The organism is Rhodococcus sp. IEGM 1381 (assembly GCF_030056795.1).
Taxonomy (GTDB): Bacteria; Actinomycetota; Actinomycetes; order Mycobacteriales; family Mycobacteriaceae; genus Rhodococcoides.
On the sequence record NZ_JASHKQ010000001.1, the window covers coordinates 1318409 to 1549094 of the forward strand.

At 63.8% G+C, this 230686-nt stretch carries 170 protein-coding genes, 1 tRNA gene and 1 pseudogene (2 of these 172 cut by a window edge); 108 read left to right on the plus strand and 64 right to left on the minus strand.

The genetic code is table 11. The features are described from left to right. Both QM797_RS06400 and QM797_RS06405 read right to left on the minus strand, forming a co-directional pair. A protein-coding gene (locus QM797_RS06400) for a phosphoketolase family protein (protein WP_283274370.1) crosses the window boundary here: on the minus strand, positions 1-1291 show its 5' portion. Its footprint begins 1115 nt before the window's first position; only the first 1291 of its 2406 coding nucleotides appear in the window; it begins with the start codon at positions 1289-1291; the stop codon falls past the left edge of the window. Then, positions 1288-2166, minus strand: coding sequence for a universal stress protein (locus tag QM797_RS06405; RefSeq protein ID WP_283274371.1), 879 nt, complete (start codon positions 2164-2166; stop codon positions 1288-1290). Before QM797_RS06405 ends, QM797_RS06400 begins: the two co-directional genes overlap by 4 nt. 150 nt (positions 2167-2316) lie before the next feature. Between QM797_RS06405 and QM797_RS06410 the strand changes: the two genes are divergently transcribed. The 3 genes from QM797_RS06410 (at position 2317) to QM797_RS06420 (ending at position 4849) form a co-directional block, all read left to right on the plus strand. Further along, the gene (locus tag QM797_RS06410; RefSeq protein ID WP_283274372.1) at positions 2317-2712 is read left to right on the plus strand and encodes a DUF6153 family protein; all 396 of its coding nucleotides are present in this window, start codon (positions 2317-2319) and stop codon (positions 2710-2712) included. Positions 2713-2794: 82 nt separating this feature from the next. Continuing rightward, positions 2795-3412: a DUF305 domain-containing protein gene (locus tag QM797_RS06415; protein ID WP_283274373.1), complete on the plus strand. Its 618-nt coding sequence runs from the start codon at positions 2795-2797 to the stop codon at positions 3410-3412. Between the two features lie 129 nt (positions 3413-3541). Then, a complete protein-coding gene (locus QM797_RS06420; protein ID WP_283274374.1) occupies positions 3542-4849 on the plus strand; it encodes an NAD(P)/FAD-dependent oxidoreductase in 1308 nt (435 codons plus the stop codon). Between the two features lie 79 nt (positions 4850-4928). Here QM797_RS06420 and QM797_RS06425 read toward each other — a convergent pair whose 3' ends face one another. Next, complete coding sequence (locus tag QM797_RS06425; protein ID WP_283274375.1) at positions 4929-5324, minus strand: hypothetical protein; 396 nt, start codon at positions 5322-5324, stop codon at positions 4929-4931. Positions 5325-5740: 416 nt separating this feature from the next. On the opposite strand from QM797_RS06425, the gene QM797_RS06430 reads away from it, so the two are divergent. Next, complete coding sequence (locus tag QM797_RS06430; protein ID WP_502942295.1) at positions 5741-6706, plus strand: alpha/beta hydrolase; 966 nt, start codon at positions 5741-5743, stop codon at positions 6704-6706. Between the two features lie 104 nt (positions 6707-6810). Next, complete coding sequence (locus QM797_RS06435) at positions 6811-7107, plus strand: hypothetical protein (RefSeq protein WP_283274377.1); 297 nt, start codon at positions 6811-6813, stop codon at positions 7105-7107. A gap of 53 nt (positions 7108-7160) precedes the next feature. On the opposite strand, the gene QM797_RS26225 is transcribed toward QM797_RS06435, so the two are convergent. Continuing rightward, positions 7161-7739, minus strand: a complete 579-nt coding sequence (locus QM797_RS26225) for a CsbD family protein (protein WP_349307183.1) — start codon at positions 7737-7739, stop codon at positions 7161-7163. A 200-nt stretch (positions 7740-7939) separates the two neighbouring features. Further along, on the minus strand, positions 7940-8134 hold the full coding sequence (locus tag QM797_RS06445) for a hypothetical protein (protein ID WP_283274378.1): 195 nt from the start codon (positions 8132-8134) through the stop codon (positions 7940-7942). Positions 8135-8333: 199 nt separating this feature from the next. Here QM797_RS06445 and QM797_RS06450 point away from each other — a divergent pair, with 199 nt between their 5' ends. From QM797_RS06450 to QM797_RS06460, 3 genes are read left to right on the plus strand one after another with little or no spacing between them, the layout of a single operon-like run. After that, positions 8334-9869, plus strand: a complete 1536-nt coding sequence (locus QM797_RS06450) for a flavin-containing monooxygenase (protein WP_283274381.1) — start codon at positions 8334-8336, stop codon at positions 9867-9869. A gap of 21 nt (positions 9870-9890) precedes the next feature. Then, a complete protein-coding gene (locus QM797_RS06455) occupies positions 9891-10712 on the plus strand; it encodes an alpha/beta fold hydrolase (protein ID WP_283274382.1) in 822 nt (273 codons plus the stop codon). After that, positions 10709-11386: a TetR/AcrR family transcriptional regulator gene (locus tag QM797_RS06460; RefSeq protein ID WP_283274383.1), complete on the plus strand. Its 678-nt coding sequence runs from the start codon at positions 10709-10711 to the stop codon at positions 11384-11386. The genes QM797_RS06455 and QM797_RS06460 overlap by 4 nt, the downstream gene beginning before the upstream one ends. Positions 11387-11402: 16 nt before the next feature. Here the strand turns inward: QM797_RS06460 and QM797_RS06465 are convergent, their stop codons facing one another. Next, positions 11403-12491: a ferredoxin--NADP reductase gene (locus QM797_RS06465; protein WP_283275301.1), complete on the minus strand. Its 1089-nt coding sequence runs from the start codon at positions 12489-12491 to the stop codon at positions 11403-11405. Positions 12492-12603: 112 nt separating this feature from the next. Between QM797_RS06465 and QM797_RS06470 the strand changes: the two genes are divergently transcribed. The 7 genes from QM797_RS06470 to QM797_RS06500 all read left to right on the plus strand — a co-directional run bounded on the left by QM797_RS06470 (position 12604) and on the right by QM797_RS06500 (position 18687). Next, positions 12604-13608: an alpha/beta hydrolase gene (locus QM797_RS06470; RefSeq protein ID WP_283274384.1), complete on the plus strand. Its 1005-nt coding sequence runs from the start codon at positions 12604-12606 to the stop codon at positions 13606-13608. Beyond that, complete coding sequence (locus QM797_RS06475; RefSeq protein ID WP_283274385.1) at positions 13608-14486, plus strand: SDR family NAD(P)-dependent oxidoreductase; 879 nt, start codon at positions 13608-13610, stop codon at positions 14484-14486. The genes QM797_RS06470 and QM797_RS06475 overlap by 1 nt, the downstream gene beginning before the upstream one ends. Before the next feature lies 1 nt (position 14487). Then, positions 14488-15408, plus strand: a complete 921-nt coding sequence (locus QM797_RS06480; RefSeq protein WP_283274386.1) for a ferritin-like domain-containing protein — start codon at positions 14488-14490, stop codon at positions 15406-15408. Next, the gene (locus tag QM797_RS06485; protein WP_283274387.1) at positions 15405-16928 is read left to right on the plus strand and encodes a flavin-containing monooxygenase; all 1524 of its coding nucleotides are present in this window, start codon (positions 15405-15407) and stop codon (positions 16926-16928) included. The genes QM797_RS06480 and QM797_RS06485 overlap by 4 nt, the downstream gene beginning before the upstream one ends. Before the next feature lie 112 nt (positions 16929-17040). After that, a complete protein-coding gene (locus QM797_RS06490) occupies positions 17041-17775 on the plus strand; it encodes a MerR family transcriptional regulator (protein ID WP_283274388.1) in 735 nt (244 codons plus the stop codon). A 79-nt stretch (positions 17776-17854) separates the two neighbouring features. Next, entirely contained in the window at positions 17855-18061 is a 207-nt protein-coding gene (locus QM797_RS06495) for a hypothetical protein (protein WP_032376182.1), read from the plus strand. A 50-nt stretch (positions 18062-18111) separates the two neighbouring features. Further along, complete coding sequence (locus QM797_RS06500) at positions 18112-18687, plus strand: YdcF family protein (RefSeq protein ID WP_283274389.1); 576 nt, start codon at positions 18112-18114, stop codon at positions 18685-18687. A 13-nt stretch (positions 18688-18700) separates the two neighbouring features. Here the strand turns inward: QM797_RS06500 and QM797_RS06505 are convergent, their stop codons facing one another. Both QM797_RS06505 and QM797_RS06510 read right to left on the minus strand, forming a co-directional pair. Beyond that, positions 18701-19066 carry a CrcB family protein gene (locus QM797_RS06505; RefSeq protein WP_283274390.1) on the minus strand — a complete coding sequence of 122 codons (366 nt, stop codon included), beginning with the start codon at positions 19064-19066 and terminating at the stop codon, positions 18701-18703. Next, complete coding sequence (locus tag QM797_RS06510) at positions 19063-19494, minus strand: FluC/FEX family fluoride channel (protein ID WP_283274391.1); 432 nt, start codon at positions 19492-19494, stop codon at positions 19063-19065. Before QM797_RS06510 ends, QM797_RS06505 begins: the two co-directional genes overlap by 4 nt. 127 nt (positions 19495-19621) lie before the next feature. On the opposite strand from QM797_RS06510, the gene QM797_RS06515 reads away from it, so the two are divergent. The 3 genes from QM797_RS06515 to QM797_RS06525 are packed head-to-tail and all read left to right on the plus strand — an operon-like array spanning position 19622 to position 22255. Beyond that, the gene (locus QM797_RS06515; RefSeq protein WP_502942296.1) at positions 19622-19957 is read left to right on the plus strand and encodes an STAS domain-containing protein; all 336 of its coding nucleotides are present in this window, start codon (positions 19622-19624) and stop codon (positions 19955-19957) included. A gap of 21 nt (positions 19958-19978) precedes the next feature. Next, positions 19979-20443: an ATP-binding protein gene (locus QM797_RS06520; protein WP_283274393.1), complete on the plus strand. Its 465-nt coding sequence runs from the start codon at positions 19979-19981 to the stop codon at positions 20441-20443. A 21-nt stretch (positions 20444-20464) separates the two neighbouring features. Beyond that, entirely contained in the window at positions 20465-22255 is a 1791-nt protein-coding gene (locus QM797_RS06525) for an ABC transporter ATP-binding protein (RefSeq protein WP_283274394.1), read from the plus strand. Between the two features lie 23 nt (positions 22256-22278). Here the strand turns inward: QM797_RS06525 and QM797_RS06530 are convergent, their stop codons facing one another. Then, positions 22279-22650: a hypothetical protein gene (locus QM797_RS06530; protein ID WP_283274396.1), complete on the minus strand. Its 372-nt coding sequence runs from the start codon at positions 22648-22650 to the stop codon at positions 22279-22281. 90 nt (positions 22651-22740) lie between these two features. After that, complete coding sequence (locus QM797_RS06535; RefSeq protein WP_283274397.1) at positions 22741-23250, minus strand: arsenate reductase/protein-tyrosine-phosphatase family protein; 510 nt, start codon at positions 23248-23250, stop codon at positions 22741-22743. 153 nt (positions 23251-23403) lie between these two features. On the opposite strand from QM797_RS06535, the gene QM797_RS06540 reads away from it, so the two are divergent. Next, positions 23404-24756 carry a DUF7159 family protein gene (locus QM797_RS06540; RefSeq protein WP_283274398.1) on the plus strand — a complete coding sequence of 451 codons (1353 nt, stop codon included), beginning with the start codon at positions 23404-23406 and terminating at the stop codon, positions 24754-24756. Positions 24757-24779: 23 nt separating this feature from the next. Here QM797_RS06540 and QM797_RS06545 read toward each other — a convergent pair whose 3' ends face one another. Further along, the gene (locus tag QM797_RS06545; RefSeq protein ID WP_283274400.1) at positions 24780-25787 is read right to left on the minus strand and encodes an endonuclease/exonuclease/phosphatase family protein; all 1008 of its coding nucleotides are present in this window, start codon (positions 25785-25787) and stop codon (positions 24780-24782) included. A 288-nt stretch (positions 25788-26075) separates the two neighbouring features. On the opposite strand from QM797_RS06545, the gene QM797_RS06550 reads away from it, so the two are divergent. Together QM797_RS06550 and QM797_RS06555 are read left to right on the plus strand one after the other, a co-directional pair. Continuing rightward, a complete protein-coding gene (locus QM797_RS06550) occupies positions 26076-27080 on the plus strand; it encodes a DUF1839 family protein (RefSeq protein WP_283274401.1) in 1005 nt (334 codons plus the stop codon). Further along, positions 27077-29530 (plus strand): glycoside hydrolase family 2 protein, encoded by a 2454-nt coding sequence (locus QM797_RS06555; RefSeq protein ID WP_283274402.1) that lies wholly within the window; start codon positions 27077-27079, stop codon positions 29528-29530. The genes QM797_RS06550 and QM797_RS06555 overlap by 4 nt, the downstream gene beginning before the upstream one ends. Positions 29531-29558: 28 nt before the next feature. Here the strand turns inward: QM797_RS06555 and QM797_RS06560 are convergent, their stop codons facing one another. The 12 genes from QM797_RS06560 to QM797_RS06615 all read right to left on the minus strand — a co-directional run bounded on the left by QM797_RS06560 (position 29559) and on the right by QM797_RS06615 (position 43965). Next, positions 29559-30521: a glycosyltransferase family 2 protein gene (locus QM797_RS06560; protein WP_283274403.1), complete on the minus strand. Its 963-nt coding sequence runs from the start codon at positions 30519-30521 to the stop codon at positions 29559-29561. Continuing rightward, positions 30518-31375 carry a glycosyltransferase family 2 protein gene (locus tag QM797_RS06565; RefSeq protein ID WP_283274404.1) on the minus strand — a complete coding sequence of 286 codons (858 nt, stop codon included), beginning with the start codon at positions 31373-31375 and terminating at the stop codon, positions 30518-30520. Before QM797_RS06565 ends, QM797_RS06560 begins: the two co-directional genes overlap by 4 nt. Positions 31376-31588: 213 nt before the next feature. After that, a complete protein-coding gene (locus QM797_RS06570; protein WP_283274405.1) occupies positions 31589-33841 on the minus strand; it encodes a hypothetical protein in 2253 nt (750 codons plus the stop codon). Next, positions 33822-35108, minus strand: coding sequence for a glycosyltransferase family 2 protein (locus tag QM797_RS06575; protein ID WP_283274406.1), 1287 nt, complete (start codon positions 35106-35108; stop codon positions 33822-33824). Before QM797_RS06575 ends, QM797_RS06570 begins: the two co-directional genes overlap by 20 nt. Before the next feature lie 46 nt (positions 35109-35154). After that, on the minus strand, positions 35155-36129 hold the full coding sequence (locus QM797_RS06580) for a glycoside hydrolase family 16 protein (RefSeq protein ID WP_283274407.1): 975 nt from the start codon (positions 36127-36129) through the stop codon (positions 35155-35157). Then, the gene (locus tag QM797_RS06585; RefSeq protein ID WP_283274408.1) at positions 36126-36827 is read right to left on the minus strand and encodes a DUF998 domain-containing protein; all 702 of its coding nucleotides are present in this window, start codon (positions 36825-36827) and stop codon (positions 36126-36128) included. Before QM797_RS06585 ends, QM797_RS06580 begins: the two co-directional genes overlap by 4 nt. Continuing rightward, the gene (locus QM797_RS06590) at positions 36824-38104 is read right to left on the minus strand and encodes a hypothetical protein (RefSeq protein ID WP_283274409.1); all 1281 of its coding nucleotides are present in this window, start codon (positions 38102-38104) and stop codon (positions 36824-36826) included. Before QM797_RS06590 ends, QM797_RS06585 begins: the two co-directional genes overlap by 4 nt. Further along, positions 38101-39678, minus strand: coding sequence for a lipopolysaccharide biosynthesis protein (locus tag QM797_RS06595; protein ID WP_283274410.1), 1578 nt, complete (start codon positions 39676-39678; stop codon positions 38101-38103). Before QM797_RS06595 ends, QM797_RS06590 begins: the two co-directional genes overlap by 4 nt. A 110-nt stretch (positions 39679-39788) precedes the next feature. Beyond that, positions 39789-41561: an alpha/beta hydrolase family protein gene (locus QM797_RS06600; protein ID WP_283274411.1), complete on the minus strand. Its 1773-nt coding sequence runs from the start codon at positions 41559-41561 to the stop codon at positions 39789-39791. Between the two features lie 40 nt (positions 41562-41601). Then, positions 41602-42552 carry an amino acid--[acyl-carrier-protein] ligase gene (locus tag QM797_RS06605; protein WP_502942270.1) on the minus strand — a complete coding sequence of 317 codons (951 nt, stop codon included), beginning with the start codon at positions 42550-42552 and terminating at the stop codon, positions 41602-41604. Next, positions 42549-43703, minus strand: coding sequence for an acyl-CoA dehydrogenase family protein (locus tag QM797_RS06610; RefSeq protein WP_283274414.1), 1155 nt, complete (start codon positions 43701-43703; stop codon positions 42549-42551). Before QM797_RS06610 ends, QM797_RS06605 begins: the two co-directional genes overlap by 4 nt. Before the next feature lie 4 nt (positions 43704-43707). Then, positions 43708-43965: an acyl carrier protein gene (locus tag QM797_RS06615; RefSeq protein ID WP_283274416.1), complete on the minus strand. Its 258-nt coding sequence runs from the start codon at positions 43963-43965 to the stop codon at positions 43708-43710. 251 nt (positions 43966-44216) lie between these two features. Between QM797_RS06615 and QM797_RS06620 the strand changes: the two genes are divergently transcribed. Together QM797_RS06620 and QM797_RS06625 are read left to right on the plus strand one after the other, a co-directional pair. Then, a complete protein-coding gene (locus QM797_RS06620) occupies positions 44217-45650 on the plus strand; it encodes a DUF7159 family protein (protein ID WP_283274417.1) in 1434 nt (477 codons plus the stop codon). A gap of 163 nt (positions 45651-45813) precedes the next feature. After that, a complete protein-coding gene (locus QM797_RS06625; protein ID WP_283274418.1) occupies positions 45814-47841 on the plus strand; it encodes an Hsp70 family protein in 2028 nt (675 codons plus the stop codon). 6 nt (positions 47842-47847) lie between these two features. Here QM797_RS06625 and QM797_RS06630 read toward each other — a convergent pair whose 3' ends face one another. Beyond that, the gene (locus QM797_RS06630) at positions 47848-48372 is read right to left on the minus strand and encodes an Lrp/AsnC family transcriptional regulator (protein ID WP_283274420.1); all 525 of its coding nucleotides are present in this window, start codon (positions 48370-48372) and stop codon (positions 47848-47850) included. 116 nt (positions 48373-48488) lie between these two features. On the opposite strand from QM797_RS06630, the gene ald reads away from it, so the two are divergent. Next, positions 48489-49571 (plus strand): alanine dehydrogenase, encoded by a 1083-nt coding sequence (gene ald, locus QM797_RS06635; RefSeq protein WP_283274421.1) that lies wholly within the window; start codon positions 48489-48491, stop codon positions 49569-49571. A 108-nt stretch (positions 49572-49679) separates the two neighbouring features. Here ald and QM797_RS06640 read toward each other — a convergent pair whose 3' ends face one another. Together QM797_RS06640 and QM797_RS06645 are read right to left on the minus strand one after the other, a co-directional pair. Then, a complete protein-coding gene (locus QM797_RS06640; RefSeq protein WP_283274422.1) occupies positions 49680-51041 on the minus strand; it encodes a YibE/F family protein in 1362 nt (453 codons plus the stop codon). A gap of 229 nt (positions 51042-51270) precedes the next feature. Beyond that, positions 51271-52521 carry a pyridoxal phosphate-dependent aminotransferase gene (locus QM797_RS06645; protein WP_283274424.1) on the minus strand — a complete coding sequence of 417 codons (1251 nt, stop codon included), beginning with the start codon at positions 52519-52521 and terminating at the stop codon, positions 51271-51273. Positions 52522-52620: 99 nt separating this feature from the next. Between QM797_RS06645 and QM797_RS06650 the strand changes: the two genes are divergently transcribed. Continuing rightward, positions 52621-53355 carry an SOS response-associated peptidase gene (locus tag QM797_RS06650; protein WP_283274426.1) on the plus strand — a complete coding sequence of 245 codons (735 nt, stop codon included), beginning with the start codon at positions 52621-52623 and terminating at the stop codon, positions 53353-53355. A 4-nt stretch (positions 53356-53359) separates the two neighbouring features. On the opposite strand, the gene QM797_RS06655 is transcribed toward QM797_RS06650, so the two are convergent. Continuing rightward, positions 53360-54520: a GNAT family N-acetyltransferase gene (locus QM797_RS06655; RefSeq protein ID WP_283275303.1), complete on the minus strand. Its 1161-nt coding sequence runs from the start codon at positions 54518-54520 to the stop codon at positions 53360-53362. Positions 54521-54724: 204 nt separating this feature from the next. Then, complete coding sequence (locus QM797_RS06660; protein WP_283274428.1) at positions 54725-54955, minus strand: DUF3263 domain-containing protein; 231 nt, start codon at positions 54953-54955, stop codon at positions 54725-54727. A 101-nt stretch (positions 54956-55056) separates the two neighbouring features. On the opposite strand from QM797_RS06660, the gene QM797_RS06665 reads away from it, so the two are divergent. Continuing rightward, on the plus strand, positions 55057-56970 hold the full coding sequence (locus QM797_RS06665; RefSeq protein WP_283274429.1) for a dipeptidyl-peptidase 5: 1914 nt from the start codon (positions 55057-55059) through the stop codon (positions 56968-56970). On the opposite strand, the gene QM797_RS06670 is transcribed toward QM797_RS06665, so the two are convergent. From QM797_RS06670 to QM797_RS06680, 3 genes are all read right to left on the minus strand, one after another. Beyond that, positions 56963-57232, minus strand: coding sequence for a hypothetical protein (locus QM797_RS06670; protein ID WP_283274430.1), 270 nt, complete (start codon positions 57230-57232; stop codon positions 56963-56965). The two genes, QM797_RS06665 and QM797_RS06670, sit on opposite strands and share 8 nt — an antisense overlap. Positions 57233-57394: 162 nt before the next feature. Then, positions 57395-58315 (minus strand): type IV toxin-antitoxin system AbiEi family antitoxin domain-containing protein, encoded by a 921-nt coding sequence (locus tag QM797_RS06675; RefSeq protein WP_283274431.1) that lies wholly within the window; start codon positions 58313-58315, stop codon positions 57395-57397. Between the two features lie 170 nt (positions 58316-58485). Continuing rightward, entirely contained in the window at positions 58486-61890 is a 3405-nt protein-coding gene (locus QM797_RS06680; RefSeq protein ID WP_283274432.1) for a (Fe-S)-binding protein, read from the minus strand. A gap of 584 nt (positions 61891-62474) precedes the next feature. Here QM797_RS06680 and QM797_RS06685 point away from each other — a divergent pair. Next, on the plus strand, positions 62475-63125 hold the full coding sequence (locus tag QM797_RS06685) for a DUF8020 domain-containing protein (RefSeq protein ID WP_283274434.1): 651 nt from the start codon (positions 62475-62477) through the stop codon (positions 63123-63125). 65 nt (positions 63126-63190) lie between these two features. On the opposite strand, the gene QM797_RS06690 is transcribed toward QM797_RS06685, so the two are convergent. The 6 genes from QM797_RS06690 to QM797_RS06715 form a co-directional block, all read right to left on the minus strand. Continuing rightward, on the minus strand, positions 63191-64318 hold the full coding sequence (locus QM797_RS06690; RefSeq protein WP_283274435.1) for a S1 family peptidase: 1128 nt from the start codon (positions 64316-64318) through the stop codon (positions 63191-63193). 77 nt (positions 64319-64395) lie between these two features. Next, complete coding sequence (locus tag QM797_RS06695) at positions 64396-65694, minus strand: S1 family peptidase (RefSeq protein ID WP_283274436.1); 1299 nt, start codon at positions 65692-65694, stop codon at positions 64396-64398. A 75-nt stretch (positions 65695-65769) separates the two neighbouring features. Beyond that, entirely contained in the window at positions 65770-67410 is a 1641-nt protein-coding gene (locus QM797_RS06700) for an Hsp70 family protein (protein ID WP_283274437.1), read from the minus strand. Continuing rightward, complete coding sequence (locus QM797_RS06705; protein WP_283274438.1) at positions 67407-68546, minus strand: hypothetical protein; 1140 nt, start codon at positions 68544-68546, stop codon at positions 67407-67409. Before QM797_RS06705 ends, QM797_RS06700 begins: the two co-directional genes overlap by 4 nt. Before the next feature lie 59 nt (positions 68547-68605). Next, complete coding sequence (locus QM797_RS06710; RefSeq protein WP_283274439.1) at positions 68606-71113, minus strand: helix-turn-helix transcriptional regulator; 2508 nt, start codon at positions 71111-71113, stop codon at positions 68606-68608. A gap of 9 nt (positions 71114-71122) precedes the next feature. Next, on the minus strand, positions 71123-72859 hold the full coding sequence (locus tag QM797_RS06715) for an Hsp70 family protein (RefSeq protein WP_283274440.1): 1737 nt from the start codon (positions 72857-72859) through the stop codon (positions 71123-71125). A 261-nt stretch (positions 72860-73120) separates the two neighbouring features. Between QM797_RS06715 and QM797_RS06720 the strand changes: the two genes are divergently transcribed. The 3 genes from QM797_RS06720 (at position 73121) to QM797_RS06730 (ending at position 79145) form a co-directional block, all read left to right on the plus strand. Further along, entirely contained in the window at positions 73121-75754 is a 2634-nt protein-coding gene (locus QM797_RS06720) for an IniB N-terminal domain-containing protein (RefSeq protein WP_283274442.1), read from the plus strand. 125 nt (positions 75755-75879) lie between these two features. Continuing rightward, positions 75880-77688 carry a dynamin family protein gene (locus QM797_RS06725; RefSeq protein WP_283274443.1) on the plus strand — a complete coding sequence of 603 codons (1809 nt, stop codon included), beginning with the start codon at positions 75880-75882 and terminating at the stop codon, positions 77686-77688. Then, a complete protein-coding gene (locus tag QM797_RS06730) occupies positions 77685-79145 on the plus strand; it encodes a dynamin family protein (RefSeq protein WP_283274444.1) in 1461 nt (486 codons plus the stop codon). The genes QM797_RS06725 and QM797_RS06730 overlap by 4 nt, the downstream gene beginning before the upstream one ends. A gap of 18 nt (positions 79146-79163) precedes the next feature. Here QM797_RS06730 and QM797_RS06735 read toward each other — a convergent pair whose 3' ends face one another. Together QM797_RS06735 and treS are read right to left on the minus strand one after the other, a co-directional pair. Then, on the minus strand, positions 79164-79724 hold the full coding sequence (locus QM797_RS06735; RefSeq protein ID WP_283274445.1) for a hypothetical protein: 561 nt from the start codon (positions 79722-79724) through the stop codon (positions 79164-79166). Between the two features lie 40 nt (positions 79725-79764). Continuing rightward, a complete protein-coding gene (gene treS, locus QM797_RS06740) occupies positions 79765-81945 on the minus strand; it encodes a maltose alpha-D-glucosyltransferase (RefSeq protein ID WP_283274446.1) in 2181 nt (726 codons plus the stop codon). Positions 81946-82241: 296 nt separating this feature from the next. On the opposite strand from treS, the gene QM797_RS06745 reads away from it, so the two are divergent. The 6 genes from QM797_RS06745 to QM797_RS06770 all read left to right on the plus strand — a co-directional run bounded on the left by QM797_RS06745 (position 82242) and on the right by QM797_RS06770 (position 87962). Beyond that, positions 82242-82736, plus strand: coding sequence for a Pro-kumamolisin, activation domain family protein (locus QM797_RS06745; RefSeq protein WP_283274447.1), 495 nt, complete (start codon positions 82242-82244; stop codon positions 82734-82736). Positions 82737-83037: 301 nt separating this feature from the next. Then, a complete protein-coding gene (dnaK, locus tag QM797_RS06750; RefSeq protein WP_283274448.1) occupies positions 83038-84882 on the plus strand; it encodes a molecular chaperone DnaK in 1845 nt (614 codons plus the stop codon). After that, positions 84879-85508: a nucleotide exchange factor GrpE gene (gene grpE, locus QM797_RS06755; protein ID WP_283274450.1), complete on the plus strand. Its 630-nt coding sequence runs from the start codon at positions 84879-84881 to the stop codon at positions 85506-85508. The genes dnaK and grpE overlap by 4 nt, the downstream gene beginning before the upstream one ends. A gap of 31 nt (positions 85509-85539) precedes the next feature. Next, a complete protein-coding gene (dnaJ, locus tag QM797_RS06760) occupies positions 85540-86727 on the plus strand; it encodes a molecular chaperone DnaJ (protein ID WP_283274452.1) in 1188 nt (395 codons plus the stop codon). Beyond that, complete coding sequence (locus QM797_RS06765; protein ID WP_283274454.1) at positions 86727-87143, plus strand: heat shock protein transcriptional repressor HspR; 417 nt, start codon at positions 86727-86729, stop codon at positions 87141-87143. Before dnaJ ends, QM797_RS06765 begins: the two co-directional genes overlap by 1 nt. A gap of 72 nt (positions 87144-87215) precedes the next feature. Further along, positions 87216-87962 (plus strand): FAD-binding oxidoreductase, encoded by a 747-nt coding sequence (locus QM797_RS06770; RefSeq protein WP_283274455.1) that lies wholly within the window; start codon positions 87216-87218, stop codon positions 87960-87962. Between the two features lie 17 nt (positions 87963-87979). Here the strand turns inward: QM797_RS06770 and QM797_RS06775 are convergent, their stop codons facing one another. Continuing rightward, positions 87980-88381 carry a MarR family winged helix-turn-helix transcriptional regulator gene (locus tag QM797_RS06775; RefSeq protein WP_283274456.1) on the minus strand — a complete coding sequence of 134 codons (402 nt, stop codon included), beginning with the start codon at positions 88379-88381 and terminating at the stop codon, positions 87980-87982. Further along, positions 88378-89793, minus strand: a complete 1416-nt coding sequence (locus tag QM797_RS06780) for an MFS transporter (RefSeq protein WP_283274457.1) — start codon at positions 89791-89793, stop codon at positions 88378-88380. The genes QM797_RS06775 and QM797_RS06780 overlap by 4 nt, the downstream gene beginning before the upstream one ends. 154 nt (positions 89794-89947) lie before the next feature. Here QM797_RS06780 and QM797_RS06785 point away from each other — a divergent pair, with 154 nt between their 5' ends. Continuing rightward, positions 89948-90178, plus strand: a complete 231-nt coding sequence (locus QM797_RS06785; protein WP_283274458.1) for a hypothetical protein — start codon at positions 89948-89950, stop codon at positions 90176-90178. A gap of 1 nt (position 90179) precedes the next feature. On the opposite strand, the gene rsgA is transcribed toward QM797_RS06785, so the two are convergent. Next, positions 90180-91205 (minus strand): ribosome small subunit-dependent GTPase A, encoded by a 1026-nt coding sequence (rsgA, locus tag QM797_RS06790; RefSeq protein ID WP_283274459.1) that lies wholly within the window; start codon positions 91203-91205, stop codon positions 90180-90182. A gap of 571 nt (positions 91206-91776) precedes the next feature. On the opposite strand from rsgA, the gene QM797_RS06795 reads away from it, so the two are divergent. The 15 genes from QM797_RS06795 to QM797_RS06865 all read left to right on the plus strand — a co-directional run bounded on the left by QM797_RS06795 (position 91777) and on the right by QM797_RS06865 (position 106728). Further along, entirely contained in the window at positions 91777-93273 is a 1497-nt protein-coding gene (locus QM797_RS06795) for an ABC transporter substrate-binding protein (RefSeq protein ID WP_283274461.1), read from the plus strand. Further along, positions 93270-94229: an ABC transporter permease gene (locus QM797_RS06800; RefSeq protein ID WP_283274463.1), complete on the plus strand. Its 960-nt coding sequence runs from the start codon at positions 93270-93272 to the stop codon at positions 94227-94229. Before QM797_RS06795 ends, QM797_RS06800 begins: the two co-directional genes overlap by 4 nt. A 74-nt stretch (positions 94230-94303) precedes the next feature. Further along, positions 94304-95071, plus strand: coding sequence for an ABC transporter permease (locus QM797_RS06805; protein WP_283274465.1), 768 nt, complete (start codon positions 94304-94306; stop codon positions 95069-95071). Next, positions 95068-96069, plus strand: a complete 1002-nt coding sequence (locus QM797_RS06810) for an ABC transporter ATP-binding protein (protein WP_283274466.1) — start codon at positions 95068-95070, stop codon at positions 96067-96069. Before QM797_RS06805 ends, QM797_RS06810 begins: the two co-directional genes overlap by 4 nt. 62 nt (positions 96070-96131) lie before the next feature. Continuing rightward, a complete protein-coding gene (locus QM797_RS06815) occupies positions 96132-96881 on the plus strand; it encodes an ABC transporter ATP-binding protein (RefSeq protein ID WP_283274467.1) in 750 nt (249 codons plus the stop codon). Beyond that, a complete protein-coding gene (locus QM797_RS06820) occupies positions 96878-97528 on the plus strand; it encodes a PaaI family thioesterase (protein WP_283274469.1) in 651 nt (216 codons plus the stop codon). The genes QM797_RS06815 and QM797_RS06820 overlap by 4 nt, the downstream gene beginning before the upstream one ends. A 52-nt stretch (positions 97529-97580) precedes the next feature. Beyond that, positions 97581-98768: a thiolase family protein gene (locus QM797_RS06825; RefSeq protein WP_283274470.1), complete on the plus strand. Its 1188-nt coding sequence runs from the start codon at positions 97581-97583 to the stop codon at positions 98766-98768. Next, positions 98765-100348, plus strand: a complete 1584-nt coding sequence (locus QM797_RS06830) for an AMP-binding protein (protein ID WP_283274471.1) — start codon at positions 98765-98767, stop codon at positions 100346-100348. Before QM797_RS06825 ends, QM797_RS06830 begins: the two co-directional genes overlap by 4 nt. Before the next feature lie 22 nt (positions 100349-100370). Further along, on the plus strand, positions 100371-101519 hold the full coding sequence (locus QM797_RS06835; protein ID WP_283274472.1) for an acyl-CoA dehydrogenase family protein: 1149 nt from the start codon (positions 100371-100373) through the stop codon (positions 101517-101519). A gap of 79 nt (positions 101520-101598) precedes the next feature. Beyond that, on the plus strand, positions 101599-102363 hold the full coding sequence (locus QM797_RS06840) for an SDR family NAD(P)-dependent oxidoreductase (RefSeq protein WP_283274474.1): 765 nt from the start codon (positions 101599-101601) through the stop codon (positions 102361-102363). Beyond that, entirely contained in the window at positions 102360-103160 is an 801-nt protein-coding gene (locus QM797_RS06845) for a crotonase/enoyl-CoA hydratase family protein (RefSeq protein ID WP_283274475.1), read from the plus strand. The genes QM797_RS06840 and QM797_RS06845 overlap by 4 nt, the downstream gene beginning before the upstream one ends. Further along, positions 103154-103942 (plus strand): enoyl-CoA hydratase/isomerase family protein, encoded by a 789-nt coding sequence (locus QM797_RS06850; RefSeq protein ID WP_283274476.1) that lies wholly within the window; start codon positions 103154-103156, stop codon positions 103940-103942. Before QM797_RS06845 ends, QM797_RS06850 begins: the two co-directional genes overlap by 7 nt. Positions 103943-104002: 60 nt before the next feature. Beyond that, positions 104003-104731: an SDR family oxidoreductase gene (locus tag QM797_RS06855; RefSeq protein WP_283274477.1), complete on the plus strand. Its 729-nt coding sequence runs from the start codon at positions 104003-104005 to the stop codon at positions 104729-104731. Then, on the plus strand, positions 104731-105828 hold the full coding sequence (locus QM797_RS06860) for a CaiB/BaiF CoA transferase family protein (protein ID WP_283274478.1): 1098 nt from the start codon (positions 104731-104733) through the stop codon (positions 105826-105828). The genes QM797_RS06855 and QM797_RS06860 overlap by 1 nt, the downstream gene beginning before the upstream one ends. Before the next feature lie 9 nt (positions 105829-105837). Then, complete coding sequence (locus tag QM797_RS06865) at positions 105838-106728, plus strand: LysR family transcriptional regulator (RefSeq protein WP_283274479.1); 891 nt, start codon at positions 105838-105840, stop codon at positions 106726-106728. Here QM797_RS06865 and QM797_RS06870 read toward each other — a convergent pair. The 3 genes from QM797_RS06870 to QM797_RS06880 form a co-directional block, all read right to left on the minus strand. After that, the gene (locus QM797_RS06870; protein WP_283274481.1) at positions 106697-107575 is read right to left on the minus strand and encodes a LysR family transcriptional regulator; all 879 of its coding nucleotides are present in this window, start codon (positions 107573-107575) and stop codon (positions 106697-106699) included. The two genes, QM797_RS06865 and QM797_RS06870, sit on opposite strands and share 32 nt — an antisense overlap. Before the next feature lie 47 nt (positions 107576-107622). Then, a complete protein-coding gene (locus tag QM797_RS06875; RefSeq protein ID WP_283274483.1) occupies positions 107623-108774 on the minus strand; it encodes an acyl-CoA dehydrogenase family protein in 1152 nt (383 codons plus the stop codon). Between the two features lie 213 nt (positions 108775-108987). After that, positions 108988-109782, minus strand: a complete 795-nt coding sequence (locus QM797_RS06880) for a GntR family transcriptional regulator (RefSeq protein ID WP_283274484.1) — start codon at positions 109780-109782, stop codon at positions 108988-108990. A 143-nt stretch (positions 109783-109925) separates the two neighbouring features. Here QM797_RS06880 and fabG point away from each other — a divergent pair, with 143 nt between their 5' ends. From fabG to QM797_RS06905, 5 genes are read left to right on the plus strand one after another with little or no spacing between them, the layout of a single operon-like run. Continuing rightward, entirely contained in the window at positions 109926-110666 is a 741-nt protein-coding gene (gene fabG, locus QM797_RS06885) for a 3-oxoacyl-ACP reductase FabG (RefSeq protein WP_283274485.1), read from the plus strand. Beyond that, positions 110663-111520 carry an FAS1-like dehydratase domain-containing protein gene (locus tag QM797_RS06890; protein WP_283274486.1) on the plus strand — a complete coding sequence of 286 codons (858 nt, stop codon included), beginning with the start codon at positions 110663-110665 and terminating at the stop codon, positions 111518-111520. Before fabG ends, QM797_RS06890 begins: the two co-directional genes overlap by 4 nt. A gap of 54 nt (positions 111521-111574) precedes the next feature. Beyond that, positions 111575-112726, plus strand: a complete 1152-nt coding sequence (locus tag QM797_RS06895; RefSeq protein WP_283274487.1) for an acyl-CoA dehydrogenase family protein — start codon at positions 111575-111577, stop codon at positions 112724-112726. Next, positions 112726-113937, plus strand: coding sequence for an acetyl-CoA C-acetyltransferase (locus QM797_RS06900; RefSeq protein WP_283274488.1), 1212 nt, complete (start codon positions 112726-112728; stop codon positions 113935-113937). The genes QM797_RS06895 and QM797_RS06900 overlap by 1 nt, the downstream gene beginning before the upstream one ends. Positions 113938-113963: 26 nt before the next feature. Further along, positions 113964-114785: an HpcH/HpaI aldolase/citrate lyase family protein gene (locus QM797_RS06905; protein WP_283275304.1), complete on the plus strand. Its 822-nt coding sequence runs from the start codon at positions 113964-113966 to the stop codon at positions 114783-114785. A 146-nt stretch (positions 114786-114931) separates the two neighbouring features. On the opposite strand, the gene QM797_RS06910 is transcribed toward QM797_RS06905, so the two are convergent. Together QM797_RS06910 and QM797_RS06915 are read right to left on the minus strand one after the other, a co-directional pair. After that, complete coding sequence (locus tag QM797_RS06910; protein ID WP_283274489.1) at positions 114932-116383, minus strand: alpha,alpha-trehalose-phosphate synthase (UDP-forming); 1452 nt, start codon at positions 116381-116383, stop codon at positions 114932-114934. 52 nt (positions 116384-116435) lie between these two features. Beyond that, positions 116436-116609, minus strand: coding sequence for a hypothetical protein (locus tag QM797_RS06915; RefSeq protein ID WP_008710019.1), 174 nt, complete (start codon positions 116607-116609; stop codon positions 116436-116438). Positions 116610-116713: 104 nt separating this feature from the next. On the opposite strand from QM797_RS06915, the gene QM797_RS06920 reads away from it, so the two are divergent. The 4 genes from QM797_RS06920 (at position 116714) to QM797_RS06935 (ending at position 121330) form a co-directional block, all read left to right on the plus strand. Further along, entirely contained in the window at positions 116714-118462 is a 1749-nt protein-coding gene (locus QM797_RS06920) for an ABC transporter ATP-binding protein (RefSeq protein ID WP_283274491.1), read from the plus strand. Beyond that, positions 118459-120207 carry an ABC transporter ATP-binding protein gene (locus QM797_RS06925; RefSeq protein ID WP_283274492.1) on the plus strand — a complete coding sequence of 583 codons (1749 nt, stop codon included), beginning with the start codon at positions 118459-118461 and terminating at the stop codon, positions 120205-120207. The genes QM797_RS06920 and QM797_RS06925 overlap by 4 nt, the downstream gene beginning before the upstream one ends. 66 nt (positions 120208-120273) lie before the next feature. Then, positions 120274-120840 (plus strand): TetR/AcrR family transcriptional regulator, encoded by a 567-nt coding sequence (locus QM797_RS06930; protein ID WP_283274496.1) that lies wholly within the window; start codon positions 120274-120276, stop codon positions 120838-120840. Position 120841: 1 nt separating this feature from the next. Then, positions 120842-121330 (plus strand): FBP domain-containing protein, encoded by a 489-nt coding sequence (locus tag QM797_RS06935; protein ID WP_283274497.1) that lies wholly within the window; start codon positions 120842-120844, stop codon positions 121328-121330. Here QM797_RS06935 and QM797_RS06940 read toward each other — a convergent pair whose 3' ends face one another. Together QM797_RS06940 and QM797_RS06945 are read right to left on the minus strand one after the other, a co-directional pair. After that, positions 121331-122098: an NAD(P)H-dependent oxidoreductase gene (locus tag QM797_RS06940; RefSeq protein WP_283274498.1), complete on the minus strand. Its 768-nt coding sequence runs from the start codon at positions 122096-122098 to the stop codon at positions 121331-121333. It lies immediately after the preceding gene. Between the two features lie 89 nt (positions 122099-122187). Continuing rightward, on the minus strand, positions 122188-122367 hold the full coding sequence (locus tag QM797_RS06945) for a hypothetical protein (protein ID WP_283274499.1): 180 nt from the start codon (positions 122365-122367) through the stop codon (positions 122188-122190). A 126-nt stretch (positions 122368-122493) separates the two neighbouring features. Between QM797_RS06945 and QM797_RS06950 the strand changes: the two genes are divergently transcribed. Together QM797_RS06950 and QM797_RS06955 are read left to right on the plus strand one after the other, a co-directional pair. Further along, positions 122494-123450 (plus strand): GlxA family transcriptional regulator, encoded by a 957-nt coding sequence (locus QM797_RS06950; RefSeq protein ID WP_283274501.1) that lies wholly within the window; start codon positions 122494-122496, stop codon positions 123448-123450. Between the two features lie 103 nt (positions 123451-123553). Beyond that, entirely contained in the window at positions 123554-124882 is a 1329-nt protein-coding gene (locus tag QM797_RS06955) for an HNH endonuclease signature motif containing protein (RefSeq protein ID WP_283274503.1), read from the plus strand. An 89-nt stretch (positions 124883-124971) separates the two neighbouring features. Here QM797_RS06955 and QM797_RS06960 read toward each other — a convergent pair whose 3' ends face one another. Both QM797_RS06960 and QM797_RS06965 read right to left on the minus strand, forming a co-directional pair. Then, complete coding sequence (locus QM797_RS06960) at positions 124972-125625, minus strand: hypothetical protein (RefSeq protein WP_283274504.1); 654 nt, start codon at positions 125623-125625, stop codon at positions 124972-124974. Between the two features lie 30 nt (positions 125626-125655). Continuing rightward, on the minus strand, positions 125656-126183 hold the full coding sequence (locus tag QM797_RS06965; RefSeq protein ID WP_283274505.1) for a general stress protein CsbD: 528 nt from the start codon (positions 126181-126183) through the stop codon (positions 125656-125658). 92 nt (positions 126184-126275) lie between these two features. Here QM797_RS06965 and QM797_RS06970 point away from each other — a divergent pair, with 92 nt between their 5' ends. Together QM797_RS06970 and QM797_RS06975 are read left to right on the plus strand one after the other, a co-directional pair. Then, positions 126276-127085 (plus strand): alpha/beta fold hydrolase, encoded by an 810-nt coding sequence (locus QM797_RS06970; RefSeq protein ID WP_283274507.1) that lies wholly within the window; start codon positions 126276-126278, stop codon positions 127083-127085. A 91-nt stretch (positions 127086-127176) separates the two neighbouring features. Beyond that, on the plus strand, positions 127177-127437 hold the full coding sequence (locus tag QM797_RS06975; RefSeq protein WP_008710007.1) for an MbtH family protein: 261 nt from the start codon (positions 127177-127179) through the stop codon (positions 127435-127437). An 8-nt stretch (positions 127438-127445) separates the two neighbouring features. On the opposite strand, the gene QM797_RS06980 is transcribed toward QM797_RS06975, so the two are convergent. Continuing rightward, a complete protein-coding gene (locus QM797_RS06980) occupies positions 127446-128909 on the minus strand; it encodes a threonine/serine exporter family protein (protein ID WP_283274513.1) in 1464 nt (487 codons plus the stop codon). A gap of 92 nt (positions 128910-129001) precedes the next feature. On the opposite strand from QM797_RS06980, the gene QM797_RS06985 reads away from it, so the two are divergent. The 16 genes from QM797_RS06985 (at position 129002) to QM797_RS07065 (ending at position 189585) form a co-directional block, all read left to right on the plus strand. Next, positions 129002-129073: transfer RNA gene (locus QM797_RS06985), tRNA-Thr, on the plus strand. Positions 129074-129400: 327 nt separating this feature from the next. Then, a complete protein-coding gene (locus QM797_RS06990; protein ID WP_283274514.1) occupies positions 129401-130048 on the plus strand; it encodes a type IV toxin-antitoxin system AbiEi family antitoxin domain-containing protein in 648 nt (215 codons plus the stop codon). 652 nt (positions 130049-130700) lie between these two features. After that, a complete protein-coding gene (locus QM797_RS07000; protein WP_283274516.1) occupies positions 130701-131480 on the plus strand; it encodes an ABC transporter ATP-binding protein in 780 nt (259 codons plus the stop codon). Between the two features lie 3 nt (positions 131481-131483). Next, the gene (locus tag QM797_RS07005) at positions 131484-133982 is read left to right on the plus strand and encodes an ABC transporter permease (protein WP_283274517.1); all 2499 of its coding nucleotides are present in this window, start codon (positions 131484-131486) and stop codon (positions 133980-133982) included. A gap of 31 nt (positions 133983-134013) precedes the next feature. After that, positions 134014-134811, plus strand: a complete 798-nt coding sequence (locus tag QM797_RS07010) for a thioesterase II family protein (protein ID WP_283274518.1) — start codon at positions 134014-134016, stop codon at positions 134809-134811. A 147-nt stretch (positions 134812-134958) separates the two neighbouring features. Then, on the plus strand, positions 134959-136764 hold the full coding sequence (locus QM797_RS07015) for a fatty acyl-AMP ligase (RefSeq protein WP_283274520.1): 1806 nt from the start codon (positions 134959-134961) through the stop codon (positions 136762-136764). Next, the gene (locus QM797_RS07020) at positions 136761-138509 is read left to right on the plus strand and encodes an acyl-CoA dehydrogenase family protein (protein WP_283274521.1); all 1749 of its coding nucleotides are present in this window, start codon (positions 136761-136763) and stop codon (positions 138507-138509) included. Before QM797_RS07015 ends, QM797_RS07020 begins: the two co-directional genes overlap by 4 nt. Beyond that, the gene (locus tag QM797_RS07025) at positions 138506-140173 is read left to right on the plus strand and encodes an acyl-CoA dehydrogenase family protein (protein WP_283274522.1); all 1668 of its coding nucleotides are present in this window, start codon (positions 138506-138508) and stop codon (positions 140171-140173) included. Before QM797_RS07020 ends, QM797_RS07025 begins: the two co-directional genes overlap by 4 nt. 26 nt (positions 140174-140199) lie before the next feature. Then, on the plus strand, positions 140200-140463 hold the full coding sequence (locus tag QM797_RS07030) for an acyl carrier protein (RefSeq protein ID WP_283274524.1): 264 nt from the start codon (positions 140200-140202) through the stop codon (positions 140461-140463). A gap of 147 nt (positions 140464-140610) precedes the next feature. Then, the gene (locus QM797_RS07035; RefSeq protein ID WP_283274525.1) at positions 140611-162510 is read left to right on the plus strand and encodes a non-ribosomal peptide synthase/polyketide synthase; all 21900 of its coding nucleotides are present in this window, start codon (positions 140611-140613) and stop codon (positions 162508-162510) included. A gap of 61 nt (positions 162511-162571) precedes the next feature. Beyond that, positions 162572-175345 carry a non-ribosomal peptide synthetase gene (locus QM797_RS07040; RefSeq protein ID WP_283274526.1) on the plus strand — a complete coding sequence of 4258 codons (12774 nt, stop codon included), beginning with the start codon at positions 162572-162574 and terminating at the stop codon, positions 175343-175345. Continuing rightward, positions 175342-185955 (plus strand): non-ribosomal peptide synthetase, encoded by a 10614-nt coding sequence (locus tag QM797_RS07045; protein ID WP_283274527.1) that lies wholly within the window; start codon positions 175342-175344, stop codon positions 185953-185955. Before QM797_RS07040 ends, QM797_RS07045 begins: the two co-directional genes overlap by 4 nt. Positions 185956-186053: 98 nt before the next feature. After that, complete coding sequence (locus QM797_RS07050; RefSeq protein ID WP_283274528.1) at positions 186054-186260, plus strand: MbtH family protein; 207 nt, start codon at positions 186054-186056, stop codon at positions 186258-186260. 51 nt (positions 186261-186311) lie between these two features. After that, complete coding sequence (locus tag QM797_RS07055; RefSeq protein ID WP_283275305.1) at positions 186312-187559, plus strand: MFS transporter; 1248 nt, start codon at positions 186312-186314, stop codon at positions 187557-187559. Then, complete coding sequence (locus tag QM797_RS07060; protein WP_283274529.1) at positions 187559-188647, plus strand: MupA/Atu3671 family FMN-dependent luciferase-like monooxygenase; 1089 nt, start codon at positions 187559-187561, stop codon at positions 188645-188647. The genes QM797_RS07055 and QM797_RS07060 overlap by 1 nt, the downstream gene beginning before the upstream one ends. Beyond that, positions 188644-189585 carry a TauD/TfdA family dioxygenase gene (locus QM797_RS07065; protein ID WP_283274530.1) on the plus strand — a complete coding sequence of 314 codons (942 nt, stop codon included), beginning with the start codon at positions 188644-188646 and terminating at the stop codon, positions 189583-189585. Before QM797_RS07060 ends, QM797_RS07065 begins: the two co-directional genes overlap by 4 nt. A 61-nt stretch (positions 189586-189646) precedes the next feature. Here the strand turns inward: QM797_RS07065 and QM797_RS07070 are convergent, their stop codons facing one another. The 3 genes from QM797_RS07070 to QM797_RS07080 all read right to left on the minus strand — a co-directional run bounded on the left by QM797_RS07070 (position 189647) and on the right by QM797_RS07080 (position 193429). Continuing rightward, positions 189647-191485 (minus strand): AfsR/SARP family transcriptional regulator, encoded by a 1839-nt coding sequence (locus QM797_RS07070; protein WP_283274531.1) that lies wholly within the window; start codon positions 191483-191485, stop codon positions 189647-189649. A gap of 167 nt (positions 191486-191652) precedes the next feature. Next, on the minus strand, positions 191653-192573 hold the full coding sequence (locus QM797_RS07075) for an NAD-dependent epimerase/dehydratase family protein (protein WP_349307184.1): 921 nt from the start codon (positions 192571-192573) through the stop codon (positions 191653-191655). Continuing rightward, the gene (locus tag QM797_RS07080) at positions 192542-193429 is read right to left on the minus strand and encodes an AfsA-related hotdog domain-containing protein (RefSeq protein WP_349307185.1); all 888 of its coding nucleotides are present in this window, start codon (positions 193427-193429) and stop codon (positions 192542-192544) included. Before QM797_RS07080 ends, QM797_RS07075 begins: the two co-directional genes overlap by 32 nt. Before the next feature lie 459 nt (positions 193430-193888). Here QM797_RS07080 and QM797_RS07085 point away from each other — a divergent pair, with 459 nt between their 5' ends. From QM797_RS07085 to QM797_RS07105, 5 genes are all read left to right on the plus strand, one after another. Continuing rightward, a complete protein-coding gene (locus QM797_RS07085) occupies positions 193889-194503 on the plus strand; it encodes a ScbR family autoregulator-binding transcription factor (RefSeq protein WP_283274537.1) in 615 nt (204 codons plus the stop codon). Between the two features lie 38 nt (positions 194504-194541). Then, the gene (locus tag QM797_RS07090) at positions 194542-195765 is read left to right on the plus strand and encodes a sensor histidine kinase (protein ID WP_283274539.1); all 1224 of its coding nucleotides are present in this window, start codon (positions 194542-194544) and stop codon (positions 195763-195765) included. Between the two features lie 20 nt (positions 195766-195785). Then, positions 195786-196427 (plus strand): response regulator, encoded by a 642-nt coding sequence (locus QM797_RS07095; protein ID WP_283275306.1) that lies wholly within the window; start codon positions 195786-195788, stop codon positions 196425-196427. A gap of 128 nt (positions 196428-196555) precedes the next feature. After that, complete coding sequence (locus QM797_RS07100; protein ID WP_283274540.1) at positions 196556-199045, plus strand: HAD-IC family P-type ATPase; 2490 nt, start codon at positions 196556-196558, stop codon at positions 199043-199045. Between the two features lie 511 nt (positions 199046-199556). After that, positions 199557-199823 (plus strand): type IV toxin-antitoxin system AbiEi family antitoxin, encoded by a 267-nt coding sequence (locus QM797_RS07105; protein WP_349307186.1) that lies wholly within the window; start codon positions 199557-199559, stop codon positions 199821-199823. Between the two features lie 57 nt (positions 199824-199880). Here QM797_RS07105 and QM797_RS07110 read toward each other — a convergent pair whose 3' ends face one another. The 3 genes from QM797_RS07110 to QM797_RS07120 form a co-directional block, all read right to left on the minus strand. After that, entirely contained in the window at positions 199881-201107 is a 1227-nt protein-coding gene (locus QM797_RS07110; protein WP_283274541.1) for a lipase family protein, read from the minus strand. Between the two features lie 182 nt (positions 201108-201289). Beyond that, on the minus strand, positions 201290-202909 hold the full coding sequence (locus QM797_RS07115) for an acyl-CoA synthetase (protein WP_283274543.1): 1620 nt from the start codon (positions 202907-202909) through the stop codon (positions 201290-201292). 283 nt (positions 202910-203192) lie between these two features. Beyond that, on the minus strand, positions 203193-204935 hold the full coding sequence (locus QM797_RS07120) for a nitroreductase family deazaflavin-dependent oxidoreductase (protein ID WP_283274544.1): 1743 nt from the start codon (positions 204933-204935) through the stop codon (positions 203193-203195). A gap of 262 nt (positions 204936-205197) precedes the next feature. Here QM797_RS07120 and QM797_RS07125 point away from each other — a divergent pair, with 262 nt between their 5' ends. The 6 genes and pseudogenes from QM797_RS07125 to QM797_RS07150 all read left to right on the plus strand — a co-directional run bounded on the left by QM797_RS07125 (position 205198) and on the right by QM797_RS07150 (position 210465). After that, the gene (locus tag QM797_RS07125; RefSeq protein WP_283274545.1) at positions 205198-205797 is read left to right on the plus strand and encodes a TetR/AcrR family transcriptional regulator; all 600 of its coding nucleotides are present in this window, start codon (positions 205198-205200) and stop codon (positions 205795-205797) included. A gap of 59 nt (positions 205798-205856) precedes the next feature. Continuing rightward, the gene (locus QM797_RS07130) at positions 205857-207380 is read left to right on the plus strand and encodes a TLP1 C-terminal extension domain-containing protein (RefSeq protein ID WP_283274546.1); all 1524 of its coding nucleotides are present in this window, start codon (positions 205857-205859) and stop codon (positions 207378-207380) included. Next, on the plus strand, positions 207377-208168 hold the full coding sequence (locus QM797_RS07135; RefSeq protein WP_283274548.1) for an enoyl-CoA hydratase-related protein: 792 nt from the start codon (positions 207377-207379) through the stop codon (positions 208166-208168). Before QM797_RS07130 ends, QM797_RS07135 begins: the two co-directional genes overlap by 4 nt. After that, positions 208165-209319, plus strand: a complete 1155-nt coding sequence (locus QM797_RS07140) for an acyl-CoA dehydrogenase family protein (protein WP_283274549.1) — start codon at positions 208165-208167, stop codon at positions 209317-209319. Before QM797_RS07135 ends, QM797_RS07140 begins: the two co-directional genes overlap by 4 nt. 20 nt (positions 209320-209339) lie before the next feature. Beyond that, positions 209340-209768 (plus strand): annotated as a pseudogene (locus QM797_RS07145) (SDR family NAD(P)-dependent oxidoreductase). A gap of 274 nt (positions 209769-210042) precedes the next feature. After that, on the plus strand, positions 210043-210465 hold the full coding sequence (locus QM797_RS07150) for a phosphate acetyltransferase (protein WP_283274550.1): 423 nt from the start codon (positions 210043-210045) through the stop codon (positions 210463-210465). Positions 210466-210508: 43 nt separating this feature from the next. On the opposite strand, the gene namA is transcribed toward QM797_RS07150, so the two are convergent. Both namA and QM797_RS07160 read right to left on the minus strand, forming a co-directional pair. Then, the gene (namA, locus tag QM797_RS07155) at positions 210509-211588 is read right to left on the minus strand and encodes an NADPH dehydrogenase NamA (protein ID WP_283274551.1); all 1080 of its coding nucleotides are present in this window, start codon (positions 211586-211588) and stop codon (positions 210509-210511) included. An 85-nt stretch (positions 211589-211673) separates the two neighbouring features. Further along, positions 211674-211979, minus strand: a complete 306-nt coding sequence (locus tag QM797_RS07160; protein WP_283275307.1) for a nuclear transport factor 2 family protein — start codon at positions 211977-211979, stop codon at positions 211674-211676. Here QM797_RS07160 and QM797_RS07165 point away from each other — a divergent pair. The 3 genes from QM797_RS07165 to QM797_RS07175 all read left to right on the plus strand — a co-directional run bounded on the left by QM797_RS07165 (position 211890) and on the right by QM797_RS07175 (position 215147). Beyond that, positions 211890-212432, plus strand: coding sequence for an alpha/beta hydrolase (locus QM797_RS07165; protein ID WP_283275308.1), 543 nt, complete (start codon positions 211890-211892; stop codon positions 212430-212432). The genes QM797_RS07160 and QM797_RS07165 overlap by 90 nt on opposite strands. 421 nt (positions 212433-212853) lie before the next feature. Further along, positions 212854-214464, plus strand: coding sequence for an MFS transporter (locus QM797_RS07170; protein ID WP_283274552.1), 1611 nt, complete (start codon positions 212854-212856; stop codon positions 214462-214464). A 101-nt stretch (positions 214465-214565) separates the two neighbouring features. Beyond that, on the plus strand, positions 214566-215147 hold the full coding sequence (locus QM797_RS07175; RefSeq protein ID WP_283274554.1) for a TetR/AcrR family transcriptional regulator: 582 nt from the start codon (positions 214566-214568) through the stop codon (positions 215145-215147). Positions 215148-215244: 97 nt separating this feature from the next. On the opposite strand, the gene QM797_RS07180 is transcribed toward QM797_RS07175, so the two are convergent. After that, positions 215245-215904, minus strand: coding sequence for a TetR family transcriptional regulator (locus QM797_RS07180; protein ID WP_283274555.1), 660 nt, complete (start codon positions 215902-215904; stop codon positions 215245-215247). Positions 215905-216018: 114 nt separating this feature from the next. Between QM797_RS07180 and QM797_RS07185 the strand changes: the two genes are divergently transcribed. From QM797_RS07185 to QM797_RS07215, 7 genes are all read left to right on the plus strand, one after another. Next, positions 216019-216174: a hypothetical protein gene (locus QM797_RS07185; RefSeq protein WP_283274556.1), complete on the plus strand. Its 156-nt coding sequence runs from the start codon at positions 216019-216021 to the stop codon at positions 216172-216174. After that, positions 216171-218099 carry a linalool dehydratase/isomerase domain-containing protein gene (locus tag QM797_RS07190; RefSeq protein ID WP_283274557.1) on the plus strand — a complete coding sequence of 643 codons (1929 nt, stop codon included), beginning with the start codon at positions 216171-216173 and terminating at the stop codon, positions 218097-218099. The genes QM797_RS07185 and QM797_RS07190 overlap by 4 nt, the downstream gene beginning before the upstream one ends. Beyond that, a complete protein-coding gene (locus tag QM797_RS07195) occupies positions 218093-218986 on the plus strand; it encodes an oxygenase MpaB family protein (protein WP_283274558.1) in 894 nt (297 codons plus the stop codon). The genes QM797_RS07190 and QM797_RS07195 overlap by 7 nt, the downstream gene beginning before the upstream one ends. A gap of 153 nt (positions 218987-219139) precedes the next feature. Beyond that, on the plus strand, positions 219140-219946 hold the full coding sequence (locus tag QM797_RS07200) for an SGNH/GDSL hydrolase family protein (protein ID WP_283274559.1): 807 nt from the start codon (positions 219140-219142) through the stop codon (positions 219944-219946). 64 nt (positions 219947-220010) lie between these two features. Next, positions 220011-220718: a FadR/GntR family transcriptional regulator gene (locus QM797_RS07205; RefSeq protein ID WP_283274560.1), complete on the plus strand. Its 708-nt coding sequence runs from the start codon at positions 220011-220013 to the stop codon at positions 220716-220718. Continuing rightward, positions 220715-221518, plus strand: coding sequence for an MFS transporter (locus QM797_RS07210; protein WP_283274562.1), 804 nt, complete (start codon positions 220715-220717; stop codon positions 221516-221518). Before QM797_RS07205 ends, QM797_RS07210 begins: the two co-directional genes overlap by 4 nt. Further along, on the plus strand, positions 221500-221817 hold the full coding sequence (locus QM797_RS07215; RefSeq protein ID WP_283274564.1) for an MFS transporter: 318 nt from the start codon (positions 221500-221502) through the stop codon (positions 221815-221817). The genes QM797_RS07210 and QM797_RS07215 overlap by 19 nt, the downstream gene beginning before the upstream one ends. Before the next feature lie 43 nt (positions 221818-221860). Here the strand turns inward: QM797_RS07215 and QM797_RS07220 are convergent, their stop codons facing one another. Together QM797_RS07220 and QM797_RS07225 are read right to left on the minus strand one after the other, a co-directional pair. After that, positions 221861-222535, minus strand: a complete 675-nt coding sequence (locus QM797_RS07220; protein ID WP_283274565.1) for an SDR family oxidoreductase — start codon at positions 222533-222535, stop codon at positions 221861-221863. Between the two features lie 15 nt (positions 222536-222550). Further along, positions 222551-223633: an NADH:flavin oxidoreductase/NADH oxidase gene (locus QM797_RS07225; RefSeq protein WP_283275310.1), complete on the minus strand. Its 1083-nt coding sequence runs from the start codon at positions 223631-223633 to the stop codon at positions 222551-222553. A 114-nt stretch (positions 223634-223747) separates the two neighbouring features. On the opposite strand from QM797_RS07225, the gene QM797_RS07230 reads away from it, so the two are divergent. The 6 genes from QM797_RS07230 (at position 223748) to QM797_RS07255 (ending at position 230024) form a co-directional block, all read left to right on the plus strand. Beyond that, the gene (locus tag QM797_RS07230; protein ID WP_283274567.1) at positions 223748-224092 is read left to right on the plus strand and encodes an ArsR/SmtB family transcription factor; all 345 of its coding nucleotides are present in this window, start codon (positions 223748-223750) and stop codon (positions 224090-224092) included. A gap of 134 nt (positions 224093-224226) precedes the next feature. Next, positions 224227-224757, plus strand: coding sequence for a thioesterase family protein (locus QM797_RS07235; RefSeq protein ID WP_283274568.1), 531 nt, complete (start codon positions 224227-224229; stop codon positions 224755-224757). Next, positions 224751-226241 (plus strand): flavin-containing monooxygenase, encoded by a 1491-nt coding sequence (locus QM797_RS07240; protein ID WP_283274569.1) that lies wholly within the window; start codon positions 224751-224753, stop codon positions 226239-226241. Before QM797_RS07235 ends, QM797_RS07240 begins: the two co-directional genes overlap by 7 nt. Next, positions 226238-227992 carry an alpha/beta fold hydrolase gene (locus QM797_RS07245; protein ID WP_283274571.1) on the plus strand — a complete coding sequence of 585 codons (1755 nt, stop codon included), beginning with the start codon at positions 226238-226240 and terminating at the stop codon, positions 227990-227992. The genes QM797_RS07240 and QM797_RS07245 overlap by 4 nt, the downstream gene beginning before the upstream one ends. Then, the gene (locus tag QM797_RS07250; protein WP_283274573.1) at positions 227989-228825 is read left to right on the plus strand and encodes an SDR family NAD(P)-dependent oxidoreductase; all 837 of its coding nucleotides are present in this window, start codon (positions 227989-227991) and stop codon (positions 228823-228825) included. Before QM797_RS07245 ends, QM797_RS07250 begins: the two co-directional genes overlap by 4 nt. A gap of 17 nt (positions 228826-228842) precedes the next feature. Continuing rightward, positions 228843-230024: a PucR family transcriptional regulator gene (locus tag QM797_RS07255; RefSeq protein WP_283274574.1), complete on the plus strand. Its 1182-nt coding sequence runs from the start codon at positions 228843-228845 to the stop codon at positions 230022-230024. On the opposite strand, the gene QM797_RS07260 is transcribed toward QM797_RS07255, so the two are convergent. Continuing rightward, positions 229971-230686 carry the 3' portion of a short-chain dehydrogenase/reductase gene (locus QM797_RS07260; RefSeq protein ID WP_283274577.1) on the minus strand. 151 nt of this gene lie beyond the right edge of the window, so 716 of the gene's 867 nt are visible here — the last part of the coding sequence; its start codon lies off the right edge, out of view — the gene reads right to left on this strand; it ends in the stop codon at positions 229971-229973. The two genes, QM797_RS07255 and QM797_RS07260, sit on opposite strands and share 54 nt — an antisense overlap.

The window sequence follows — 230686 nt, forward strand, 5'->3', positions numbered from 1 at the left end:
CGGTTTCGTCTGGGCAGAACAGGCGAAAGTTACCGCCGCCGTGGGGGTGTGCGTTGTCGAGGTAGATGTCGCGCATCATCTCTCCGAGTACGGTGGTCGTCTCGTGCGAGGTGCGCCCCGGGGATTCGACGGTGAGTGCGTAGTTCTCGAGCTCTCGAATGACCAAGGGCTGCAACAGGAGGCCGCCGTTGGCATGGGGGGTGGACCCGAGCCTCTGGTCACCCGTGGGGGAGAGCTCGCGGATGGATTGCAGTGGGGTGCCGTTGTCGTCGAAGAGGGATCGCGGATCGTACGAGAGCAGCCACTTCTCGAGCTGCGCCAGATGCGACGGATTCTCACGAACACCGGACAGCGGCACCTGATGGGCCCAGTGGGTGCCCTCGATCAGCTTGCCGTCGACCTCGTGTGGTCCGGTCCACCCCTTCGGGGTGCGCAGCACGATTGCAGGCCACTCGATGCCGTGGTGCGGTTCGCCGGCGCGGGCCGCACGTTGGATTCTCTCGATCGTGTCGTGCGCGCTGGTGAGAGCAAATTCCAAGGCCGGGAACACCTCTCGCGGATCCTCCCCCTCGACGAAGATCGGTGCCCAGCCCTGACCACCGAGATAGTCGGCAATTGCCTGGTCGGTGCTGCGCCCGAGTACGGTCGGACCGGAGATTTTGGCGTCGTTGAGATGCAGAATGGGCAACACTGCGCCGTCACGAATCGGATTGAGAAAGGCCGGGATCTTCCACGAGCCCGACAGCGGACCGGTTTCGGCCTCACCGTCGCCGACGACACAGGCGACCACCAGGTCGGGGTTGTCGAATGCGGCACCCGCGGCGTGGATCAGCGCATAGCCCAGTTCGCCGCCCTCGTGGATGCTGCCGGGGGTCTGCACGCTCACATGGCTCGGAATGCCTCCGGGAGTGGAGAATTGCCGACACAGACGACGCACACCGTCGTGGTCGAGTGAGATGTTCGGATAGATCTCGCTGTACGTGCCTTCGAGGTAGGTGTTCGCGACCAGTGCGGGGCCGCCGTGGCCGGGACCGGTGACGTAGAGCCAGTCCGTACCGGTTCGGCAGATGAGACGATTGATCAGCGTGTAGATCATCGACAGCCCGGGACTGGTGCCCCAATGCCCGAGCAGACGGGGCTTGATATCTGCGACCTCCAGGGGGCGTCGCAGCAACACGTTGTCCTGCAGATAGATCTGGGCGACCGTCAGATAGTTCGCGGCAGCCCAGTAGCGTAGATCTGCATCCAACTCGTCCGGGCTGTAGTCCGTTTCGAGCGACAGGGCGGTCATCGTTCGGTGGGAACGACAACGACGGGGGCATCGACGGAGTGGACCACCGCGCGTGCGGTCGACCCGAGGAGCAGTGACGCGAAACCGCCTCTGCCCCTGCTACCCACAACGACCAACTGGGCCATCTCGGATGCGTGCAGCAGTTCTCTGACCGGCCTGTCCTGAACCACCACTCGCTGGATCACGACATCCGGGTAGTCGGCCGACCATCCGGCCAGGCTCTCGGCCAATGACGTTCGTTCGGCGAAGTCGGAGTTCGCCCACGGACCATCGTCGTCGCGAGTCAGGACGCTGCCGAGCTCCAAGTCGCTCCATGCGTGCACCGCGACGAGGTCGACGCCTCGCAGTGACGCTTCCTTCAACGCGAATCCGATGGCAGGCTGGCTACTGGAGGTGCAGTCCACTCCGACGATGATCGGACCGTCGACGACGCCGCCAGGTTTGATCACCGCGACGGGACATGTGGCATGTGCGAGAACGGCACTGCCGACCGACCCCATCAGTCCGCCGGTGAATTCGCCGAGTCCCCTCGAACCGAGGACGATCATGGCAGGCTTCACCTCGAGATTGGTGAGGACCCGGGCGGCGGAGCCGTGCTCGAGGCGGGTCTCGAGCTGGAGTGGTTGCCCGTCCAATGCGCTGCGCACCACGTCGGTTGCCTCGGTCAACACCCGCTTGGCCTCGACGTCGGGATCGGAGAATGCACCCACCCGAAGGCCGACGGCGTCACCGTAGGTTCCGGGCGCGAACAGAGACGACGTAATCACCTCGAGCGATGTGTGACGTCGAAGTGCCTCGTGCGTTGCCCAACGGACCGCGTCGAACGATGTGGCAGATCCGTCGACTCCGACAACGACTCGGCTCGATGCATTCATGTGTAATCCCGTCCATTGACTGTCGTGTGCGGATACACGACGAGCATTGCCCGGAGCGGACCATCGCCGACAGAGGCGGAAGTCCTTCGGTGGTCGGCGGAAGTCCCAGCCCGCTACCCCTAGGGGGTATCTATTGCTATCGTCGGTGACATGCATTCAGTGATCCGACGCAGTCGCCCGGGCTTTGCCTCGGTGACCGGATTGCTGATCGCACTCACGATCTTCGGGGTGTTGCTGATGCACTCGGTGACACCGACCATGTCGGCAAGCAGCGAACACGCAGCCATGGCGTCGATATCTCACCACGAGGATCCGGTTCAGGTGGGTGCCGCTGAGCCCGACTGCCCGTCCGCACATCAGATGATGCATCCCTGCGCGGGAACCACGGTGTCGTGGCCTGCGCTGTCGGTCGCATCGACGAGCGTCGATGGTGTCCACCCGTTCATGTCGGAGGGCGGTGTCGGCGGACGCACCGATTCCATCTCGGAGCGTGCGCCGCCGTGGACACTCTGGGAGTTGGACAGATCGGTGACCTTGCGAGTGTGACAGGGAGCCCGGTGGGCACGCGTCCATCGGCGGATCGACAGACATCCACCCCTGTTTTCGTCACTTGTGCAAGGAGATTCACATGCGTACCAAACTGGTCGCTGCGCTGGCTACCGCCACCGTGAGCGCATTCCTCGTCGTCGGTTGTAGTAGCGACAGCTCGTCGGACTCGGCGACGGCGGGGAGTTCATCCTCGTCCGCCTCGTCATCAGCATCGGCGAACGCGTCGGCGGAGTTCAACGATGCCGATGTGATGTTCGCGCAGATGATGTACCCGCATCACGAGCAGGCGGTCGAGATGGCCGCGATGGCCGAGGGCCGCACCGACAACCCCGACATCCTGACGTTGGCGTCGGCGATAGAAGCCGCGCAGCAACCGGAAATGGACCGGATGACGGCATGGCTCGCCGAATGGGGTCAGCCCGCACCCTCGTCCGACATGGGTGAGATGAGCGGAATGGACCACAGCTCGGGCATGGGCATGATGTCCCAACAGGACATGGATGCGTTGACTGCTCTGTCGGGTGCGGAGTTCGACCGTCAGTGGTTGACGATGATGATTGCCCATCACACCGGCGCGATCGAGATGGCGAACGTCGAAATCGCGGACGGCTCAAACGCGGACGCACAGGAGATGGCCCGCACGATCGTGGCCACGCAGCAGCAGGAAGTCGACACCATGCGGGCGTTGCTCGGCTGATCTGCATCGACACCAAAGGCCGCACCCTCTCATCGGGGGTGCGGCACTGGCGTCGCGATGGGCCTGCTCGAGTACGCTGAACACTCGGAGAATCCTTCTCCGCAGGTCGGTCCGAGGGAGAACGTTCAGATGGCACGTCCACGTGTTCTGGTGCTCGGCGGCGGGTTCGGCGGACTTCATGCCGCGCGACGTCTGCGCAACGAGGAGGTCGATGTGACCGTGCTCGAGCGAGGTACCTCCCACGTCTTTCAGCCGTTGCTCTATCAGTGCGCCACCGGCCTGGTGTCCGAGGGCTCGATCGCCAGCCCCCTACGACACCTGCTGCGCAAACAGAAGAACGTGTATGTGGCACTGGGCGAAGCGACGTCCGTTACCGCCGTCGGCGACGGCGGAGTGGTGACGGCCAGTCGATTCGACGGGTCGACCTTCGAGCTGCCCTACGATTACCTCGTCGTCGCGGTCGGAATGCAGCAGGCCTATCACGGCCACGACGAATACGTGCAGTGGGCGCCGGGCATGAAGACCCTCGACGACGCCCTCGCAATCAGGCGAAAGTTGATCTCCGCCTTCGAGATGGCAGAATCCCTCCCCACCGCCGAGGAGCGTCGGCCGTGGCTCACCTTCGCCGTCGCCGGGGGAGGCCCGACGGGCGTCGAACTTGCCGGCCAGATACGGGAACTCGCCACCAGAGCGTTGGCGAAGGAGTTCGATTCGATCCACCCGTCCGAAGCTCGGGTGCTCCTCTTTCACGGCGGCGACCGCGTACTCGAAACGTTCCCGGACTCGTTGACGAAGAAGGCGCAGCGCACCCTCGACACCGTCGGTGTGGAAACACATCTCGGGGTTCACGTCACTGATGTCACGGCCACCGACGTCGAAGTGACGGCCAAGGCCGAACCGAAGACGGTCACTCGCTACGACACTCACACAGTGCTGTGGACCGCAGGCGTGGAAGCTGTTCCGTTCGTGAAGCAACTCGCCGACGCGATGGGCGTGGAGCAGGACCGATCGGGACGCATCGCCGTGCAGCCCGACCTGTCGATCCCGGGACACCGGAACGTCTTCGTCGTCGGAGACATCATGTCGCTGAACAAGCTCGCCGGAGTGGCAGAAGTCGCGATGCAGGGTGGTAAAGCTGCGGGCGCTGCGATCGCGGCCGACGTATCCGGTTCTGCGCGTTCGGATTTCAAGTACCGCGACCTCGGCACCGCGGCCTACATCGCGCGCGGACACGCGCTGGTACAGGCCGGGCCGCTGAAGATGTCGGGATTCCTGGGCTGGGTATCGTGGGGCGTCATCCACATCGCGTTCCTGGCCGGCAACCGCAATCGCGTCGGGACGCTGATCAACTGGGCCGCAACCCTGGCCACCGGAACCAGACGCGAACGCGCCATCACCTATGGCGACCCGGCAACGGCGCGCAAGCCGTACAACTAGGGGGACCCCATGGTTCAGGATCGACGCCGATCGGCGGGATTCCGCGACCGGGCGACGATGCTGAACAACCAGGTGCGGGTCAGCCGATGCCGGGGATGAAGCCGGGGTAGACGAAGTGCCCTGGGCCGCCGCCGGGGAGCAGTTGGCCCGTCGAACCCGGGTAGTTCATGTTCAACAGAATCAGCTTGTGCGGGTTGCCATTCGAGTCGGCTTGCCAGCAAGAGCCCAGCACGCCGTGGAAACCGGTGCAGACGATGCGAGTGCTGTTTCCGTACGGCGAAGTCAGACGGTTCTTGCTGACGAACGGATTCCAGTAGTCCGGGTCCTGAGGCGTCAGGAATCCGGTGACGTCCTGCGGAGCCGTCGGGCTCGGATACGGCGGCGGAGTGGGCCACTCGTCGGCATTGGCGGTACCCGTTCCGAGGGCGGCGGCACCGGCTACGACAGCCGCGGTGACAGCGATACGACGAAACATTCGATGCACTCCTCTACGTGTTCGGCCCCCAATAGACCACAGACACCCGTCCCGTGGGAACACATCTACATCTGACAACCATGACGGCGACGGATCGCTACGGGCCTGTGGCGGCAACGATGTGCAGGGTGGGCCTACACCGAGACCGGTCGGTGATCGTCGTCGTGGCCTGTCGTTTCGCGATTCGCATGGGCAATCCGGAGCATCACGATCGGGTGTCGGATTCTTCCGGTCCATGACTCCACGGTCGGTTGCTCGAGGTAACGTCACCTCATCTTCGGCCGATGTAGAAACTCGACCGGTGTAACTCGACGAAAAGGTGAAACAGCGTGCCACGATCTCGACGACACGGCTTCCGGCGAATCGGTTCGGCTACGGCCGTCGCCCTCGCAGTGGCGATTCTTCCGACCGCGCTGATGACGCCCGTCGCGTCGGCGGACGAACTTCCCGCAGCGACGACCCAGTCGAGCAACGGATCCCGCATCGAGTCGGTGAACACTCTCGACAACAAGCAGGTCCAGTTGGAGGTCTTCTCCGCGTCGATGAACCGCACCATTCCGGTCACGGTGCAGCGGCCCGCCGACGAGAGCGTGTCGCGTCCGGTGCTGTACCTGCTCAACGGTGCAGGCGGCGGCGAGGATGCCGCTTCGTGGCAGTCGCAGACCGACGCCGAGGCCTTCTTGTCGGACAAGAACGCCTGGATCGTGACCCCGCAGAAGGGGAAGTGGGCGTACTACACCGACTGGCTGAAGGACGATCCGAAGCTCGGTAGCAACAAGTGGAGCACCTTCCTCGGCGAAGAACTGCCCCCGCTGATCGACGCGCAGTTCGACACCAACGGGCGCCAGTCGCTCGCGGCGCTGTCCATGACCGGCACCTCCGTGCTGAACCTCGCCATCAAGTACCCGGGCAAGTTCACCGGCGTCGCGGCATACAGTGGCTGCGCACAGACCTCGGACCCGATCGGCCAGCAGTTCGTCAAGCTCGTCGTCGAGACGTACGGCGGCGGCAACGTCGAGAACATGTGGGGACCGCTCGACGGGCCCGTGTGGCGCGAGAACGACCCACTGCTCAACGCAGAGAAGCTCCGCGGCACGCAGATCTACATGAGCACCGGTAGCGGCCTGCCTGGCATTCCGAACGACACCTACGCCAACCCGCGCTTGAACAACGACCCGGCGACTCTCGCCAACCAGGTCATCGTCGGTGGCGGTATCGAGGTGGCCACCAACTTCTGCACGTCGAACCTGGCGAAGCGTCTGGACCAGCTCGGAATCCCGGCCACCGTCGACTTCCGTCCGGTCGGCAACCACTCCTGGGGTTACTGGCAGGACGACCTGCACAAGTCCTGGCCGTTCCTGGCGGGATCGCTCGGTATCTGATCTTCGCAGAGCACGACATCGGCCCCTCGCACATCACGTGCGAGGGGCCGATGTTCGTTTCCGGGTGTGTAGATCGAAGCCGTAATCGAACGTATGATCGAACGATGGCACGGCGCGCGCAACCTCGACCGGCGTCCGCCGTGCGCCCCTTCAAGTTGCTTCGACCGCCACTGAAGGTGTGGATCGACCTGAACATCCTCTACCCACTGCCGCCACACCACGCGTCGAAGTTCAACCCCGAAGGATTCGATGTTCGACGCGTTGTGCCGGGCGATCTGGTGGAATGGTCCATCACCGTGGACGGCGACTGGCTTGGCCGAGTCACGTACGAGCTGATGTCACGCGATCGCTGTGAAACCGTCACGCACTGGGTGCCCAGCCGGGCGCTCAAGCCGCTCTAGAGACAACAAAGCCCCGCCTCGAACGACAAGGCGGGGCTTTCGTGTATTCACCTTCAGAAGCTGTGCTTGCGTGCCTTCTTGGCAAGCTTGCGGGTGGTGCGCTTCGACGGAACGAACAGGTGCGCGGCGCTGCGGCGACGGTTGCGTCGACGAATCAGTACGAACGCGACGGCACCGGCTGCGGCGGCAATGGCGGCTATGACCGGAGTGCCGACCTTCGCGGCCTGGGCCACATCGTCGCTGTCGATGTTGCGAACCGTGTTCTTGACGTCGCCGGCGACGGCGGAGGCCTTGTCGGTGACCTGGGAGGCCTTCTCCTTCACGTCGTCGACATCGACGTTCTGAACCTTGTCCTTGACGGTGTTCTTGACATCCTCTGCCACGTCAGCGGCCTTGTCTGCGACGTCGGCGGCTGCATGCTTGGCCTCCTTGGCGGCATCGGCTGCGGTGTCGGCAACGTTCTCGGCCGCGTCGGACACGGAGTCCGCAGCCTGGTGGGTGTTGGCCTTGGCCTGATCCGTTGCACCCTCGGCGCGGAGGCTGTCGTCACCGGTGGCCTCGCCGACCTTCTCCTTCGCAGTCCCGGCCAGTTCCTCTGCCTTGTGCTGAGCCTTGTCGATGAAGTCGGCCATCGGTGCGTACCTCTTTCGTGTAGGTAATCTCCGGCAAACCCGGAGCTGGGGGCGTCGCTTACAACGCCGATAAGTATGAGTCGAAATCGACGCTCCGAAACATACGTCCGACGAGGCGTGTTTCGGGTCATTATCGGCGGGCAGGCTCGAGGCCGACTTCGTCCCCTTGACCGTGGGCATCCCAGGTAGCCGACGGGCACCTATGTCTTCGATCGGAGCCTGCGCGTTCGGCGGGCAGCGCGCGCTGTTCCCGACGCGTAGGCCGTCGAGACCGAACGTCGGTCGAAGTCCAAGCCGGAACCGCGCGATGTAAGCAAGATCAGGGCGATGACTCCTGCGGCCCCGACCACCACGGGAGTCATCAGGTACTGATTTCGAGCGCGCTGGAGGCGCATCCAATGAGCCCATGGGTCGTTCCGCAGGCTCCACTCTTGGCGGCGGTCATGAGGTTCATGGCAGTTCCTGTCTTCGAGGTTCTATGAACGTTGCCATTGACATAGCCATTCGTCAATGGCACATTGTGTGATGTAGGTCGCGGTCTTCTGCTCGATCGGTCGAATCGCGAAGGTGCTCGGTGAGACAGCGAGGCATGACGTGACGGCAAGTCCGGGTCGATGGCCAGAGGCCGACAGTTCGGTCGAAAATTTCGAGGACGTGCTCATCATCGGTGCCGGCATATCGGGCGTCGGCGCGGCGTATCGACTGCAGCACATGGCACCGGAGCTGAGCTATGCGATCCTCGAAGGTCGCGAGCGACCAGGCGGAACCTGGGACCTGTTCCGATACCCCGGAATACGTTCGGACAGCGACATTTTCACCTTTTCGTTCCCGCACACCCCGTGGCGGGGAGACACGCTGCTCGCTCATGGTGAGGACATCCGTAACTACATCGTCGATACCGTCTACGGCAACGGAATCGACGAGCACACACACTTCTCGACCTCGGTCAGGGCAGCGAACTGGGATTCGTCGACGGACCTGTGGACTGTCGAGACGTTGTCGGACGGCGTTCCGAAGACTTACCGCAGCCGCTTCGTATTCCTGTGTACCGGCTATTTCGACTATTCGGGCGGGTACACCCCCGACCTTCCCGGGCTCGACGAGTTCAGCGGACAGGTGGTGCACCCGCAGCAGTGGCCCGAGGACCTCGACCACTCCGGCAAGCGGGTCGTCGTGGTCGGGAGTGGCGCAACTGCAATCACATTGGTGCCGACGCTTGCGGCCGACGCCGCATCGGTGACGATGCTGCAGCGTTCACCGACCTACATCGCATCACTACCGATGACCGATCCGTTCACCACGATCACTCAGCGCGTACTACCGGACGCACTTGCTCACAGTGCGCTGCGATGGCGAAATGCACTGTTGATGGTCGGCTCGTATCAACTGTGCCGACGTGCACCGAAAACTGCTCGCTTGGTGTTCCGCACCATGACGAAAGCTCAACTGCCGCAGGGGTACGACGTCGACAAGCACTTCAAACCGACGTACGCCCCGTGGGATCAGCGCCTGTGCGTCGTGCCCGACGGCGATCTGTTCAAGGCCATCCGCTCCGGTCGCGCGACCGTGGTGACCGACCGAATTGCCAGGGTGACCGCCGACGGCATCCTGCTGGAATCGGGCGACGAGATCCCCGCCGACATCATTGTCACCGCAACGGGCTTGAAGCTGCAGGCATTCGGCGGCATCGAGCTCTCGCTCGACGGAAAGCGATTCGATGCGCACGACAAGTTCGTCTACAAGGGGCACATGCTCGAAGATGTGCCCAACGTCGCCTGGTGCATCGGGTACACGAATGCATCGTGGACGCTCAAGGCCGACATGACGGCCCAGGCAGTGGCAAAACTGCTTTTGTACATGCGCACTCACGGCTACACCCATGCGATTCCCGACCGGGCAGGCAAGCCCGTGGAATCTCGGCCGGTCGTCGACCTCGCATCGGGATACGTCACCCGCTCGCTCGACGAGCTACCGAAATCGGGGACCGAACGGCCCTGGTCGGTGCGCCAGAACTATATTCTCGACAGAATCGATGCGCGGTTCGACGATCTGACCGAATCGATGACGTTCGGGCGGACCGTGCCTGCGACGGTGGCCGGCCCCGCATCGGTAGACGCTCGCACCGGGTAGACGAGAAGAGATTGGATCGCAATGACTTTCGAGATCGACGGTCCCGCGCTGGCGCACACCATCCGCGGTGAGGGACCGACTCTGGTGCTGATCCACGGCATAGTTCACCGGCAACACGCGTGGGACAGTGTCATCGAGACACTGGCGCGGCACCGGCGAGTGGTGACGGTGGATCTGCCCGGCCACGGCGATTCACCGGAACTGCCCACCGAAGCATTCGATCTCGGTCCCTGGATCGTGGCCGAACTGGAGCGCTTTCTCGAGCATGTTGCCGTTGACGGCGAGAAGCCGCACGTGGCCGGGAATTCGCTGGGCGGATACTTCGCACTCGAACTCGCTGCCCGCGGGTCGGTCGCCTCGGCCACCGCACTCTCGCCGGCCGGCTTCTTCCGCGGCCACTGGGATCAGACGCGGGCGCTGCTGGTGTTTCGTTTGCTGCGGGCCTTGTCGCGAGTCATCAGCCCGATCGCGCCCGCAATCATGCGTTCGGTCCTCGGACGCACTGTCGCCAACGGCGTGTTCTACGCCAAGCCGTGGCGAGTTCCCGCGGAGACGGCCACGATCGACGCACTCAGCATCACCACCAACCGCGCGATCGACGCAGCCGGAAATGCAGTGCCGCGCTTCAGCATTCCGGTCGACAAGACGGTTCCCGTCACCGTCGCGTGGGGCCGTCGCGACTTGGTTCTTCCGGTGTATCAGGCACCGCTGGTGCGTCGAACCTTTCCGCAGGCCGAAGTGACGACGTACCCGGGGCTCGGGCACGTCCCGATGTCGGACGATCCCGAGCTGGTGGCGTCGATTCTGCTGAGGGGATCACGAGCGGTATCTCAGTCGGCATGAGCGTGGCGGTCAAGGTCGACGGGCGAAGCGACCGGTGGCGCGATCACAGAATCACCCGGCGACGTGAACTGCTCGATCGCACACTGGCAGCGATTCGTGAGCACGGACACGACGTGGGTATGGATGCCATCGCCGCAGCGAATGGCGTCTCGAAAACCGTTCTGTACAAACACTTCGCGGACAAGAAGGGTCTCGCCGACGCTGCGATGGCTCGATACGTCGAGACTGCACTGGTGCCGCGGATTCAGGACGCGATCTCCGAGGACCTCGACGAGTACCAGCTCACCCGGGCGGTGATCTGTGCCTATGTCACGACGGTCGCCACCGATCCCGACATCTACATCTACGTCCACGCCAACAATGCCGTCAGTGGCAATCAGGACATCATCACTGCGGCGGAGGGGCTGATCGCAGACTTGCTGGCCACCGTTATCGCCGACAGATTTCGAGAACGGCAGTTCTCGACGGCCGGCTCGATGCCCATCGCTTTCGCCATGATCGGCGCGGTCCGGTTGGCGTCACACTGGTGGATCTTCGATCGAACCATGGCGGCCGACGAACTCGTCGACTACCTCACCATGATGGTCTGGGGCGGAATCGCAGGAATAGCGCGCGCTGCGGGATCGGTCGCGACCTTCACCTCGGAGACTCACTCGTTGACGCTCGAGGGCTGAGCGCCCTCCTCCGGCATCAGCGGTCGAACACCGCACGCACGGTTGTGGAATCGGGCACGGACTGGCAGGCCAATCGGACGCCGTGCTGGAGTTCGTGCTCGTCGAGCGTCTCGTTGGCGAGCATTGTCACGGTGCCCTCGGTGAGCGTGAATGCGCAACCGCCGCAGCTTCCTTCGCGGCACACGTACGGAGGGTCGAGACCGAGCTCGAGGAGTCGGTCGAGCAGCTTGGTGTCCGCATTCCAGGCGAACTCTGTCTCCGTTCCGTCGATCTCGACCTGTGCGGTGACGGAGTTGGCATCCGTCTCGTGGGACAATGCAGTGTCGGCGGTCCGAAATGGATTGGAGTCGAAGGAGGAAAACACCTCGCGATGTGTTCTGTGAGCCGTGGTGCCGGTGCGGGAGAGCCACTCCTCGGCGACGTTCATGTATTGCGTTGGCCCGCACAGGAAGGCCTCGCAGTCGGCCGGAATTGCCGCGCCCATCGAGGCCAGTCCGGCAGCGGTGGGCAACCCCGAGTCGGAGGTGTACCAGTGGTGCACCTCGAGTCGTTCGGGGAAGCGAGACTGCAATTCGGTCAGTCGTTCCGCGAAGATCACCGAGTCGGGATTCTGATTGGCGTACACGAGGGTGATCCGGTTGTCGTGCCGCAACAGGGCGGTGTCGAGGATCGACATCATCGGGGTGATTCCGCTGCCGGCCGCCATGAGGACGTAGTCGACGTCCCAGTTCTCGGGACCGAACATGCCCGACGGCTTCAGCGCCTTGAGTCGCATTCCGCGAACGGCATTGTTGTGCAACCAGTGTGACGCCAACCCGTCCTGGATTCGCTTCACGGTCACGGTGGGGTACCGGTCATGTACCGGGGAGCTGGAGAAGGAGTAGCAGCGGGCCACCGAGCCGCCGTCGGTGCACGGAATCTCTAGGGTGAGAAATTGCCCCGGCTCGTACCGGAGGTGCGCTTCTCGGTGCTCGGGGATCGCAAAGCCGAGGGAGATCGCATCCTCGGTTTCACGGGTCACCTCGGCGATCTCCAGCTCGAAGATCCCGTTCTCTGTACCGATGGCAGACGCATCGAGGTCTGCCGGTGCCGCGCTCCTGAACATCGTCACGTGTGCTCGCTCCCTTGCGCTTTCGGTGTCGAACGACACTGTCGCACACTTCGCCACCAATTAATAGTCCATTGACAAATGGCGAATAGCGGTTGAAGGTGATGACGTGACTTCGACCACCGACGACGACCACCTGCCTCGCGGCGCATTCAGTGCCGCGTCTCGGCGAACCCGTCTGGCTGCCTTGATGACTCGGCTGACTCTGCGCCCGATCACGAACCTGCTTCCGACGTCCAGCAGGGGTATCGAGTTCTCCCGACGCCTCGTCGCTACCTCGATGAACCTGTTCGGACCCGTCCCCAAGGGTGCGAGAGTGGACCTCGTGGCCGACGGCCCGGTGCGTGGCGAGTGGGTGCGTGCGCCCGGCCTGACACCGGGGCCACGCGTGATTCTCTACATCCATGGCAGCGCCTACGTCATCTGCTCGGCGCGGACGCATCGTGGTCTCACAGCGAGGTTGTCCAGGTCCACGGGTCTGCCGGTGTTCACGGTGGACTATCGGCTCGCCCCGGAACACCCGTTTCCCGCCGCGGCCGACGACCTCGAAGCCGCATACCGCTGGCTGCTCGGTCAGGGGTACGACGCAGCAGACATCGTCATCGCCGGGGACTCGGCCGGCGGCCACCTGGCTGCAGACCTGCTCATCGAGAACGACCGAACCAGCACGCCGCAACCGGGAGCGATGGTGCTGTTCTCACCGCTGATCGATCTCGACTTCGAGCTCTCGGCCCGGATGGAGCGCACTCGCAAGGACCCGATGATTTCAGCGAAGGCAGCGCGAGGACTGGTCTTGCTCTACACCGACGGCCACGACTCGAGCCTCCCGCGACTACGGCTCGATCTCGGACGTGTGCGAGAGCTGCCACCGACGCTGATCCAGGTGGGCGGAGCCGAAATGCTGCGGGGTGATGCGCGGCACCTGCACGCCATGATCGAGACGGGAGGCGGACGAAGCGAACTCGAGGTCTGGCCCGATCAGATGCACGTGTTCCACGCTCTCCCGAGGTTGATACCCGAGGCCGAGAAGGCGCTCGAGCATGCAGCCGAGTTCATCACCCATGCGCTCGACAACCAAGTCGTTCAAAATGATTCGAAGGAACAGGTGAGCTGATGAGAAGCAAGGCCGAAAGACCCTCGTACGGGTCGAGAGCGGTAGTGACCGGTGCAGGCAGCGGCATCGGCCGGGCGTTCGCACTCGAACTGGCACGGCGTGGAGGAACCGTCATGTGCGCCGACATCTCGTTGTCGCGGGCGCAAGAGACCGTCGCGATGGTGAACGCACTCGGGGCCATTGGATACGCCGTCGAATGCGATGTGTCGATACGCGAGAACGTCGAGGAACTGGCGCTGCGTGCCGGCATCGAATTCGACGGTCCCACTACGGTGCTCATCAACAACGCAGGCGTCGGCATCGGCGGAAAGCCCGTCGGCAACATCGGTTTCGAGGACTGGAACTGGGCCTTGGGAATCAACCTGTGGGGTGTGATCCACGGCTGCGAGGTGTTCACGCCTGGGGTTCGGGCCGCCGGTGAGGGCGGGATCATCAACGTCGCGTCCGCCGCAGGCTTTGCCGCTGCGCCGCTGATGGGTCCGTACAACGTCGGCAAGGCCGCAGTGATGAGCCTGTCGGAAACGATGGCGGCGGAATTCTCGGGTACCGGTGTGCGGGTGTCGGTCCTGTGTCCCACGTTCGTCAAGACCAACGTTGCCGTCGACGGCCGGATCACCGCGAGTTCGTCCCGGCTGGCCGAGTTCGCGATGCGCTGGACCGGACGGTCTCCCGACAAGATCGCTGCCCGAACGCTCGACGCCTTCGATCGAGGCCGGCTCTACGTCGTGCCCCAGTTCGACGCCAAAGCCGTCTGGCGATTCAAGAGACTGCTGCCCGCCGTGTACGTGCGCTTTCTCGGATTGCTCAATCGTGTGATGCCCGCCGACCAGCAGCCGGCGAAGAACGAATCACTCACCTCGACAACCACAGGAGCCTGACATGGCAATGGATTTCGAAGACATGTTGACCAAGATCAAGGACCGTCAGTGGGCATTGGCCGACATCGATTGGGACGGCCCGGGAGCCGAGACCATCAGCCCCGAACTGCACGCCAAACTCAAGCCCTTCATGTCCGATCTGATGTGGATCGAGAACGTGGGCGCTCGCGGATTCGCGGCGATGGCGCTCAAGGCTCCGAACGAGACGCTGGCAGAGATCTACCGCTACTTCCACGCCGAAGAACAGAAGCACGCCAACGCCGAGCTCGCGCTCATGCGGCGCTGGGGCATGCTCGACGGCGATCAGATGCCCGAGCCGAACATCAACGTCAAGCTCGTCATCGACTGGCTCGACAAGCATTCCGACGGGCTGTCTCTGACCGTGCTGGGCACCGTCATACCGATGCTCGAGGTGGCGCTGGACGGCGCGCTGGTGAAGTTCATCATGGACGAGATCGACGATCCGGTGTGTCAGGCAGTGTTCAAGAAGATCAACTCCGACGAATCTCGCCATCTGGCGGTCGATTTCGCGGTCATCGAATTGCTCGGGCATTCCCGGATGCGCAAGCTGGTGGTCGAGACCATCGGTGCGTGGATGAATCCGGCCCTCATAGTCGGATTGCTGCGATACATCCCACTGCTGAACAAGATGCGCGACAACATCGTCGAGATGGGTGTCGACGAGGAGCGGCTCTACACCGCGATGAAGCGATTCCGCAGTGTGGGGGAGCGTAGCCCCGAGGCGCTTCGCGTGCCGATGTATCGATTTGTGCAGTGGCACAGCAGCATCGTCATCAACCGCAAGCACCCGTACCACCGCCTCGCGGACGGCCTGGTGAAGCTCACTCGCCGGTACCCGACCAAGACTCTCAATTCCGAGCCCACCTGGGCCAAGGAACTGACTTACGAGCCCGTCGCATGAGCGAGTTCGACGTGCGCGAAGGTGTACTAGACGCCGTGATCGTCGGTGCGGGATTCGCTGGAATCGGTACCGCTATCCGACTGCGCAACAGTGGAATCGAGAACTTCGCCATCCTCGAACGCGGCAGCGCCGTCGGCGGAACCTGGCGCGACAACACCTATCCGGGCGCAGCCTGCGACATACCGTCGAGGTTGTATTCGTACAGTTTCGCGCCCAATCCCAACTGGTCTCACACCTACTCCGGTAGCGGTGAGATTCTCGACTACATCCACACGATGGTGGGTGAGTTCGACATAGAGTCGCGTATTCGATTCGGACACAACGTAGTCGACATAACCTGGAACGAGGCGGCCGGGCATTGGCACCTGAGCATCGACGGGTGCGCCGATGTTCGGGCGCGCACGGTGGTGATGGCGTCGGGTCCACTTGCCAATGCGAGCCTGCCGAACATTCGCGGCATCGACACCTACGAGGGGCACAAGATCCACAGTGCTCGGTGGGATCACGACTACGACTTCGAGGGTAAGAAGGTCGCGGTCGTGGGAACCGGGGCGAGCGCGGTGCAGATCGTTCCCGAACTGGTGAAGATCGCCGATACGGTCAAGGTGTTCCAACGCACGCCGGGTTGGACGCTGCCCAGAATCAATCGAAAGGTGCAGGCAGGCACCAAGCGTCGATACGCCCGGTACCCGCAGACGCAGACCCTGGCGCGTTCGCTGTGGTTCTGGGGGCACGAGTCCGTTGCCCTCGGTGTCGTGTGGAAGACCCCGTTGACGCGCATCGTCGAACTGGTCGGGCGCGCGCATCTGCGTCAGCAAGTTCGCGATCCGTGGCTGCGGCGACAGCTGACACCTCGGTTCCGGGCCGGGTGCAAGCGACTGTTGATGACCAGCGACTACTACCCGGCCCTGCAGAAGCCGAACTGCACGTTGGTGACCTGGCCGATCGCGACGTTCTCGCCCAAAGGCATTCGGACCGTGGAAGGCGTCGAGCATCAGTTCGATGCCATCGTCTTTGCGACGGGGTTCGACGTGTCCAACACCGGGACCCCCATTCCGATCACCGGACGCGACAGCCGTGTGCTGGCCGACGAATGGAGCGCGGGAGCCAAGGCGTACAAGAGTATTGCGGTCTCGGGCTATCCGAACATGTACTTCACCTTCGGCCCCAACTCCGGCCCGGGGCACAGTTCGGCGTTGGTGTACATGGAGGCGCAGATCGACTACATCGTCGAGGCGATCTCTCTGGTTCTCGACGGAGATCTGCACAGTGCCGATGTGCGCCAGGACGTCCAGGATGCCTACAACGCGGACATGCAGCGCAAGCTGACCAAGACGACCTGGAATTCCGGTTGCAGCAGTTGGTATCTCACCGAGGACGGCTTCAATGCCACCATGTTCCCGGGTTTCGCCACCCAGTACGTCAACCAACTCACAGGTGTCGAACAGGGCGACTTCACCATGGTTCCGCGCCGCGTCGACCTGCCGCGGGAACCGGCACGGGCCGTCGCCCACTCCTGAATCGCTCGAAAGCACGCTTGTCGTTGCGATGACGTTCGGATCCGGCTCCCCCTTCTGCCGCGTGGTCGACGTATATCCTGAGGGTCGACGCGCGGCGGAGGGAGGGAGCTCGGTGGAATATCGAATCGACGACTTGGCCCGAGAGGCCAAGACGACCACTCGCAACGTGCGGGCGTACCAAGAACGAGGCCTCCTTCCGCCGCCCACGCTCCGAGGACGAGTCGGTATCTACGGTGACGATCACCTGACTCGGTTGAAAGTGATCGACTCGCTGCTCCAACGGGGTTTCACCTCGGCCCACATCGCGGACTTCCTCTCGGGTTGGGAGCAGGGCAAGGACCTGGAGGAAATCCTTGGCCTGCAGGAAATCGTGACTCGCAAGTGGTCCTCCGCCGAGACCACGGTCATTCCCGTCGAATTGATCGCTCAATTTCTCGGTGAGGACAACGACGAGATCGTTGCCCGACTGATCGAGGCGAAACTGATCGTGATCGACGGGGATCAGGCCGAGATCCTCGACCCCACTCTCCTCGAGGTGTTCGTCGATCTGAGCCAGTACGGCTTCACCCTCGAACAACTGCTCGACCAGCACGAGCGAACCGCCTCGAAGATGAACGCCATTGCCGAGTCGATGGTGGGGAGCGTGACCGACCACCTGATCGCGCAACACGGTCCGGGTTGGCTTCCAGAGTCGGGGGAGGTGGCCGAGACGACCGAGATGTTCGAGAAGATGCGCAGCCTGGCGATGAAATCTGCGCAGGCAGAGCTGGCTCGCGCCCTCGACCGCGTGCAGGAACAGGCGCTGAGTGACTATCTGTCGCAGACGCTGTCCAGCCGGAACGACTGACGGTGGTTTGAAGACTGCGACAATCGGACATACCTGGCACCCGACAGCCGAACGGCGGCTGACCGCCTAAGGGGGCACCATGAGGTTCGTAACGTTGATCGTTCTCGTCTGGCTGATCATCGGCGCATTCGCGTCGTACCAGCGCGGAGATTTCGAGAGCGCACCCGACAACTGCGCAGGCGCGGGCACCATCGCCCTGACCGTTGTCGCAGGACCGCTCAACTACTTCGGCGTCAACCCCGAGGTCACCGATTGCAACGTCACGGTCCCGCAACCGAGTGAGTGATTCGAGTCTCTGACCGCGCGTACACGGAACACCTTCCCTAACCTGGTGAGGTGTTCCGTGGACGCTTGTTGCTGCTTCTCGCCTTCGCGATCCCGGTTGTATTGGTGTCGCTGGTGGGCGTCGGCGGATACGTCGCGTTCACCAAAGCCCGAGTCGATCCGCTGACCACCGCCGATGCCATTGTGGTACTTGGCGGCGAGCACGACGGCCGCGAGGCCTACGGCATTTCTCTTGCCCAGCAGGGTCTGGCGAAGACGGTGGTGCTGTCCGATCCCTACGGAGCCGGCGACCCCACCATGAAGAAGTACTGCGCGGCTTCCACGACGGAGTTCGAGGTGTTGTGTATTCCGCCGTTGCCGTCGACCACACGCGGTGAGGCGATGTTCACCGAGGATCTTGCCCGCGAGCGCGGGTGGAACCACGTCGTCGTCGTCACGTGGCGCTACCACCTACCCCGCGCCCGGTACATATTCGACCAGTGCTTCGACGGCACCGTCACGATGCGTCCGACGCCACGCGCCTACGACTTCTCCCTCGTCGAGTGGGAGTTCACGTACCTCTACCAGATAGCGGGGTTCGTCAAGGCCGGCGCGCAGGGGTCGTGCGAGAACTCGGCGAGCGACTGAGCCAGGTGCGGTGTCAGACGATCTTGTAGTAGAGCGTGACGCCTGACTTCCAGGCCAGGAATCCGAACATCGCCGCAGCAATACCTCCCACGACATTCGCGACGAAAAAGGTTGCCGCGCTCCGATACCGACGCCGTCGGGCGAGTCCGATCGTGACCGATGCCAGTGCCGCCATCGGAGCCACCGAGGCCAGGAAGCCGACGCCGATCGCAGATCGCAGAGCGTCCGGTGGATCGATCGCGAACACCAGCCCCAGCGCTGCACTTGCCGTCAGATTCACCGCGGACAACCGGCGGTGAGACGTGATCGCGAACGAGAACACGAACTGGAGGAGTGCTGCCAGTCCGCCGCCGACGGCCACAAGAACGATGGTCGTCATCGGCTGCCCGGTTTTGTGGCAGGAGTGGAGCCTGCGGAACGACTCGGTCTTGTTATCGCTGCCCCGATGGCCATGGCGATCAACGCGACCACGGGAGTGGCCACGAGGTAGACCACCGAATTCCATGCACCGCGGTGCGTCACCGCCTGGAGCGCGTACAGGCCGAAGGTGGTGAACCCGCATGCCAGCCCGAACACTCCGGCTCGGGCAACCGGGGCCGATCGTCCCGACAGATAACCCAGGGCGGCTCCGACGACAAGGCAACCGAACACATCGACGCCGAATGTGCTCATCAACAGCCACCGCGGCGTCACGCGCCACGTCCAGACCTCGTACCGCATCGCCGCGCCGACTGCACCGCCGACAGTGACCGCGAGGTACTCACCGATCGATCGACGACGGTCCGCGCCCTGCAGTCCCTCGATCACCGAAGCGAGCCTAATGGGAGTCGGGCAACTCGGCCGAGCGAAGACAGTCGGCCGGGGTGGGCCAGGGTAAAGTCGCCGTGTGACTGCGGACGACATGGGTGGCCTGGGGCCCCAGCACTTCGATGTGATCGTGGAATGGCGTGATCAGGATGTGGTTCTGGCCGTGTCCGGTGAACTGGATCTGGTGACTGCTCCGGACTTGTCCGAGTCGGTTGCTCTCGTGCTCGAGAAGTCGCCGACGGCGGTGGTGATCGATCTCAGCAACGTGGGATTTCTCGCATCCGCCGGTATGTCTCTGTTGGCGTCCACGCATCAGCAACTCGGCGGCGAGGCCGGGTTCGCGGTGGTCGCAGAGGGTCCGGCCACCGGTCGTCCACTCACTCTGGTCGGTCTGGACGAGGTGTTCGGAATCTATGCAACGGTCGACGAAGCATTCGTTGCACTTCGTAAGGGTAAATCCTGAACTTTTGGGTAGACGGGATTCATGATGGCGACACTCTCCGGAGGTGACGACTCACGTACCGACAGTTCGATCTCGACGGCAGGCGCGCGAATGGAAGAACTGCTGTTCACCGGCGAGCCTGCCGACGCTGATCGAGCGTCGGGCATTCGTCGTGAGCTCGGTGAGTGGTTGGACAGCGTTGGCGTCGATCCGGATCGGGCTTACGACGTGGTGTTGGCGACGTACGAGGCGATAGCGAACAGCGTGGAGCACGCCTACCGTGACCACTCCGACCGTGGGACTCTCGACATTCGAGTGCTGTGTGCGGCGGAGGGTCGTATCGACGTGAAGGTGGTCGATCGTGGGGATTGGGCGTCGCACAACTCCGATCCCAATCGCGGACGTGGCGTCCCGTTGATGCGGGCATTGGCCGACACGGCGGCGGTCACCTCGGATCAGAACGGCACGACGGTACACATGATCTGGGATGCGATCAGTAGTTCCTGATTTCTGCGGCACACTGGTGGCATGGTCGACGTGGACATCGCTACAGCAGACAAGAAGAAGTTAACCCTCCCCAACCTCAGAGTGTTGTGGCTGTTCATCGCGCCACATCGTCGCACTCTCTTCTTGGGTATGATCCTCGGCTTGATCGGCACCGGAACCGCCTTGGCCACGCCGATGGTCGCGAAGGGTGTGCTCGACGGCCTGGGCACCGACAGATCTCTCGTGCCGCCCGTGCTGATTCTCGTGGCTCTCCTGGTCGTGGGGTCGACTGTTCTCTACTTTCAATGGATCGTCTTGGGCGTACTCGCCGAACGAGTCGTGCTCGACGCCCGCAAATCCATCGTCCGTAAATACTTCGGCGCGACGGTGGGGAGTCTCGGCACTCGGCCCACCGGTGAGCTCGTCACCCGGGTCACCTCGGACACCGTGCTGCTGCGTGAGGCGGCGTCGAATGCGCTGGTCAGCATAGTCAACAGCCTGGTGGGTCTGGTGGGCGCGTTGATCCTGATGGCGGTACTCGACTTGGTTCTGCTCGGCGCGATTGCGTCGGCCATCATCGCGATCATCATCTTGTTCTCGCGGCTCATGCCGCCGATTGCCGTTGCGCAGCGCCAATCCCAGGAGGCCGTGGGCAGGCTGGGCGGAATTCTCGACGGTACGTTGCGCGCGATTCGGACCGTCAAGTCGAGTCGGGCCGAGATGCGCGAATCGGAACGGGTCATCACCGAGGCACGGACCTCGGCGCAGTTCAGTGTGCGAGCGGTCAAGATCTCTGCGCTGGCCTCGACCTTCGCGGGTGCGGGAGTGCAGCTCGCCATCATCGGCATTCTCGGTCTCGGCGGATATCGCGTCAGCATCGGTGCCCTCGCAATCTCGAGTCTGATCGCATTCCTCCTCTACGCTTTCCAGGTGATCGGCCCGGTTCAGACGCTGGCGACCAACATCACCGCCCTTCAGGCCGGCATGGCCGCGGCTGCACGTATCCGTCAGATCGACGACCTGATCGTGGAGGTGGGCGTGGAAGGTACGGGGCCGGCACCCTTTGCGGGGGACACCGATGCTCCGGCACTCGAATTTCGCAGCGTCACAGCGCGGTACGCGCCCGGCCGAAACCCCGCAGTGCGCAGTATCGACCTCGAGGTTCCGGCCCGCGGACACACCGCGATCGTCGGCCCGTCGGGTGCAGGCAAGACCAGCGTGTTCTCACTGATCCTGCGCTTCCTCTCGCCCGAGAGCGGTGAAATTCGCTTGGGCGGCACGCCTTACGGACAACTGACCATCGACGAGGTGCGTTCCCGGTTGTCCTACGTGGAGCAGGAGACACCGGTCATTCCCGGCTCGGTCCGCGAAAACCTGCTGTTCAGCCATCCCGATGCTTCAGAGGATGACATCTGGGCGGCGCTGAAGTCGGTTCACCTGGACAAGACCATCCGAGAGTTGGACGACGGTTTGGACACCGATCTGATCGGTTCTACCGTTTCGGGTGGGCAGCGGCAGCGAATTGCGTTGGCTCGAGCCATCGTTCGTCGCCCGAAGATTCTTCTGCTCGATGAGGCCACGGCCCAGGTGGACGGACGTACCGAGGCTGCCATTCACGAGGTGATCAGGTCGATCGCCGCAGATTCCGCTGTCGTCACCATCGCGCACCGCCTCTCGACCGTGTTGGACGCCGATACGATTCTGGTGATGGAGGACGGGGTGGTTCGAGCGCGCGGCACTCACCAGGAGCTGATGGGCAGAGACGACCTGTACCGAGAACTGGTAGCGGCGTTGCGGATCGGCGACAACTCCGAGCTGAACACGGCCATCTGACCGCCTCGAGGTGAGGGCTGTCCCTACCGTCCGGATCTGGTGGTGGTGGCCTCGTCCGCGTCGCTTTCGGGCTCGGTCGAGGTGGTCGTTCGGTCGGCGCCGGTGGTGGTGCGGCGCGAGCTCCGCGTCGTCGTCTCGGACCGATCCGGAGTGGTCGTCGTGGGACGAGCGGTGGTGGGCACCGCAACCTGCCACGTGGGGGACGGGGGCACGACGACGATCGTCGAGCTCGGTGACGCCACCACCGAGCTCAGGTTGTCCGACTTCAGTGCGGGTGGACGCACGGTCTGGTTCGTATCGTCGAACGCGCCGCCCAGAGCACCGATGGTCAATCCGACGGCGATGGCCACTCCCGCGCTTGCCACTGCTGCCAACGCGATGACCTTGTCGCGCATGCACAGACCCTAACGCCGTGGCCGAACCCGGATGGTCGGCAATGATGCGAGAACGTTACCTCAGCGAGCGAAGCGATGAGGGATGGACGTTCATTGCGGCGTCAACCGCAGCACGGTGGGTAACGCCTCCGCGATCAGTTCTCCGGCCAGCTCGTACTCCGAGGTCTCGCGGCGGTACGGATCTCCGATGTCCAGCGTGTCGACCCGATGAACCGCCCGCGCACCCGCGAGCGTCGCAATCGAGTGTGCGCCCGACGCAGCGGCCAAGCCGGATGCTTCGAGGAGGGTGAACGTACGACGCATCTGCCGCGGCGCGAGGGCCAGAACGGCGTCGCGATGGGCCGCCGTCATCGTCAGGACCAGGTCTGCGTCGGCAGCGATCGCCGGTGTGAGGCGTCGGGCAACAAAACCGTCGGGATCGCCGCCGAGCTGAGTCAGCACCATCGCGGCCGTCGGGTCCATGGCGTGACCGGTCAAACCCTGGGTTCCGGCGCTGCTCGCGACCACGTCGAACCCGCCTTCGTGGGCGAATGCGGCAGCGAGTCGCTCGGCTGTTGGAGATCGGCAGATGTTCCCGGTGCAGACGAACAGAACGCGCATGCGGCAACTGTAATGGTGTGGTCTACGCGAGATGTCGCGTCCACTGGGGCGCAGTCGCGGGACGCGCTACAGTGTGCCTTTGGGGGGATCGAGACTGGTTCGTGATACCGGGTCTCGGCGTGTGTTCACGGGGAATTCGACAAGAGGCGGGTAATGACCGAAGTTCTCGGTGTGTCGGTGGGGGCCAGTGCGGTGCGCATGGCTCGCCCTGACGTGCGCCCGCAGAATTCGGGTCGTCTGGGTTTTCACCACGACACCGTCGACGCCTACTGGGACCGGGCCGAGGAGTTGGCGGCCGAGTCGATCGGGGTGGTGCTCTCGCAATCGGGCAACGGCGGCCCCGTGCAGGCGACCGGAGTTGCGTACCGCGACCAGCAGCAGTTCGGTGAGATCCAGCAAGCGATGGCGAGTCAGCGGCTCTACAACTATCGGCTGGTGCCCGAGGCGCGTGCGGCGTTGCAGTACCTGGAGGCGTCGGGCGAACTGGGCCACTTCGGCACGATCGGTCTCTACGACCTCGGCAGCTCCGGGTTGACGATCAGCGTCATCGACCGGGGCACCGGCCAGGTACTGCTCGCCGAGCGCACCATCGACATCAGCGGGGACGACTTCGATCGGCTCATCTCGGACAACCAGCTCGCCAAGCAAGGCGTCGACATTGCCGACAACCAGGAACTGAGCCAGTTCACTGCACGTTGCCGCGTGGCCAAGGAGCAGCTCTCGACCAGTGGCGCGGTGTGCCTGCCGGGCGACGGCGGCGTCATTCTGATCTCACGCGAGGCGTTCGAGTCGCTGGTGACCGTTCCGATCGAGTACTCGGCGCGGTTGGTGCGCGACGTCATCGGGCGGTCACCCAAACACGTCGACGCCCTCGTCCTCATCGGCGGCGGAGCACGTATTCCACTGGTGGAGTCGATCCTCAGCGCGTGGATCGGCCTTCCGGTCATCACCCCGGCGGATCCGGAATCCGTCGCTGCCCGCGGCGCGGCACTGCTCGCGACTCCGGTGGCCGACGCGCCGCGTCAGCCGACTCCGCCTCCAGTCGTTCGGCAGTCCTCGTCCGAGCCTGCATCGTTGTCCGGAGCTCCGGACTGGTTGAGCCCCGAACCCGCCGACAAGCCGATCGACTCCAAGCGAAAGGTCCGCGGCGCGGTCCTCGTCGCGGGTGGTCTCGTTGCCGTCGCCGCGCTGGGGTTGTCTCTCGGGTACGGCGGTAGTTCGACGCAACCGACGAGCGCTCCCGCAGAAACGACTGCCCCGATCACGGCGGTGCCCACCACGCCGAGAACGACGGTCCCGCCCACCAGTGCGCCGCCCACCACCACCACCGTGCCGCCCACTACGGAGGCCGCGCAGGCTCCCGCACGCACCTATTCGGAGCCGGAGTACGTGCCGCCTGCTGCGCCTGCACCTGCTCCGCCGCCGCTGATCCCCGGCCTTCCGCAGATTCAGCTGCCGCAGATCCAGTTGCCGCCGCCACCGGTCTTCCAGTTGCCGCGCTTCTAGCCCGCTTTCGCCGTCGGCCCGGTTCAGGGCAGCTGCAACTCGGCAAGAACCGCCAGGTGATCGCTATCGGGGATCGCGAGCGGCTGGACCGACAGAGCACGAACGGTCTCGCTCGTCACGACATGGTCCAGGCGTGCCAGTGGGCGCTCCGAAGGGAACGTGCGGAACAGGCCCGCGCCCGCTGCGTCGGCCGCGTCGGAGAACGGAGACGACGCCAACGTTCGGAACTGCCGGTGATCGTTGGTGGCGTTGAAGTCTCCGGCAATGATGGCGGTGTCCTGGTAGGTCTCCATGATCGACCGCATCCTGGCCAGGTCGGCATCCCATTCGGTGGTGTGCCGGGGCGTTGCCGGCGACATCGCATGGAACGAGACGAGGGTCAGATCCTGCCCGTCGACGGTGGTTCGTGCCTGTACCGGTACGAAGCCGAAGTTGTCGAGACGGGTGCCCTCGGTCAGGGGGGTGCGGCTCCACAGACCGGTGCCGTCGGCCACCGGCAACGCAGCGGTGAAGGAGAACGGGAGTAGTTGGTCGATACCCGCCGCCTGCAGATCGGTCACTTCCTCGGGCGTCAGTTCCTGGACGGCGAGGATGTCCACGTCGTTGTCACGTACGGCGTCGACGATGGCGGCAGCGTCGGCGTCCCCGTGCGCGACGTTGACGGTCAACACAGACAGCTCGGGGCCGGAGTTGTCCGGCCCGTCGGCCAAAAACATCGGCACTTGTACTCCGACGACAGCGATGGTGAGCACCACAGCGACTGCCGACCCGATGCGGGCGCGGGAAGCGGCGAAGAGGATCACTGCGGCGAGCGAAGCCGCGCCGAGATAGGGAGCTCCGACCACCAGTGCGACAAAGGTGATCTCGGTCACACCCACCTGCCGGACGGCGAACACCCCGAGGGTCGCGGCGACGAGAGCCCAGCCGACGACCTGCGCCGCGGTGCGAATGAAACGGCGCATCGCCGCGGTACCTCCTGTTGCGTGCCCGAGTTGGGCATGGATGTGTCCGGCGTTGTCTACACTCGCCATGTGCCCAGCTCAGAGCCGATATGCAAGTGCCATCACGAACAAGCTGCGCACCGGCATTACCGGCGTGGAACCGACTGTTCGCTGTGTGACTGCCCGCGTTTTCGGGGTCCTGTACCGGTTCTGTCGAGATGGTGGCCCAGAAAGTAGTTCGCTGGACGAAAACAATCCTACCGTCCGATCCTGTGCGAATAATAAATCCAGTCGATAGGATTGGGGTCTTGGATACAGGCAATACGGACAAATGCGGCTCGGGGACCGTCCGACATTAGATCCGGTAGGAGAGGCGTCATGTCGAACGATGCAGTGCTGGACAGGCTCGGAACCGGATTGCGGGTCCTCGAGCTGGACCCCATCACGTACCGACCGCACCCGATACACAATCACGACCGCATCTGGACCGAAACCAACTGTTACGTCGATCTCTGGATAGAGGTACTGCATTCTCTCGGCGCGGATCCCACTCCCGCTCTGGCGTTCGTGCTCAGTGCCGGGTGCGACGGCAGGCAATGGGACTTCGTGAAGATCTTGCCCGAGGACCTGCGCACTCTGTACGGCATCGACGTGGCCGAGATGAACGTATGGCGGCCCGTGCTCGAGCATGTGGTCGAGGGCCTGAACGACGGCATCCACGTCACCGTCGAGGTCGACGGCTTCTGGCTGCCCGACACTGCAGGCACCAGCTACCGAAACCAGCACACCAAGACCACCATCGTGCCGAACCTCGTCAACCGGGAGGACAAGGTGATGGGGTACTTCCACAATCGTGGGTACTTCGACCTCACCGGGGCCGACTTCGACGGGATATTCAACCTTGCTCCCGAACCGCATGCCGAGGTGTTGCTGCCCTACGTCGAGCGGATCCGAGTGGACTCTGCGGTGCTCGACGCCGGATTCGGTGATCGAGACCTCGGCGTCGCTCGCGCGCACCTGGCACGGCGGGCACCGGGAAACCCGGTGGATGCACTTGCCCGGCGCATCATGGCCGACATTCCGCTCGTCCAAACCGCCGGGTCCGACGCCTTCCACCTGTGGTCGTTCGGACTGCTCCGCCAATTCGGAGCCACCGCGGAGCTCGCGGCGAATTATGTGGAGTACCTCGACGGCCGTGGCGCAACGGGTGCTGCCGCGGCAGCGCCGCACTTCCGCGATGCCGCCTCCGGTGCCAAAGCCGTGCAGTTCCGAATGGCACGCGCCGCACGCGGCCGGGACGTCGTGCTCGACGAGCCGCTGATCGAGATGAGCAAGAACTGGGCGGTAGCCATGGATCTCGTTGCAGGTGCCGTGGGCACGTGATCGATCTGCTCGACGACGCTCGGTGGCGGCTGGCCCGAACCGACGCCGGTTCCGTTCTCGACCCCGGTGATCTACCCGCCGATCTCGACTGGATCGACGCGGAGGTGCCCGGCACGGTGGCGTCGGCCCTCGGCGGGTCGCTTTCTGCAGTGAACCCGGACGATCACGACTGGTGGTTCGTCGCGGACGTCTCCACCGCCGACCACCGCCGGGTACGAGTGACGTTCGGCGGCATCGCCACTCGGGCCCAGATCTGGATCGACGGCGACCACCGTCGAACGGTGACGTCTATGTTCGTTCCCGAGATCGTCGATGTGACCGAATGCGGCCCGACGGTCCGCATTGCCCTGCACGTCGAATCGCTTGTTGCGCAGCTGAAGTCCCGACGTCCACGAGGGCGATGGCGATCGTCGTTGATCGCAGCACAAGGGCTTCGGCACGAGCGCACGACGATGCTCGGCCGGGCACCCGTGTACGGTCCGCTGCCGATCGCCGTCGGACCGTGGCGGCCGGTGTCGATGACGCCGATTCCCGACATTCGTCGCAGCGAACTGTCGACGGCTGTTTCCGGCACCGACGGCATCGTGGTTCTGCGCGCTGAGCTGGGTTCCCCGGGTGTGGCTCGAATTTTGATCGACGACAACATGTCTTCGGTTCACACAGTCGAGCTCGGCACGGTGGCGCACATCGATTCGACTCTGACGCTGCCGGATGTCGAACTGTGGTGGCCGCACACGCACGGCCGACCGCGAACGTACCGGGTGGCGCTCGAGATCGACGGCACCGTTCATCGCATGGGGGTTGTCGGATTTCGTACGGTGGAGCTGGACCGCACCGCGGGCGGCGCGCAACTCGTGGTCAACGGAGAGGATGTGTTCTGCCGAGGTGGGACGTGGACGCCGCTGAATCCGGTGCGGTTGTGGTCCTCGGAGGCAGACCTGCGTGCCGCGCTCGAACAGCTCCGATCCGCGGGTCTGAACATGGTGCGGGTGGTCGGCACCTTGGTGTACGAGCAGCCCGAATTCTGGTCGCTGTGTGCAGAACTGGGCATCATGGTGTGGCAGGACCTCATGTTCGGCACCGTCGATCCGCCCACCGACGAGACCTTCACGGCGTCGGTCGCCCGCGAGCTCGATGCGTTTGCCGATGCCGTGTCGGCCAACCCGGCGCTGATGGTCGTCAGCGGCGGAAGCGAGACGCAGCAGCAACCGACGATGCTGGGGCTTGCCGCCGAGGACCAGCGAATGGCGATGTTGGACAGTGTTGTTCCCGATTTTCTGACAGATCGCCTGCCCGCGGTGGCGTATGTGACATCGAGCCCGTCCAGTGTGCAGGGCGAATTGCATACGCATGTGGGTGACGGTATCGCCCACTACTTCGGTGTCGGCGGATATCTCCGTCCGTTGTCCGATATCCGCACTGCCGGTGTACGTTTCGCGGCAGAATGTCTGGCTTTCGCCGTTCCCCCGGAACGGTCGTCGGTGGAGAAGTTCTTCGGGTCGGCAGCAGTGGCCGGCCACCACCCGGAATGGAAGACTGCCGTTCCACGCGATCGTGGCTCGTCCTGGGATTTCGAGGATGTGCGAGATCACTACGTGCGCAACATCTTCGGTGTCGACCCGCATCTGATTCGCCGCGACGACGCCGAGTTGTATCTCGATTACGGCAGGGCCGCGACGGTCGAGGCGTTCACCGAAGCGTTCGGCCACTGGCGTCGGGCATCCTCGGGGTGCGCCGGTGCCCTGGTGCTGACGTTGCGGGATACGGTTCCCGGCGCCGGCTGGGGGATAGTCGATATCGCCGGTGTGCCGAAAGCGCCCTTCTACGCCTTGGCGCGGGCAAGTGCGCCGATGGCGCTACTGCTGTCCGACAACGGACTCGACGGTTACTCGGTGGAATTGGTCAACGACGGTCCGGCGCGTACAGGCACGGTTCGAGTGGTGCTCCACGCCTCTCGGGGCAGTCACGAATTCGAGCAGTCGGTGAAGGTGGGCACGAATTCCTCTGTCGCGCTGACGGTGGACTCCATCGTCGGCACGTTCACCGACGTCAATCATGCTTACCGCTTCGGCGCTCGAACCTACTCCGCCGTCACCGCCGCATTCCTGGACGACAGTGGGGTGGAGGTGACGCGAACCACCGTTCTCGTCGGCCCGCAGACCCGGCAGAACACTGTGGGGTTGTCCGCCGAGGTGACCGAGACGGGCTCCGGTACATGGGAGTTGACGGTTCGATCCGAATGGCCGGCGCAGTACGTCTGTGTCGACATCGACGACTTCCAAGTGTCGGACTCGTGGTTCCACCTGGCACCGAACGAACCCCGGACGTTGACTCTCGTCGGTAGTGGAGCGGGTGCGCCACGTGGGCATGTGCGTGCACTCAACTCCGTGGAGCGGGCCGCGGTGGCACCGAAGGTCGTGAGCGGCTTGGGTCATGGACTGAACTCGTAGTGGGCTACGAAGTTTCGTGCACGTGCCGCTAGCGGCTCGTGCTGAGTTTTCCTCGGGCATAGCCGATTCCGGCCGCGCCGACGCTTGCCACCACGGCCATCGCACCCCAGGCACGCACCGGATTGCCGCGGGCAGCGGCACTGGTTTCGCGACCGACTGCGCGAGGCAGGATCTTGGCGGTGTAGGCACGCTCCGAGGACAGGGCGTCCTCGGCCCCGATCAAGCGGGCGATAGCTGCCTTCGAGACGCCCTCGGCGTAGCTGCGAGTGATGAGGTAACGCGGACGAGTGCGGTCTGCGCTGACCGTGTGATCGACGACGATCGAGGGATCGAAGACGATCTGGGCATCAGGATGTGTCTGACGGAGACGGATGCATAGTTCCGTCTCTTCGCAGCCGAGCGGAACACGACCGATTCGGCCGATGCCGGAGACGAAACCGCCGAGTGCGACGATCGGTTCACGGCGGAACGACATGTTCGCGCCCATGAGATTGCGGACCTGAGCGGTTTCCGTTGGCTGCCCGCGGTAGGTGCACCCGACGACCCAATCGAGTTCGCCGGGTTCACCCACTACCTCGGCCGGTAAGAAGGCTGGACGTTTGTCCGGCCATACCGGGTATGCAGAGCCCCCAACGGCGTACACGGCATCGTCCGAGTAATGGGACAGAATGGCTCCGAGCCACCCTGTGGTGCGCGGTGACGCGTCGTCGTCCAGGAAGACGACGATGTCACCGGTAGCGAGATCCAATGACGTGTTGCGCGCACCGGACAAGCCGCGCGGTTGGTTGTTCTCCACCACGTTCACGGTGTGGTGCAGCGGCAAGAACTCCTCGCGTGCGCGCTCGGCCAGCTGTGCGTTGTGATCGATGACGACGATCAATTCGTCGGCCGGCACGGCCTGGTCGACGACGGCACGCACGGCGGCCCGAAGTTCGGACCACCGAGCCAACGTATACGCGCAGATGACGACCGAGGAAGTCGGCAGACTCACGCGGTCCTCTCGCGCAGTTCGAGAACCTCGTTGTACGACTCCAGGGCCTCGAACTCGAGATCCATGTCGGTACGAGCATCGATCGACTCACGCAACGGGCGAACGATGGACTTGCGCTTGATGCGGCGAGCCCGCATGCGCTCGGTCATCAGCGTGCGCAGCACTCGGAAGCCGTCGGAGAAGGTGCGCAGGTTGCTCTGGCCGTAGATCCGGGCCAGCTCGACGCTCGGCACCTCTTCGATACGAACGGAAGCCTCGGCGAAGCGGCAGTTGATGATGGTCTCGATCTCGAAGCCGTCGCCCCAGAGCATCATGCCCTCGGCTCCGGGCTGATCGACTACGGGCAGATCCAGCACCGGCACCAGGTCGCGCCAGAAGGCGTTGTAGCCATAGCAGAGGTCGGAGAAGCGGGTTCCGAACAACGTGTTCGCCACCAGGTGCAGGCCGCCGTTGCCGGCGCGACGCAGCGGCGTGATGTCGTGGCTGCCGCCACCCTCGCAGAACCGACTGCCCTTGGCGAAGTCGGCACCGGCGGTCAGGGCCTCGACGAAGCGCGGGATCTCGGCAGCGTCGGCCGAACCGTCGGCGTCGAACATGACGATGATGTCGCCGGTGGCGGCCTCGAAGCCACAGGCAAGCGCGTTGCCCTTGCCCTTGCGGGTCTGCTTGATGATGCGGATGTCGCCGCGGATCTCGCGAGCGGCGTCGATGGTGCCGTCGACGGATCCACCGTCGACGAGCACGAGCTCGTAGTCGTGGGAGAGCAGGGGGAGGACATGGCGAAGGTTCGCGGCCTCGTTGAGCGTCGGGATGACGACACTGACGCGGGGATTTTGACTGTTCAACATATCCATTCCACATGGGTCGAGTGCGATGGGCAGATGTCTCCGAACTCCGTGAAACGACCCCCGCCGCATCCACAGACAGTGTCCCGACGCTCGTTGTGAAGCGTGAGAACCTGTTTCCATTGACTGAAACTAAGCTTAAAAGAAGCTACGAGTTTGTCAAGCTGCAAACAAACCAACTGCGAGATTGTTTGGAGACGCTCGTCATAGTTTGCGACTCGGCTACCGGGATCGGTACTGGTAGACGATCGTGTCGGCATCTTGGTACCGCACCGACCACGCCGAGTTGGTGCGCAGCCACTGCCGGAAACGGTTCACGGCGTCGTCGGGAACGAACCCGTAATAGTGCATCGCTTCGAGCGACTGCCGAGTCAACACCATGTACGTCGGCGTATCGCTGATCGACGCGTTGTAGTCGATCTGGCCGAGCTTCTCCGGCGTCGGAAATCCCTGCATGTACTCGGGGCCGAGAGCGTACAGAGGAACGTCCCAGTAGTCGTTGGCCTCGGTCAGCCGGCCGTAGTCCGATGTCGACCGAGCCGGGTAGCCCGAGGAGTAGAGCATCGTGACGGCGGTGCCGGAGGGCGACTGCGCGGCCACCGCGCGGGCGTCGTCGATCTGGTCACGATGCTCGAGCACGATCGGCCACAGTCCGAAATACGCCTGTAGGCCGAGCACAGCCGAACCGATCGCGCCGGCGGTGGCGACCGCGACCGCGGTGCGGGCGGTGAGCCTGCGGGCCCGCGACGGCCGGTCCTGAGACGGCTGGCGGTCGAACAAGGCGAGGAACATCGGCGTGATCAACAGGACGCACCCGGGGATCGCGTAGAGGTACACCCGGAAGATCGCCTCTCCGCCGTAGCTCTGCCCGGCGAGCAGCATGATCGAACCGAATGCCATCACCATCGGGGCCCAGAACGTCTTCTTGGTACGCCAGGCGTAGATCGCCGAGACGAACGCCAGGCCGAACACCCCGCCGGACAGTGCCCGGCAGACCAGGGACGTGATCTGTTTGCCCAGCACGCCCTCTTCCTGGACGTTGCTCGCCGCGTTCTGAACCGGGTCGAACCCCTGGAAGAGCCCGTACGGTGCCACGATCGGCAATCGCGGATACAGATACCCCAGCAGGATGACGCCGAGCGGAATCATCAGCCACCACGGCTTGGCTCGTCGGGTCACCAGCAGTACACCGGTGACGGCCATCAACCAGTACGGAGTCAGCTGATGCGTCGGCACCAGCGCTGCGAACGGAACGATCGACAGGAATGCCGCGGATCGGGTCAGATGCGAGGACATCAGCAGCGCCAGGAAGCCCACGGCGAGCAGCAGCGCCCAGGCCTGCGGGGAGTAGTAGTCCTGGCCCACCCAGTTGATGACCTCGGCAAGCATCGCGGCGGTGATGGCGGCGCGCTTGGTGAATTTCATGACTCGAGCCAGACCATAGATGCACGCGGCGAGCACCACGTGGATCATCGGCGCGAACACGTGCGCCAGTGAGAGCGTGTCGTAGCCGGTGACGTGCTGGAACCACGCCGAGACGAGGAAGAAGCTGGGCCACTCGCTGTAGATGTCCACCCCGCTCGGGGCCAGCCGATTGAGATCGAGGACGAACTCGGTCACGGCGACGTGCTTGTACGTCCAGTCGTAGATCGGCGCGGACGTGATCAGCGTGACGGTGAATCGTTGCACCACGATGGCCAGGCCGATCGCGACCATCATGGTGCGCAGCTGATTCCGCCGCAGGGCGATCAGGAACGCCGCGATGATCAGGACCATGCACAGCACGAGACCCGGGCCGGTGCCGGCGGTCAGCAACCCGAACTGCGAGTACGTCGCTCGTTCGAGACCGGGCAGCATCGGCAGCCACAGAAAGAAGGCCAGTGCGAGAATCAGGCCGGCAACGTTGCGGCGCAGTGTGTCTCGGTCGGTCAGGACGAACTTGGCCGACGCGATGGCGGCGGCGCGTGAAGTCGGTGAGACGACTGCACGTGAACGCGCGACCCACTCGGGCAGGTCGGGACGACCGTGCTTGCGATACCACAGCACCGACGAGCCGATCAGGGCCAGACACAGCCACAACGTCCACATCCGGGGCGACCAGCGGTATCCCCACATCGCCACCGACACCATCAGTGTCACCACCGAGATGCTCAGAATCGGCAGCGCAGCCGGAACCGCGGTACGGGGGATGCGAACCCACGACAGAATCGCCGCACCCGGTCCGAAGAACAACAGGACCGTGAGCAGTACGACGCGAACGAGCGTCGGCAGCGCGATCATCGAGGCCAGACCGGACCCCGCTGCAAGAACAGCGATGTCGGCATAGCGCAGTCGACTGCCCGCGTGTCGCGTCGTGCCGGCAGCGGTATCGGTTGTGCCGACCGGCCATTCGAAGGTCCAGTCGGACGGGACGAACAGCTTGTGCCGCAGGTCCCCGAGGGACCGGTGGCCGGATTCAGTCGAGGACCGGCTCACGGCTCACCCCCGCCAACGGAGTGCGCTCGCGACCTTCGCGCCTGCTGCGCCGAATGGCCGCGGGGCCCTTGGCGATGGACAACAATTCCATTCGGCCGATGCCGTCGGGCAGGTCGGCAGCAAGATCGTCCGGAGGCGACGCGACCTTGCTCATCTTCGCCGACAACCGAATTGCGCTGCCCAGTCGGCGGACGGCGACCGAGGCTGCCAGTGTCGCAGACCTCCGGTTCGTGGCGACGGTGTACAGCCAGGCGCCGAGGCCGAGGCCGTAACCTCTGGCCTGCACTGCCAAAGCTTCGGAGTCGGCGCGATGCCGGTGCCACACGATGGCCGCGGGCTCGTACACCAGCTTGTCGCCCGCCATCAGCACTCGGAAGAACATGTCGAGGTCCTCACCGCCGTTGGTCGGGGAGCCGACTCCCAACGCTTCGTCGAATCCTCCCAGATCGAACATCCGACCGCGGTCCACTGCGAAATTGGCCCCGGTTCCGTACATTCCGACCTGGAACGGAAACAGCGGTACGTCGGCCGGGGGGTTCTTCAGGTCGTACACCCGCGGCGTCACCGAACTCGCCCACCCGACGCGGCGATCGAAGTACGCCTGCGCCTGAGTGCGGATCTCGCCGCTGGGCACGATTCCGGACACGCACGTCACCCGATCGGCTCGTGCGAAACCGCGCGCGATGCTCTGCAACCACTTCGCATCGACGGCGACATCGTCGTCGGTGAACGCGACGATGGTGTTCCGCGCCGCACGCAAACCCGTGTTCCTCGCCCTCGACAGGCCTGCCGTCGGTTCGGACACGACGCGAATGCGCTTGTCGACCAAGCCTTCGACGTACCGCTGCGTCGCATCGGTCGGCGAGGCGTTGTCGACGACGACCACCTCGAAATCGGGGTACTCCAGAGCGGACACCGATGCGAGCGCGCCCTTCAGGTGATCGACCCGATCCCGGGTGCAGATCACTACCGTGATCGGGGGCAGTGCCTGGCCGGGTTCCGGCAGAGCCTCGGGCACCGGAACCTGCGCGAGAGACATCGCCGCCGTACGGACCTCCGCGGCCGGCACTGCGCCGTCGACGACGTCCAGTTCGACGAAGCCGAGCGGGTCGAGTCCGCGTCGGATCAACAGCCGGGCACGGCGATAGCCGTCGGAATCGTCGAGGGCGAGGGACGTCGGAAGTTCCTGCTCCAGGTCGATGTCACCGATCCACACGGCACCGCCCCATTCGGGAGACTGGAGTCTGGGAAGCGCGGGAGGTAACACGGAGGGGATCCTTTCGGGTGACACACAAGGGCAGGTACAGCAGGTCTCAATCGGTGCGATACCGCACCCAGTCGACGGCCATGGTCGCCGGGAACGGCGTCGAATTGTCGGTGGGCCCGGGCCAGTCGCCGGCAACGGCGACGTTGAACAGCAGGAAGAAGGGCTTGTCGAAAACCCAGTAGTCGTCGCCGCCGACGAGGTCGGCCGGGGTGACGGTGGCCAAGGTGGTGTCGTCGACGCCGGTGGTCACGCGGCCAGGTGAGCGTTCGACCCAGTAGGTGTGGAAGCCCTCCGACAGCGGCTCCGGTGGTTTTCCCCCTGCGTCCACTTTCTGGCTGGTCAGCGAATCTGGCTGGGGTGCATGGATTCCGGTGTGGTACTGGTCTGCCTGGTTCAAAGTCTCCATGATGTCGATTTCACCGGAGAGTGGCCAGCCGACGGAGTCCAGATCGGTACCGAGCATCCAGAACGCCGGATGCAGTCCGGCTCCGGCAGGCATCTCGATTCGAGCCTCGACGCGGCCGTAGGTGAACGCCAACTTGTCCTTGGTGGTCACTCGGGCCGAGGTGTAGCCGTCACCGTTGCGCATGGCGTTGATGACCATGTGGCCCTGACCGTCGAGGGATGAATTCTCGGTCGAGTCGGTGTAGTCCTGTTTCTCGTTGTTTCCCCAACCGGTCCGGCCGACATCGTGACTCCATCGGTCGTCCGCCAACGCGTCGCCCGCCGTTCCCGAGAAGTCGTCGTAGACGGTGTATCCGGGCTTGGCTGCCGCGGTGTTCGATGCCGACGTCGTGGACGTGGCGTCGACGCCGCCCTCGGACCCGCCCTCGGACCCGCCCGAGCTATTCGCAATTCCGTACACGGTACCGGTGACGACCAGTCCCAGTACGACGAGAAATGCCAGCACCGATGGCAGACGGCGTCGCGGACGCTCGACGAGCAGCCCGGAGCCGGGGAGCCGCGAGACCTCGACGGTCCCTGTGCCGGACTCCCCGCCCGATGCGGAGTGACGGCTCACGCGGACTCGTCGAGGGTTTTCGGTGCTCGCGTCGCATTGAACTGCGAGACCGAGAGCACCACGACGCCCACCAGAAGGGAGTAGGTAGCGATGCGTTCCATGGAGCCGATGCCGAGTCCGAATTCGTGGCCACCCATGTAGGCGAAATACCCGGCCAGGCCGATGGCACCCAGCGCCGTGACCACGATGCGGATGCTTCGTCGCAGACTCCGGTGCCCACCGGCGATGACGAGGCCGAAGTTCCCGAAGATGAAGAACGCGGTGGCACCGAACGAGTGGATCGGGTAGTTCACGCCCTGGTTGACGACTCCGGCCGTGATCGCACCGGCACCGGCAACGACGAAGAACGAGGCGGCCCTGCCATCGATCCGGCGAACGATGTACCACGATCCGCCCACCGCCGCGATCGCCAGACCGAACAGCGCCATCGAGGCGTTGAGCAGGACGTAGAGCTGGCTGCACGGCCAATCGCCGGCGGGACCGCAGAACGGGATTCCGAGTTCGCTGATGTAATTGTTCCGGTAGCTGTAGAGCCCACGCCACGTGGCCGAGACGATGTACTCGACCAGGACGAACTGCACCACCGACAGACCCGCCCACCGAGCGACGTGGGCAACGAAGCCCGATCGTTTCGGTGCTGCCGTGGGCTCGGCCCGCGACGTCGCGGCGTTCGCTTCGGATTTCGCTTCGGTGGTCATGCGGTCTTCTCCTGAGGGGCGAGCAATGCGAGGGGGTCGGCTGCCACGAGATCGAGTGCTGCCTGCACGGTCTGACTGTCGAAAACATTGTCGTGGAACGATGCCGAGACGAACACGACCGAATCGATGGTCTCCATCGTGATCATCATCGACTCCGGACTACCGGGAGCTGCGATCACGAAGAAGGCTCGATCGGCAGGTTGGGCAATCCAGGAGACTTGCTCCAACTGCCTGACTCTACCGACATCCGAGAACATGAGTTCGACGTTCGGACGCACCGGCACGCGGTCGTCGAACACACCTGAGACCGCTCTGCGCTCGCGCTTGTACTTGATCGTGCTGATCGTCGCGGACGCGATGGGACGGCCCTTGTCGATGGCACCGGACAATGCGTCGTTCACCTCTCGCGCCGAGGTGGGATCGATGTCGGAGAAGCCGATCCCCGCGGCGAAATTACCGAGCACCGCGGTCGACGGCGGCAGGTAGCGACGGCAGTCGAACAGAAATGCTGCAGACCGATCGACCGGAAACGATGTACGCACGAAGGCCGTGGACACGGCCGCGCACATCACGGCACTGACACTCGCACCGGGCAGATGGGATTCTCGCCACCGACGGATCGCGTCGGTGGTGCCCGCCGGCGTCACGGCAACGGCGACCGCGGCGGACGGTGTCCAGGGCACAAATGCCGTCGGCGATGCGGCATCGGATACCGCGGCCGGTTCTGCGGATTCCGAATTCGTGCCGGGGCGAACGCGGCCGTAGATCGTGTCGACAACCTTCCGGGGATTGCGAACAGCCCAGTGCAGCAGTGACTTTCGTAAAGGATGACCCTCCACTGCGTTGCCGGCCCAGGCCGGGAGTGGAGCGTCAGGGGTGGCGTCGGCCAAGTAGGCGAACAGGTCGACCGGCAACAGCGCGTCGCCGAGGCCGTGATTGAGATCGAGGAACAGGTACCGACCGGCCAGCCGGATCCGAACGGGAATGCCGGCCGCGGACTCGTGCGCGAACTCGGTCAACTCCTCGGCCAACTGTTCGTGGTCGACGGACGGTCCCTCGGTGATGTGCTCGACCACCCGATCCGGCTCGAAAGCCCATGCCGCCGATGACTGTTGGGCGCGCAGACCCAGTCGAGTGGCCGGACCGATGGACGCCAAGGCGAGCACGCGGCTCTGCACACGTGCGAGATCGCCGAAATCCGCAGGCCCCAGCACGGTCACGATTCGTGAATCGGACCGAAGCATGTCCAACGAACTGGCTCGATAGATCTGGGTCATGGCGCCGTCCTGTGTTGAGCGTGCACCGGAATGCGACGCGGCGACGGTTCGTCGTGCTGCCGCGGCGCGTCCTGTGGCTCGCTGTGTCGAGGTTCGCGGTGTCCTAGTTCACCGACTATCGGTTCCCGTCGACTCGAGCGAGGGGAGCCGCCGTCCCGATCGTCGATCGGCCCGCGTGGACCGGGATGGTCGGACGGTCCTGCATCGTCGCCGGCCTGGCCGTTACTTCCTGCCGACAGCTCACGGATCCACCGAATCAGCGGCACGATCAGCACGATCGCGCCGAATGCCTCGGCAGCGAGGTAGGCCCAGCCCACGGCCGCGATGCCCATCGACGACGACAGACCGATGGATCCGCCGATGATGATCGACGTGGCCACGACCTGCACGATCACGGCCAATCGCATGCGTCGACGGACCCGCGCCAAACCGTCGTAGAGGGAACCGACCACCGAGAGCGGAATGGTGAGTGCGGCCAGCTGCACGATGATGGTGCCCTGGTCGCGGTAACCCTGGCCGATCAAGCCGAGGCCGAACGGTGCGACGAAGGCCAAGAAGATCGACCCGCCGACAGCAACGACGCACACGAGAGTCATGAACCGTTTGGTCAGGCGGTGGAACTGTTCGGGATGTGCGGCCACCTCGGCGACATACGGGCCGATCAACACGCTGATCAGAATGTAGAGGGCGCTCACGATCGACCAGGTGAGTGAGAAGTATGCGTTCTGCTCGGCTCCGAGGGTGGCGACGACGATCATCGGCACGAGCAGCGGAGCGAGTGAACCGAGTGCGGTGATGCCGTAGGCCGAGCCGAAGTAGGCCCACATTTCGCGTCTGGGCGGCAGATCCGGCTTGCCGGCGTACCGCTGTTCGGTGCGCACGTTCTTCATGATGGCGCGCAGGACGAAGATCGATGCCACGATCGCGGGGACCGCCCACGCCGAGATGATCGAGGTACTGCGCTCGGTGGTGAAGAGCACCAACAGCAAGACGAACTTCAGGACGGCGTGGAAGATGTTCTTGCCGGCCGCCCAGCGTGCGACACCGAGACCGGACGAGGTCTGATCTTGCAGCGCGAACACCGCGAGCACCGCGACGAAGAACGGGAACGTCACGATTTCGGCGGTGTTGGTGAACATCTCGTCTCTGGGGGCAACCAGGAGGAAGCCACCGCCGAGCACGAACGCGAACGCGGTGACGGTGAGGTAGCCGCGTACGATGAACGATTTCGCCAACCGGCCCGAGACCGGAAGGAACCGCTCGTACATCGAACCGAGGCTCAGATTGGACAGCGTAGAGAGCATCACCGCGGACGTGATGACGGCAGACGCGCTGCCGACCTCGGCCACGGGATAGAGGCGGCCCGCCGCTGCCCAGAACAGTAGTCCGAGCGCCCCCGTGATGGCCGTCGAAAGCATCAGTGCCAGCGAATTGAGCGCGAGGTTTCGATCGGACGCTTTCGAGCCCGGTCCCGACTCCGGTACCGATTTCGCGTCGGCACCGGGCATGATCTCGACGGGCCCCGTCTCGATCGAGTACACCGGATTGTGCCGTGGCACTGTGGAAACCTGCATCGTCGGACTGTTCATCAAACCCATGTCGAACCGAGCGGGTTCGACCGGATACCACCGAAGTTGCTCGAGCTGTTCGTGTTTGGGTGGCGCGATCTTGGGTGCGCGATGCTTCACAGCCGGACCCGCCCCACTGCGACAGGCGGCGACGGCGCGGCGATCTCGATGTCGAACGCAGCGGAGGCGGCCGCGATCAGTTCGGCTCTCACGTTCTCCCGCAGATCGCGGCCGTAGAGCGAATGATCACCGGACTCGAAAGAGGTGACAGTGGGGACGGATGCTCGACGCTGCAACCGGCGCATACCTTCCGGACCCCGGTTGGTCTCGAACCAGGTGGCGTCGGAGGGCGAGAGCAGTACCTGCGTCCGAACGCCTCGATCGCTGAGAAGGCGCAACGAGATCTCGGGGACCTGAATCAGTCCGCGCCGGCCGAGCCAGATCCACACGGCATAGGGGATTCGCGGCTGCAATGCATTCTTTGCCGCCACACCCCAGTGGTGCAGTCGATCGAGTGCCCGCGCCCGCAGTCCTGTCTGCTCGGTGTGCATCGAGGAGCGTTTGACGAACTCGAGTCGACGAGTGGTCCAGTCGAGGGTGTTGAGAAGTACTGCCGAGCGCACTCCCATTTCTCGGGCAGCGAAGCTGGAATACCATGACCCCGAGCACATTCCGGATACCAGAATGTTGTCGGGGGAGGCACCCGACTGCCGGACAGCGGTGAGGGCGTCCTCGTTTCCCTCGGGGCTGTAGAGGCGAGTCACCTCCCCATCGGTGACGGCACCTGACTCGCCGGTGCCACGCCGATCGAAGCGCACCGTCGAGATTCCGAACCGGGGAAGAAGCCGGGCCAGTTCCACCCACATGCGCACCGGACCGACGCGGTGCTCGTTCGCGGTGGGGTAGAACACCACGGTCGGCCCACCTGGTAGGCATCGATCCGAGCTGGAACGAATCGCGAAAAGCTCCTGCGCGCCGAGGAATTCGATGCTCTCGTGGATGCCGTCGAGCACGAACTGCTGTCGACGCCGCACCTCGACGTCGTAGGCTGGTCGGCTCGGGAATTTCGACGCCGTCCAGGTGGCTAGGGAGGCGATGTCGGCGGCCGGGATGATGACCTCGAAATCGCTCGGCTCGAGAAAGTCGTCGTGACCGGACAACGTGTGCTCGTCGGCCGAGAGTGCGTCGACGAGTTTGCGTACCGGCTTGGAGTCACCTCGCTCGGCGCGGGTGGCGACCAATACCGGTGCGTCGGTCGTCGTCTTCGCGGCGTCGAGTCCGGCGAAGTCTGCGGTCGAATCGGGATGCAGCACAGCGCCGATGATCGACACACGGGAATCGGCGTCGGAATCGGTGGTGACGCTGACCGAATACAGTGCGCGCTGCTCGTGCAGATACGACCGGCCGCGAACGACCGGATCCCACAGCGTCAACGCGGTGAGTGGCCCACACTCGGCGGCGACCGAACAGGCCAGGAGTGCACCCACGCGGAGGCCGACCAGGCCGACCTCACGCACCCCGCAACTGCGCACGTAGGCGACGGCCTCGACGATGCTGCGCTGCCAGTGTCCGACCGCGCCCGGCCCATCCTGATCGCCCGACGAATCTCCGGTGCCGAAATAGTCGAAGCGCAACACCAGAAGTCCCTGCGCACAGAGCTTCTGCGCCAGCAGTGTCATTCCCCGGTACGAGTCCACCTGCTCCTTGCCGAGCGGCGGGCACAGTACGACGCCTCCGCGCGCCCGGCCGCCGGACGGCACGTGGACGGTACCGAACAGAGGCGCATCGGACGGGCCGAACCACGTCGGGTACTTACCGCCCGCGGTACGAGAGGAGGACGCGGCGGGAACGGAGCCGATGCGCCGAGGAGCGGTGCGGGAACTGTTCACTTCAATTGTCCTTACACGTACACGGGTGAAACGGAATCGATCAGGGGCGCAGTGCAGCCGGCCACGCGGAGCGATCGAGTCCGTGGGTGCGGAGCATCGCCAGCGCGATGCGTTCCATACCGAATCCGACGCATGCACTGTGAGCCGGTTCGCCGTCGACGGTGGCGATGTCGAAGGTGTGGCCGAAGTGGTCGCGGTGGCAGTTGCACGAGACGACCGCGGTGCCGTCGTCCAGATCTCCGTAGAGCTTGACGACCAGTTCGGTCTTGAGGTTCTCGTTGCGCTGGTTCGCGGCGAGCATGCGTCCGGCGCGACCGAAGAACGGATCGTTGGCGATGACCGACTGGGCTTCGAGCCCCAGATCGGCCAGCACCTGCAAACCGCGCGGCACCCAGCGTTCGCGGTGCTCGATCGCCTCGTCGGGAGTGCCGACGCGGACGAACTCGTGCATCCGAAACGCTTGCATCCGAGCGGGATCGACCGCAGGCTCGTGCCGGAAGCAGAAGCCGTAGATGTCCATCAGGGCACCTTCGGCGGGCAGTGTTCCGGTGAGCATCGAGTACGACGGGTGGCAGGCGGCCGAGACCAACATGGTGCCGGCGGAATGCAGAAAGTGATCCCAGTCCTTGCCGTCGGATCGCTCCGCCAACAACGCTGCGTGTGCCTTGTTGTCGCCCTCGAACGTATTGATGGCACCGGTGAGATTGGGGAACGACGCGATGTAGTCGGTGCGCTCGAAGGCTTCCCGCGGAAAGACCGGAGCGAATCGGAATCGCTTGGCCCGGTAGCCGTGCTCGGCCTCCCCGGCCGCGACGACGCGAGAGTCGATGAAATCGATGATGTCCTCGAATTCGCCGCTGCGTCCGTACAATCCGGGAATCGAGCTGGGTACCAACAAGCCGACGTCGATGAGCTCGGCACGGAAAGCTGCTCGGGCGGAATCGAGTTCGCTGAGTTCGGTCTCCGGTGCGGAGTGCGTAGTTGTCATCATTTTCCCTTGTAGACGAGGGAGAGCTGCGAGTTGTGGCCGAGGATGCGCTCGTTGCTCACCATGATTGCGGACCCGTGCGCATCCCGGAGGTGACGGCCGATGCTGAGCTCGCCGCCCTGTCGGTAGCCGGAGATGCCGCAGATCTGCAAGGCCTTGCCGACGATGTCGATGACGAGCGTCGACGCGGTGACCTTGACGTTGTTGATCTTGAGCGCAAAACCGATGGCTCCGAGCTCGGCCGGACTGTCTGCGACGGCCTCGAACTTCGCAGCTGCACCGAACACCGTGTCCACCAGCTGCTCGTGAACCACCATCAACTCCGCCAGACGCAGTGCGCTCGGCGGCGGCGTTCCCGGTGTCTTGCGTGCGGCCTTCTGCACGCACTTGCGCGCCTTGGTCACGGCGGCGTCGGCGATGCCGAGCCAGGCCGATCCCCACAGCACGTGTGCCACTGGAAGCATGGTCTGCGCGGAGATGTCGCCGTAGTTGTCGCCCAGAATGTTCGACGTCGTGGTGCGCGCGGCCAGCATGAAGCCGGGGCTGCAGGTGCCGCGGAATCCGAGGGTGTCCCAGGTGCCCGTCTTCTCGAGCGTCACGTCGGGCTTCTCGCACACCACGAGAACCTGGTCGCTCGGCGGGCTGTCGACGCTGCGTCGCGCCGTCGCCAGCACGATCTGTGCGTACTCGCCGTACGAGATGACAGGTGCGTTCTTGCTCAGGGTGATCTGCTCGCCGTCGTACTCCACCGCACAACTGCTCGAGCGGACATCGCCGCCGATATTGATCTCGGTAGTGGCAGAGGCCACCAGGATGCGATCGGTCACAATTCGTCGCTGCAGGTCTGCCATGGCGTCGGATTTGCCGTGACGGACGATGCTGAGCACCTGCGACTGGTGCATGACGAAGATCATCGCCGTCGATGCGCACTCGGAGCCGAGGGAACGCGAGATGCGGGCGATGTCGGTCAGGGTTGCCCCGCCACCGCCGAACTCGCGCGGAATCCCGACACCGAGCAGTCCGGCGTCGCGCAGCGCATCCACCGATTCGGTGGGGAACCGGGCATCGCGATCGACTTCGTCGGCATAGGTCCGCAGAACGGCCAGCACGTCGGTCATCGACTGGTCGATCGAGCTCTCGTAGACGGTGGTCATGGCTTCAGTCCGTCAGCTGGGCGATGGCCGCGGCGATCGCGTTGATGCTGCCGAACGTCGACTTCTGCAGCATGGTGTCGGGAAATTCGACGTCGAACTCGTCCTCGAGGGCGATCATCACGTTGACGCTTGCGTGCGAGGTCAAGCCGCTGTCGTAGAGGTCGGCGGCGTCGTCGATGCCGTCCACGGGGACCGGCAGCTTTCCGAATTTCTCCAGAACAGTTCGCACCCGAACCACGTCGTGAGCATTGAGCGTCTGCATCGAAAACCTCCACCGATCGCGTTAACCACGAGACCGGACGGCCTCGTAGTCGTCTCCAGGTCCGCTGGCTGTGTGCCTTTTCGACCCAAAGTCTCCCCAGACCCACTCAAACAATATCCTAGATTGTTTAGTAACGTTAGTTCGATGCCCGCATCGGTCCAGTGGACCGCCGTACACTTCGAGTGGAGCGGGGGCTCGTGAGGGCGCCGGACCGGGTGCCGAATCGCAATGCGCAAAGGACTGTCAGGTCGATGAGTGGAGTCTGCGGGGTGTCCGTGGGTACCGGTGCCGTGCGCATCGCGTACATCGCGGACGGGCGCCGCATCGAAGACTCCATCGACGCAGCGGGCGCACACGACCTGCTGCCCGGCAAGCTGGTCGACCACGGCCCGTTCGAGGACATCGTGCTCGCCGGGTGGGACACCGCAGCCGTCACGGCGCTTCTCGACACCCTGGGCGACCGAAGGGTTCCGAAGGCCCGCATGGTCGATGAGTCTCAGGCACTGATGGCCTATGCGCGCACGGTTCCGGAACTGGCCGACAAGGACTACGTCCTGGTGGTGGACCTGGGTAAGAAGGGTCTGTCGGCCACTGCGCTCGACGTCGCAGGCGACTACATCGAGTGGACCGCACGTACCGTCGACATCAGCGGCGATCGCTTCGACGAGGTGGTCCGCGGCATCGTGATGGCCAAGGGCATCCTGCCCGCACCGGTCGGACCGGAGGGCGACGAGGAATACCAAGCCTTCTTCCGTGAACTGAAAGAACTCGTCAGTTCGTCGGCAGGTGTGCGAGCACCGAACCGCGGCCCGATGTTGCTCAGCCGCAAGGAATTCGAGCGCGAGATCACCCCACTGGTGTCCGACGCCCTGGACTGGGCGTCCAAGCAGGCTCCCGACGCGGTATTGCTCATCGGCGGCGGCGCAGGCATTCCCGCGGTGCGCACCATCATCGAAGGCAAATGGAACGTCCCGGTCCATGTGCCCGACGAGCCCGCGATGGCCATCGCCAAGGGCGCAGCGCTCGACGAGAGGCCCGTTCTCGGAGCCGCTGTCGACACCGATGTTCCGGACGCCGGTGTTCTGGATGCGGATGTTCAGGATTCCGGTGTGGGAATCATCACGGTGCCGGACGACGCGTCGGAGCTTCTCGATGCGCCCGGGACCACGGATTTCAGCGCGGTCGACGAATGGATGGTCGACGGCCTGAGTGTCGATCAGCTCGCGACCGAAGAACTGGCGATCATCTCGACCGACTTCGACACTGCTGTGTCCGGCACTGCCGCGGCCGACTCTTCGGCAATCGCGCCCGCGGTTGACGAGCCCGAGGTTCTCGAACCCGATGTCGTCACCGAGCCTGCGCGGCGCAGGACGAGATGGTCTGTGCGCGACGCATCCGTTCTGGCGGCGGTGGCCATGGTGATCGTCGCGGTGGCAGGTCTGGTGTTCACCCGCGGCAACACCCCGGCACCCACCCCGCTCATCGACGAGCAGATTCCGGTCGATGCGGGGTTCGCTGCCGCGCTTGCCGACGCGGCCGGACCGGCCGAAGGTGCAGCTCCCGGGCCGGCTGAGCTGCCTGTCCAGGGGCCGGTTCGCCTGTCGGACGAGGATCTGTACGAGCGGGCCTTCAGCTACGACGGCGAGCTCTACAGACCGGAAATCGGTTCGGAACAGCCGGAGTAGGCCGCACGACGGGAACGAGTGGCTCGGACGGGGAGCGAGACCGGTCTTGCCATGGCTGCTCTGGGGCGCGCGCCCCGTAGTTTCGGTCGAGGCGGTAGCCTGGCGCTCTGGACGAGGTGTACCGCGTCCGCCGTAACTGCCGAACGAAGTGAGGCCGACAACCGTGACTGTGCTGCTTGGCGTGTCCATGGGGACCCGGGCTGTGCGCACGGCGCAGCCCCGAGCCGAGCAGTTCCAGGTGCCCGTCGCCGACGCCTCCGGCCTGGTGAGCGACATCGAGCGGCCACTGTTCTTCCGCAACGAACTCATCGACAGCGTGGGTGGCGACCTCCCGCATCTGGCGGCCGAGTCGATCGGTGCGGCCGTCGAAACCGAGCCCGAACTCGCCACCGGTGTCGCCTATCGTGACCCTCGCCAGGCAGATGCGCTGCATGCCGCGCTCGCCGGTGCGCACCTGCACAACTACCACCTGGTGCACGAGGTGGAAGCTGTCGTCGAGTACCTCTCTGCAACCGGCGAGGCCCGTGACCACAGATCGGTCGCGTTGTTCGATCTCGGCAGTTCCGGCCTGACGGTCAGCGTCGTGGACCTGGTGCAGAGGACCGTCACTGCCTCGCAGCGATCGGGTGAGTACAGCGGCGACCTACTCGACGCCTACGTCCGCAACAACCAGCTCCAGCGTCTGGGCAAGAAGGCGACGGACCCCGACATCGCACTGTTCGAGAAGCGCTGCCGAATCGCCAAGGAACGCCTGTCCGCCCAGGACGCAGTGTGCCTGCCCGATGCGAGCGGAATGATTCTGCTCTCACGCGAGAACTTCGAGCTGTTGATCACCGACCTGCTCGACGAAGCCGTCGAGTTTGCCCGCGGGGTGTTGATCGGCGCGAACGTGCCCATCGACGCCGTCGTGCTGATCGGTGGAGGCGCACGCATGCCGATCGTGCAGAAGCGCGTCGGGCCGCTGCTGGAACTGCCGTCGATAGTGCCGACCGAGCCCGAGACCGTCGCAGCGCGTGGAGCGGCTCTGACCGCGCGACCTCACTCGCGCACTCGAACCGATCCGCGACGGACCCCCGCCGTGAACCGGCGGTCGGCAACGCCACCGATACCCCCAGTTCGGGTGGATCCCGCGACTCGCGTCGACTCGGCCCGTACATCTGCGCCGGTTCCGCAGCACCGACCGGCACCGCCGCGTCCGCCGCAGTCGGGGGTGGCGCGGCCTCGGCCCCCGCAACCCACTCCGCCGCCGGCAGCGCCGGTCCGACCGATTCCGGCTCGCACCGAGTCGGTGCACGCCGCACCGTCGGCGGTTGCTCCGGTACCCACCGCAACCCGTCCGGTGCCCGCGCGTCCCTGGGTGGCGTCTGCTCCGGTCGACACCACGATCGCCGACGCAGTCGACACCACGGGTACGGCCGCCGGGTTCGAATCCTCGAGATTCACCGATTCCGTTGTCGATTCTTCCAATTCTCTTGCTGCCGAGCCGGAGTCGTCTCCGGCCGTAGCGGATGATGTTCCGGGCGACCACGTGCAGGGGGCGCGGGTCGACGGGGAGTTCGTTGCGTTGAGCACGAATGCCGGGGAGGGCGCGGTCGACGACTCGGAGGTGGCTGAAACTGTTGTGGCACATAGTGTTGCGCAGGAGCCCGAGAGGCGGGTCGACACCGAGGCGACGGGCGACGACGACGGTAAGCCGGTTCCGTTCCAGCTGAAGAACATCTACTGGCTCGATGCCGACTACGACGACGACGACGGTGAGGACGATCGAACCCGTGCTCGGCGCAGGCTGCGCACCGGTGGTGTGCTCGCGTTCGGCCTTGCCGCAGTGGTCGGCGTATCCGGATTCATGCTCACCCACCAGAACACGCCGCAGGTGGTCGACACCTCGGTGAGCCGCACCCAAACTCAGGCTCCGGCCGTCACGACGGTTGCGCCCACGTCGGAGATACCTGCTCCGGTGTTGCCGCCTCCCGCACCGGAAACCACCGTCGAACCGACCATCGAGCCGTCGGAGACCGAGGTGTACCAGGAGCCGGTGACGACGGAGCCGACGACGACCACGGCCGAGCCCGCACCACCGCCGCCGGTCGAGTCCGTCCCTCCGACGACGCAACAGCCGCCGCCGCTGATTCCAGGCTTCCCGGACTTCACCCTGCCCGGTTTCCCGCCGCTCGTTCCGCCTGCTCCCTGACCCGATTCACCTCTCCCCGTGAGTGTTTCGCGGCCTGATGTGCTCGAAGATCAGGATCGTTTCGGTCGCGGCGACGGCAGGGTCGGCACTGAGATTCTCGACGACGAAATCTCGGAGCGTGGCGGTGTCGACGGTTGCGACGTGCACGAGGAAGTCGTCGGCACCGGCGATGAAGTAGATGTTCAGCGTCTCTTGTCGGGAGGCGATCTTCGATCCGAATTCGCTTATCCGTCGTCGAGCATCTGCTTGGAGCCGGACCGAAATCATGGCCTGGATGCCTTGGCCGAGGGCCTCGGGATCGATGTCGGCGTGAAAGCCGCGGATGACACCGCGTTCGACGAGGGCACGAACTCGGGCCAGTGCGGTGGACGGAGCGACTCCGGCCGCGGCAGCGAGTGCATTGTTGGGTGTCCGGGCATCGCGGCGGAGCTCGTCGAGCAGGATGTGATCGATTCGGTCCAGCGGGATGGGCCGAACATCCTTCGGCTGGGACCCCGTGCCGCCCGTCTCGAACGAACTATTACTCACCATTCCGGGATCCTACAGAATTATATTCACTTCCGTTGCGGCTATTCCGTACATAATTCATAGTTGGCCTACACGGATGGAGCCACGGCTTCACGTCACCCACCACCGAGGAGGCCGCCATGAGGATCGGAATTCCACGCGAGATCAAGAACCACGAATACCGGGTGGCCATCACCCCGGCAGGCGTGCACGAACTGGTCTCGCGAGGACACGAAGTGATCATCGAGACCGAGGCAGGAGCCGGATCGTCGTTCACCGACACCGACTACAAGGCCGCCGGTGCGCAGATTCTCACCGATGCTGCCGAGGTCTGGGAGACAGCCGATCTGCTACTGAAGGTCAAAGAGCCTATCGCCGAGGAGTATTCACGTCTACGCAAGGGGCAGGTGCTGTTCACCTACCTGCATCTCGCGGCGTCGAAGGCCTGCACCGATGCGCTGCTGGACTCGAGGACCACAGCTATTGCCTACGAAACAGTCACTGCCGCAGACGGTTCGCTGCCGCTGCTCGCACCGATGAGTGAAGTTGCCGGACGCCTCGCGCCGCAGGCCGGTGCCTACCACCTGATGTCCAGCGAAGGAGGACGTGGAGTTCTCATGGGCGGAGTGCCCGGAGTACGTCCCGCCAACGTCGTCGTCATCGGTGCCGGTGTATCCGGAAAAAACGCCACCGCAGTCGCTTTCGGCATGCATGCCGACGTCACCGTTCTCGATCTCGATGTGAAGGCGCTGCGTGCCATCGACGATCAGTACCGCGGTGCCGTGAAGACTCTGGTGTCGAATGCGTACGAACTCGAACAGGCCGTTCTCGCCGCGGATCTCGTCATCGGTGCAGTGCTGGTGCCGGGGGCCAAAGCTCCGAAGTTGATATCCAACAGCCTTGTTCAGCGTATGAAGCCGGGCTCGGTTCTGGTCGACATCGCCATCGATCAGGGCGGCTGCTTCGAGGATTCGCATGCCACCACCCACGCCGATCCCACGTACAAGGTGCACGAGTCGGTGTTCTACTGCGTCGCCAACATGCCCGGCGCCGTTCCGCGCACGTCCACCTACGCGCTCACCAACGCCACCCTGCCGTACGTCGTCGCACTCGCCGACAAGGGTTGGGAAGTTGCCTGCGAGGCAGACCCGGGTCTGAAGGCGGGACTGAGCACGCACAACGGTGCGCTGTTGTCGGAGACCGTCGCCGCTGCATTTGCCTGACGAGCGGCTCCGCCGCACGTGAGCGGTAATTCGTAGCAGGGGTCGAGGCGGGAGTGAAGCCTGCGGAACGACCCGAAGGCACTTTCGCTCACATTCGGCGAAGCCGCTCTAGGCGCTGTGGCGACCCGAGCCCCGCGATCGAGCGGGCTTGGGTGCCCGGGACGACGCGCCTTTACTGGACGAGTCGACCAGCCGGGACGAGGTGATCGGCCGGGCCAGCAGCACAGCGATCGCGGTGGTGAGGGGCACCGACAACGCGAGGGCTACACCGCCCACGGAGGATCTGACTATTTCGATCGACACGGCGTCGCCGGTCAACACGTCCTGGATCGACCGATCGGCGACGCTGAAGAGCAGCAGTAGCGGCAGCGCGCCACCGGCGTAGGCGAGTACGAGGGTGTAGACGGTACTGGCGATGTGATCGCGTCCCACCCGCATCGCGGCGGTGAAGATTTCGCGACGCGACGCGGTCTCGTCCACCGATGCCAGCTCGAATGCCGCCGAGGCCTGAGTGATCGTGACGTCGTTGAGCACACCGAGCGAGCCGATGATGAAGCCGGCCAACAGTAGACCGGTGACGCTGACGTTGCCGATGTACGTCTGCACCGCGGTGTTCTGTTCCTCCGACAACCCGGTCAAGTGCGTCATCCGAATTGCGACGTACGACAGGACTGCGGCCAGGCCCATCGAGGTCAGTGTGCCCAGCAGCGCCGAGCTGGTGCGCAGGTTCACCCCGTGCGCCAGGTACAGCACGGCATAGAGGATCACCGCACCGGCGACGAGGGCGACCGGAATGGCGGGTGCGCCGTCGAGCAGGGCAGGCAGCATGAACACCACCAGCACGGCGAACGCGATGAGAAGGCCGACCAGCGCGCGGAATCCCCGCCAGCGTGCAACGACGCAGATGACCACGGCGAACACGCCGACGATCAACCCGAGCGGTAGCCCGCGGGAATAGTCGTTGAAGGAGTACCGGACTCCGCCGGAGGGGTCGGTCTGCAGAACCAGCCGGATGTCCTCGCCGGCGCTCAGCGTCGGTTGGCCGGGACCTGGGGCGATCTCGAGTACCGTCCGCTTACCCGCGTCCTCGCCCGTCGTGATGTCGACGATGCTGCGCTGACATTCGTACGAGTCGTTGACAGCAGGGGTCGGGTTGCCGGTGAACGCTCGGCCCGCATCAGGACTTCCGCAAGGCCCGATGCTCTGCGAGGTGATGGTGCCCGCCTCGGTGGACACCGCACCTCCGCCGGAGGTCTGGAACGGCAGCGGGATGTCGATGTTCTGTTTGCTGGGCCACAGCGCGAATGCCCCGGCGATGACGGCTATGCCAATGGCGACCAGCAGCCCGACGACGACCTTGGCCGCTACCGGGCCCAGCGGCGCGGGAGTGTCGCTGTGTCCGTGCCCGTGGCCCACATGGGAGTCGAGGCCCGGCTTGGTGCCGTCGGGATGATTGCCGTGTGGTTCCACGGTGCAAGGCTAGTACGGGGCCAGATCGGTGGCCGATGCGAGGAGCTCGGTGGCGGGGAGCAGGGGGGGCGTCCCCCGCCACCACCTGACCGCCCCGGGGGGGAGGGGACGACCAGGGCTCGCGGGCACCGAAGTGCCGTCCGCCAATCTACAGATCATTCGGCCGCGAGGCGCGCTTGCACCTAGGTTTTCTGCATCACTTTCAACTACTTCCGAGTAACTTCCGGCGTCACTGCTTGTAGGAAGAGAGAAAGTTGCCGAACCTTTCGATCGCCACAGCGAGATCTCGCGCCCACGGCAGAGTCACGATGCGCACGTGATCGTGGCCGGGCCAGTTGAAGCCGGTGCCCTGAACCACGAGGATCTTCTCCTGCAGCAACAGATCCTGCACCAGTTTTTCGTCGTCGTAGATTTCGTGGACTTCGGGATCGAGTCGCGGAAACGCGTACAGCGCCCCTCGAGGCTTGACGCACGAGACGCCGTGGATCGCGTTGAGCTTCTCCCATGCGACGTCGCGCTGCTCGAGCAGTCGTCCGCCGGGCAGGATCAGATCCTCGATGCTCTGATAACCACCGAGTGCGACCTGAATGGCATGCTGCGCAGGCACATTGGGGCACAGTCGCGTCGACGCGAGAAGGTCGATTCCCTCGATGAACCCCGCTGCGTGCTTCTTCGGCCCGGTGATCGCGAGCCACCCCGCGCGGTAGCCGGCCACGCGATACGCCTTGGACAGCCCGTTGTAGGTGAGGCACAGCAGATCGGGAGCCAGGCTCGCCAGCGAGGTGTGCTGTGCGTCGTCGTAGAGAATCCGGTCGTAGATCTCGTCCGCGAGCAACAACAGCTGGTGCTTGCGCGCCAGATCGACGATGCCTTGCAGAACTTCCTTCGAGTACACCGCGCCGGTCGGGTTGTTGGGGTTGATCACCAGCAGCGCGACGGTCTTCGGAGTGATCTTCGACTCGATGTCGGCCAGATCGGGATTCCAGCCGTTCTCCTCGTCGCAGATGTAGTGCACGGCCTTGCCACCGGACAGCGTCGTCATCGCCGTCCACAACGGGTAGTCCGGGGCCGGGATCAGCACCTCGTCACCGTCGTCGAGCAATGCCTGCATCGTCATCGTGATGAGCTCGGACACCCCGTTACCGAGATAGATGTCGTCGACGTCGAGCTCGGGGAAGCCCGGTTCGAGCTCGTACCGCGTGACGATGGCACGTCGCGCCGACAGAATGCCCTTCGACTCCGAGTAGCCCTGGGCGACGGGCAGTGCGGCGATCATGTCTCGCACGATCACATCGGGGGCTTCGAAGCCGAACGGAGCCGGATTGCCGATGTTGAGCTTGAGGATGCGGTGCCCCTCGGCTTCGAGTCGGGCGGCGTGGGCGTGTACCGGTCCACGGATCTCGTACAGCACGTTCTGCAGCTTGGTCGACTGCTGCAACGTGCGGTAACGCGGCTGGGAGTTGATCTGTGGAGTGGTCACCCGTCACATCGTGCCAGGCGAGCGGTCTCGGTTTCCACAAGGTTGTTTCGCGCTGGGTTGTTCGAGCGCGTTGTCGGTGGCGGGTGGAACAATCGGCTCATGTGCGGACGGTATGCCAGTACCCGGAGTGACAGCGACCTGCAGGCGGTGTTCGACATCGCCGAAACAGTGGGCGAGGAGGTGCCGCCGTCGTACAACGTCGCCCCGACACAGACGGTGCGGACGGTGCTCGAACGCGCACCCAAGGACCAACCGGAGTCCGACGCCGTGCGGCAGCTGCGTTCGGTGCGCTGGGGTCTGATCCCCTCCTGGGCGAAGGACGCGAAAATCGGTTCCCGGCTGATCAACGCCAGGTCGGAGACCATCACCGAGAAGCCGTCGTTCAAGAAGGCCGCAAGCCGTCGACGCTGCATCGTGCCCGCCGACGGGTACTACGAGTGGGAGAAGCGCGACGGAGGCAAGGTGCCGTACTTCCTGCATGAAGGTGACACGGGTCGTTCCGCGGGCTCCACTCCTGGCGTGCTCGCGATGGCAGGTCTGTACGAGCTGTGGCGAGACCCCACCAAGGCCGAAGACGACGAGGACAGGTGGGTCTGGTCGGTCACCGTGCTCACCTCGCCGGCAGCCGATGCGCTCGGCCATATTCACGATCGCTCACCGGTCGTGCTGCCACTGGATCTGCGGTCTAGTTGGCTCGACCCCACCGTGACCGACCTCGGAGCGGTACAGGACATGTTGGCGGCAATCCCAGAACCGCGGCTCGCGCCCTACGAGGTGAGCACGGCAGTGAACAGCGTGAAGAACAACAGCCCAGAATTGCTGACGCCGGTCTGACCCGTCAGAACGATATCCCGGCGTAGGGAGCGCGATCGGTTCGGAAGAGCCGATCGGCCATCGTCACGGCGTCAGGATCGTCGACGATGACCGAACCGGCTTCGGTAAGCCGACGCCAGCTGTAGCCGCCCAGAAACACCGACGCCAATGTCGCGACATCTACTCTCAATTCCGCTGCAACATCGGTCTTTTCGATCCGATGCGCGCCAGACACGTGGGATGAAATTCGGTAGCAACCCGTATTGTGCGGCAGCACAGCGTCATCCACTCCGATCACGACAGTCCCTTCGTCGTCGAACGTTCGGGCCGAGAGCGCTGCCTGTACGTCGACCAGCCGCAGCCAGGTTTCGTCAGCCGCTCCCACCACACGAAACGCGCGCTGATCCTCGAACATCAACGGAAGTGAGCTGTCCATCGGCAACGTGGACATCACGATCCGATCGACGAGATCGAGCGAGAGCAGAAAGCGAATCAGGCCCGCTTGTGCGGCGGGTGTCGCAGCGAAGAAGTCGTCGACGACGACGGTGCGAGCCGAGCTGCCGAACCAGCCCCCGGTATCGATCGGCCGGTATCGAACGAAGCCGGATTCACTGCCTACCGGGCCGTGGACAGCGACGTATGCAGGGTCCGACCGAGCAGCGACGTGCATGTCGAGCTCCGCCCACCACCCCGAAGGACGGTCGATCGTTCCTGGCCTATCCGATCGATGGTCCGACGCAATCCTGCGGAGAATCTCCCAACTCTCGGCTTGTTGCGCCAGCCGAACCTGATCGCCCGCCGGTACCGACCGACGAAGCCGAGCCCGTCGAGTGTCGATCTCACCCGACATCGACATACTGGCGACTCCGTAACCGAACCGTTCGTAGATGGTCGCTTCGGAGGCCCGCAGCGTTGCGACGATCTCGCCGCGGCTTCTGACGTCGTCGAGTTGATGCCGGATCAACGCGCTGGCGATACCTCGTCGAGTGTGTGTCGGCAGGACGCCGACTCCGGTGACCGCTGCGTGGGGAACGACGCCACCGCCCGGCAAATTCAGCGAGCTCGACGCCGAACTGACAGTCCCGACGAGCCGCTCGTCGATGGAGGCACCGAGGACCCGGCCGGGTTCGACCACCTCGGAAATACGATCCGGTTCGATTCGCGCCGACAGCGGCAGGCCGACCATGGACGCCAGGAACACGTTATTGGCTTCGGCCAGACGTTCGTTGCCATGGAGGACCTCGATGCGGGCAGCGGCAGCTCGGAGCCCAGCGCTGCCCTCGTCTTTCGTATTCACGGACTCGACTGTCGCATCGAATTCGCTGTCGAAGCAAGCGGATATAGCGACGATGAGTGTCCAGTTTCTGAGTCTTCCTGGCAGGCGACTGTCCTAGTAGGCGAGGCGCACGGTGCACACCCGCTCCATGTCACTGCGAGTGGCCGCGGGCAGTTCCGCGGCGAGCGGTGAATCGAGAATACGGCGCAGTCGCTGGAAGTACGTGCGCGCGTCGACGCCGAACGCCACGTAGATGTCCTCGTCGCTGCCGCCGCCGTAACCCTGCCAGGTTCGCCCGAAGGTCAAAATTTCGTGGTCCACCGATTGGGTAGTGGTCCGGCGCATGGTGTTCCCCCTACTGCTGCTTGGACTCCATCATCCGTGTCACTGTTGAAGGGCCGGTGAACAACGCGTTACGACCACGTCAGTTCACTAGGGTGGAACTCGTGACTGCACTCGCCTTCGGATCCTGGCCTTCGCCCATCACCGCAGCTGATCTGTCGTCGGCGGGCCACCCCGTCGAGGGTGGGTGCTTCGTCGGCGGCGAGATCTGGTGGTCGGAATTGCGACCCGCCGAACAAGGTCGGACGGCGATCTGTCGCCACGTCGACGGAGAAGTGCAGCCGATTCTGCCCGCACCGTTCAACGCCCGCACCCGCGTCCACGAATACGGCGGGGGAGCCTGGACCGCGACGGCAGACGGCGACCTGGTGTTCGCCGAGTTCTCCGATCAACGCGTCTATCGACTGACCCCCGGCGGGGCACCCGTGCCGCTGACTCCGAAACCGGCTGTGGCGTCGAGCATCCGGTACGCCGAACTGTCGGTGGTCGGCAACGACGTCATCGCAGTCCGCGAGATGCACGACGCCGGTGCGGTATCGAGAGACATCGTGGCGATCGACCTGAGCGGCGGCGGGGTGCGCTCGTTGGTGGCGGGCTCGGACTTTCTCGCGTTCCCGCGCCTGTCGCCCGACGGCACCCGCATCGCCTGGATAGCGTGGAACCATCCGCAGATGCCCTGGGACGGAACGGAACTACGCGTGGCGTCGCTGGCCGATCCCACGTCCTGGACGGTGCTGCTGGGTTCGACCGAGGAATCGGTGATGCAGCCGGAGTGGATCGACGACGAACGGTTGTACGTCGTCAGCGACCGAAGTGGTTGGTGGAACCTGTATTCGGTCACGCTCGATGGAGTTCTAGCACCGCTGCTGACCCTCGACGCCGATTTCGGGGCCCCGCTGTGGCGACTCGGATCGAGTTGGTACGAGATGCTCGACGACGGAAAGCTGCTGACCGTGCGGACCGTCGGTACCGACACCCTCGCTGTGATCGACCCTGCATCCGGCTCTCTGGACGACATCGCGCTCGAGGGCGTGACGTCGGTAGGTCTCGGTGGGCGCAGCGGATCGACCGTGTTGATCAAGGGCGGCGGAGCGCAGGTGGCGAGCGGATTGTTCGCACTCGATCTCGGAACTCGTGAACTGACGCCTGTGCGTTCGGGTTTCGAGTCCGTGCCCGACGGTGCGTATCTGCCGGAGGGGCGTCAGGTGACGTTCCATGGACCGAATCGTGAGGTGCACGCCATCGCCTATGCGCCGCGCAACGCGTCCTACGAAGGGCTCGACGGCGAACTCCCGCCGTACGTCGCATTCGTCCACGGCGGCCCGACGGCGCACGTGGCCCCCGCACTGAACCCGTTGTTCGCGTACTTCACCAGCCGCGGCATCGGCGTCGTCGACGTGAACTACGGCGGGTCGAGCGGGTACGGCCGCGAATACCGCAATCGACTGCGCGGGCAGTGGGGAGTGGTCGACGTGGAAGACACCATTGCCGCCGTGCAGGGTCTCGCCGACAGCGGTCTCGCCGACCCGCGTCGGTTGGCTATCGAGGGCGGCTCCGCAGGTGGTTGGACGGTGTTGGCGGCACTGACGTCCTCGGACGTATTCGCTTGCGGCGCTTCGTACTTCGGGGTCGCCGAGCTGGAGTTGTTCGTCGCCGAGACCCACGACTTCGAATCTCGTTATATCGACGGCCTCATCGGCCCCTTGCCCGAGGCCATCGACCTGTACCGAACCCGCGCACCGGTCAACAACGTCGACGGACTCTCGTGCCCGGTGCTGTTGTTGCAAGGACTGGACGATCCCATCGTGCCGCCGTCACAGGCCGAGCGGTTCCGAGACGCCATGGTGCAGAAGGGAATTCCTCACGCATACCTGGCCTACGCAGGTGAGTCGCACGGATTCCGCAAACACGAAACTCAGGTGAACGCGCGAGAGTCCGAACTGTCTTTCTACGGCCAGGTCATGGGATTCGCGCCGCCCGGAATCCCCGAGTTGGAGCTGTGGCGTCCCGCTAGCTGAGTGGTGGGTGTGCGCGCTTCGATTCGAGAAACTCGAGCAGCGCGCTGGGGATGGCGCAGTACTTGCTGTTGCCCTCGGACAACTTGCTACCTGCCTCGAACGCTGCCTTCGACGGGCCGTTGTTCTCGAGGATCAGTGTGCAGAGTCGCTGGTCGGTGCGGCCGGATTCGCAACACTTCTCGACATGAGCTCGGTCGTCGGGGGTCAACGCTGCCCACCACGCGTCGTAGCGTCGCCAGAGCTTGTCCGCGTCGTCGGTCATGCCTGCTCCTACTTGTCGGGTTTGCCGTGCGATTCCGACCATACTCACGGTGCCCGATTCGTCCACGTCGCGGGGGTGCGGCAGTGAACCTCATACCGCATTTACCGACTGCGCGCCCCTGCTCCGACGTGAGCGGGGGCGCGCAGTCGGTACAAGAGGCGCTCACTTGCGGTGTCGGGCGCGCTCGGCAGCATCTCGGATCATTCGATCGACCAGTTCGGGGCGGTCGAGATCCGCCCAGGCAATTCGCACAACCTGGCGTCCGGTACCGCGAATGCGATCCTCACGACGCTTTTCCTCCCACAACACGTCCGACGCAGACTTTCCTTCCGGCACGTAGCGTCCGTACTTCACCTTGCCGTCGAATTCGAGCACGGTCTCGATCTCGGGCAGGTCGAAGTCCACGCGGGCGAAACACCCCTGAGAATCGGTGATCGGTACCTGCAGCTGTGGGCTGTAACCCAGGTGATGCAGCAACACCCGGGTACGCGATTCACCCACACTCTCGGAACGGCCGTTGATGAATCGTGCAACCTTGTGGGCCATCCGATTCCCGGGATGGTTCGGGCATGAATCCAGCACTGCGACAATCTGTTCCATGGTCACGCCTCCGCTTCGCGCGGCGACGTCCGCAATGCACACCGCCGTCTCGAACGGAAGCGTGCGAGCGCAATCGGCGACGGTTCGAGCGAGCCCCGTAACCCGCACACCGTCGAAGGTCGTGACTTCCTCGTCCGTGTAAGGAGAGGTGTGCAGTCTTCTGATGGCGCTGCTGCGCCCACCGCCACGCGCACGATTACGCGTGATGTGCACTCGGCTCAGATCGGCATTCCACACATCGAGACCGTGGAAGACGGCTGCGCTCACATGACTGACAACTGCGTCTGGTGCTGTGGCCGCGTCGAACACAGCCTCCGCGAAGACGCGATGCTTCTCTTCCACTGTGAGCGAGTCGAACTGTGACCTGCTGACGAACCGCCCGGGTCGCAGTCGACGCCAGGCTCGTGTTCGGCAGTACCGCTGCAATTCGGCGTCGGAGGTGCCACGGGAGAGTGCGTCGGATCGCGAGACGATGCGGGTCATGGAGGAATGCTCTCCAGCGCAATCGCTTTCGACAAGCCCCAAGTGGCTGATTGTGGATAACTCGATGCCTGTGGATAACTCCGAGTTGTGGACCTCACACCCCTGCTGACGACTGCGCGCCCCTGCTCGCAAGTGAGCGGGGGCGCGCAGTCGGTAAAAAGGGTGTGAGGTTACTTCCGGCGACCCGGAACCTTGGCTCCCGGAGCGAATCCGAGTCCACCGGCCTTCGGCTTGGGCGGAGTCCGGTCATCCGAACCGCTGGATGCCGCGTCGGCCGCAGTGTCCGACGCTTCGGCCTTCGGTGCCTCTGTCTCCGGTGCCTCTGCCGCTGGTGCCTCGGTGGCCGGTGCTTCGGTGGCCGGTGTGTCAGCTACCGGTGCCTCGGCTTCCGGGGTCTGCTCGGCCTTCTCGGGCTCCGCTTTATCCGGCTCGGCTGGTGTCGCCGCAGGTGCAGCGGCCGCCGCACCCGGTGTCCGCGCGCCTGGCTTCTTGAATCCGGACTTCACAGCCAGACCCTTGGGCTGGACGGTCGGCTTGGATTCCGCCGCAACGGAACTCGTTGCAGCAGACTCTCCGGCAGCGAGCGATTCCGCGGCCGCGGCCGCGGCCTCGGTAGCGGGTGCCTCGCCTGCAGGTGTCTCGGAAGCGGGTGCCTCGGCAGCCGGAGCCTTCGCAGCAGGGGCACTCGCGGTCTTGGCTCCCGGCTTCTTGAATCCGGACTTCACGGCCAGACCCTTCGGCTGGACCGTCGGCTTGGATTCGCTTGCCGCAGCGCCTGATTCCGCGGATTCACCCGAGGTCTGCGGGGCCGGTGCCGCAGCAGCCGGGGCAGCTTCGGCGGGCTTGCCCGGTGCCTTGGCTCCCGGCTTCTTGAAGCCCGACTTCACGGCCAGGCCCTTGGGCTTAACGGTGGGGGTCGACTCGGAAGCCTCTGCTGTCGCAGGCGCTTCGGACGCCGCGGGAGCGTCGGCAGGTGCAGGTGCAGGTGCAGCCGCCTTCGCGCCGGGAGCCTTGCCCTTCATCTGCAGACCCTTGCCGCCGGGTGCCTTGCCTCCGGCCATTCCGAGACCCTTCGGCTTCGGAGCAGCTTCGGCGGTAGCAGACCCTGCAGTGTCAGACCCTGCAGTGTCAGCCTCGGCAGTGTCGGCCTTGGCAGCCGAGCCGGGTGCCTTCGCCCCTGGTGCCTTGGCCAGACCCTTCATCTTCAGTCCGCCGCCGGCCTTCGGAGCGGGCGCTGCCGGAGCGGATTTCGCTTCGGCAGGGTCCTCGACGGGTGCGATGCGCTCGGCCTCTTCGACCTCCATCGCATCTTCCGTTGCCAGCTCTTCCTGCGGAGTGCGCTCGCGGGGGATGACCTTGATGTTCTCGGCCAATACCGAGGACTCGACTCGGGTGATCGACTCGAGCATCAGCTGCGCGACATCGACAACCTCGACGCCCTCGTGCGCGCCGCCTTCCTGCCGTGCGGTGACACCGTCGGTGAGCATCACGCGGCAGAACGGGCAACCCGTGGCGATCTTCTTCGGGTTGGTCGCCAGCGCCTCGTCGACCCGGTCGATGTTGATGCGCTTGCCGATGTTCTCTTCCATCCACATGCGAGCGCCACCGGCACCACAGCACATGGACCGCTCACCGTGGCGCGGCATCTCCTTGAGGTTGGAGCCCGACGCGGCCATGAGCTCACGCGGAGCGTCGTACACCTTGTTGTGCCGGCCGAGGTAGCACGGATCGTGATAAGTGATGTCCTGGCTGACCGAGGCCACCGGTATCAGCTTCTTCTGCCGCACGAGGCGGTTGAGCAGCTGCGTGTGGTGCACCACGTCGTAGTCGCCGCCTACCTGCGGGTACTCGTTACCGAGTGCATTGAAGCAGTGGGCGCAGGTGACGACGATCTTGCGCTTGTTCTGCTCCACGCCGTCGAACACGTTGTTCAGCGTCTCGATGTTCTGCATCGCGAGCTGCTGGAACAGGAACTCGTTACCCGCGCGGCGAGCGGAGTCGCCGGTGCAGGTCTCATCGGCGCCGAGCACCATGAACTTCACGCCTGCGGTGGCGAGCAGCTCGGCGACGGCTTTCGTGGTCTTCTTCGCGCGATCCTCGTAGGCACCGGCGCAGCCGACCCAGAAGAGGTACTCGTAGTCCTGGAACGAATCGGCGTCCTGCCCGAAGACCGGGATGTCGAAGTCCATCTCGTTGATCCAGTTGAGGCGGTCCTTGGAGTTCTGGCCCCACGGGTTGCCCTTGTTCTCGAGGTTCTTGAACAGACCTGCGAGCTCGGACGGGAACTCGGATTCGATGAGCACCTGGTAGCGGCGCATGTCGATGATGTGGTCGACGTGCTCGATGTCCACCGGGCACTGCTCGACGCAGGCACCACAGGTGGTGCAGCTCCACAGCACCTCGGGATCGATGATGCCGCCCTCGATGGCGTCGGCGACGAGCTTGCGATCGGCCTCGTCCCGAGCGGCCTGCGGAATGGCGTCGAGCGCCTTCTGGTCGACGTTGCCTTCTGCATCGACGAGTCCGACCTCGTCACCGGCCATGTCCTTCTTGCCGCCGGCCAGCAGGTACGGAGCCTTGGCGTGGCTGTGGTCGCGCAGCGACATGATCAGCAGCTTGGGGGAGAGGGGCTTGCCGGTGTTCCACGCGGGGCACTGCGACTGGCAGCGGCCACACTCGGTGCACGTGGTGAAGTCGAGCCAGCCCTTCCAGCTGAAGTCCTCGATCTTGCCTGCGCCGAACGCGTCGACGTCGGGATCGGCCTCTTCCATTTCGAGGACCTTGCCGCCGGACATCATCGGCTTGGCCGGTCCGAGGGCGACGGTGCCGTCGTCCATGCGCTTGAAGTAGATGTTGGGGAACGCAGTGAAGCGGTGCCACGCGACGCCCCAGTTGATGCGGGTGCCGACGATGTAGAGCCAGATCATGCCGGACATCAACTTGATGAGCGCGAAGATGGACACCATGTTGGAGTTGGCCGGCAGCAGCTCGGCCAGGCGCATCGTGAAGAAGTCGGTGTAGGGGTTCGCGTCGCCGTACGTCGCGATCTTTCCCGCCTTGACGAACACCATGCCCAGGCCCTCGATGAGCACGACAGCCTCGACGAAGTAGGCGGCCTTGAACCCGGAGCCGGCGAAGCGTGACTGACGCTCGGGCTTACGCGGGTGGTTGAGCTGGCGAATGATGATCAGCGTGGTGATGCCGATGACCGTGCCGAGCCCGAGGATCTCGTCCATCAGGTGGTAGATCGCGGTGTCGCCGACGATGGGCCAGTGGAACTCGGGGTTGAACGTCTGGCCGTAGGCCTCGAACCAGAACACGGACCCAACCATGAAACCGATCATCACCAGCCAGTGCGCCCAGCCGACGGTGCGGAACTTGACCATCTTGCTGTGGGCGGCGAACTCGATGATCATCTGCTTGAAGCGGGGGACGATCGGTCGCCAACGGTCGGGTGCCGGCTGACCCAGCCTCACGATGTTGAACATGCGCAGAGCCCCACGAATGAAGGCGTACCAACACACGAGGCTGAGCAGAGCACCGACTGTGCCCAACGTGATCGTCAGGGCGTTCATGTCGTGGCCTTTCGCTGTAGGTGGCAGCTGGGACAGCTACCGCTGGTTCAGCCCGTCGAGCAGGATGACGGCTTAAGTTACTCGCCAGTAGCTATGCAACTGTACTGATGGGTAACTTAGCATCGTTCTGGCACGCGACGCTGGTGGGCGCCGAAATGAGGCCATCCGACGGGCGGGCTGAACTCGTCAGTAGGTTGTCTCGTAGATCACGGTAGGCGTAGGCCCCAGGAGTGCTGTCGAGAAGGCAGTCCTTACTTGGGCGCAAAGCAGTCTTGTCGGTGGATCCGCTATGTCGTCGATCGGCGGACCGACGTGTCCCACCGCCGGACATTCGATCGATCGAACGACATTTTCGGCTGCATCGTGACGCATTGCAGCCGTTTGTGCTGCGGAAATCGGAATTATTTGTGACAGATGGTAACTGATAGGTGACGGAGCAGTGACGAAAGGACAACGAACGGTCCGCTTTGTGCGCTACACTTCCGTCGCATCGAACGTCGCAAAAGGGTCATCGGGGTGGCTTTGAGCTCGACGCGTCCAGCGGACTGTCGAGCGTGCACATCACAGAAACGGAACAGCTCTCCATGAAACTCAGCAAACTGGTCGTCACCTCGGCCCTCGTAGCAACGGCTATGGGTCTGGCCAGCGGAACTGCGTACGCGCAACCCAGCTCGACGACCCCCGACACGAACTACTCCGTCGAGCTCGAAGACCGCACCATCGTCACCACCATCGATGCGGGCGTCTTCAAGATCGCCGACGACGGCAAGACGGTCGACGTTCTCGACGCCGCCGACAAGACTCTCGTCACGCTTCCGCTCTCGTTCAACCTGGGCGGACTGAACTTCCCGTACGAGCAGGACGTCGACAACAACGGCAAGACCCTGCGCCTGATCCCGAACCTCGACTTCACCAAGGCGTCGGCGAACTCACGCAGCATCGGTGCCACGACCGTCGCATCGCCCGAGGAAAACCTCGCGGCACAGCAGAACTTCTCCTCGCAGCTCGGAATCGCGACCGCCATCGGCGGCTTCACCGGCACCGCTATCGGATTCGGTATTGGTGCTCTCGGAGTCCTCGCCGGACCGGTCGTCCTGGCTTCTGTTCCGCTGTTTGCAACCATCGGTGGAATCGTCGGCACGATCGTCGCTGGCGGCCCGACCCTCGTTGTCGCAGGTATCGACTTGCTCAACACGCTGAACGCTGCACCCGGCACCTCGGTGTACGCCAAGTAAGCAACGTCCCACTCAAAAACCCGCACTCTCGTCGAGGGTGCGGGTTTTTTGCGCGCTGCGTGTGGCTACGACGTGCGAACCGTCAGGCCCGGGTTCTCGGCCAACACGTCGTTGATGGGGGTCGCGAACAGTTCGGGTCGTTGGCCCTGCAGCATGGTGAACACCGTCGCGATTTCGCAGGACGGTTGATCGCCCACATTCGATGCACTGGCGATGCCGACGGCAAGGGTGCCGCTGACGATCGGTCCACCGCTGTCTCCGCGGAGAGCGCAGATGGAGGTAGAGAAGCTCCGGTCCATGACGGCCTCACCCATGGCGACGTTCTGGCCCGTGGACAGGATTGTGCCGCAACTGAATCCGGTTCTGGAGCCTGACTTGCAGACCGGTGCACCCACGATGGGATCCACCGTTCCGGTGACATGCAGCGGTCCCGAGCCGGGCACCCGCACCGCATTGCCCTCGAATTCTCCGACGTTGGCGTCGTCGATGTCGATCAAGGCGTAATCGTTGTGCAACTGGATGGTTCGGTAGAACGAGCCGAACTTCGACCCGACGAGACTCCCGTACATCGGGTACGCACCGGTCGACGCTGCGGAACCGGTGTCGGCTGCGGCCGGGTTGCAGTGGCCCGCAGTGATGTTGACCGACCCATGCGTCGGGTCGACGGCGTTGAATCCGAGTGAGCAACGCAGACCGAGGCCGGCCGGGGTGCCCGCGAGGAAGCTGTCGCCCCCGAGATAGGAACTGGCACGAATCGGACCGGCAGTGGGTGCGACATCGAAGGGCAGCAGGTCCAGTAGCGGGTCGACGGCGTCGCGCACTGCCTGTGGGATCTCTATCCCGGAGGTGACTGTTGCGAACCCGTTGGCAGACGCGGCGTCGGCCACCTCGGCGTAGGTGGGGCCGTCCGCTACCGCGACGACAGGCCGACCGTCCGCATCGAGCCAGGTACCCGTGACACCCCCGGAGCCGACGGCGGCAGCGAACTCCGCCAATCGGCGAGCCGCGTCGGCTCGATCGAGGAACTGTTGCGGATCGAGCCCGAGATCGCGGGCCACGGCGTCGATCAGTTCGAGCGGCAGCTCTGGATCGGCACCCACCGCGGGCGCAGCCGTGGCGACAGGCGCACTCACCGCCATCGTGATCAGGCAAGACACGGCAACCATCGACAACCCCAGCGCGCGGCGACGCATGGAACCCCTCCCCCGAGGCACCACGATGTGATGCCGTTCACTGACTATAGGGGGTGTGCAGGTGTCGACCTACCGGGTCACTCGGTTCGCAGAGTCGCTTCGGTTGCGTCGACGACCTGATCGATGGGAATGCCGAGACTCGCAGTGCCCCCGTACTGGGCCAATGCCAGGTTCGCCTCGTTGCAATCGGGTGCACCACCACTGTTGGATCCGCTGGTGATGCCGAGCGCGAGTGTTCCGGTCACGATGGCACCGCCACTGTCGCCCGCAAGAGTGCATGCGGTGCTGGCGAATCCACGAACTGTGCGGGAGGTGCCGTCCTCCATGTAGAGCTGTGTCTCGACGCGGTCGGCTGCAACCACGCCACAGGTGAACGACGACGACTGTCCGGACTTGCAGACCGGCGCTCCGATCACGGGTGCCGCGGTTCCGGTGATCGTGACGGTGCTGCCGTTGGCCCCGCGGACGGTGGGACGGTCCAGGCCGGACTCGATGCCGCGGTCGTTCAGGGCGATCACCGACCAGTCGAGGCCGTCCTGTGCGCCCAGGCTCGACCGATCGAACGACCCGATCTGGGTGCTGCGCGAGATGTCCGACGGATCGGGAAGGTAGACAGGTGCGCCGCCGGCTCCGGTGGTTTTGTTCGGATTGCAGTGTCCGGCAGTCAAATTGACGGCATCACCGGACTTGTCGACGGCGTTGAACCCGAACGAACAGATGCTGATGTCGGTGGTCGGAGCGTCGCCGATAGGCCCGGTGGTGGTGACGTAGGTGTCGCCGCCCATGGGAGTCGGGTCGACCGGCTTGTTTCCACCCGGGGAGAGGATGACCTTGATGTTGGCCAGCAACGTCGGGAGGTTGAGTGCGCTACCGATCGGGCTGTTGACCAGGTCGATGACGACCTGGTTGTCGATGAAGTCGATGGCCGTTCCGTTGATCTGCGCGGAGATCTCACGGGGGAGCCCGGCGATCCATCCGTTGAGGTCTGCGAGCGACTTCTCCAGCCCGTCCGCCGACACCGGGGACTGAGCAGTGGCATATCCGTCCTTGGCCACTGCCTGTGCTGCGGCAGGGGAGGTGACGGCGACGACGGCGTTGCCGTCGGGCCCGATCCAAGCGCCGGCGAAATCGGCGGGGCGGCTGGCACGGAAGTCCGATGCGTAGGCGGACAGTTCCTGCGCACGAGCGGCTCGATCGAGATACTCCTGCGGGGAGATCTTCAGATCGCGCTGTACGGCCTCGACGAGCTCTGCGGGAAGCCGATCGGCGGGAGATTGGACGACGGGCTCGGCGGCCGCCGTTCCGGAGAACGAAGCGAATAATAGAAAAGCCGTCGAGCACAGCACTGCAGCACGCAGAGCCCCGGTGTTACGCATGAAATCCCTTCATCGGGTGCTTGGTATCAGCGCCCCACCCTAGGGCATCAGTCGCTGAACCCGTGTTTGCGCAGGTCAGGGGACAACGGGCGTTACCGCGGGGCTGGTCGTTGCAGGGGTGGTCGTTGCGGTGGTCGTGGTCGTCGTTGCAGGGGTGGTCGTCACCGGGGTCGTGGTCGGCACCAGGGCGGTGGTGGCGACCACGGGCGGGGGCGTGGGGATCGGTGCGGGCGGCGGCGCAGGCAGCGGCGCGGGTTGAGGCGGGATGTACGGCTCGTATGTCTGTTCCTCGACCACCTCCGGCACGACGACGGCGGGAGCGGGAGTGGCGGTAGTGGTCGACGGCGTGCGGGTCGAGGTGACGACCGGCGAGCCCGCATCGGTGACGGCCGGGGGCGTGGGAGCCGGCGAATTGCTGAACACGCCACTGACCGCTGCGATTGCCAGAACGATCACCACGCCTGCCGCAGCACCGGCGATGACGGTGGTGATGGTGCGCGAGCGTTCGCTGCGTTCCTTCTTCTCCTCGGTCGACGCGACGGCCGGGGCAAGAGCCGACACGGCACCGGTGTTCGACGCGTTCTCCTCGGCTGATTCGACCGGTTGGGAGCGGAATTCGGAGGGCTCGAACACCGGTGCCACCGCCGGGATCGCCTCGGAGAAGGCGAGGGACTTCTCCGGCGGGACAACAGGAATGGCGTCGGTATCGAGCGAATCGGTGCCGTCGTTGCGGGTGACGATCGGCGCGGCACCGGTGACCAGAGAGTTGCCGTCGACATCGTCGACCTCGGCCAGCAGCAGTGCGCCTCGGGGCGCTGCGAGTGGCTCGACGACAAGCCGGCCCGACGTCCGTTCGGCAATCTCTGCCGCGACCGACTCCAGTTCGGCGCTGCCTCCGGTGAGCACCACGGTGCCGGTCTGCGGCACGTCGAGGGTGCGCATCGAAGGCGCGACCAGATCGGCGAACTCGGCTCGCGTCACGGTCGTGGTCTGCGACAGGCCCGGCAGATCGACCGAGATGGTGGCCTGCTCGTCCGTGCTGAGTGCATGTTTGGCTGCCTCGCAGGAGGCAACGACGCCGGCGAGGGCGGCCAGGACTGCGGCGTCGGACAGATCGATGTGCTCGCGATCGGTCACCACGTGATCGAACAGTGCGTCGGTGAACACGTCTCCGCTGACGGCGGTGGTGCGAACCGTTCCGCCTCCGGGATACGTCGAGATGTCGGTTCCGGTGGCCCCGATGTCGATCACCGTGGCGGCGGTGCCGGGGTTGCGCTGCGCGAAGGTGCTGGCGGCTTTCGCGTCGGGCACCAACGCGATTGCGGTGAGGCCGGCGTGATCGAGGGCATCACGCAGCAGCGCAACGCTCTCGCGCGGCCATCGCGTCGGGTACGTCATGGTCGTGACGGGTGCGTCGGCTGGCTCGGTTGCCGAAGACATCATGGTGACGAGGCAATTGGCCGCGTTGGCCATCAGGTCCTCGGCGCGGTAGGCGGCGGCGTCGGGTTCGAGGTCCTCCTGCTGACCGACCAGGTCCACGAACCGGGTGAAGGGTGCTGTGTCGGCGGGTTCGCCGAGATGGGCGCGACCGTCCTCGTCGAATCTCAGAGTCGTCGGTACTACGACGACCGTCGGCTCGTCGTCGGCGCGGACGCGGTGGACCGCCACCGACCTGGTGTTGCCGACGGTGATTCCGAGATGCCCCGCACCGCTCATCGAGTTCCCTCTGTCGCTGCGTCACGTGCCTGCTCGGTCACGGGTTGTGCGTCGGTCGACTCCGATTCGGTTGTCTCGCCGGTGTCGTCGCCCGGTTCGCCGGCCGGGACCTCTGGTTCTGGTTCGACCGGATCGATGGTCTCACGCGGTTCTTCGCGGTCTCTGCTCTCGGGCGTTTCGAGCGCCGGGCGGGTGTCGATCTCGGTCGGGTCCGGCTTGCTTCGTGGGTTTTCGGAGGTCCCGGCCGGGCTCGTTTCTGACGGGCTCGTTTCCAGCGGAAGAGGTGCGACCATGGCGATCTCGGCGGCCGGCTCGACGACGACGGTGGGGAAATCGATCGGGCCACCAGCTCCGGTTCCGGACGACGTCGTCGGTATCAGCTGGGCGTTGCCGATGGTGGGCACCGTGGTGTCGGTGGAGGTACCCAGTTGCAGGGCGATCAGGGCCGCGCCGACGGTCAACGCCGAGGCGAACGCCGCCGCCGCGAACAGTGGGCGACGGTCGGGTCGTCTGGGGTTCAGCACCGCGATCCGCTCGGTGACGGCGTCGACGGGGAACTCCGAGGCCAGAATCGCAGCACCGCGGGCCGCGGCGACGGCTGTGTCCTTGCTCTCCAGGGTCGCTCGCACCGACGCGTTCCACGCCGCGAGCGCCTCCGCTTCGGCCACCAGCGACACGTGCGCGAGGCCGTGCGCATTCATCGCCGAACGCAACGAGAAGACCTGATCGGCCGTCCAGCCGGCCGGGTAGGTGGCGGCGGCGGCGAGGTCGCCGGGTTGCAGATCGATCGACGACGCCACCTCGGTGAGCAGGCACAACAGGGCCATCGACGTCAGCTGCTCGGCCGGAAAGACGGTGCCCTTGCTGCCGGTGACGCCAACACCGTCGGCGAGAGAGTCGAGGAAGTGCGTGTACGCCTCCGACTTCTCGTCGGTTGCGTCACCGAGCGAGACGGTGCCGTCGGGATGAGTGTTGAGCACGGTCGAGTGCAGCGACGCCAAATGCAGCGACGAGCCGGGCGCAATGGGATGCGACACTGCGGCTACCGCGCGTTCCTCGTCCAGGTAGAGACCGACGTCCGGTGTGCCGATACTCGCCCTGCCGGGCTGCTCGGTCGGTGCGGACTGCTCGGTCATTGGGGTGCTACCTGTTCTGATCGGTTACCGGTGGTCGGTCGTTATGTCGCTTCTTGCCCTCACACAGTTACAGTGCCGTTCGCTGCGCTGGTGGAGCCTCCGTATCCCATGGCGCGCAGCATCGAGATGAGTTCCGAACGAGACTCGGCCCCGAGCCTGCGACGTATTCGAGCCACATGATGTTCGACGGTCTTCGGGGAGATGTAGAGGCGGCTGCCCACCTCGCGGTACGTGACTCCGAGCACGAGCAGCTCGGCGACCTCGGCCTCGCGTTCGCTCAACGAACCCGTCGGTGTCGGCGTGCTTCCTGAACTGTCGCGTCGGTGCGAGTGGGGCGGCTGCGACCCGGTTTGACGCAGCGACCTGGCGATGTGCAGCAGTGCGGTTGCGGTCGCGGTATCGCTGACGGTCAGCGCGGCCTCGCTGGCCAATCGGGCCCCGTCCCAGGGCAGTCCGAACGCGGTCAGCGTGCGTGCCGAATTCTCCACATCGGACGGATCGGGCCTGCCCTGCAACACGCCGAGCCAGGCGCGACCGGCGGCAGCGAGGGCGGCGCTGTACGGGTGAGTCGGCGCGGCTGCTGCGAGAGCCTTGGCGTGCGGCACCAGCGCGTCGGGAGTCTGGGCGACGATGGCCGCTTGGACCTGGTACCAGTGCAGCGCCGACGCCCAGACGGGCGGATCTCCGAGCGCTGCGAGCAGGTCGGCGGCGTGCGCGACGAGATGTTCGACGCGGTCGACCTGGCCGAGTCGGGTTGCGGCCAGGAGTAATTCGCCCAAGGGCAGCAGCGCGAACAGATCTGCAGAGTATTCGGCGATGACGTTCTGTGCACCGGTCCACGCCGTCATCAGCGATCCTGCGTCGCCCGATCTGCGAGCCAGGCCTACCCGGATCGCGTGCAGGAAGAGCTGATTGCGCATGTGAGACAACGGAATTCGAAGGGTATCGAGCACGGAGCCCGCCTCGGCTGCATCGCCCCGCAGCATCGACGCCCATGCCCCGAGGAGGATCAGTCGGGTGTGTGCCTCGGATCCTGGACGCCGTTCCGGCAGCGCCCGCGCCAGGATGGAATCGACGCGAGCGAGGTCACCGCAGTGCACTGCATGAAGGGCCGCGACGGCCGCGGCGGTGTCGGTGGCACACGAACGATCGGAGACGTTGCCGGTCAACGATATTGCGCGCATCAGTGAGTGTGCGGCAGCGCTCGAGTCGGCTGCACTGCGGGAATCGATGGACCCGAGGACGCCGGCCACCAGCAAGGTGCCCGACGCAGTGCTCGACGTCGGCGCAAGCGCGGACACGGCGGTCATCGACCGGTCCGCGCCGCCGCGGTCACCGGATGCGGCAGCAGACAGAGCAGCCCATACCCCATCGGGGCCGAGTCGATCCTCGCCGAGCCAGGTGAACAGTTGCGCACTGCGGGAAAGCATTCCGCGCTGCGCGGCAATCGAGGCCGAGACCCGCACGGCCGTCCGCAGATCCGCGGAATCGCAGACGGCGGCGCTGTCCAGTACCGCATCGGCGTAACGCCCCGCCTCGTCCAGGTCGCCGGTGGCGGCCGAGACCTCGGACCGCCGGGCGGCGAGCACCGCCGGATCGAAGCCCGCGTCGACGGCGGCGTCGTACAGCGCGCCGGCAGTCTCGACCGAGGCCGAATCTGCCTGCTGTACAAGAAAATCAGCCAGACCGGCATGGACGACGCCTCGCTGCGCCAGCGCACGCGCGGCGGTGGCGTCGAGCAGGTGGGATCGGGCGGCGACGTCGGTGACCGAATGGAGCAGGACGCGGCAGCGCCGATCGCCGATCAGCTCGGTCAAGGGAACCTCGGCGGCCGGGATCAAAGCGCCGGTGGAGTCGAGCAGGCCGGAGCTGCAGGCAAGGTCGACGGCAGATTCGACCTCGTTCGAGCGTGCGACGAGCTGTGCGGCCGTCGCGGGCTCGGGCGCGATGCCGAATCGAGCTGCGAGCAGCAGCGCCCGAATGTCGTCGGCGGTGTCGAGTAACATTCGACGATGCTGTGCAGCAACGGCTTCGGAGATCGTTCGCAGGGGTGCCGGGTCGGAGAGTTCCGCGCCGAGTGCGGCAAGAGCTGCGTCGACGGCGGCGAGAATTCCCCCGGTTGACTTCGCGATCGCATTGGCCAGTGCCGCAGAGATGGGCCGTGCGGTGGCGGCTGCTCGAGCGGCGATCGACGTCTTGTCCAGCGGAACCAGAGTCAGTCGACCGGAACCGGCGGACGCGATCAACTTCTCGATGCGAGAATCGAACTCGCGTGGAGCCGTTGCCACGACCAGCGTGATGTCCGACCGCGTTGCTGCCGCGGCGATTTCGTCCAACCGCTGCTCCGACAGCAGATGCGCGTCGTCGACGAGAACCGTCGAGCCTGACGGTGCACCGGCGATGCTGCCCGTACACGGATCCACCGACGCCCCGATCGCGTCGAGAACGGCGGAGCGACCGGACCCGTCGACTCCGACGACAACATGAAAACCTGTGGTGTCGAGGGCATCACGAACGAAACGATCGGCGCGTGCGACGCCGACGAGGGATGGTCGGATGCTGATCACGGTCGGGCGTCAGCCGATCGGGAGAATTTGGCCCGGAAGATTGAGGACCCCGTCGAGCGTCTTGTCGACGGTGTTGGCGGTGTTCGGGAGGGGGTTGGTGAAGGTGGGGGCCTGGTAGCTGGGAACCTGCACGTTCGGAGCCTGCGGGACCTGCACGGCAGGTGGTTGGTAGTTGGGAACGGTCGGCGCCGCGACCGACGGGATGGTCGGCACGGTTGCTGCGCCGTTGTCGGCGGGGGCCGGGGCGGGGGCAGGTGCTCCCGCGACCGGTGCTCCGGTGGCCGGATCGATCTGCGTCACTGTGCCGTCGGCGTTGACGACCGTGGTGGGGGCACCCTCGGATCCGACTGCAGCAGCGTCGTTCTCGCCAGGAGCGGCCGTCGTGGGCTGGGCGTCCGCAACTGCGGAGGTGGTGCCCGGTGTTTGCGTGCTCGAGATCTCGGCGTTGGACTCGGCCGGAGCGGTGTTGTCCGAAGTCAACGCCGTACCCACCGACAAGCCTCCGCCGGCCAGAAGCGCGAGGACGACAACGGATCCGGCGACGAGGCCGGCCTTCTTGCGGCCCGACATGCCTGCATCGGATTGGACGGCGGTAGGCGTCGGTGCCGGTCGCGGGGTGGGGCGCGGCATCGGCGCGGCCGAGACAGCGGACGCGGCAGAGGCCACGGAGGCCGTGGGGACCGCAGCCAGGGACGCTGCGTCTTCTGCGGCGGTGGCGTCGGCGATGTCGCTCCCGAGTATCGCGGCTCCGATCGCGACGGTCAGTTCCGGACGCGGTCCGGCCACCACGGGGGCGCGCAGTTCGGACGAGATGAGTTCGGCAACAAGGGGGATGGCCGAGCTGCCACCGACGAGCACCACCTGGTCGATGTCGGTCACCTCGAGCCCTGCGGCAGCCACGGCGTCCCGAACGACCCCGACCGACGAAAGCAGCGATGCGCGTACCAGCTCTTCGATCTCGGAGCGCACCAGGCGAACCTCGGTGTGGAGACCGGGCAGGTCGACAGTGAGCGAGGTGGACGTGTCGTAGGAGAGTTGTTCCTTGGCCTGGCCACACCGGGCTCGCAATTCCACCAGCGCACCGACGGTGTCCGGGTCGAACGGATCGAACTCGAACGACTGACTTCCCGAGACGGTATCGAGGACGTACTGCATGATCGCGTGATCGAACTGCGCACCGCCGAATTCCTGCGAGTGGACGCCGCTGCCGACGACTCCCGCGTCGGTGCCGGTCCGTACGAGCGTCACGTCCAGGGCGCTGGCACCCAGGTCGTAGATCACGGCGAGGCCGTCGGACTGTGTTCCGCGAGTCACCTCGAGCCAGCGCATCGTGGCGACGGACTCGGGTACCAGCGTGACATCGGCCAGTCCAGCGCGGTCCAACGCCTCGCCGAGGACCTCGGCCGTGTACGCCGTCCAGCGGGTGGGGTGGGTGACGACGACCGTCGGGGCGGAATCGGCTCCGGCGGACACCTCGGCCACCAATGCGCGAGCAGCTGTGGCGTACAGATCCTCGGCGCGGTGACTGCGGCCGTCGTCGTCGATCAGTTCCACCGGGTCGCCCACTCGGTCGGCGAATCCGCTGATCGGATGGCGGGCGGATCGGTCCCACAGCTCGACCAAGCTCGGGGCCGCACCGGGGCGAAGATCGAGTGCCGAACGCTTGACCACCGAAGTCACGGGGTCGGTGTCGAGTGCAGCAGCCGCTGTCACCGAACCGATACGTATGCCGAGCCCTGCGTTCATAGTGGTGTCGCCGCCTTCATCTCGCCCCAGCCGTCAGTAGTACTGCCGTCACTCGCACTGTCGGACTGCGTTCGCTGTTCGTTACGTCTCACAGCAGGTTAGAGCGCGAAACGAGTGAAATCCCCTAAAGCGCCCAGATCCCCTAACGAAAGCCCCCTGGCGACCCCCGGGGTAGTAGGGGGATCGGCCCCGTTGGGCGGGGGCTCTCCGATGCATAGCTTTGTGATCAACCACGAAGTACCACTCGTCAAGGAGACCCAGATGGCTACCAACGCCGTACTCGATTTCATTCTCAGCTTGCTGCGCGACGACCAGGCTGCGGCGGCTTACTGCGCCAACCCCGAGACGACGCTGGCCGCAGCCGGCCTCGGCGACGTGACCCACGCAGACATCGTCGCCGTGGCACCCCTGGTCGCCGAGTCGGGTCTGTTCGCCGGCGCGGGCAGCCAGCTGTCCGCCATCTTGGGAGCCGGCGGATCGGCCGGCCTCGAGGGCGCACTCGCTGGAGGAGCGAGCCTCGGCGGCGGATTGTCTGCCGGACTCGGGCTGGCTGCAGGCGCAGTCGCCGGCGGCGGACTCGCTGCAGGCGGCAGCTTGACCGGCGGAATCGACGTGACCGGTGAGATCGCCGCATCCCTGCAGGCAGCACTCGCCGCAGCGCTGGCGGTCGGCGGGCAGATCGGCGTCGAGCTCGGTGCCGCCTTCGGTGGTGCCCTCGACGCCTTGATCGGCGCAGGCGCAGGCATCGGCGTCGGTGGGGGTCTGGATCTGGACCTCGACGGCCTGCTCGGCGGAACCGTCGGTCTCGGCGCTGCGTTGACCGGTCTTCTCGGAGCGGGTGCGGGCATCGGGGGAGAGATCGGCGGCGATATCACCGCACAACTGCAGGCCGCCCTCGACGCGGCCATCGGTGCGACCGGTGCCGTCGACCTCGGCGCACTGGCCGACATCCAGGGCGGACTGAGCGGCGCGCTCGGCGCGATCTTCGGAGTCGGCGGAACCGTCGGAGCCGAGCTCGGCACGACGCTCGGTGGAGTCTTCGATTCCGTCCTCGGTGCCGGAGCGGGACTCGACATCGCGGGTGACCTGGGTGCCGCTCTGACCGCGGGCATCAGCGGCGCACTTGCGGGCCTCGGCACCGTCGGCGTAGATCTCACGACCGATGTCGTTGCGGCACTGGACGGAGCATTCGGTGCCGGTGGCGCACTGGTCGGCGACATCGCCGGCGGCGTCGGCGGCAGCCTCGGTGGGCTGTTCGCAGCAGACGGTGCCATCGCAGGATCCATCGGAACCGCACTCGGAGCCGTCCTCGACGCCGGTGCACTCGCAGACCTCGACGTCGACGCCCTGCTGGCTGCAGGCGGCAACGTCGGCGCGGTCGTCGGAGGCGCACTCGGCGGTGTCCTCGATCTCGACGCCGGCGCTGTGGGCAACCTGGCCACGGCCATCGACACCGCAATCGAAGGAACCCTCGGAGCAGGCGTCGGGATCGGCGCAGGGATCGCGGGCGGCCTCGGCGGCGGTGTGGCAGGCGGTGTCGGGGGAGGCCTCGAGGGTCTCCTCGGCACGGCGTTCGGCGTCGGCGGCGGAGCCGGAGCGCAGCTCGGAACTGCGCTCGAATCGGTACTGGGCACCGGCACCTCACTCGACCTGGGAACTGCTCTCGGTGCCGGAACCGATCTGAGCGCACAACTGGCCGGAGCGGTCGATACCGCTGTGGCAGCAGGAGCCGATCTCACCGGAACGGTGGAGTCCGCACTCAGCGGAATCGGCGGAGTCGGCGCGGGCCTCTCCGGTGGTCTCGCCGGCCTCGGTGGTCTCAGTGGCGGCGTGACAGGCGGTCTTGCAGGTATCGGTGGGCTGGGTGGCGGTGTGACCGGTGGACTCGCGGGTATCGGCGGAGCTGCCGCGGGTGTGACCGGCGGACTCGCTGCGGTCGGAAATGTTGGAGCAGACGTCACCGGAGGCCTGGCTGCGGTCGGAAATGTCGGAGGAGACGTCACCGGTGGCCTGGCAGCAGTCGCCGACGCCGGTGCGGGCGTCACCGGAGGTCTTTCGGGACTGGCCGATGCCGGTGCGGGCCTCACCGGAGGGCTCGCCGGTCTCGGCAGCCTGGGCGGCGGGATCGCGGGCGGAGTCGCAGGCGGAGTGAGCGGCGGCGTGTCGACCGGTATCGATGCTGCGGCTCAGGCCGGTGCGGGCTTGGACAGTTCGGTCACCGGAGCCGTGTCCACCGGTATCGATGCTGCGGCTCAGGCCGGTGCGGGCTTGGACAGTTCGGTCACCGGAGCCGTGTCCACCGGTATCGACGCTGCGGCTCAGGCCGCAGCAGGACTTCAGGGAACAGCGGACCTGGCCGGCACCACGGCAGGCACCGTCACCGGTGGTCTCGAGGGGGCTGCGAACGGCGTAGTCGACGCAGGCACCTCGGTCGGCGGCGAGATCGCGTCGAACGTCGGCGGCGGGCTCGAGGCCGGCGGCTCTTTAGGCGGCGGACTCGCGTCCACGGTGACCGGGGGTTTGGATGCTGGTGCCGACGCTGCGGCGTCCGTGGGCGGCGGGTTTGATTCCGCTGCCGATATCGGTGGCCAGGCAGCGGGCACCGTCACCGGCGGTCTGGAATCCGGTGCGGAGGGACTGGCGAATGCAGGCGGCAGCCTTTCCTCGGCCGCGAACGGTGCAGCGTCGGGATCGTTCGAGCACTCCAGCTCCTTCGACAGCGACGCAACCGCGTCCGGCACGGGCTGGTCGAGCGTCGACTCCGACGTCTTCGGACAGGCCGAAAGCGATTCGAGTCTGTTCAGCGACGGCAGCCTGCACGGGTCGGTGGACTCGGCAGCGGACTCGCTCGGCCATGTCACCGTCGACCACGACATCGACCCGCTGAACCCCTGATCCCCTGTAGTACCAGTTGTGCTCGGCCCCGAGTGTGTTCGTCACACTCGGGGCCGAGTCGTAGATAGAGTTTGTGCGGGGCCGAGTCTGCGGACGTCGATGAGAACGGGTTGTGAAGCGAGAATATGGACGGGCACACTACGGAGCTGGCCGAGCTGTTGAGTCGCACCGCGGCGGTGGCAACATCGGCGGGAAGATCCGACCTGGTGGATCGCGTCGAGGCGGCGCGAACGCGGGTTCTGGATCCGCGCCGCCGCATCATCGTCGTCGGACCGCTCAAGCAGGGCAAGAGCCAGTTCGTGAATTCGCTGCTCAATCTGACGGTGTGCTCGGTCGGCGACGACGAGACCACTGCTATTCCGACGGTGGTATCCAACGCCGAGAGCTTCTCTGCGCAGCTCGTTCTCGCGGATCCGGGTAGCGAGCCGATCCGCGTCGACGTGCCGCTCGAAGAGGTCACCACCGTCACCCCGGCGAGTCCCCGAGCTCAGGGTCGTGAAGTGTTGCGTCTGGACATCGGAGTGCCGAGTCCATTGCTCGCCGACGGCCTTGTGCTGGTCGATACACCAGGTGTCGGCGGGCACGGAAATCCTCACGCTGCAGGAACATTGGGACTCATTCCGTCCGCCGACGCAGTACTGGTCGTGTCCGACGCCTCCCGCGAATTCACCGAGCCCGAGCTGTCCTTTCTCCGGCAGGTGCAAGGGCTCTGCCCGGCCGTGGCCGTACTGATCACCAAGATCGATCTGTATCCGCACTGGCGGCAGATCGTCGAGGCCAATCGCGGACACCTGGATCGTGCCGGCCTCGAAGTGCAGATGCTCCCGGTGTCGTCTCTGTTGCGTTCCCACGCACTGCGTTTGAACGACGAGGAGCTCAACGCCGAGTCCGGTTTTCAGCAGCTCTACGCGTTTCTTCGCGACGACGTGGTGGCCCGCGCGGATGTACTGGCTCGCGCGTCGGTCTCACTCGACGTTCGCTCGGTCACCGAGCACCTGTCCCTGTCGTTCGGCAGTGAGCTTGCGGCGCTGAAGGATCCGGAGCGGGCGGCCGCGGCCGTCGCCGGTCTGCAGCGTGCCAAATCCGCTGCCGAAGAACTGCACAAGCGTTCGTCGCAATGGCAGCAGACACTCGGTGACGGCATTGCCGATCTGGCGTCCGATATCGATCACGATCTACGCGACCGGTTGCGCCGCGTCACCCGGGAGGCGGAAGAGACCGTCGACGAGGGGGATCCGGGCAAGGATTGGCCGCAACTGGGCGAATGGCTCGAGGAGCAGATCGCCGCGTCGGTGGGCGACAACTTCGTGTGGGCGCACGAGAGGGCTCTGTGGCTCTCGGAGTTGGTGGCCGAGCATTTCGCGTCCTCCGGGGCGGCGGCGCTGCCGAATCTCGATCTCGGCGATCTGGACAACGTCCTAGAGCCCGTCTCGTCGTTGGCCGAGCTGGAATCCGGTCGTGTCGGTATCACGCAGAAGGTCCTCGTGGGAATGCGCGGCTCCTACGGCGGTGTGCTCATGTTCGGCCTGATCACCACATTCGTCGGGTTGAGTCTGCTCAACCCGATCTCGATCGGCGCTGGCGTTCTGCTGGGCACCAAGGCCTACAAGGAGGACAAGGAGAACCGCGTCAAGGCACGTCGTTCCGAGGCCAAGATGGCGATCCGCCGCTTCACCGACGACGTCAGCTTTCAGGTCGGCAAGGAATCGAAGGACCGGCTGCGGCAGATCCAGCGGGTATTGCGCGATCACTTCACCTCGATCGCCGAACAGACTCTGCGGTCGCTGAACGAATCCCTACGCTCGGCGCAGGAAGCCGCCGCGGCCGACAACACCGACCGCACTGCCCGCATAGCGCAGCTGGAAAAGGATATGCGGGTGGCGGCCGAATTGAATGCTCGCGCACGTGCTCTCGTCGAGGCCGAGGCGGTATGAGCACCACCGCTCTGAACCGGGCGCGTGACCTGATCTCGGCCGCTCGATCGACGTACGCGGGGGACGCCGAAGCCTCGTGGATGCTCGACGAATGTCTGTACCGACTGGACGAGCCGCTGCGGGTGGCATTGGCCGGCTCGCTCAAGGCCGGCAAATCCACACTGCTGAATTCGCTCGTGGGGCAAGATATTGCTCCGACCGACGCCACCGAATGCACCAAGGTCGTCACGTGGTACCGCAACGGCGTCACTCCCGCCGTCACGGCGTGGTACGACGGCGACCGTGCCGCGAACGTTCCGGTGCAGCGGCGGGATGGCCGATTGACCTTCGATCTGGGGTCGCTGACGGCCGCGCAGGTCGATCGCCTCGACGTCGAATGGCCGGCCAGTGCCTTGGCGCAGACGACGATCATCGACACCCCCGGCACATCGTCGCTCTCGCGTGATGTCTCGGCCCGCACGCTGGCCATGCTCACTCCCGAGAACTCTTCCTCCGGTGCCGACGCCGTCGTGTATCTGCTGCGCACGCTCAACGCGTCCGACGTCTCGTTTCTCGGACAGATCGGTGCCCATGTGGGCGGCGATTCGGGCCCCCTCGGCGTGATCGGGGTGGTCTCGCGGGCCGACGAGGTCGGCTCGGGCCGGATGGACGCGATGATGTCGGCCAAGGAGGTCGCCGCGAGGTTCGCGTCCGAGCTCGAGGCCACAGGTTTGTGCCAGGCGGTGGTTCCGGTGGCGGGTCTGCTCGCGCTCGGTGCGGAAACGTTGCGGCAGAACGAATTTGCTGCCTTCGAGATGCTGGCGACGGTGCCGACCGAGGATCTCCAGCTGGCGATGCTGTCGGCCGATCGCTTCGTACGCCCCGAGAGTACGTTGCCCGTCGATGCTGCGCTGCGGGCCAGTATCGTCGACCGCTTCGGTTTGTTCGGTATTCGGATGGCGGTCACTCTGATTCGGCTCGGGGTGCGCGATTCGCCAACGCTTGCAGCTGATCTGGTCGACCGCAGCGGTTTGAGCGAACTGCGCTCGGTGATCGATGTTCAGTTCGGTCAGCGCGCCGATCAACTGAAATTGCATTCGGCTCTGGTTGCGCTGCAGCGAATTCTGGAGTTCCGGCCGGAATCGCATGCCCTGCGCACCGAAGCCGGGCGGATACTGGCGGACGTGCACGGCTTTGCCGAACTGCGCCTGCTCGGCCGATTACGCTCCACCACACCGAAACTCCCGGACGGTGCCCTGCTGGACCTGCAGCGCATCATCGGCGGGTTCGGCATTTCCGCTACCGAACGCCTGAATCTGCCGCCCGATGCCGGGCTCGGCCAACAACGCGAGATCACGCTGGCGGCAGTGCGCAAGTGGCGAGGTCTGTCCGAGCATCCGTTGCTGGATCAGTTCACCTCTACCTCGTGCGCACTCGCCGCCCGCAGCGCCGAGGGGATACTTGCCTCATTGGCCTGAGCCTCATTGGCCTGAGCCTTATCGGGCCGAGGGCCGCCGGGGGAGTAGCGCGACAACGGTCGCAGCGGCCGCCGCTGCTGCGACGACGAACGGTCCCCACTGCAGAACACCGCCGAGTAGCGCGGGGGCGTCGGAGACGAAGGTCGAAAACGTGACGGCCGCACCGATGGTCAAGATCCCGACCGCGCCCATCAGGACCTTGGACGACGTCGCCGCGCCGCGCAGCAAGTTCAGTGCGACGAATCCGAGCAATACGAGTACCGCCGATGCAGCCCCACTGGACAACAGCGTGGCCGAGGCGGTGTTGCGGACGTCGGCTGCACTGGCCGTCGAATCCTGCTGTGACACCGCAGTTTCGACGCCAGAAAGCACGGGTTCCCAATTCAGTGCGATCACCGCGGCCAATGCGAGCATCAGCGCCGCTGTCAGAGCCCACAGAGCACCCGCGACCTTCGGCAGAACCGAGTGAGTGGGCTCCTGACGCGGCCGAAGGGGCTCGACGAAAACATCCGGCCGCGGTGGTTGCGGACGCGCAGGCCGAGGTCTGCGTGAGGTCGGATCGTCCGGTTCTTCGGCCACGGTGCAGAAGTCTATCGGGCTGAGGTGATGGGCTGCGGCCTCAGCGCAGCACCACCGCCACGCCCTCGTACGGTCGCAGTGTCATCGGGAAGCTGTTCAGCTCGTCCACGGTTGCGATCTCGTTGTCGTCGAACACGTCGATGGCGCACGTGCCGGGCACCAGGTGCTTGGACTGAATGGTTGCGCTGATCTCCTCGGACGAGAAGTTGAGCACTGTGGCCTGGATGGTTCCCTGGCTGAGTTCGTGCACCATGACCAGCAGGCCCTTGTGCGAGACCGTTGGAATGTCGATCTGCTGGGCGGTGGCGATACCGAACCGCTTGCGCAGCTCGATGATTCGCGCCAGTTGGCGGGCGAACGACTGCGGGTCGGCCAGCTGCTCGGGGAGCGAGCCGTAGAGGCTGCGTCCGCGGGGAATGCCGGACTCCGAGCGGACGGCCTCGGGGAAGTAACCCATCAGATCGTGAGCGCCGCGGTTGATCCACCTGGTGTCACCTTCGCGGATGAGGTCATCGACCTCCGCGGCGTCGATGGGCAGGATGCCCAGCAGATCCCAGCCCGACAGGGCGAACACTCCCGGCTGCAACGCGTTGAACATCGCCAACAGCAGGTGGGCTCGCTTGACCGTCTCGATATCTGCCTCGTCCATCCGGTCGAGATCGCGGATACCGAGGGATGCGGTGATGACACTTGCTGTGGTGCAAGCGATTCCGTTGGTGGTGAACAATCGATTGTACGGTGCCCAGCGCCCGGTGAGGCGATCGGTGAGTTCGCCGCGTATGCGATCGCCCAGGTCGGAGCCCTTGACTGCCTCGCCGCCGTAGGAGAATTCGTCCTCCGCATGCAGGGTGGCGAAGTGGATGAGCTCGAACGTCATCTCGTCGTGGTTCTGCAACGCGTGCACCAACGATGCCGTGTCGACGCCATGATCACGCGCCAAAGTCATCGTGAGCCTGAGGAATTCGGTGTTCCCCATGACGAGCGCATGCTGATAGGCGGGGCGGTTGATGAAGTCGTACGACAGGTCGGCACCGTTGGTACCCATGGCCTTGATGTCGTCGATCGTCAGGTTCAACTCCTGGAAGGTGAACCCGCCCATCTTGCGCACCACGCTCGCGATGAGGTGGTTCGCGGCCTCGGACAGAGGATGGCCCTCGGACCAGCCCGGGCCTTCTGCTCGACGCTCGACGCCGAGAAAACCGTTGGCGTCCAGGCGCAGTGCTCCCGCGCCCAGGTCCGCGATGGAGTGGCAGGCGTCGCCGATCACCAGTCGCATGCCGGCGAAGGAGGGGTCGAGCCAGTTGATGGACGGCTGACCGGCCTTGAAGTAGTGTAGGTACACCCAGCGGCGTTCGACGCCATCGATGCCGACGACGGGAGGTGTTGCGCTCCAGTTGGTTTCCTTCACGCCGAGCTCGTAGAAGATCACTCGCTGCAGCTGGCCGATGATGTAGCCGGCGCGAGCGAGATTGGCCTCGGCCTCGGCGTCGATGTTCTGTGAGTCGGCACCGGCGCGTACTCGCGGCAGCAGGTGCCAGTCCTGCGGTTCGATCTCCACCATGTGGTAAATGCCGGGGTAGTCGGCTACGGCCATCTCGGCGAGTCGGAAGTCCGCACCCTTGCCGGTGTGTCCGGGCACGATGTCGTCGATGACGATGCCGTCGTATGCGGAGGCCACCACGCACAGCCGTCGGAACTCTTCTTCCGACCCGAACGCGGGGTCGATCTGCATGCCGATGCGGTCGAAGTGCCCGTCGACCGAAGGAGTCGGACGCCAACCGTGGATGCCGCCGGCCACCTTCACCGGGCCGGTATGTACTGCGGTGACACCGATTTCGGAGAAGGCCTGCCACAGTTTTTCGTCGCCGAGAGTGCTCAGGAAGCTCGTCTGCGGGGCGTTGATCACCGAGATGGGGTACGCGGTGAACCACACCGGTGCGCGCTCGACGGCGGCGCGAGGATCGGGATCGGCATACGGGTTCTGCCACATGCTGCCCTTGCCCGAGAGTTGCTCGGCGATCAGCTTGGCGTCGCGCAGCATCGACTGTTCGGTGAGCCAGTCCACGTACTCCGGGTTCGACGCAACCGGTTCGCTGTTGGGAGTGGGACTGTTGCTCCGGTTGGCACGGCGCACCGAGGGACGAAGTGGTTTCGGCCGAGCCGGGTAGAACTTCTCGTCGTAGGTGATCTCGCTCGGTTCGTGCTGCACTTCGGGATCCATGTGCCTCCGTAGCCTCGCTTTTCTTCAACCCTACGTAGGGCGCGGCCGATCCGCAGGGTTGTGGTTCCCCTGATCGTCGACGGGCGAAACCTTGCCGGTCGACCGGTGAAACCTACGCCGAACTACACCGATGTCATTCGTTGGGGGCGTTTTCCTTCGATATGCGAACGTCATCGAATCGAGACCGCCTGGTGTGGAATGTCTGATTCCGATAGGCCATAGTGAGTCAAGTACCAACTGCCCCTCCAGTCACATCAGACTCACGGGTCACATCCCCTCAGCTACAGGAGTTGTCCATGCGACGTCTTGCCCGCACATCGATCCTGGCCTCGACGGCCGCCCTGGCCGCCGGCATCGGTGCGGTCGTCCTCGTGCCCATGGCCTCGGCCGAGCCCGAGCCCGCTATGCCCCTCGGCTCCGCAGTTCTCGAAAGCCCCGACCTGGTGGTCACCATGGCCGCTGTCTGCGACACCACGGCGGAGGACGCACCCGAAGGCGGCGTCGTCGCACTGCAGGTGAAGGTCGACAACAAGGGCACGGACGACGCGTCGAACGTCAATGTCAATTACGGTGCGCTGCCGGGCGTCCAGGGCCAGAACAACGAGAAGACCATCAAGGCAGGCGAAGCTGCGACGTACACCGTGCCCTCCGTCGATCGTGAATGGGTCGCTCGTCCCGCCGGTGCCGCCGCCTTCGCCAGTGCACTCGATGCCGACTTCATGAACAACATCACCGCAGGGCTGCTCAGCCACAGCTGCATCCCTGCGCCGGTGGAAGAGCCAGCCGAGTAAATCTGTTCGAGAACTTTCTCCCCGCTGCGCCGCGACGATCCACGTGATCGTCGCGGCGTACTGCTTTGGAGGGGCTTCGCCCCATATGAGCGGAAGTTCGTAGCAGGGGTCGAAGTTCCGTGCACATGCGCGCAGCGCTCCTCCCCGGGAACAAATTCGCCACATCCTCCGTTGTGCAGGTAAGCAGCCTTGAGTGGATGAGGCTCAAGTTGGAAGTTGACGCGATAGATCGCGTTGTGCAAACTTGAGCGGAGTTCGCTCACCCAGGGACGCAGTCCACGCAATAACAGGAGGAAACATTATGGCTCGTGCGGTCGGTATCGACCTCGGGACCACCAACTCGGTCGTGTCCGTCCTCGAGGGCGGCGAACCGGTTGTCGTCGCCAACTCCGAGGGATCACGCACCACCCCGTCGATCGTCGCTTTCGCCAAGAACGGTGAAGTACTGGTCGGCCAGCCCGCCAAGAACCAGGCGGTCACCAACGTCGATCGCACCATTCGATCCGTCAAGCGCCACATCGGCACGGACTGGACCGTGGAGATCGACGACAAGAAATACAACCCGCAGGAAATCTCCGCGCGCACGCTGCAGAAGCTCAAGCGCGACGCCGAGGCCTACCTGGGCGAAGAAATCACCGACGCGGTCATCACCGTTCCCGCGTACTTCGAGGACGCACAGCGTCAGGCCACCAAGGAAGCCGGCCAGATCGCCGGCCTCAACGTCCTGCGCATCGTCAACGAGCCCACCGCGGCAGCTCTCGCGTACGGCCTGGACAAGGGCGACGAAGAGCAGACCATCCTCGTGTTCGACCTCGGTGGCGGCACGTTCGACGTCTCGCTGCTGGAAATCGGCGACGGCGTCGTCGAGGTCCGCGCGACGTCCGGCGACAACCACCTCGGTGGCGACGACTGGGACGAGCGCATCGTGACCTGGCTCGTCGACAAGTTCAAGGCTCAGAACGGCATCGATCTGACCAAGGACAAGATGGCTCTGCAGCGTCTGCGTGAGGCTGCCGAGAAGGCGAAGATCGAACTGTCCTCCGGGCAGAGCACCTCGATCAACCTCCCGTACATCACGGTCGACGGCGACAAGAACCCGCTCTTCCTCGACGAGCAGCTCAGCCGCTCGGAGTTCCAGAAGATCACCTCCGACCTGCTCGACCGCACTCGTGCGCCGTTCCAGGCAGTGGTCAAGGACTCCGGCATCGCCGTCAAGGACATCGACCACGTCGTGCTCGTCGGTGGTTCGACGCGTATGCCCGCCGTCTCCGAGTTGGTCAAGGAACTCTCCGGTGGACGCGAGCCCAACAAGGGCGTCAACCCGGACGAGGTCGTGGCCGTCGGTGCTGCACTGCAGGCCGGTGTGCTCAAGGGTGAGGTCAAGGACGTTCTGCTCCTCGACGTCACGCCGCTGTCCCTCGGTATCGAAACCAAGGGTGGCGTGATGACCAAGCTCATCGAGCGCAACACCACCATCCCGACGAAGCGTTCCGAGACCTTCACCACCGCTGACGACAATCAGCCCTCGGTGCAGATCCAGGTCTTCCAGGGTGAGCGCGAGATCGCATCGCACAACAAGCTCCTCGGCTCCTTCGAGCTGACCGAGCTGCCCCCGGCTCCTCGCGGCGTCCCCCAGATCGAGGTCACCTTCGACATCGACGCCAACGGCATCGTGCACGTCACGGCCAAGGACAAGGGCACCGGCAAGGAGAACACGATCAAGATCCAGGACGGCTCCGGCTTGTCCAAGGAAGAGATCGACCGCATGGTCGCCGACGCGGAAGCTCACGCAGACGAGGACAAGGCTCGTCGCGAAGAGGCCGAGGTCCGCAACCAGGCCGAGTCCCTCGTCCACCAGACGGAGAAGTTCGTCAAGGACAACGAGGACAAGGTCGACGCCGAGCTCAAGGGACGCGTCGAAACCGCCATCGCCGACGCCAAGACGGCGCTCGCGGGCAACGACATCTCGGCAGTCAAGACCGCCGTGGAGAAGCTCTCGACCGAGTCGCAGGCTCTCGGCACCGCCATCTACGAGGCTCAGGCCAAGGAGCAGGGCGGCGCAGAGGGTGGCGCGCAGGCCGCTGACGACGGTGTCGTCGACGCAGAGGTTGTCGACGAGCCCGCCGACGACACGGACAAGAAGTGACGTCGGACAACACCGAGCAAGAACCGGTCACTTTCGTGGACAAGCGAAAGATCGATCCCGAGACCGGTGAAGTACGGGAAGGTGACGCAGTTCCGGAGCCCCTCGTGGGCACCGGGGCTGCGCCCCAGCCCGACTCGGTGGACGACGGGACCGTCGACGGTGACGTAGTGGAAGATCCTCGCGACACGCAGGTTGCAGAGCTCACCGCAGATCTGCAGCGCGTGTCGGCGGAGTATGCCAACTACCGGCGTCGCACCGACCGGGAGAAGCAGACCGGAGCGGAGAACGCGAAGGCGTCCGTCGTCTCGCAGTTGCTTCCGGTTCTCGATGATCTCGAGCGAGCTCGTCAGCACGGCGATCTCGAAACCGGACCGCTCAAGGCAGTGGCAGACAAGCTGGCAGGGGTGTTCTCGAACATCGGCCTGACCACTTTCGGAGCCGAGGGCGACGCCTTCGACCCGGCCATCCACGAAGCCGTCTCCCACGAGGGCGACGGCAGCAGTCCGGTCGTCGGAACGCTGATGCGTCCGGGCTACAAGCTCGGCGAGCGCGTTCTGCGGACCGCGATGGTCGGCGTCGTCGATGCACAACAAGAATCGGATGCACCTGCGTCCGACGAGCAGTAAAGAGAAATAGCGCGAGAGGAGGAAACGCCCGGTGAGCCAGCGGGAGTGGATCGAGAAGGACTTCTACAAGGAGCTGGGCGTTTCCTCCAGCGCGACTGCAGAAGAGATCAAGAAGGCGTACCGAAAGTTGGCCCGGGACAACCATCCCGACGCCAATCCCGGCAACGCCTCGGCCGAGAACAAGTTCAAGGCGGTCAGTGAGGCACATGCCGTCCTGGCCGACCCGGCCAAGCGCAAGGAATACGACGAAGCACGACGGCTGTTCGCCTCGGGCGGGTTCGGTAGCCGCGGAGCTGGTGGCGGCGGTGGATTCTCGCCCGGTGCAGGCGGATTCGGCGGTGGCGGCCAGACCTTCGATGTCGGTGACATCTTCGGTCAAGGTGGCGGCGTCGACGGCGGAATCGGCGATCTCTTCGGTGGCCTGTTCAACCGCGGTGGCGCGCAGCAGCGCCCCCAGAGCAACCGGCCCCGACGCGGCAGCGACGTAGAAACCGAGACCTCGCTGCAGTTCCGTGAAGCGGCACAGGGCGTTACGGTTCCCTTGAAGTTGACCAGCCCGTCCTCGTGCACCACCTGCCACGGCAGTGGCGCGAAGCCCGGAACCAGCCCACGCGTATGCCCCAAATGCAACGGCCAAGGCGTCGTCAACCGTAACCAAGGCGCGTTCGGCTTCAGCGAGCCGTGCGACGACTGCCGTGGAACCGGGTCCATCATCGACGACCCGTGCGTCGACTGCCGCGGCACCGGAGTGCAGAACCGCACCCGCACCATCACTGTGCGTGTACCGGCCGGCATCAGCGACGGCCAGAAAGTGCGCCTCGCCGGTCAGGGCGAAGCGGGTCTGCGCGGAGCGCCATCGGGCGACCTGTTCGTGACGGTACGGGTCAAGCCCGACAAGGTGTTCGGCCGCACAGGCGACGATCTGACCGTTACCGTGCCGGTGAGTTACGGCGAACTGGTGCTCGGTACAACGCTGTCTGTGCCCACCCTCGAGGGTCGCGTCGGAGTGAAGGTGCCTCCGGGAACCGTCGACGGCCGAGTGCTTCGGGTGCGTGGCCGCGGTGTCCCGAAGAAATCCGGTACCGGTGATCTGATGGTTACCGTCAAAGTTGCCGTCCCGCAGAAACTGGACGATGCTGCTACCGACGCTCTGAAGAACTATCTGGAAGCCGAGAAGGCCAGCGGATTCGACCCGCGGGCCGGGTGGGCAGGTGTGTGATGTCGGTCCCTCCCGAGGGCGGATCTTCGAAAGCCGGTGGCGGACAAGCTGATCCCGACGCCCAGATCTTCGTGATCTCGGTGGCGGCACAGCTGGCCGGTATGCACGCGCAGACGCTGCGCACCTACGACAGGCTCGGACTGGTCACCCCGCACCGGACCACCGGCGGCGGGCGACGCTACTCCCCGCGTGACGTCGCACTGCTTCGTGAAGTGCAGCGACTCTCGCAGGACGAGGGCGTCAACCTCGCCGGCATCAAGCGCATCATCGAGCTCACCAATCAGGTCGAGGCTCTGCAGTCTCGCATCAGCGAGCTGGCCCAGGAGTTGGCCACCGTGCACGCCAGCTATCGCCGGGACCTGGTGCCGATTCAACGTAACGCCCTGGTGGTCTGGAAGCCGAAGCACCAGCGCTAGGTTCGCTGCCTCTCTGCGGCAAACGCGCGTGCATTTGCGAGACACCCGGTGCCGACCCCTATCCTGGTCGGCATGCAGGCGTGGAGTTCGACGGTCGTTCAGTATCACCGCCTTCGGAATGATCTCGCCGTGATCAGACTCGAAGGCGACGCTGTGCCGTTCACGGCAGGCCAGTCGGTGTCCGTGACAGTTCCCCAGAATTCTGCTCTGACGCGGCGATACTCACCCGCGCTGCCACCCTCGCTCGACGGCAAACTTGAATTCCACGTCCGGGCCGTTCCAGCAGGGTGGGTGAGCGGGTCCATCGTCAACGAGACGCGGCCAGGGGATATCTGGCAGATCAGTGATCCGAAAGGCGGTCTGCATGTCGACGACTCGGGCCGCGACGTTGTCATGATCGCAGGCGGCACCGGCCTCGCTCCGTTGCGGGCGATTCTGCTCGACCTCACGCGCTGGGACCAGCCACCGAACGTGACGCTGTTCGTCGGCTGCAAGTCTCCCCGCGACCTGTATGCCGGCGACATGCTGTGGTTGATGGCGGCGGAGTTCCCGTGGTTGACCGTCGTTCCCGTCGTCGACCAACTGCACGAGCCGTGGGCATCGGATCGATGGAACGATCGCATTCATGCCGAAATCGGTTCCACCACAGCGTTCTTCGAGCCCGAGCACTGTTGGGAAGGCAGTGTGGCCGACGTCGTCGCCACACAGGGGCCATTCCCGGACAGCCAAATTCTGGTGTGCGGATCCCCGGGAATGGAAGCAGCGACCGTGCGCGCACTTGTCGAGACCGGCACCCCAGTCGAGGCCATCCGCCGTTGAAGCACCGTCCAAAGAAGTCAGGGAAGCTGCAGAATCCGTCGCAGATGTGCCAGATCCGTTTCTGACACCGTCGTGAATTCCGGCGGCGGGGCGTCGGCGATTGTTCTGGCTTTCTCGGCAAGGCGGCGGCCGGCATCGGTGAGCCCGATGATGCGGCGTCGGCGATCCTCAGGATCTTCGGTGCGCATCACCAATTCGCGCTTCTCGAGCTCGCGAACGTTGAGGGAGACGTACGGCGCATCGGACGCGAGAATCTCGGCCAGCTCGGTCACCGTCCGATCACCCGCGAGCAATTTGGTGAGCAATTTCGCCCGCAGAAAGCTCATGCCGGTGGCATCGGCGACGGCCCGTCGGGTGTCATGTTTCTCGAGCATCAGTGAGCGCATCTCGCGCCATATGTGGGCCGCTTCGCTCGTCATACGAGCACCGGCTGATCGATACGATCGGCGGTCGAGCGGGCCCACCGGCCGGTGGTGACCAAGGCGAGCACGGTGACGACCACTCCTGCGCCTGCGATGACGAACCACGCGGGCACGGCAGCGGCGGTGAAACCGTCGGAGATCTCACCGACGATGCTCGCGGTGACGATGGAGCCGACGACGGCCACGCCGAGTGACTGACCCACCTGCCTGCTGGTCGATGCAATGGCGGACGCCACTCCGGCCTGGCTGCGCGGCATTCCGGACACCGCCGTGTTGGTGATCGGAGCGTTGACCATGCCGAAGGATATTCCGAAGATCACGTATGCGACCGCCAGCCACGCGAACGACGTCGTCGGAGTCAGTCGGGTGAGCATCAGCGCCGAGGCCACGAAGCCGACACCGGCGACGAGAAGCGGTATGCGCGCACCCAGAGTGCCGACGATGCGGCCGGAGATCGGCGCGAAGATCAGCGTCATCAAGGCCATCGGCAGAGTGCAAAGACCGGCGTGTAACGGCGAGTAGCCGCGCACGTCCTGCAAGTAAAGGGTGTTGAGGAACAGGAATCCGCCGAGGGACGCGAATGCGCACACCGCTATCACTGTCGCCCCGCTGAAGGGCGCGCTACGGAAGAACCTCAGTTGGATCAGCGGTTCCTCGATACGAGACTCGACCACCAGCAGTCCGACGAGGGAGCCGACGGCAATGGCTCCGGTGAGCACGATCAGCGGCGATCCCCAGCCTTTCGCGGGTCCCTCGATGATGGTGAACACCAGAGAGGCGAGGAACGCAAAGATGAGGAACTGACCGGCCGGATCGAACGTCCTCGCGTGCTCGGCTTTGGACTCGGGGACGAATTTGAGCGTCATCGCCAGCGCGAAGATGCCAACGGGGACGTTGATCCAGAAGATGGACTGCCACCCGGCAGCGGTGACGAGGACGCCGCCGAGAGCGGGGCCCGCAGACATCGAGATCCCGACGACGGCACCCCACATTCCGATGGCTCCGGCGCGTTCCTTCGGGTCGGTGAAGGTGTTGGTGATGATCGACATCGCGACGGGATTCATCATCGAACCGCCGACGGCCTGAAGCATGCGGAAGGCGACGAGCCAGCCGAGCGACGGTGCGATGCTGCACAGCAGGGAGCCGAGGACGAATGTTCCGGTGCCGATGAGGAGGAAGCGCTTGCGGCCGTACTTGTCGGCCATTGAACCAGCGAGCATCAGTAGCGAGGCCACGACCAGCGTGTACGCGTCGATGATCCACTGCAGGCCCGATACCGAAGCGTTCAGATCGGCGCGCATCGACGGCAGCGCAACGTTGACGATCGTGTTGTCGGTGGTGACGAGAAACAGGCTCAGGCAGCAGATGCCGAGTACGAGGTACCGGTGTCGTCGAGTCAACTCGGCCATGTCCACCTCCACGTGATTAGTTGTATATCTATAACTATTACATGAGTACTCCTAATTTGTTCGCCGAGCAAGTGAGTGCGCGCAGGTGCGTGCCCGATAGGGTGTGTGTCACAGACTTGCTCGAACCCGATCGCTCGCCGAATGGAGAACAACAGTGGCTTCCGAGATCGCACCAGGCGACCTGGTTCAGGCGTCCGGGCACGCCGGCCCGTGGAAGGTGCTCGAGATTCGTCAGGGTTTGGCGTTGCTCGAACATCACGACGGGCATCGGTTGTCGGTGCGCACCACCACGGTCGAGGTAGTACGCAAGGCGTCGAACAGCGGGGGTTCGACTCCGCAGGCCGAGGCGGAGAGCGAGAGCCCCTCGCTGTTCGACGAGAGCTGACCTACCTCACCCTGCCTTCGGCTGCGTATTTTCGGCGCAGCGATTTCGAGATCTGCTTGTACTCACGCAGCTTTTCGTTGCGAGCTCGGGCGTCGTGCCTCGAGGTGGCCCAGGCGTTCTCCCGCAGCAGCTTTCGGTAGTTGCCGAGTCTGCGTTCGGTGAGCTCGCCCGCGTCGACGGCGGCAAGCACCGCGCATCCGGGCTCGCGTTCGTGCGCACAGTCACCGAACCGGCACAGTGCGGCCAGTTCTTCGATGTCGGAAAAGGCGCTCGCCACAGCATCTTCCGATCCCTGGATACCCACTGACCGCAGACCCGGTGTATCCAGGAGGACGAGGCCGGACGTCGGAATCGGCACCAACTCCCGATGCACCGTCGTGTGCCTGCCTTTGCCGTCGGCGTCGCGGGTGGCACCGGTGGCGAAAGCCGAACCGCCCAGAAGAGCGTTGCCGAGCGTCGACTTTCCGGATCCCGACGGCCCGATCAGTGCGACCGTGCCTCGCAGATGTCCTGTCAGTGAGTCGATTCCGCCCGTCGACACAGCGCTCGTGCTGCATACGGTGACACCCGGTGCGGCGGCCAGTATTCGTTCTTCGTCGACGCTGCCGCTGTCGTTCTTGGTGATCGCGAGAACGGGGACGCCGCCGCTGCCCCAGGCGAGGGTGATGTAGCGCTCGACGCGACCGAGGTCGAGGGCCGTGTCCGACGCGACGGTGACCACGACGGTATCGACGTTGGCTCCGAGAACCTGTGTCTCGGAGGTGGATCCGGCGGAGGCGCGTTCGATGGCCGTCCGGCGGGGGAGAACTGCATCAAGCGTGAAACTCTGACCGAGGCGTGGGTCCAGGGTCACCCAGTCGCCGGTGCAGGTATTGCTACCGGTGCATCGGACGATGCCGCTGTCGGTGACGGCGTCGAACTCACCGCGGTCGACGCGTACGACGCGGGCGAGAACTTTTTCCTGAGAATGCTTTTCGAATTCGGTCAGCCAGTGCTGATCGAGACCGTAATGGTCGAGTGGAGACATGCGAGATCCTTCGGGGAGGAGGAACGAGGGCTCGGGGGTGTTGTCGTCCAGGTGGCCACGATGCCCACCTCCTCACTGAAAACGCATGAAAAAACCGTCGACGGAACGCTAACAGCCGTCGCGGGTGTCAGGACAGCGATTTATCGTTCGGGGTGGGCATTCCGGCGCGGGTGCCACGGCCTCCGACGACCTGCTCGAAGTCCTGACGCCCGATGCCGACCGGAGGTAGCTCGGGTAGGAAGTTCAGGCGTTGTCACGGGTCGACGGCACGGTTGCGGTCACCGTTCGAATCCGGATCCGGCACCGATCTCGCGAAGAACGGTGCCGGGGTGTTCCCGATACCGCCGATCGTCCTGCCTCCCGAGGCGCAGGAAAGTCGTTAGCAGCGCTCATGGTTCTGGCGCTCACCATGCGTGACCAGGGAATGAATATTTTTAATTTTGTGATGCTTGCCATAGCTCTGTCCAGCGTTTATGTTCGAGTGCGTTCCAGTTTGAAACCAAACGTGGCAAAGGATTTGAGCAGTCTCCGCTTCCCGGTAGACGAGCCGAGTCATCGACAAGGAGAGCACATGAAGTCAGGCATGCTGGGTTCGCTCAGTGCCTTAGCGGTCGTCGCACTCGCGGCTACCGGATGCGCCGACACGTCGGCCTCCGGCGAGCAGGACGGCACTTTGAGCTACGCGATTTCGCTACCGGCATCCACGATGGACCCCGCTCAGGTTCGTGTCGCCGCGGAACTGATCTACCTGCTTCCGGTCTACGACCGACTTGTCGAGGTGAAGCCCGCCACTGCCGAACTCGCTCCGATGCTCGCGACCGAATGGACCATCGGCGATGACTATGTCGACTTCTCGCTGCGCCAAGGGTTGAACTTCCCGGACGGCGCTCCGTTCGACGCCGCTGCAGTGAAGGCCAACATCGAGCGGTCGAAGGCCACCGAGGGCAGCGGCGTCGCATCCGACCTCGGAGGGGTCACGACGGCCGAGGTGATCGACGAGTACACCGTACGCATCAACACCGATGGACCATCGGCATGGTTGCCGGGCATCCTGGGCGGTCGCGCGGGCATGATGGTCGCGCCGTCGGCCCTCGGCGCGAACCTCGGTGTGAAGCCCATGGGTATCGGAATGTGGACGCTGGATAATTTCGACCCTGCAAAGGTCACCTATACCGCTACAGAAAACTACTGGGACGCCGAGGATCAGAAGTCCGACCGTCTGGAGATCCGATTCCTCGCGGATGACAATGCTCGCTTCAACGCATTGCGAACCGGTGAGATCGACACCACTTTCATCCGGCCGAATCAAGTGTCAGAAGCCGAAAATTCCGGATTGACAACGAATGTCGTCTCGGCGGCCACGACCTTCCCTTTTCACATCAACACGGCCCGCTCCGGCTTGAGCGACATTCGTATCCGCCATGCCCTTCAGTACGGCATCGACCGCGCAGCCATTTCTGATCTCGTTCTCGACGGATACTGTGACCCGAACGAGCAGTTGTTCTCGCCGTCGTCCGGACAGCACTCCGACGCCACGCTGTACCCATACGATCCGGATCGGTCTCGAGCACTGCTCGCCGAAGCAGGTGCCGAAAATCTGCCACTCGTCATAGGCGTCGCCGACATCGACCAATACCGCACGATGGCCGAGGTCATGCAGTCTCAACTGAACGACGCGGGATTCGATGTCTCGGTACAGGTCATGCCCTCAGGTTCGACGCGTGAAAGATTCTCGATCACTCAGGACATAGATCTGGCATTCTCGCCCAGCGGAACGCATGTCGACCCCTCCCAGGTGTACAGCACCTTCGTCGCCCCCAATGCGCCCTACAACCCAGGCGGAACCACCGACCCGTCGATCGAAGCGCTCGCGAACGAAGCTCTCGGGGTAAAGGACACGGACTCGCGCAATGCGGTCTACCAAGACATGTCGCTCAAAATCGCAGAGGAAGCAAAGTCACTGACCGTCTGCTCTGCTCGACTGATCTACGCCTACAACGACTATGTGACCGGTTTCGAGGGCGCACGTGACGCACCACTGATGGAGTTCAGAGGTGTCGCCGGGTGATCGCCTCACCAGTGCTTCGTGACCTCGGGCAGCGGCTGCTCATCTCCGTGCCGCTACTGCTTGCGGTCACCGCAGGAACCTTCGTTCTTCTCTACGGGATAGGCGATCTCGCGGCTTCGGTCGCAGGAGAGAACGCTGACGCCGAACAGATCGAAGCCATACGTCGACAACTAGGACTCGATCGGCCGTTGCCCGTGCAGTACTTCGACTGGCTTACCGGGGTGTTGCACGGCGACTTCGGCGAATCGCTCAGAAGCGGTCGACCGGTAGCAGATCTGCTCGGTCAACGCCTTGGTGCGACGATCTCACTCGCTCTGTTCGCTTTGATTCTCTCGCTTCTCATTTCGATCCCCATGACGTTGCTCGCAGCTCGCTTTCCCGGATCATTGCTCGACAGGGGCTGCCAGTTCATCGCGGTCGTCTCGATGTCCATTCCCAACTTCTTCCTGGGTTTGCTGTTGGTCCTGCTGTTCGCAGTCCAGCTCGGCGTGTTTCCGGCATCGGGATATGCCCCTATCGGGGATGGTGTAAACCTTTGGGCGACTTACATGTTTCTCCCCGCCGTCACTCTTGCCAGCGGACTTGCAGGCGAGCAGATCCGTACGTTCCGCGCCGCACTTCATCAAGAGCTGGACAAGGAGTACGTACGAACAGCTCGCGCCAAGAATGTTTCCGAGACCAGCGTGGTGGCCAAGCATGCCGGGCGCAATGCTGGTCTGCCGCTGATCACGATCGTCGGGTTGCAGATCGGCAGGCTGCTTGCCGGCACGGTTCTGATCGAGATCGTCTTCGGCATTCCAGGACTCGGATCCAGCGCAACCGATGCAGTGTTGACCCGCGACGTACCGGTGGTGCAGGCGATCGTGCTGCTCACCGCGGTCGCCGTTCTCCTTGCAAGCCTCGTAGTCGACCTGGCCTACGGGATCTTGGCTCCCCATACGAAAGCCCGAGTATGACAACGACATTCCCGCTCGGTCCCGCTACAGAACCCGTGCCGGGCCGCACTCGCCTACGTTTACCCCGCTCCGGCATGTGGCTCATCGTTGCGTTCGCTCTGCTGCTCCTGCTCGGACCCCTGTTCGTCCCGGACCCGAACGCGCAGAGCCTACGGGACTCACTCCAGGGGCCGTCGCTGGATCACTTGCTCGGGACCGACAACCTGGGCCGCGACGCCGCAGCACGGTTGCTGGAAGGGACGCGGACAACGACTTTGGCAGCATTGACGGCAGTAGGCGTCGCCATCGTCATAGGTTTGCCCCTCGGGCTGCTATCGGGTTACGTCAGGGGAGGCGTGGACGCGGTTCTTGCCCGCGTTGCCGATGCTGTCATGGCTGTACCACCGCTGATCCTGCTGTTGGCCGCGATTGCCGCATTGGGAACCGGAGTTACCAAGGCGATGGTGATTCTCGGTGTGATCCTCGCTCCTCGGTTGTTCCGCGTCGCACGTGGTGCAACGATCGGGCTGGGAAACTCGGGGTTCCTCGAAGTCGCTCGAATGTCTGGTTGCTCTACCCCGAGGATTCTGTGGCGTTACGTGCTGCCGAACGTTCGTAGCCAGGTAGTCGTTCAGATCTGTCTGCTGTTCAGCTTTGGAGTCCTGACCGAGGCAGGAATCAGCTTCCTCGGTCTCGGCGTCCAGCCGCCCTCGGCAAGCCTTGGAGTACTACTCAGGACATCGATCGAATATCTGCGTGACGCACCACTTCTCGTCATCGCCCCCGGCGTCGTCATCACCGCACTGATCCTGGTGTGCAACCTCATCGGTGACCGCTACACCAGAAGCAAGGAGGCGTCGTGACCAATCCGGTACTCGAGCTCGACGGACTGTCGATAACGACTGCGGCCGGACTTCGACTGGTGGAGGATCTGTCCTTCGACGTCAGTCCGGGGGAAGCCGTCGGCCTCGTCGGCGAGTCCGGCAGTGGTAAGACTCTGACAGGCCTGTCTTGCCTGGACCTGCTGCCGACAGGCGTTTCCCTCAGTGCAGGCGAGGTGCGGATCGACGGTGAAGTTGTTGCATCGGCAGCAAAGCATCGTAGGCAGCGCCGCAAAGCATCCATGGTCTTCCAAAGCCCGATGACAAGCTTGAACCCGGTCATGAAGATCGGCACCCAGGTTGCGGAGGCTGTTCGCCTCAACAACGGCGGCAACAGGCGAGCAGCGAAACGTCGGGCCCTGGAGTTGCTCGAGCTCGTCGGCCTTCCCGACCCGGAGCAGCGTGCCCAGTACTACCCGTATCAACTCTCGGGTGGTCAGTGTCAACGTGTCGTCATCGCAGTTGCCCTGGCGTGCGAAGCCAAGGTCATGGTGGCCGACGAGCCCACGACCGCCTTGGACGTCACCACCCAGGTCAGCGTCATGAATCTGATCGACAAGCTGCGTCGCGAACTGGGCATTGCCGTCATCATGATCTCGCACGACCTCGCGTTGGTGTCGCAATACTGCTCGCGGCTGGAAGTCATGTACGCCGGCCAGGTTGTCGAATCAGGTTCTCTCGAGGACGTTTTGGCGGCACCTGCCCACCCTTATCTCGACGGGCTTCTCGGCTGCCTGCCGGAACGCGCGCTGGCTGGTGGTGACATGGTCGCGTTGCCGGGCCGAGTCCCACCACCCGACGAATTCCCCAGTGGCTGCCGGTTCGCCGGACGGTGTGCGCTGGCTGTCGATTCTTGCTCGGAGCCCCAACAGCTCCTTCCGGTCGAAGCGGTCCTGGGCAGTGGACGTCTGGTTCGCTGCCATCGGCACGAGCTTGTTCTTCACTCTGCCTCCGGTGCCTACGGTAAGGCGATCTCATGACCTTGTTGCGCGTGGAAAACTTACGCCGGACGTTTGGAAAACGTGGAAAGAGCGTCGTTGCTGTGGACGATGTGTCCTTCGACCTCGATGCTGGCCAGGTCTTGGGACTGGTCGGTGAATCAGGTTCCGGTAAAACAACAGTGGGGCGGATGGTGTGCGGTCTCGAACGTCGCGACTCCGGGATCATCGAGCTGGACGGAATCGAAACTCCCGCGCGGCCGAATCGCGACTGGTGGATGAATGTTCAGATGGTGCCGCAGGATGCCACCGGATCACTCAACCCCGCAATGACGGTTCGTGAGATCGTTTCGGAGCCAGCCCGTTTCGTTCGTGGACAGTCACGTAGTGAAGCAAACGAGACGGCCTCGACACTTCTCGAACAGGTCGGACTGCATGATTCGCTGGGCGATCGGCGGCCGACGCGATTGTCCGGTGGTCAGCGTCAGCGAGTTGCGGTGGCTCGCGCTCTCGCGGCACAACCACGCCTGCTGGTCTGCGATGAATCGACCTCCGCGCTCGATGTTTCGGTTCAGGCACAGATTCTCATTCTTCTCAAAGAACTTCAGCTCGAGTTCGGCTTCAGCATGCTGTTCGTCACTCACGACATCTCAGTAGTGCGGTATCTGGCCGACGATGTTCTGGTCATGCAGAGAGGACGATTGGTCGAACGTGCGGCGGCACGCGATCTGACTGCTGAAGGTGTCACGCACCCGTACACCGCAGAACTATTGGCCTCGGTACCGACTCTGCCGGACTACGTGGGCCTGGGAGTCACACATTCAGGCATGAACGAGTCGCAGGAATCGCGATGACGGGCAATGCCGTTCCGACACAGTCTGCTTCGACCGATCAGTCCGAATGGGTCACCAACAGGGTCGACCCGACCGAGGCAGTACTGCAGATGGCGGACGCCACAAGGTCGTTCGCCGAGGCCCAGTTGAGGGCTGAGATCGACGACGAGCTGGCCGATCGGGTCACTTCGACGCTGAGAGAGCTGCAGGCGCTTTTGGCACCATCCGTCCCCGAAGAATCGCCGGGGGCGAGGTTCGGTTTCGGTGGACCCCTTCGCAACGACTGGGGAAACGCAGTCGTCGGAACGCGCAATCCTGTTGCCGCACCTGCGCATATGGAGCGGCATCCGCATGGTTGCGCACGCAGTTCGTTCACTGCGAGCTGTCTTTACGAAGGTGCACCGAATCAATTGCACGGCGGATTCTGTGCCATGGTTCTGGATCAGGCTCTGTGCGAGGCGGCCGCTGCCGGCGGGCGTGCGGGCGTGACCGTCTACCTCAACGTCTCGTACCATCGGGTGGCCCGCATCGGCCGTCTCGACGTCGAGGCGCGAGTTGAGCGCGTCGAGGGCCGTAAGAGTTTCGTTCGCGGTCACATCATCGACGAGTCTGGCGAAATTTGCTCCAGTGCAGAAGCTCTCGTCATCATTCCGCGGGTTCACTCCTAAATCGACCCGCGTCGACCAGTCCCGAGAAACTACGGAAAGGCTTCGATACTCCATGTCTGAATCTGTCGTCATAGTGGACGTCCTGCGTACCGCGTCCGGTAAAGGTAAGCCGGGAGGGGCGCTCTCCGGCGTCCATCCCGTCCAGCTGTTGAGCGAAACATTGAAGCAGCTGGTAGAACGCAACGGTCTCGATCCGGTGCTCGTCGACGATGTCATCGCAGGATGCGTCGGGCAGTCGGGTGATCAGGCCAACAACCCTGCTCGCACAGCCGCACTCGCGGCCGGCTTCCCGGTGTCGGTACCCGGAACCACGATCGACCGACAGTGCGGCTCCAGCCAGCAAGCCGTTCAGTTCGCGGCCGCTGGGATCCGCAGCGGTGACTACGACATCGTCATCGCCTGTGGAGTCGAGTCCATGAGCCGAGTCCCCATGGGGAGCGGCCGTCAGAACGGCTCACCGATGGCACCGCTGGCGTCCAGATTTCCCGACGGCCTGGTGAATCAAGGCGTCGGCGCGGAATTGATCGCTGGTCGACACGGGTTCACTCGCGCACAGCTGGACGAATTCTCCGCACGATCACATCGGCTCGCGGCTGCGAGCCGTGATCTGGCCCGTTCGGAGATCATCGACATCAAGGTCACCGGCGAGGACGGCGCGATTCGCATTCACGACAGCGACGAGACGGTGCGTTCACAGACCACCGCAGAGGGCCTGGCCGGACTCAAACCTTCGTACATGAAAGAAGAAGTGGCAACGCGGTTTCCCGAGATCGCATGGTCGATCACCCCAGGTAATTCGTCACCGCTCACGGACGGTGCCAGCGCCGCACTCATCATGAGCGAAACGAAGGCCGCCGAGCTCGGTTTACGGGCACGTGCCCGGGTTGTTGCCGGAACCGTGGTCGGTAGCGACCCGCTCACCATGTTGGACGGGGTTGTTCCGGCAACCAGAAAGCTTCTCGACCGGACAGGGATGAGCATCGACGACTTCGATACCTACGAAGTGAACGAAGCCTTCGCGCCGGTACCCCTGCTCTGGTTGAAGGAACTCGGCGGCGATCTCGACAAGTTGAACCCGAGAGGTGGTGCCATCGCGCTCGGACACGCGTTGGGGGCCAGCGGCGTTCGTCTGTTGTGCACCATGGTTCACCACCTCGAACATTCGGGCGGCCGATTCGGACTTCAGACCATGTGCGAAGGCGGCGGCATGGCCAACGCGACCGTGATCGAGGCATTGTGAGCAGCCCGACGATCGAACGGGTTGCCACCAGCCCGACCATCACGTTGCACCAGGTAGCTCGTCACGCTCACAACGACCGTCACGGTCCTGCCCTGCGCTACGACGGCACCACGGTGACGTGGGGCGAACTTCTCGAAAACGCCAGACGATTGGCGTCAGTGTTAGCTGCAGCAGGCGTGCAGAAGGGCGATCGGGTAGCGCTTCTCGTCTCGAACAGTCCGTCGTTCGTCGACGCCCTGCTGGCCACTCATCTCCTGGGCGCAATTGCGGTCCCCATCAACGTCAGGCTGTCAGAACCCGAGGTCACGTTCATCCTCGGTGACATCGAACCGGCGGCAGTGGTCGCAGATCAGCGCCTCCTCGCTCTGATGACAGGGTCGATGGGGGACGTCACGACGATCGTCAACGACATCTACGGCGAAGGATCTGCGCTCCCGTCGAAAGCGCTGCGGCTCAGTGAGATTCTCGACAATAGCGAACCGCTGGACCTGGCTGCTGCGCCGGTTGTGTCACCGGACGACGTCGCGTACATCCTCTACACATCCGGCACCACCGGGCGCCCGAAGGGCGCAATGTTGACGCATGCGAACCTGAGCTCGTCGTGCTGGATTTCGACGACCATGAATGCCTTGGTCGGTCGCGACGACGTGCGATACATAGCGACGCCCCTGTTTCACGTCGCCGCCTTGACAGCGGTGGTCGGTGGGCTGTTGATGGGTGCAGTATCGGTAATGGCCGCAAGCGGCGAGTTCGACCCAGAAAAACTGCTGGACATCCTCGAGGGCGAACGCGTCACACACCTGTTTCTGGTACCGACACAGTGGGAGGCAGTTCTTGCAGCGCCTTCTCTGCCAACCCGTGATCTCCCCATCCGTGCAGTCACCTGGGGTGCCGCGCCGTTGTCTGCGGACCTGCTCCGCAGAATGACCGTCGCATTCCCCGGTGTGCGAGTCAACTCGACGCTCGGGCAAACCGAAATGAGCGGTGTCACCGCCTTTTTCGAAGGGCTGCAGCCACCCGAGCGTGCGGGCACTGTGGGTCGGCCGGTCTTCCTGGTGGATGTTCGTGTTGTCGACGAGGCAATGCGTGACGTGGCCATCGGTGACGTGGGGGAGATCGTCTACCGAGGACCCACGACGATGGCTGGCTACTGGCGGCGAGCCGATGCAAACGCAGATGCCTTCGCGGGAGGCTGGTTCCACTCCGGAGACATGGTTCGGCAGGACGACGACGGCTACATCTACGTCGTCGATCGAATGAAAGACATGATCATCTCGGGCGGCGAGAACATTTATCCGGCAGAGCTCGAGCGCGTGATCGGCGAGCATCCCAAGGTCCGCGAGACCGCAGTCGTCGGTCGTCCGCATTCGAAGTGGGGAGAGACCCCGGTGGCCTTCGTGGTGCCCGTGTCGGAGGACGACCCGCCGACACACGACGAGATCGTGGCGTGGGTTCGTGCGCAACTCGCCTCCTACGCCAAGCCCGGTTCCACGCTCGTGGTCGCTGATCTGCCGCGCAACGCCACGGGCAAGGTCCGCAAGGACCAGCTTCGACTTCGCGCGTCGACGACCACGCCCTGACCGACGAATCGAGAGGATCGACATGAAGCGAACCATCTTCGCAGACGAGCACGAGGACTTCCGCAACCTCGTTCGCCGATTCGTCGCCGGCGAGGTTGCCGACGAGTTCCCCAAGTGGGAAGCGCTGGGTGCCCCGCCCCGCGAGTTCTTCAGGCGCGTAGCCGAACTGGGCATCTCGACGACGGCGATCCCGGAGCGATTCGGTGGTGGCGGGCAGGGTAGCTACTTGTTCAACGTCGTTGTTGCAGAGGAGTTCGTGCGAGCACACGCCAATGTCGGATCGTTGCGTGTCCACATGGATGTCGTGCTGCCGTACCTGCTGCACTTGGCGAACGAGGAGCAGCAGGAGCGGTGGCTCCCCGGAGTGGCAGCGGGCGATCTGGTGCTCGCCATAGCGATGACCGAGCCCGGGACCGGATCCGATCTGGCAGCGATCACCACCACGGCCCGACGCGACGGTGACGACTGGATCATCAACGGGGCGAAGACCTTCATCAGTGGAGGCGCAAACGCAGATCTCGTACTGGTCGTCGCCCGGACGAGCCCGTCGGGAGACAACCGTCGCGCAGGCCTGAGCTTGCTCGTCGTTCCGACGGCGACGCTGGGATTCGTCGTCGGCCGAAAGATGGAGAAGATCGGTCTTCACGCTCAGGACACCGTCGACCTGTCTTTCGACGACGTTCGGATTCCCGCTGCAAATCTGCTGGGGGAGGAGGGGCAGGCCTTCCTGCACCTCGGTCACAACCTCGCGCAGGAACGAGTGACCATTGCCGTGGCGGCAGTCTCCGCAGCGAAGGCCGCGTTGGACCTGGCCCTCGACTACACCGCTGAACGCACCGTATTCGGCCGGCCGATCGGTGAGTTCCAGAATTCGAAATTCGTGCTAGCCGAATGCGCAACCGACATCGCCGCCGGTCAGGCTCTTCTCGATCAAGCGCTGGTTGTACACGACAGCGGAGAACTCGACCCGGCCGATTCGGCCAAGGTCAAACTGTTCTGCACCGAGATGCAGTCTCGCGTGGTCGACAAGTGTCTCCAATTGCACGGCGGATACGGCTACGCCCGTGAGTACCCGATCTCCCGCCTGTACGCCGATGCCCGGGTCACCCGCATCTACGGCGGAACCAGCGAGGTCATGAAGTCGATCATCGCCAAGTCGCTGCGTAGTTGAACCCCCTGGGGTGTCGGCCCCAGATCATGCTCCGGCGTGAGCGCCGGTTGCGAACCGAAACGAAGGAGTAGTAACGGTAGTGGACATCAAAGAAACCTCGGCAATAGTGACCGGCGGAGCGTCGGGCCTCGGGCAGGCAACCGCCTGGGCGCTTGCGGACGGCGGCGCACATGTGGTGGTCGTCGACCTCCCGGGTACCGATGCCGGCGAGACCCTCGGGCACCCCAGTGGACGGATCACGTTCGCCGAGGCGGACGTGACCGACCCACAGCAGGTTGCGGCCGCGATCGGCGAAGCTGAAGAGCTGGGCCCGTTCCGGGTTGTCGTGCACTGCGCAGGGCGAGGAGGACCCGTCCGACTCATCGACAAGACCGGCGAACCAGGCAACTTCGAGCTGTTCCAATCGATCGTCCACACGAACCTGGCCGGTTCCTTCAACGTGGCAAGTCAGGCGGCCGCGCGGATGGCGCGGCAGGAGTCCGTCGACGGGGAGCGCGGCGTCATCGTGATGACCGCGTCGGTCGCGGCGTTCGAGGGTCAGATCGGCCAGGCCGGCTACGCGGCGTCCAAAGCGGGTGTGCACGGATTCACCATCTGCGCCGCACGAGATCTGGCCAGCAAGCAAATTCGCGTGTGCACGATCGCGCCCGGGTTGTTCGCGACCCCCATGTTGAACAAATTGAAACCGGAGATCCTCGACGGGCTCGGTGCCAGCGTTCCTCACCCGTCGCGTTTGGGTCAGCCGTCGGAGTACGCCATGTTGGCGATGTCCATCGTCGGTAACCCGATGCTCAACGGCGAGACGATTCGGCTCGACGGTGCGATCAGGATGGCACCGCGATGACCGAAACCGCGATCACCGACGCTCCCGCAATCGACGACGAGGTCGTCCTGGTCGAGGTCACCGACGGAGTCATGGTCATCTCGATCAATCGGCCTCGCGCCCGCAACGCTGTGACACTCCAAGTGTCGCAGGCTGTTGCGGCTGCGCTGGACGAGCTCGACGAGCGTTCCGACGTGACGGTCGGCGTGCTGACCGGCGTCGGTACGTCGTTCTGCGCGGGGATGGATCTCAAGGCGTACGCACGTGGAGAGCGGCCGTCTATCGAGGGCCGAGGCTTCGGTGGACTCACCGAGCGGCCCCCGTTGAAGCCATTGATCGCTGCGGTCGAAGGACACGCTCTCGGTGGTGGATTCGAATTGGCTCTGGCCTGCGATCTCGTAGTAGCAAGCCGCGGAGCAACGTTCGGTCTGCCGGAGGTTCGTCGGGGACTGGTCGCGGCCGCAGGCGGCTTGCTTCGATTGCCCCATCGAGTACCGACATCGGTGGCAATGCACCTCGTTCTGACGGGCGGGACGTTGACCGCGGAGGAAGCCCACCAGTGGGGGCTGGTCAACGAACTGACCGAGGACGGGGAGTCGCTGAGGCACGCTCGTCAGCTGGCCGCTCGTATTGCGGCCAATGGCCCACTCGCAGTCGCAGCGAGCAAGCAGGTAATCATGCAGCACGAGCAGTGGCCTGTCGCCGACAGGTTTCGCGCGCAACGTGAGCTTCTCGATCCCGTCTTCCGTTCCGCCGACGCCCAGGAAGGTGCCCGTGCCTTCACGGAGAAGCGGACCCCACAGTGGAAGGGGTGCTGACCCCTGTGCGAACCGACGATCGATCCGCCGTGTCTCACCGGCAAGACGGTCACGTCCGCATCATCACCCTGGACAGGCCGGCTACGCGAAATGCGCTCACCCCGTCCGACCGGGAGCACGTGCTGGCCGCGCTCGAGTCGGCAGGTGCGGACCGTGCAACGCGGGTGGTGCTGCTGCGGGGTCACGGTAGCCATTTCTGCGCAGGCGGTGACATTTCGTCCATGACCGACGATCGGAGCGAGAGCCTACGCAGGCTCGACGTGCTCGCAGCCATCGCGCGGACCCTGATCGAGTCGACGAAGCCGGTCGTCGCAGCAGTCGAGGGCTGCGCGTTCGGGATGGGGCTCTCGCTCGTTGCGGCATCCGACTACGTTGTGGCAGGGCAGTCGGCACGATTCGGGGCGTCGTTCGGAAGAATCGGATTGATACCTGACACAGGACTTTTCGTCACCTTGCCGCGTCGGATCGGGGTAGCGCGGGCGAAGCGTCTCCTTCTTCTCAGCGGAGAGGCAGAGGCGACGGTCGCGGAGTCGTGGGGACTGGTGGACGAGGTGTCTCCGGTGGGAGGCGCGTTCGAACGAGCACAGGCCGTCGCCCACGGGATGGCTGCGCTGTCTCCGGCTGCGATCTCAGGAGTCAAGAGAATTTTCGCGATGGGAGCAGCAGACGTCGACGAGATTCTGTCCGCAGAGAAATTCATTCAGAGCGAGCTGCAAGTCGGTACCGATTTCGCGGAGGGCCGCGCAGCATTTCGCGATAAGCGCACTCCCGTATTCGGCTGAGATCAGGAGGATTTCGACACCGTGTTACCGATAGGAACTTTCGACGGCCGAGTTGCGGTCGTGACCGGAGGCGGCTCCGGTATCGGAGCGGCGATCGCCATCGAATTGGCACGTCTCGGTGCTGCGGTCGCCTTACTGGGGCGTCGGCAGGACAAGGTCGACGCCATCGCAGAGCGAATAGTCGGCTCGGGAGGGACCGCATCGGGCCACTCGGTCGATGTTCGACGCCGCGACACAGTGGAATCGACACTGGCCGAGGTTGTATCGACATTCGGAAAGATCGACGTTCTGGTCAACAGTGCCGCAGGCAACTTCACAGCAGATCCCGAGAATCTGTCGCCGAACGGGTGGAGTTCCGTTGTCGACATCGTCCTGGACGGGACGTGGAACTGCACTCAGACCGTCGGGCGTCACCTCATCGGTCGAGGAAGCCCCGGCGCGGTCCTGAACATCGGATCGAACATGTCGCGTTACGGTGGTCCACACACCGTTCACTCCGCGAGCGCGAAGGCTGCAGTTCTGGCCATGTCGAAGTCGCTCGGCGTCGCATGGGGGCCGCATGGCATTCGGGTCAACACCCTGATTCCGGGTCCTGTCGCCGATACCGCCGGTGTGTCGATTCTGCACGAGGCGGGCGAGCGAGCAATGCACGACACCGTCCCGCTCGGTCGGTCGGCGTCCAAACTCGAAGTAGCGCAGGCAGCGTCCTATTTGCTCAGTGACTACGCGAGTTTCGTAACCGGAACGGAACTGGTCATCGACGGTGGACGCTCGCTGGGGCGTGACTGATGGCTGGTTCACTGCACGGGATACGCGTGCTGGAAATCGCGAGTATCGGTCCTGGCCCACATGCCGCAATGATGTTGTCGGACATGGGTGCCGAGGTCGTGCGAGTGGAGCGTCCGGGGGCCGACGGTAAACCGAGTCCGGCACCGGATGATCCAGTATTGCGTGGACGGCTTCGCGTCGCCCTGGATTTGAAGTCTGACAATGGGATCGGTGAGCTGTACGAACTCATCGAACGCGCAGACGTACTCATCGAAGGGTTTCGGCCTGGCACGACCGAACGCCTCGGCTTCGGTCCCGAGCAGTGCGCGCGGGCCAATCCTGGGTTGATCTACGGCCGAATGACCGGATGGGGACAGTACGGTCCGTTGGCGGACAGTGCGGGCCACGACATCAACTACATCGCTCTGACGGGTGCCTTGCATTCGATAGGTCCCGCCGCGGACGTGCCGCCACCGCCGCTCAACCTTGTCGGGGATTTCGGCGGAGGTTCCACGTATCTGACGCTGGGGATCGTGGCGGCCCTGGTGGAACGGGCCCGATCCGGACTGGGGCAGGTCGTCGACGCTGCCATGGTCGACGGAGTGTCCTCGCTGATGCAGATGACGTGGTCACTGCGGCGGACAGGTATCTGGAACGACGAACGATCGTCGAACAGTCTCGACGGCACAGCACCGTTCTATCGGACGTACCGCTGCGGCGACGGACGCTTCGTTGCGGTCGGTGCTATCGAACCGCAGTTCTACGCGGCGTTCGTGTCGGGGCTGGGGATCGACGCCGGGAGTCTGTCGGCACAGCGAGACCGTGCCGGGTGGACTCGACTCACCGAGATCTTCTCGGCACGGCTGGCCGAGATGCCTCGTGACTACTGGGAAGAGCGGTTTTCGGGCACCGATGCGTGCGTGACGCCAGTTCTGGCGCTGGACGAGGTGGAAAGTCACCCACACAACGTGGCGCGCGGATACGTATCCCGCGAAGGCCGTGCGACCATGTCGTCGCCTGCACCTCGGCTGAGCCGGACACCGTCCACCGCCGGGGCCGAACCGATCGATACTACGGTGGAATCGATCGGGCAGCGATGGCACAACAGGTCGGATTGAGCCTCCGCGATGGAATTACGACACCTTCAGTATTTCCTCGCGGTGGTGGACACCGGTGGCATGAGCAACGCTGCGGTGTCGATGCAGGTTTCGAATCCCTCTGTTTCTCAAGCGATCGCGTTCCTCGAACGCGACCTCGGTAGTTCACTGTTCGCCAGAGTCGGCAAAGGGCTGACCCTCACCCCGGCCGGCCACGCGCTGATCGGTCCCGCCCGCAAAGTTCTCCGCGACGTCGTCTCGGCCGCATCTGCGATAGACGACGGATCGGGAACCTTGCGAGGTCGGCTGGAAATAGCGGCTTCACCACACGTGGCCGCCGAGCCCGTTGCAGGTCTGGTCGCCCGGTTTCGGGCGTCGCACCCCGGCACCTCCGTCCGAATAGGTGCCCTGCCCACTGTGGGCGCAGTGGGTGGACTCATTCGAGATGGCCACTGTGAGTTCGTCTTCTGCCATCTGCCGGTGTCGGTGGGCGGTTTGGCGACGCTCGTGCTCGGTGTACACACCTACTGGCTGGTCTTCCCACCTGGTGCCGAAGTTGCGGCAACCGACCCGTTCCCGCTCGCTGAACTACCCTCGAGATCACTTGTCGCAGTGCCGCAGGGATCGCCGCAGCGGGTCACAGTGGAACGCGCGCTTCACGAGGCAGGCCAACGAACCACACCGTCCGCGGTGGTACAACACCGGGAGGCAATGATTCCGTTCGTACTCGAAGGCGTCGGCACCTCGATCATGGAACGCTCGCTGGCGGAGCGCGCTGCATGCAGAGGGGCTCAGGTGCGGGCCGTCGAGCCGGCGATAGAGTTGACGCATGCGGTGATCTACGATTCCGAGGCACTGTCCCCTGTCGGTTCGGCATTTCTGGCTTCGATCATGGAAGGTTTGGCAGCAGAAGGGAATTGACATCCATGAAGGCCCGTGCGGCGGGTGAGACGGCACTGCTGCGAACCATGACCGCGAGACGGCGAACAATTGGCGGAGTCAGTGACCGCACTGCCACGTCGGTGAGCTCCCGTCGAGCGATGTCCGCAGGCACCAGCGTGGCACCTGCACCGCGTACGACCAGTTCCCACACTGCCTGTCGATGTGCGCACTCGATGACAGCCGATCCGAATGCACCATCGAGACCTGGCACGTGCGAGCGACTCGAATCGCGGACGGAGAGGTCGACGATCATCGGAACGGTATCGAGGTCCCGAAGCGTCAGAGGTTCCGGTAGTGCCGCTGCCAGCTCGTGTGACAGCGCGAGAAGAATCTCCTGAGTTCCACATTCGACGATTCTGAGTCCGTCGGATCGAAAGGGCAGTTCTGCGAGTCCGACTTCGGTGGCACCTGATCTCACCGAAGTGGCAACGTCGTCGGCCGCGTCGGCCCCGGAAATCCTGATCTCGATATCGGGGTAGTGACGGTGGAACAGCCCGGCCATGCGAGGTAGCGGATCGACCGAAAGCGTTGGGGTCGAAGCGATATCGATAGTCCCGGCCTGAAGCGTCGACACTGCCGTTACTGCCCGTCGCGCAGCGGCTATATCGGCAGCGACTCTACGGGCAGGCGCGACGAACGAACGCCCGGCCTCGGTGAGAGCCAAACGGCGCCCTGATCGCGAGAACAATTCGACGGACAGTTGCTGCTCGAGTTGGCGAATCGCCTGTGACACTGCGGGCTGGGTGACGTAGAGACTGCGCGACGCGTCGGTGACGCTGCCATGGTCCACCACGGCCAAGAAGTACTCGATCAAACGCAGTTCCACCATCACACCCTAGAACCCCGACAGCTGGCGGTGCACTACTCGTACGCTCAGTAGGCGGGGGCGTCCTTGAGGAGTTGGCGCGCGATGATGAGCTTCTGGATCTCGCTCGTACCCTCGTAGATGCGGAAAAGGCGCACATCGCGGTACAGCCGTTCCACGGGCACTGTTCGCATGTAGCCGAGGCCTCCGTGAATCTGAACCGCGCGATCGGCGACTCGACCGACCATCTCGGTGCAGTACAACTTGGTGGTCGATGGCCCCATTTTCGTGTCGATTCCCGAGTCGTAGTCGACCGCGGCCGCGAGTGCCATGGCCTTACCCGCTGCGATTTCGGTTTTGCTCTCGGCCAGCATCGCTTGGACCAGCTGGAAGCCTCCGATAGAACGGCCACCCTGGGTGATCACGGTTGCTGCTCGCACCGATTCCTCCAGCAGCCTTTCACCGATTCCGACGCACAACGCACCGACGTGCAGACGACCGCGTGACAATGCACCCATGGCTGCGGCGAATCCGGCGCCTTCTTGTCCACCGATGATGTTGTCCACCGGAACCCGGACGTTGTCGAAGAAGAGCTCGGCGGTCCAGGCACCGGATTGTCCCATCTTCTTGTCGTGCGGTCCGACGGTGAGCCCTGGGCTGTCTGCGTCGACGGCGAGCACGGAGATTCCCTTCGTGCCGGTGGACGATGGATCTGTGCGTGCGAAGACCATGAAGACACCGGCCAGCGGCGCATTGGTGATGTAGCGTTTCGTCCCGTTCAGGACGTAGTGGTCGCCGTCGGCAACTGCAGTGGTACGCAGACCTGTCGGGTCGGACCCGGCGTCTGCCTCGGTGAGTGCGAACGATCCGATGAGTTCGCCTGATGCCAACCGGGGGAGGTAGTCCTTCTTCTGTTCCTCGGTGCCATACCGGGCAACCACTTGGCCGGCAATACCGTTGTTGGTCGAGATCATGGACCGAAATGCGGGGGTGGTGTGGCCGAGTTCCATCGCCAGGCGCACATCCTCGCTCATCGTGAAGCCCATTCCGCCGTACTCCTCCGGGAGTGCGTACCCGAACAGGCCCATGGATGCAGCTTTTCGGCGAATGTCGTCGGGAATGGCGTCGGTCTCTTCGATCTCTTCTTCGCGTGGCACGACCTCCTTGCGGATGAACGTTCGCACTGTGCCAAGAATGTCGTCGAAAATTTCGGATTCCATGGTCTCTTTCTTTTGTTCGTTGTGGTTCGCCACGTCCGCGTCCGTCATATTCTGTGCGCATAAAATCCGCGCAACTTCGATGGCGACATCAACGGTCACGGATATCGAGTCGACGAGGGACGTACCGCAACCCATGAAAGTGCGAGCGGGGCCCGTACACAAGACGAATATTGCCTAACCCATCGCTAGGCTCTACTTATGATCGGACGCTGATCAGGTCGTTTCCGTCGTGTCCTGCTCGTCCAGTCCAGGCGCATCCTCTTCGTGCGCATCCTCTTCGTGCGCATCGTCTCTGGGCGCTTCGTCTTCGGACACGTCGTCGGCGTGTGACTCGGCGTGGACTCGCTCGATGTGCTCGGTGAGGAGTCGGCCGGCTTCGAGTACGTGGTCCGCCATCGCTTTACGCGCGCCGTCGCCGTCGCCGGCCGAGAGCATCTCGATGATCTGACGGTGATCTTGGGCAGAGGCTTTCGGCCACCCCTGAATTGCTGCGAAGAATTTTCGCGGCGCGTACCCCAGAGTCGACCCAACCATCCATTGCAGCTTCGGGCTGCCTGCGAGCGCGAAAATCGATCGGTGGAACGAGTGATTGATTCGCTCGACTTCGTCGAAGTCCTCGTCGTGCGCGGCCCTTTCCAGCGCGTCCTGGAGTTCGTTCAGTACGTGTATGTCCGAGTCCCCGGCGCGCGCTGCAGCGCGGGCAGTGAGTTCTCCGGCCAGTAGCGCCTGAGCGGTGAAAACGTCGTTGATGTCCTGTGGATCGAGCGGGGCGATCACGAACCCTTTGCGAGGAATTACTCGGAGGAAGCCCTCGGACTGCAGTACGAGCAGACCTTCTCGAGCGGGGGTGGCGCTGATGTCGAGTTCGTCGGCGATGGATTCGGAACGAATGAACTCTCCGGGACGTAGCTCACCTGCAAGGATGCGCTCGCGGACGTACGCGGCCGCTTCATCGCTCAGGCGCATGCGGCGGCGGACTGGATGCGCGCGTGTCGGTTTGGGACCCATGAATATTAAGTGTAGTCGAGGCGGGGTGGTTGCTTAAATATGGAATATATTGCACTATTCAAGTGGGTTGAGGTCTTCCGAACCCGGATCGACCTGTCGGCGCGATACACGTCTGCGTCGACATCTGAACGGATGGAGTCTCAGTGGGCCTGTTGGACGGTAGAACTGTCGTAGTGACCGGTGGTGGGCAAGGTATCGGACTGGCCATCGCCACAGCCTGCGTTCACGAGGGCGCGCGAGTGGTGATCGGTGACATCGACGAAGCCGTAGCGAACGAGGCGGTCCGCAATCTCGGCGGGGAGGGCGTGGCCCGTCACGCGGTGTGCGACGTCAGGGACAGTTCTTCTGTCGAGGCGTTGCTCGACCTGGCGTACTCTGCGTTCGGTTCACTCGACGTGCTGGTCAACAACGCCGGGTTCACTCGCGACAACACGATGCGCAAGATGAGTGAGGAAGACTTCGACGCGGTCATCGAAGTCCATCTCAAAGGAACGTGGAACGGTACCCGTGCAGCTGCGTCACGAATGCGTGAACACGGCGGCGGCTCGATCATCAACGTATCGTCGCTGTCCGGCAAAGTCGGAATGCTCGGCCAGACGAACTACTCCGCTGCCAAAGCGGGAATCGTGGGACTGACCAAAGCCGCGGCCAAGGAGGTCGCGTTCGCCGGTGTTCGCATCAATGCTGTCGCGCCCGGACTGATCCGGACGGCCATGACAGAGGCGATGCCGCAGAAGGCCTGGGACTCGAAGATGGCCGAGATTCCCATGGGGCGAGTCGGCGAACCCTCCGAGGTCGCAAGTGTCGTGGTGTTTCTTGCCAGTTCCATGTCCAGTTACATGACGGGAACGACGCTCGAGATCACCGGTGGGCGGTTGATGTGACACCACACGGTACTGCGGCCGCACCCGAGGCCTTCACTCGAATAGTCGACACGTGGACGTCGGAGCCCGACGTCAGGGACGGCGTCCTGGCACTGTGGCCTGCCGCCGCACTCTCTGGGTTGCTCGGCTCACCGGCTGTAGTGCACGGGGACGAGCTGCCTCCGCTGTGGCACGAGGTGTACCTGCACCCGGTCAGAGAGCTCGAAGGACTGGGGCCGGACGGACACCCGGTGCGCGACGCGTTGGTACCCGGCATCGCCGGACGCCGCCGAATGTTCGGCGGAGGCCGCGTCGAAGTCGTTGCTCCGATTCGTATCGGGGACAGCGTTGTTCGGCAGGGAAAGGTGATCTCGACACAGATCAAGAAGGGCCGGACCGGATGGCTGCTCTTGGTCACCGAGCAGCACGAACTGTCGGTCGACGGTCAGGTGTGTGTGGTCGACGAACGCGACATCGTCTACCGCCTCCCGGAGGATGTGGCCGCCACGAAGCCCGAGCTCCCTCCTGTCCTGGACACCGAAACCGCGGCTCTCGTACCCGATGAACGCCTACTTTTCATGTTCAGCGCGCTGACCTACAACGCGCACCGAATCCACTACGACCGCGCGTACGCCGTTGACGTCGAGGGTCATCCGGACCTCGTCGTGCACGGTCCCCTTCTGGCGTTGCGGGCGCTGGAAGAGGCGCGCCGGCACTTCGGCTGTCATGCAGCTCGGGTGAGTTATCGGCTTCTGTCCCCCGCCTATTGCGGACGCGGGGTCGAGTTCGAGGTCACGCCACACGGTGACCGAACCGCAACGATCGTCGCGCGGCAGCAGGGCAGGGCTTGTCTGACCCTCGATGCAGCGGCCTGACACAACATTGCACAGCCGTACAGCCACACTGGCAAATGGAACGAGGACGAATCAATGGGTTACCTCAGCGACGAAGAAGAGCTTCTGATCAAGACGGTTCGCGAATTCGTCGACCGCCAAGTCAAACCGACCGTACGTGAGGTCGAACACGCCAACGAATATCCGGAAAAATGGATAGAACAGATGAAGCAGATCGGTATCTTCGGGCTCGCCGTTCCGGACGGGTACGGCGGTTGCCCTGTGTCGATGCCCTGTTACGTCAAAGTGACCGAGCAGCTGTCGCGGGGGTGGATGAGCCTGGCCGGAGCGATGGGTGGCCACACAGTGGTGGCAAAGCTGTTGGCTACGTACGGAACCGAGGAACAAAAGCAGACGTACCTACCGCGCATGGCAACCGGTGACATTCGCGCAACCATGGCATTGACCGAGCCGGGCGGCGGGTCGGATCTACAGGCCATGAGCACGTCCGCACGTGCGGACGGAGACGATGTGGTCATCAACGGGTCGAAGACATGGATCACCAATGCCCGGCGATCCGACCTTATCGCCGTGCTGTGCAAGACGGACCCGACCGCCGAGCCGCGGCACAAGGGCATGTCGGTCATTCTCGTGACACACGGTAAGGGCCTGGAGGTTTCCCGCGACCTCCCCAAACTCGGATACAAGGGCGTCGAAAGCTGCGAACTCTCCTTCGACGACTACCGGATACCCGCCTCGGCCATCCTGGGCGGCGTCGCCGGCTGCGGCTTCGCGCAGATGATGAAGGGGCTCGAGACGGGTCGTATTCAGGTGGCATCGCGGGCACTGGGAGTCGCTGCCGCAGCCCTGGAGGATTCGTTGGCTTACGCGCAGCAGCGTCACACGTTCGGACAACCGATTTGGAAGCATCAATCCATTGGTAACTACCTGGCAGACATGGCGACCAAGCTGACCGCAGCGCGTCAACTGACCCGACACGCAGCCGAAAAATTCGATGCAGGGGACCGCTGCGATATGGAAGCAGGCATGGCCAAACTGTTCGCTTCCGAAGTTGCGATGGAAATCGCGATGAGCGCGGTTCGAATTTTCGGCGGGTACGGCTACTCGACGGAGTACGACGTCGAACGGTACTTCCGAGACGCGCCGTTGATGATAGTCGGCGAGGGCACGAACGAGATTCAGCGCAACGTCATCGCCGCTCAACTGGTCGGGCGTGGGGGACTCTGATGGCGCAGCGAACATTTCAGCGCGCGGCGATCGTGGCACCGGTGAGAACAGCGGTCGGTAGATTCGGCGGTGGATTTCGCGACGTGCCCGCGCACACATTGGCCTCGACGGTAATCAAAGCGACAGTCGCACGGTCCGGGATAGCTCCGGAGCTGATCGAGGACGTTGTCATGGGGCAGTCCTATGCGAACTCCGAGGCACCGTGTATGGGCCGATGGGCCGCTCTCGATGCGGGATTGCCGGTTTCGGCGGCGGGTCTGCAGACCGATCGCCGGTGCGGTTCGGGCCTACAGGCGATAGTGACCGCAGCCATGATGGTCCAGACCGGCGCTGCCGGTGTAGTCCTGGCGGGCGGTGTCGAAAGCATGAGCGGCATAGAGCATTACACGACAGGCGCGCGGTGGGGAACGAGGTCCGGTGCGGTGACGATGTGGGACCGACTCGACCGAGGACGCGAGCGCTCGCAGCCCGAGTGGCGGTTCGGAAAGATCAGCGGCATGGTCGAAACGGCCGAGAACGTCGCACGCCGTTGTGGCGTGACCAGAGCGGAATCCGACGAGTACGCCGCGGAAAGTCATCACAAGGCCCATGCCGCTTGGGAAGCGGGTCGTTTCGACGACGAGGTCATCCCTGTCGACGTCACGGATCGAAAGGGCAATGTTGTAACGGTTGCACGGGACGAGGGTATCCGGCCGGACACCAGCGTCGCGTCGTTGTCGGCATTGCGTGCTGTGATGCCCAACGGGGTTGTGACAGCGGGTAATGCGAGTCAACAGAACGATGCGGCCGCCGCGGTGTTGATCGTGGCAGAAGACAAGCTGGAGGAATACGGCCTCGAACCGATCGGATTCGTCGAAGGATGGTCAGCGGCAGGGTGCGAACCTGCCGAGATGGGACTGGGTCCGGTTCCTGCTCTGCACAAGCTGTTGAAATCCACCGAACTGTCCATGACCGATTTCGACCTCGTCGAACTGAACGAAGCATTCGCCTGTCAGGTACTGGGCGTTCTCCATCAGTGGAAGTGGAACGATCGAGATCGGTTGAATGTCAACGGTTCCGGTATCTCTCTCGGTCACCCGATCGGGGCCACCGGCGTTCGCATGCTCACTACCCTGACGCATGAATTGAAGCGTCGAGGTGGCGGCAGAGGCTTGATGACGATGTGTGTCGGTGGCGGGCAAGGGATGGCAGCGTCCATCACCTCGGCGTGACCGTGGACGGAGAACGGGCCTCAGATATGCGCCTGTCGAATCCAGCACATGCCCGGACGCTACTGTTCGTGCCGGGCGACCGTCCTGAGCGATTCGACAAGGCCGCGGCATCGGGTGCCGACATCGTTGTCCTCGACCTCGAGGACGCGGTTGGCGTTGGTGCCAAGACCGCGGCACGCGCGAATGTGGTCGAGTACGTGAGTGGAGGTGTCGCGGCTTCGGTGCGCATCAACGCTGCCACCACCGCCGAATTCGAGCAGGATGTTTCAGCGATCAGTGCGCTCGCCTGTGGTGTGATGCTCGCGAAGGCAGATGAGTCGTCCATCGAGAGACTCGCGTGCCTCTTGCCGGACCATCGAATCATCGCCCTGATCGAAACGGCCCAAGGCGTCCTCGACGCTGCCGCTGTCGCGCGTATGCCGGGCGTGGCGCGGCTGGCTCTCGGAACCATCGACCTCGCTGCAGAACTGAGGGTGGACCCCGATCGATCGATGCTTCTGGACCGCGCCCGAGCTGATCTCGCGTTCGCGTCGGCGGCAGGAGGTCTTCCTGGCCCAATCGATGGAGTCACCACCGCGATCGACGACATCGCCGCCATCACCCGAGATGTCGAGCGAGCATCGGATTTCGGCTTCACCGGAAAACTGTGCATACATCCGCGACAGATTTCATCGACACATCTCGCAATGAGGCCGACACCGGAGGAAACGCTGTGGGCGCGTGCAATTGTGGCGGCAGTGGACGATCCTGCAAACGGCTCGGTCTTTTCGGTGAACGGATCGATGGTGGACAAGCCGGTAGCGGACCGCGCCCGATCGGTGCTTCGTAGAGCCGACATACCGATCTGACGACATCGTGAATGAGCAGGTTGGACTGTCGAATCGGTTTCGATGCAGTCCCGACATCGCCCCGACAACCTAGTCGCACTCCGGTAGTCCGCGTATTGGCAAGAAACCTTCGGCTGACTCCTGTCGACGGTCGAAAGGAAAGCGATTTAACGCTGCGTGGGGTTCGAGCCCTCCGCAGGTTGTGCGAGCGCGGTCAGGAAGGAGCGGGCCCAGCGGTCGACGTCGTGCGCGAGCACCTGCCGACGCATGGCACGCATGTGGCGTTTTCCTGCCTCGGGTTCCTGTTCGAGCGCGCCGATGATGGCGTCCTTCACGCTGTCCAGGTCGTGTGGATTGCACAGGTACGCCTGGCGCAGTTCTGCTGCGGCACCGGTGAATTCGCTGAGCACCAATGCTCCGCCGAGATCGCTGCGGCAGGCCACGTACTCCTTGGCGACGAGGTTCATACCGTCACGCAACGGGGTGACCAGCATGACGTCGGCGGCGACGAAGTAGGCCAGCAGGTCGTCGCGGGGGATCGGCCGGTGCAGGTAGTGCACCACCGGATGGCCCACCTGGCCGTACTCGCCGTTGATGCGGCCCACCTGCTGCTCGATCTCGCCGCGCATCGCTACGTAACTTTCGACGCGTTCCCGGCTGGGCGTGGCCAACTGCACGATGACGTTCTCGGCTGGGTCGACGCGGCCCTCTTCGAGCAATTCGCGGAAAGCGTTGAGCCGGACGTCGATTCCCTTGGTGTAATCGAGTCGATCGACGCCGAGCATGATGCGTTTGGGGTTTCCCAGATCCTTGCGGAGTTGCTTCGCGCGATCGCGTACTGCCTTCGTACGCGATTTGGTGTCGAGGTCGCCCGAGTCGATGGAGATGGGGAAGGCTCCGACGCGCACGGTCCGGAAGCCGACCTGCACGACGCCCAACTTGGATCGCACTCCGACCGTTCCGCGGGACGTGGTTCCCCCGGCGAGGCGTCGGGCAAGGTAGAGGAAGTTCTGTGCGCCGCCGGACAGATGGAACCCGATGAGGTCGGCACCGAGCAGTCCTTCGACGATCTCGGTTCGCCACGGCATCTGCATGAACAGCTCGATCGGCGGAAACGGGATGTGCAGGAAGAACCCGATGGTCAGATCGGGGCGCAGCATGCGCAGCATCTTCGGGACGAGCTGGAGCTGGTAGTCCTGGATCCAGACCGTCGCGCCCTGTGCCGCCGCCTCGGATGTCTTCTCGGCAAAGCGGCGATTGACCTCGACGTAGGCGTTCCACCAGTCGCGGTCGTACTCCGGTTTGACGATGACGTCGTGGTAGAGCGGCCACAGGGTCGCGTTGGAGAACCCCTCGTAGTACTGGCTGTATTCCTTCTCGCTGATCGGTACCGGTCGCAGCTGCAGGTCGTCCTCGACGAACGGCTCGACGTCGACGTCGGACACGCCGACCCATCCCACCCAGGCACCCTTGTTGGCCCGCAGGATCGGTTCGAGGGCGGTGACCAACCCGCCGGGGCTTCGCTTCCATCGCGTGCTTCCGTCCGGAAGCTTTTCCAGATCGACGGGCAACCTGTTGGCTACGACGACAAAATCCGAACCCTGCGAGGCGTCAGCCACAACTGTCCAATCCGCTTGTAGATCTCTGGGGTAACAGCCCTGCGAAAACCTGTCAGTCGGTCTTCGCTACGGGATCTATACCCAGCATCGACAACAACATGCGGCATTCGTCTGCATCGGTCGCATAGGCGGCGACGACGCGCTGAGCCTGGCTGGCCGTCTCGTACTCGAGTGGGACGATGTCTTCGTCGGCGATGTCGTTGTCGGTGGAGGTCTTGGCAGGCATGGTGTTCTCCGTACTCTCTGCTGGACTTACGTGGTGTTCCTGGCCACGACTCTATGTAAATGTGGCACCCCATCGCCAGTTCCCGATGCCTTAGGCTGCAGCAAATGACCGATTCTGTACCGCTCCGCCATGCTCGACCGGTGGTGGAGGGCCCTCCTCCGGCCACCGGCTCCGCAATTCTGCGCCGCACCGTACGTCGCCATCGCGCTCGCTTGATCGGCTCGTCGATGCTGTTCGGGGTACATCAACTGTGCGAAACGATGGTCCCGGTGGCCATCGGTCTCATAGTCTCGCGGGCCATCGACACCGGCGACGTCACGGCGATGATCGTCTCGCTGATCGGGCTGGCGGCCCTGTTCGTCACGCTGTCGTACGCATGGCGCATCGGTGCTCGCATCATCGTCGTCGCGATCGAGCGGGAGGCGTACCTGGTGCGTATCGAGGTTGCCGGACGCGTACTCGATCCCCGCGGACTGCGGACCGAGCTGTCGTCGGGGGAGCTGCTCACGGTGTCGACCTCGGATGCCGAGAAGGAGTCGTGGATCCTCGATCTGATCGCGCGGGTCTTCGCCTCGGCCGTAGCAGTGGTGGCGTCGGCGGTGGCGTTGCTGATCATCGACATTCCTCTCGGCCTGGCTGTCGTGATCGGTACTCCGGTGATTCTGATTGCGCTCCAGCGCCTGGCCCCGTTGCTCACTCGTGCGGCCACCGCGCAGCAGGCCGAGATCGCCGGGGTATCGGGAATGGCCACCGATCTGGTCAGCGGAGTGCGACCCCTGCGCGGTATCGGTGCCGAGAGCGCGGCAACGCAGCGGTTCGTGACGTCGAGCCGAACGGCATTGGCAGCGACGCTGAAACTGGCCCGCGCCAACAACGTCTATCAGGGCCTGGCCGCGGCGGTCAACGCGCTGCTCGCCGTCGGAATTGCCGGGACCGCAGGCTGGTTCGCGCTGCAGGGCCGAATTTCGGTCGGCGAGTTGATCACCGTCATCGGACTCTCGCAATTTGTCATCGAACCGCTCACCGGGTTGTCGAAGATCCCCGGTGTGGTGGCCATGGTGCGTGGATCGGCCGATCGGCTCGCCCTCGTACTCGGCGCGGAACACGTTCTACCGCAGTCGGAGTCCGCAGTTCCAGTGGGTACCGAACTGACCGTCGACGACGTCCGGTTCCGGTCGCTCGACGGCCTCGCCTTCCGGGCCGCACCGGGTGAGTTACTGGGAGTGGTGGCTTACCGACCACAGGACGGCGAAGCGATCGCCGCACTGCTGTCCGGCCAGATCTCCGAGTCCGATTACACCGGAACGGTGCGTATCGGTGGCATCCCGACGGGGCAGATCGATCTCCGACGCGCCCGCGAGACCGTTCTCGTCGAGCCGCACCTGACCGACCTCTTCGCCGGCACCGTCCGCAGCAACGTCACCGCCGGACGCGAGCGGCCCGAGGCCGAACTCGCCCGAGTGCTGCAGGCCTCCGCGGCCACCGACGTCGTGGAACTGCACGAAGCCGGACTCGACCACGCTGTCACCGACCGCGGCGCGAGCCTGTCCGGCGGGCAACGTCAGCGAGTCGCCTTGGCCCGTGCGCTGTCGGTCGATGCCCCGGTGCTGGTGCTGCACGACCCCACGACGGCCGTCGACGCCGTCACCGAACACGCCATCGCCCGCGGTGTCGCCGAGCTGCGGCACGGAGGTAGCACGTCGCAGACGACGATCCTCATCACCACCAGCCCTGCGCTGCTGTCGGTGACCCATCGCGTTCTCGTCGTCGACGGCGGCCGCGTCGTTGCCGAGGGAACGCACCACGATCTCGCGTCCTCGGATGCGCAGTACAGGGAGACGGTGCTGCGATGACGACCCCCGAACTCCTTCCGATCGCCACCGGAGCACGGTCCGGGAAGTGGCTGCTGGAACAGCTGCGCCTGCGGAAAGCACGAACGGCGGTGACGCTGCTCCTCGGCGCAATTGCCGCGGGGATGTCGCTGGTGCCGGTGTACGTGCTCGGGGTTCTGGTCGACCGCGTCCGCGACGGAGCCGACACCTCGACGATCGTCGGTGTTGTCGTGGTGATCTCGGTGGCTGCGGTGATCGGCGGAATCGTCACCGGATTCAGCGGTTATCTCATCAGCACCCTCGGTGAAGGAATCCTGGCCTCGTTGCGCGAAGCTGTCGTCCGTCGCGCCCTGCATCTGCCGGTGGCGACGTTGGAGCGAGTGGGCAAGGGCGACTTGCTCTCTCGGGTGGGCGACGACGTCGCAGTGATGGCGAAGTCGATCGGTGAAGTGATCCCGCAGCTCGTCGGGGCATTCCTGCTCGTGTGCCTGAGCATGATCACGATGCTCGGAATCGACTGGCGTCTCGGCCTCGCCGGACTGGTGGCATTACCGATGTACGTGCTGGCGCTGCGGTGGTATCTGCCGCGGTCGGCTCCGCTGTATGCGGCCGAACGCGTCGCGATGGGCGAGCGTGCGCAGTCGTTCGTCAGCAGCATGCAGGGTGCAAAGACGGTGCGCGCGTACGGGCTCGAGTCTGCCCACCTGAGCGACATCGACCGCTCGTCGGCGAAGGCCCGAGACATCGGCCTGGAGGTCTTTCGGCTCTTCACCCGGTTCGGTTCGCGCAGCAACCGTGCCGAATGCGTTGGACTGTCGGTGATCCTGCTGGCCGGGTTCCTGCTCGTACGAGGCGATTACGTCACCGTCGGTGAGACGACGGCCGCGGCCTTGCTGTTCCACCGCCTGTTCAATCCGATCGGCACGTTGTTGTTCACCTTCGACGACATCCAGTCTGCCGGTGCGTCGTTGGCCCGCCTGGTCGGCGTCGTGGACATTCCCGACGAACGGCCGGTGGGCGACGGTTCCGTACCCGCCGACGCCACCCTGGACGTCACCGATCTACGGCACGCGTACGAGGAGGGTCACGACGTGTTGCACGGAGTGAACCTGCGCGTCGCTGCGGGTGAGACGGTAGCGCTCGTCGGATCCACCGGTGCCGGTAAATCGACCATCGCGGCCATCGCGGCCGGTTCGATCGCGTCGACGTCCGGGGCAGTTCGCGTCGGCGGCGCAACGCTCGACGCGCTGGGCAGTGAGGGCTTGCGCCGTCATGTCGCAATCGTCAGTCAGGAAGTGCATGTCTTCGCCGGTCGGTTGATCGACGACGTGCGGTTGGCCGCGCCGGAGGCCGAACGCGCCGACGTCGAAGCGGCACTGCGAACAGTCGGGGCATGGGGGTGGGTCGAGGCGCTCGAAGACGGACTCGATACCGCCGTCGGCGAGGGCGGGCATCAGTTGACCGCGGCACAATCGCAGCAATTGGCCTTGGCGCGTTTGGTTCTCGCCGACCCGGCCGTCGCGGTGTTGGACGAGGCCACCGCGGAGGCCGGCAGTTCCGGTGCGCGAGAGCTCGAAGCTGCCGCCGAAGCCGCGACGAAGGGGCGCAGCACGTTGATCGTCGCGCATCGCCTGACGCAGGCCGCTGCGGCCGATCGCGTGGTGGTGCTCGAACACGGAAAAATCCTGGAGCAGGGTCCGCACGAGGAGCTGGTCGCGGCCGGCGGACGGTACGCACAGCTGTGGGAGGCCTGGCAGGGGCGCTGATTGCTTTAGCAATTTGCCTATAGCTATTAGTTTCGGCTACGGTCTTCTCGAACAGAGGAGGCCGACATGGCACGCGCAGGATTGACCGCGCAGCGCATCGTGGCAGCGGGAGCGGATCTGGCCGACGAGGTCGGCTTCGATCGCGTGACCGCCAGCGAGTTGGCGCGACGCTTCGACGTCAAGGTGGCGAGTCTGTATTCGCATCTGAAGAACTCGCACGAGTTGAACGTCGGCATCGCGCTGCTGGCGTTGGAGGAACTGGCCGATCGGGTGTCGGAGGCTCTCGCGGGCCGAGCGGGCAAGGATGCTCTAGTTGCCGTCGCGAACGCATATCTCGACTATTCGCGGGAGCACCCCGGTCGCTATGCGGCGACGCAGTTTCCGCTCGATCACGAGACCGCTCTTGCGAGTGCGGGAGTGCGTCACTCGGCGATGATGAAGGCGATCCTGCGGGGGTACGACCTCGGCGAAGAGGATCAGATCCATGCAGTTCGATTGCTCGGCAGTGTCTTTCACGGCTATGCCTGCCTCGACGCGGCCGGCTCGTTCGCGCACAGTGCACCCGACTCGCAGCAATCGTGGACACGCATCCTCGACGGAATCGACACACTCTTACAGCACTGGAGGCAGTGACATGGAACCGATCTCCGAACGCGACATCAGGTCGTCGTTCGTCAACTCGTCCAAGGGCGACGCCAAACGGGTCACCCTTCCCGATGCCTTCGACGCAGTACCGTGGGACGATCTCGATTTCTTCGGTTGGGTGGATCCGAAGCTCGCCGGAAGAAGCTACATCGTCGTTCCGTCTGGGGACGCTCTGCGCGGAATCGCGTTGCGCTACAAGCCCGGAGGGCCTCGCACGGCGCAGATGTGCAGCATCTGCCTCACCACGCACGCCAACGGTGGAGTGTCGCTGATGGCTGCTGCGAAGGCCGGAGAATCCGGCAGGCGCGGCAATACCGTGGGTACCTACATCTGCTCGGACCTCGCGTGCTCGCTCTATGCGCGGAAGAAGAAGACCCCGGCATTGGGTCGGCAGTTCAAGGAAGACTTCGATGTCGAGACCCGCACCGCTGCAGTCGAAGACAACATCGGTGCGTTTCTCGCTCGCATTCTCGGTTGATCAACTGATGGTGTGTACTCGCATGCCGGTGTCCTCGGCTTCGAGGTCGTCCCGCAGCACGAACCGTCGGTCGTAGTCGCCGCCGTTCTGGGTGCGGTAGGGGATGGGATCCTCGGTGCGCAGACCCTTCACTCGCTGGAGAAGTTCCGATTCCGCTGCAGCGTAATCGGACTCGGTCATCCGGTCGGCGCTCGCGACGAGTACCGGTGGAAGAACGGACATGCCGGTGTAGAACAGGATGCCGTGCTGAATCGGGTACAGCATCTCGTCCAGGTCGCCGTTGATACCGCGTGGCGACACCGTGTGTTCGCTGCCGCCCATGGTGACGACGACCATCGCGCGCTTTCCGGCGAGCATGCCGTCGCCGTAGCGCCGGGTGCTGCCGTCGGATGTCCTGATGCCGTAGCCGAAACCCTCCACGAATACTCGATCCACCCAGCCCTTCATGATCGCGGGCATCGAGAACCACCACAGTGGAAACTGCAGCACGACGGCGTCGGCACGCTGTAACTTCTGTTGCTCGGCCACGATGTCCTGGGTCTGGATGCCGGCCGCGAGGGCTGTGCTGGATGCGGTCGCCACCCGGAATCGCTCCGTCGGATCGTGGGCGTAATCCTCAGCGGTGACCACCGGATTCCACTGCATTGCATACAGATCCGACTGCTCGACGGTATCGCCGTCGGCGCGGAGTTGCTGCAGGGCTGCGTCGCGCAGTGAGCCGTTCAGCGAGCGGGCTTCTGGATGGGCATAGACCCACAGGATGTTCATGCACTCGATCCTGGGGCAACAGGCCTGCGGACAACAGTGGCACGAATGACAACTTGTGCAAGATTTCGGCCACAATCTGTGTGGCGCGGCTACCCGTGTCGGCTCGCGCGCCGCGGCCGCAGTGTTGTGATGAGCCAGGCCGCTGCCGCGACGAATGCCAGTCCCCAACCCGCAATTCCCGCCCAGGGCAGATCCAGCCGTAGGACGGCAATAACCCCGACGATCACCAGAGTCGCGTATATCGGCGAGAGCGTGCGCTGTTCCCTCATCGTTCGAGCCAGCTCCTGTTCGTCGTGCTTGCGTCGGACGTCGCGGTTGTCCGCGTCGCCGAATCAACAGTAAACCGGGAGGTTGGTCGGCGCGCTAGGGGAAACGCCACGTGGCAGGATTCGGAAATGACGCATCGCATTGCCGTCTATGTCCGCGACGGCCTTCTCGCCATGGAGTTGGGCATCGTGCATCGCCTATTCGGGCAGGCGCACTCCGACTCCGGCGCTGCGCTGTACGAGGTGATCACCTGCACCGACGTGCCCGGTCATGTTCGCACCGACTCCGACGTTCGCATACTCGTCGAACGCGGGCTCGACGCCGTGGCCGAGGCCGATACCGTGATCGTTCCGGCCTCCGACGCCGACTACGAGACCGACCTTGCCGCTGTCTCGCCCCTGTTCCGCGTGGTGACGAATCAGCGATTGGCGTCGATCTGCACAGGCGCGTTCGTTCTCGCCGCGGCGGGAGTTCTCGACGGCAAACGCGCTACCACGCACTGGAAGTCGGCCTCCCGGTTCGCAGAGCTGTATCCGAAGGTCTCGATCGATCCGAACGTGCTCTATACCGAGGAAGGCAACATACTGACGGCGGCAGGGGAAGCATCGGGAATCGATCTGTGTCTGTACATGATTCGTCAGGATTTCGGTGCGGCGGTGGCCAATCGGGTGGCCCGCGGAACCGTCGTGCCACCCCATCGCAGCGGTGGTCAGGCGCAGTACATCGACACTCCGGTGCCACAGACGTACGGCACATCGACGGCGGGCACGCAGGAGTGGGCGCTGAGCAACCTGGGCGCATCCCTTTCGGTGGAGGACCTGGCGCGACGGCAGTCTATGAGTGTTCGAACGTTCTCCCGCCGTTTCCTGGCCGAAGTCGGAATCTCCCCGGCCCGTTGGATTGTGGCGCAGCGGGTGCAGCGTGCACGGGAGTTGCTCGAGAACACGGATCTGACCGTTGAACGCATCGCGCACGACACCGGATTCGGCACCGCGACATCGTTGAGAAACCAGCTTGCTGCGGAGTTGGGTGTTTCGCCCAGTGCATACCGAGCGACGTTCAGGGTTGGTGGTCGACTCGCCTAGCATGGCTCACCGACAGGTCCCGATTCACGAATCCTTATGCACAGCAATAGTTTTCGATTGCACTATCATTGCGCGTCGAACACCTGTTCGATATACTTGGTCCATGACGACGGAGATATGGCAACTGAGCGAGGCAGAACTCCTCGCCGACGCCGCCGTGGTCTCCCACCAGATCCAACTGCTCGAGGCCCGGCGCATCGCCCTCGTCGCCGACATCGACACCCGCGTCAGCCGTGACAAGCTCGGCTTCCCCGGACCCGCCGGCTGGCTCACCTCCACCACCCTGCTCACCCCGAGCAAAGCCATCAAGATCGTCGCCCTCGCCCGCGGACTGAAGAACTTCCCCGATATCGCCGACGCCGTCGACACCGGCGTCATGTCCGTCGACCACGCCGCCCTGATCCTCACCTTCGCCGAAACACCACCCAAGAACCTCCCGCAAGAAGGCCAAGACATCGCCCGCGCTGCCATGATCAAAGCTGCGACCGGACCCGGAGCCCGTACCGACCGCATCCGCGAAGCGATCACCAAACTCGAGGACACCTACGGTGGCAAGAAACCGCCACCCGAGGACACCGACCGCAACGAACTCTTCGCCTCGAAAACCCTGAACGGGCGGCTGGCGTTGAAAGGTGACTTCGATGCCATCACCGGAGAAAAACTCCTCGCCGCCCTATCACCCCTGACCGAACCCCAGCCCGCAGTCGACGGCACCGAGACACCCAGAACCGGAGACGAACGCAGCCCCGCCCTACGCGGAGCCGAGGCGTTCGGGCAGATCATCGACCACTACCTCGCTACGAAAGACCGCCCCACCGAAGGCGGCGAGAGGCCGCACCTCAACCTGCACATCCGATTGCAGGACCTCACCAACCTCCGCAACACTGCAGCAGGCGCAGGCGTGGACAACAACGAGAACGGCAGCACCGCAAACGAATCCGGAAACGAGACCCATGCAGCCACCGCCGATCGCGGCGCGTATCGCGACTTGTTCGGCGATGGCACCACAGTCGGCTGGCTGCCCTGGATGGGACCGCTCTCCCGCAACACGTCCCGGCAGTTGGCGTGTGATTGCATCCTCACCGCCATCGTCATGGACGAGAACGGATCCCCGATCAATTTGGCCCGCACCGTCACCGCCAAACAGAAACGCGCGTTGACCGCCCGCGATCACGGGTGCGCGTTCCCCGGCTGCGGCAAACCCGCCGCCTGGACAGAGGGGCATCATATTTGGCATTGGACCGATGGCGGCCCGACAGACATGAACAACCTGGTCCTGCTCTGCGGATTCCACCAACGACTCATCCACCATTCGGATTGGGAAGTGTTCATCGCCGCAGACAACCACCCGTGGTTCGTCCCACCCGCCACCGTCGACCCGTACCGACAACCCCGGCAATCCCACGCACGAGCCGGCCCCCACATCGCCTGACACTTGGAAAACAATCCAGCCCCGCACCGAGAACACGGTGCGGGGCTGGAAGAGGTTGACCAAGAGGTCAATTCGAGTGAATCGAGCGCTCAGTCCTTGTTCTTCTCTGCAATGAACAGCTTCTCGATGCGCTCTGCTTCGTCTTTCTTGGAGTCGGCTTCCTCGGAACGCTCTGCTGCTTCGGCCAATTCGGCCTCGGACGGCGCTGCGGCCAACTTCTCCTGCTTGTCGACCTGAGCCTGCTGAGCCTTCTTGCGATCCTCGGCTGATTTTGTCGCTGCCGCAGCCTGCTCGTCGGCCTTCTTCTTCTTGGCGGCGGCTTCACGCTCAGCCTCCTGAGCAGCCTCGCGCTTGCGCTGCTCCGCTTCCTGGCGAGCATCACGTGCTGCTTCCTGGGCAGCGGCGTCGGACGCTCGGCGATCCTTCTCCGCAGTCTCACGAGCCACCTTCAGCTCGTCGTCCGCAGCGACCTTCTTGGCACGGGCCTCGGCGTCCAGGCGCGCTGCCTCGGCTCGGTTCTCGGTGCTGTCGACCAACGTCTCTCCGCGATCCGCAAGGCTCTTGTCGCCCAACAGGTTTCCGACGGCGCGGTCCAGTGATCCGAGTGTGTGCTCGTACACCAGGCGTGCGGGCGATTCCGCGTTCATCTTCTCGACAACGTTGGTCTCGATGAGCTGCAACGGAATTCGAGCGATCTTGTACTGAATTCGAAGGATGGTCAGTGGTATGGCTAAAACGCTCATGTAGCGAAACTCCTGATATGCAGTAGTGGATCAAGCCTGGTTGCGAAGCTCTTCGGCCTTCTTGCGATCGGCCTCGGCCTGCCGGAGTGCTTCCTGGTGCTTCTGCGCCGCCACCATTTCGTCGGAGTCCGCAGCGGCCTGCTCGATGCGCCGGTCCTCCTCGGCATCGATTTGCTCGGCCGTGGCGTCGACCTCCGCGGCTGCGTGCTCTTGCGCTACTTCCTCGCGCTTTGCCTGTTCGGCGGCGGCTACCTGGGTCTGCCGTACGCGATCCGCGTTCGCCTCGGTCACGGCCGCGTTCTCCTCCGCAGCTTCACGGCGGCTCTCCGCTGCAGTGCGTACATCGGCCAGTTCCTCGCCGGCCTCGGTGGCCTGAGCCTCCGCTACCCGCTCGGTGGCCTGGGCTTCCTTGCGTTCGCGGGCCTGGGCGGCCTGCAATTGACCTTCGGCAGTCAAGGAGTCGTTGCCGGTCACCGCGCCCACGACCTCTTTGGCTTTGCCCTTGATTCCGTCGAGCAATCCCTTGCGTGCTTCGCCCGCTACGTTCTCGTCAGTCATGTAGCTGCAGGTACCCACTGGCTGTACGAGTAACCCCGCGTCGGCCCCGAACGATACGATCGCCGACGTACGTATCAGCAGTGAGGAGACCTATGCCTATCGCCAAGATCAACGGCATCGACATCAATTACCAGGTCAAAGGCAGTGGAGACCTGGTGGTTCTCGTTATGGGTACCGGTAGCCCCGGCCGCGTGTGGGAGCTGCATCAGGTGCCCGCTCTCACAGCAGCGGGGTACCGGGTGTGCACATTCGACAATCGCGGCATCGCGCCGTCGTCGGAGAGCACTCACGGCATCACCATCGAGGCCATGGTCGCCGATACCGCCGGCCTGATCGAACTCGTCCGCAACGGCGACGAGAAGGCTTTCGTGGTCGGCACGTCCATGGGCTCACGAGTCGCGCAGGAGCTGGCCCTGGCCAGGCCTGATCTGGTGCGCAAGGCCGTGTTCCTCGCCGGACATGCCAGGGTCGACGAGTTTCAGAAGACCCTCGCCCATGGTGAGCGGGCTCTGTACGACAAGGGTGTCGAGCTGCCGGGCACGTACTCGGCAGCCGTGACGGCGGTGATGAACCTGTCGCCTGCAACGTTGCGTGACGGGCGTAGTGCTCGCGATTGGCTCGATCTGTTCGAGTTCTCGGCGTCGTCACCCTCGGCCGGAGTGCGCGCTCAGCTGGGGATGGAGGACGATTTCGATCGAACCTCGGCCTACCGCGGTGTCTCGGTGCCGTGCCTGGCGGTCGGGTTCGCCGACGATCGGATGATCCCCGCTTACCTGGGCAAGGAGCTGGCCGACGCCATTCCGGGCGCCCGCTACGTGGAGATCGAGGACGCCGGCCACTACGGATATCTCGAGCGTCCCGAGGCCGTCAATGCGGAACTGCTCGGCTTTCTGAAGGCCTGACGGCACCGGGCAGGGACCCGCGTTGCTAGTGTCGTGGTGCACTTCACGGTGCATCACGTACCAATCAAACGTTTGCGACGAGTGAGGCGAGATGAGTACCAACCCGTTCGATGACGAAGACGGACGCTTCTTCGTGCTGGTCAACGACGAAGACCAGCATTCGCTGTGGCCGACGTTCTCCGAGGTCCCTCAGGGATGGCGTGTCGTCTTCGGTGAAGACACCCGCGCCGCCTGCTTGGAGTACGTCGAGAAGAACTGGACCGACATGCGTCCGCGAAGCCTGCGTGAGGCTATGGAAGCCGACGCTGCTGCACGCGCTTCTGCTGAGGGAACCCCCAGCACTGAGGCCTGAGCCCCGCGCTACGAAGTACCCGTGCCGCGCCGCCGACGAACAGTCGGCCGGCGCGGTTCTTCTGTGCGGCGAAGCGTCGGGCGCAGTAGTTCCTCGGTACGCGCGAGGATGCGAGGCCGGCGCAGCGTGCGCGCACCCCACTCACCCAGGGTCACGCCCGCCGCCAGGCCGCAGCCCACGCCGAACGCCGCGAACAGTGAGCTGATTCCGAGTAGTAGTTGATCGTTGAGGATCGCATACAGACCGCGGTACAGCGACAGACCAGGTAATAGCGGCGTGATGCCGGCGACGGCCACGATCAACGGCGGAATCAGTGCACGTCGAGCCAGTAGACCGCCCGCGAATCCGACGACGGTAGCGGCGATGGCCGAGGCGATGATGGGCCCCACACTGAGGGTCTGCGACAGCAGGTACACCAGGGAGCCGGCGAAGCCGCCCATGAATGCAGCGGTCAGCGCACGCCGCTCGGCGTAGCAGGCCAGTGCGTAGAACAGTGACGCTGCTGCACCGGCGATCACCTTGGTGGGGACCTGCAAGATGTCCGGCGGTGCCAGGTTGCTGATCTGCGGCAGGTCGGTGCCGATCAATGCCGCCAACCGCAGAGACGTCGCAACGCCGGCGATGATGCCACCGGTCATCATCAATACTTCGAAGAATCTCGACACCGCCGTGATGGGGGCCCCGGTGATCGCGTCCTGTACCGAGCCGACCAGCGATAGCCCCGAGAGCAGCACGATCACTCCCGCGGCAATGACCTGCGACGGTGAGATGTCGATGTTCAGCTGATCTTGGAAGTTGTACAGCGTGATCGCCGGTGTCGCCGCGACGAAGCCGCCGACAACCTGCTGGAAAAAGAACGGTAGGCCCGCACGGTTGAGGACTCGTCCGATGCGGTCGATCACCATCGTCGTCAGGAAGCTGACGACGGCCACCAGAGCGCCACCGCCGAGCAGCACACTGATGGCTGCGGCCATGCCGGACCACGCAAGAGTCGCGATCCATCGGTTGTACGGATGCGGGGCCTTGGTGATCTCGTCGAGCCGCTCGAGCGCCGCACTCGGCGGCACCATCTTGACGCGCACCGCGCGAATGAGACGGTCCACTTCGGCCAGTCGCGTGAAGTCCATCGACCGGTAATGCACGATGCGCATCGTCGACGCCGGAGGCCGCGTCGGGCCGCGGTGCGCACTGAGGGTGATCGAGTTGTACGTGACGTCCACGTCGCAGCGCGCGAGGCCGTAGGTCGCGGCGATGAACTGCACTTGCGTCGCCGTGTCCATCGCGGCTGTGCCCGAGGCCAACAACACCTCGCCGACGCGAACCGCCAGGTCCAGCACCTCCGCGACCGAAGCATCATCGGTCAGATCGATGGGACGAAGGGGTGACGGTGCAGCGGTCGGCGTATCGATGGTGGCCCGACGCTCACCGGTGAGACGGCTCAACGAAGCCGTCAGGTCTTGCAGGAAAGTCATGACCGTCTTTACACGTTGCTGGGGTGATCCACCGACAAGGTACCTGTTGACACTGAGTGTCCGATGAACGGATATGCTGGGCTCGCTTCACTGCCTCCTTAGCTCAGCGGTAGAGCACTCGCCTTGTAAGCGAGCGGTCAACGGTTCAATCCCGTTAGGAGGCTCTTTCGGACGGCCCTGACCAGCGAAAACGGTTGGGGCCGTCCCTTTTTGGGCTGCTTTCACCGCTCGTTTCGCGTGCGAGCCCGGTTCGTCCACCTGGGTTTACGTGCCACTTGTGACCTGGGGATTTGCCGGTTCGGCGGCTCGATTCGGCGTTCGATGTCACAGAATGTCACAACTCATCGCTAACTCATCAGTGAGCATTCGTGTGGATGTAGGTGGATCTTTGTGGACCGGGTGGGAGTGGCTAGGCCGGGATTGCGGTGTTGGAATCAGTGTCGATTCTGTAGGCTTGGAGCCTACGTATTCGATACTCGATGGAGGCGGCTGTGACTGCGAGCAATGTGCGACGCCGTCACACCGGGTTACCTCCGGAGTTTGCGCGGCTTCCGATGCGGATGGTGCGGGCCGCGACGGCGGCCCAGGTGTACGCGCACCCGCGAGCCGAGCTCGCGCGCCTGATGGACTTGGGTCTGCTGCATCGGGTGGCGACAGGCTTCTACATGGCGGTGCCAGACGACCGGGTAGGGACCGAGTGGATGCCGGGTTTGGAGGGAGCGGCGGCCGGTATCGCGGTTGCGGCCTACAGCGCCGACGATGCCGTCGTGATGGGTGTCAGCGCGGCCCGGTTGCACGGTGCCATTCCGCGGGCGTTGGCAACGGCGGTGGTGGCTGTGCCGACGCGACACGATCCGATTCGGTTGGCGGATCGTCAGGCGGTGGTTCGGTTCGTCGTGCGAAACACGGCACGTCTGGATGCGGAGCGCATCGATACCGAGTTGGGCGCGGTGTTGGTGACTACTGCGGAGCAGGCGGTGTTGGATCTGGTGAAGCGTCCGGGTCTCGGTGACGCCGAGGGTGAGGTGTGGCCGGCGGTGGAGAAGTTGTATCGACGGTGTGACCCGGAAGTGTTGGCCGAGATCGCCGATGCTCAGACGATGCGAACGACGTTGGTGCGGTTGGGGGAGCGACGGTGAATCCTGACGAGTCGCTTTCGTTGACAGCGCAATTCGGTGTCGCGCGCTCGAGCAGAGCGGGATCACTTGATCTCGCATCAGCTTGGATATCTGAGTGCGATCGGATTCTGTTCATTGGCGGAACAGCCTTGGCCCGGACCCATCCAGTAGGGGGTCATCTGAGTGAGGACATCGACCTGATTGCTGTTTTTTCAAGGCCTGATGTCGCTCGCGATCTTGACTATCGTTCGAGGTTATGTGCCGGCAACGTTGGGCAAGGAGGCCCTGCCAGCCCTTCTATGGCGGCTCTGAACAGTGAAAGTAGTTGAAGTCTTTCCTTTTTGGCCGTTTCGGCCGCTCGTATTCTTGAGGGCCCGGTTTGTCCACTCGGGATTTTGAGAGGGCTGTGACCTGCGGATTTGCCGGCTGATCGGCAAGCAGTGTGTCGGTTCGTCGTGTGCGACAACAAAAATGCAGTTCGGGTTCCTCCACTCGACTATCGCCACTGGTGGAGAGTAGAGGGTGTGATGGCGACGCAGTCGGTCACACGTGAGTCGCCTGGGTCCACGGCGGGGGTCGGGGCACTCGTCGCATGGACCCTCCTGCTATCACTACCCTAAAGAGTCGTACCTACACCCGTGCTTCCGTGTGCTGCCGGCTATTGGATGGAGGTATGAAAACTTCGACGGTAGATACTCCCCTGCGTGCGACAGAACAGATAGTCGAACTACGGTCGGTCACGAAGACCTACGGTTCGAACGACAACTCGGTCACGGCACTGGACGATGTGTCCGTTGGCTTCCCGAGGGGCACCTTCACCGCCATCATGGGCCCGTCCGGGTCGGGTAAGTCGACGTTACTTCAATGCGCCGCCGGTCTCGACGAAGTGAGTGGGGGCGATGTGACCATTGCGGGCACTGCGCTCAGCGGCCTCGGCGAGCGAGATCGAACCCTGCTTCGTCGCGAGAACATCGGCTTTGTCTTTCAGGCTTTCAACCTGGTCGGTTCGCTGACGGCGGCCCAGAATGTCGAGCTCCCCATGCGATTCGCCGGGGCACGTCCCGATCAGAAAGATGTGCTTGCAGCGTTGGCCGAGGTCGGACTCGCCGAAAGAGCACACCACCGACCGAGTGAGATGTCCGGCGGCCAGCAGCAGCGCGTCGCCCTCGCCCGCGCTCTGTTCACAAAGCCGTCGGTTCTGTTCGCTGACGAGCCGACTGGCGCACTCGACACGAACACCTCGCACGATGTGTTGCGGCGACTGCGCTCGCTGGTCGATCGACACGATCAAACCGTGATCATGGTGACCCATGACCCGGCGGCCGCTTCGTACGCCGACGCAGTGTTGTTCTTGGCAGACGGCCGGATCGTCGATCGAGTGCTCCAGGATCAATCCGATCGTCGCACGAACGCGGCCACAGTGGCGGCCCGCATGGCCAATATGGAGGGGTGACATATGATTTCGAGGAGGAATAAACATACCGGCGCGCAGTCTCGGTTCGGGCGTGGCGCGGCCGCATCGCTCGCGCTGGCCAACGTGCGAACGCGGTGGACCAGCTTCGTGGGAGCCTTCATGGCGGTGTGCCTCGGCGTAGGGCTCATCACGATGACGCTGCTCGTGTGGGGTTCGTCGGGTGCACAGGTTCCGCCACGGGTCGAGGGAACCGATATGTTCGCGGTACCTCAGCAGGCCTCGAACGAGAGCGGCACGGCTGCCGACAGCAGGCCCTGGTCGGTCGAGGAGAGCAATCAGCTGGCGCAACAACTTTCCGAAGTCGATGGCGTCGAGCAGCCGGTCCAGGACCGCGCCTTCTTCGCCCAGGCGACACGTGACGGTGCGCCGATCGCCGCCGGCGACGAGGCGCTCTCCGCTGGACACGGCTGGAGCAGTGCCGCGCTCGCACCGTACCCGTTGGTGACCGGTGCCGCGCCTCGAAGTGACGACCAAGTCGTTCTGGATTCGAGTCTCGGATTCTCTGTCGGGCAACAGGTGTCGATACTGTTCACCGAAGGTCCCCGCCCGATGCAGGTGTCGGGCACGGTTGACACATCTACTGCCGGTGACGCCGAATCATCTGCGGAGAGGGGAGTATTCGTAACGGACGAGGTTGCGGCGCGGCAAGCTCCCGGGGTTACGGCAATCGGCCTGCAGCTGACACCCGATGCATCTGCGTCTGTTGTGAAGGATGCCGCCGCCGCAGTGGTCGGTGATCGTGGAAAGATCGTCAGCGGTGAGGAACGGTCGATCTTGGAACCGGCTTACCTTGCACGCGAGCGCTTCCTGGCCGTGCAGCTGGTTACCGCAATGGCGTTGCTCGGTTGCTTCGTCAGTATCTTCGTGGTCTCCTCCACATTTGCATTCAACGTCGCCGAGAGACGCCGCGAGATGGGTTTGCTGAGGAATGTGGGCGGACTACCGTCGCAGGTCCGCGGAATGGTGCTCGGAGAAGCATTGATCACCGGTGTTGCCGGTGGTGTCGTCGGCGCAGCCATCGGAGTCGCCGCCGCACCGTTGATGGCAATCGTGCTTCAGCGCATCGACGTCGCACCGCGCGGGTACGAGATCGAATTCAGCGTCGCACCGATGTTCGGTGCGATTGTGGCGGGTGTCGTCGTGGCAGTGGCCGGAGCGTGGGCAGCGAGCAACCGTTCGGCGAAAATACCGCCGATGGAGGCGCTTCGCTCTGCGGCGGCACCCGCCTCAGGTATGTCGCGGGGTCGGTGGATCGGTGGACTCGCAGCCGTGTCGGTTGGGGTTGTCGTCATAGTCGTCGCGGGAGCAGCGAGCGCGGACACTCGTATCTACAGCGCGATGGCGGCGACGATGGCGCTCACCGTTGCGGCCACGCTCCTTGCCCCGGTCGTGATCGGTCCGATCGTTCGGGTCGTGACGTGGCCGGTACGGCGAGTTCGAGGTGCAGGCGCGATGCTGGTGAGGGCGGAGTTGATCAACTCGACTTCCCGCACCGCTGCCCTCGCGGCACCTGTGATTGCAACCGTCGCTTTCGCAGTATTGATCAGTGGGTACGTCGCGACCAGTGCGACCGCCTATCCTCTGGAAGCAGCGGAACCGCTCAAAGGCCAGTCCATCGTGTGGCCGGTCGACAAACCTGGCCTCACGGATGAAGAAGTGGCACAGGCTTCTCGAGCCGGAGTCGTCCGCGCGGCGCTCCCGACACGCGTGTTCGTCGAACCCGATGGCAAACCTCAGACGGTGCTCGACGGCGTCGGCTGGCTCGACGAAGGTGATCAAGGCCCTGAAAATGCCGTTGTGTCAACTCTTTTGGCCGACAAATTCGGGTGGACACAGGGACAGACCATAGACGTAGGCTTCCGAGACGGCGAGTCCGAGCAGTTGACAATCGTAGCGGTGCGCGACATCGACGCGTCGATGGCTGGATTCAATCTGTCGAGGGACACCGTCCGCAAACACGATCCGGGGTCGTTGGCCGAAGCGGTATTCGTTCCGCAGGCAGATGCTCCCACGAGCTTGGGGCCAGGTGCGACGGTGTACGACGCTTTCGACTACGCAGCAGCAGACTACGAACGCGACAGTTGGCTCATGCGTCAATTCAGTCTGGTGCTGATCATTCTGGCGGTGGGGTACACCGCAATCGCTGTCGCGAATACCGCCGCCATGTCCGCGCAAGGTCGTCGAGGTCAGTTCGCTGCGCTGAAACTGGTGGGCGGCACGTCTCGGCAAATCGTGAAAGGCGTTGCGGCCGAGTCTGCAATCACCGTCGGGGTAGGTGTCATTCTCGGACTACTGGTCTCGTTGCCGGCGCTGGCAGCGATTGCGTCGGGATTCTCGGCGTCCGTCGGCAGGGCTGTGTCAGCGCAAGTAAATCCCACTGTGGTTGCCACTTCCATCACCGCCTGTCTCGTACTCTCCATTGGCGCAGGCACCCTGACGGCAGCCAGATCCCTGCGTCGATCCACTGAACTGGCGGTGTAGTCGTGAAGACCGATACCGAAGGAAGGACACGATGAACGCAAGCTCGCGCCCGGTCGGTAAAACGACCGGGCGCGTGCCGGCGACGCAGGGAGCCGAACGAGGGCGTTGGCTGCGGACGCAGCGTTCCGTGACCGCCCCTGCGTTTCAGCTCATCTGCTTTCCCCCCGCTGGTGCTACGGCGCAGAGCTTCCGCGGTTGGCCTGCATTGTTGCCCGAAGACATCTCGTTGCAATCGGTGCAGTATCCGGGGCGGCAGGATCGTCTCGGGGAGCCGTGTGCAGATAGCATGCAGGACGTGGTCGGGCCAATTGCCGACGAGATCGAACCGATCCTCGGGCGCCGTACTGCGTTCTTCGGCCACAGCATGGGTGCGTCGGTGGCCTACGAGGTGTGCGTCGAACTCGAACGCCGCGGTCGCGGCCCCGATGTCTTGGTCGTGTCCGGAGCGACTGCGCCGCAGGATCGCAAAGCGATCGACGGTATCGACCTATGCGATGACCGTTCCCTCATCGACGACGTCGTGCGGCTGAATCCCCACTTCGACGAGCTCCGTCAGATGCCGGAACTGGTCGACCTAGTCCTGCCGAGTATTCGTGCCGACTATTCCTTGATCGGGGCGTACCACCGTCCCGAACCGCCGACGGTACTGGCAAAGGTGAGCGCATTCGGCGGCGCTGCGGACCCCGATGTGAGTGAAACGGATCTCGCGAGGTGGGCGGTCGTTGCGCCCGATGGGTTGCGCGATGTCACGCAATTCGGAGGGGGTCACTTCTATCTGGACGAGGATCCTCGTGCGGTGGTGACTGCGCTGTCCGAACGCTTGATCTGAGAGTCGAGGCGGCCGCGCCGGGGAAGGACTGACGTGTCGCGCCCCGGGCATAGATCACCTGTAGCGCCAACGTAGCGGTGGGCCCGATCCTGGAAAACGCCAGGACAGGACCGCACTTCGACTGTGCGATACAGACGGGAGAGTTCCATGCGCAACCTCACCGGCTCGGACGCAACAACTTTGGTCGACGCTTTCGGCGGGATCGCGGAGCGGGCGGCCAACCGTTTCGCGGTCCGATTCGCGCACGACGATGCGACAGTGCAGTCACGTTCCTATGGCGAACTGGACGACGCATCGGCTCGGATCGCTGGGTGGCTGTCGAACCGGGTCTGCCGCGGGGACCGGGTTTTGTTGTCGTTTCAGCCCGGTGTCGAATTCGCAGAGGCGTTCCTCGGTTGCCTGTACGCGGGGGCCATCCCGGTTCCGGTACCGCCTCCGGGCCGTGGCCGGTCGGAGCGGATCGATCTGGTTGCTGTGGACAGTGACGCACGAATCGTTCTCACCGACAGAACCACCGCGAGCCAGCTCGGCGACGGAGATTCCAGCATCAGGGCGTTGACTACACCGGTAGGCCTCATAGAGGAGGCTCTGACGCACGATCGTCGCTATCGAGCCGACCAGAACCCCGATGCAGTGGCATTTCTGCAGTACACCTCAGGGTCGACATCGGACCCCAAAGGAGTGGTGGTGACCAACGCGAATCTGATTGCCAACATAGCAACGATGTCGTACCACCTCGAATACGACGCGGACACACGAATGTGCAGTTGGCTGCCCGTCTTTCACGATATGGGCCTCATTGCAATGCTGTTGGCGCCCCTGGCGCTGGGTGCCGAAACCACGCTCATGGCTCCGCACACTTTCGTGCGACATCCCATCACCTGGCTCGATCTCATCACCGAGCATCGGGCGACTGCATCGACGGCCCCCAATTTCGCCTACGAGCTCTGCACGCGGAAGATCACCGACGAACAACTGGCCCACTTGGATCTGTCCAGTTGGGTGAACGCTGCGAACGGTGCCGAACCGATCCGAGCCGAAACCTTGGCGGCGTTCGCCCGTCGTTTCGAGCGCGCCGGCTTTCGAGCCGACGCGCTGCGCCCTGTGTACGGTCTGGCCGAGGCAACGCTTTTTGCATCGGGTACACCAGCGCGCCGTGGCGTGCTGGCCCGGGAGGTCTACAGTGATGCCCTCGCGGCCGGACGTATCGACCCGTTCGAGGGTCCAGTGCCGTCCTCCGGAGACGAAAACAAGACGTGCACAGTGGTATCCAGCGGCCGTGCGGCGGACACCGACATCGTGATTGTGGATCCGAACACGCTTCACAGACTCGACGACGGTGCCGTCGGCGAGGTGTGGCTGCGCGGACCGGGAATATGTGCTGGGTATTGGGAACGACCAGACGAGACGGACCATGCGTTCGCGAGCACGACAGCCGACGGCGATTCCGGCTATCTTCGAACCGGGGACCTGGGAGCGCTCCTGGACGGTGAGCTCTTCGTCACCGGCAGGCTGAAAGAAGTGCTCGTCGTGAGCGGCCGCAATCTGTATCCACACGATTTGGAAAGCAGTCTGCGCCAACTGGACCCAGCGTTCGCAGGCCGACCAGGTGCCGCGTTCACTGTGCCCGTGTCCCACGGTTCATCCGAAAGTGATGCGGATTCCATTGTTCTGGTTCAGGAGATTCGGCCCGACAGCCGTGTGCCGGAGGACCTTTCGACACTGCTGAGCGGGGCTAGGACCTCGATCGGTCGACAATTCGGTGTCTCGGTCGCAGGCATCACACTCGTGGGCCTCGGTCATGTCGAACGCACCACCAGTGGAAAAGTTCGACGGCGTCACATGCGAGACATGTTCGTCCGCAACGAACTCACGGTGTATTGCGAACATCTAGCTCCTGTGGTGACATCGCGATACCGTGCGGTGGATGGCAGCATCGGTGGCACTCGATGAACAGAGCCGCGTGTGCCGCAGAGTCCTTGAATTCGGCGTCACCCGAGTTGCGCGCGGAGTTCGACCACGTGTTGAATCGCGGCGACAATTCCGCAGACAGCGACGTCTTCGGTGCCGCGGTCAACAGGGCACTGGACGACGCCGACGGGTTCCCCGACGATGCCTGCGCCGAACTCGACGGGGCGAACATCTTCGACTGGTACGTACCGACTCGCCTCGGCGGTCGGATGCACGATGCCGCACAGCTGTGGCAATTGGTGCGAATGCTGGCTGCTCGTGATCTGACCGTCGCCCTCGCTCATGTGAAGACCTACCTCGGTGCAGTAGGAGTGTGGGCGATGGCCACTCCCGCACAACAACGAGCGCTTGCCGACCGCGTTCGCGCTGGAGCTGTGGTGTCCCTCGCGTTGACCGAACGCGACCACGGCAGCGACCTGTTGTCCGGAGAGGTTCGAGCGGAACGAAATTCGAGCGGCTACTGCATCAACGGTGAGAAATGGCTCATCAACAACGCCAGTCGGGCAGACATCTGGTGTGTGCTGGCCCGGACGCGGGCAGAGGGCGGCGGTCGGGGTTTCACGCTCTTTCTCGTCGACCGAGATGCGGTGTCCGGTGGACGGGTCGAGCCGCTGCCTCGCATCCCGACTCTCGGCATGCGGGCAGCGGACATCAGCGGTGTCCGTTTCGTCGATGTACAGGTCTGTGCCGACGCGGTGATCGGCGAGATAGGTAGAGGTCTGGAGGGTGTGCTGGGCGGTTTCCAGATCACACGTAGTTTGTGTTCTGGTCTGTCCGCCGGCGCAGCAGAACACGCGCTGCGCATCTGCGTCGACTTCACACGATCTCACCGGTTGTACGGCAAGCCGTTGATCGAGCTTCCGCACGCGGCGCGTCAGCTGTCCCGCGGGTACGTCGATCTTCTGATCGTCGAGACCGTGGCGTTGTTCTCGACACGCAGCGCATCGACCCTTCCGCAGGAGCAAGCGATCGTATCGGCGGTGATGAAGTACTTCGCGCCGACGACTGTCGATTCCATGATCGCGAACCTGGGAAAACTGTTGGGGGCGCGCGCATTGCTCGACGAGGACTTTGCAGACGGTACCTACGCCAAATTGGAGCGCGATCACCGCGTCGTCGCAATATTCGACGGAAATACCGCAGTGAACGCGAGCGCTTTGATCAATCACTTTCCGGCGCTGGTGCGTGGATACCGAGCACAACGAGGGGACAGTGCCGCGGTGCGATGCGCCGCCGACCTCACCGCACCGATACCGCCTCTCGATCTCGAACAACTTCGTCTGTACGCGAGAGGTGGAGCGAGCGTGGTGCAGACGACGCCCGCGCGGGTCGCCGATCTGTCTGGCCGCCCGGATGTTCCCGTCGAAGTGCGCGACCTCGGTCTCGAGCTGGTAGGTGAGTTGGACACACTGCATGAGAATCTGGCGAGTGTGCCGTCGTCGGCAAATCGCGTTCCGCAGACGTCGTTCGATCTTGCGGCGAAGTATGCCGTCGCTTATTGCGCCGCAGCTTGTTTGGCGGTATGGGTGCATACTTTCACCGGCGGAGAGAAGCAAGATCCGGCGTGGCTGACGGCCTCGCTCACCCGGTTGCTTCGGAGGTTGCGCGGGACCCCGGACTACACAGATGCCGACGGCCCGGCCCTGGACGCAGTTCTCCCGCACCTGCTCCGTCAGATCGACGACGAAGTACCGCTGAGCATCTTCGGTCAGGTGGTCGTCGAATGAGCTCCGACGTAGTCGCTGTCGGCACCACGATCGATCGCCTGTTGGGCGACCCGCGGGAACCTCCAGGCATCCTGAGCAGGGAATCGATTCTCGCTGCGGACGAGGCCGGGGAGATGCTTCCCGGAGGGGAGGACCTGCTGACGCAACTCCGGCTCAACGATCACTTCGTCCCGGGAAGGCTCGGGGGACGTTTCGACCGTGCAGACCATACGATGCGCGTCGTCCGCGACGTCTTCCGGCGTGACGGCACCCTAGCGCTCGGCTACGGTGTGACGAATCTTATTGCTTCGCTCCCTATCTGGGCGGCCGGGAGTGAGGATCAACAACGTTGGGCGGCAGATCTGTTGGCCGGCGGTGGCCGCATCGCAGCGGCGTACACGGAATGGGACCACGGTAGCGATTTCACTCGTATCGGAACGACCGCCCGACCGACATCCGATGGGTGGCGACTCGACGGTGACAAGCACCTGGTGAACAACCTCGGTCGTGCCGATGCGGCAGTGGTGTTCGCACGCACCGATGCGCAGCCCGGTGGGCGAAGCCACAGCCATTTTCTGATGGACCTGCGAGATCAACCGGAGGCTCGGTTGCGGCGCGACCGTCGATTCCGCACGGCCGGGATGCGGGGTGTACGACTGGCCGGCGCACGGTTCGACAACGTCAGGCTTCCGGGCGATGCGATGCTCGGCGAGCCGGGCTCCGCGATGGAGACGGTGTTGCGGGTGTTTCAGGTCACCAGGATCGTCCTGCCGGGAATGGCCCTCGGCATGGGCGACACGCAATTGAGGCTGGTGTTCGAGTTCGCAGCGGATCGTAAACTTTACGGAAACAACGTGATCGACATCCCACACCCGCGATCGGTAGTGGCGAAGTCGTACGCACAACTGTTGGGGGCGGATGCCCTGGCACTTGTGGCTGCTCGTGCGTTGCACGTCGCGCCGGAGCAGACGAGCGTCATTTCCGCGGCAACGAAATTCTTGCTCCCGACGCTTCTCCAGGAAAACTCGTACGAGTTGTCGCTCGTTCTCGGTGCGCGGTCCTACGTTCGGGAAGGCGAGTTCGGGTTGTTTCAGAAGTGCACGCGCGATCTGCCCGTAGCACTTCTCGCCCACGCCGGCGGTGCCGTATGCCTGGCGTCGATAGTTCCTCAAATGCCGGGTATTGCGCGGAAGTCCTGGGGCTCGGTCGGTCATGCTCCACCGACTCTGTTCGATATCGACGGTCCGCTTCCTGGACTCGACCTCGGAGGGCTTCAGATCACCGGGCGCGGCAGGGACAGCGTCTGGGCTGCACTGACGCTCGCAGAAGGAATGCCCGTTCTTGGGGACCTGGCCGGGATGTTCGTCGCCGAACTCGATCGTATCGCCTCGGCTGTACGGAACACGCCCTTATCCGAGATGACGGTGGCCGGCACCCCGCGCGCGTTCATGCTGGCCGAGCGCTACACGAACGTCCTTGCTGCCGCGGCTGTGGTCGGTATCTGGCGGTATGCGCGTCGAGGTGACACATGGGCCGCCGCGACGCTACATCGGCTCGCGGAACGTTCTGGTTTGCGGCCTCGCCCGCTACCTGTCGGACTCGAGGATGCGCTGATCGATTCGCTTGCCGCGCGTGTGAAAGCCGGCACGCCTCTGGATCTCACTCACGACCGTGATCTTCCCTGACAACCGAAGAACCCGAGGAGACAACAATGACCGAGACAACTCGCACCGAACACGCACACGTCGCCGATTGGTTGGCAGAACGGATCGGTGTCTACATCGGAGTGCCCGCCGGCGACATCGATCGCGGTGCACTCCTGTCCGATCTGGGACTCGATTCGGTGTACGTCCTGACACTGTGTGGTGACGTCGAAGACGAGTACGGTTTGATGGTCGAACCGACACTGGCCTGGGATCACCCCACCGTCGACGAGATGGCCGAATACATCGAGTCCGAGCGCGCTGCAGCGTAGTTCGGCTACGCGGCGTCTATATCTCCGCGATCGCCCGGATAGAACGGACGCCCAGTTTTGCATAGCCGGGCCACAGAAGGTGTACAGGACCGACACTCGTCGCGCGGAATCGCAGCGCGCACAAGTCCAAGGGAGAACGTGGTCCGTTTGACTACCGCTGAGACACAACAACTTCGCCGCTTGCGTCTGACTGCCGCCCAGACCAGCGTGTGGGTGGCGCAGCAGGCAGAACCGGAGAGCTCGCTCTACCAGTGCGGAACGTCGTACGAGATCACGGGTGATCTCGACGTCGACTCGGTCGAACACGCAATTGCTGGTGCGTTGAGGGAGACCGACGGTCTACGCGCGCGCTTCGTGACCGACGGAGACGATGTTCTCCAGTTCATCGAGCCTGCGGACGGCATCGAGCCGGGGTTCGGGCGGGCGACGGTGGATGTCGTCGATCTCCGTGACGCTACTGATCCGGTCGCGGAAGCGCACGAATGGATGGAGCGAGATCTGCGGTCCGCGCCTGACCTCGGTGGTGCCTCGCTGGTTCGACATGTGCTGATCCGAACGGGCACAAGGGATTCGATCCTATTCCTGCGATACCATCATATCGTCCTCGACGGCTTCGGTCAGATGCTGTACGTGCGGCGAATCGGCGAGCTCTACAGCGCGCTCGTAACGGCCGAACCCAGACCGCGAGCGCGCGCCAGGGCGCTCACGGACCTCGTCACCGGCGACGCCGAGTACAACGATTCGCAACGGTATCTCGACGATCGTCGATTCTGGTTGGACGAGTATTCGGATGTGCCCGAACCACACTCGATCAGTGGTCGCGCAGCGGCTCCTGGTCCGAGGCCGTTTGTGCAGTCGGTGCCGCTCTCCGGCGCTGCGACACTTCCCGAATCCTGGAGAGCCGGTCGGTGGAGCGCCGTGATCGTAGCTGCAGCAGCGGCGTTCGTGCACCGTATGACCGGCACCGAGGATGTGGTCGTCGGTCTTCCGATGTTGGCCCGCACCGGATCGGCCGCCCTGCAGACACCGACAATGCTCGCCAACGAGATCCCACTACGTGTTCGAGTCACCCCCGACGGCACTTTCGAAGAACTCGTCGCCCAAGTGCAGAGAGCCGTACGGAAAGCGCTCGGTGCCCAACAGTTTCGTGGCGAGGAACTTCATCGACTGGTCGGGCTGGCGGGTACTGCTGGTCGGTTGGGGAGCCTGAGCGTCAACGCGATGTCGTTCGCGAAGGAGCCCGAATTCGCGGGCACGACGGTACGCGGCACCGTGCTGTCCACGGGCCCCGTGGCCGATCTGGCGCTTACCGCGGTTCGAAGTCCCGGCGAACCCGTCCCCACACTGATGTTCCAGGCGAACAGTCGGCTCTACGACGCCGTCGAGCTTGCCGAGCACGCCGGGCGATTCGGACGCTTCCTGGGCGACCTGCTGAACGATCACACCCAACGGGTTTCCGAGTCGGTGTTGTTGTCTGCCGAAGAGCAACAGCGGATCACACAATGGGAAACCGGTAAGCAGACGTGCGAATCCGGCGTGGATCGCTGGTTGCGCCGCATCGGCGAACTCGCACGGACTCAACCGAACGCGACTGCGGTCAGCGCGACCGACGGAACGATCAGCTACGCCGAATTGGACCGCAGAGCACACGCACTCGCAGCGGTACTGCGGTCGAGAGGGATCGGCCCCGAGAGCTTCGTTGCCGTCGCACTTTCGCGCCGAACAGATCTCGTCGTTGCGCTTCTTGCAGTACTGCGCGCGGGAGGTGCATACCTTCCGATCGACACGACCTTTCCCGCCGACCGAATCGCGTACATGGTGGAGGACTGCAATCCCGCGGTGATACTTGTCGATTCGCACAGCATCGGCGCTGTACCCGCCGTCGGTCCGAAGCCTATCGACGTCACCGATCTACCCGAGGTGGCCGATCCGGCATCTCACGAAGCAGATGTGGAACACGAGGAGGTGTCGGCGCTCAACGCGGCGTACATCATCTACACATCTGGATCGACCGGCCGACCCAAGGGCGTAGTGGTCACGCGCGAGGGACTGGACAATTTCGTAGACGCCATGCTGGAGGTCGTCGGACTCACCCCTCACGATCGCCTGCTGGCGGTAACTACTGTGTCGTTCGACATCAGCTGCCTGGAACTCTACGTATCGCTCACTGCGGGAGCACACGTCGTACTCGCCGACGAGACCCTGGCGCGCAGCCCAGCCGAGCTCGTCGAGACCGTCCGCGCAGAGCGAGTCACTCTGCTGCAGGCAACTCCCGGACTGTGGGCGTCGATCCTCGACACGGACTCGAGTGCTCTTGCCGAAGTACGAGCACTGGTGGGGGGCGAGGCGCTCGATCCGACCCTCGCCCAGCGCATGCGGGTGTCCTGTGCGGACGTAGTAAATCTCTACGGGCCGACCGAGACCACGGTGTGGTCCAGCACGGCCGACGTGCGCTCCACCCGTACCCCCGACATCGGGACACCGATCCGCAACACACAGATCTACGTTCTCGACAAGAGACTGCGGCCGGTGCCGCCCGGAGTCTCCGGTGAGATCTATGTTTCCGGAACGGGGCTTGCTCGCGGTTACTCGAACCGGCCCGGACTGACATCCGAAAGATTCGTGCCCGACCTGATTTCGGACAGTCCCGGTGCCCGAATGTATCGAACCGGGGACGTCGGTAGATGGTCCCGCGAGGGCAGGCTTCAATGCGAAGGCCGGGCCGATCATCAGGTCAAGGTGCGTGGGTACCGCATCGAACTGGGAGAGGTCGAGGCGGTATTGGCTGCCTACCCGGACGTGGCGCGTGCTGCAGCGATCGTACGGGAGGATCAACCGGGAGATCGGCGCATCGTAGGTTACGTGGTGCCTCGCCCCCCAGGAGACGTCGATCTCGACGATCTGCTGTCGAGCGTTGCAGAAACATTGCCGCGCTACATGATTCCGAGTGAGCTGGTCGTTCTGGAGGCTCTGCCGAGCACCCCCAACGGTAAGGTGGATCGGCGAGCCCTCCCGGCACCGCGTCGGCGTGAGGCGTCTGCACGCGGGCCGCGGGACGCTGCGGAATCGATGCTGTGCGAGGTCGTCGCGGACGTGCTCGGGATGGAGCGGGTCGGGATCGACGACGACTTCTTCGCCCTCGGTGGTCACTCGCTACTCGCTACACAGGTGATAGGACGGCTGGCGCGACGAGGAGTTCGACTCCAAACGCAGCACCTCTACGCCGCACCCACCGTGGCACAGATGGCACGGCACATCGAGTCGATGGCAGAGTTCCGGGCATCCGCACTCGCGCCGCTGAACAGCAGTGAAACCGAGCGTCTGCTCGCTGACAGCGGTGCCGCACACGTGTGGCCGGTGACTCCGCTGCAGCAGGGGCTGCTGTTTCATGCAGGAGCCGACGACGACGCATACCTCGTTCAGTTGGAGCTCGATCTCGCAGGCCCAGTCAGCGTCGACGCTGTACGTGACGCGCTCGGCGCAGTGGTCGGTCGACATCCGCTCCTGCGCGCCTCGTTCACCACCGCGGACGACGGCACGGTGGTGCAACTGATCCACGACCGGATAACGGTGCCGGTGTCCGAAACAGACTTGACGGATCCGAGCAGCCACCCTGATCCGTATTCCGCCGCTCGTGACCTGGCGCAGTCCGACGGAGCCCGGCGAATCGACCCTGAGGCCGTGCCACTTCTCCGGGCAGCCCTCTATCGGCTGAGCACGGACGTCACCCGCGTGACGATCTCGGTACATCACCTCGTGATCGACGGGTGGTCCCTTCCGATCCTCACCCGGGATTTTCTTGCCGCTCTGGCCGGTCGCTCTCTACCGCCACTGCGCTCACCAGCGGACTATCTGGGTTGGCTCGCAGGCCAGGACCCTCGAACAAGTCTTACCCAGTGGCACAAGGCATTGAGTGGAGTCGAACCGACACTCCTCGGTTCCGGACGGGTCGGCGTCGTGGCTCCCACGACCATGCAGGTCGACCTCGTGGCCGGAATGGCGGGTGACGCCAACGCCGAACGACTGGCCCGAGGAATCGAACGCCTCGCTCGTCAGACCGGCGTCACCGAAAGCACCGTAGTGGAGGCGGCGTGGGGCCTGACGTTGGCGCGAATACTCGACCGTACCGACGTGGTGTTCGGCACTACGGTGTCGGTTCGACCGCCGGAGCTACCCGGGGTGGAAGATCTGATCGGCTTGTTCATCAACACGGTCCCTCTGCGCATCACCACAGGCAATGCGGATTTCCGTGTGCGCGATCTGCTTGCCGACAGGCTTCGTCGGCGAACGGAAACGGTATCCGAAGAACACGTCGGGTTGGCGACGCTGCAGAAGGATCTGGGACATCCCGATCTCTTCGACACCCTTCTGCTGCACGAGACGCTCCCGATCGAATTGGACTCCGCGCGCGCGGACGCGCACGACGCCGGTGTGCAGCTCCTCGGAGCTGACGCGCGCGACGGGACCCATTACCCGATCGTTGTGCGGACCACGCCGGGCCGGACGTGGTCGTGCAGGATTCAGTACCGACCCGACATTGTCGAAGAACATACTGTGACAACGTTGGGACGTGCATTCGCGCACATCTTGCGCCAGATGGTCGACGGACCTGAGGCGCGGGTGGGTTCAATCGGCGCATTGACCCCCGTCGAGCTCGATATCGTTGTGCGGCAATGGAACGACACGCGGCGCCCGGTGCCGGAACCAGGTTGGATGGACAGGTTCGAGGCTTGGGCCCGGAATCATCGCTCGGCGGAAGCCGTTGTTGCGCAAGACACCCGACTCACGTACGGGGAACTGATCGACGGTGTCGATCGTCTCACTGCACAGTTGGGTAAGCGAGAAATTGGGCCCGGCCGGACGGTCGCTGTTGCACTCCCGCGCACCTCTGACCTTGTGATCGCGCTGCTCTCGGTTCTGCGATCAGGTGCCGCTTATCTCCCGATCGACTCGTCGTATCCTGCGGACAGGATCGAGTACATGTTGCTCGATGCGGAGCCGTCGTTGATCCTGACTGCCGCCGATTCTGCTGCCGCGCTGCCGGATACGACTGTTCCGCGGTTGTCGGTCACGGATCTCGACTCGAACGGGAGCGACGTAGTGTGCGATCACACAGCGCGCCCGTGTGTTCCGGGCGACGCCCCCGCATATGTGATCTACACCTCGGGCTCCACCGGCCGTCCCAAAGGCGTGGTCATCGGCCGCCAGGCGCTGGAGAACTTTCTGGCGGGAATGGCTGAGCTGGTCCCTGTGGAGGCGACTTCGCGCGTGCTCGGCGTGACGACCGTGGGCTTCGACATCGCAGGCCTCGAGTTGTTTCTGCCGTTGAGAGCGGGAGCGACGCTGGTTCTGGCGGATCGCGACACAGTGCGGGAGCCGGCCGAGCTGTGCGCGCTCATCGCAGCCGAGCACATCACCGTGGCGCAGGCGACACCGAGCCTGTGGCAAGCGGTGGTCGACGAGCGCCCGGACGTGTTGGCAGGAGTCTCCATCCTCGTCGGCGGTGAAGCTCTTCCGCAGGACCTCGCTGATCGGCTGGTGGCCAACGCCGCTTCGGTTACCAACATGTACGGCCCCACCGAGTCCACGATCTGGTCCACCACTTCGCAAATAGCGTCCGATCGCAGGCCCGACATCGGGAGGCCGATCCTCAATACGTCCACCTATGTCCTGGACCGTGAGCTGCGCCCGGTTCCGATCGGCACCGCAGGCGAACTCTACGTCGGCGGTGCCGGTCTGGCGCACGGCTATCTCGGCCGGCCGGCTCTGACAGCGGAACGCTTCGTCGCGAACCCGTACGAGACCGGCACGAGGCTCTATCGCACAGGCGATGTGACGCGCCTCGACGAGGCCGGCACGATCCACTACCTCGGACGCGCAGACACCCAGGTGAAGCTGCACGGGTTCCGGATCGAGCTGGGGGAGGTCGAGGCTGCGCTTCGGCGTCACGTCGATGTACGTGGAGTTGCCGTCGTCGTTCGGAAGGATCCGACCGGTGGCGATCGATTGATTGCCTACGTCGAGGCGCAACTCGGACGTGAGGTCGTTCCCTCCGAACTCAGGAGCGACGCGCACCGATGGCTGCCGCCGTACATGGTGCCATCCGCGGTCGTCGTCCTCGATGCGCTGCCCCTCACCCCGAATGGAAAGGTCGACCGTAAGGCACTTCCCGCCGTCGGCCCGGTTCCCCGCGAAGTGACCCGTGTCGCTGCAACGGAAACCGAGAAGGCCCTGTGTGCGGCCTTTGGTGAAGTGTTGGGACACAGTGACATCGGTGCGGACGACGACTTCTTTGCGCTCGGTGGAGACTCGGTCACGTCCTTTCGGCTGATCGGTGCCGCTCGTGCGAAAGGGATAGAACTGAGCGTCCGTACCATCTTTGCTCTGCGTACTCCCGGCGCACTCGCACACGCAGTCCGGACCGCAGAAACGGAAGGCTCGCAGGCTCCTGTCGAGTACGAGTTGGACCGTGTCCTCCCCGACGAGCAGTACGACCGAATCATGGGCGAGCCGGGGATCGAGGCGGTGGAACCGCTCGCCGGTTTGCAACCGGGAATCTATTTCCACAGTGCGTTCGACGAGGAAGCGGAGGACGTATACACCGTCCAGCTTCTTATCGAGGTCGACGGTCCGCTCGACCTCGACCGGCTCCGGTGGGCCACCGATCGGATCGTGGAGAGGCACAGTGTCTTTCGCACCGGATTCCGCCGAAGCGGCCTCGAACGCCCGGTCGCCGTGATCTCGGCGTCCGCGACGGTGGACATCGAGACTCATCATGCGGGAAGCCCAGCGGACAGAGAGGCGCTCCTTGCGGAGCATCGCACACGGCGCTTCGACCTCACCGCGCCACCGTTGCTGCGTGTTCTTGCGATCGAATGCGAATCACTTCGTTGGACGGTTGCGGTCACGGCACATCACCTCGTCGTGGACGGGTGGTCCTTGCCGATCGTGGTCACCGAACTGCTGGAGGGGTACGCAGCGGAACGCGACACAGTCGAAACGAATACGCGTACGCCGTCCTACTCGAGCTTCGTCCGGTGGCTGGCCGGCCCCTCTGGAAGGCGGCACAGTGGACCGGAAGCCCTCGATTCACTTGCGCGATCGCTGGACGATGTCGACCCCACACGTCTGTGCCCGGACATCGATCTCGTCGCGTCCGACCCGGCCCGGCTGTCCCGCCGGCTGACCGGTGACCGCACGGTCCAGCTCGAACGGTTCGCGGCCGAGCGATCGGTCACACTCAATACCCTGATCCAGGCCGCTTGGGCGGTGACCTTGGGCGCAGTGACCGGCAGCCGACGGGTTCAGTTCGGCGTCACCATGGCGGGACGGCCCGACGACCTCCCTGATGCCGAGTCCATTGTGGGCCTGCTCATCAACACGCTTCCGCTCGCTGTCGACCTTCGCCCCGATGACACTGTCTCTGCACTCCTTGCACGAGTACGCGACGAGCAGGCCCGGCTACTGTCCTTCTCGCACGTGTCACTCGCCGAATTGCAGTCGACGCTCGGTAAGGGATCGTTGTTCGACACCTCCGTGATCTTCGAGAACTTTCCCGTCGATCTGGCAGCCGTGGATCGGCTCGCCCGGAGTGCTGGTCTGTCGCTGCGGTCTGCGGATGTGGCCGATGCAAGCCATTTCGCGGTCGGATTGATGGCCGTGCCCGGCGTCGAGCTCGAGTTGAAGCTGCACTACCAACCCACTGCGTTCGAATCGACCGACATCGATCGAATCGCGGATCGTCTGATCCATATTTTGATCGGTCTGGTGGAGTCCGAGTCGTCGGCGACCGTCGCGAGTCTCGATCCGTTGCTGCCGAAAGAACGGTCCGCTGCGCTCGCGGCCGGAACCGGACCGCTGATCGATCCCGCGGACACACTCTTGCCCGAGTTGCTCACAGCGCGGTTCCGGACCGCAGGGGACCAGTTGGCGGTGATCTCCGGCGGTAGGTCGCTGACATACCGGGAGCTCGACACCCGGTCTGGTGCCCTCGCCGCAGAGCTACAGCGGCGCGAGATAGGCATCGACGACATAGTCGCCGTGGGGTTGCCCCGGTCGGTGGATCTGGTTGTTGCACTCGTTGCAGTGCTTCGTTCGGGAGCCGCCTACTTACCCCTCGACACGGAATACCCCGTCGACCGAATCGCCCTGATGCTCGAACTGGCAGCACCCTCCGCGCTGATCGACGGGTTCGACGACAGTGTGCCCTTCTCCGGTCCCAGAATTCGACAGCACGAACTCGAGTCGGTGATCACCGCGGGGGCCCGAGCCGAGGACGTCCACATTCATCCGTCCAGCCTGGCGTACACCATCTTCACCTCGGGTTCGACGGGTGTACCGAAGGCTGTCGGCGTCAGCCATGCCGCAATCTCGGCCTACATGTCACAGAACACACGTGCGTTCGGTTCCATGATGGACACCAGTCTGGTCCCGACCTCGATCGGGTTCGACCTCACGGTCACCGCGTTGTTCACCCCGCTCACGCTCGGCGGATCTGTGCGACTGGAGGCGCTCGACTCGCTTCTCGGTGATTACACGCCGGAGTTTCTCAAGGCGACGCCGAGCCACCTTCCCCTGATCGAGCAGCTCACAACGGTCCGGCCTCGTAAAGCGCTGATATTGGGCGGCGAGCCGTTGCACGCTGACACTGTCCGCCGCTGGCGTAACAACAATCCCGATGCGGCGCTGATCAACTCGTACGGACCGTCGGAAACGACGGTCAGCACGCTGGTCCACGTTGTACCCCCGGGCGAGCTGATCACGGGGCCGCTGCCGATCGGACGACCCGTCGAAGGCATGCGCGCATACGTTCTCGACTCGGCACTGCGCCCGGTGCCCGCGAACGTACCGGGTGAGCTGTACCTGGCAGGCCTTCAAGTGGCGCGGGGTTATCTCCGCCACCCTGCACTCACCGCACATCGATTTGTTCCTGATCCCTTCGGGGATCCTGGTGAACGGATGTATCGCACAGGCGATGTGGCTGCTCGCACCACCGACGGAAGCTTCTCGCACCTGGGCCGTACCGACGACCAGGTGAAAGTCCGGGGCCACCGCATCGAACCAGGAGAAGTAGCCGCAGTCCTGCGCGGCATGGTCGATGTGGCGGATGCCGCTGCCGTCGTGCGCACCGATCTCGGTAGCCGCGCCGCCCTGGTTGGATACGTCGTCGCTGAACACGGAGCAACCCTGGACCCGCAGCAGTTGATCGCTCGCACGGCAGACCGGTTGCCGATTGCGTGGGTTCCCAGCGCGATCGTCGTTCTCCCTGCGCTGCCGGTGACGCCGAACGGCAAGCTCGACCGCGCCGCGCTTCCGGCCCCACCGGAGCAGGCGACCACGACGAGGACAGCCCCACGTACAGCAGTCGAGGAAATTCTGTGCCGTTTGACGGCCGAGCTGCTGGGCCTGCCCGAAGTTGGTGTCGAGGACGACTTCTTCGGTCTCGGTGGTGACAGCATCACATCGCTCCAGCTCGTCGGCCGCGCCAGAGGCGAGAACGTGGTTTTCTCTGCCCGGCAAGTCTTCCAATGCCGCACCATTTCGCGGTTGGCCAGGGTGACGACGTCGACGGCGGTCGCTGTCTCGGACTGTGCGGTAGCACCGACCGGTATCGTTCGCAGGACCCCGATCATGCGCGCTTTGCTCGAGCGTGGCCCGAAGGCGAGTGACAAGTACAACCAGACCGTAGTCAGCACAGTTCCGGCGACCGGCGATCCCCGACGGGCGGCCGTCGTATTGCAAGCGTTGCTCGATCGCCACGATGCCCTTCGTATGCGGAGCCACGATTCGGGCGCGCTCGAAATCGCGCAACGCGACCACGTCGACGTAGATGAGCTGGTCCGCCGAGTCCCGTCACTACATGGTCCGGCGAACATGTCCGATGCTGCATTGCAGGAAATCGCCAGGGATGCAGTCGACGGGTTGGACCTGCGGGCCGGCCGCGCTGTGCAGGCGGTGTGGCTCGACGGCGGCCCCGCGACCGATGGTCGCCTACTTCTCGCGGTCCACCACCTCTGCGTCGACGGTGTCTCGTGGCGAATCCTGCTAGATGATGTACGCGCTGCCTGGGATGCGCTCGAGCGGGGCGAGACAACCGCTCTCGCGAAGGTCGGCACATCGTTTCGGGAGTGGAGCGATCGCCTTGCCGATCGTCGACCAGCCTCGTCCGACCGATGGCTCGGGGTGCTCGAGGACGCACCGCCTCGCCGATTGGATCCACGGATCGACACGAATGCCGATGCCGTTCGTACCGAACTGCGGATGAATGGCACCGATGTCGCTGCCCTGCTGGGTGCCGTACCGCAACAGCTCCGCGCCGGAATCGACGAAGTGGTTCTCGCGGCGTTCGGTGTGGCCACCGGTCGCGCGGTGGTGACTGTCGAAAAGCACGGTCGCGCCGAGGAGCTGTTCCCCGGCGTGGATCTCTCGCGAACGGTCGGCTGGTTCACGACGGCCTTCCCCGTGCGAGTGGGAGTGGGCGCAGGCAGTGATGCGACCGAACAACAATTACTGGTGGAAGTGCTGGACACCGCGAAGGTCGCTCTGCGTACTGTCGCGGACCAGGGAATCGACTACGGGGCGGCACGATATGCCGACGCCGAGCGGTTCGCGGACGTCGGTTCGGCGCGGTACGCGCTCAATTATCTTGGCCGCAGCGGTGGACGCGCGGAGGCACAACCGCTCGATGTTCCCAACCCGGATGTGGGACTCGCGCACGAGATCGAACTGAACGCATTCGTCGACGACCGCGTCGACGGACCCGAGTTGGTCGCCGTGTGGACGCATGCACCCCGGCTGGTCTCCTCCGGCGAGGTCCATGCCTTGGCACACAGGTTTTTCGATGCGCTGCGCCTGCTCGTCCGTCTCGGGAGCAGCGACGGCCACGTCCGCACGACACCGGCAGACGTGTCCATCGATATAACACAGGCGGAGATCGATGAAATCGATTCGAGGACAGCGCAATTCGGGAGTGAGATTGTCGACCTTCGGCCGTTGACTCCGCTCCAGGAAGGTATGCTCTACCGGCGTCTCGCTTCGCCGGACCGACGCGATCCCTACACGAATCAGCTACGGCTCGAGATGTCGGGTCTCTTGGACGAGAATCGCCTGCGTCGGGCGGCGGCCATGCTGCAGCGGCGCCATACCGCACTTCGGTCGGGCTTCGTGCGTACTTCGAGGGGTACGCCCGTGCAGGTCGTCCACTCGAAGATTCCTGTCGCCTGGACAACGTTCGATGCGACGCGGTCGTCGGACCGTGAGATCGAGTCGATGCTGTTCGACGAGCGTTGGGAACCATATGATTTGGCGCATCCGCCACTGATGCGATTTGCGGTCGTTCGGTACGACGATAATCGGTGGACGCTGGTACTGAGCAACCATCACATCAACCGAGACGGCTGGTCGGTGCCGGTGATCCTGGGCGACCTCATCAGCCTGTATGCGGGTGATCCACTCGACGAGCCCGCCGAATTCGGTGATTACCTCGACTGGCTGGCTCGAACCGACAAGGACGCCGCGCGGAAGGCCTGGCGTGCTGCGCTGGCAGGAATCGATGAGCCGAGTTCCATTGCCCGGCAGCGCGGCGAACTCGACGAGTCGACTGCCGTGCCCGAGTCTTCGAATCGGCACACCTTCACCGTCGAGTGGGTCGATCGTCCGGGTGCCGGTCTGGATGCGACCGCTCGTTCCCTCGGTGTCACACCGAATACCGTTGTCCAGGCAGCATGGGCGGTGTTGATCGCCCGAGTTCTCGGACGCAACGACGTAGTGACCGGCATGACCGTATCCGGTCGGCCGGAGGAATTACCTGAACTGGCACATGCTGTGGGCCCGTTCATAACAACGGTCCCTTTGCGTGTACAGCTGCGACCGAACGAGACGGTAGGCGACCTGTGCGGCAGGCTTCACGTCGAACAGGCCGACTTGCTCGATCATCACCATGTCGGCCTTGCGGTCATCAACGCAGACGTCGGTCTCGGCGAGCTCTTCGATACCGGAATGGTTTTCGAGAATTACCCGATCGACGAATCGTTACTGCAGGAGCGAGCAGCGCGCGCGGGCTGGGAGTGCGCGGCCGTCGAGGCAGCCGATGCCACTCACTTCACACTGGCGATCGAGGCGACCCCCACAGCGTTGGGGTTGCGGGTCAATCTGGAGCACCGTCCGGACATCGTCGATGATTCGGAGGCAGCGCGATTGGCCGCGGGTTTCGCTCGCCTCCTGCAGACGATCGTCGCCGACCCAACGGAACTCGTCGGACGGCTCGGCATCTTCGGCCCGGACGATACCGCCGAGATCGTCGATACGGGCGTTGGCCCGTCGAGCCCCAATGGCGAAGCACTGCTGCTGTTTCCGGATTTGTTCACTCGCCGGGTCCAGTCCGATCCGCAGGCGCTCGCGGTGGCTTTCGCGGAATCCACGCTGACTTTCGAGGAACTCGACGGTGCGGCGGGGGCACTGGCCCGCAGCCTCGTAGCGATCGGTGCAGGGCCCGAACGTGTTGTCGCCGTGCAGCTACCGAGGTCTCTCGAACTGGCGGTGGCCATGCTGGCAGTGATCAAGGCGGGTGCCATCTATCTTCCCCTCGACCCGGACTACCCGCCCGAGCGATTGCAGTATTGCCATGTGGACGCGGCACCGATCGTCGTTATCGGCGGACCATCGAACGCGCCGGCGGTGACGATCGACATCGATCTGGATCAGCTCCTCGAGAACGGAGTTCCCGGTTACCAGACGCCCGTGGCGCCGGATCAGGGCGCTTACATCGTCTACACTTCGGGATCGACCGGTCGCCCGAAGGGGGTCGTCGTCGGCCATCGTGGCATCCCGCACCTGGCGTCGGGCCAGATCGCCGCTTTCGAGGTCTCGCGCGACAGCCGGGTTCTGCAATTCGCATCCCCGAGTTTCGACGCCGCGTTCTCGGAGTTCTGCATGGCGTGGCTCGCAGGGGCATGCCTGGTGCTGTCGACGCGTGAACAACTTCTGCCCGGCGTACCTCTCGCCGATGTCCTTGCAGAGCAGAGGATCACCCATGTGACACTTCCGCCGGCGGCCCTTCCCGAGATGCCCGACGACGCACTGGAGGGAGTGCGCTGTCTCGTCGTCGCTGGTGAGCAGTGCCCGCCCGAACAAGTGGCGCGGTTCGCCGGACAGCTTCGGATGATCAACGCATTCGGGCCGACGGAGACGACGGTCTGCGCAACGATGAGCAGGCCCCTCGATGATGGGGGGGCAACCCCGCCGATGGGGGATGCGATCGTCGGATCGGCTGTGTACGTGCTCGATTCGCACCTGCATCCGGTGCCGGTTGGAACCCCGGGTGAACTCTACGTCGCAGGTCCCTCTCTTGCGCGCGGATATTTGGGTCGGGCGGCGCTGACTGCTGAGCGGTTCGTTCCGAACCCACACGCCGTCCAGTCCAGGTTGCCGGTCGGAAGCCGGATGTATCGCACAGGCGATGTCGCTCGTCGCGACCTCGACGGCGAGCTGCGTTTTCTGGGCCGCAGCGATGGTCAAGTCAAGCTCCGCGGCTTTCGAATCGAGCCAGGCGAGATCGAAACGAGGCTTCGTGAGCACACCGGCGTGCACAATGCGGCGGTGGTGGTTCGCGAGGATCATCCGGGAGACCGACGCCTGGTCGCCTATGTGGTGCTGCGAAACGGTGCAAAGGTCGCCCCGGTCGATCTTCTGAAGACCTTGTCCGAGCAGTTGCCGGCGCACTTGATCCCCGCCGCAGTGGTGACGCTCCCGGAACTTCCGCTCACACCCAGTGGAAAGATCGACCGAATCCATCTGCCTGCACCGGAGTGGAGCAACCCGACTACTCGACGACTTCCGAAGAATTCGGTGGAGATCGGCCTGTGCGCGATCTTTGCCGAGGTACTTGGGCTCGAGACAGTCGGCGTCGAGGAGTCGTTCTTCGACCTGGGCGGACATTCGTTGGTGGCGGCACGGTTGGTGGGGCGCCTACGTGCCGAATACGATGCGGTGGTCTCGATGCGGGACCTCTTCAATTACCCCACACCCGAAGGTCTGGCACAGCGGCTCGTTCCCGGCACGGAGAACTCGTCGCCGTGGACGGGCATCACCGACAGCCCTCGCCCGCACCGAATTCCGTTGTCGGCTGCGCAGAGTCGCTTGTGGTTTCTCCACCGACTCGAAGGTGCGTCGGCGACGTACAACATTCCCGTGGCGCTGCGGTTGACCGGCCGGCTCGACATCGACTCTCTGACGGCGGCACTCGGTGACGTCATGGATCGGCACGAAGCCCTGCGAACCACCGTGGGAAACGACGAAGAGGGTGCCTACCAGTGCATTCGGACCGAAGTCGAGATCGTTCCCGAGTTCGTGACGGCAACCGAATCGACACTTCGCCCGATGTTGCGGGATGCGGCGGGCACCGCCATCGACATCGAGAACGAGCTCCCACTGCGCGTTACCGTGTTCGATCTCGGTGACGAAGCATATGTACTTCTGATCGTCCTGCACCACATCGCGGGCGATGGCGCTTCGACCGGGCCGCTCGCGGCTGACCTGGTGGCTGCGTACTCCTCGAGATCGGAGACGGGATCCGCGCCGCTGTGGGCACCACTTGGGGTGCAGTACGCCGACTACACGCTATGGCAGCAGCGCTATTTCGGGGCGGAGGTCGATGCGAACAGTCGGATCGCATCTCAGCTCGCATTCTGGCGTGCAACCCTTGCAGGTCTGCCCGACGAACTGGAACTTCCACTCGACCGTCGCCGCCCGGCGCGGAGCGAGCGCGGGCATGCAGGCGAATCGATCGGGTTCGCGGTGCCCGCCGATGTCCATAGGAGGATCGAAAACATCGCGGCGCAACACAGTGCGAGTCCGTTCATGGTCGTGCATGCCGCGTTGTCCGTGTTGCTGCATCGTGTCGGGGCCGGGACCGATATCCCGATCGGAACGCCGAGCGAGGGCCGCGATCATCCTGAACTCGACAAGGTCGTCGGCTTCTTCGTCAACACGCTCGTACTTCGCGCCGATCTGTCGGGGAACCCGACGTTCGCGCAGCTGCTCGAGCGAGTTCGTACCTCCGATCTCGCGGCGTACGAGCACGCGGACACCCCGTTCGAGCGACTCGTGGAAGAAATCAATCCGCAGCGAAACCCTGGCCGCCATCCTCTGTTTCAGACGATGTTGGTCTGGGACGCCGATGACTCTCGCACAGCGATGGATGCGCTTGCCGAGCTTCCGAGCCTGACTGTGACGGTCGAGCCGATCGAGCTCGAGACGGCAAAGTTCGACCTCGCGTGGCATCTGACCCCGAGCCCCGACGGCACGGGGATCCGTGGTCGGTTGTCCTTTGCGACAGCGCTGCGTGATCACGAATCCGCAAAACTGTTGGTTGAGCGCCTCGTTCGCCTCCTCGATCAGCTCACCGAGCTGCCGGATGAACCGATCGCGGCTGCGCAGCTGGCCAGCGCAGAAGAACAGCAGCGGGCGATCGTGGACTGGTCGGGTCTCACCGTGACCGAGTCACAAACGACCGATACCGTGCTCGACCGCTTTGCCGCCAGTGTCGATGCAGCACCGTCGCACATCGCCGTGACCGATGACAGTCACGCGCTCAGTTACGACGAGCTCGACTCTCGCAGCAGTCAGCTCGCGCGTTACCTGCGCATGGAAGGCGCGGGACCCGAGCGGCTCGTCGCCATCGCGTTACCGCGATCCGTCGACATGGCAGTGGTCATGCTCGCTGTCCTGAAGGCGGGAGCGGCGTATCTCCCGATCGACCCGAAGTATCCCTCGGAGCGGATCGCCTTCATGCTCGAGGATGCTGCCCCCGTGCTGCTGGTGACGACATGCGCGCTGCTGGAGGACTTGACGTCGGCGTCGGCTACACAGCGTCTTCCGAACGTGTTGTTACTCGACGATCCTGCGGTGGCCGAGGGGTGGCTGAGGCTGTCCGCCGAACCGCTTTCGACGCGACCAGCGCTCCAGAACCCCATGTACGTGATCTATACCTCTGGCTCGACGGGAAGACCGAAGGGTGTCGTCGTCGAGCACCGCAATGTCGTTCGCCTCGTGGACAACACCGCGCAGTGGTTCGAATTCGGTGAGGACGACGTGTGGACCTCGTTCCACTCCTACGCATTCGACTTCTCGGTGTGGGAAATATGGGGAGCTTTGACCACCGGCGGACGCGTGGTGGTGGTGCCAGAATTGACTGCACGAGAGCCGAAGGCGTTCCGGGAGCTAATCGCCCGTGAGCGGGTCACAGTCTTGAACCAGACGCCGACCGCTTTCTACCACCTGATTCAGGCAGATGCAGAGGCCGCGGCGCTCCCGGATGCGGAACCTCTTCGACTTCGCTGGGTAATCTTCGGCGGTGAAGCGCTCGACGCGGGACAGCTTGTTCCGTGGTACGAGCGGTACTCGAGCGATGCCCCGCGGCTGGTCAACATGTACGGCATCACCGAAACCACGGTGCATGTGACGTACGAGCCGCTCGACGACGGGACGGTGCCGAACGCCGGCGGTAGCGGTATCGGCCGCCCGATCCCTGACCTCGGGGTGTACGTGCTCGACGACATGCTTCGTCCGGTGCCGCCGGGGGTTCTGGGTGAGATGTACGTGACCGGTGCTGGAGTTGCCCGCGGCTATCTAGATCGCCCTGGTCTGACCGCCGGCCGATTCGTCCCAAACCCGTTCGCGTCCCACGAAGGCGGATCTCCTACCGGTGCGCGGATGTATCGAACGGGCGACCTCGCGCGTTTCGGCGCGGACGGCCACTTGGTGTACCGAGGGCGAAGTGACGACCAGATCAAGTTGCGCGGCTTCAGGATCGAGCTGGGCGAGGTTCGCGCAGCCCTGGCGCAGCAACCGGGGATCGCGCAGGCTGCCGCCGTGATTCGGGAAGATCGGGACGGCGATGCACGTCTCGTCGGGTATGTGGTGCCGACGAGGAAGGGCGTGGTGGTCGATCAGGCAGTGTTGAGGGCGGAGCTCGCGAGAAGCCTCCCCGAACATATGGTTCCTGCAACGATCGTCACCCTCAGTCGGCTGCCGCTCACCGCGAACGGCAAGCTCGACGTGAAGACTCTTCCTGCTCCCGACTCGAGCGGGAACGTCACTGGACGCGCACCGCGCTCTCCGCAGGAAGAGCTGCTGTGCGCGGCGTTCGAGACGGTCCTCGGAGTGAGCGACGTGGGAATCGACGATTCGTTCTTCGATCTCGGCGGACATTCCATGCTCGCGACCAGGCTTACCGCAATCGTCAGGACTGCGCTGGGCACCGAGCTGAGTCTGCGCTCGCTATTCGAAGCGCCCACCGTTGCAAAGCTTGTCGAGCGGCTGCGCGATACCGACGTCGGAGTGAAGAGACCCGAACTGGTGGCAGGTGAGTTGGGTACGTCGAGTCCGCTGTCTCCCTCACAGCGACGACTCTGGTTGCTTCACCGTTTGGAAGGACCGGGGTCGGGTTACAACATCCCGGTCGCCCTACGGGTCACCGGACCCCTGGATGTAGCCGCGCTGAGCGCGGCGTTCGACGACGTCGTGGAACGGCAAGATGTGCTGCGGTCGGTCATCGACTCGGATCCTGCCTCCGATACGGAAGGAGATGCGCGCCAACGGTTGCACGATGCGCCGAGTCTCTACCTCGGCGATCCCGTCGAGCCGACCGACATCGAGCAGCTCATCGACGAGGCGGCAGCCTATCGGTTCCGTCTCGATGCCGAACCACCGATTCGCGCGGCGTTGCACCGCGTGAACACGGAACCGGACGCGCCCGACCGACACGTGCTGGTGATTGTTGCCCATCACATCGCGGCAGATGGATGGTCGATTCGATTGCTGGCGGACGAGATCGCAGTTGCGTACACAGCCCGTGAGCGTGCACAGACTCCCGTCTTCGGCGAGTTGCCGATCCGGTATGCGGACTTCGCGAAATGGCAACTGAGGCTGTTGGGTGACGTCGACGAACCATCCTCCGTCGCAACGGAACAACTGGATTTCTGGACCCGCACCCTTGCCGATCTTCCTGCCGAACTGCAGTTGCCGACGGACCGGCCCCGTCCGTCGGTGTCCACTCGACGCGGTAGTCGACACAGGGTCGGACTACCGACCGACCTATGGCATCGGATGCGGACGCTTGCGGCCGACCGTCTGTGCACACCGTTCATGGTTTTTCAAGGAGCTGTGGCGACACTTCTCCACCGCATGGGTGCCGGAACGGATATTCCTCTGGGAACCCCGCACGCCGGCCGTGGACACGCCGCGACTCACGGTTTGATCGGATTCTTCGTCGATACAGTGGTGCTGCGAACCGATCTGTCCGGTGACCCCACCTTCTCCGAAGTGCTCGACCGCGCGCGGCGCTGCGACCTCGATGCTTTCGACAACGCCGACGTGCCTTTCGATCGGCTGGTGGAGCAACTGCGTCCGGAGCGATCCGCGGCGCGTCACCCTCTGTTCCAAATAGCGGTCAGCGTGGAAACCGACTCTGCGCAGATCACGCCGCCGGTACTGGGCGGGCTGGAGGTCGAGGTTCTGGCCGTCGACACCGATACAGCGAAATTCGACCTGTGGATTCTGTGTTCGCCCGCAGACACTGAGGGGCGAATGTGTATCACCATCGAGTACTCCCACGACCTCTTCGATGCCTCGACCGTTGTCGAGCTGGGGCAGCGCCTGATCCAACTACTCGACACCGTGACCGCGGAGCCCGATGTCCCTGTGAGTGTGGTCGACGTCCGATTGCCGGTCGAACGCGGTCGCTCGGTCGTGCCTCAGCACCTGAACGGCGCGGATTCCATCGTCGAGGCGTTCGCGACGTGCGTTGCGGAGAGTCCTACTGCCCCCGCACTGTGCTGGGCCGGTGGTGTCCTCGACTACGGGGAATTGGATCGGCGGTCCAACAGATTCGCGCAGAGGTTGGTTGCAGTGGGTGCCGGTCCCGGATCGGTTGTACCGCTGCTCGTCGAACGGTCACCTGACATGGTCGTGGCGATGCTCGCCGTACTCAAGGTAGGTGCCGCATACTTGCCGATCAGTAATCACTACCCGGATCAGCAGATCCGGGACGTGCTGGAGGAAGTCGACGCCGAGCTCCTGCTCACGGATGCCGAATGTACTTCGCGAGTAGCCGACCTCGGCGCAGATCTGCCGATTGTCGATATCGATCACGCCGGGTACACCAACTATCCGAACCGGGAACCGAAGGTCCACATCCGGTCCGATGCGCTCGCGTACGTGATGTACACGTCCGGGTCCACGGGCCGTCCGAAGGGCGTGGCAGTCAGCCATGGCGACGTCGCCGCTCTGGCCACGGACCGGATGTGGCGCGGAAAGGTCGATCGCGTACTGCTGCACTCGGCACACGCATGGGACGGGTCGACATTCGAGTTGTGGGCACCGCTGCTCACCGGCGGGTGCGTGGTCGTCGCTCCGGTCGCCGATCTCGACATCGAGCAACTGAGTGGATTGATCCGCAAGCACGAGGTCACGGGGCTCTTCCTCACGACGGGCGTACTGAACGTCATGGCGACCGAACACGCGGAGGTGTTCGCGCCGCTGGATCTGTTGATAGCGGGGGGCGACGTGCTCGCGGCGGCGGCCGTCGCTGCTGTGGCCGAGAAGTGCCCTGCCACAACCATGGTCAACGGATACGGTCCGACCGAAACGACCGTGTTCGCAACAGTCCACACAGCAGCGGGACCGGACGTGGAGGAGTCGTCGAACCGCGACTCCGTGCCCATCGGACGACCGCTCGACAGCATGACGACACACGTGCTCGACGAGCGGCTGAATCCCATGGCCGACGGCGTCATCGGTGAGCTTTACGTCGGTGGTCGTGGAATCGCGCGTTGCTACTGGGGCCGACCGGATCTCACGGCGGAAAGGTTCGTCCCGGATCCGTACTCGACGAAGGGGGCGCGACTGTATCGAACCGGAGACCTCGTACGGCGGCGTCGAACGGGCACGCTGGAATATGTCGGCCGTGCGGACGATCAGGTGAAGATCCGGGGATTCCGGATCGAGCCGACCGAGATTGCCGCAGCTCTCGAAGCGATACCGATGATAAAGCAATGTGCGGTCGTCGTCCGGGAGGATCGCCCTTCTGACAAGCAGATCGTGGCGTACATCGTGTCCTCCGAGCAGGCGGATCCGGACTTGCCGCGACAGGTCGTCGACATGTTGGCCGAACACTTACCGCAGTACATGGTGCCGTCGCATGTCCTGGTTCTGCCGCGTCTTCCGCTCACTTCCATCGGCAAACTCGATCGGAGGTCGCTGCCGGCGCCTCTGCGAGCCGACACCGGACCCCGAATCGACCCTCGGACGGCTGCCGAGGCGACGTTGAGCGATCTCTACGCCGAGGTCCTGGGTCTCCCGTCGGTGGGCCTCGACGCCGGATTCTTCGATCTCGGTGGTGACAGCATCATGGCGATTCAGCTGGTCAGCCGTGCGCGGAAGGCTGGATTGGAGATCAGCGCTGCAGACGTCTTCACTGCCCCGACCGTGGCGGCGTTGGCAACGGTGTCGGATTCACGTGCACCCGCTACTGCGGAAGGCGAAACGCCGGGCGAGGGGATCGGAAGCGTACCCGCCTGGCCGATCGTGGGGTGGCTCGCCGAGCGCGGCGGCTCGTTGGACACCTTCAACCAGTCGACCGTGCTCGCGGTCCCTCCTGGTCTGGGCGAGGAACGGCTACGCCGAGCGGTACAGACAGTCTTGGATACGCATGACGCTCTGCGGCTACGCGTGGAGGTTCGTGGCCGAGACGCCGCCGATTGGCGGCTGACCGTCGAGCCGATCGGCTTCGTCGCGGCGGCGGATCGCCTGCGGCGGATCGACTGCCGGTCGAGCGAGCCGTCCTCGTCCGTACCGGAGCTTCACGACGAACTGACTGCTGCGGGCACATCGGCGCTCGATCGCCTCAATATCGCGACCGGGCGAATGATCGAGTTCGTCTGGCTGGATGCAGGCGACCGGCCGGGCCTACTACTTGTGGTCGCAAATCACTTCGTGGTCGATGGCGTCTCGTGGCGGATCCTGATCACCGACTTGCTGGAGGCGTGGGAATCCGGTGATTCAGGGACGAACGAACCACAACCGGTATTCACCTCTGTTCGACGATGGAGCTCGGGGCTGAAACGTGCTGCGGAAGAGGCGCGGGACGAGCTCCCGTACTGGCGACGGATCGCCAACGGCATCGATCCGCAGTTCTTCGACAATCGGCTCGACCCTGATCGTGATCTGGTCCGGGATGCCGGCTCGGTGCGATTGCAGTTGCCCGTCGACGTGACCGAGTCGCTGATCACCTCCGTTCCGGGCGCGGTGAATGCAGGTGTGGAAGAAGTGCTGTTGGCATCGTTCGCAGTTGCGGTCGCGCAGTGGCGGCGTCGGCGCGGTGCTGTGACGGGCGCGGTGACGGTCGACCTCGAAAGCCACGGACGGCACCCCGAGGGGCCTGACCTGTCGCGGACCGTCGGCTGGTTCACTTCGCTGTACCCGCTTGCGCTCAAGCTGAGCCGGAGCGGAATCGATGCCGTACCGGTGGCCGGTGCAGACACCGGCCGAGCGATCAAGGAAGTCAAGGAGCAACTCCGCGCGGTACCTCGGCGGGGAGCGGGCTACGGCTTGTTGAGGTACCTGGACGAGCGCGGTCGTGCGGCCCTCGGCGGTGTGCCTGCACCCCACTTCGGCTTCAACTACTTGGGGCGGTTCACCGCTCCGGCGGTGAGCGAGTGGCAGATCGCCGAGGGACGATCCGGACCGGCACCTGCAGCACCGAATACTCCGCTGGCCCACGTGGTCGAACTCAATGCAGCGGTGAACCACACGGCACTCGGACACCAACTGTCCGTGACATGGACGTGGGCTTCGCGTCTGGTCGACGAGACTGCGGTGCGCGAGCTCGCCGCCGACTGGTTCGCGGCGATAGAGGGCATCGTGAACTACGCCGAGAACGGCGCCTATGTCGGACTGACGCCGTCTGATGTCTCCCTTGTAGATCTTTCACAGGACGAGATCGAAGACTTCGAGGACCTCTTCCGAACGGACTGGCTCGAATCGGAATGACCTGGAACCAGATCGATCTCGAATCAGGACTGACTCTTCTCTCCGAGAATGCGAGGACCACGTGACTACGTCGACCCCGACGCGCGGCACTACCAACAACGTGATCGACGACATCCTGCCGCTCAGCCCGCTTCAGGAAGGGCTGCTGTTTCACAACATGTACGACGGCGATTCTGCCGATGTGTACGCCGTCCAGTCGATCTTCGAGCTGGAAGGCCCACTCGACAATTCCGCTGCACAGAGCGCAGTCGCGGGGATTCTCGAACGGCACGCCAGTCTGCGTGCTGCGTTTCGACAACGGCGTTCCGGTGAGTGGGCGCAGATCATCGCAAGCCGGATACCAGTGCCGTGGTACGAGGTCGATCTCACGGATCTTCCCGCCGAGAAACAACTTCCAGCGGCCGCAGCGGTCGCGGAGAAGGATCGGAAGCGACGGTTCGACGTCGGAAAGCCTCCACTGCTGCGGTTCACACTGGTTGTACTGGGGGAGAAGCGGCATTGGCTCGTGCTGACGATCCACCACACCCTTATCGACGGCTGGTCACTCCCCATCCTGCTGTCGGAGTTCGAGGCGCTGTACCGGGGCAAGCCCCAATCCGCTCTCCCGCCGCTCACTCCCTACCGCGACTATCTGGTGTGGTTGCACAAGCAAGATCGAGAGGCCGCGCTGGCAGCATGGGATGCCTCGCTCGGTGGCCTCGAGATGTCGACACTTGTGGCAGAGCGAATCCAGGATCGGACGCCGACCGATCCGGAGCGCTACGACTTCGCGCTCTCTGCCTCAGAAACAACGGCGGTCACCGAGGGCGCTCGACGGTTCGGCGTCACTACCAACACCGTCGTTCAGGTGGCGTGGGCGTTCGTACTGGCGGGTCTCACCGGACGTGACGACGTCGTGTTCGGAGTGACGTCCAGCGGGCGACCGGCGCACCTGCCGGGTGTGGAATCGATGGTCGGCCTGTTCATCAATACCCTGCCGGCGCGGGTGCGATTGGATCCGAACGAATCGGTAGGAGAACTCGTTGCGCGAGTCCGAGCTGAACAAGCGCAGCTCCTGGACATAGGATTCGTACCGCTCAGCGAGATACAGCAGCGCAGCGGGCTCGGGCAACTGTTCGACACGTCCGTGGTCTTCGAGAACTTTCCGTTCGACAGGCGCAGCGAAGCTGTCAGTGCTGAGTCCAGAGACGAACTGGAGGTGGTCGGTACGCGTAGCCATTCGGCCAACCACTTCCCATTGAGCCTGGTGGGTATGCCCGACGATGTGTTGCGCTTCAAGATCTTTCACCAACCGGATCTGTTCGATGCGGATGCCGTCGAGTCGATCGCGACGCGCTTCGGTGCCTTGCTGAGTGCGGTGGTCGATCGTCCCGACGCTGTCGTCGGCAGGATGAGTCTGCTGACCGAGACGGAGCATGAGGAAGTTCGACACCACGCGAGTGCAGGCGGTTCCGTCGCTTCGACTGTCGAATCTGCGGCGGGCCCTACATTTTCGTTGCTGTTCGCCGCGCAGGTTGCCGCGAATCCACAGCACGTGGCAGTCGTCGCCCCCGGTAGTCAGGGCGAACCGGACCAAAAAATCACCTACGCCGAGCTAGATCGCAGGTCGGCGGCTTTGGCGCAACAACTGAAAGAGCGCGGGGCGAACCCGGAAGACGTTGTCGCAGTGCTGCTGCCGCTCTCGATTGAGCTTCTGGTGGCACTGCTGGCGGTGGTGAAGTCCGGTGCGTCTTACCTACCTGTCGACCCCGAATATCCTGCGGAGCGCATTCGGCACCTGATCGAGGATGCACGTCCAGTGCTCGTTCTGACCGGGCACGATGTCGATCTGCCCGACATCGATCCGCCGCAGATCGACGTGACCGAAGTCGAGTACGCGGAGCCGAGCGGTGATGTGCTGCCCACACCCCGATCGAGTCAGGCGGCGTACATCATCTATACCTCCGGTTCCACTGGACGACCGAAGGGTGTCGTCGTGGACCATGGTTCGCTCGGTTCCTACCTCAGCCGGGGAATCGGGGCGTACCCGGATGCCGCACGGTCCAGCTTGGCGCATTCCTCGCCTTCGTTCGACCTCACCGTGACATGTCTGTACCTTCCGCTGGTGAGCGGTGGAACGGTATGGATAGCCGATCTCCAGAACGCGGCCGAGGCCGCAATCCCACGCCCGTCTTTGTTGAAGGGAACGCCGTCACACCTTCGGGTGATTCATGAACTCGACTGGGACACTTCGCCTACGGGCACACTGATTCTTGGGGGCGAGCCCCTGTACGGCGAAGCGATACGGCAGTGGCGAGCCGATCATCCGAACGTCCGGGTGATCAACGCGTACGGGCCGACCGAGGCGACGGTGAACTGCATCGAGCACGTCATCGAGCCCGGTACGGACGTTGCCGACGGGCCAGTCCCGATCGGTCGGCCATTCGCAGGAGCCCGAGCATTCGTCCTCGACGCCGCACTGCGGCCGCTGCCGGTGAACGCTGTCGGCGAACTGTACGTGGCGGGAACAGTTTTGGCGCGGGGATACCTGCATCGCAGTGCTCAGACGGCGGAGCGGTTCCTTGCGTCACCGTTCGACGGGGGTCAACGGATTTACCGCACAGGCGATCTGGTCCGTCGTCGTGCCGATGGCTCACTGGTGTACGTCGGTCGTGCAGACGATCAGGTCAAGCTGCGTGGATTTCGCATCGAACCCGGTGAGATTCGTGCGGTGCTCATCGCCGCGGACGGGGTAGAGCAGGCCGTTGTCCTCGTCCGCGAAGATCAGCCGGGGGAGCCGAACCTGGTCGGTTACTACGTCGGTACGGCAGATCCAGTCACCTTGGAGACGCATCTGCGCTCGATGATTCCCGGTCACATGGTGCCGTCGTTCCTCGTGCCGCTGGAACGAATACCCCTGACACGTAACGGCAAAGTCGACACCTCCGAGCTTCCTGCTCCGGCTCCGGTCCTCGGCAAGAGTGCGTCGCTGTCCGATCCTCGCGCCGAACTGCTGCGGGTGATCTTCGCCGAGGTTCTCAAGCTGCCCACAGTAGGTGGGAACGATAACTTCTTCGAACTCGGCGGCCATTCCCTGCTCGCGATTCGCCTCGTGAGCAAAGTGCGGTCGATGCTACGGATCGCAATGAACGTCAAGCAGTTGTTCGAGGCGTCGACTCCCAACGAACTGGCTCGTGTGCTCGGTAACGTCGCGTCGGCGAGCCCCGCGCTGCGCGCAGGGAACAGGCCGAGTCGGATTCCGCTGTCCGCCGAACAGAATCGTCTGTGGTTCCTGCATCGCATGCATGGTCCGAGTGCGACCTACAATTTGACGGCCGCACTGCGGCTGAGGGGTCCCCTCGATGTCGCTGCGCTAGAGGCAGCGTTCGCTGATGTTCTCGACCGTCATGAGGTTCTGCGCACCGTGATGGCAGAGGACGACGACGGCGCGCGCCAGATCGTTCTTCCTGGATCGTCTTCCGCAGAACCCGATCCGCGTAGCACTCCATCGATCGAGCTGCACGAGTGCCAAGACGATGACCTGGAGCAGGTGCTCACGAGCGGTGCGGGGGCGACGATCGACTTCGCGAGCCAAATCCCTATGCAGCTCAGCCTGTTTCGAACGGCCCCGAATGACTACGTGCTTCTCGTGATCCTGCATCACATTGCTGGCGACGGCTGGTCGACGCCTTTGCTGACCCGCGACCTGTCGAACGCGTACGTCGCTCGAGTCGACGGCCAGGTGCCGGACTGGGAACCCTTGGCGGTGCAGTACGCCGACTACGCTCTGTGGCAAAGAGAGCAGCTCGGTCGTGACGATGAGGACAGCCTGCAATCACGCCAGCTCGGGTATTGGAAGCAGCAGCTCGCCGACCTTCCGGCCGAATTGGACCTGCCGACGGATCATCGCCGTCCGGCCGTGGCCTCGTATCGTGGCCGACACGCGCGCATCGACCTCGACACGTCGACGCATGCACGTCTGATCCAGGTCGCGCGAGAGGTAGGCGTCACCCCGTTCATGGTGTTGCAGGGAGCCCTTGCTGTCTTGCTCTCCAGACTCGGCGCGGGTGACGACATTCCTATCGGCTCGCCCATTGCCGGTCGATCGGACGCCGCCACCCACGAGATGATCGGCTTCTTCGTCAACACCTTGGTATTGCGTACCGACCTATCCGCGGCCACGGACTTCGCGGGGTTGTTGCGCAGTGTTCGAGAAACCGACGTTGCAGCGTACGCGAATTCCGATATTCCTTTCGAGCGCCTCGTCGAGGAAATCAGACCGGAGCGCTCTCGCGCCCGCCACCCGCTGTTTCAAGTCATGTTGGCGTTCAACAACAACGATAGGTCGGCAGCCGAAGCGACAACGAAGCTGCCGGGCATTCAGGTGGAAAGCCTGCGGATCTCTGCGTCCACGGCGCGGGTCGATCTTGCTTTCAATCTCGTCGAGTCGTACTCGAAGGACGGCGAGCCGTCCGGTCTCACCGGGGTCCTCGAGTACGCCACGGACCTCTACACCGACGAGGGTGCACGTCGGCTCGTCGGTCGGTTCGAGAAGCTACTCCGTGAGTTACTCGTCGACCCGTATCGCTCGCTCGCAACCGTTTGCGTGCTGGACGATGTGGAGCGGCAGCGACTGCTGTACGAGGTGAACGCGACGGAGCAGCCCACGTCGCTCGATCTGATCGCATGCTTCGACTGTGTCGTGCACTCAGCGCCCGCGTCGCTCGCTGTGAGCGGCGATTGCGAACTCAGCTATGCGTCCTTGAACACGCGAGCGGACGAAATTGCCACGGCACTGCGCACTCTCGGTGTGGGGCCAGGACATCGCGTTGCGGTGGCGCTACCGCGGACCACCGATCTGATCGCGACGCTGCTCGCCGTGCTGAAGACCGGTGCCGCATATCTGCCGCTCGACCTCAGGTATCCGGCCGAGCGAATATCGTGGATGTTGCAGGATGCGAAACCTAGCATTGTTGTGACGACCTCGGACGTCGCGCCGCAAATCGACTACGTCGAGTCCGAGCAGCTATTGCTCGACGAGACCATGTTTCCCGATTCGGGCGAACGGGTCGATGTCCCGGTTCCGGCCGATGCTCCCGCCTATGTCATCTATACCTCCGGTTCTACGGGTCGCCCCAAGGGAGTCGTCGTCACCCGTGGCGCATTGGCAAATCTGCTCGCCGGGATGGCGCGAGTTGTCGGTCTGAGTGCCGCGGATCGGTGGCTCGCAGTGACGACGGTCGGATTCGACATCGCAGGCTTGGAGATCTATCTGCCCCTGATAACGGGTGCCACGGTCGTGCTGGCGGACGCAGAAGACACGCGCGACCCAGCGCGACTCGCTTCGCGGATCACCGACGAGGGAATCACCATCATGCAGGCCACACCCAGCCTGTGGCGGTCGCTCGTCGACCAACATCCGCAGTCGCTCCGGGATTTGACGTCGCTGGTCGGCGGCGAGGCGCTCCCTGCCGAACTCGCGATCGAGCTCGCGGCGCGGACACGGAACACCTTCAACGTCTACGGACCGACCGAGACCACGGTCTGGTCGACTACGGCCGTGGTCGAGCAGATCGGTGTACCGAATATCGGGACTCCTGTCGACAACACCGCCGTGTACGTTCTCGACGTCAACCTTCAGCCCGTGCCATCTGGTGTAGTCGGCGAGATCTACCTAGCCGGACATGGTTTGGCACAGGGCTATTGGGGCAAAGCCGCCGTCACGTCCGAACGATTTGTGGCCAACCCGTTCTCTGCGGAGGGGGCGGTAACTCAGGGTTCGAGAATGTACCGCACCGGTGACCTCGCCCGGTGGGGTGAGGACGGACGCCTGTACTGCCTCGGGCGCGCGGACGACCAGGTGAAGTTGCGCGGATTCCGCATCGAACTCGGTGAGATCGACGGCGTCTTCGAAACTCACCCTGACGTGTCGCGGGCGGTGACGGTGCTACGAGATCAAGCGTCGCAACTCGTCACGTACGCGGTATCGACCCTCGGGCGAGCGATCGAGCCGGATGCGCTGAGAACGTACGCATCCCGCTACCTACCCGATTACATGGTTCCCGCAGTGGTCGTCGACCTCGACAGGTTTCCGTTGACGCCGAATGGCAAGGTGGACAAGGCCTCGTTGCCGGAACCGGTGACCGACTCCGACGATGGACGGTCGGCGCGTAGTCCACGGACACCGCGGGAAGACTTGCTGTGTGGCCTGTTCGCGCAGGTGCTCGGTCGGGCGAACGTCGGAATCGACGACGACTTCTTCGCCCTCGGTGGACACTCACTCGCCGCTATGCGTTTGGCCGGGCGTATCCGACCGCTGTTGGGCGTGGAGATGCCCATCGCAACGCTGTTCGAGAACCCGACCGTTGCGGGGTTGGCTTCGGCGCTCGAGAGCGCCGAGTCCGGTCGCCCGCCTGTCGTTGCGGCGGTACGGCCCGAGCGGATCCCGCTTTCGCCTGCGCAACAGCGACTGTGGTTCCTGAGCCAGTTCGAAGGTGGCGACCCGACCTACAACGTGCCCGCCGCACTGCGCCTGCGCGGCCCGCTGGACGAAGCCGCGTTGCAGAGGGCAATCGACGATGTTGTGTATCGCCACGAGACGTTGCGCACCACCGTCGGAGAGCCGATCGACGGGGAGAACTCGGAGCCGGTCCAACTGATCCATGCGCCTCGGCCCGGTCAGACCGCGCTGCGGGTACTCGACACAGTCGATCGAGAAGTCGACACGGTCCTGGCTCGGATAGTGCGGGAGCCCATCGACCCCGTGCAGTCTCTGCCGATGCGAGTAGATCTCGTCCGCGTAGGCAGGGACGATCACGTGCTGGTTGTGGTGGTTCATCACATCGCCGCCGACGGGGGGTGGTCGATGCCTATTCTGATCCGCGACTTGACCCGTGCGTATCTCGCTCGCGCCGTGGGTCGAGCGCCGACGTGGTCGGCTCTGCCGGTTCAATACGCGGACTACACCCTGTGGCAAAGAGACCTCCTCGGTGCCGAGACCGATAGCAGCAGCGTTCTCAGCCAGCAACTGTCGTATTGGCGGACAGTGCTGGCCGACCTACCTGCGGAGCTGAAGCTGCCTACGGACAGGCAGCGGCCGAAGGAGCCGACGCACAGTGGTGGGACGCACGAGTTCGTACTCGACCCGAGATTGCACGCCGCCGTCGAGAAACTGGCCACAACGCATCATGTGAGTGCATTCATGGTGATGCAGGCGGCTGTCGCTGTCGTTCTGTCCCGAGTCGGTGCAGGCGACGATATTCCGCTCGGAACGCCGATCGCAGGCAGAACTGACGACGCCCTGACCGATCTGGTCGGATTTTTCGTGAATACCCTGGTCCTTCGGGTCGATCTTGCCGGCGATGTCACCTTCGCCGAGCTGCTCGATCGCGTCCGCACGGTCGACCTGGAAGCGTTCGCGCATGCTGACGTGCCGTTCGAGCGTTTGGTGACCGAAGTGAACCCACCACGCGAGATCGCAAGGCACCCGCTGTTCCAGACGATGATCACCTGGCACCGAGCACCCGTCGAGCGCCACGATGAGGAGGGCACACCGCGCGATGAGCTCGACATCACCACGCAGCCATTCGAATCGGGTATCGCGACGTTCGATCTACTGTTCTCGTTCGACGACCGCAGGGGGGTCGGCGGTACGCCCGCGGGCATCACCGGCCACTGCGAGTTCTCTACCGACCTCTTCGACTCCGAGACCGTCGTTGCGCTAACCCGACGATTGCTCGACGTACTCGGTGCCGTGGTCGCCAATCCGGACTGCCTGGTCCACACCGTGCCCGTCCTGTCGGAGAACGAACTCCTCGCGGCTCAGGAGCAGAGCCGGTCAGCATCCGAAGCGCCGTTCGTCTCGGTAGTTCGGCGATTCGCAGACCAGGTCGAAGCGACACCGCTTGCAGTCGCCGCGACGGCAGGGGATCAGCGGCTGACCTACGCCGAACTCGACAAACGATCGGACGAGTTCGCGGCAGGACTGTCGATGCGCAGAATCGGCCGCGAGTGCATCGTGGCAGTCGCACTGCCGAGGTCGATCGACTTGGTGGTCTCGTTGCTCGGCACACTGAAGTCCGGATCCACCTACCTACCGGTCGATCCTGGCCTCCCGGAGGCACGGGTAGAGCAGGTTCTGGCCGACGCCGCGCCGAGCATCGTGGTTGTCGGCGATGCGTCCCAGATGTCGGTGGGAGGAACGGAGCAGGCCACGGTTCGGCAGATTGCAACGTCGGACTCGGCGGTCGTGCGCGTCCGGGTCGCATCGGACGACGCGGCATACATCATTTCCACATCGGGATCCACCGGTCGCCCGAAGGCCATCGTGATGACCCACGGATCGCTTGCGAATCTGCTCGGGTGGCACAAAGCGACCACCCCGGTGGAGCGCGATACTGTGGTGGCCCAGTTCACTGCGGTCGGGTTCGACGTGTCAATTCAGGAGATACTGGCCGCAGTGACGGGCGGCGCGCAGCTGGCTGTGTGCCCGGACGAGGTTCGACACGACCCGACCGAATTTGCCCGCTGGCTGGAGGCCGAACGGGTTACCGACCTGTATGCGCCGAACCTCGTGATCGACAGTCTCTTCGCGGCACGAGCCGCTGCCGGAGTGGAGCTTTCACGTCTCCGTCGGGTAATGCAGGCAGGCGAGGCACTGACCCTCGACGCGCCCGTTCGTGAATTCTTCGCAGCAGATCCGCGTCGCCGTCTGCATAATCACTACGGACCTGCGGAGACTCATGTGGTCACGGCATTCGAACTCCCGTCAGCGGACGAGTGGCCGTCGACGCCGCCGATCGGTAGGCCTATCGCCAACACGGGTTGCATGGTGCTCGACGGCGCACTCCAGCCGGTCCCCGACAGAGTTCCGGGCGAACTCTACGTCACCGGGGTAGCAGTCGGGCGAGGTTACCTGGGGCGTTGGGGGATGACAGCCGAGCGATTCATCGCAGACCCGTTCGGCGACGGTGAACGTATGTATCGCACAGGAGATCTCGTACGACGTGAGCCCGATGGGTCACTGTACTTCCTCGGGCGGTCGGACGGCCAGATCAAGCTGAGGGGCTTCCGAATCGAGCTCGAGGAAGTGCGCACTGCTCTTGCCGATGTCCCGGGAATCGTGACAGCCGCGGTGGTGGTGCGCGAGGACGATCCGGGTGACCGACGGCTCGTGGGATACGTAGTTGGCGACACTTCGGACGACTGTGTGAGCGAGGCCGATCCGGGGCTCCGCGCGCGCGACGCACTGCGTGCGGTGCTGCCCGACTACATGGTGCCCGCAGCAGTGATCGATGTTCCCGAAATCCCTCTGACGCGGACCGGAAAACTCGACCGCTCGGCACTTCCGCGTCCCGAGTACCGCGTCGAAAACGTGCGGTTGCCGGAAACGGAGGTCGAACAACGGATGGCGGCAATGTTCGGCGATGTGCTGCGAATCGACAGGCAGATCGGTCGTGACGAGAACTTCTTCGACCTGGGCGGCCACTCTCTCATGGCTACACGGTTGGTCGGACGAATCCGTGCCGGGTTCGGTGCTGACATCGGCGTTCGGAACGTCTTCGAAACTCCGACCCCACAAGGCTTGGCTCGTCACATCGATGCTGATGGCATTTCGCGAGTGCTCGACCGACCCGAGATCGGAACTCTGGCACGCCCGCACCGGCTTCCCCTGTCCGCTGCACAGCGGCGGCTGTGGTTCCTGTATCGGTTCGAAGGGGCGAATGCCGCGTACAACCTCACAACTGCGCTGCGGATAACCGGGGCACTCGACGTCGACGCACTGGGTCAGGCCGTAGTGGACGTGTCGTCTCGTCACGAGAGTCTCCGAACGGTGTTTCCCGCCGACGGTGACGGTGCCCATCAGGTCGTGTTACCGATCGCCGAAGTACCGCCACTGCGCCGGCGCCGAGCGCGGCCGGAGCAACTCGATGCCGCGCTTGCCGAGGAAGCCGCCTACCCTCTGGAGCTGGATACCGAGCTGCCGTTGCGACCGACACTGATCGAGATGGGTGACGAAGACCACGTTCTGGTGTTGGTCTTGCACCACATCGCCGGCGACGGGTGGTCGATCCCGCTGCTCACCCGTGATCTCACGACCGCCTACAGGTCGCGCACCGAAGGGGCGATGCCGGACTGGGACGATCTCCCGGTGCAGTACGCCGATTTCGCATTGTGGCAGGAGCGGGTGCTGGGCGAGCCGGACAACAGCGACAGCGTCAGCGGCCGTCAATTGGGTTACTGGAAGGACGCTCTGCGTGGTTTGCCCACAGAAATCGCTCTTCCTGTGGACCGGCACAGGCCAGCGGTCGCCAGTCAGCACGGTGCACAGGTCGACGTGGTGATACCGCCGCAAACGCATGCTGCCCTGCGCACACTGGCGCTGCAGCGCGATGTCAGTGTCTTCATGGTCGTGCAAGCAGCACTTGCGGTGTTGCTCACGCGTTCCGGGGCCGGAACGGACGTACCCATCGGTTCGCCGATCGCTGGCCGCCCCGACGCTGCGGTAGAAGAGTTGGTCGGCATTTTCGTCAACACGCTGGTCCTTCGCACGGACACCTCCGGCGATCCGACCTTCGCCGAGGTCTTGGCCCGGGTCCGGGATGCAGATCTCGCCGCTTTCGCGAACTCCGACATTCCGTTCGAGCGGTTGGTGGAGGAGATGAATCCTGAACGCTCGATGGCGCGCCACCCGCTGTTCCAGGTGTTGCTGATGTGGAACAACACCGACACCGGGATCGGCGATGCGAACTCGGCCGACGGTGTCACCATCGACCAACTCCCTGTTGCCGCAACGTCGGCCAAAGTAGACCTTGCACTGAACATTTCGGATCGGACCGCACCGGGCGAGCCCGCGAACGGACTACGGGGTGTGCTCGAGTTTGCGACCGACCTGTTCGACTACCGGACCGCAGAGAGTCTGGCGAAAGGATTCGTCAGACTACTGACGGCCCTCGTCGTCGAGCCGGATGCGCCGATCGCCGACGTGGACTACCTGGACCCGCACGAACGCGGTGTGCTCCTGCAGGAATGGAACGACACCGCAACGGAATCGGCACCGATCGGCCTTTTGCAGGCTTTCGATGCTTCCGTGGCGAAAGACCCTACGGCGGTTGCACTTCGGTGCGCGGGACAGGGGTTGACCTATGCCGATCTGGCGGAGCGGGTAGCCACTATCGCGCGCGGCATACGCGCGGCAGGCGTCGGGTGCGACGATGTGGTGGCAGTGGCATTGCCTCGGACGTTCGACCTTGTCGCGACGTTACTCGGGGTGTTGCGCGTGGGGGCCGGATACGTTCCGCTGGACACGGAGTATCCGGCGGAACGGTTGTCGCTCATTCTCGGTGCAACAGAACCGCGTCTGCTCGTGACGGATGAGGAAGGAGCCGTTCGACTGCCCGACGACGCCCGAGCGATCCCCACGCAGATGGTGGCCGACGTCCGCGGCGATCGCGCCGAGCAGGACACGTACGAACTCGTACCGTCCACAGCCACCGCGTATGTCATCGCGACGTCCGGCTCGTCCGGCCAGCCCAAGAACGTCGTGGTGACGAGAGGAGGCTTGGACAACCTCCTCGGTGCGATGCGAAGCAAGATCGAGCTCGGTGCCGGCGACCGCTGGCTCGCCGTCACGACCGCCGCGTTCGACATGTCGGTGCCGGAGCTCTATTTACCACTCACGGTGGGCGCGACCGTCGTGCTGACCGACCGCGACACCGTTCGCGACGCCCCTGCGCTTGCGGAGCTGATCCGAGACGAGCAAATCAGCGTTCTGCAGGCGTCCCCGAGCCTGTGGCAATCCCTGCTGGTTTCCTCACCGGAGTCGGTCGTCGGACTTCGAGCTCTCGTGGGTGGCGAGCCCTGGACCGGTGAACTGGCTGCGCAACTGTTGAAACGAGTGTCGACGCTGATCAATCTCTACGGCCCGACCGAGACCACGGTCTGGTCGACGTTCGATCGGATATCTCGTCCAGAACCACCGAAAATTGGACGCCCGATGTCCAACACCACCGTGTACGTACTCGACGCTCGACTCCGACCGGTTTCGGTCGGGGTGTCGGGTGAGCTCTACATCGGCGGATCCGGCTTGGCACGGGGCTACAGCAAGCAGCCCGAGCTCACAGTGGAGCGATTCGTCGCCGATCCCTTCGGCACGGGTGACCGGCTCTACCGAACGGGCGATGTCGTCCGCTGGAGCGCGGGAGGACGCCTGCAGTACCTGGGCCGTGCGGACGATCAAGTCAAATTGCGTGGTTTTCGGATCGAGCTGGGGGAAGTCGAATCGGTCCTCGCCGCGCATCCGAGTGTCGGGACCGCCGCAGCGGTTGTCCGAGAGGATAATCCGGGCAACGAGCGCCTCGTCGGGTACGTGGTACCTGTCCGTCCCGGACAGGAGATCGACCTGCAATCGATCCTTGGACACGCGGCGAAGTCGCTGCCCGCGTACATGATCCCGTCAACACTGGTCGCGGTCGACAAGCTTGCACTCACCGTCAACGGCAAAGTGGACCGGCGTAGCCTACCGGTGCCGGAGCCCGCCGCCGAGGTTCGGGTGGAGCCCCGCACGCGCACCGAGCGGATGCTGTGCGGCGCGTACGCCGAACTGTTGGGGCACCGAGCAGTCGGCGCGGAGCAAGACTTCTTCGCGCTCGGCGGTCACTCGCTGCTAGCGACCCGATTGATCAGTCGTATTACGGCCGAGACCGGCGTCGAGCTGTCGGTGCGTGCGGTCTTTCAGCAACCGACACCCGCAGGTCTCGCTGCAGAGGTCGACGCGGCGACATCCATCGACGGTGCGGGCGCGACATCGCCGCCCGTGCGCACACGTCCGAAGCTTCGGAGAAGGGCACCGAGATGACCGATGAAGAGTTTGTTCTGGAGCCAGCCGATGACAGGTCGGCGCTTGTCGCGCTGTCGTCCCAGCAGCAGCGTCTGTGGTTTCTCCAGCTGCTGGAGGGGCCGAACGCCCTGTACACGGTCCCGGTTGCGCTGCGCTTGTCCGGCGCAGTCGACAAGGGCGCATTGACTGCCGCCCTGGCGGACGTCGTGGAACGGCACGAGACCTTGCGGACTGTCGTCGAGCCTGCAACCGAAGAACACCCGGCAGGTCAGCGCGTGTTACCTGTAACCGAAGCCCAGCCGGTCCTCTTGGAGCTGTTGGTTCCGAAAGGCGATGTCGAGGGGGCGATTTCGAAAGAGTTGCGTCATCCGTTCGACCTTGCGGCCGCGCCACCGCTTCAAGTTCGGTTGATCACCGCCGAGGGGTCGCACGACGAATCAATACTGCTATTGATGGTTCACCATTTCGCGACCGATGGCTGGTCGACGCCATTATTGGTGCGAGATTTGTTGCGCGCCTACGCTGCTCGTGTCGATAACGTTGCGCCGTCGTGGTCCGAGCTGCCTGTCCAGTACACGGATTTCACGTTGTGGAAGGACGAGTTGCTGGGATCTGAGACGGACCCGCAGAGCATCGCAGGGGTGCAGCTCGCATACTGGAGCCACCAACTCGCCGGTGCGCCGGATGAGCTGTCACTGCCGTACGACCGGGCCCGCGGAACGGTCGCCAGCTATCGAGGTGGATCGGTTCCGGTCATGATCCCGGCGCACGTGCATCGGCAGATCGTCGACCTGGCCCGTCGGCAGCGAGTCACCGTGTTCATGTTGGCCGAAGCCGTCGTGGCAGTTTGGCTTTCCGCGCACGGAGCAGGTACCGACATCCCCGTGGGAACGCCGATCGCGGGGCGCACCGATTCGGCGCTGGATGAATCGGTCGGCTATTTCACCAACACATTGGTCCTCCGAAACGATCTGTCGGGTCGCCCGACGTTCCTCGAACTGCTCGCGCGAACAGCCGAACTCACCCTGGACGCGCACGACCACCAAGACGTTTCGTTCGAGCGCCTCGTGGAATCGTTGAATCCCGCGCGATCGCGCGCCCGCAATCCGTTGTTCCAGACTCTGCTGACCTGGAACAACTTCGGCGGTGGAACGGCGCGCGCCGAGGCGAGCGGCTTGACCGGCCTCGACGTCGACCTAATGTCCTTGCACTCCGATTTCGCTCGTTTCGATCTGTCGATCAACCTCACCGAGCAGTTCGGCGGCGGCGGCGAGCCGACGGGCATCGCGGGGTCGCTCGGATTCGCAACCGATCTGTTCGATCGAGAGACGATCGACGGCTGTGCGGCTAGGCTCGTCCGGCTGTTCGCCACATTGACCGAATCACCCGACCGGCCGGTCACCACCGTCAGTGCTCTCCCGGAACGCGAGGCGCGGACGATTCTGCGCGAATGGAACGACACAGCTCGACCGAGAGAAGTCGAATGGCTGACGCAGTTCGAGCAACACGCAGCGACCGCCCGGGATGCCCCTGCCGTGGCGGCGCATCCGAGTGGCGGCGAGCTCTCGTACGGGGAGCTGAACACCCGGGCGGACGTCCTCGCTGAGCGATTCCATGAGTTGCTCGGCGACGCAGGGCCGGATGCAATCGTGGCCATCGCGCTACCTCGTATTCCCGACCTGGTGACCACGCTGCTCGCGGTGCTCAAAGCGGGCGCAGCCTTCCTTCCGCTCGACACGTCGTACCCGGCCGACCGGCTCGAATACATGCTGAACGACGCGAGCCCACGGCTTCTCGTGACGACCGCTGGCAGCCTCGACCAACTTCCGGGGACGGTCTCCGAACACATTCGGACGGTGTTGATCGAACACGAGCTCCCGCAGGGCGAATACGAGCAGCCGGCCTCATTGCTTTCGTCGCGGACCGTGCTCGACGGGCGTACTACGCCGGAGCGCCTGGCGTACATGATCTACACCTCGGGTTCGACCGGACGACCGAAGGGCGTCGAGGTGACCCGTGGCGGCCTGGACAACTTCCTCGCCGCGGTGGTTCGCGATTTCGAGCTGAGCCCGTCGCACAGAATGCTCGCCGTCACAACCCTTGGATTCGACATCGCGAGTCTGGAGATCTTCGCACCATTGTCTGCCGGTGGCACGGTGGTACTTGCCGATCGCAGCACCACTCGCGATCCGGCGGCGTTGGCCGCCGCGCTCCGAAATGCAGGGGCGACCCACATGCAGGCGACGCCGACTTTGTGGGGCGCGGTTGTCGAGCACGACGCGAACGCTGTCGATGGTGTCGTCGCACTCGTTGGTGGCGAGGCTCTATCGCCGTTGCTCGCCGAACGCATGGTGGCGGCCGCCGCGTCCGTCACCAATCTGTACGGTCCTACCGAAACGACCGTGTGGTCCGCCAGCGCCGAGGTTCACGCTGACGAACTGCCTACCATCGGCGCGCCACTGACGAACACCGAGCTCTTCGTCCTCGGGGCCGATCTCGCGCCGGTGCCGGTAGGAGTCGCAGGCGAGCTGTATATCGCGGGTGACGGCCTCGCCCGCGGGTACCGCGCGCGGCGCGGTCTCACTGCGGAACGGTTCGTGGCGCACCCGTTCCGGGTTGGAAGTCGGATGTATCGCACAGGAGACCTCGTCCGGTGGTTGCGACCGACCGCGAACGGGCGCCCACGGCTGGCGTACTTGGGGCGCGCGGATTCTCAGGTCAAGGTGCGCGGATTTCGGATCGAGTTGGGTGAAATCGAGGCGACTGTCGCGAGGCAACCCGGGATTGCGCGAGTTGCGGTGACCGCGCGCGTCGACGGTGCAGGAAACCATCAGCTCGTCGCATATCTGGTGCCGTCGGATGAAGGTCGACCGGACCTGGCAGTTCTGGTCGCTGCACTGGGCACCGATCTGCCCGAACATATGATCCCGGCGTCGTTCGCAGTGATCGACGATCTGCCGGTAACGCCGAACGGCAAGATCGACAGGGCTGCGCTACCCGGCCCCGAGGTAGTGGCGTTCGAGACCACCGTCGCGGTTGCGGACTCGGGCGTCGCTCGCATCCCGCGCACGCCGCAGCAGGTGATCCTCTGCGGATTGTTCGAGGAGCTTCTGGGTCGGCAGATCGGCTTGGACGACGACTTCTTCGTCAACGGTGGGCACTCTCTCGCCGCTATGCGTCTGGTTTCTCGGATCCGGTCGGTGTTGGGGGTGGAACTCCCGATCGGCCAGTTGTTCGACCATCCGACCGTGGGCGGACTGGTGGAAGTTTTGCATTCCGGGGCTGAACGGCTCCCCTTGACGCAGCAGGCGCGGCCGGACCGCATTCCTCTGTCCGCAGCGCAGCAACGGCTCTGGTTCCTCGGACGCTTCGAGGACGGCAGCGTTGCCTACCACGTGCCCGCAGCGTTGCGGGTTCGTGGACCTCTCGACGCGGAGATCGTGGCGGCGGCACTGCACGAGGTAACCACGCGCCATGAAACCCTCCGGACAGTGTTCGACGCTGATGCCGATGGTCCGCGACAGGTGATTCTGCCACCGTCGCAGGCAGTCCCGGACTTCCGGGAACATACTGTGGCGGAGGCTGATCTACACGATCTGATCGCTGGGGCGGTCGCGGAGCCGTTCGATCTCGCAGCCGACCTGCCACTTCGGACCCATCTGGTCAGGGTCGGACAGGATGACCACGTCCTGCTGTTCGTGATGCATCACATCGCAGGCGATGGTGGGTGGTCGATGCCGCTGCTGGTTCGTGAGCTCATGAGCGACTACACCGCGCTTCGGGATGGTCGTTTCACACAGCGTCCGCCGCTGGCGGTGCAATACGCCGACTACACACTGTGGCAGAACCAGTTGCTGGGTTCAGACCACGAGTCGAGCGCTCTCGGCGCGCTCCAGTTGGCATACTGGCGCACCGCGCTATCGGATCTGCCCGATGAGCTTTCGCTTCCTACGGACCGCCCCAGGCGCGCCACGCCCAGTTATCGAGGACAATCGGTGTCTCTCGATTTGTCAGCCGACGAAGTCGCCATGGTGAGCCGAGTTGCGGGCGCGCATCAGGCAAGTTTGTTCATGGTGCTGCAGGGTGCGTTGGTCGCAACGCTGTATCGGTCCGGCGCAGGATCCGACATCCCGCTCGGCACGCCGACCGCCGGTCGCAACGATCCGGTGTTGGAGGATCTCATCGGGTTTTTCGTCAACACGCTGGTGTTGCGCAGCACAGTGGACGTGGATATGCGCTTCTCGGATCTACTTGCACAGATTCGTAAGACAGACCTCGACGCATATGGTTGCGCCGACGTGCCGTTCGAACGCCTCGTGGAGGAGCTGAATCCGGGTCGGTCGATCGGGCGACACCCCTTGTTCCAGACATCGCTCACCCTCAACTCGTTGTCGCTCGACGTTTCGGACGTCAACGCGGGAGTGGTTGTGGAGAACGACCTGCTGATCGAACCGATGAGCGTCGGAACCGGTTCCGCGATGTTCGATCTTGCCTTCGCATTCGGTGCGGCAACCGATGCGAACGGTCGCACCGTCGGTCTCGATGGCAGGCTCGACTACGCTACCGACCTGTTCGATCACTCGACGGCATCGGATCTCGCTCAGCGGTTTCGCCGACTCCTACTCGCAGCGTGTGAAGACCCCAACTCCCTGATCGATGACCTCGACGTTCTCGACGCCGCCGATCGTCGTGAACTCACTTTCGGTTCGAATTGTGCTGTGGCAGAGTGTGAGTCGCCTGGGTTCGGTATCGTTGATCGGTTCCTGCGTCACGCGCAGGCATCGCCCGACTCGACTGCTGTGATCGACCTACATGCGCGAATCACGTACTCCGAGCTCGCGGAGCGGGTGCTCCGATGGGCAGCGGGCATGCGTGCGCTCGGTGCCGGTCCTGACATGTTGGTCGCAGTCGCTCTGCCTCGGACGGTGGACGTAACGACGGCTGCACTAGCGATCCTGGCATCGGGCGCGGGGTGGTTGCCGATCGATCCGACTCAGCCACCGGGCCGAACTCGCGCCGTGCTCGACATTGCCGAAGCCGCGGTGATCATCACCACCGCAGAGATCCGTGCACAGCTGCCCGAGGATCTCGGTGCAACTACGGTCGTCGTAATCGATTCCCTCGCAGGCGATGCCCCCCTGACCGGCACCTGGCCGACCGACGTCGGACCGTTGACAGCACCGGTACGTGCGCAACCCGACGGCATCGGTTACGTGACCTTCACCTCCGGATCAACGGGAGCACCGAAAGGCGTGGTCGTCACTCGCGCGAGTCTCGAGAATGTCGTCTCGGCGTTCATACGACGCCTGGCGCTCGGTCCCGCCGATCGATGGGTGTCGGTGACGACGATCGGCTTCGACATCGCACAGCTGGAGACGTTGGCGCCGCTGGTGTGCGGGGCCACACAGATCATCGCGGCGGACCACGAAGTGAAGACACCAGCGGCGCTTGTCAGGTTGATGCGTCGCGAGCATGCGACCGTGTGGCAAGGCACGCCGAGCCTGGCGCAGGCCGTCGTGGCCGAGGATCCGCACACGTTCGACGGACTGAGGGTCGTACTCGGCGGGGAGCCACTGCGTGCTGATCTTGCGCGCGTGATCGCCGAACACGCGCAGTCGCTCACGAACGGTTATGGACCGACCGAGTCGAGCATCTACTCCAGCCATGCCTTCGTGGACGGTAGCGTGACACCCCCGATCGGGGGGCCGGTCGCGGGCACTCGCCTCTATGTCCTAGATCGGCGCCTTCAGCCGGTGCCGGTCGGTGTACCGGGTGAATTGTTCATCGGCGGCAGGGGAGTTGCGAGGGGCTACCGGAACCGTTCTGCGTCGACCGCAGAGCGATTCGTAGCCGATCCGTTCGTCGAAGACAGTCGTCGAGGCGAGAGAATGTATCGCACAGGTGATCTCGTGCGATGGACACGCCACGGCGTCCTGCATTACCTCGCACGTCTCGACGACCAGGTGAAGCTACGCGGTTTCCGTATCGAGCCGGGCGAGATCGAGGCAGTGTTGACCTCGCACCCCGCACTGGCACGAGCAGTCGTGACAGTGCGGGAAGATCACCCGGGCGATCAGCGGTTAGTGGGGTACCTGGTTCCGAACGGCAACGAGGAGATCGACGTCGACGCCGTGCGTCGCCACGCTGCCGCGGCGCTTCCGACGCACATGGTGCCATCGTTCTTCGTCACGTTGGATCGCTTGCCTCTGACTGCCAGCGGAAAGGTCGACCGCCGGGCGCTGCCCGCACCCGTCGTGTCCGAATCGTCCGAGGATTCCGGCTCGGTGACCCCGCTACAGGAGATCGTTTGCGATCTGTTCGCAGACGTACTCCAGGTGCCGCGTGTCGGTCTGAACGACGACTTCTTCGCTGTCGGTGGACATTCCCTGCTCGCTGCTCAACTGATGGCCCGCGTGCGCGCAACTCTGGGAGTCGAGCTCGAGATTCGAGACCTGTTCGGTTCGCCGACGCCGGAAGGCATCGACAGGCTGATCACAGGTCGGCTTCGTCGTCATGTGGTTACGCCGCCGGTCGTGCGGCAGCCGCGTCCGGAGCGAATTCCGCTGTCGTTCGCGCAGCAGCGGTTGTTCTTCCTTTACCAGTTGGAGGGTCCACAGCCCACGTACAACGTGGCGACTGCGCTGAAACTTCGTGGTCCGCTGGACATCGAGGCGCTCGGGTTGGCGTTCAACGATCTGGTGGTCCGCCACGAGAGTCTGCGGACCGTGTTCTCCGCCGACGACGACGGGGAGATTCAGCGAATCCTGCCGCCCAACGGGGTTCACCCCGCGGTCGAGGTCGTTCCTACCACTGACCAGAATGCAGCTCTGCATGATGCCGTCGGGTACGGTTTCGACCTCACCCAGGAGATCCCGATCCGGGTGTGGCTGTTCGAGTCGGACTCACCGAGGGGCGACACGTCGGTCGGTGTTGCTCAACGAGGAGTAGGCAGCGAACGGACGCTCCTGGTACTGATGCACCACATTGCATGCGACGGTTGGTCTCTCGGCGTGCTTGCCAGGGAACTGATGAGCGCGTACGAGGCGCGGTGCTCCGGTGACGAGGCAGACTTGCCCGAACTTCCGGTGCAGTACGCAGATTACGCGTTGTGGCAACGGGAGCTTCTGGGCGATCTCGGTCTGCCCAGCGCGCGTGCCGTCGCCCAGCTGGACTACTGGCGCGACGCGTTGGCAGAGCTTCCGACGGAAATCGCCCTTCCCGCCGACCGCCCACGTGCGGACAATGCGATTCGCCGCGGAGCAACAGTGTCGTTCAGCTTCGACGCAGACCTGCACGCCGCGATCGTCGCACTCGCGGCCCAGCGGCAGGTTTCGACCTTCATGGTGTTGCATGCCGGACTGGCCACGTTGCTGCATCGATTGGGGGCGGGTACGGATATCCCGATCGGAGCGCCCGTGGCGGGCCGAGCGGACTCTTCTCTGTCGCAGCTCATCGGATTTTTCGTCAATTCGCTTGTGCTTCGCACGGACCTCAGCGGAGAGCCAACTTTCCTGGAGCTACTCGATCGGGTGAGAGATTCGGACTTGGAGGCATATGCGAACGCCGACTTGCCGTTCGAGCGGGTTGTCAACGAACTGAACCCGGAGCGATCACTATCGAGGCATCCACTGTTTCAAACGGAGTTGGTGTGGGCCGAACAGGGGCGAGACCGTCCCCGTTCCGAATTCGCTGGAGTGCAGATTGCCCAACAGCGCGCTGACACCGGTGTCGCACGGTTGGACCTGTCCTTCGCTGTGGTCGGACATAGAACCGAAGATGGTCGACCGGCCGGAATAACCGGCAAGTTGCTCTACTCGACGGACCGGTTCGACGACAGCACAGCGACGGCGCTCGTCGACCGGTTGCGGGTGCTGATGAATGCGCTGGTTCGACGATCCGACGTTCCTGTCGGCATGGTCGAGTTGATCACGGACGCTGAGCGATCCGCTCTTCTCCGATGGAACGAGACGGCGCAGGCCGACGATGCGCCGTCGTTGGCAGAGCAATTCGCGGAGCAGGTCAGGATCACCCCCGAGGCAGAAGCAGTTGTCGAAACTGGGGGCGACCATTCCGACCGGAGCTTGACGTATGCGGAACTCGACCGTCGTGCCGAGGTACTCGCGAACCGACTTTTCGACGCGGGTGTAGGTGCGGAGCATCGCGTAGCAGTCGCGTTGCCGAGATCCGCCGATCTCGCTGTTGCGTTCATCGGGGTGCTGAAGGCCGGTGCGTGCTACGTGCCCATCGATCTGTCGCTACCGGATCAGCGAATCGATCTCATCCTCGACGACGTGAACCCCACCGTGATCGTGAGCTCAACGCACAATTGGACCGTTGACCGAGCACCCGACGTCCCGCGCCTGATAGTGGACAAGAGGGAACCCCATCGCACTGATGGGCTGCGGTCAAGGCCGCGTCATGCGCCGGACAATGCGGCTTACGTGATCTACACGTCCGGTTCCACGGGGCGACCCAAGGGAATCGTCATGCCTGCCCGCGGCGCGGTCAACCTGATCGGATGGCACAACCGCACGGTAGGAGCAGCGCCCGGACGCCGAATCGCCCAGTTCACCGGTGTGGGGTTCGACGTCTCGATTCAGGAACTTCTGACGGCGCTCACGACCGGAGCGACCCTCGTCGTGTGCCCAGACGACGTGCGGCTCGATCCCGTTCGTTTGGCGCGGTGGTTGGCCGAGGAACGGGTGAACGAGCTGTTGGCTCCGAATCTCGTGATCGATGCGGCGCTCGAAGCAGCAGCGACCGAGGGAATCGAACTGAGTTCCCTACAGAAAATCTTCCAGGCGGGCGAAGCGTTGACGCTGCGGCGTCCAGTTCAGGAGTTCTTCGCCGGAGCTCCTGATCGTCGGCTGTACAACCACTACGGGCCAGCCGAGACTCATGTCGTCACCGGCACACAAGTTGAGGTGCTCGCCGAGCAATCGCAGTTCCGGGCCGGCGTACCGACGTCGAGAGATACCCGGCCGCCGGCTATCGGCGCGCCCGTCGACAACAGTTCAGTACATGTTCTCGACTCGTACCTGCAGCCGCAACCGCCGGGAGTGAAGGGCGAAATCTACATCGCCGGAGCAGGTTTGGCGCGTGGATATCTCGGTCGTGCCGACCTGACCGCGCAGCGATTCGTTGCAGATCCGTTCGGCGCACCTGGAAGCAGGCTTTACCGGTCGGGTGACCTCGGCCGGTGGCGCACAGATGGAGTGCTCGAGTTCGAGGGGCGTGTCGACGATCAGGTCAAGATCAGGGGCTTCCGCGTGGAGCCGGGCGAGGTCGCCGCCGTCGCAGAGGAGCTGCCACACGTTGGACAGGCCGTTGCGGTGGTACGTGAGATCCGTCCGGCGGAGCTCGGAGTAGTCGTCTACGTTCTACCCGCGAACAATTCGGATCGGCGGGGTGCGGCACTCCGCGAACTGGTCGGGCTACATTGCGAGCGGCGGTTACCGTCCTACTCGGTTCCGGCGGTAGTGGTGGTGGACCACCTACCGTTGACCCGCAACGGAAAGTTGGATCGTGCAGCACTGCCGCTACCCGAGTTCGGGAACGCCGGCACCGAATCGAGATCGGCGGACGGGGCCGAAGAAACAATTCTCTGCGGGATCTTCGCTGAGGTCCTCGGAATTTCGGTGGTGAGTGTCGACGACAGCTTCTTCGATTTGGGTGGACACTCGATGTTGGCGGCGACGCTGGCGCGGCGGATCAATGCAGCGCTCGACACCGAGATCGGTGTCGCCTCGGTTTTCGAGACGCCGACCGTCGCTGGGCTGGCGCGAAAGATTCTGTGCGGCAAACCCGACGAGTCGGCTGGACGAAACCCTGTTCTGCCCCTTCGCGAACGGGGCGAACAGCGTCCGTTGTTCTGCTTCCATCCAGGATCGGGCGCGGGATGGTGCTATGCAGCGCTATTGGGATCCCTCGATCCAGGCCAACCTCTCTACGCGCTTCAAGCGCGCGGTCTTGCTTCGAGCGAGAAGATACCGGAATCGGTCGACGAGATGGCGGCGGACTATCTGGATCGGGTGCGCGCAATACAACCCGTCGGCCCGTATCGGCTTCTCGGCTGGTCCTTCGGTGGTCATGTGGCTCATGCCGTCGCGGACATTCTGCGACGTGCAGGGGAGACGGTCGAGCACCTCATAGTCCTCGACGCCCACCCGACGCCACACGGTCGGACGGTGGACGCCGTGGACGACGCAACTCTGATTGCCTGGCAATTCCGCGCGGTGGGCTTCGATTTCGCCGACGACGAGATCGGTGCGCGGCGATGGCCGCAGGCCCGATATCTCGCGTTCCTGCGCAATCGCCATCCGTCACTCGCATCTGAATCGGATGCAAATCTGGTGCGGTTGATCGAGCTTCAGCTCGCGCACACGCGCATGATGCGACAGCATCGGAACGGACTACACGCCGGCAACCTGACGCTCGTTTCCGCGGCTCCAGGTGGTACACCGTCGGCGGGTCCCGAGGTGTGGGAGCCACATGTGTCCGGCTCGGTGAATCACTTTCCGGTGCACGCAGAGCACGAGGCGCTTCTTGGCGACGCCGCGGTGGCCGCGCAGGTCGGGAGCATCGTGGCCAGTGTGCTAGCCGATCGGGAGGATGTGCGGGCGACGTAGCGCTTGCGCATAGAGCCGCTGTAGAGCTGAGCGTGAAGATCGTTTCTAGTTCCTACCGCTTGGTTGGGACTGACCCTGAACAGTAGAAGGAGTCGCACATGTCGAACCCATTCGAGAACGACGATGCCCAGTACTTCGTGCTGCGGAACGACGAGAACCAGCACTCGCTGTGGCCGACGTTCGCCGAGATCCCCTCTGGTTGGGACAAAGCATTCGAAGGCGCTCGCCAAGACTGCCTTGCCTACGTCGAAGAGAACTGGACCGATATGCGCCCTGCAAGCCTGGTGCGCGCCATGGAAGGCTGAGTCCTGACATCGCGACCACCCGTCAGCGACCCGACCGAAGACCTTCCGCCACTGCGTGATAGCAGAGACTATCGCCTCTTGTGGAGCGGCCAATGGGTGAGCTACCTCGGGGCCCGTGTCAGTAACGTTTGTTACCCGCTTCTTGCTCTCTGGGTGAGCGGCGGCTCGGCGGGAGCCGCGAGTATCGTCGCGTTCGCCGTGCTTGCTTGCAATATGCTGCAACTGCCTGCGGGTGTCCTGATCGATCGGATCGACCGGCGCGTGATGATGACAGTCTGCTCGATCGGTCGAGCTGTGGCTCTCGGATGCTTCGCGTTTCTCGTTGGCGTTCAGTGGAGTCCGCTCGGTGTGCTGCTTCTGGCGTTGGTTGTGGACTCTGTGCTATCCATCCTGTGGGCGCTTGCCGAACGTGGCGCTGTGCACTCGGTGGTGCCCCGTCCGCAGCTAGGAATCGCGTTGGCGCAGAACGAAATGCGGGGCAGAGTGGGAACTCTCGTCGGTGCGCCGGTTGGTACGCTCCTCTACTCTGCCGCGATGTGGGCGCCCTTTCTCGCGTCGGCGGTGGGCGCTGCCGTCGCAGCCGTCGCCGTCGCGGCGATACGGGCGGACTGCTCCGTGCAGAGGCGAACGAACAGTCCGCGGCCGCAAGATCTCGCGCACGAAGTCGTCGATGGACTGCGATTCCTTGCGGCGGAACGGTTTCTCCGAATTGGCGTGCCTCTTGTCGCGCTCAGTAGCGGTCTACTTCAAATTCTTCACCTGGCACTTACGGTCATGATCGTTACCGAGCAGCACCGTTCCCCTTCGGTGGTCGGCTGGGTGCTTGCGGCGGGCGGTGCCGGGGGGATCGTCGGAGCATTGTGCGCAACAAGGGTTCTGTGTCGTATTCCGCTCGGCGCGTTGGTAGTCATCGGTATCGCGGGTTGGGCGGTGCTCCTCGCAGGCACGGCTGCGAGTGAGAGTCTGATCGTGACAGCGATCCTTTTGGCGATCATGAGCCTGATCGGGGCTCTCTTCAACGTTGCGGCATCGACGTACCAACTCGTAGTGACGCCCGCCGGCCTGCAGGGTCGGGTTGCAGGTGCCGCCTCTTGGGTCACGTCCGGGGTCAGTGCAGTGGGCGCGCTCGGCGGCGGCGTGTTGCTCGAACGGTCGGACAGTGCCTTCAGTATCTCCGTCGCAGCTATTGCCATGCTAGTGCTGGCGGTGCTCGCGGGTACGAGCCGCGCGATCAGACACGGTCGCATTCCCGCACTTTCAGAACTTTCGGTCGAATCGTCCAGCGAGAAGGAATCATGATGGATCTGAGTCTTTTCTACTTTGCAAACGACACAGCGATTGCTGGTACCGGCGGCCGTTACGAACTCCTGCTCGAGGGTGCCAAGTTCGCCGATAGAAGCGGCCTCGCCGCGGTGTGGACTCCCGAGCGTCATTTCCATCCGTTCGGCGGTGCATACCCGAATCCGTCTGTCCTCGGTGCCGCAATCGCGGCAGTGACCGAACGCGTTGCAATCAGAGCCGGCAGCGTTGTCGCGCCGCTTCATCACCCGCTGAGAATCGCCGAAGAGTGGGCGGTCGTCGACAACCTGTCAAACGGGCGCGTCGGGTTGGCCTTTGCATCCGGCTGGCATTCAGTCGACTTCATTCTGCGTCGAGAAGATTACGAGAACCGCCGAGAGCGCGTGATCGAGGCTGTGGACGAGGTTCGCTCCCTGTGGGGCGGCGGTACTTACAGTGGGTTGGACGGTCAGGGTCGACCCGTCGAAGTACGCGCATTTCCGCCGCCGGTTCAGCCCGAGCTCCCCGTTTGGCTGACGGCGGCGCGCGGTATCGAGACATTCGAGGCCGCGGGACGGCTCAAGGCCGGTGTGCTGACGCATATGTTGGGCCAGGATCCGCCCGAACTGGCGAGAAAGATCGCGGCCTACCGCACCGCGGCGCAGAAGCACCACCCCGGTTGGAATGGGCATGTCGTCCTGATGCTGCATACGCTTCTCGGTACAGATATCGATGTGGTCCGTGAGCAGGTTCGCGGTCCGTTCTCCGCCTATCTGAAGAGTTCGATGCATCTCATTGCACGCTCATTGATCGGCGACGACATCGATCTGGAACAGATCAACGAGTCGGATATGGACTACCTGGTTGCTCGTGCGTTCGATCGATATTTCACGATCGGCGGATTGTTCGGCACCGTCGAAGATGCGCAGGGGTTGGTCGAGTCCGCTGCCGGTCTCGGCGTCGATGAAATCGCGTGTCTCGTCGATTTCGGAGTGGAGAAGTCCACAGTCATCGCGGGTTTCGAACATCTCGGGGAATTGCAGAGGCGGATAGTCGCAGAACATCAACCGGTCGAATTTTCGACACTCCGACAAGGAGAATTTCGATGAGTTACCAAAAAACACAGACGGATTGGGCTCCGTACGAGTGTGACCGTGACGCACTCGGAGGCGATGACCTAGGAGCGTGGTTGGAGCGCACGGGCGAGAGCGCGTTCGCGCAACTGCTGACCGACCGGAAGGCTATAGTGTTCCGGGGCTTCGAGATTGCGCCGCAAGACGTCAATGGCATCTTCGACCTGATTCTCCCACGGAGACTCGCGTATGTGCACGGCAACACGCCGCGAACCAAGGTCGGTGCGAACCTGTACACGTCGACGGAGTATCCGAGTGAATTCACGATCTCGATGCACGGTGAGATGAGCTACGCGAACAGCTGGCCCGCACGATTGGCCTTCTATTGCGAGAAGGCCTCGGAAATGGGCGGTGCGACACCTGTCGTCGATTCGCGGCTGTGGCTCCAATCCCTCGATAGCGACGTACGAGAGGCGTTCGCGGGAGGCCTTCTCTACTACCAGAACTTGCATGATGGGTTCGGGTTGGGAAAAAGCTGGCAGGACACCTTCGAGACCGATGTTCGCGCCGAAGTCGACGAGTTCTTGGCGGGGACGGATGCGGAGTGGGACTGGGGCGATGGGGTTTTGAGAATCAAGCAACGTCGCGCCGCCACCGTCGAACATCCACAGACCGGTGACGAGGTGTGGTTCAACCAAGCTGATCAATGGCATCCGGCAGGGTTGGACGACGAGACCGCGGCCGAGATGTGCGAAATCCTAGAAGAGGACGAGCTCCCACAGAACGTGACTTTCGCCGACGGACAGCCGATTCCGGCTGACGTCATCCAGCATGTACGCGAACGCGGCCTTGCAGCTGCCGTCGATGTCGAGTGGAGGCCCGGCGACGTTCTGGTAGTGGACAATGTTGCCGTTGCCCATGGGCGTCGGCCGTATGCAGGCGAACGTCGCGTGCTTGTTGCGATGTGTGACTGACCTTCTCCTGAAAGGACGACCGCGTGCTACCCCCCTCGGGGGTAGCACGCGAAGTTTGGGGTCACACCGCCGACAGTGCGATGTTCTGTGCGGCGATTCGCATGAGCTGTGGAGTTCTGTAAGTGATCCGTCCGTAGTCGTCTGTACCGTGTGCCCACAGGACGTGCAGATCGACGAGTCGCTCGAGAATTGTCTCGATCGGCTTGTCGCTTCGCTTCCTGAGTGTGCTGTTCAGGTCGTCGGCAGTGAACAGACTTTCGGCTCCTACATCTGCGAGCAGGGGTGCATGCAACTCCGACGGTATGTCGAGTAGGGCGCTCTCGAGCGTATGCCTCACGCTGTGCTCGCCGATGGTGAGTTCGTCCAGGCGGCCTCGGGGGTCGGAGAGACGATCCACGAGAAAGCGCACGGACCAGGACGGTCGGGATGCGAGACGCAGCGCTGCAGCGCGGAGTGCGAGCGGATTGCGATCGCACTGATCGATGAGCTCCGATATTGCTGGATCCGACGGATCGATACGGTTCGGTCCCGCGACTGTCGAGACGAGCGAAATCGCTTGATTTCGGGGTAGCTGGCCCAGGATGAGCGTCAATTCGCTGTTGATCGTGCTGAGATGACGCCTGCTCGTCACAACGACGTGTGCAGTCGGCACCGTGGGGAGTACTGCCTGCAGGTGGTCGTCGTCAGGAACGTCGTCGATGAAGATGAGTAGGGACCGTCCTGAGCATGCGTGTCGATACTGTCGCTGAAGTTGGAGGACGCTCGCGTTCGGTGGGATGTCGGCCTCGCCCAACGCTGCCAACAATTTTGTCAGACGCTCGGTGACGCTCATTGGATGACCCGTGTCCGAGGCCTTGGTGAACAGCACACCATCTGGGAATGATTCCGAAAGTTGATGTGCCACATGTACGGCAAGCGCGGTCTTGCCCGATCCAGGAGAGCCGGTTATCAGAATCCGTCGTGGGCGCCACTCGCTCTCGCGAGTACGTTCAGCGAGGAGTTGTGAAGTAAGGCGATCGACCTCGGTCTGTCGCCCTGTGAAATCTGCTATGTCGGGCGGCAATACATCAGTCGACTTCCCGTCGATATCTATCGGCTCGATTCCTATGGGGGCCCACTGTATTCGGTTCGATCGGTTGATTTGAGCCGCAGGGTCATTCGGAGATTCCGTGGTGTTGTCGAGAACCCGTTGGTATGCGGCAATGAGCGCCGGACCTGGATCGATACCCAATTCGTTGCCGAGAATTGTGCGCGCTTCGTGGAACACGGCGAGTGCATCGGCCTGTCGATCGCAGCGGTGCAGGGCAGTCATCAAATCTACTCGCAGTCCTTCCCGAAGGGGGTGCTTGGACACGAGATCGGTGATGCGTGGAAGTGCCTGTCGGTGTCGACCGAGAGCGAGTTCCGTCTGGACCCAGAGTTCGGTGGTGGTCTGGTGCATTTCGTTGATCGAGGGGCACTCGGCACTCGAAAGGTGTTCGGACACATTGCCCAGCGGATTTCCGCGCCACAAGTCCAATGCTCGCCCGAGAGATACCGACGCCTCCTCCGTCCGTCCCTTTTGCAGTGCGGATTTAGCGCGGACCACCAGGTCTTCGTAAATGAAATAGTCCAACGTCGACTCGCCCAATCCAAGGATGTATCCCGAATCTCGCCGGGAAAGAGCAACGTCCTCCTTCATGTACTTGCGGATACGTGACGCGTAGTTGTAGATCTGCGCGTTGGGGGTCGACGGAGGACTGTCACCCCATAGCATGGAGACGAGGTGTTCGTCCGCAACGAATCGGCTTCGCCCGAGCAAGAGTGCGGCAAGCACTGTGTGAACTTTCGCGCCGGTCAGATTCAAACTCGCTCCGCCACGCCATGCTTCGACTGGGCCAAGGATTCTGAATTCGATCATCGGATCGAACTCGTTGCGTAGTCAAGGTTCATCTCGTCGCTCCCCGGATTGCTCGTGCCAGCCGCTGCGCTGGTCGGGCGCGCACCTGACTCAATCGACTAGCGCAACCTTACCCCAAAAACCGCAGAGGCGGTTTGTGAACTCCGAGACGCCGTGAACGGGGCTGTTCAATGGACTCGATGAGGCGGATCTGTGGTGAAAATCGACGGAGCGCAAGAGCACACACAGGTCAGGTGGTGATCGTTCCCGATGAAACGGAGATCATGCGCCAGCCTCGGGTCATCCTGCAGGGCTTGATCTATCGACCTACTGCGGCACTTCTTGTTCACCACTGATTCGCTGTCCTGTCGACGAAAATACTCGTCGATTTCCCAGTCGAGGCGGCGAGGTCGGCGCTCCGCCGCGAGCCACACACCGGGCGGCGTCGGCGCGTCGACTGCCGCAACGATCAGCCTTCGTGCCAGTTCGTCTACCTCGATGATGGAATGAACCGCTGAACCCAGCACCTCCCAACCGAATTCGCTGACCAATTTGGCCGCACGCGGTACCACCCACTGATCGCCTTCGCCGATTACGATGTGTGGGCGGATGACCGTTCCTCCTCTGTCGAGGATGATGCCGTCGCCTTCTGCGCGTGTTGCGCTGGTCGGAGATCCCGGGGCCTCCGGAAGGTCATGGATATCGATGCCATCCCATGGGCCCTGGCCGTGGACGGCGGCAGTGCTCACTGCTACCAAGTGCGCACCGGCCGAGTGTGCTTCTGCGGCGACGGCAGCAGCTCCCGCTGTGTTCACTGCTGCCAACTGGTCCGGTGAACCAGTGATTCGGTGCCCGAGGTGGAGCACTGCGTCTGCTCCAGCGAACATTCCATGAAGTGTGTCGGGGGTGCACAGGTCGCCGCCGACGAGCTGGTCGGTACTCTTCGTCACCGGCGGTGGATGACTGTGCACAATCCAAATTACACGAATGTCGCTGCGCTGGAGCAGAATTCGGGCAACAGCCGAGCCAATGAATCCTGAACCACCGGTGATCGCCAGGGTGACTGTCACACGGGCCTCAGGCGGCGAACGAGACGCGGACCGCTTCACGTCCGTCCTGAATGGTTCGGATGTCCCCTAGGGACGTTTCGATCAATGTGTCGGCCGGATATTCGACGAACGAATGAAAATCTGCGCTGAGGCTGGTTGGCTCGCTCCCCGTCTGACGAACGAACTGCTGTCGACACGCTTCGATCACGACCATGCCGGGAATATGGTCGGATGGATGGTCGAAGTATCGAGGATGGTCGGTGTCCACCAAGAGGCGCACACCGTTAGGCGAGTCTCCGAGCAGAACGTCCTGCGCCTGCGCGCATCCGACAAGTTCAGGGGGCAGCCGCCGACCGAGGCTTCTGTGCGCAATCGCGACATTGGTGCCGCGGATTTTCCGGTAGACGATTTCGGGTAAGACCCGCAAGCGTCCCGAGCCATCCGCAACCACTGCTCCTTCGCGTGTGCTGACTCTCAAGAACACGGTCATCGAATCTAACGATCGACCTCGGTATTCGAGCGCAGTGCAGTGCACACTCGCGATGAGTTCGCGTGCGGAGAACGTATTGTCCCGCAACTGATCGATGGTCGCAGGGGCGACGCGGGCCCTAATGGTGGACATGACGAATGCGGACCCTCTGGGCACCAAGTAGGCGGCGTGCGACACCAGCAGTGCGGCCTGTCGAACCGATTCGGCGGCGACGACGACGTTGATTTCGGCATCGCTGACGTAAGCGGTAATGCGTTCGGGCGACCAGTCCATATTCAAGTCGTACCGGTGCTCTGTCTGGGCCCGCTGCCACGACTCGATGAGGACTGCTTCACTCCGCCGTTTGTGAACCAAGCGTTGAATGCTGTTGTGTTGCAATTCAGTTGTGGTACCAGTCATTGCTACCCCCGGGTGTATGCGTCTCATAGCCTGCGTGCGAGTCGGCTATTTGTCAATGGCAAGTGGCCGGCGCCCGTTGACGACGGGGAATGTCACTACAGGGAATTGGATTCAGTGCAGTGATCTCGGCTGGATGCCTGGAGAGTGCCTGCCATCGAATCGTAGATGATGACTTCTCGAGCTCGGTCTCTCGGTTCGACACACACGTTCTGTCCCAACGATGTTGGTGAAAATGAGTGGCTCGGCTCGAAGGCGAGCAAGTCCTGCCGACTTTGGCGAAGACGGTGCACAGCGAGAGCAGGTTCGTCTTGGTAGGTACGATCCAGTGACTGGCAACGCTCGACGTCATCACTCTGTTTTCGGTCAAGGTCAACATATCGCGATCGGGTCTCCGATCAGCGTAGGTTTCCACGGATGTTTATCGAGAGTTTGCGTGGTGTTTTCTTGGCGGGCGAGGATGCAGGTGCCTCATGCAATAATTGACACATGCAACCGCGTGCACAGGCCACCCGTGACGCTGTCCTCAACGCTGCTGCGGCAGTGTTCGAGCGTCGCGGCTACGCGGCAGCAAAGATTACCGAGATCCTGGCGGAAGGCGGCGTGAGCAAAGGCGCGGCTTACTTTCACTTCGACTCGAAAGAAGGTATTGCCCGCGCGATCGTCGCAGAGCAGTCTTCGTGGCGCGAAGCGTGGGTACCTGCCGCCGGGAGCACGCTTCAGCAGCTCATCGACGCGAGCTACGCCTTTGCCGAGGCGCTTCGAACTGACGTGATAATGCGCGCGAGCATTCGTTTGACACTGGAACGAAACACGTTCGAACAACGGCACGGCGAAGTAGACCAGTACCGACAATGGCTGAATATCATCGACGCGCACATGCGCGCCGCCGATGAGCGCGGCGAGCTGTCCGTCGGCACGGATGCGGCGTCGAATCAGGTTTTGTCGAGTATTACGGGCACCCAGTTGGTGTCCGAGGTGCTGGCCAACCGATCCGACATCGTCTCGCGGTTTCACGACATGTGGATAGTGCAATTGCCTGGAATCGTCCGTGCGGAACACCGGCTCGAACTCGACTTACGTCCGCCCGCCGAGCGCAAGTGAAGGCGGGAGCTAGGACGGGCTAGGGTACAGTCCCGGGCGTGAGCCCTCGCACTGCATGGCAGGCGATTTCGCTGAATCCCCTGCGTTTTGTCGCAACGACGTGGCCATTTCGCGGCCTCGCGTATCTGAGCTCGGGCGTCGTTTTCGGAGCCGTTGCCGGTACTGTTCTCGTGGCGCTCGCCGTGGCCGGAATCGTTCTGACTTTGGTCGTCGTCGGGGTGGGCTTGCTGGTGGCTGCGGTGCTGTTCAGCACAGTTGTTGCGCGCGTGGAGCGTTGGCGACTGCGGTTGATCGATCTCGATCCTGCGCCCAGTTCGCATGTGGCGTCGGTCGAACCCGGGTTTGTCAATATGGTGCGGCTTCGACTGACGGAGCCGGTGACCTGGCGTGAGCTTGGATACTGCCTTTTGTCGATCTTCGGCCTGTGGTGGCTCGACCTTGTGGTATTGATGTTTGCGATCGGTGCGCCGATCGTGTGTATTCGGTCAGCAGTCAACGACCCAACTGTGTGGCCGTGGGGGATTCTGGGTGTTGCCCTGATTCCCTCGGCGCCGTTCACCATCACGATCTGGGCCGCCGCGCATGGCTCCTTGGCCCGGGTGATTCTGGGCCCACGTGGCTCGGAGCTCGGGAACGAGTTGACCGAGGTCAAGCAGTCTCGCGCGCGGTTGGTCGCCGCCTTCGACGACGAACGGACTCGTATCGAACGCGACCTGCACGACGGTGCCCAACAGCGACTTGCTTCACTTCGCGTGACGCTGGGGTTGATCCGACTGGACGCAGCGGATGGCTCGATCGTGCACAGCCGAATCGGCGAAGCACAGGATCAGTTGGGTGCTGCGATGCGCGAAATTCGTGATCTGGTGCGCGGCGTGCGACCGCAGACCCTCGGCGATCTGGGCCTCGCGGGTGCGGTCGTCGACCTCGCGACTCATTGTGCGGTACCGGTCGATGTGGACGTCTCCACGCCGAGGCTGGAGGAGCAGGTAGAACGACCTGCGTACTTCGTTGTCGCTGAGTGCTTGACAAACGTCACCAAACACAGTGGCGCGACTCGTGTCGACATTCATGTCCGGCATCGTGACGACCTACTTGTCATGCGGATCAGGGACAACGGTAAGGGAGGGGCTCGCGCTGACAGTGGAGGTGGACTCGCAGGTCTTGCAGATCGCTTGGCCGTCGTGGACGGGAGGCTCCGACTGTCGAGTCCCCCCGGTGGGCCTACACTCGTCTACGTGGACATTCCGTGTCGATCGATATGACTATTTCGTCGAAACACTCACTGCGGGTTGTCATCGCCGAGGATTCGACGTTGATGCGGGTTGGCCTGGAAACGTTGCTCGCGCGATTCGGGCATATCGTTGTCGGCTCGGTTTCCGAGGCCGACTCGATAGTTGCGATGGTCGTTGATCTCGAGCCGGATCTACTCATCACCGACGTCAGGATGCCTCCGCGCAACGGCGACGACGGACTACGAGCTGCCGTCGAGGTACGGAGCCGACGACAGAAACAACCGGTGCTCGTACTGAGCCAATACGTGGAGCAGTCCTACGCGTCGATCTTGCTGGAATCTCAGCTGGGTCATGGCGTCGGATACCTGCTCAAGGACCGAGTCGGTGACATTGCAGACTTTGTCGAGGCTGCCGAGACGGTTGCCGGCGGGGGAACGGTACTCGACCCCGATGTCATTCAACAGCTGCTGAAGCGTCGTCGTGATCCAGTCGAGAATTTGACTCCACGTGAGCATCAGGTTTTGGCGCTGATGGCAGAAGGTCGGTCGAACGGTGCAATCGCACGTTCGTTGTCTGTGACCGAGGCTGCCGTGCACAAGCATGTGAGCAACATCTTCTCGAAGTTCGGTCTTGCTGTCGCCCATGGCGACAACCGGCGTGTACTGGCTGTGCTGGAATTTCTCCGCATCTGACTGCAGTAGTGGGCCGTGGTCGAATCGACGAGATGGTGGCACGATGAAATAAACCGCATGCGCGGTCCGGTGGTAGGGTCCTGAATCGACCTGATTTCAAGCCTCCCCACGAGATGAGCGGATGGTCAATGCGGACACCACGTGGCTTCACACAAAAGCCCGAACACAGCTCGGTCGGACTCACTACTCACGAACTCACCACCTACGGGCTCACTGCCGCCGAGGTTGCGGAACGGGTGCGGGAGGGAAAGACGAACGCGCTGCCGGCTCGATCAGGGCGGACAACGCGGCAAATATTGCGCGACAACGTTTTTACTCGCATCAACGCGATGCTCAGTGTGTTGTTCTTGCTTGTACTGACTACCGGCTCGCTGATCAACGGCCTGTTCGGACTGCTGATTGTCTGCAACTCGGCCATAGGCATCATCCAGGAGCTACGTGCGAAGAGAACACTCGATTCGCTCGCGATCGTGGGGCAGGCCCGACCGGTGGTTAGGCGCGATGGTCGTTCACTCGAGATCGCGCAGTCCGACGTTGTTCTCGACGACGTCATCGAGATCGGGACGGGCGATCAGATTGTCGTCGACGGCGAAGCGATCGAGACCGAAGCACTCGAGGTCGACGAGTCGTTGCTGACCGGCGAGGCCGATCCAGTGGACAAACAGAAGGGTGGCCTCATCCTTTCGGGGAGCTTCGTCGTATCCGGAACGGGCTCGTACCGTGCGACGAAGGTGGGCGCGGATGCTTACGCCGCACGGTTGGCCGGGGAAGCAAGTAAATTCACTCTGGTCGATTCGGAACTTCGATCTGGCGTCGACCGGATACTTCGCGTGATCACATGGCTGTTGGTACCCGCCGGTCTCCTCACGATCTTCAACCAGCTGGTCATCTCCCAACAGGGCGTAAACCAGGCAATTCTCGGCATGGTCGCAGCATTGGTGCCGATGATCCCCGAGGGGCTGGTGTTGATGACGTCGATTGCGTTCGCAGTCGGCGTCGTAAGGCTGGGGCAGAGGCAGTGTTTGGTGCAAGAACTCCCCGCGATCGAGGGTCTCGCGCGAGTGGACGTGGTGTGTACCGACAAGACCGGCACTCTCACGGAGAACGGCATGAGATTCGCCGAGTTGCACATTATGGAAGGTGACCGAGCGGAGATCGAGCTGGCGCTTGCAGCAATCGCCGCGTTGGACCCGCGGCCGAACGCCAGTGTGCAGGCAATCGCCGAGGCTTACCCGCACGCGCCGAATTGGCGGGCAGTGGCAATCGCACCCTTCAGCTCGGCCAAAAAGTGGTCGGGCGTCTCGCTCGTCGAACGCGATCGGCACCGTGGAAACTGGATTGTGGGTGCCGCAGATGTGCTCCTCGACCCCGAGTCCTACGGTGCCCGAAAAGCTACCGAGCTGGGATCGATTGGGTTGCGAGTGTTGTTGATCGCTACCACCGACGCGCAAGTGGACGCGGGTGGGCAAGCTCCGCCCGGAAACTTGGTCCCCCGCGCGCTGGTCACGATCGAGCAGCGCGTACGTCCGGATGCCCGTGATGCTGTGGACTATTTCAAGACGCAGGATGTCGCAGTCAAGATCATCTCGGGCGACAACGCAGTATCCGTTGGAGCGGTGGCGCATTCGCTCGGTCTAGGCACTCCGAGCAGCTCCGTGGATTCCCGGCGGCTGCCGACCGAGAGCGAGGAACTCGCTACGGTGGTCACCGAGAACGTGACCTTCGGGCGGGTGCGGCCGGACCAGAAACGCGAGATGGTCAAGGCGCTACAGTCGCGAGGAAAGACTGTGGCGATGACGGGTGACGGCGTAAACGACGTGCTGGCTCTGAAGGACTCCGATATTGGAGTTGCGATGGGTTCGGGCAGTTCGGCTGCCCGGTCGGTTGCGCAGATCGTGCTGTTGGACAACAAATTTGCCACCTTGCCGTATGTGGTGGCAGAGGGTCGGCGCGTGATAGGAAATATAGAGCGGGTCGCCAACCTCTTTCTCGCCAAGACCGTATACGCAGTTCTTCTGGCGTGCTTGGTCGGTCTCGCTGGCGTCGGTGCGAAAATCTTTGGTTTCGCCCCCGTGGCGTACCCGTTTCAGCCGATCCACGTGACTATTGCGGCCTGGTTCACGATCGGTGTCCCGGCATTCATCATGTCCCTCGCGCCGAACAACGAGCGTGCACGGTCCGGGTTCGTCGGCCGCGTGTTGCGCCTCGCAGTACCATCCGGCGTGGCGGTCGGTCTTGCTACATTCCTCTGCTACCTGGTGGTGAATCCGGGTGGAACTGGTGCGCCGTTAGGTGGCAAAGAACAGATTGCGCTCAGTGTGGAGCAGATACAGGCATCCACCGCAGCGTTGATCACTCTGCTGATTGGCTCGTTGTGGGTTTTGGGCATTGTTGCTCGGCCGTACAACTGGTGGAAGCTCCTGCTGGTCGGTTTCTCCGTCGTATTCTACGTGGTTTTGTTCTCGATTCCGATGGCGCAGCAACGGTTCTTCTTGGACATCGGTGACCCACAGCAAGTTGGAATCGGGTTTACCTTCGGCTTCGTTGCGATCGCGCTCATCGAGGCATTCCGTCGAGTCGGATCGGTGCTGGCCGCTTCGAGTACTGGCGATCAGTGACGCAAGCGCGGGGTGATCTTGTCTCGTGATCAATGTGGGCCACTGATCGTTGGAATGAAGAGGACTTTGCATCGTGTTCGATCAGGGCGTTCGAGGCGCTTCGAAAGCGTGTGCGTTCGGGCGGATGCACGACAATCCACACGGCTCCTCGATGCCGATCTGAGTGTCACGAGCGTGTCACATGTCAGTACGAACGGACGTGGATTCGGGTGGTACCGCCTGGACGATGGACACAGGTCAGAGCCTCTGTGGTGGTTCCATGCGGACGTATCTGGTTGTCTCGCAACATACTTGTAAGCGAGCGGTCAACGGTTCAATCCCGTTAGGAGGCTCCACAGCTCCGATCCCACTGCTGGGGTCGGAGTTTTCTCTGCCCGCGCCTCTCTGGATCGGCTCCTCGGTTTGGAGTACCCGACGCTGATCGGAGTCAGGTATTCAGAACTGAGGAGCCGATTCGAGGCGGTGGATCGAAACGACGCCTGCGCCGCGAGGCCGCGATGACGCTGTCGTGATGGATGTCAGCGCGGCCCGGTTGCACGGTGTGATTCCGCGGGCGTTGGCGACGGCTGTAGTGGCTGTCCCGAAGCAGAACGATCCGATTCGGTTGGCGGATCGTCAGGAGGTCGTTCGGTTCGTCGTGCGCGACACGGCACGTCTGGATGCGGAGCGGATCGATATGGAGTTGGGCCCGGTGCGGGTGACGACGGGCGAGCTGACGGTGTTGGATCTGATGAAGCGTCAGGGGCTTGGCCGACGGTGCCTGCCGGTGAGCGGGTGATCACCGGCAGTAAGTGCTCACGGGGTGCGTCGCTCGATCCAGCCGCTGTAGCGCAGCCTAGTCGCAGTTGCCCGTGGACCGGCCTGCGAACTGCTGCTCCATCCATTTCGTAGCCGCCGGAATCGAGTTCAGTAGTCCCAGTGCATGACCGGTTCCGGTGCCGGTGAGGATAGGAATGATGGGGCTCCGGTCGTAGGTGACTGTCGCCCCTGCGCTGCACCATTTTTGGACCATGGCGTCTACGCCGCTGGTCTTGACGAAGTCGTCGCTGACGCTTTCGGCGACGTACATGGGGATCGACGGTGCAGTGTTTCCCAGCTCTTGTGCAGCGACGATAGTGCGCCAGGGTTCGGCCTCGAGGTGGTCGCGAACGGAGCGGCCGTCGTTGGTGTAGGTCGACGTCTTCGTGAACGGGCCGAGGAGGATCGGGGCCCCGTAGATGCAGGTGGTTTGCGCGCGGTCGAGTAGATCGAGACCACGGCCGTTGAAGGTCGAGAGCAACTCGGCTTTTCGATCGGGGTAAGCAGAGGTGAATCCGTTGACCACCCAACCCAATCCACCGGAGAGCAGTGAACCGTCGCCGATCTCGGCGAGTTCGAGAAGCGACGCCGGGGGCGCTCCGGCGTAGGCGCCGACGAGACCTACGTCGGGTGCGTATGTGTCGCGTATTTCGGCTGCGGCGGCGACGGCCATGCCACCTTCGGAATACCCCCACAGGCCCATTTGTGAATCTGGTGCCACGAAATCGACAGCCGCCCGAGCCATGTTCAGTACGTCGTGGCCGAGCGCGAGCCGGTTCAGGTATGGGTGTACGCCCGGTACACCCAGTCCTTGATAGTCGGTCATCGCGACGGAATAGCCCTGGGCCAGAAGTGGTGCGAGCTGGAGGATTTCGTATTCCTGGCCCGATGCCAGCAGTTTCGATGCCGCGCAGGCCTGACCCATGCCCTGGGTCCCGGGTGTGAGAACCACGGTTGGTCGCGGGCCGGGTCCGGCCCATGGAGTCGAGGGGATCGCAATGGTTCCAGTGACGGCGACGTCTTGTCCCGTCGCAGTCTGGGACAGGTACATGATGCGCGTCAAGTTCGCGTCGATAGTGATTGCGGTGAACGGAATCACCGTGCCGATCGCCGGTTCGGTCTTGATCACGTCGCCCGGTTTACCGGTGGTCAGCGGCGCAGGCGGGGTGTAGAAATCGACGGGAACGGCCTCGGCAAGCGGTGTGACGCTCAGCGCCAGAGTCAGCGCGACGATTCCTGAGGCGACGATGGATGCCAACTTCATGCAGCAACTCCATATGCGTAGGCAGTGCCATTCAGTGGCGAAGTCACCGCGTTGGATGCTCGAATTATACTGTAGCGCAATACTGTTCATAGTTCAGGAGTGCCGCAGATCCGCCTGCACAGTCCTCGATCTGCGGGACCGTCGTCCCAGTAGAGAACTCGGGTAACCTGGCACACACTCCCCTAGATCTCGGTAAGTTTGCGGCGGAGCAACTTTCCCGTGGCGTTACGCGGGAGCTGGTCGATGAAGATGATGTCTCGGGGAACTTTGTATCGCGCCAGGTTCGAGCGAACGTGTCCGCAGAGCGCATCTGGATTCTGTACCGCGCCGGGTACGAGGACGACGAAGGCACGTAGACGGTGCCCGAACTCGCTATCTACCACTCCTATCACCGCGACGTCGGCCACATCGTCCATATCGGCGAGCAGATTCTCGACTTCGAGCGGATAGACGTTCTCGCCGCCGGAGACGATCATGTCGTCGTCTCGTCCATCGACGAACAGCAAGCCGTGCGAGTCGAAATGGCCGACGTCCCCGGTGGAGAGAAGCCCGCCGATGCGTTCTTTGTCCCGGCCGTCGGTGTACCCCTCGAAGCTCAAACCGTTTGTGGCGAATATCCTTCCGATGGTGTCGGGCGTTGTGATTCGTTTGTCGGTGTCGTCGAACAGTTCGACGTGGCAGGTGACCGGTGGCCGTCCGGCAGTTCCTGGGGCGGTAGCCAAGTCCTGGGGAGTCGCCACCGTGGCGACGGCGACTTCGGTGGATCCGTACAGGTTGTAGAGCACGTCGCCGAATGTGGCGGTGACTCGTTTGCACAGGTCGGGTGACAACGACGAACCTGCCGAAAATATGATCTTCAGGTTCGAGGTGTCGTACGTCGACAACACATCGGGCCCGAGGCGGATGATGCGGTTCAGCATCGTCGGTACGAGAACGAGACTGTCGCAACGAAATCGAGCCAGAGCCTCGACAGTCTTCTCGGGGTCGAACTTTCTGTGCATGACGACCGTTTGTCCGAGTGCCAGTGCGAGAGCGAATTGCGACACGCCGGTTCCGTGAAAGGCGGGCGCCGCCATCATCATGATCTGATTGCGGCGCAACGGTACTCGGTCGAGAAACTGCGCTGAGGCCAGTGGAGACATGTGTCCGCGAGGTGCGCCTTTGGGGGTGCCTGTCGTTCCGCTGGTGAGGAGGACGAAGCTGCCGTTCTTCGCGGGCGCGGAGACGGTCGATGTTCCATGACCTATCACCGCCTCGTCGAGGGTGACCGTTGCGGTGGGCGCTTCGATGTCGGCTTCGGGCCACGATCGATACATGATGGTGTCCGAGGGCAAGGAAGTCGCGATGTCGGCGAACTCGTCGTCGTAGACGAATGCCGCGACATCTTCGCGTGCGGCGACATCGATGAGTTGCGGGGCAGCGAAGCCCGTGTTCATCAGGACGAGCTTCGTGCCGTTCTTCGCCGCAGCCAACATCGTCAGCACCAGGCCGCGATGGTTGCGGCACATGGCACCCATGACTGTCTCGGAGGTGATGCCGACGGACTGCCAGGAACGGACGAGCGCGTTGCTCGTGCGTTCGAGATCGGCGTACGTGAGGGGTCCGCGATCGTCGATGATGGCGACCGCGTCGTAGCCGCTCTGGGCATGAGCGGAAACAGGTCCGGCAAAGGGGCCGTATTTGTTCACCGCATTCAGAGATTTGAGTCCGTGGTCGACGCGAGGGAACGGAACGAGACCGGCCCTGACCATGACACCCGTAGCGCGGATGGTGTCGGAGATCGTGGTCAACGATGTCGGCATGAGTGAACCTCTTCGAGTGTCGATGTGCGCATCGGCGGTTGTCTCGGATCTTCACTCGGAGGCCGCCGTCACCACGAAGATAATACAGACACTGACTGTCCGCAATAGCGATGCGCTGAGGGGCGAATGTTCGGCTCGACGATGCCGAAACGCACCTCTCTCGAGGTGAGGCGACGTGGTGTGCGCCTCGCGTGAGGCGCGCTCGCACAGTACCGTTCCGACTCGAGGTGTGACGGGGAGTCCTGCGCGGCCGGTGAACCTTCGATTCTGTAGTGGTCGCGCTTCAGTTGGGAAGGTCGGTGAAGGTAACTCGCACTGTGACCGGTGTCGTTTGCAACGCAGCAAAGGTGGAACCGATCAACTTGCCCAAGAACGGGTTCGGGGCGAAGGAGCGGGCCCGCAACGCCACGTCGTCGTCATGGATGAACTCGGCTGAACCCTCGCGCCAGGTCTTGCCCTGGCGCAACTTCACGGTCGGATTCGAAGTGATGTTGGCACCCCACCCGGACCGCGTGCCGTGCTGTGAGACGAGCCACGCCCCGGCGTCGTCGAATTTCACCGATACGGGAACGCGTCGGACGCGTCCGGTCTTGCGCCCTGTGGTCTCGATGTCGCTCATCAGCGAGACCGAGATACCCAGTGCTGTCAGGCCGCGCATCATCGGGTTCGCTACGTAGCGGCCGACCAACCGCTCGAACCGAAACTTCTTGATGGCCTTCGCGTCTGCTGCTGTGGTGTCGAGACCCCGGCGACTGCTGCGGAAGGCGGTGATCCCGTTGCGCTCGACCATGGTGGCTACGGTGCGCCATGCCGATCGATCCGGATCCGGTTTCTTACCTGCGCCGAGCCGGTGCAATTGGTCGGTATGCCACTGCAGATCCAGAGCGCCTTCGAGGGATTTGACCTTCTTGATTCGGCGTGCGGCACCGACGGAGATCACTGGTGACACCAGTCGCTCGGTCGAGCCGTCCAGTAGTGATCCAGCGGCGGAGGGGCTGATCGCCGCCGGGCGCCCGAGCCCGATCACATCGCAGTCACCGGAGGACAGGGCATCGACCATCACCGAACGCGTACGGAAGCCACCCGTGACGGCCAGCGGTACCTCGCCTGCGACTTCGCGCACCGTGCGCGCGTAATCCAGGAAGTAGGCCTCGCGTTCGCGGGTGCTCTCCTTGACGGGTTCCGTACCTCGGCCCATCATGGCGGGGGATTCGTAACTGCCACCGCTGATCTCGACGAGATCGATGTGCTCGCCGGCCAGCCGCTCGACCACCAGGCGCGACTCTTCCTCGGTGAAGCCGCCGCGTTGGAAGTCGGCCGAGTTGAGCTTGATCGACACGGCGAACGACGGTGAGACCGCCGCTCGGATTGCGCGTATGACCTCGACGGCGAAGCGCATCCGGCTCTCGATGTCTCCGCCCCATTTGTCGGTCCGACGGTTGACCAAGGGGGACAGGAACTGCGATACGAGATACCCGTGTGCACCGTGCAGTTGCACACCGTCGAACCCGCTGCTTTCGGCAACGAGAGCGGCAGTGGCGAACCGCTCGATGATGTTGTAAATCTCGGACTCGGTGAGCGGGCGTGGTGCCGGAATTCCGGGAATGGCCACGGCGACCCCGGAGGGTGACACTGCTTGCTCTCGGCTGGCAATCGGGTTTGCCTGACGACCAGGATGATTGAGCTGCATCCAGATCCGCGAACCGCCGTCGGTAGTGGTTTTGGCCCATCGCGCGAGCTGTTCCGCGTGGCGGTCGTCTTCGATCACGACGTTGCCGGGTTCTCCGAGGTGGCGTCTGTCGACCATGACGTTGCCGGTGACCACCAATCCGTACCCGCCCGCTCCCCACTGGGAGTACAACCGTTCGAGGCGCGTGTCGGGGCCGTGTGAGGTATCGGCGAGGCCCTCGCTCAAGGCGGACTTCATCAGTCGATTCGGAAGTACCTGCCCGCAGGCCAACGTCAGCTGGTCGCTCAGCGTGACCGATCTATCGGACACGCTCGGATCGGGTTGGCTCTGAGTCATCGAATCCTCCATCGAGTATGCTTTGCAGCATAATTCAGTACGAGTTTAGAAGTGCCGCTAGGTTACGTCAACCTCCGATAAGCCGCGGACGCCAAGTTGTGAGCTGGTAGCCGGGATCGACAAGGTGGCAATTCCGCGTGCACGTTCGAGTGGAATTCCGTTCTGCGGCGAGGGCACTGATGATGACGGATGGGTTGACGGTTCCGGTGCTACCGGGCGTGAGTGATCTGTCGGTGACGTAAGGGGGTGCGATGATGGGTACATGCCTCAACAAGGTCAACGCGGGCCCGGAAGGCCTCGGGATGCGGACATGGAAGCCCGCGTCTACGACGCCGTACTCGAGGTGTACTGGGAAACCAGTTGGCGCGGTTTCACTTTCGATGCGGTTGCCCGCCGAGCGAAGGTCGGCAGGTCTGCGCTGTACCGCCGGTGGGACACGAAGGAGGCACTGTTGGTCCAGGCTCTCGAGGCGCGCTCGCCGTTGTCGACGCCGATCGACACCGGCAGCGTCCGAGGCGATCTTCTCGAGCTCTCTGCTCAGCTCGACCGTGGATACACCGAACTCGCGGGCTTGGTGTCTTTGCGGGTAACCCTCGATGCGATGGTCAATCCCGACCTCTTGTCACATCTGACCGACACGCTCAATCAGAGCCGTCTGGTCACGGCCCGAAACATCGTCGAACGCGCTGTCGAGCGGGGGGAATTGCCGGCAGGCACGTCGACGACGCTGTTGCTCGAACTCGTGACCGGTGCCGTGCTCACTCATGCGCTGTTCTCGCAGGCGCACGCAGGACCCGTGAAGCCCAACGGCCCAGCGCATTCCGTGTTGATCGTCGACACAGTTCTGCGTTCGATGGCCTGACTCGGGTCGCGCTACGCGTCCTATTGCGGACAATGAATGTCTGTATTACCGTTCGGGGGGTGACCGACCCAGCAGCAGTGCCCGTCATCATCGGCGTCGCCGACGTTCGATCCGGACGCTTCGGCGACCCGGCACCGCCGAAAGAGCCTGTGGAGCTCATCTCGGAGGCGGTGGCAGGAGCTCTGCGAGACTCCGGCAACGCCGACGTCGGAGCCCGAGTGGACGCGATCTACGCCGTCAGAACCTCGAGCTGGTCCTACGACGACTTGCCGATGATCCTGGCGCAGCGCATCGGTGCCCCCGCGCCGCGAACCTGGACCAGTTCCGTCGGCGGCCACTGGCCTGCGGCGTTGCTCGATCGCATCGGCTCCGAAATTGCCGACCGAAGGACGACTGTCGCGCTGCTCGTCGGCGGAGAGACTCAGGCATCTGTCACCGCTCTGACGAAACAAGGGGTCGATCCGAGAGCACAGGGGTGGTCCAGTGAGCCGGGTGGCCCGCCCACCTTCTCCGCCGAGGACCTCGGGAGCCCCGACATGATCAGAGCGGGCATCGTCACGCCGGTTCGGGTCTACCCCCTCTTCGAGAACCGGTTCAGCCACGACATCGGCCAGAGCCCGGAGCAATCGCGCGCCTACTCTGCCCGTCTGTACTCGGAGTTCTCTTCGATAGCCGTGACGCATCCCTGCGCATGGTCGCCGACTTTCCGGACATCCGACGAACTCGCAACGACCGGGCCGAAGAATCGGCCGATCAGCGATGCCTACCCGCTGATGATGAATGCGATGCCCTTCGTGGATCAAGCCGCCGCAGTGCTCGTGTGCTCGCTGGCCGTTGCCCGTGAGCTCGGGGTGGACGAGGACCGCATCGTGTACCTGTGGGGTGGAGCAGGTGCGTCGGAACTGAACGATGTGTTGGCGCGCAACGACTTCGGGGCCTCGGCCGCCATGAAGTCGGCGGTGCACCGCACCCTCGATCGTGCGAAACTGACCGGTGGCGACCTGGGGCTGATCGATGCGTACAGCCCTTTTCCGATCGTCCCGAAAAACTTGATCGAGACTCTCGGGGTTCCGCGTACCACCGTTCCCAGTGTTCTCGGTGGTCATTCCTTCTTCGGTGGTCCGCTCAACAGCTACTCACTTCATGCAGTTGCGGAGGTGACTCGGAGCCTGCGGAGAACGCTCGACGACCGACCGGCGTTGGTACATGCCAACGGTGGCTACATGACCACCCAGCACTCGATAGTTCTGTCTCGTCACCCGCACCCCGATGGATATGTCGGCGACCCCGTCGCGCAATCGGCACCTCCGACCAGCGCCGAGATTGTGCACGGGTACAGCGGCAGTGCCGAGATCGTCACCGCCACGGTCGAATTCGATCGCACGGGTGAGCCGTCGATCGGGATCGTGATCGCTACGACCCCGACGGGTTCGCGCGTGGCCGGTCACACCGATGCCGGCGACGCAGCGGCGATGATTCATTACACGCACGACGGGACCCGGTCCCTGGTCGGTGCGCATGTCACTATCACCGACCGCGACGGCTGTGTCGCGGTCACATTCGACGACGAGGAACCAACATGAACGACGTAGTACTGACGGAGGTCCGCGGCCACACACTGCTGGTCACCATCAACCGACCCCGTGCAGCCAACAGCGTGAACAGTGACGTCCATCGAGGTCTCGGCCAGGCGTGGGAAATGGCAGAAGCGGAGGGCGACATCCGGGTGGTCGTCCTGACCGGCGCGGGGGAGTCGACGTTCTGCGCCGGTGCCGATCTCAAGGCGCTCGGCACCTCCGGCCCGGACGGAGTGACCCCTCCGGAGACCGCGCACTGGGGTTTCGCCGGCGTGGTCAGACACCACATCAACAAGCCGATCATCTCGGCGGTGAACGGTAACGCGCTCGGCGGGGGTACCGAGCTCGCGTTGGCCGGGGATCTTGTTGTGGCAGCCGATACATCGACCTTCGGACTGCCCGAGGTCAAGCGCGGCCTGATTGCCGGTGCCGGTGGCGTGTTCAGATTGGTCACGGCAATACCGCGGGCCATTGCCATGGAGTTGTTGCTCACGGGCGCGGCTTTGAGCGCCGAGGACGCTCTGCGGTGGGGACTGATCAATCGGGTCGTTCCACGCGCCGATGTACTGACCACTGCGCTCGAGCTTGCCGAGACCATCGCGGACGGAGCGCCTTTGGCGGTGCAGGCCTCCAAGACGATTGCCCGAGGAATCGTCGACGGCGGCGTTCCGACGGAAGAGCAGGGGTGGACCCTCACCGAGGAGGCTCTCGAGCGACTGAGTACATCATCGGACACGATGGAAGGGATCACCGCATTCCTTCAGAAGCGCGACCCCATCTGGAGTGGACGATGACAACCGCATCGGCCGAACTGTGGGAGACCGACGAACGCACAGCACTGCGTGATCTGACGAGAAAATTCACCGTCACCCACGTCGTGCCCAACCTCGCCGGGTGGGAAAACGACGGCGAGATCCCGCGCGAATTACACCGCACCGCAGCTACGTTGGGTCTGCTCGGCGCATCGACCCCCGAAAGTGCCGGCGGCTCGGGCGGAACCGCTCTGGACATGCTGACGATCCTCGAGGAAATCATTCTGTCGGGCGGCTCCTCGGGCCTGATTTCGGCGCTGTTCAGCCATGGAATAGCGACCCCACACATCGTCTCCTCGGGTAATACCGACCTCATCGATCGCTTCGCGCGGCCCGCTCTGGAGGGGCGAATGATCGGATCGCTCGCGATCACCGAGCCGGGTGGCGGCTCCGACGTGGCGAACATCAAGACCACGGCGAGACTGGACGGTGGCTCCTACGTCGTCAACGGTGCAAAGCTCTACATCACTTCGGGAACTCGCGCGGACTTCGTGACAACTGCCGTTCGGACCGGAGACAGCGGACACGCGGGCATCTCGTTGATCGTGATTCCAACGGATGCAGCAGGATTCACCGCATCGCGACGTCTCGACAAGATGGGATGGCTGTGCTCCGATACCGCCGAACTGTCCTTCGACAACGTTCGTGTGCCAGTCGCCAATCTGATCGGCGACGAAGGGACGGGTTTCGCGCAGATTGCCCAGCAGTTCCAGGGTGAACGACTCTCGCTCGCCTTCCAGGCGGTCGCCACCGCTCGACGGTGCCTCGACTTGTCCATCGCCTGGGTACGTTCGCGTGAGACCTTCGGTCGGCCCCTGTCGTCGCGTCAGGTCGTGCGACACCGAATCGCTGAGCTGACCACCGAAATCACTGCAGCGGAGGAGTTCTGCCGGTCCGTAGCGGTGCGTTGGGTAGCAGGCGGGGGAATGCTCGCAGAGACCGCGATGGCCAAGAACAACGCAGTCAAAGTGTGCGACCACACGGTCTACGAGGCCGTCCAACTGTTCGGCGGCCTCGGTTGTATGCGCGAATCCGAGGTCGAACGTCATTACCGCGACGCTCGCGTCCTGGGTATCGGCGGCGGGACTACCGAGATCATGAACGAGATCATCGGCAAACTGATCGGGCTGTGACAACCGAAGTGGGGACGAACATGGAGAATTCGTTGAATGGCCGTGTTGTCGTGATCACCGGCGGCGCACGGGGATCGGATTCGCTACAGCGAAAGCGCTCACCTCACACGGCGCACGGGTGGCCATGGGCGACATCGACGGACGGAAACTGGAAGAGGCAGCCGGGGAACTGGGCCTGCTTGCTGCGCGCCGAATGGGCGAGCGCGGCCACGGTCACGTCATCAGCTGAACCGGAGGATATTGCGGGCGCAATCGTGAACCTTATCCTCACACCCAAATCGCGAGTTCGGGTGTCCAAGCTGTTCGGTGCGGCGGCGGTGAGCCTGAAGTTCCTTCCTCGTCCGATGGCGGGGCATCTGACCCGCGCGTTGGGTGCCGATCACGTGTTTCTGGACGGAGTGGACACGAGCGCGCGATGCGCCTACGAAGAGCGAGCCCGCCGAAGCTGATACCTCTCGGGAGCTGTGTGACAATTTACTACCGGGGGAGTGGTGATCGGCGCTGAGAATCGTTCCAGCGCAGAGCCTTTCGGTAGCCCGCGCACACTTCGCCGGGTCGGAGTCCTGGATCGCGAAGCCGATGGGCCGGATCGACGCCCCCAGCTGTAATCCACTCCCGGTTCACGGGGCGTCGATTACGTCGAGCGACGTAGATCTGAGCGTGCGGCGTGTCCAGCGCTGGGTGCTGGTTCGAGAGCCCGCTGTCGTAGTGCATCATGAGTCGATGAGCGATCTCGAGTACCTCGCCACTTTGCTTGCTGGACTGGATGCTGAGATTGCCCGAGTCTCCGCTGCCGAATCGGGCTCCGACGAGCAGCCATCTGCCGTCGACGACGCTGTCGATGCCGTGTTGCGGTTGCGCTCGAAGGTCAAGGCCGGTTACCCCGGCAAGAAGGCTTACTACATCGCAGTGTCGACCGATCCGAACGGCATCAGGGTCGAAGGAATTGCAGCCCTGCAGGGCAAACGCGCCCACGAGCTGGTGCGAGACGGCGGTTGGATGCACGCGGATTCCAGCACCGTGCTCGATCTTCTCGATGACGATCAGATCAGTCGGTACAGAGCCGTCGCGGGACGCGGCGTCGCGCAGACGTTTCGAGATTCGCGTGAATATCTTTCAGCGGCAATAGGTCTCGCCGACAAGTGACCAATGGCAAGCCGGGGCCGTCTCGCTGACCGGTGTGACGCCTTTACACCGCGACTGTTTCGTCCATCGGTGCCGGTGGCAGTGGAGGCTGGGTGCGCTGCCACGTTGATCCGTAGCGCGTGTACTGGGCCGGAGGTTCGATCGGTTCCCGGAGTTCATCGGCGGCCGTGCGGACCCAGAACGGATCCTTGAGCATTTCGCGTCCGATGAGTACGACGTCAGCGCGTCCGTTACGCACGATGTCTTCCGCTTGCTGTCCGGATTCGATGCGCCCGACTGCGCCGGTGCGGATGCCGACCTCCCGCCGGATGCGCTCGGCTGCGGGAACTTGGAATCCGGGAAACGAGGACACCTTGACCGGTGCGGAGCCGCCCGACGAGACGTCGATGAGATCTACGCCCTGTTCTTTCATCCACCTACCGAAGACGACGTAGTCGTCGGGGGTGTTTCCTTCGTCGACGTAGTCGGTCGAGGAAATCCGGACGAACAGGGGGCCACTCCACTCGTCGCGCACCGCGTCGAGAACTTCGCGGACGATGCGGTAGCGGCCCACATGATCGCCGCCGTACTCGTCGGTTCGCTGGTTCGAGATCGGGGAGAGGAATTCGTTGAGCAGGAAGCCGTGGGCAGCGTGAACTTCGATGACGTCGAACCCGGCTTCGATTGCGCGGTGGGTGGCGGCGCGGAACGCGTCCACGATGTCCGCGATGCCCTCCTGGGTCAGTTCCTCGGGGACGCGGGATTCCGGGCCCCAGGCGATCGCAGAGGGAGCGACGGCGGTGCGCTCGGGTATCCCCAGTTGGCGTCCGGCGTGGCCGATTTGCACACCCATTCGTCCGCCGACCAGGTGTACGGCGTCGACGATGCGGCTCAGGTTCGGGATCTGGGAGTCATCCCAGATCCCGAGGTCGCCTGGGCCGATCGGGCCGTTCGAGGTGACCGCAGCGGTCTCGGTCATGACCAGACCCGCGCCGCCGAGTGCGCGGGCTCCGTAGTGCATGACGTGGAAGTCGGTTGCGACTCCCTCGGCCGTGGCCGAGTGCATGCACATCGGTGACATGGCGACACGGTTCCGAAAGGTCACTCCGCGGATTTCGTACGGCTCGAGCAGTGTTGAAGACAAGGGGAACTCCTGAATTGCTGGCAACCCGGCAGCGAAAGATGATGGAACGAGGCCGGCAGCCCCGATGTCGGCGGCGGTTACGGTGTCAGTTCGTGGTCGTGGAGTGTGTGTGGAACGTCTTTGCCACGATCTGCCACTCACCGTCGGCCTCGAGCAGGTGAAAGAAGTCGCTGAACCGGAAGCCGTCGAGGTTGTCGGAGTCGACGCGCGCACTGGCGACAGTGCCGACGATGTCGACGGTCACGATTGCCGAGTTGGGGGTCGAAGGCTTGAAATCGTTGCCGATTCCATTGAAGAGCGCCTGAACGGGGACTTCGACACGGTATCGGTCGATCTTCCGGGCTTCGGCAACAGTCCTCCCCTGCCGGAGGGAGACACCCCGACCCCGCACCGTCTCGCCGACTACCTCGAGACGGTTCTCGACGAATTGGGTTGGTCCACTGCCCATCTCGTCGGAAACTCACTCGGCGCTTGGGTCTCGTTGGAGCTCGCCCGGCGTGGTCGGGCGAGCTCGGTATGCGCGCTCATGCCCGCAGGCTTGTGGCGCTCGACCGGAGGTGTGGGTCACCAGCGACGAAAAGCACTCTTCGCGATGTGGACCAACGGAACGCGGCTACCGATGGCAGGTTCGCTGATCCGCAATGCGGCGGTGCGTAGTTCGGGTTGTTCGGGTTGTTCGGCCGTCCGTGGCGCATTCCCGCAGCCGACGCCGTCGGTGATGCGGAGAATTTGCGCACCTGTGATTTCGCTCGGACCATGTCTGCTCTCGACGGCACCCGATTCGAGGGCGGCGCATAGATATCGGTCCCTGTCACGGTGTTGTTCGGTGGTCGGGATCCACTGATCCGCGTCCGGGAAACCGACCTGGGGCTGCTTCCCGACTCGACGAAAGTCCTGTTCGAGAGGCATCTGGGCCACGTTCCTACCTGGGACGATCCGGACTTGGTGTCGCGCATCGTCAGGGAATCGACTCCGTAGGCGTTGCACGCGAGGGCCACCTGGCATCGGTTCAATCCGATTGCACGACAACATGATCTGTGTCGGCAAGAGCCTGGAGATCACGTAGTCGACGCTCAACGTAGGTGACCGTGACTGTGTACCATGGTCGAGTTTTCGTACCGGACGGTTTCGGGAGGTCGCTCACCTTCCGATGATGTCGGTCGGGAGCCCGCAGCCGTGCCGCGATGCCTACAGCTCTTGTTATTACCGGCGGTTACAGATACATTTCTGGCTTGGTATGTTGACCAGCATAGAACGGGATCGAAATGACATCTCAGATCGACGCGTCGAAGACCTCACAGCAGGTCCGCCGACGATGGTTGGTGCTCGCCATCATCTGCGCCGCAGAATTGTTGGTCGTGCTCGACAACACCATCGTGAACGTTGCGCTGCCCACCATGGGAGTGCAACTGCAGTCCAGCTTCAGCGGCCTGCAGTGGGTGGTCGACGCTTACACGCTGAGCTTCGCCGGGCTTCTATTGGCATTCGGGCACCTGGGGGACCGATTCGGTCGCCGACGCATCATGGCGATCGGCTTGGTCGGCATCGCGGCTATGTCGGTCGCCGGCGCATTCGCAACTGACCTCGGCCAGGTCATCGCTGCGCGAGCGGCGATGGGAGTCTTCGCAGCGGCGGTCTTTCCGGCCACGCTTGCGTTGATCATCAACATATTCACCGACGTCAAGGAGCGGGCTCTTGCGATCGCGGCATGGACGGCGATGGCAGGGTTCGCAATCGCGATCGGACCCAGCGCGGGCGGCTTTCTGCTGCAGCATTTCTCGTGGCACTCGGTGTTCTGGATCAACGTCCCGGTAGCCCTGGTGGTACTCGTCGGCGTACTCGTCGCAGTCCCCGAGTCCAAAGCTTCTCATGTCGGTCGCTTCGACTCGGTGGGTCTCGTTCTCTCGCTCGTCGGTGTGACCGGATTGGTATGGGCCATCATCGAAGCGCCACATCTGGGCTGGCTGTCCACCATCTCGGTGGTCTTCTACGTGCTATCAGCGCTGGTGCTTGTGGTCTTCGTGTGGTGGGAATTGCGGAATCCGTCGCCGATTCTGGACATGCGTTTGTTCCGAATTCGACGGTTCTCACTGCCCGCCTTGGCAATTGGAGTCGCTTACTTCAGTATGTTCGGATTCCTGTTCATGATCACCCAATATTTCCAGGGTGTGATGGAATTGAGTCCGCTCGAATTCGGAGTTCACACTCTCCCTTTCGCCGCGTCGATCGCGGTAGGTGCGCCAGTGGCCACCGTGCTCGCGCAGCGAATCGGCACTACCGCACTGATCGTGACAGGTCTGGTCATCATGTCCTCCGGCATGCTGATTGCGGGTCAGACGAAGGTCGACACTCCGTACTTCGGTCCCGTCCTACTGTCGATGGTGCTGATGGGGCTCGGCTTAGCCATCGTTCAGGGGCCGGCGACCGAGTCGATCATGTCGTCCGTGATGCTGGACGAAGCCGGAGCGGGGTCTGCCGTCAACGACACCACCCGCGAGATCGGGGGAACTTTGGGTGTAGCAGTGCTGGGTTCGATCATGGCGTCGATCTACACCACGTCGGTGAAACCCGTGGTCGATGCCGTTCCGGACACCCTCATGAATCCGGACCAGAAGAACTTCGCTCGGGAAACGGTGATCAGCGTGATCGAAATCGTCAAGTCGCCTACCCCGGCGCTGTTCGAAAGCGCAAAGGCAGATCTGATCCTCAACCTGAAAACTGCTGCGCTGGAGGGCTTTCAATTGGCCTCCTACGTCACGGTCGGAGCCTCGATTCTGTGTGCAGTGGCGGTCGCCGTGTTTCTGCCCTGGTCGCCTTCGAGTGGTGACAGCGTGTTGTTGGTGCCTGGGCGCAGTACCAGAGACGAGACCCACTGAGACGGTGCACAGACTCATCGGAGTGCCCTGCAGTTCGTCGGCGGCGTGGCGCGCCTTGTTATGATCGGCGGCATAGTCGAAGCCGACCCGAAAGGTGCACCATGCCGAGACGGTCGACCGCACGCGAAGACATGCTGCGAAGCGCCATCGCGTTGTTCAGACAGAGGGGCGTCGAGGCAACGTCCGTCGCCGACGTTCTGGAACATGCGGGTGCTCCGCGAGGCTCCGTGTACCACCACTTTCCGCAGGGTCGGCCACAGCTTGTGGAAGAGGCAACCCGGTCTGCCGGTACTTTCATGGGTTCGATGATCTCGGCAGGATTGACGACCCTCGGTCCGCTGCGGACGGTAGAGGCAATCATTTCCGGATTTCGTGATCAGCTACTGGCAACCGATTTCGCATCAGGGTGTCCGGTGGCCTCTGTCGCGATCGAAGGGCCCCAGAGTCCAGCCGCGCTGGCTGCGGCGGGGGAGTCGTTCACCTCGTGGGAGGAGACGATCGCGGCGTCACTGTGGCAGCACGGAATCGATCCGGATCGCGCCCACGGGTTGGCGACGATGGCACTCTCGGCCATCGAAGGGGCATTGTTGCTGTGCAAGGCCCAGCGGAGCACCAGGGCGCTGGACCGCGTCGAGAAAGAAGTGATGATCCTGCTCAGCGGGGTCGTCGTTTCACCGCGGTAGCCGAGTCACGCGGCACCGTACACGCGCCGACCTTCTGAAAGCACCGGCGAGACATCTGCTCGACGGACGGTCGCCCTGTCGTCCGGTGAATCTCGAATCAGCTCTGCGGGCCGACGGCGAGAACCTCGAAATCGTTGGCTCTGATGCGCCGCGCGGCGTCGGATCCGAGCGCGACCAGGCAGGCGGCAACACCTCGTCGACTCAGGGCAACCTCGCCGTCGAGCCATTTCGCTACTACCTCGGATGCGCCGGCGATGAGCAGGTGTGCTGTCATTTTCGCGCGCGGGTCGGGCGAACTGCTTCCGGTCAGGGCCTCGAGGATGCTGTCGACAAATTGTGCGACGGCTCGGTCCTTCGAGTCGCGCAGACCTCTGTTGCCTGCGGCTTCCAGGTACAGCTTGGCCATTCTTGCGTCGTCGAATGTCGCGAGAATTGCCTCCACGGCGGCCGCGATGAGGCCGCCGACTGCGTCGTCGACCGGTTCGTACGGGGTGGCCGCGATGTGGGCGCTGACGGCGGCCAGGGAGCTCTCGAGTACCTCGACCGCAAGGCTGTCGAGATTGTCGTACTGCTCGTAGAAGTGGCGCTTCGATACGCCCGCTCGTTCGCACACCAAGCCCACGGTGAGTGCGCCGATGCCGTGTTCTTGGACGAGGTCCAGCAAGGCCCCCGTGAGTCGGCCTGCCCGTGCCGATCGTCGCTCCGATGCGCTTTCGCCTCGGTAGGACCGTTCGGCGACCTCGTTCGGTGGGTTCACGTGCCCCAGCCTGCCATCTCGTTTGTTGGTGGTCGCTCTTGACTGAGAATTGCCGTTGACCTATAACTAAAACCGTACCGTTTCAGTTTCGGAAAGGGAGCCATGATCTGTTGTGTGGTGCCGCTGCTCGTGTTGGCCGGCATGTCCAAGCTCTTTCATGCGTTCTCCGGACGGACGGCGGGTGAAGCCGCCGGTTCGGCCTCGATGCCGCCCGTCGCCACTCGAACGGTGAACATTCGTTACTCCTCCGACGCGGCAGTCCTCTCGTGACGACGACGCACGACACCCGCGCCGGTCGGTGGGTCGCGGCGCGCCAGTTGCCCGTCGATGTGCCGCTGATTCCATCCGCCACGCGAAACACCCTGCGCAGAGCGGCAACGGTGTATATGGCAGTGTGGATTGCGGGGGGACTGCTTCTCGCGTTCGGAAACAACCGAGCCGGGGTGCTCGGCGCGGGGATGATGGTGCCGGGCGGGGGCCACCTTGCATCCGGTCACGTCGTGCACGCAGTCGTCGCGATGCTCGTATTCGTATCGGCTCTGCTGGTGTGGTGGATGATCGGTGCCGTCGTTGCGCCGATAGTCGTGTGGGTCGGCTTTGCGATCGAAGCAACTGCGACCGCGGGGCACGCGCATTCGACCACGACCCTCGTCATCATCACGGCCTGCCTGATCCCCGGACTGTCCGCTGCCGCGTTGTCGGTGCACGCCGTTCGTCACCGTGCTCAGATCGCACGCGCGCGAACCATCAACACAGAGTTGTCCGCCGTTCGCTACTTCGAGTCCGCTGTGCCGTCCACTCCGGAGCCGCCCGTCGCCGAGGCATCCGCAGAAGATCTCGCTCACCTTCGATTCGCTGTGGATCTGGCGCTTCAGCCGCTGGACGAGTTCGCCGGTTTCGATCGGCGCGACCAGTTCAGGGAGGCCGCGCTTCGGTATCAACTGTCCATCCTCGGTTACGCGTTGTCGATGTACAGGTTCACCCATACCCCTGCGTTCTCGGGATATCTGGGTGAGTCTCAGGAGCGGGCCGTCCTGAAGATGGGCGATCGGCGGGTCTGGGGATATTGGGCAGCCGAGAATGCCTGGGGCAGAATGTCATTGAATCGTGATCCGGTCGAGAATCGGGACAACGTCATGTTGACGGGATGGCAGGGTGCCGCGGTCGGCATGTACGAAAGTTTCGGCGACGACCGGTTCTCCAGGCCCGGTGGGCTGACGTACACGTGGTCCGAATCGGAAAAGTACGAACACGATTTCACCCGACTTGCGGAGTCCATCCACCGCAACATGAAGCGGTCTCCGTACACACTGTTCTCCTGCGAACCGCGGTGGATCTACCCGGTGTGCAACACCTTCGGCGTCAACACCTTGATCTTGCACGATCGGCTGCACGGCACGGATTTCTACGCCGAGCTCCGCGACGACATCGAGCACGCGTACGAGCGGGAGTTTCAGCGACCCGACGGACGGTTGATCGGCGTGCGCAACGAAACACTCGGGTTGACGTGGAACATCTGGGCCAGCGAGGGTGTGAGCCTGCCGACCACGTACTGGATGAACGCCTTCCTGCCGGACCAAGCGCACCGGGCATGGTGGCTACTGCGGCGCAATGCATTGACCTACGACGGTGAACGATATGTGCTTCCTCGAAATGCGGGGAACCGATGCGATGTCGGCAGCTACTCGTTCGGCAGCGACTCGTTCTCGCAGACATTCCTGTCCCTCTCCGCGCGGGAGATGGGGGACAACGATGTAGCCGATGCCGCGTTCGCTTACGTGGACGGCAAAGAGGAGGTGACTCGCCACAGTGGCGTCGCAAGATACTCGGGACTGTCGACCCAGGGCAATCTGTATTCGCTGATGGCGCGCTTTGCCCGTCCGTCAGTCAATCGCGACCTGATCGGTGCCGGACTTCCTACACACTGGATTACGGGCCCGCGCTTGGCCGAGGTCGCGTATCCCCAAGTGCTGGTTGCGAAAGCGGTCACCGACGGCCGAGCTCTCGACCTGGTGTTGCGGCCGGGATCGGCGTGCGCTCGAACCGCGGTGGTCGTAGATCGACTGCGGCCCCACTCTTCTTATGCTCTTCGCGGCGGTATCGACGAGTCGGTCGTCGCGGATTCGGCAGGAAAGGCCGTGCTGCATTTCGATCTCGAAGATCGCACCGTGCTGCGATTGGAGCCGACGTGGTGAGACTGCGGCCCGGATTCACCGTCGGACGCACGATCCGCGCCCTCGATGAAGTGCGGGATGCCGACGAGATCGCGCGATGCTCACTGGTTGTGCTGCACGGTAATCCGGTACTTACCTACGCACTTTTCACGGTGGCCTTCATCGAGCAAGTCGCGATTCCGACGATGGCGCGGACGTTGTACCGGCGAGACACCGGCGACATCATGGTGTTCCCTGCCCGGCGAAACGCCGACACGATCGTCTTCTTCGGTCAGCTGCTCGATCATGGACCGACCAGCACGGTGGGGCGGGCATGGATCGAGCGACTCAATCAGATTCACTCGCATTTCCCGCTACGCAACGACGACTCGCTCTATACGTTGTCGACCCTGGCGCTGGATCCACATCAGATGACAACCGCGGTTGGGAGATCGCCGTTCACGAGCGCCCAACTCGAAGCGCAGTGGCATTTCTGGCGTGCGGTGGCACAGGAACAGAAGATCGCGAACATTCCCGTCAGCCGGGAACTGATGCAGCGGTGGAGAGTCGAGTACGAGGAGCGCGAGTTCGCGACGAGCTTCGAGGGTCGGCAGGTGGCGCGATCGCTGATCGACGATTTCGCCCGGTCGGCTCTACCCGTTCCGCTTCGCCGGTATGCCACCCAGATCATCTCGGCGATCTGCCCACCTCGGGTGCGGGAAGTGCATGAACTCCCAGAGCCCCGCCGCGCAATTCGGTGGGCCCTGCGCGCCCTGGTCGTCGGCTATTCGCTGTCTACGCCACTTCGTCTCGTCGACTTGGACAGATCCTTCGTTCGCCAGTTCGGCGGTGAGTGGATCGACCCATCCGACCCGGAGACGGTCGGGTATCAGAAGAACCGCGAACACGGCCACAGGCCCGGCACATAGGCCGACACCGACCGCATCGGCTACTTCCTCACCCCCCCGGCGAACCGGTCGCCGTACTCGTCGAAGCGGCAGGGGCGGCGTACGCTCGCGGCTCCTACAGTCGGCTCTGATCTCGTGGAGCCGAGCAGGCCTACCGAGAGTGGAGTGATACTCGTGACCGGAAACTACAAAACAGTGGTAGCTCTCGGAAGTTCTTTCGCCGCGGGCCCTGGAATCGCTCCGGTGGAGAACCGCTGGGCGCGACGATCCACGCGCAACTATGCGCACCTGGTCAGCCAAGCCCTCGGGGCTCGACTCACCGACTCCTCCGTCTCCGGGGCCACAACTGCGACGATTCTGAACAAGTCGCAACGAATTGGTCCACAGCGATTTTCGCCGCAGATCGGTGCGGTCACGTCGGACACCGACCTGGTCACCGTCACTGCCGGAGGCAACGATGTCAATTACTTGGGGGAGGTCCTCCGCGTCGCGGTCCTCAATTGGCTGTCGGCGCAGCGCGTGACGCGCAGGATCGGCACTCGATTGATCGAATCGCACCCGGTTGTGCCGGTCTCGGCTGGCCAGTTCGACGAAGCCAGCGCCGGCCTGGAACGCATCGTGCTGGAATGTCGACGACGGGCACCACGCGCACGCGTCGTTCTCGTCGACTACCCGACGCTTTTCGACAAGGACTGCGCTCCCGGCGTGCTGTTCCGGCAGAATGACATTCGGCATTTTCAAGATATCGCTTCGGGCCTTTCCGGCGCCTACGCGCGGGCTGCCCGGCGCTCTGGTGCCGACTTGGTTGCGGCCTCGGACTTCGAAGAGGGGCACGGAGTCGGCTCCGATGAGCCCCACGTTCTGGGGCTGGAGCGGGGTCATGGCACGGGAGCCGCATTCCATCCGAACCTTGCTGGAATGAAGGCAACGGCGGCCAAAATTCTCGACGTCGTGAACGGTTCCACCACCCCTGCGTACTGAGTCGGCACCACGACAAGCCGGAGAGTGCTACCGCCTAGATGTCCTACATTTGGAGGTATCGAGAATGTCCGAGCTCAGTCCCTTGGAACGACGGTCCACGCTGTCCGAGCTGGCTGCCGCCCGGATGCGCGAGCTGATCTCCACAGAGCAGTGGCCGGTCGACACTCGGATCCCGTCCGAACACGAGTTGGTCGGGCGGTTCGATGTCAGCCGGAACACCGTCCGAGAAGCGCTCCGCGCGCTGGTCCACACCGGGCTTCTCGAAGCGCGTATCGGCGACGGTACGTATGTCGTGGCCACCAGTGAATTGCGCGCGGCGCTGCTTCGGCGGTCCGCGACATCGGCCGCGGAAGACGTTCTGGCCCTGCGGTTGTTGTTCGAGGAGTATGCGGCAGGCCGAGCCGCCTTGCGGGCAAAGCCCGAGGACGTGCAGAAGCTCGAGCAACTCTTGGACGCCACGGCTGCCTCCAAGGTGGCCTCTTCGGAGGAGTACGCCAATCGCGACATCGAGTTTCACCGCGAAATCATTGTGCTGAGCGGTAATTCGTTGCTCGTGGATCTGTACGACCATCTCGGTGCCGCTCTCGTCGATATGTTGACGCCGTTGATTGAGAGTGAGCCCGACGCCGCAGAGCATGAACGACTGCACCGCGATCTGGTCGCGGCGATCGCTTCACAGGACGAGACCTCGGCCCGACATGCCTCGTCGCTCTTGGTGGCGCACACCCGCAGCGTGCACGAACACCACGTCGGGACAGGTGGTCAGCAATGACAACGGGATCTCGAACGATCGACGAACAGGGAAACGCGGGCTCACGATTGCCGGTCGTCCCGCTCGCATTCCTGATCGGTGCGGCACTCCTCGCCGCGAACCTGCGCGCGTCGCTGACCGGCGTCGGTTCCGTCGTACCCTTCATTCGAGCCGACACAGGTCTGAGCACCACTGCCGCAGGAGCTCTCGGCACACTGCCGCTCCTGGCCTTCGCGGTGACCTCTCCGTTCGTACGCACCGACTCTCGGAGCGTCGGTTCGCACCGTTTATTGGTCGCCGCCTTGGTGGCTGTGACGGGTGGAATCGTTCTCCGTTCCCTGCCGGGCATCATGTGGCTTTTCGCCGGAACCGTAGTCCTGGCAACAGGAATCGCTGTCGTCAATGTCCTGTTGCCGGCCGTGATCAAGCAATCCGTACCGGCGGACCGGATCGGCCGTGTCACCGGCTTCTATGTCACCGTGATGGGCGTGGTGGCTGCGTTGGCGTCGGGTATTGCGGTGCCACTCAGCGACGCGCTGTCCGGGGGTTGGCGGACCGCCTTGGGATTCTGGGCGGTGCTCGGCCTCATTGCCCTTGTCTACGTGGCGTTCACACGTTTCGGGACACAATCGGCGTCGGCACCGCAGAGCTCGCCGGTCGGCCCGGTGCCGGTGTGGTCCTCGATGCTGGCGTGGCAGGTGAGCATCTTCATGGGACTGCAATCGATCGTGTTCTACGCCCTGATCCAGTGGCTTCCGCGTTCTGCGCTGCAGGCTTGGCGATGTTGTTGTTCTTTCCCTCGATGTCGTGGCCTGCAGTGATTCTCATAGGTCTCGGCGGCGGATCGTGCCTGGTGCTGGCGCTGTCTTTCCAGGGCCAGCGCGCCCCCGACGCGGACTCTGCGGCATCGCTGGCCGGGATGGCCCAAACCGTGGGCTACCTGCTCGCTGCAAGTGCACCACTCGCCCTGGGCGTGTTGCGTGACGCGACCGGATCCTGGTTCGCGCCGCTTTCCGTCATGACTGTGTTGGCGTTGGTCCAAGCTCTGATCGGAATGAAAGCCGGTCGTGATCGGCAGTTGGCCCAAGCCGCCGACGCCGGTCGGCCGTCCGAAGCCTAGGAGGGCCTGTGCTTCGGACGACACGATCGGCCTGTGCGAACGATCAAGCCGTAGGTCGTGCGGCGGAGTCGCTGACCAACTGACGCACCGCATCGGCGACAGGCGTTGTGCCGTCGGTGAGTTCGACGATGGTTCGGGTGAGTGACGGTTCGGCCAAGGCTGCCGCGATGAACGATGCGACGTTGTCGCGGCGCACGTCACCGTGTTCGATGGCCAATCCGGCGGTGACAGTGCCATCTCCTGGCTCGTCGAGTAGGACTCCGGGCCGAACGATCAGCCAGTCCAGATCGGTGTGGGTCAGGTAGACGTCGGCCGTCTTCTTGGTGGCCATGTAGTGCTCGAATCCTTCGGAAGGCTGTTGGCTGCGGCCAGATTCGGGGAATGCCGAAACCAGTACGAACCGCTCCACGCCTGCGCTGCGCGCTGCGTCGGCTGCCTTCTCGAGGCCCTTTCCGTCGATCAGGGTCGTCTTGTCCATGCCGGTGCCGTGTGCTCCTGCACTGAAGACGACGGCGTCGTGGCCGGCGAACGCCGTTGCGAGGGTAGCGACATCGTTGTCGATGAGGTCACCGAAAACAGCTGTTGCGCCCGTTGATTCGACCAGATCACGATGATCGGGGTTGCGGATCATTCCGGAGACGGTGTCACCGCGGGCGGTGAGGATGGTGCTGAGTCTCGAGCCGATGCCGCCTGCGGCTCCGATGATGAAGGTCTTCATATTGTGTCTCCTAGCTCAGAGTGCGTATTCGTACTGTTCGATGTACCGGGGTGACGCTCCGAGTGAATCGGCCGCGTTGTTGGCCCACGACGGATCTCGTAGCATCGCTCTCCCGATGAACACGGTATCGGCCGATCCGTCTTCGACGAGGGCTTCTGCCTCGTGAGCTCGCGAGATCCGTCCGACTGCTGCCACCGGCATGCCGGTCGCAGACCGTAGCTTTCGCGCATATCGAGTCTGGTAATCGACGTCGTGCGGGATCGGGACGACGTCGTTACCGCCGGACGACGCGTCGACAAGATCGATTCCGTGCTCGCGGGCGCGTGCGGCGAGTTCGATGGTCTGCTCGATGGTCCAGGACGGCCGGCTGTCGTCGGGATTCTCGTCGATCCAATCCGTGGTGGATACGCGCAGCAGTACCGGCAGATCGTCGTCCCACTGTGCGCGGACCGCGTCGATCGCGTCGAGGACGATGCGCATACGGTTTTCCAACGAGCCCCCGTACTGATCCGTGCGTTGATTGGGCAGCGGGGAGAGGAACGAATGCAACAGGTAACCGTGTGCCGCATGCACTTCGGCCACCTTGAATCCAGCATCGCGGGCGCGACGCGCAGCCTGACCGAAAGCATCGATGATACCGGCAATGTCCTCGACGGTCATTTCGGTGGGGACGGGGTGATCGGGAAATGCCAGTGCGCTCGGGCCGACGGCTTGCCACCCGAAGTTCTCGACGTCCACCGGCAGTCCACCGATCCACGGACGATCCACGGACGCTTTTCGGCCGGCGTGTGCGAGTTGAATGGCGGGTACCGAACCGCCTGCTTCGATCGCGTCGACGACTCTTGCGAAGTCTGCGACGTGATCGTCGGACCAGATGCCGAGGTCGTAGGGCGAGATTCGTCCTTCCGGGACAACGCCCGTGGCCTCGACCATGACCATGCCGGCACCGCCTGCGGCCCGTGATCCGTAGTGCGCGAGGTGAAAGTCCGTCGGACGACCGGCGCGATCGTCGGCGGCATCCGCGCTGTAGGTGCACATCGGTGACATCCACACTCGGTTGGGAAAAGTCAGCCCCCGGAGGGATATTGGGTCGAACAGCGACACTTCGGCAAACCTCTCTTGTCGACAAAGCGATTAGTACGACCGTTGTCGTACTACGGCTGTGACCGTACCAGGTAGAATCGGATCCGACGAGGACAGGAGAGTGTTCGCATGCGCGAGCTGCAGCATCCGGCACCGAGCGAGATCGACATCGATGCGGTGTTGAATGCGCTTGTCGACCCGATTCGACGACGCATCGTCTGTCAGTTGGCCGACGGTCATGACGACCAAGCCTGCATCGCATTCGACCTTCCGGTGAGCAAGTCGACATCGACGCATCATTTTCGCGTCCTGCGTGAGGCCGGCGTCATCGAGCAGCGCTATCAGGGGACCGCGATTCTGAACTCACTGCGGATGGATGTGTTGGACGAGCGTTTCCCGGGGCTCGTACCGGCCATCATTTCGGCTGAGCGCGCCAGAGCCTCTACGCCGGCCGATCGGAATTCCGCGGTCTGACTGCGAGCGCTTAGCCTTGTGCATGCGCACACATTTCCGCGTTCGGACGTGTTGCGGCAGCTATCGCGACGACGAACCTTCTCGACCACCATGGTGAAGAGAATGCGTCGGCGAAGGGGATGAACACTGTGATCATGACGATCCGCTGGCTCGTTCGCATGCGATCCACGAGGCGAAAAGCCACGGTAGGGGAGGCGTTGGAGACGCGGTTTCGGGTACTTCTCGTCGATCTCGACATCCTGATGCACATGACGAACGGTCGATACCTGTCCGTTCTGGACGCTGCCCGAATTTCCTACTACGCGAGAACGGGGCTGTGGAAGCAGTTCCGTGCTCGCGGGTGGAGCCCAGTGGTGACTGCACAAACCATCACGTACCACCGATCTCTCACCTTCCCGCAGTCGTACCGGGTGCGGACACGCCTGTTGGGCACCGATGCCAAAAATCTGTACTTCGAGCAGATCTTTCACATCGGCGAGATCGATTACGCGACCGCGTTCGTGTCTGTTCGCTTGACGAGCAGGAGCCACGGCTCGGTGAATCCTGATGAAATCCTGGCTCTCGACGCCGCGTTCGCCTTGCCCACAGATCTGCCGGCCTTGGTCACCTCATGGTCCGAATTTTCCCGAAATCCTTACTCACAGAACGCGAGAGAATCATGGTGAAGACCGTGCCCGACGCGAATCCCGATCACCACACCCTGGCAATCATAGGCTCAGGGTTTGCCGGTCTCGGTGCGGCTATCCGGCTGGAGAAGTTGCACGGTGGCAGCGTCGTCATCTTCGAGCGGGCGTCGTCCCTGGGTGGTGTGTGGCGCGACAACGACTATCCCGGCGCGGCCTGTGATGTGCAGAGCCTGTTGTACTCGTTCTCGTTCGAACCCAGTCACAGGTGGCGACATACTTATGCGCGGCAGACGGAAATTCGCGGGTATCTGGAAGACTTGGCGCGCGAACACGGATTGATTCCCCGCCTCCGAACCGACTGCGCCGTCCAATCTTTGACGTGGGACCCGGCTGATTCACGGTGGCTGCTCGAGACTGCGCGGGGTCGGTCGACCGCAGATCACGTGGTGCTCGCCACCGGTTCACTCGCAGACCCCTCGTTCCCCGCTATCGACGGAGTCGACACCTTCGCCGGCCCCGTCTTCCACTCCTCGCAGTGGGACCATGACGTCGACCTGTCGGGGAAGCGCGTGGCCGTCGTGGGCACCGGCGCATCGGCCATCCAGTTCGTGCCGAAGATCCAGCCGATGGTCAAGTCGCTGACACTGTTTCAGCGCACGGCACCATGGGTCATGCCCCGCAACGATCGGCCGATTCCGGAGGCCACTCGAAAACGACTGCGAACGGTTCCGGGATATCAGCGTGCATCCAGAGCGGTCATCTATGCCAAACGTGAGATCAAACTGCTGGCCTTCCAGCATCCGGCTCTGATGCGTATCGGAGAAAAGGAAGGGCGAGCACATCTGGCGCATGCCGTGAGCGACCCCGCGCTGCGGGAGAAGTTGACGCCCGATTATCGGATGGGCTGCAAGCGAATTCTCCTGTCCGACGAGTACTACCCGGCGTTGGCCCAGCCGAACGTCTCCGTCGAGAACGGGGGAGTTGCGAAGGTGACTACCACGGGAGTCGTGGACGCCGCGGGCGGAGTGCACGATGTCGATGCGATCATCTTCGGTACCGGGTTCGATACGAGCCGCCTTCCGTTGACCGATAAAGTGTTCGACCAAAACGGGCAGTCGATGGCCGAGAGCTGGGGGGACAGCCCGCGGGCATATCTCGGCACCACCGTCGCGGGCTTTCCGAACCTCTACCTGATGCACGGGCCCAATATCGCGTTGGGGCACACCTCGGTCATCATGATGTTCGAGTCGCAGATCCAGTACATCGGGCGGGCGATGAAGCGCGCAATCCACGCCGGGGGCTCCATCGAGCCGACACCGCAGGCTCAAGCGACGTATTCGGCCGATATCGATGCACTGACCGATGGAACAGTGTGGACCAGCGGCGGTTGTAAGAGCTGGTATCTCGATCCGTCCGGTCGCAACAGCAACCTGTGGCCCGGCAGTGTTCTCGGCTTTCGCTCCCGCGCAATTCGATTCGATCCCACGGAGCACCTCGTGCGCACCTCCGGGGGACCACGATGACATCCGAGGCAATCGTTCTCCTGCACGGTCTCGGCGCTTCGGCCTCCGCCTGGGATCGGGTGGTGCCGCTCCTACCCGGCAATGTTCTCGCGCTCGACCTGGCGGGAAGCGAAACCATCGAGCACGATGCACTTCAGGTCGCTCGTGAGATACGCGTGGCAGGTTTCGAGTCCGTGACCGTCGTAGGCCATTCGCGAGGCGGCTTGGTCGCGACGTCACTGGCCGAGCAGTACCCCGCGCTCGTTCGCCGACTGGTACTCGTCGCAACGACACCGACCATGTCGAGTCGACTGACGGCGCGTGGGCTGTCGGAAAAGATTCTCAGGACTCCGCTACTCGGCGACGCAGTGTGGGCGATGCTTTCCGCGAAGAAGCTGCGCAAAGGACTCGAATCTGCGTTCGCGCCGGGCGGTCCTGTGCCGGAGTTCGCGGTACAGGACTTGGTGAACACCGGTATTCGACGGTTCCGCACCTCGACCTCGTCGATCGATCACTACCTCGAAGAGCGGTCGCTCTCGGAACGGCTTGCTGCACTTGGCTGCTCGGTCTCGGTAATGTATGGACTCGACGATCGCCGAGTGGACTCCACCGAAATGGCACTCTCGGCAAGTGATCCGAGAATCGACGCCTACCCATTGCCCTACGAGGGACACGGCGCGCCATGGAGTTCGGCGGGTGCCGTCGCCGCGGTCATCAACGGACAGGCTTCGCCGTCGGAAGCCCGCCTTCCGACGACGACACCGAGCCCGAGTCTGCGACCCGTGCGGTGGGCACCGCCGCAGTCGACCGCCCGTGCGAGAGCGAAGCACAGCGACACTCCCATGGGCACGGTCAGACGCGTCGAACTGCCAGGCCGGGGGCCAGAGGACGTTCGGCTGGATTCCCAGGGACGAATTCTCACCGGACTCATCGACGGCAGGGTGCTCCGGGTGACGCTGGTCGACGACAGTACCTCCACTGTCGAGACTCTCGCCGATACGGGTGGTAGGCCGCTGGGCATCACCGTTGTCGACGATTCGACGATTCTCGTATGTGACAGCGAACGTGGTTTGCTGCGAGTCGATCTCGACAGTGCTCGCGTCGACGTGGTGTTGGACCGCCTCGACAACGTCCCGATCACGTTCGCGTCCAACGTCGTTCAGGCAGCATCGGGCAACATCTATTTCACCGTGTCCACGCGTAGGTTCGGATTCGACGACTTCTTGGCAGATCTGCTCGAGCATTCGGGCACCGGCCATCTGGTGAAATTGACACCTGACGGCACGGCGCGGATCGTCGTAGACGGCATTCAGTTCGCGAACGGCCTGACGGTGTCCGACAACGAAGAGTTCGCAACAGTGGTCTCGTCGGGAGACTTCAATATCACTCGGTATTCTCTCGTCGATGGCGCAGCGTCGCCACGAATTCTGATCGACAACCTGCCCGCGTTTCCCGACAACGTCTCGATCGACGGCGACCTGACGTGGGTGTCTATGGCGACGCCCCGGAGCGCGCTGCACGATCGGGTGGCCCGCATGCCGGGAATCCTCCGCCGGATCTCGTACTCCTTGCCGGAGGAGCTGCGGCAAGGGGAACGGACTACGTGGGTCATCGCGATAGACGGCGACGGGTCGATCGTCCATGACCTACAGTCGCCAACGCCCGATTATGCGATGGTCACCAGCGTTGTGCGCCGCGGATCGCACCTGATCCTGGGCAGCATTTCGGAATCGGCCCTTGCCGTCGTAGACCTACCCGAGGTTGCTTCATGACTGATCGGTCGCTTGCTGGACAGGTACTCATCATCACCGGCGCAGCAGGTGGTCTCGGCTCCGCTACCGCGTTCGAGTGTTCGGCCCGCGGTGCCGTTGTCGTTCTACTGGATGTGGATGCCGCTGGTCTGGCACGTGTGGCCGCAACCATGCCGGGGGAGTGCGACACGTACGAGTTGGACGTTCGCGACGCCCGAGCCTGCAACCGGGTGATCGACGACATTCTCGCCACCCGGCGCCGGATCGATATCGTCTGGGCGAACGCTGGGGTGTCCGATTACGGCCCGGTCGACCTGCTCCCCGAGGGAACGTGGCAGCGCATCGTCGACATCAATTTGATCGGCGCGCACAACATCGTTCGAGCGGCGTTGCCCGCTGTCATGGAATCCGAAGGATACGTCGCCTTCACCTGCTCATGGGCATCGTTCGCTCACCAACCCGGACACTCGGCGTACGCAGCGGCCAAGGCAGGTCTCGAGGCCTTCGCCAACTCGCTTCGACTCGAACTGAGCGGAACCGGCGTACGAGTCGGGTCCTTCCACCCGGGGTGGATCGACACGACGCTGGTCACGAAGAAAATGGACCAACCGGCGTTCGCTGCGCTGCTAGGGGCGCTGCCAGGGCCGTTCGGTGCTGTCACACAAACGGACAAAATCGTCCCACACTTCGTGCGCGCACTCGAAAACCGTTCCTCCAGAATGGTCTACCCGCGTGCCGGCAGGATTCTCCTGGTCCTACGATCCGCGCTGAACACGGCACCCTTCACCGCCCGCAGTCGAGCCATCGCACCCGAAATCCGCCGACTGTCGAAGCGGGATATGACACGATCGTAGCGACGGAAGGCAGCTCGATGCGCGAAGACAGTGACACCACCCGGGAGCGGGAGATCGCGGCACGGATCTCGTCGCTGATCGCCGGCGCCGATGTGGAGTTGGACTCGGTGGCATCGAGATTGACGGATCTGTACAGGCAGCGGATTCCGGTCTACGACTCCGTCGCTCGCGACGAAGTGCAGCAAAACACCAGGGCCGTGCTCGACATAGTGGTGTGGCGCGTGCAGAGTGACTCCCCATCGGTCGATGAAAGTGACGTGACCGATCTGGTCCGACGCTGGGCAGATCAGACGATTCCACTCGAATTAGTTGCTCACAGCATCCAATTGGGTGCGCGGGAGCTGTTCAAGATAATCAGGCACAACGCTGCCGAACAGAATCTACCGACGGCCGCGGTGGACGACATGCAAGACATGATGTGGGAGTGGGCGACGTCCTACTCCGCCGCGGTGAACACCGTGATGCAGGAGCGGGCAGTCACGGGTGCCATCCGACGCTCGGATCTGATCAGGCAGCTTGTCGAGAGTTCCTACGTACCCTCGTCGCTGGCAGGTGACGCACAGGAGCACGGCATAGACCTGTCGCATTCGTACCGCGTCGCCTGCGTCGTGTGGGACGACACGGCGAAGGCGTCGGACGCTCGCGCGCTGCTGCGAATGCGGTGCAGAGGAGAGGTTCTCGACGTTGTCGACGCGGTCATCGACGGTCAATTGATAGCCCTGCTGCCCGTCGTCCCGGAACGGCTCGAATCCGATATTGCCATCGGGGTGGGCGACGCACGGCAAGCCTCCGACGCGCGATCCTCATACGAGCAGGCCCAACGCGCGCTCACGTTGGCCACCATGTTCGGGAGAACCGGCGTAGTGGATCTCGCAGCTCTCGGACCACTTCCGCTGCTGGCGTTCGCAGACGATGTCGCCGAGCAGATAGCCGGCGTTCACCTGGACCCTCTACTCGTGCGCGGTGCGACCGGTCGAGAGATCATGGACACTGTCGCAACGTATCTCGACAACGATCGCCGCGTCGACGATACCGCCGCTGCGCTCTTCGTTCACCGCAACACCGTCCGCAACCGCGTCGCCCGCTTCGGTGACCTGACCGGGTTGGACATCGACGCGACTGCGGATCTGGTGTTGGCGTGGTGGCTACTGACGCGTGACCGAGCGCAGCGCGCGGCTCTGGAGAACCCCGTCCTCTAGAGCCGGTACCGTCTTCTTCACTCGCGGACGCAGAATCGCATCCCACAGACGACCGGTGAACACTCCGCGGACCGTGTCCACGCCGCGAAGTGCACCGGGTACGTAAACCTTTCGGCGACGTCCGACAATCGTGTCGACGAATGCGTCCGCACAGTCGTCGAGCTCTGTCACCACGTTGAACGGCCACGGCAGTTCTTCGATACCTGCGCGCACAGCAGCAATGCTGTGCTGCGACTCGAACATCGGTGTGCGTACGAATGCAGGATGGGCGACGCCGACGCCTACGCCCTTGTGGGCCACTTCGAGACGTAGCCCGCCGCCGAACGCCTCGACACCGGTTTTGGATGCGGCGTAGGCGGATTGGCCCGGGATGTTCTTCAGAGCTGCGGCGGAGGAGACCAACAGGTAGTAGCCCCGCTGCGCGGTCACCGCAGGCAGGGTTGCGTGGACCGTCCGGATGACTCCGATGAGGTTGACCTCGACGATCTTGACCAGCGATTCGACATCGCTGATCGCGACGGTGCCGGCCTCGGCGATGCCTGCGTTGGCGACGACCACGTCGAGGCAGCCGTATTCGTTCAAGACAGTGGCCACGGCCAGTTCCAACGATGCGGTGTCCGTGACGTCTGCGACGACCGAGATGTGTCGACCGTGGCGGGTCG

Bases quoted from the DNA above. Each gene is read 5' to 3' on its own strand.
- QM797_RS06405 (WP_283274371.1), bottom strand. From the start codon at position 2,166: ATGAATGCATCGAGCCGAGTCGTTGTCGGAGTCGACGGATCTGCCACA.
- QM797_RS06410 (WP_283274372.1), top strand. From the start codon at position 2,317: ATGCATTCAGTGATCCGACGCAGTCGCCCGGGCTTTGCCTCGGTGACC.
- QM797_RS06415 (WP_283274373.1), top strand. From the start codon at position 2,795: ATGCGTACCAAACTGGTCGCTGCGCTGGCTACCGCCACCGTGAGCGCA.
- QM797_RS06420 (WP_283274374.1), top strand. From the start codon at position 3,542: ATGGCACGTCCACGTGTTCTGGTGCTCGGCGGCGGGTTCGGCGGACTT.
- QM797_RS06425 (WP_283274375.1), bottom strand. From the start codon at position 5,324: ATGTTTCGTCGTATCGCTGTCACCGCGGCTGTCGTAGCCGGTGCCGCC.
- QM797_RS06430 (WP_502942295.1), top strand. From the start codon at position 5,741: ATGACGCCCGTCGCGTCGGCGGACGAACTTCCCGCAGCGACGACCCAG.
- QM797_RS06435 (WP_283274377.1), top strand. From the start codon at position 6,811: ATGGCACGGCGCGCGCAACCTCGACCGGCGTCCGCCGTGCGCCCCTTC.
- QM797_RS26225 (WP_349307183.1), bottom strand. From the start codon at position 7,739: ATGGCCGACTTCATCGACAAGGCTCAGCACAAGGCAGAGGAACTGGCC.
- QM797_RS06445 (WP_283274378.1), bottom strand. From the start codon at position 8,134: ATGCGCCTCCAGCGCGCTCGAAATCAGTACCTGATGACTCCCGTGGTG.
- QM797_RS06455 (WP_283274382.1), top strand. From the start codon at position 9,891: ATGACTTTCGAGATCGACGGTCCCGCGCTGGCGCACACCATCCGCGGT.
- QM797_RS06460 (WP_283274383.1), top strand. From the start codon at position 10,709: ATGAGCGTGGCGGTCAAGGTCGACGGGCGAAGCGACCGGTGGCGCGAT.
- QM797_RS06465 (WP_283275301.1), bottom strand. From the start codon at position 12,491: ATGTTCAGGAGCGCGGCACCGGCAGACCTCGATGCGTCTGCCATCGGT.
- QM797_RS06475 (WP_283274385.1), top strand. From the start codon at position 13,608: ATGAGAAGCAAGGCCGAAAGACCCTCGTACGGGTCGAGAGCGGTAGTG.
- QM797_RS06480 (WP_283274386.1), top strand. From the start codon at position 14,488: ATGGCAATGGATTTCGAAGACATGTTGACCAAGATCAAGGACCGTCAG.
- QM797_RS06485 (WP_283274387.1), top strand. From the start codon at position 15,405: ATGAGCGAGTTCGACGTGCGCGAAGGTGTACTAGACGCCGTGATCGTC.
- QM797_RS06495 (WP_032376182.1), top strand. From the start codon at position 17,855: ATGAGGTTCGTAACGTTGATCGTTCTCGTCTGGCTGATCATCGGCGCA.
- QM797_RS06505 (WP_283274390.1), bottom strand. From the start codon at position 19,066: ATGACGACCATCGTTCTTGTGGCCGTCGGCGGCGGACTGGCAGCACTC.
- QM797_RS06520 (WP_283274393.1), top strand. From the start codon at position 19,979: ATGATGGCGACACTCTCCGGAGGTGACGACTCACGTACCGACAGTTCG.
- QM797_RS06525 (WP_283274394.1), top strand. From the start codon at position 20,465: ATGGTCGACGTGGACATCGCTACAGCAGACAAGAAGAAGTTAACCCTC.
- QM797_RS06530 (WP_283274396.1), bottom strand. From the start codon at position 22,650: ATGCGCGACAAGGTCATCGCGTTGGCAGCAGTGGCAAGCGCGGGAGTG.
- QM797_RS06535 (WP_283274397.1), bottom strand. From the start codon at position 23,250: ATGCGCGTTCTGTTCGTCTGCACCGGGAACATCTGCCGATCTCCAACA.
- QM797_RS06540 (WP_283274398.1), top strand. From the start codon at position 23,404: ATGACCGAAGTTCTCGGTGTGTCGGTGGGGGCCAGTGCGGTGCGCATG.
- QM797_RS06545 (WP_283274400.1), bottom strand. From the start codon at position 25,787: ATGGCGAGTGTAGACAACGCCGGACACATCCATGCCCAACTCGGGCAC.
- QM797_RS06550 (WP_283274401.1), top strand. From the start codon at position 26,076: ATGTCGAACGATGCAGTGCTGGACAGGCTCGGAACCGGATTGCGGGTC.
- QM797_RS06565 (WP_283274404.1), bottom strand. From the start codon at position 31,375: ATGGATATGTTGAACAGTCAAAATCCCCGCGTCAGTGTCGTCATCCCG.
- QM797_RS06585 (WP_283274408.1), bottom strand. From the start codon at position 36,827: ATGACCACCGAAGCGAAATCCGAAGCGAACGCCGCGACGTCGCGGGCC.
- QM797_RS06590 (WP_283274409.1), bottom strand. From the start codon at position 38,104: ATGACCCAGATCTATCGAGCCAGTTCGTTGGACATGCTTCGGTCCGAT.
- QM797_RS06595 (WP_283274410.1), bottom strand. From the start codon at position 39,678: ATGCAGGTTTCCACAGTGCCACGGCACAATCCGGTGTACTCGATCGAG.
- QM797_RS06605 (WP_502942270.1), bottom strand. From the start codon at position 42,552: ATGATGACAACTACGCACTCCGCACCGGAGACCGAACTCAGCGAACTC.
- QM797_RS06610 (WP_283274414.1), bottom strand. From the start codon at position 43,703: ATGACCACCGTCTACGAGAGCTCGATCGACCAGTCGATGACCGACGTG.
- QM797_RS06615 (WP_283274416.1), bottom strand. From the start codon at position 43,965: ATGCAGACGCTCAATGCTCACGACGTGGTTCGGGTGCGAACTGTTCTG.
- QM797_RS06620 (WP_283274417.1), top strand. From the start codon at position 44,217: ATGAGTGGAGTCTGCGGGGTGTCCGTGGGTACCGGTGCCGTGCGCATC.
- QM797_RS06630 (WP_283274420.1), bottom strand. From the start codon at position 48,372: ATGGTGAGTAATAGTTCGTTCGAGACGGGCGGCACGGGGTCCCAGCCG.
- ald (WP_283274421.1), top strand. From the start codon at position 48,489: ATGAGGATCGGAATTCCACGCGAGATCAAGAACCACGAATACCGGGTG.
- QM797_RS06650 (WP_283274426.1), top strand. From the start codon at position 52,621: ATGTGCGGACGGTATGCCAGTACCCGGAGTGACAGCGACCTGCAGGCG.
- QM797_RS06655 (WP_283275303.1), bottom strand. From the start codon at position 54,520: ATGGTCGGCCTGCCGCTGTCGGCGCGAATCGAACCGGATCGTATTTCC.
- QM797_RS06660 (WP_283274428.1), bottom strand. From the start codon at position 54,955: ATGCGCCGGACCACTACCCAATCGGTGGACCACGAAATTTTGACCTTC.
- QM797_RS06670 (WP_283274430.1), bottom strand. From the start codon at position 57,232: ATGACCGACGACGCGGACAAGCTCTGGCGACGCTACGACGCGTGGTGG.
- QM797_RS06675 (WP_283274431.1), bottom strand. From the start codon at position 58,315: ATGACCCGCATCGTCTCGCGATCCGACGCACTCTCCCGTGGCACCTCC.
- QM797_RS06680 (WP_283274432.1), bottom strand. From the start codon at position 61,890: ATGAACGCCCTGACGATCACGTTGGGCACAGTCGGTGCTCTGCTCAGC.
- QM797_RS06685 (WP_283274434.1), top strand. From the start codon at position 62,475: ATGAAACTCAGCAAACTGGTCGTCACCTCGGCCCTCGTAGCAACGGCT.
- QM797_RS06690 (WP_283274435.1), bottom strand. From the start codon at position 64,318: ATGCGTCGCCGCGCGCTGGGGTTGTCGATGGTTGCCGTGTCTTGCCTG.
- QM797_RS06695 (WP_283274436.1), bottom strand. From the start codon at position 65,694: ATGCGTAACACCGGGGCTCTGCGTGCTGCAGTGCTGTGCTCGACGGCT.
- QM797_RS06700 (WP_283274437.1), bottom strand. From the start codon at position 67,410: ATGAGCGGTGCGGGGCATCTCGGAATCACCGTCGGCAACACCAGGTCG.
- QM797_RS06705 (WP_283274438.1), bottom strand. From the start codon at position 68,546: ATGACCGAGCAGTCCGCACCGACCGAGCAGCCCGGCAGGGCGAGTATC.
- QM797_RS06715 (WP_283274440.1), bottom strand. From the start codon at position 72,859: ATGAACGCAGGGCTCGGCATACGTATCGGTTCGGTGACAGCGGCTGCT.
- QM797_RS06720 (WP_283274442.1), top strand. From the start codon at position 73,121: ATGGCTACCAACGCCGTACTCGATTTCATTCTCAGCTTGCTGCGCGAC.
- QM797_RS06725 (WP_283274443.1), top strand. From the start codon at position 75,880: ATGGACGGGCACACTACGGAGCTGGCCGAGCTGTTGAGTCGCACCGCG.
- QM797_RS06730 (WP_283274444.1), top strand. From the start codon at position 77,685: ATGAGCACCACCGCTCTGAACCGGGCGCGTGACCTGATCTCGGCCGCT.
- treS (WP_283274446.1), bottom strand. From the start codon at position 81,945: ATGGATCCCGAAGTGCAGCACGAACCGAGCGAGATCACCTACGACGAG.
- QM797_RS06745 (WP_283274447.1), top strand. From the start codon at position 82,242: ATGCGACGTCTTGCCCGCACATCGATCCTGGCCTCGACGGCCGCCCTG.
- dnaK (WP_283274448.1), top strand. From the start codon at position 83,038: ATGGCTCGTGCGGTCGGTATCGACCTCGGGACCACCAACTCGGTCGTG.
- QM797_RS06765 (WP_283274454.1), top strand. From the start codon at position 86,727: ATGTCGGTCCCTCCCGAGGGCGGATCTTCGAAAGCCGGTGGCGGACAA.
- QM797_RS06770 (WP_283274455.1), top strand. From the start codon at position 87,216: ATGCAGGCGTGGAGTTCGACGGTCGTTCAGTATCACCGCCTTCGGAAT.
- QM797_RS06775 (WP_283274456.1), bottom strand. From the start codon at position 88,381: ATGACGAGCGAAGCGGCCCACATATGGCGCGAGATGCGCTCACTGATG.
- QM797_RS06780 (WP_283274457.1), bottom strand. From the start codon at position 89,793: ATGGCCGAGTTGACTCGACGACACCGGTACCTCGTACTCGGCATCTGC.
- rsgA (WP_283274459.1), bottom strand. From the start codon at position 91,205: ATGTCTCCACTCGACCATTACGGTCTCGATCAGCACTGGCTGACCGAA.
- QM797_RS06795 (WP_283274461.1), top strand. From the start codon at position 91,777: ATGAAGTCAGGCATGCTGGGTTCGCTCAGTGCCTTAGCGGTCGTCGCA.
- QM797_RS06805 (WP_283274465.1), top strand. From the start codon at position 94,304: ATGTGGCTCATCGTTGCGTTCGCTCTGCTGCTCCTGCTCGGACCCCTG.
- QM797_RS06820 (WP_283274469.1), top strand. From the start codon at position 96,878: ATGACGGGCAATGCCGTTCCGACACAGTCTGCTTCGACCGATCAGTCC.
- QM797_RS06825 (WP_283274470.1), top strand. From the start codon at position 97,581: ATGTCTGAATCTGTCGTCATAGTGGACGTCCTGCGTACCGCGTCCGGT.
- QM797_RS06835 (WP_283274472.1), top strand. From the start codon at position 100,371: ATGAAGCGAACCATCTTCGCAGACGAGCACGAGGACTTCCGCAACCTC.
- QM797_RS06845 (WP_283274475.1), top strand. From the start codon at position 102,360: ATGACCGAAACCGCGATCACCGACGCTCCCGCAATCGACGACGAGGTC.
- QM797_RS06860 (WP_283274478.1), top strand. From the start codon at position 104,731: ATGGCTGGTTCACTGCACGGGATACGCGTGCTGGAAATCGCGAGTATC.
- QM797_RS06865 (WP_283274479.1), top strand. From the start codon at position 105,838: ATGGAATTACGACACCTTCAGTATTTCCTCGCGGTGGTGGACACCGGT.
- QM797_RS06875 (WP_283274483.1), bottom strand. From the start codon at position 108,774: ATGGAATCCGAAATTTTCGACGACATTCTTGGCACAGTGCGAACGTTC.
- QM797_RS06880 (WP_283274484.1), bottom strand. From the start codon at position 109,782: ATGGGTCCCAAACCGACACGCGCGCATCCAGTCCGCCGCCGCATGCGC.
- QM797_RS06895 (WP_283274487.1), top strand. From the start codon at position 111,575: ATGGGTTACCTCAGCGACGAAGAAGAGCTTCTGATCAAGACGGTTCGC.
- QM797_RS06900 (WP_283274488.1), top strand. From the start codon at position 112,726: ATGGCGCAGCGAACATTTCAGCGCGCGGCGATCGTGGCACCGGTGAGA.
- QM797_RS06905 (WP_283275304.1), top strand. From the start codon at position 113,964: ATGCGCCTGTCGAATCCAGCACATGCCCGGACGCTACTGTTCGTGCCG.
- QM797_RS06915 (WP_008710019.1), bottom strand. From the start codon at position 116,609: ATGCCTGCCAAGACCTCCACCGACAACGACATCGCCGACGAAGACATC.
- QM797_RS06920 (WP_283274491.1), top strand. From the start codon at position 116,714: ATGACCGATTCTGTACCGCTCCGCCATGCTCGACCGGTGGTGGAGGGC.
- QM797_RS06925 (WP_283274492.1), top strand. From the start codon at position 118,459: ATGACGACCCCCGAACTCCTTCCGATCGCCACCGGAGCACGGTCCGGG.
- QM797_RS06930 (WP_283274496.1), top strand. From the start codon at position 120,274: ATGGCACGCGCAGGATTGACCGCGCAGCGCATCGTGGCAGCGGGAGCG.
- QM797_RS06935 (WP_283274497.1), top strand. From the start codon at position 120,842: ATGGAACCGATCTCCGAACGCGACATCAGGTCGTCGTTCGTCAACTCG.
- QM797_RS06940 (WP_283274498.1), bottom strand. From the start codon at position 122,098: ATGAACATCCTGTGGGTCTATGCCCATCCAGAAGCCCGCTCGCTGAAC.
- QM797_RS06945 (WP_283274499.1), bottom strand. From the start codon at position 122,367: ATGAGGGAACAGCGCACGCTCTCGCCGATATACGCGACTCTGGTGATC.
- QM797_RS06950 (WP_283274501.1), top strand. From the start codon at position 122,494: ATGACGCATCGCATTGCCGTCTATGTCCGCGACGGCCTTCTCGCCATG.
- QM797_RS06955 (WP_283274503.1), top strand. From the start codon at position 123,554: ATGACGACGGAGATATGGCAACTGAGCGAGGCAGAACTCCTCGCCGAC.
- QM797_RS06960 (WP_283274504.1), bottom strand. From the start codon at position 125,625: ATGAGCGTTTTAGCCATACCACTGACCATCCTTCGAATTCAGTACAAG.
- QM797_RS06965 (WP_283274505.1), bottom strand. From the start codon at position 126,183: ATGACTGACGAGAACGTAGCGGGCGAAGCACGCAAGGGATTGCTCGAC.
- QM797_RS06970 (WP_283274507.1), top strand. From the start codon at position 126,276: ATGCCTATCGCCAAGATCAACGGCATCGACATCAATTACCAGGTCAAA.
- QM797_RS06975 (WP_008710007.1), top strand. From the start codon at position 127,177: ATGAGTACCAACCCGTTCGATGACGAAGACGGACGCTTCTTCGTGCTG.
- QM797_RS06980 (WP_283274513.1), bottom strand. From the start codon at position 128,909: ATGACTTTCCTGCAAGACCTGACGGCTTCGTTGAGCCGTCTCACCGGT.
- QM797_RS07000 (WP_283274516.1), top strand. From the start codon at position 130,701: ATGAAAACTTCGACGGTAGATACTCCCCTGCGTGCGACAGAACAGATA.
- QM797_RS07005 (WP_283274517.1), top strand. From the start codon at position 131,484: ATGATTTCGAGGAGGAATAAACATACCGGCGCGCAGTCTCGGTTCGGG.
- QM797_RS07010 (WP_283274518.1), top strand. From the start codon at position 134,014: ATGAACGCAAGCTCGCGCCCGGTCGGTAAAACGACCGGGCGCGTGCCG.
- QM797_RS07015 (WP_283274520.1), top strand. From the start codon at position 134,959: ATGCGCAACCTCACCGGCTCGGACGCAACAACTTTGGTCGACGCTTTC.
- QM797_RS07020 (WP_283274521.1), top strand. From the start codon at position 136,761: ATGAACAGAGCCGCGTGTGCCGCAGAGTCCTTGAATTCGGCGTCACCC.
- QM797_RS07025 (WP_283274522.1), top strand. From the start codon at position 138,506: ATGAGCTCCGACGTAGTCGCTGTCGGCACCACGATCGATCGCCTGTTG.
- QM797_RS07030 (WP_283274524.1), top strand. From the start codon at position 140,200: ATGACCGAGACAACTCGCACCGAACACGCACACGTCGCCGATTGGTTG.
- QM797_RS07045 (WP_283274527.1), top strand. From the start codon at position 175,342: ATGACCGATGAAGAGTTTGTTCTGGAGCCAGCCGATGACAGGTCGGCG.
- QM797_RS07050 (WP_283274528.1), top strand. From the start codon at position 186,054: ATGTCGAACCCATTCGAGAACGACGATGCCCAGTACTTCGTGCTGCGG.
- QM797_RS07060 (WP_283274529.1), top strand. From the start codon at position 187,559: ATGGATCTGAGTCTTTTCTACTTTGCAAACGACACAGCGATTGCTGGT.
- QM797_RS07065 (WP_283274530.1), top strand. From the start codon at position 188,644: ATGAGTTACCAAAAAACACAGACGGATTGGGCTCCGTACGAGTGTGAC.
- QM797_RS07070 (WP_283274531.1), bottom strand. From the start codon at position 191,485: ATGATCGAATTCAGAATCCTTGGCCCAGTCGAAGCATGGCGTGGCGGA.
- QM797_RS07080 (WP_349307185.1), bottom strand. From the start codon at position 193,429: ATGAGACGCATACACCCGGGGGTAGCAATGACTGGTACCACAACTGAA.
- QM797_RS07085 (WP_283274537.1), top strand. From the start codon at position 193,889: ATGCAACCGCGTGCACAGGCCACCCGTGACGCTGTCCTCAACGCTGCT.
- QM797_RS07100 (WP_283274540.1), top strand. From the start codon at position 196,556: ATGCGGACACCACGTGGCTTCACACAAAAGCCCGAACACAGCTCGGTC.
- QM797_RS07105 (WP_349307186.1), top strand. From the start codon at position 199,557: ATGGATGTCAGCGCGGCCCGGTTGCACGGTGTGATTCCGCGGGCGTTG.
- QM797_RS07110 (WP_283274541.1), bottom strand. From the start codon at position 201,107: ATGAAGTTGGCATCCATCGTCGCCTCAGGAATCGTCGCGCTGACTCTG.
- QM797_RS07115 (WP_283274543.1), bottom strand. From the start codon at position 202,909: ATGCCGACATCGTTGACCACGATCTCCGACACCATCCGCGCTACGGGT.
- QM797_RS07120 (WP_283274544.1), bottom strand. From the start codon at position 204,935: ATGACTCAGAGCCAACCCGATCCGAGCGTGTCCGATAGATCGGTCACG.
- QM797_RS07125 (WP_283274545.1), top strand. From the start codon at position 205,198: ATGCCTCAACAAGGTCAACGCGGGCCCGGAAGGCCTCGGGATGCGGAC.
- QM797_RS07135 (WP_283274548.1), top strand. From the start codon at position 207,377: ATGAACGACGTAGTACTGACGGAGGTCCGCGGCCACACACTGCTGGTC.
- QM797_RS07140 (WP_283274549.1), top strand. From the start codon at position 208,165: ATGACAACCGCATCGGCCGAACTGTGGGAGACCGACGAACGCACAGCA.
- QM797_RS07150 (WP_283274550.1), top strand. From the start codon at position 210,043: ATGAGCGATCTCGAGTACCTCGCCACTTTGCTTGCTGGACTGGATGCT.
- QM797_RS07170 (WP_283274552.1), top strand. From the start codon at position 212,854: ATGACATCTCAGATCGACGCGTCGAAGACCTCACAGCAGGTCCGCCGA.
- QM797_RS07175 (WP_283274554.1), top strand. From the start codon at position 214,566: ATGCCGAGACGGTCGACCGCACGCGAAGACATGCTGCGAAGCGCCATC.
- QM797_RS07205 (WP_283274560.1), top strand. From the start codon at position 220,011: ATGTCCGAGCTCAGTCCCTTGGAACGACGGTCCACGCTGTCCGAGCTG.
- QM797_RS07210 (WP_283274562.1), top strand. From the start codon at position 220,715: ATGACAACGGGATCTCGAACGATCGACGAACAGGGAAACGCGGGCTCA.
- QM797_RS07215 (WP_283274564.1), top strand. From the start codon at position 221,500: ATGTCGTGGCCTGCAGTGATTCTCATAGGTCTCGGCGGCGGATCGTGC.
- QM797_RS07220 (WP_283274565.1), bottom strand. From the start codon at position 222,535: ATGAAGACCTTCATCATCGGAGCCGCAGGCGGCATCGGCTCGAGACTC.
- QM797_RS07230 (WP_283274567.1), top strand. From the start codon at position 223,748: ATGCGCGAGCTGCAGCATCCGGCACCGAGCGAGATCGACATCGATGCG.
- QM797_RS07235 (WP_283274568.1), top strand. From the start codon at position 224,227: ATGACGATCCGCTGGCTCGTTCGCATGCGATCCACGAGGCGAAAAGCC.
- QM797_RS07240 (WP_283274569.1), top strand. From the start codon at position 224,751: ATGGTGAAGACCGTGCCCGACGCGAATCCCGATCACCACACCCTGGCA.
- QM797_RS07245 (WP_283274571.1), top strand. From the start codon at position 226,238: ATGACATCCGAGGCAATCGTTCTCCTGCACGGTCTCGGCGCTTCGGCC.
- QM797_RS07250 (WP_283274573.1), top strand. From the start codon at position 227,989: ATGACTGATCGGTCGCTTGCTGGACAGGTACTCATCATCACCGGCGCA.
- QM797_RS07255 (WP_283274574.1), top strand. From the start codon at position 228,843: ATGCGCGAAGACAGTGACACCACCCGGGAGCGGGAGATCGCGGCACGG.